Source organism: Cryobacterium breve, assembly GCF_027594785.1.
In the GTDB taxonomy this organism is placed as follows: Bacteria; Actinomycetota; Actinomycetes; order Actinomycetales; family Microbacteriaceae; genus Cryobacterium; species Cryobacterium breve_A.
This window is the reverse complement of the sequence record NZ_CP075584.1, coordinates 3,039,573-3,266,881: the sequence shown is the minus strand read 5'-3', so window position 1 is coordinate 3,266,881 and position 227,309 is coordinate 3,039,573. Positions and strand designations below refer to the sequence as shown.

Here is a 227,309-nt window from a genome sequence, read left to right as displayed (position 1 = left end):
GCGCGCGGCCGCGACCGACTGGAGCAGGTCCAGTGCCGTGGGGGTCAGTTTCGCCGAGAAGATCGCGGCGACCAGTGCCGCCTTCGCCGCGGCATCCGCTGCGGGGTCGACCAGGGCAGACAGGAGCCTGCGCCGAATCACCGATGACACGGCCGGAGTCGAGCAGGCCATCGCCCGTTGCGAGATCGGTCGTGCGGCCGTGGGCGGCGAGTACCGCCCTCGATGAGGCCAAAGCTTCCCTGGTGGCGCTTCCCATTACTTAGCTGCTTTCTCCGAGGCCTCAAGGTCGGCCAGGAACCGGTCGACGATGGCACTCGCCTTCGCGTCGTCCGTCAGGCTTTCGCCGATGACTCCGGACGCGAGGTCGATGGCGAGGGTGCCGACTTCGGCGCGAAGCGACAGGACTGCCGCCTGGCGTTCCGCTTCGATCTGGGCCTTGGCGCTCGCGGTGATGCGGGCCGCCTCAGCGCCGGCCTGCTCCTTGAGCTCCGCGATGATCTTCTGGCCGTCCGCGCGGGCGACCTCGCGGATCTTGCCGGCTTCCGCACGGGCGTCGGCGAGCTGGGCCGTGTACTGCTCGAGTGCGGCTTCCGCCTTGCGCTGGGCGTCGTCCGCCTTGGCGATGTTGCCCTCGATGGCCTCAGCACGGTCGTCGAGCATCTTCTGCATCCTCGGAAGGATGAGCTTCCAGAAGAAGAACAGAATCACGACAAAGCACACCGCGGACCAAATGATGTCCGGCCATGCGGGAAGGAGCGGGTTGTGCGCCTCTTCCGCGGCGGCTGCAATTACTGCGTGAAGCATCATGCCTCCATATCTAGGTGAAAAAGAGGACGATTAGGACGTGAAGATGAAGTACGTTGCGATACCGATGAAGGCGAGCGCCTCGGTGAAGGCGATGCCGATGTACATCAGGACCTGGAGCCTGGCCGGCCAGTTCGGGCTGACGAGCAACACCCTCGATGGTCTTGCCGACGACGATACCCACGCCGATTGCCGGGCCGATTGCGGCGAGGCCGTAACCGACAGTGGCGATGTTTCCTGAGATTGCCGCGAGAACGGTAGTTGCGTCCACGTTTGTTTCCTTCCGTTGTGACGAATACGGCGAGTGCCGGGTTCGAGGTTAGTGTTCTTCAGCCACCGCGAGCTGGATGTAAACAGCGGTGAGCAGGGCGAAAATGTAGGCCTGGAGCACGGCGATCAGCACCTCGAAGAGGGTGAACGCGAGTCCGAAGACCAGGGTGCCTGCACCGAAGAGCTTGAAGGCTCCGTCGGCCGTGAAGAAGAAGAACTGGGTCGCCGTGAAGAACAGCACCAGCAGCAGGTGGCCGACGATCATGTTCATCAGCAGTCGCAGGGTTAATGTGACCGGGCGGACGAGGAAGGTCGAGATGAACTCGATCGGCGTCACGATGATGTAGAGCGCCTTCGGCACGCCGGGCGGGAAGAGGGAGTTGCGGACGAAGTTGCCCGGGTTCTTCTTGAGGCCGGCGTAGATGAAGGTGCAGTAGGAGATGACCGCGAGGAGCAGCGGCACGCCGATCACCGAGGTGCCCGCGATGTTGAGGAACGGGATCGGTCCGGTGAGGTTCATGAACAGCACGAGGAAGAAGATCGTCGTGAGGAGGGGCAGGAAACGCTTGCCCTCCTTCTTGCCGAGGATGCTTTCCGCGATGTTGACCCTGGCGAAGTCGAGGCCCATCTCCACGAGACTCTGCAGCCGGGTCGGTACGACCTTCATGCGGCGCGTTCCGATCCAGAAGAGCAGGATCAGGGCGGCCATCGCAATGAAGCGGATGAGCATGATCCGGTTGATCTCGAACGGCGTCCCTACGAAGAAGACGGCCTCGGGGAAGAACTCATTGATGGATGGACCTTGGAAGGTACCGTCGCCGGTAGCCATCGGGAGCATCAGGTTTACGGCGGTTTCTAGCAGCGCTTTCTCCTGGTTCGGGGCGGGGAGCTCTGCTCTCGCGAAGACGAAAAGTGGGTCGGAACGTCGAGCACGACAAAAGCAGCGCTGCGGGGCGAACCGGTCATTACCTTACCAAGAAACCCACCTCGGGCCGAATCCTGCGGGTGAATGTTCATCGCTTTTCCGGGTCCCAGGAGCGGGGAAGATCGCTCACATACGGAACACGGCTCTTGCGGATGACCACAACGTCGACGATCAGGGAGCCGATCACGCCGGCGATGATGCTCAGGAACAGCACGACCGGCTGCACCCAGGGCTGCCCCTTGAGCAGCACGACGAGCACGAGGAACACCACGAACTTCAGCAGCCAGCCGCCCAGCACGATCCCGAAGAAGGCGCCGACGGCCGCGGCCGTTCCGGCGAAGCGGTTGGCGATCAGGATGCTGCCTGCCGTGATCCCCATGAACACGAGCGCCATCCCGGTGCCGATCAGTGCGCTCAGCACCCCGATGCCGCCCGCTGCGAGCCCGCCGGCGATCATCCCGACCACGGCGATGCCCCCGGCAAGATAGCCGCCGTAGAGGAGGATGCTGCGGAACACCCGGTTCGATGTCGGCTGCAGAGATCCGGCTGGCTGGGTGGCGCTCATACGTGCTCCTCGGCTTGCGTCGATGCCTCGTCGAGGCGATCGAGCTTCACGATGTCGTGGGGAAGGGTGGCTGGTTGGGCGAGCTGGGTGGCCGCTTCGGCCCTCTTGGATCGGCTCAGCGGTGCGAGGGTCACGATCGTGCAGACGAGCAGGGCGAAGACCAGGAAGAGCGTCGCCCACCAGGTCTGCACGCCGAAGTAGACGGGCAACACGAAGTAGAGCAGGCAGCCGATGGCCACGGCAGCCGTCCACCCGTAGAAGATCAGCACGGCGTGGAGGTGCGAGTGTCCCATGTCGAGCAGCCGGTGGTGCAGGTGCTTCCGGTCGGCGCTGAACGGGGACTTGCCGGCCCGCACCCGCCGGAACACGGCGAGTGCGAAGTCGAGCAGCGGGATGATCAGGATCGCGAAGGGCAGCAGGATCGGGATGAAGGCGGGAAAGAGTTGGGACCGGTTCACCGCGGTCGGGTCGACCTGGCCGGTGATCGCGATCGCCGAGGTCGCCATCAGGAGGCCGACGAGCATGGAGCCGGAGTCGCCCATGAAGATCTTGGCGGGGCGCCAGTTGAGCGGCAGGAAGCCGATGCAGGCCCCCACGAGGATCGCGGCGATCACCGAGGCGAGGTTGAAGTAGTTGCTCGGGGAGGTGTCCCGCACAAGCAGGTAGCTGTAGATGAAGAAGACGCCGTTGGCGATGAGGGCGACTCCGGCGACCAGGCCGTCGAGGCCGTCGATGAAGTTGATCATGTTCATCACGAGCACGATCACGAAGACGGTGATCAGGATCGACATCCACGAGGATCCGACGGTGAGTCCGCCGATCGGGAGCGAGAGCACCTGGACGCCCTGCCAGGCGACGAGGCCGGCGGCGATGAACTGGCCGGCGAGCTTGGTCATCCAGTCGAGGTCCCAGAGGTCGTCTGCGACGCCGAGAAGCACGATCATCAGGGCGGCACCGAGGATGGCGAGGATCTGCTCCGGGTCGGAGAAGACCAGCCGGAGCGGCGCGAACTGGGCCGAGATGAGGTACGCGACCCCAGAAGGCGGCGATCACGCCGAAGAAGATGGCGACCCCGCCGAGGCGGGGGGTGGGCCGGGTGTGCACGTCCCGCAGGCGGATCTTCGGATAGATCTTGTAGCGGTGGCTGACCTTGAGCACGACCCAGGAGAGGATCGCCGTGACAACGGCCGAGACGATGGCCAGCAGGATGAATACGGTCATGTCTAGCCCGCGACATCCGCTTCGGGAGTCGCGGCGACCGGGGCGACGGGGGCGACGAAGCCCTCCGGCGCGAGTGCGTCGCCGATGACGGCCGCGAGGGCCTCTCGGGAGATCACGCCGTTGCGCACGATCACGAGCTTGCCGCCGTTGCTGTCGAAGCCGGTCGCGTCGATGATCGTCGAGGAGGTGTCGCCCGCCCGGTCGCCGATCGGTTCGTAGCCGGTGCCGGCCGCTCCCCCGTCGAGGTAGACCTCGACGCTCTCGCCGAGCATCTCTTCTGCGGTCGCCGCGTCGACCGCTGACGGCAGGCCGCTCGTGTTCGCGCTCGAGACGGCGAGGGGGCCGGTGTCGGCGAGCAGGTCGAGGGCGATCGGGTTGCTCGGCATCCGCAGGGCGACGGTGCCGCGGGTGTCGCCGAGGTCCCAGACCAGGGAGGGCTGGGCGTTGAGCACAACGGTGAGCCCACCTGGCCAGAACTCCGCGACGAGCGCGCGCACGGGCTCTGGGATATCGACCGCGAGCGCGTCGAGGGTGCCGATGCCCGGGATGAGCACGGGAGGCGGGGACTGCCGGCCGCGGCCCTTCGCGTCGAGCAGGCGTTGGACCGCCTCCGGGCTGAACGCGTCGGCGGCAAGGCCGTAGACGGTGTCGGTGGGGATGACGACGAGCGCGCCGCGAGCGATCGCCGAGCGTGCCAGTCTCATGCCGGTTGCGTAGTCCGAGACAACCGTGCAGTCGTAGATGCGTGTCATTGCGCCCAATTCTAGTGCAGGGGTGTTTCCCGAGGCTGGGAGCGAGTCCCGCCCTGGCTGAGGTGTCGCAGATCGAGGTTCGCACGGCGCGGGAACCTCGATATGCGACACCTCAGCGCAGGGGTCAGGGGGTGGGGCGGATGGCTGTGGTCGCCCGGTCGCGGGTGGTGTAGTCGCGGTGGGTCGCTGTCGCGCGCCAGCCATCGCCGTCGAGCAGGGCACGGATGTCTCCGCCCTGCAGTTCGCCGTGCTCGATCACGAGCACTCCGCCCGGACGCAGCAGGCGCAGGGCCGTCTGCGAGACGTGTTGGACGACGTCGAGGCCGTCGACCCCGCCGAAGAGGGCGTGTGCCGGATCGAAGAGACGGACCTCGGGGTCGCGCGGCACGGCATCCATTGGTATATAGGGAGGGTTCGAGATCAGGACGGCGACCGTGCCGTCGAGTTCGGCGAGGATGCCGGTCTCCGCGAGGTCGCCGAAGACGAGCGTCGCGTTGGCCGCGTTGACCGCTTCGAAGTTGCGGGTCGTCCAGGCGAAGGCCTCCGGCGAGTTCTCGACGGCCCAGATCCGCGCGTTCGGCACCTCGACGGCGAGGGAGAGCGCGATCGCGCCGCTGCCGGTGCCGAGGTCGACGCCGATCGGCTCCGGGTCCGGCATGGAACGGAGGGCGTCGATCGCGAACTGGGCGACCTGCTCGGTCTCGGGGCGGGGCACGAAAACGCCGGGGCCGACGAGGAGTTCGATCGACCGGAACGGCGCGTGCCCGGTGATGTGCTGCAGGGGTTCGCGCAGTGCCCGGCGAGAGACGAGGACGTCGATCGCGGCGGCATCCGCCTCTGTGACGACGGTGCGGAGGATCGCCGCCGCCTGGACCTCGCCGCGGCTCCGGCCGAGCACGTGCCCGATCAGGAGGTCGGCGTCGACGGCGGAGTCCTGGATGCCGGCTGCAGCGAGGATATCGATCGCGCGGGCACGGATGCTGTCGACGGTGCCGGCGAGGGTGCCCCCGGGGACTACAGGGCCGGGGACGGGGGCGCCGGGAACGGAACCCGGAAAAGTGCCGGGAATGGAATGGTCGTCGTCTTCAGTTGTCACACTTTGGAATGTAACGCAATGAAAGGCTCACGCCCAATGCCGGAGTCGTATGCTGGGCGAGGTTCCTGATCCCAATACACGGGGTGCCGGCCCGAATGACCCGATGACCCGACCGAAAGGCACTGCGATGACCGCACGCATCTACTCCGACATCACCAAGGCAGTTGGAGGGACGCCGCTGGTCAAGCTCAACCGCCTGACGGCCGGCCTCGACGCGACCGTTCTCGTCAAGCTCGAGTTCTACAACCCGTCCGCGAGCGTCAAGGACCGCATCGGCATCGCGATCGTCGACGCCGCCGAGGCGTCCGGTGAACTCCTGCCCGGCGGCACCATCGTCGAGGGCACGAGCGGCAACACCGGAATTGCGCTCGCGCTCGTCGGAGCCGCCCGCGGTTATAAGGTCATCCTGGCGATGCCGGAGACCATGAGCAAAGAACGCCGCGTCCTGCTTCGTGCATACGGTGCCGAGATCGTGCTGACCCCGGGGGCCGCCGGCATGCGCGGCGCCGTCGAGACGGCCGAAGAGATCGTCGCGAAGACCCCCGGTGCGATTCTCGCCCGCCAGTTCGACAACCCTGCCAACCCGGCGATCCACTTCGCCACGACCGGCGTCGAGATCTGGGACGACACCGAAGGCGCCGTCGACATCTTCGTCGCGGGCATCGGCACCGGCGGCACCATCACGGGCGCGGGCAAGCTGCTCAAGGAGCGCAAGCCCTCCGTGCACATCGTCGGCGTCGAGCCGATCGACTCCCCGATCCTCACCGGCGGCAAGCCGGGTCCGCACAAGATCCAGGGCATCGGCGCGAACTTCATCCCGTCCGTTCTCGACACCGACCTCTACGATGAGGTGACCGATGTCACCCTCGCCGATTCCCTCACCACCGCTCGCGCACTTGCGACCGACGAGGGAATCCTGTCCGGCATCTCGGGCGGCTCCGCCGTCTGGGCGGCCATCGAACAGGCGAAGAAGCCGGAGAACGCCGGCAAGACCATCGTCGCCATCCTCCCGAGCTTCGGAGAGCGTTACATCTCCACCGTGCTGTACGAGGACCTGCTCGACTAAGACCTGCTGCATCAACGAGAACGGGAACAACTGAAAACCGACATGGGAGTCATTTCACGCATCCGTGAGGACATGGCGATGGCGCGCGCCCACGACCCCGCAGCCCGCAGCAACGTCGAGGTCTTCCTCGCGTACAGCGGGTTGCACGCCGTGTGGTCGTACCGCATCGCCCACCGGATGTGGGTGGCCGGGTTGTACCTGCCCGCCCGGCTGGTCTCCCAGTTCACCCGGTTCCTCACCGGGATCGAGATCCACCCCGGCGCCCGGATCGGGCGCCGGTTGTTCATCGACCACGGCATGGGCGTCGTGATCGGGGAGACTGCCGATGTGGGCGACGATGTGATGCTGTATCACGGCGTCACCCTCGGCGGGAAGACCCGGCACGGCGTCGTCCGCGGTGAGAAGCGGCATCCCACCCTCGGCGACGGCGTCACGATCGGCGCGGGCGCGAAGGTGCTCGGCCCGATCACGATCGGCGCCTGGAGCACGATCGGCGCGAACGCCGTCGTCACGAGGGACGCCCCGCCGAAGTCGCTGCTGCTCGGCATCCCGGCGACGATCCAGCCGGTGCGCGCGCAGACCATCGAGGGCGCGCGCGGCCTGCCGGTCTCGGACGAGGACTAGCCGGCCCGCGGCATCCGCTGCCGCAGCCGCAGCCGCTGCCGCAGCCGCAGCCGCAGCCGCAGCCGCAGCCCAGAGTCACCAAAAAATGCCCAGAATCGCCGTTCGACCGGCGGTTCTGGGCATTCTTTGCGATGCTCGGGCGTGAAACCCGTTAGTCGTGGTCTCCGATTTCTGCGAGGCGGGTGGCCTCGTCGGCGAGGATGCACGACTCGATGACGGCGTCGAGCGCTCCGTTCATCACGGTGTCGAGGTTGTACGCCTTGTAGCCGGTGCGGTGGTCGGCGATGCGGTTCTCCGGGAAGTTGTACGTGCGGATGCGCTCTGACCGGTCCATCGTGCGGATCTGGCCCTTGCGGACCAGGGACGCGGCCGCGTCGATCTCTTCCTGCTGCCGGGCGAGGACGCGGGCGCGCAACACGCGCATTCCCGCTTCCTTGTTCTGCAGCTGGCTCTTCTCGTTCTGCATCGCGACCACGATTCCGGTCGGAAGGTGGGTGATGCGCACCGCGGAGTCGGTCGTGTTGACGGACTGGCCGCCGGGGCCGCTCGAGCGGTAGACGTCGATCTTGAGGTCGTTGTGGTTGATCTCGACCTCTTCCGGCTCATCGACCTCTGGGAAGACGAGCACGCCCGCCGCAGAGGTGTGGATGCGTCCCTGCGACTCGGTCGCGGGCACGCGCTGGACGCGGTGCACGCCGCCCTCGTACTTGAGGTGCGCCCAGACGCCCTCGGCGGGGTCGTTCGTGTTGCTCTTGATCGCGAGCTGGATGTCCTTGATGCCGCCGAGGTCGCTTGTGGTCTGCTCGATGATCTCGGTTTTCCACTTTTTCGACTCGGCGTAGTGCAGGTACATCCGGAGCAGGTCGGCGGCGAACAGTGCGGATTCCGCACCGCCCTCCCCCATCTTGATCTCCATGATCACGTCGCGCGCGTCGAGCTCATCGCGTGGGATGAGCAAGCGGCGCAGCTTCGCGGAGGTGTTCTCGAGCCTGAACCTCGAGCCCGGGGATCTCCTCGGCGAAGGACGAGTCCTCCTCCGCGAGCTCCCGGGCGGCGTCGAGGTTCTCGCCGATCTCTTTCCACTCGTTCCAGGCCGCGATGATGCGACTCAGCTCGGCGTAGCGCCGGTTGACCTTCTTCGAACGGGCCGGGTTGGAGTGCAGGCTCCGGGTCGGCCAGTTCAGACTGCAGCTCGTCGAATTCGGCTTGCAGAGTCAGAACAGACTCGAACATTATTTGTCCTTGTCTGACCCGTTCAGGGACGGCATCGACTTCTGAACCTGCATGAGGAACTCCACGTTGGAGGACGTCTCCTTGAGACGGCCGAGGACGACCTCGAGTGCCTGCTGCTGGTCGAGTCCGGCAAGAGCACGACGCAGCTTCCAGGTGACCTTGACCTCGTCCGAGCTCATCAGCATTTCTTCGCGACGGGTGCCCGATGCGTTGACATCGACCGCGGGGAAGATCCGCTTGTCGGCGAGCTGGCGCGAGAGGCGCAGTTCCATGTTGCCGGTGCCCTTGAACTCCTCGAAGATGACCTCGTCCATCTTGGAACCGGTCTCTACGAGCGCGGACGCGAGGATAGTGAGCGAGCCACCGTTCTCGATGTTGCGCGCGGCGCCGAAGAAGCGCTTGGGCGGGTACAGGGCGGATGCGTCGACTCCGCCGGAGAGGATCCGGCCGGACGGCGGCGCGGTCAGGTTGTACGCCCGGCCGAGTCGCGTGATGGAGTCGAGGAGCACGACGACGTCGTGTCCGAGTTCCACGAGACGCTTGGCGCGCTCGATGGCGAGCTCGGCGACCGTGGTGTGGTCCTCTGCGGGGCGGTCGAAGGTGGAGGCGATGACCTCACCCTTGACCGTGCGCTGCATGTCGGTGACCTCTTCCGGCCGCTCGTCGACCAGCACGACCATGAGGTGGACCTCGGGGTTGTTGGTGGCGATGGCGTTCGCGATCTGCTGCATGACGATGGTCTTGCCGGCCTTGGGCGGCGCGACGATGAGGCCGCGCTGGCCCTTCCCGATCGGGGCGACGAGGTCGATGATGCGCTGGGTGAGCTTGCCTGGCTCGGTCTCGAGGCGGAGGCGCTCCTGCGGGTAGAGCGGCGTGAGCTTCTGGAACTCGACGCGGTTGGCGGCTTCTTCGACGGACAGGCCGTTGATCGAGTCGACCTTGACGATCGCGTTGTACTTCTGGCGGCCGTTCTGGTCGCCCTCGTGCGGCTGGCGGATGGAGCCGACGACGGCGTCACCCTTTCGCAGGTTGTACTTCTTGACCTGGCCGAGGGAGAGACGTACACGTCGCTCGCACCGGGCAGGTAGCCGGAGGTGCGTACGAACGCGTAGTTGTCGAGGACGTCGAGGATGCCGGCGACGGGGATCAGCACATCGTCGTCGTTCAGTTCCGGCTCGAAGTCGTCGCCGGCGGTGACGCCGCGACGCTTGCGGTCACGGAACCGGTTGCGGTTGCTGCGGCTGTTCAGGTCGTCGTCCTGGCCACGGTCCTGCTGGTTGCGGTCCTGCTGGCCGCGCTCCTGCTGCTGGGCCTGACGGTCCTGGTTGCGCTCCTGGTTGCGTTCCTGCTGGGACTGTCGGTCCTGCTGGTTGCGGTCCTGCTGGGACTGGTTGTTCCGGTCCTGCTGGTTCCGGTCCTGCTGTGCCTGACGGTCCTGGTTGTCCTGGCCGCGCTCGGCGTTCTGGTTCTGCTGGTTCTGGTTCTGCTGGTTCTGGTTGCGGTTCGACTGGCGGCCGTTCTGCTGGCGGGAGTTGTCGTCCTGCTCGCCGCTCGTCTGGTTCTGGTTGCCGCCCCGGTTACGGTTGCGGTTGCGGCCTTGGCGCGGCTGTTCGGCCTGTTCGGTCGAGTCGTCGGAGTCCGTGTCGGCGTCCGTGTCCGAGTCGGCGGCGACCGTCGCCGCCGTGCGGTTGCCCGCGAAGTGGTCGACGGGCGCTCCGTCGGTCGTGACGTCCTCGTCGGTCTCGACGGGGATGCCCGCCGTGCCCTGTGCGAGTTCGTCGTTCAGGGCGTCGATGCGGCTTCGCGCGTCGATGCTGTTGCGTGCCGAACCGTTGCGTCCGTTGCCGCGGGCGCTGCTGCGGCGCGAGCGGCCGGTGGTGACGGGGGCCTCGGCGACCTCGGCGGTCTCCGTGGCGGTCTCGGTGCCGGTTGCCGCGGCATCCGTCGTGGTGTCGGCGACGGGCGCCTCGACGACGGGAACCTCGACGGGAGTCTCAACGACAGCAGCGTCGGCCGTGGGGGCCTCGGTCGCTGCGGCTTCCGCGGCGGCCTTGACCGACACGGAGGTTGCGCGCTTGCGGGCCTGACGGACCGGCTTCTCGGCGGCCACGGGGGCCTCCGTGGTTCCGGTGCCTCCGGCGTAGGTGGTGGGGGCCGTGGTGCGACGCGTCGTCGCGGCGGCGTCCGGGAGGATGAGGCCGATGCCGAGGTCGCCGTCAGCGTTGACGTGCGCGGCGGCGGGGGCCGCGGTCGCGGTGGTGGCGCGGCGCGGTGCGCGCCTTGCGCGGCGGGGCTTCGACGAGGGTCGCGGTCACGGCCGCTGCTGCGGCAGGGGCGGCGTCGACTGCGACGGGCTCGGAGACGACCGGCTCGGTCGCGGCGAACGCGGGGATTTCGAGCTCGGGGCTCACGGTGTCGCCACCGGCCTGGACGGCGGTGATGGCGGCGACGAGTTCGCCCTTGCGGAGCTTGGAGGAGCCGGGGATGCCCAGTTCGAGCGCGAGAGCCTGGAGCTCGGCGACACGGAGGGTTCCGAGGCGGGATGAATCCGCAGCATTTGTGCGGAGGTTGACGTCAGTCACGAAAATTTGTCCTTTCCCCCGGCACGAACGTTTACGAAAACCGGGGAAGCTGTGGCAACGTCGGAGGCGCTGCGGGTGGTTCAATCCCACAGAAAGTGGATTGAAGTGAACACACACAGCCACGCACAGATGTCGCGATAGCAGTGAGTTACGGGAAATGCACCATCGAAAGGAACCGGTCGTTAGGCGGTTCCTTCGGGTACGCAGTTGACTCTAGCAGAGCATTCCGAGAACGGATGCCGCGCTCTCCCAGCCGCGGCACCCCCGTTCGCGGTCCTTAGGTCAGGCGGTCGTTGCCGTGTCCGTGCGGGTGACGGTCGCGCCCTGGAAGTCAACGGCGAGCATGAGCGCCTGCCAGGGGGTCGCCGAGTTCGCGGCGACGAGGTCCGCGGCGACGAGGCGCTGGCCCGGGTCACTCGCGAGGACGAGGATCGACGGGCCGGCTCCTGAGACGACGGCCGCGAAGCCGTGCTCCCTGAGCATGGTGATCAGCCGGTTGGTCTCGGGCATCGCAGCGGCACGGTAGCTCTGGTGCAGCTTGTCCTCCGTCGCTGCGAGCAGCAGTTCCGGGCTCTGGATGAGCGCGGCGATGAGCAGCGCCGAACGGGACAGGTTGAAGACGGCGTCCTCGTGCGGCACGGTCTCGGGCTGCAGGCTGCGGGCGAGCGCCGTGGACATGGCCTGCTCCGGCACGAACACGAGCGGCTTGACGCCGCGGTGCACCATCAGCTTCTTGTGGCGGGGGCCCTCCGGAGTGGTCCACGCGATCGTGAGGCCGCCGAAAAGGGCGGGCGCGACGTTGTCCGGGTGCCCTTCCATCTCCGTGGCGAGGGTGAGCAGTGCTTCGGAGTCGATGTCGACGATGCCCTCGAGCAGGCCCTTGGCGGCCATGATCCCGGAGACGATCGCTGCCCCGGAGGATCCCATGCCGCGGCCGTGCGGGATCTTGTTGTGAGCGACGAGCGCGAGGCCCGGCATCCGCTGCCCATAGGCGGCAAAGGTGTGCGCGATGGCCTGCACGACGAGGTTGGTTTCGTCGGTCGGCACCACGCCGGCGCCGACGCCCTGCACGTCGACGAACACGCCGGGTTCATCGCGCGCGGTCACGTCGAGGCGGTCGTAATACGCGAGGGCGAGGCCGAGGGTGTCGAAGCCGGGGCCGAGGTTCGCGGTCGTCGCGGGAACCTGAACGGTCACCGAGCGACCGGAGAGAAGGGTGGGTTCCGACACGGCTTCGGCCAGGGTCACTTCTTGACCAGACCGAGGACGCTCGCGATTTCGGCGGTGTCCACGGGCACGACCGTCGGCGTGATCTCGGCGCCGTCCGCGGTGCGGAGGGCCCACTGCGGGTCCTTCAGGCCGTGGCCGGTGACCGTGAGCACGACCGTCGCGCCGGCCGGGATGAGGCCGGCCTCTGCGCGCTCGAGCAGGCCGGCGACGCTGATCGCGGAGGCGGGTTCGACGAAGATGCCCACCTCTGCGGACAGGATGCGGTAGGCCTCGAGGATCATGGCGTCGCTGATCGCGCCGAAGTAACCGTTCGTGAGCTTCTGCGCCGCGAGGGCGAGGTCCCAGGATGCCGGGTTGCCGATGCGGATGGCGCTCGCGATGGTCTCGGGGTGGTCGACGCGGTGGCCGAGCACGATCGGGGCGCTGCCTGCGGCCTGGAAGCCGAACATGCGCGGCAGCTTCGTGATCGCACCGCGCTCGAGTTCCTCGGTGTAGCCGCGGGTGTACGCGGTGTAGTTTCCGGCGTTGCCGACGGGGACGATGTGGATGTCCGGCGCGTCTTCGAGCACCTCGACGACCTCGAAGGCCGCCGTCTTCTGGCCCTCGATGCGGTCGGGGTTGACCGAGTTGACGAGGTGCACCGGGTAGTTCGCCGAAAGGTCGCGGGCGATGTCGAGGCAGTCGTCGAAGTTGCCCTGCACCTGCAGGAGCCTGCGCGTTGTGCGCGATGGCCTGGCTGAGCTTGCCGAGCGCGATCTTGCCCTCCGGCACCAGCACGACCGCGAGGATACCGGCGTGGGTCGCGTATGCGGCGGCAGAGGCCGAGGTGTTGCCGGTCGAGGCGCAGATGACGGCCTTGGCGCCGTCTTCGACGGCCTTCGAGATCGCCATGGTCATGCCGCGGTCCTTGAAGGAGCCGGTCGGGTTCATGCCCTCGTACTTGATCCAGACCTTCGCACCGGTGCGCTTCGACAGCGCGGGGGCGGGAATCAGCGGCGTGCCGCCCTCGCCGAGCGTGATGATCGGCGTGGCGTCGGTGATGTTCAGGCGGTCGGCGTATTCACGCAGCACACCCCGCCACTGACGGGACTGGGTCTTCACGGCCTGCGTGGACTCTCGTTCGCTGGACATCAGGCTCCTTCAACTCTCAAAACGGATGCGACGGTGGTGACAAATCTGTTGGCGGCGAGGTCCGTCACGGTGGCGGCGAGGGCCGCCTCCGTTGCCTCGTGGGTTCCGATCACAAGGGTAGCCGTGGACGGGACGGCCGCGTGACTGGACGTGAGCGCCCGCGCGGGGGTCATCGACTGCTCGACGAGGGCCAGTGAGACGCCGTGATCACTGAATACCCCGGCGAGGGTCGCGAGCACACCCGGCTCGTCGGTGACCTCGAGGGTGACCGCGTAGCGGGTCGTGATGCTGCCGATGTCGAAGACGGGCAGGTCGGCATGGATCGAGGCCGCAACTCCCGGGCCGCCGGCGATGTGGCGGCGGGCGAGGGAGACCAGGTCGCCGAGCACGGCCGACGCCGTCTCGACTCCCCCGGCGCCTGCGCCGTAGAACATCAGGCTGCCGGCGGATTCCGCCTCGACGAAGACGGCGTTGTTCGCGCCGTGCACGGCCGCGAGCGGGTGGCTGCGCGGCACCATCGCGGGGTAGACCCGCGCGGAGACGCCCGCCTGGCCGGTCGCGGCATCCGTGATGCGTTCGCAGATCGCGAGGAGCTTGACGACGTAGCCGGCCTTGCGGGCCGACTCGATCTGCGCGGGCGTGACCTCGGTGATGCCTTCGCGGTAGACGGATGCGAGCGGCACGTGGGTGTGGAAGGCGAGGCTCGCGAGAATGGCCGCCTTCTGCGCCGCGTCGTAGCCGCCGATGTCCGCGGTCGGGTCTGCTTCGGCGTAGCCGAGGTCGGTCGCGGTGGCGAGGGCTTCCTCGAGGGTGTCGCCCGCGGTGTCCATCTGGTCGAGGATGAAGTTCGTGGTGCCGTTGACGATGCCGAGGATGCGGTTGATCTGGTCGCCGCCGAGGCTGTCGCGCAGCGGACGGAGGATCGGGATCGCGCCGGCGACGGCGGCCTCATAGTTGAGCTGGGCGCCGACCTGGTCTGCGACGGCGAAGAGTTCGGGCCCGTGGGTCGCGAGGAGCGCCTTGTTCGCGGTGACGATATCCGCCCCGGAGTTCATCGCCATCAGGATGTAGCTGCGTGCCGGTTCGATGCCGCCGAGCAGTTCGATGACGACGTCCGCGCCGAGGATGAGGGATTCGGCGTCGGTCGTGAAGAGCTCGTGCGGGAGGTCGACGGTGCGTTCGGCGTCGACGTCGCGCACGAGGATGCCGACGAGTTCGAGGCCGGCGCCGACCCGGTTGGCGAATTCCTCGCTCTGCTCGAGCAACAGCCGGGCGACCTGGGCGCCGACGTTGCCGCCGCCCAGCAGGGCGACGCGCAGGTTGCGGTATTCGATCATCGGATGGCTTCCTTCGGTTGATCGGTGCCGGCGGGGGTAGCGACGACTGCGGCGATCCCGGCGTCGCGGGAGAGCAGGTCGGCGATGGTCTCGCCGCGGACGAGCAGCCGGGCGGCGCCGTCGAGGACGGCGACGACGGGCGGGCGGCCGAGGTAGTTGTAGTTGCTCGCGAGAGAGAAGCAGTACGCACCGGTCGCGGCGACCGCGACGAGGTCGCCGGGGGCGACGTCCCCGGGCAGGTAGTCCGCGTCGACGACGATGTCGCCGCTCTCGCAGTGCTTGCCCGCGACGCGCACGAGCACGGGGTCCGCGGTGCTCGAGCGGCCCGCGAGCCGCACAGAGTAGTCAGCACCGTAGAGCGCGGGCCGGGCGTTGTCGCTCATGCCGCCGTCGACACTCACGTAGAGCCGGGTCACGCCCGAGACGTCGACGGCCTTGGTGGTGCCGACCTTGTACAGGGTCGTGCCCGCCGGGCCGATGATGGAGCGGCCGGGCTCGAAGGCGACAATGGGCACCGGGATGCCGCGCGCGGCGCACTCGGCCGCGACGATGTCGGCGAGGCGGACGGCCAGCTCGTGGATCGGGGTGGGGGTGTCGGCGTCCGTGTACGCGATACCGAAGCCGCCCCCGAGGTTGAGTTCGGGGACCGGGCCGCCGCCGAGCAGCGCTGCGTGCACGGCGAGCAGCCGGGAGGCGGATTCGGCGAAGCCGTCCGCCCCGAAGATCTGCGAACCGATGTGGCAGTGCAGGCCGATGAAACGCAGGGCGGGCTCCGCCCGGATCAGGGCGACGAGGCGCGGGGCGTCCTCGAGAGTGATGCCGAACTTCTGGTCCTCGTGCGCGGTGGCCAGGAACTCGTGGGTGTGCGCGTGCACGCCGCTGTTCACCCGGAGCCGCACGTTCTGCACGATGCCGTGCCGGGCAGCTGCCGCGGCGACGCGGGAGATCTCGATGGTCGAGTCGATCACGATCGTGCCGACGCCGACGGCGCAGGCCTCGTCGATCTCGGCGAGGGACTTGTTGTTGCCGTGGAAGCCGAGTCGGGCGCCGGGCGCGCCGGCCGCGAGGGCGACGGCGAGTTCCCCGCCGCTGCAGACGTCGATGTTGAGGCCCTCGGCGAGCATCCAGCGGGCGACCTCGCTCGACAGGAAGGCCTTGCCGGCGTAGTACACCTTGACCGTGGTGCCGATGCGGGAGAATTCCGCCTCGAAAGCGGACCGGAGGGCGAAAGCGCGGGCGCGGGCATCCGCTTCGTCGATGACGTAGAGCGGGGTGCCGAAGCGGGCGGCCAGGTCAGGCGCGGAGACGCCGCCGATGACGAGGTCGCCGGCCGGCGCACGGTGCATGGTCGCGGGCCAGAGGCCGGCCGAGAGCGCGTTGGCGTCTCCGGGCAGGACGAGCCAGTCGGGGGCGAGCGGGTTGGTGGCCACGGGTGAAAACCTCACGGGAAAGTCGAGTGGGTGTCTCACTGAGTGGCGAGCGAACCCGGATTGGTCCCTGAAGCCAGTGAAGATTTCGCCGGCATGACAGCGAACCTGCACCGATTCTAGCGAGCAAGGGGTGCGCGCGCCGAATCAGCCGGCGGAGCAGGTGCCAAGGGTGGTCAGCGACTGCGCGGTGAGCATCAGGGTGCTCGACTCCAGCGTAATGCGCGCCCGCCCCGGCGTGACGTCGACGCCGGCGAGGTTGACGCCCTCTGGGAGGTACTCGGCAACGCATACCCGGATCGGCTGCTGGCCGAGCACGAGCGGGAGGATCGCCGTGGCGTCGATGCTGCCAGCCCCGGTGGTGATCTGTGCGCCGCTCGGGGTGAAAAGCAGCGAATCGGCCGCAGCGGTTGGGGTCGCGGTGGCCTGGTAGCCGATGTTCAGGCCGAAGACGCTCACGTTGCCCTCGTACTGCACGGTGCCGTCGCCCAGCACGAGGTTGGCTGCGGGCGCCCCCTGCGGCAGGGCCGCTGCGAGGAGGGTGTTGAGCGCAGCCTGGTCGAGGTCGACCGTTCCGCGCACGTCGCCGACCTTCTTGGCCTGGTCGACGGGCACGTCGGTTGCGACGAGGTGCACCGATGCCGGCACACCGTTCACGGTGAGGGCGGGGGCCACCAGGGTGACCCGGTCGAAGCTTCCCATCAGGTACTGCGCGATCACGGACAAGCCGCCGATCGAGACGGACACGTCTCCCGTGACCGAATCGGGCAGGTGCGCCGCAATCTCGGACTTCGCCCGGTTCTCGGCGTAGTTGCGCACGCCGGCATCGGCGATGAAAAACGCGGCGACGAGGCCGAGCACCACGATCGTCGCGAGGATGAACCCGCTCAGGCCGCGGCGCCTGCGCGTTGCGGCTCCCCTGCCCGTTCTGGTGTCCCGATCCAGTGCCCCGTCCCGGTCCACGGTCACATCCGTTCGGGAGCAGCCACGCCGAGGAGGCCGAGGCCGTTGCGGATGACCTGGCCGGTGGCGTCGTTGAGCCAGAGTCGCGTGCGATGCAGGCTCCGTGACGGGTTCGTCGCCGAGCGGGATCACCCGGCAGTTGTCGTACCAGCGGTGGTAGTAGCCGGCGACCTCTTCGATGTACCGGGCGATGCGGTGCGGCTCGCGCAGCTCGGCGGCGAGGGCGACCATGCGCGGGTACTCCTGCAGCACGCCGAGCAGGGCGGACTCGCTGTCGTGCACGAGCAGGCTCCGGGTTGAAGTCGGTGCGCTCGACTCCGGCAGCAGCAGCGTTGCGGGCGACGGAGCAGGTGCGGGCGTGCGCGTACTGCACGTAGAAGACGGGGTTCTCGTTGCTGTGCTTGCCGAGCAGGTCGAGGTCGATGTCGAGCTGGGTGTCACTCGAGGAGCGCACGAGGGCATAGCGGCCGGCGTCGACACCGACGGCGTCGACGAGGTCGTCGAGGGTCACGATCGTGCCGGCACGCTTGCTCATCCGAACGGGCTCGCCGTCCTTGAGCAGGTTGACCATCTGGCCGATCAGGATCTGCAGGTTGACCCCGGGGACGTCGCCGAAGGCCTCGACCATGGCCATCATCCGGCCGACATAGCCGTGGTGGTCTGCGCCGAGCATGATCAGGTTCTGGTCGAAGCCGCGCTCGCGCTTGTCGAGGTAGTAGCCGAGGTCGCCGGAGATATAGGCCGGTTCACCGTTCGAGCGGATGATGACGCGGTCACGGTCATCGCCGAAGGTCGTCGTGCGGAGCCAGATGGCGCCATCCGCTTCGAAGATGTGGCCGAGGCCGCGCAGGCGCTCGATGGCCCGGTTGACCGCGCCGGACTCGTGCAGCGAGTCTTCGTGGAAGTAGACGTCGAAATCGACGCCGAAGCCGTGCAGCTTTTCCTTGATCTCGGTGAACATCAGGTCGACGCCGATCGAGCGGAAGACTTCCTGCTGTTCCTCGCGCGGCAGGTCGGCGATCGGGGTCGCTCCGTCGTATTTCGCCAATACCTGGTCGGCGATGTCGCCGATGTACGCTCCGCCGTAGCCGTCCTCGGGGGTGTGCTCGCCGAGGTAGGCGGCCAGGACACTGCGGGCGAACCGGTCGATCTGCGAACCGTGGTCGTTGAAGTAGTACTCGCGGGTGACATCCGCGCCCTCGGCTTGAAGCACCCGGGCGAGGCTGTCGCCCACGGCGGCCCAGCGCACGCCGCCCATGTGGATGGGGCCGGTGGGGTTGGCGGAGACGAATTCGAGGTTGATCTTGATGCCGTCGTAGAGGTGGCCGGTGCCGTAAGCCGGGCCGGCGTCGACGATGGTCTTCGCGAGCGCGCCAGCGGATGCCGCCTCGAGGCGGATGTTGATGAAGCCGGGGCCGGCGATTTCGACGGAGGCGACGTCGGGAAGCGCCTCGAGTCCGGTCGCGAGCTCTGTGGCGACCTCGCGCGGCTTATAGCCGAGCGGCTTGGCGATCTTCATCGCGATGCTCGAGGCCCAGTCGCCGTGGTCGCGGTTGCGCGGGCGTTCGAGGGTGACGTCGCCAGCGGTGGCGAGGACGATGTCGAGCCCGGCGGTGTCGATGCCTTCTGCGCGTCGGCGCTCACCCAACTGCTGGATCAGGGCGAACAGGGATTCGGAAAGCTCGGCGGGGGTCACGGAAACCAAGCTTACCGGCCCGGTTTGAAGCACCTCGCTTGCTAAGGTCGGACCGTGACTCTCTTTGATTCGCCCGCCTCCCCGTCCGCCCGGCGCTTGCGCGCCGGAGTCTTCCTCTGCGTTGGCGCGCTGAGTCTTATCGGCCTGTCCGGCTGCACGGCGGATGCCGCACCCGGGGCCTCCGGTTCGGCGAGCGCCGCCGCGACGGGGGGTTCTTCCTCGTCAGCGACCGCTTCGGCTACCGCGACGTCAACGCCGACGCCCACGCCGACCCCGGCAGGAACCGCTGTCGCGATGTCGTGCACCGACCTGCTGACGCTGGACGACGTGTACGCGTTCAACCCGAACTTCGGCAGCGACCCCTCGTACAAGCCGACCTCCGCGTCTGCGAAGACGGCGGCGTCATTCCAGGGGCTCACGTGCGGCCTGCTCAACCAGTCGAGCGACGGCACAATCGAAATCTCGCTCACCCAGCCCAACGCGGTACTCATGACGCAGCAGCAGGACAAGGCGGTCGCCTCCTCGAAGATCGTCCCGACCTACGGCACTCCCCCGACCGCCCAGGGCTTTTTCACGGTGTCCAACGGAATCGGTGAGGCTCAGGTCTTCACCGACACGTACTGGCTCACGATCAGCTCGTCGAACTTCCTGGAGCCCGGCGACGCCGAGTCCCTCGTCTCCGCCGCCCTCGGCCACCTGAAATAACTCGCCCCACCCCTGACGAACAGGGCGAACTCCCGCCCACCGGCGCAACACCCGCGCTCGATTCCGCCCACTGATGATTGCCGTGCCGAGCGCGGGAGTTTCGCCTCAACGCGGGTGGTGCACCACGAGCGCAGCGGCGAAACACCCGCGGTGGAGGCCTGCCGCGCTCTCGAAAGAGTGCCGGTGCGAACACCGGCCTCCCGGATGCTGATAACCTAGTGTTTTCCCGGGCCCCCATAGCTCAGGGGATAGAGCACTGCCCTCCGGAGGCAGGGGCGGCAGTTCGAATCTGCCTGGGGGCACACCAATAAATTCCTGATCAGAAGCTAGTTCTTCTCAGGAGATTTCAGCCCGTTCGAGCTCGGTCTTGCTCAATCGCTCTCGCCACTAGGCTCAAGCCATGATTCGCCTGCGTAAGACGCGTTGGAAGATCGCCTACATCCTTATCGGGGTGATCTCCCTGGCGGCGATCGAAATTGCGATCCAGCCGTTGATGTTCCCGAATCCGATGCCTGCCGTGGTCGCAAACTCGCTGACTCTCCTGCTCTATTTCGGAGGTGTGCGATCCTTCCGCGGATTGGGCGAACCCATCGCGCCACCCCGCGCCCGGTGGAGAATGACTTCCCGGCCCCGAGCCGGATACATCATCGGATCCCTCCTCGCCCTGAGCTCCGCCAATGGCGTTTTCGTTGCGACCACTACGCCACCGGAATTGATATTCAACGTCTCGATCAGCGTAATGGTCGATGCGTCACTGGCGTTCTTGTACTTCAGGTCATCTGCCCGGCTCCAAAAAGCGCCTCCGCGCACAGTGCAGGAAGTGCCGCGCTGGAAGCCACTCAAGAGCTAGTCGACCTGTCTCTCTGGCACGGATTCCTCCTAAGGTCGGAGCATGTCCTTCCCTCGCTCAGACCGGTTGACCTTTCGAAACATGACCGACGCTGACCTCGACGACATGGCTGCCATGCTGGCTGACGCGGACGTGATGCAGTACTACCCGCGACCCAAGAGCCGCGAGGAGGCCCAGGGGTGGATCGACTGGAACAAACGCAACTACGTCGAGCATGGCTACGGTCTGTGGATCATCGCGACGAAGACGGGTGAGTTCGTCGGCGACTGTGGCCTCACCTGGCAGGCCGTCAACGGTCGACCCGAACTTGAGGTCGGCTACCACGTGAGGGCAAGTTTTCAGGGACGAGGCTACGCGACCGAGGCCGCTTCGGCTTGTATCGACTTCGCCCGAAACGTCTTGGGGGCAGCCCACCTGGTCGCGATCATCCACCCCGACAACCAGGCCTCGAGACGCGTCGCGGAAAAGATCGGCCTCAAATTCGAAGAGGATGACCGTGGCGGAGCGATAGACGTCCGCTATGTCTATGGGTCACTTCTCTGAACTGTCCGTACTAGGCAGACGCTCGGCTCATTGAGTTTCGCACCGGCTCCGCATCTCGTTGGCGGCGCTCTTCACCTGTCGTTAGTTCGTGCGGTCTGCGAAGCCGGCGGGAAGGTCGTTCGGCGCCGTGGAGACGACCGTGTCGTCGTTTTCACCGACGAACTCGAAGAGGGTGATCCTGGCGAACTCCGGAACGACGTAAATCGGGTAGGTCGGGCCAGCATCGCGGAACGCCCGCATTTCGTCGAGGTGATCGTTCTGATACAGCACCGTCTTCGAGCCGGCCTCTTCGATCCACCGCGGGAAGAAGATCGTGCCGTGCAGGCGGCGCTTGGCCGGCAGCACGTTCACAACCACGCTCGTGCCGGTCGGCTCGGTCCACGAAACCTTGTAGACGGAGTCGTCCAGCTGGACAAGATCGACGGTCTGATCGGTCACCCAACGACCGCCAACCATGCCTGTGTGGATGCGATAGTCCATCGTCGTCGCATTCTTGACGTACATCTCGTACTGCCAGTTGTTCGCGTAGGTGTAGATGAAGCGGTATCCCACGATTCCGGAGAGGTCCTGCGGCGGGGTGGGCTGCTCGACGGTGGTGACGGTGGCTTGACTCGTGTTCGGTGTTGATGTCATGAATTTAGTTTTGCACACAAAACTAGATTTGTCAGCAAAACACCGCTGAGTATCATCGAGGTATGGCTACAACCCCAACGCAGGCGCACGCGCTCGCCCAGGCGCTCGGTCCGCTCCGGCGAGCGCTGCTCAGGGCAGCTCAGGAAGCGGGCGATCTGCCCAACCTGCCGGAGGCGCAGATTGAGTTGCTCCGCCTCCTCGTCGAGACCGGCCCGATCAGCTCGGCACGGCTCGCCGCCCGGCTCGGGCTCGCCCGACCCACGGTCAGCAACCTGCTCAAAACCATGACGACCGCCGATCTCATCGATCGGACAGCAGCAGCCGAAGACCTCCGATCGACCTTGGTGAGCGCGTCGAATACCGCTCGAGGGCTCCTGGCACGCTATGACGACGTCAGTTCACGCGTCATCGCTGAAGCGCTCGCACAGCTCGATGCGACCGCGCGGGAGCAACTCCGCCAGGCGACGCCTTCCCTGCGAGCGCTGACCGAGATCATTGGCCGTTCCCCAGGCACCCACGCGACGGGCAGATAGCCGGCGCAGATTCTCACGCCGATCCGCACTAAGAAACGCTGGCCAGCGTCTGATGACGTGTCCACTAGATCGCGACCGCCTGCGCGGACGTGTCATTGTGAGATGGCACAATGAGCGTACGCGGATGCCGTCGGTCACGTGTCCACACGGCCGCGCACAACCGGACCCGCGCTCAGCACAGATCGCACTCTGGCCGATTCTGGCTGGAGTGGCATACCTGGCAATGGGCGTTGATAGCGTTTGAATATGCAATTCACTCCCCAGACCATTGTCGAACTGGCGGATGAGCTGGGTCTCGGAGTTGACGACCTCGAGCCGTATGGTCGGGGAAAAGCCAGGCTGTCGCTCGACCTGCTCAACCGCCCCGCGAACGGCACGGGTCGACTCGTGCTCGTTACCGCGATTAACCCGACGCCTGCGGGTGAGGGCAAGACCACGGTGTGTATAAGCCTCGCGATGGGTCTGCGTCGATTGGGACGGAGCGCCGTGCTTGCTCTGCGGGAACCATCACTCGGGCCGGTTTTCGGCTCGAAGGGCGGGGGTACCGGAGGGGGCAGAGCCTCGCTCACCCCCGCGGACGACATCAATCTTCACTTCACCGGCGATATTCATGCGATCACCACCGCCCACAATCTGCTGTCGGCGCTCGTCGACAACGCAATATTCTTTCGAGAAGAGATCCCTGGCAGGGGCGTGATCGATCCCGGTCAGGTCACTTGGGGACGCGCGCTCGACATAAACGACCGCGCTCTCCGGCGAAGTATCGTTGGCATTGGCCCCAAGACCGACGACCTCTCGCGCCAGGAACACTTCGACATCACGGCGGCAAGCGAGATCATGGCGATTGTGGCCCTCGCGTCAGGTCTAGAAGATCTCGAGGACCGCCTGTCTCGTATCGTGGTGGGGCGAACGCATGCGGGGCAAGCGGTCACAGCAGGAGACCTCCGGGCTTCCGGAGCAATGACGGTGGTGCTTCGCGACGCGTTGCGACCGAATCTGGTGCAAACCGAGGAGGGCGGCCCCGCGATCGTGCATTGCGGACCCTTCGGCAATATTGCACATGGCTGCAATAGCGTGGTCGCGACACGCCTCGCGATGAAGCTCGGTGACTACGCGATCACCGAGGCAGGGTTCGGGTTCGATCTCGGTGGCGAGAAATTTCTCGATATCAAGTGCCGTCTCGCGGGGATCTGGCCACGCGCCGTCGTCATCGTGGCCACACTGCGGGCTCTCAAGATGCACGGGGGCGCGCCGGTCGCGATCTGCGGTGAGCCGGATACCACGACGCTCATCAAAGGACTGGAACACCTCGAGCATCATCTCGCTACGGCGAGCGCCTTCGGCCTCACGCCGATCGTCGCGATCAATCTCTTCCCGAACGATACCGAGTCGGAACTGTTATTGGTCGAAGAAGCCGTCGCTGCGCGAGGAGTTCGATTCGCCCGCACCGACGGCTTCGCGCGCGGTGGCGAGGGATCGCTGGATCTCGCCCGGGTGGTGAGCGAAGTGGTCGATCTCACCGACGTGGCACCTCCGCAGCCGCGATTCATCTACAACGAATCGGATTCCCCGCACGACAAGATCCGCAAGATCGCCACGGTGGTCTACGGCGCAAGCGATGTGGCGTTCACCCCAGCTGCTGAGCTAGACATAGCCCGAATCGCGGAGCCTGGGCTACTCGAATCTCCCCATCTGCATAGCCAAAACTCACCTCTCCCTCACTTACGACCCCAGAATTGCCGGTCGCCCCCGTAACTTCATCATCACGGTTCGAGAGGTTCGTCTTTCGGCAGGTGCAGGATTCCTTATTCCGATGACGGGAGCCGTGATGACCATGCCAGGGCTTCCCAGAGTGCCCGCCTCGCGTAACATCCGATTGCTCCCGGATGGAAGCATTGCAGGACTCATGCAAAACGACTAAGGACCTCCGTTCACCCGCGCCGTTGAGCAGATCGTGGAGAACCATCCTCTGCACGAATCTGCAGTCCCCCTCGCCGTTGCTCCCGGTGAACGAAGCCGACAGTTCCGGCTGATACGTTCAGCCCCGCGCTATGGTGCACGAATGGGGAATCGACTTTCGTTGCTGGTGGGACCGCTTGTCGTGCTGTTGTATGCGGCGGTGATGGTGCTGACGATCACGGTATGGGATCCGGCAGCCGCCGTCCCGTCGTTGACCTATCCGGAAATCATTGCTGGACTCAACGGGGCCGGCATAAGCGTGCCTGCAGAAGTACTCGCGTTGATTGTGTGGGCCTATCTTGGTGTCGGGCTCGCGCTGGTGCTGAGCATCCTTGGATTCACCGGGCACGCCGGACGAGGTGCCGTCGCCGTGGGGCATCTCGCGTTGATCGTCGCCGGCGCACCGGCCTACTTCTGGGGTTCATTCTCGCTCGGGATGGACGTAGCCGACACGTTCGGTGTCAGTGGTGGTGACCACACACGGTTGGGAGGCGTCCTGTACGCCATCAGCGGGGTCGCGTTGCTGGCACTTGTCGCCGTCACTTTCCGAATGGTGACGAATCGCCGACCTGTGCGGCTGCGTCGCGAAAAGCGCAGGGCCGAAATGTGAAGGACAGGTCGGTCGTGCCGGGTCTCGTCGCAGCGGCTCGAGCGCAGGGCCGCCGAGAAGCTCCGAGGGTGGCCACAGCGCTCCTCGAAAGGTAGGTCCTCGTCAGCGGTCTTCGACGGCCGCCGCACCGCGGTCGAATCGTCAGCTGGCGTGCGTTGTCGCAATGATCGTGACCACAACCACTGCAACGGTGAACACGGCAAGAATCAACCACCCCTGCCACGTACGCGGACCCCAGCCGCCACCCAATTTCTTCGGACCAAACCACGGTTCATGTTCTGCCACTGCGTCCCCCAAAAAGTTGAAATTTCGTGACGCCCATTTGCCGCGGGCAATCGGACAGTTCCTGCGCTCTCACTCTTCATGAGCGACACGATGACGCCACTCTAGTGAGCGGCCAGACCTGACGGCTATCCCCCGTTGTCCCGATCTGCATGCCCCGAAAGACGCTCAACCGAGCCTTTTTTGAAATCGAAAAGCCTGATCGACAGCCACCTTCGGTTTCACCACGCGGTGCGCTCAGGGCGAACCGCCCGTTCGGCGCAGCTCTGATGCACTTAGCTGGTGAACGTGACGCACACACTCATTCTTGGTGGGACAGCATGGCTCGGTCGCGAGATCGCCCAGCAACTGATTGAGGCCGGCGAGGACGTGACCTGCCTTGCTCGCGGCGAGTCGGGGTCGGTGCCCCCGGGCGCGACCCTCGTTCGCTCCGACCGGCGAGCGCCAGGCGCTTACGATGCCGTGTCGAAACACAACTGGGCTCGCGTCATTGAACTCAGTTACGACGCCGGCCTCGTCACCGGAGCCCTTGCGGCTCTCGCCGACACCACGCCGCATTGGACGTTGGTGTCGTCCGTCTCCGTGTACGCAAGCAACAGTGAAGCGGATGCCGATGAAGACGCCGCTCTTGTCGAACCAACCGACCCGACTGAGTACGCCCACGCCAAGGTCGCAGCCGAACGGGTCACCTCCCAGGCCGTCGGCGACCGACTTCTCACTGCCAGACCCGGTCTCATCGTGGGGCCGGGCGACACCAGTGACAGGTTCAGCTACTGGGTGGCTCGCCTGGCCCTGGCTTCGCATGAGCCTGTTCTCGTGCCCGATGTCCACGGCCGGGCCGCCCAGCTCATCGACGTCAGGGACCTCGCTTCCTGGATCATCACTGCCGGTCACCGCAGCCTCACGGGCACCTACAACGCTGTCGGCACCCAACGAGAACTCGCAGATGTTCTTGCTGCTGCACAGCAGGTCGCAGGCCACGATGGCGAACTCATCTCGGCGGACGACGACTGGCTGGTCGCACACGGAGTCAACTATTGGGCTGGTCCCCGCTCCCTGCCCCTTTGGCTTCCCCGCAGCGCGGATGCGTTCTTCCAACGCAGCCGCCAACGGTTCCTCGAATCCGGGGCGATGGAACGAAGCATCCACGAGACCGTGCACGATGCACTCGCAGACGAACGAATTCGCGGCCTGGGCAGAGAGCGACGAGCGGGACTCAGCCGAGAAGACGAACTTCGTCTTATCGGCGAACGCAGCGAAAGATGAACAAATAGGTCGGGTCCGAAGGCGGTCCGGGCACTGTCGCTATACTCGCGGCATGCGGATCCGCCCCATAGACCTCGTCGACGTGCTGGTCTATCTCGTGGTGCTGGGAATGTTCATCGAGCTGTTTCCCGACGTCATCTCCGAAAGCTTCCTGTTGGCACTCCTGACGGCGATCCTGCTCAAGGTCGTCCTTGAACTTGTGCTCAGGGTCAAGAAGAACATCGTCGCGCGAATCCGCTCGGCCGAAACTCGATGGGTTCGAATCGTCAACGCGATCACCCTGTTGCTGCTGCTACCGGGGAGCAAGTTCCTGGTGCTCGAACTCGTCGACCTGGTCTTCGGTGACGCCGTCCGTCTCGGCGGCTTCTTTCAGGTCACGGTATTGATCATCGTTCTTATGCTCGCGCGGGGCGGCATACGACGAGCGTTCAGAAGGGCCGACGAAACCGCAGGCTCCGGGATCGATCCGTCTCGGTAGCATGAAACGCATGTCTATCAAGCTTGAGAATGTCGGCATCGCCGTTCGTGACCTCGAAGCAACGGTTTCCTTCTTCACGGACCTCGGTCTCACAGTCATCGGCCGGGACGAAGTCCAGGGTGAGTGGACCGACACGGCGGTCGGGCTTGATGGCAACCACGCCAGGATCGCGATGCTCCAGACGCCGGACGGTCATGGACGTCTCGAGCTCTTCGAGTACATCCACCCGGAAGCGATCGAGTCCGAGCCCACTCGCCCCAACGAGATCGGGATGCATCGCATCGCGTTTTCCGTCGACAACCTCGACGACGCCCTTGCGATAGCCGCGACGCACGGCTGCTTTCCGCTTCGCGGCGTCGCGACCTATGAGGACATCTACAAACTCACCTACGTCCGCGGTCCCAGCGGCATCATCGTGATGCTCGCTGAGGAACTGAAGAACAACTAAAGAGGGCCTGACCGACTCACATGGTCACGGTATCGGTGATCACATTCGGTGACGCCGGTTCGTGCCGCAGGTAGGCGCGGCGGAACCAACCGCTTCCCGCAGTCAGCGCCCGGAGTTCGATCGCATAGCGGAGCAACTCCGCATCGGGAATCTCAACGGTCACCTCACTCCGTTCTCCGCCGAGTGACGTGACCCCGGTCAGGTGACCCCGGCGGGTGGACAGGTCGGTCATCACCGTGCCCACATAGTCGTCCGGCACGTTGATCGTCACCGCGGAGACCGGTTCCAGCAGCTGGATCCGGCTCCCGGCTGCGGCCTCGCGCAACGCCAGCGCCCCGGCGGCCTGAAATGCGGCATCCGAGGAGTCGACGCTGTGCGCCTTGCCGCCGACCAATCTCACCCGGATGTCGACGACCGGGTATCCGGCGGAAACCCCCTTCTGCATTTGTGCCCGGACGCCTTTTTCGACCGACCCGATGTACTGGTTGGGGACCACCCCGCCGACGACCTTGTCGACGAACTCGAAGCCCGCACCGCGTTCGAGCGGTTCGACCTCGATGTCGCAAATGGCGTACTGCCCGTGCCCACCGGACTGCTTGACATACCGTCCCCGCGCGGCAATGGGCCGGGCGAACGTCTCCCGCAGCGGCGTGATGACACCGACGGTCTGCACCTTCACGCCCTGGCCGCGCAGTCTGTCGAGCACGACCTCGGCGTGCGCCTCCCCCATGCACCACAGGATCAGTTGGTGGGTTTCGGCGTTCCGTTCAACGCGCAGTGTCGGGTCGACGGCGGCGACCTTTGCCAGGCTCCTGGCGAGCGCGTCTTCGTCGCCGTGGGTCGCCGCCTGCACGGCGACGGGCATCAGCGGCTCCGGCATCTCCCAGGGCTCGACCAGCATCGGCCGCTCCGGGGCGGAAACCGTATCGCCGGTCTCCGCGCTCGACATTCTGGTGAGCGCGCAGATGTCGCCGGCGACACAGTATTGCGCCGGGTTGAGGGCCGACCCCATCGGGAACTGCAGGTGCGTCACGCGCTCGTCACCGGCATGCTCAGTTCGGCCCCGATCGGCCAGCCCCGATCCGCCGATGTGCACGGTCGAGTCGTCCCGGATGGTGCCGGAGAAGACCCGAACCAGGCAGACGCGGCCGAGGAAGGAATCTATGGTGGTGCGCACTATTTCGCCGACCAGCGGCCCGTCCGGATCGCACGCCAGGGGCCCGGTCTGCCCACTGTCCAGGTCTGTCACCGCCGGCACGCCGCGTTCCACCGGCGACGGGAAGGCTCCGGTCACCAGGTCGAGCACCTCCGTCACTCCGACGCCGGTCTCCGCGGATGCCGCCAGCACCGGAAAGAAGGACCCGCGGACGACCGCGATCTCCAGGTCCATGATCAGTGTGTCGACGGGGATCTCCTCGCCGTCGAGATAGCGATCCATCAGCGTCTCGTCCTCGCTTTCGGCGATGATGCCCTCGATCAGGACAGCCCGTGCCGCCTCGGAGTCGGCCCGTTCGGCCTCGTTCGTCTGCCGGCGGACGGGACGAAGGGTGCCCGCCGCATAGTCCGACACCGTTCCGGAGAGCAGTCCCCGCAACCCGGTAATGCCCCCGGCCGTGCGGATCGGCGCGTAGAGCGGCAGGACAGAGGAGCCGAAGGCACCCTGGAGCTCGGCCAGGACCGTCTCATAACGGGCCCGCGGATGGTCGATCCGACTGATCACGACGCCGCGGGGCATCCCGATGCTCTCGCATTCCGCCCAGAGTGCGGTGGTGGCCGCATCGACACCGTCAACGGCGGAGACGACGAACAGCGCGGCATCCGCCGCCCGGAGGCCGGCGCGCAATTCGCCGACAAAGTCGGCGTAGCCGGGGGTATCGAGCAGGTTCACCTTCACGTCGTCGACGACGATCGGCAGAACCGAAAGTGTGACGGAGCGTTGCTGGTGGATCTCGGACGGGTCGGAATCGCTCACCGTGGTGCCGTCGAGGATCGATCCCATCCGGTTGATGGCCCCGGTGGCGGCGAGGAACGCTTCGGCGAGCATGGTCTTGCCGGCCCCCGATCGGCCGACCAGGGCAACGTTGCGGATCTTCTCTGGACGCTGCGCCGGCGTTGTCGTGCCGGTGGACGAGCCGTGTGTGCCTTTTCCGGACATGAAGCTCCTGACGTCGTTGTCGTGACTTTCCCCCACCGTTGTAGTCGATTTGACACCCGCTCACGACCACACGGCAAGAGCCGGACCGGTCGCGTTTCCGCGAGAGGTCACATGCGCGTCGCTGCGGTACCGGAGTTGTAGGTGATCTCGTCGAGGTTGTATTCGAGGTAGGCGAACTCACCCTGTGCGGCGGCGGCGTGCCAGCGACCTTCCCCGTGAGTGGCGAGTCTGCGGGCACCGAACAGGCGATAGTCGCCCACCGGCGTCGACCACGGTTGCGGCGTGAAGGTCGAGCCGTCACGCGACGTGCTCATCCGGTCATCTGAGCGGAAGTCGACGAGGTCACCGCCGCGAAAGGTCAGGTCGGCGCTCACGGTCTGCAGACCGTTCGTGAACACGCCCCGGACATGGGTGTCATCGATCTGCTGCCAGGCTACCGGCGCGTCGACGAGTGCCGACGGGGCCAAAATGCACAGGTCGTTGAACAGGGTCACGGTCTCCGCCCTATCCATCTCGGGCCCCGCGGCGTTCACCATTCGGAGTACGGAGCACAGCTTGACGCGCATCGTGGCGGAGCGGCCGACGAAGACGTGCAGCACGTCGACCGGCACGCCGAACATCGTGGCGTCCATCCAGAACAGTCGACTGGGCGTGGGACCATAGGTGTTTACCTGCTCGCCGGTGTAGGTCATCCACCGCGACGTGGCGCTGGCGCGGATCCGGCCGTGGATGATGGCGCGCAGCGACGAGACCCGAGGCTGGCCGACGGCGCCGGAACGCCGGACGTGCTCGGCGACCGGTGCGGGGAGGTGAGCCAGATCGGCTTCCGACACGATCGAATCCATGCCGGGTGCGGATTCATGAAGCGCGGTAGCGACACGACGCCGGTACTCGGCACGGTAACTTCGTGGACCGTTCGACGCGAGCTCATAGCCCAGGGCAACGAGAAGCACCAGGTTGGCCAGAGTCCCGGCCTTGGCGTCGCTCCACGAGGTCAGGATGACGGCCTGGGAGATCAGCAGGCCGACGAATCCGGCTACCCACCACATCCGTGCGCGGGCCGCGAACAGTACCCCGGTCACGACGAGCGCGATCGCAGCGGCGAGCCACACCACGCCGAGTGCCGGCGCGATCGGCTCGGTCAGCGTCGCCACCTCGGCCCAGGCGAGACCCTTTGCTGCCCCGAGGAGGTGGAGCAATCCGTGTGCGATCAGGATGACCACGACGAACCACCGCACGAGAGTCCTGGTCATGCGCGGGCTGCCGATCCGAAGAGGGCGAGGACCAGATCGACGGCTGACCGCGCGTAGCCGGCTTCGATCGGTTCACCCGTGATCAGGAGGCTGAAATACAAGGGCCCGGCGAGCGCGTTGATCACGAAGTCGGTGTCGGTGTCGGCGCAGAGCTCACCGGAGGCGATTCCGCGTCTGACGACCGCGCGCCACTCGAGTTGGTTGGGCCCGATGATCAACTCGCGATAGCTGGTGGCGAGCTCGGGATCGACGGCCATCTCTGCGACCAGGCCGGGCAGCACTCGCCCCAGTGGAGTCCGGGTCAGGATATCGATCAGCTGTTCGGTCAGGAACAGCAGGGCGTCGGCCGCGCTGCTGCTCTCGTTGCTCGGTGCCGGACGCATTTGAGTCACCATCGCCTCGACGACGAGCTGGGACTTCTGCGCCCATCGCCGGTAGATGGCCGGCTTGCTCACGCCGGCCCGCCGGGCGACGTCCGCGATGGACAAGCGGACGTAGCCGACCTCGGCGAGCAATTCGATCGTGGCGGCCAGAATCGACCGATCCATGCCCGGATCGCGTGGGCGACCCAGATCACTGCCGCGACCGCCGGGTCGGCGCGGTGCCATCGGTGACTCCGACATCAGAACCGCCTTCCTTATAACGTTCCTATTAGTAACGTAACTGGAGTCGTCGAGTTACGCAACGAGGCGTTACGGAACCGCCTCACCCCTCCGTAACCTCATCCCGCTAGGCGGTCGGCCCCCTGCGGGTTCTTGACACGGTGGCGATTGGCCTGCAAGGTGCTAGCTGAGGCGGGTCAACGCCGCGACGAAAGGAGTTGTCGTGACTGGTCGCATCCATATCGACTTGTTCACCACGCTCGACGGAGTCTCCCAGGCTCCCGGAGGGCCCGAGGAAGACAACGACGGCGGCTTCGGGTTCGGTGGCTGGCAGGCACCGCTCATCGACGAAGCGGACGGCGCCCAGATCATCGCGGGAATCCGGGACATGGACGCCCTGCTTCTGGGGCGGCGCACCTTTGACATCTTCGCCGGGTATTGGCCACACCAGCTCGACGGGCCTGAGTCCGAAATAGCGCGCAAATTCGACGCGATCCCCAAATACGTCGCGTCCCGGGGCGCGCCGAACCTGACCTGGCGTGACTCGCACCTGCTTGGTCGCGACCTCGCCGCGGAGCCTGGCCCGGTTGCGCGATCGGCACGAGGAGATCCACGTGATCGGCAGCATCAATTTCGCCCGCACTCTTGTCGCCGACGGCCTGTTCGACCAGCTGAACCTCTGGGTGTACCCGATCGTGCTCGGTGCCGGCAAGCGCCTCTTCCCAGCAGACGGGCCGCCGACATCCCTCGAGCCTGCTCGGCGCCGGGACCCCGTCCCCGGCAGGCACGATCCTCCTGCGCTACGGCCCGAAGGGCTCCACCCCGGAGACGGGCGACATGACCTGACGCAGTGTTCGGGCCATCGTCGATCCCCTTACAGACCGCGCTGGCCCTTTTCGACGTCGGATTGGAACTTCGTGAACGCCCGCGCGAGTTCTGGATTCGACCCGTTCAGGCTCGCGAGCCGCGGCCCTCGCCCGCGGTCGGGCAGAGAGCAGATAGAACGCGGCGAGGATCACGACCGCCAGGCCCAGTCCCCCACCCGCTATGAGCACGATCATCAAGCCACCTGCAGTCATGAAGAATCCTTCCCCGATTCCGAAACCACTGTCTGCCAAGCATCACACGAACAGCCGGTCAATGTCGCTTTATGTTGCCGGAGTGACGACTGCGTTCTGGCCCACGAGGGAAGCAAGTTCGGCGCGGTTCACTGCCCCCATCTTGCGAAGCACGTTCGCGACATGGAACTTGACGGTATTTTCGCTGATCGAGAGCGCATCCGCGATCGCCCGGTTGCGCGCGCCGGTGGCGACGAGGTCGAGGACGGCCCGTTCCCGGGCCGTGAGTCCCCAGCCGGCGATCGGCGCGATCGCTGACGAGGGCGGGTCAAGGGGAAGGGAGACGGAAATGTCCGAACCCCAGCCGGGTGTCGCATCCACGTGGAAGTCGCCGTCGAGGGCCGTCACCCGGGCGACCAGGTGACGCACGCTCGGCGTCTCAACGGATAGGTCGCCGGGGCCGTCGTCGCGAATGTTGATCAGCAGGTTGTGGCCATCGCAGTCCCACTGCACCCGCACCCGGGCGACCCCGGGCTGATCGACCAGGGCGAGCACTGCACCGCGCACGATCGCGCGTCCGGCGTGGGCGACTTCGCCCGGCAACGCGCGGCCGTTCACGGGCGGTTCGATGAACTGCACGTCGAGGTCCCCGAACCGCGCCAGGGGCCTCAGGTCGTTTCGGAGCCGCTCGAATGCCGTGGCGACGGGTTCTTCGGACAGGATGCGGTCGCGGTCACTGACCGCCCTCAGCCTGCACCATGGCGGCCACGGTCAGGTCGATCGCCGTCTGCCGCGCGGCCGCGTCACCGGTCTGTCGTGAACGCAGAACCGCGAGGAGCAATTCCAGCGTCGTGGAGTGGGCGTCGGTCAGGCTCCGCAATGAGCGTGGCCCGGTCTCGCGATGCCATCCGCGAATCGCGCAGGTAGTCCGGCGTGGCCACGACGACCTGGCTGCGGATGCCTGACGCGACCAGTTCCCAGAGTGCGGCGACGAGGTCCCGCGTTTCGCGAACTCCCGTCGGCGCCGCCGCGGTCAACTCGGGATCGGTCAGGACCAGAAGGGCTCCGGTCGAGGCGATCCAGGCCGACATCGCCCGCTCCGACCGGGCCAGCAGCGCCGGTTCGTTCCAGATCGATCCGCCGCGCAGGGCGACTGCATCGCGAAGAATGTCGAGTTCCGCGATCGTGACGTGGTCGATGACCTCTGCCTGGCCGGCCTTCTTCTGGGGGCGCCCCGTGCAATCCTCGGTGAAAATCACCAGGGCGCCGTGCGAGATACGCGACTGCAGCAGGTCGGAGAATGCTCCCGCAATGCCGAGCAGTGGGTGTGCGAGCACCTTGCGGAGTTCGAGGAGCAACTCGACCGAGGGGGAAATACTCACTTCTGACATACCCACACCCTACTCAGGGTGCGAGGACCTACCCGAACGGGTAGTCCCATCCGCTCGTTCGGATGGCCTCGTCGTCGGCGGGCGGCGCGCAGGCTGGGGCAATGGCTTATTCCACGACATCCGCTCGCACGGCAGACTCCCTCAGAAGCATTGCGGGCGAAGTCCAGGGCGTCGTGGAGCGACTGGTGCGCGATTCGAGGGACGATCTGGACCGCGCGGCCGACCGGGTTCGCGCCGCAGATCGCGTCTTCGTCCTCGGGGCGGGCCGGTCCGGACTCGCGCTACAGATGACGGCGATGCGCCTGATGCACCTGGGCCTGGACGTCAAGGTGGTGGGCGACGCGACTACCCCGGCGATCACCGGCGAGGACGTCCTCCTGGTCGCAAGCGGGTCGGGCACAACGGCCGGCATCGTCCGCGCCGCGTCCACGGCGGCAGGTGTCGGAGCGGGCGTCGTCGCCATCACAACGGACCGGACTTCTCCTCTCGGGGAACTCGCCGACGTGGTCATCGTGGTTCCGGCCGCGACGAAGCAGGACCACGCCGGGATGATCTCGGCGCAGTACTCCGGCGGGCTCTTCGAGCAATCGCTCGTCCTCGTCGGCGATGCCCTCTTCGACGCACTCTGGAAGAACTCGGGCGCCACTGCGGAAGAGCTGTGGCCCCGGCATGCAAACCTCGAATAGGCACCCTCATGCTTCCCTGCCCGCGACCGCGGCCAACAGGGTGAATCAAGCACAACCGAAGTAAGGAATCAGCAATGAAACTGCAGGTCGCCATGGACGTCATCACGCTGGACGCCGCCCTCACTCTTGCCGCACAGGTCGCACCGCACGTCGACATCATCGAACTCGGCACTCCGCTCATCAAGAGCGAAGGATTGCGTGCCGTCACCGCGATCAAGAAGGCACACCCGGACAAGCTCGTCTTCGCCGACCTCAAGACGATGGATGCCGGCGAGCTCGAGGCCGACATCGCGTTCACTGCCGGAGCCGACTTCGTGACCGTTCTGGGAACGGCCGGGGACAGCACGATCATCGGAGCCGTCAAGGCCGCCACAGCGCACGGCAAGGGAATCGTCGTCGACCTGATCGGCGTCGCCGACAAGGTGACCCGGGCCCGTGAGGTCACCGCGATGGGTGCCGTGTTCGTCGAGATGCACGCGGGACTGGACGAGCAGGCTGAGCCTGGCTTCACGTTCCAGACCCTCCTCGACGACGGCGAGGCCTCGAAGGTTCCCTTCTCCGTCGCCGGTGGCGTCAACCTCACGTCGATCAAGGGTGTGCAGCGAGCGGGTGCGACCGTTGCGGTCGCCGGCGGTGCCATCTACGGCGCGGCCGACCCTGCTGCAGCGGCAGCGGAACTGCGCGCCGCCATTATCTAGGACGCGCCAGCTGAATCCCGCGCGGGCCACCGAGGGTTCATGCAGCCTGCGGTGGCAGCATGGGGCGAAAGACGCGGTCACCCCCGTATCCATGACAGAAGGAAGCCCGATGACGATCATCAAGATCAATGCGATTACTGTGCCGGCCGACAACGGCGATGAGCTGGCTCGTCGGTTCGCCGCCCGCGCCGGGGCCGTCGACGACGCTCCCGGTTTCGAGGGCTTCGAACTGCTGCAGCCGACCGACGATCGCAGCACCTGGCTGGTCATCACGCGCTGGGCCGATGAGGCGTCCTTCCAGGCGTGGTCCACGTCTCCCGCATTCGCGCACGGCCACCGCAGTGAGGCTCCGCAGGACGGCAAGCCCGCTGCGCGCCCGGTCGGCGTCAGCAGCGAGCTGTGGTCCTACGCCATTGCCGGTGGTTCAGCCAGCTAGGAGCATCTTTCGACGGCGAGCCTCGTTGCGCGTATCCGTTATTCCTGCGGCCAGGATGCGCGCAGCGCGAGGATCGCCTCGTCGAGTTGGACGCCGTTGGCGGCTGCCACGCGCGTCAGCTCCCTCGCGGCCTTCATGACGGACGCGGGCGGGCTGGAAACGGAGCCGCTGACCCGCGTGCCCGCGCCCGCGCGCGAGACCACGAGACCGTCCTCTTCGAGGAGCTTGTAGGCCTTGGCGACCGTTCCCGATGCGACACCGAGGTCCCGGGCCAGCTGCCGAACGGAAGGCAGCCGCTCCCCGCCTGCGAGGGTGCCTGCAAGAATGCGGCTGCGCAATTGCCGGTGAATCTGCTCTGAGGGCAGCCCGGGACCCTCAACGCTCAGGAACGACACTGCTCGGACCGCTCGACGTCTGCACCCGTATTCGCGGGAACGGGGCGGGGCGTTGCGACGCTCGAGGAGACTCGGATGCGCCGTGTGAATACGGGGAGCATGATCAGGGCGAGGCCGAGCCCCTCGACGACGAAGCCGGCCGCCCAGAGCGGCATCGCGATCGCCTTGAGGGGCGACCCGACTTTCACATCGCCGACACCGGGGAAGGTCGTCCCGATATACATCCGCCCCGCGGAACCGATCGATATCCACGCGAGCCCGAGGGTGACGAGTAGTGCGCCGGAACTCAGGCTCAGCACAGTCCGGGTCTGCAGCCGTCGAAGCTGGATGTCCACGGTGCGTGCGGCCCGCATCGCCACCGTCGGGCGGGCAATCGACCACAGGGCCAGGAGGGTGAGAACCATCAGCACTCCGAGTGCGCAGAGCAGCGGCACCCCATAGAACCAGCCCAGGAAATCGCCTCGGGCGCTCGCCGACCCGAGGTCGATGATCAGGATGGAGTAACGGCCCTCTTCATCGGGACTGGAGACCAGCCCGGCGAGGACCACCGTCAGAACGAGGGCAACCGCGGACAGCAGCCAGGCTACGAACCACCAGGGTGAGCCGAAGGATCCGAGATTGCGTGGTTGCAGGTCCATCTCGGCGGCAAGCACCCGGCCCGTTCCCCTGGAGCGCGAGGGAAGCAGGACGAGCACGAGGATCGCGGCTGCGGCGATGGACATGGGCAGAATCCGAGGTAGCCAATTCGCTGAATAGTCGGGTGCGCCCCCGAACCATCCGCTGAACCAGCTGACCCACAGAAGATCGACGATGAGGAGCCCGGAGACGGTCCCCGCAGAAAGCCTGGCCCGTCGGACGTGCGTCACTGCCGCAGACTCCCACCCTGATTGCTCAGCTGACTCCAGCGCGTGGGAACTCTGGTCGCGGACATCCGCCCGGACGCCGTGCAGCAGGATGCCGAGCGGCACGATGGTCGCTGTCGCCAACTGAAGGAAGCCGTAGAAGAACCACATGCGAAAAACCATCTGACGCCCGCCCCTGTCGTCGCCCACCAGTCAAACTTGTATCAAAACTGACGATACATTCAACTACCTGGCCGGTCAAGAGCTCGACCACGACCGAACGAGACCGGCCGCAAACCTTCGGGTGCAGAATTGCGGCATGGGAAATCCCGTCGTGCACTTCGAACTCATCGGCCCCGATCCGGCACGGCTGCGCGAATTCTATTCGGCGCTGTTCGGGTGGGACGCACCCGCGGGCGCCCCGGTCGCACCCGCGATTTCCGCATCCGCCGACTATTCCTTCATCACTCCGGAACCCGGCTGGGGATCGGCGGCCGGCGGAATCGGCGGGGGCGCGGGATTCGCCTCGCACTCGATCTTCTACGTCGGCGTCGAGAGCGTAAGCGATGCGCTCCGTGCCGCCGAGGAGCCTGGGCGGAACCGTCGTTCTCGGACCCCAGCGCAACGAGGCTGGCGGAATCACCGTCGGACATTTCCGGGACCCCGCAGGAAACCTGGTCGGCGTCGCCGGCCCGGTTTGAGCCCTCGCGATCAGCCGAGGGCGTCCGTCAGGAACCGCGACACGTCGGCGAGTTCTTCGGCCGAGATCGAGTGCGGCAGCCCGGCGTAGACCTTTTCGGTGAGGGCAGTGTGCCCGGGCAGCCAGGCGCTGGCCCGCGCGGTCGTCTCCGCGGAGATGACCCGGTCAGCGTCGCCGTGACCGAAGAACACCGGCGTGCGGGTGGCCGCAAGCGTCTCGTCGCCCGGGAGGGTCGCCTCGAGGGTGAATCCGGAGAGCACGACGCCGGCGGGGAACCGGCCAGGTGCCTGGCGGAGCAGCTGGGTGACCATGAGGCCGCCCTGTGAGAAGCCGAGGGGAACGACGGGTGTGCCCGGGTGCACATTGGCGTCCAGCCACGCGAGTACGGCATCCGCCGCTTCGATAACGGGCTCCGGACTCGGGCGCCCCGGCACCGTGATCGGGAACCAGGCGAAGCCGCCGGTCGGCAGGCCGACCGGCGCGCGCAGCGACACCCAGTCGAAGCCCTCGGGCAGGTAGGCGGCGAGGCTCGGCAGGTCGCCTTCGTGCGAACCGTACCCGTGCAGCAGGAGCAGGAGCGGGCGGGACGACGGGAGCGCGAGGTCGATGCCGTCGCGGCGGGCTTCGACAGTGATGAGGGCACTCATACGGAGGCCTCGCCCACGGTCAGGGTGACGCGGGTCTTCCAGGGGTCGTCGACACGGATGCTCGTGCCGTCGTCTTCGAGCGGAATCGCACGGTGACGAAGGCGTTCCGCCACAGCATCGAGATCGGCGCGGCCAGGCACGGTGATCGCCACGTCGGCGAGGCCGAGAGTCGCGGCACGCGGACCCACGCCGCGGCTGTTCCAGACGTTCATCGCCATGTGGTGGTGGTAGCCGCCGGCGCTCACGAACAGCGCGCCGGGGAAGTCGAGGGTCGTCTCGAAGCCGAGGGCGTCCACGTAGAAGCGCCGGGCCATCTCGAGGTCGCCGACCTGGAGGTGAACATGGCCGACCTTGGCCGGACTGACTTCAGCCTCTCCCCCGTCGGCGGGCAGGTTCTGCTGCAGGAAGGCGCTCGGATCGAGTGCAAGCGTGTCCATCTGCACCTGGCCGTTCTTGTAGACCCACTCCGAGCGGTCCCTATCGACGTAGAGCTCGATCCCATTGCCCTCAGGGTCGGTGAAGTAGAAGGCGTTGCTCACGATGTGGTCGGCGCTGCCGACGTAGCTCGACCGCTGGTCACGTGCGGCCTGAAGCACGGTCGCGGCGAGGCCGGTGCTCGTGTCGAACAGGATCGCGGTGTGGAAGAGTCCGGCCTGGCTGCGGGCGGGAACCGGCAGACCTGGCGTGTGCTCGAGCACCACGAGCGGAGTGGTGCCGCGGCCGAGCACGACCGACGTGCCCTGCGCGCTGATCGGGTCGAGCGCGAGCGCCTCCCGGTAGTAGGAGGACATCAATGCCAGGTCGCCGACGCGCAGCGTTACGGCATCCATGCCCGTCGTCGCAGCGAGGAGGTCGCCTGCCGCGGCCCGGGATCCGGTCAGGTCAGTGGTGAGTGTCATGTTCGTCTCCTGCAGTCGCGTCGGTCTCACACGTCGCGCTCAACCCGCTTAGTTGAACCGACAACCGATACCCTAGCAGATTAGTTGAAGCGTCAAGTAAACTTTCTTGATCACTCAGAGAATTGCCGGGCTGACGCTCAGAATCATAATTACGTGTGAAATTAGAGATGAGATACCCAAAATTAGGTGAGTAAATCTCGTATTCGTGTTCGATTCGGGGTAGAATCGGGGTATGGCAGGAGCTACGGATCCCCAGTCACATACCCCGCAGGCAGACGATCTGGACGCGGGGGATCAGCCCACACCGGTGGGCCTCGCCTCCACGGAATCGTCGGCTGAATCGTCGGCTGAATCGCCGGCTGAATCGCCGGTCAACTCCTCGGATGGGCAAGTCGAGTCGGCCCATCCCGTTGCGGTGGCCGAAGCTTTCGAGGGTGCTGTCGGGCTGGCCGGGTCGGTGCCGTCGGTGCATGCGGATGCTGTCGCCCGGCTCGCCGAGATCCAGGCGGCTCTCGCGGACGCTCTAGCCGCGATCCCGGTTGAGTTGCTCAGCGATGCGGAAGCCGTCACGGCGCTGAAAGACGTCGAGGCCATTGGGCGGACGGTGGATGCGGCCCGGGTGACCACCGCAACCGACGTCGACCGGCGGGCACGGGTACTGGGCCGCGAAGGGCTGGCGTGGCGGATGGGGTGCCGGGGCCCGTGGGACGTACTGACGCGGGTGACCCGGGTGTCGGCCCGGGAGGTCAAGCGGCGAACGAAGCTCGGGGATGCGGTGTTGCCCCGCCGGGCGGGCCTGGCGGTGTTGCCGCCACTCTTCCCGGTCGTCGGGGCCGCCCTGGCGACGGGGGACATCGGTGTGGAGGCGGCCGAGCTGATCACCACGGGGCTCGGGTCGGTCAGTCACCGGGCGGTCCCGGCGGAGGTGGAGGTCGCCGAGCGGGCCCTGGTCGCCACGGCGGCCGGGTGGATCACCCCGGAAACCGAGATCCTCGCCGGCGCCGGGGTGCCCGCGGCTGCGGACCTGATCCGCGGGATGGTGTTGCAGTGGCAGGCCATCCTGGACCCCGACGGGATGGTCCCGCAGGAGGACCTGTTCGAGGCGAAGTCGAACATCGGCTTCGGCCAGTTGAAGAACGGGCTGTACCCGGTCAAGGGCGGGGTGACGCCGGAGCCTGTACGGGATGATGAACACCCTCTTCGACGCGTTCCTCAGCTTCCACGCCCGGCCCGCGTTCCCCACCGAGGAGGAGCAGGCCCGGATGGATTCCGGGCAGCTGATCCCCGGAGCCGAGACCGCGGGCACCGATACCGGTACCGACGTAGGCACGGGCCCGGAGCTTGATGTGATCGAGGCCGAGCTGCGAGAGCGGCGCGCGGACACCCGTACCGGCGGGGAGAAACGTGCAGACATCCTTCGGGCCCTGTTCGAGCACGCCGCCCGGGACGAGGACACGCCCAGCATGGGCGGGTCGGCCCCGACGGTGATGGTGCACGTGAACGCGGCCGACCTTGCCTCCGGGGTCGGCGTCGGGTGGATCGACGGGGTCGAGGCCCCGGTGTCGCTCAAGACGGTGCACCAGCGGATCTGTGACGGCGGCTTCCAAGGGGTCCTCTTCGGGGAAAACAACCAGGTCCTCAAGCTCGGTCCGGAGCGACGGTACTTCAACCGGGCGCAACGCCGGGCGATCACCGCCCGCGACGGCGGGTGCATCATCCCCGGCTGCAAGGCCCCCGCGCACTGGGCCGAAGTACACCACGTGAAGCCCTGGGCGCAGAACGGGCCCACCACGGTCGACAACGGTGTCTTACTGTGTTGGTTCCATCACCACACGATCGACACCTCCGGGTGGGAGATCCGCATGGTGAAAGGATCACCACAAGTGCGAGCTCCCGGACTCATCGACCCGCAGCGGCTCTGGCGGCCACCGAACCGACACCGCGCCCACCAGGTCCTCACCGGACCACCCAACCGCGACTGACCAGACCATGCGCCGCAGGGCCCTGAGAAGGGGCCCTGCGTTATCTCCGTCGCGCTAGCTGCTCACGCGGCGTTGAGAGCATTCACGAGGGCCGGGATCGCTGGAGTCAACCGGTCCAGATCCGACTCTGTGGTGGCATTGGTGGAGAGCTGCAGCCAGTTGACTCCGTCGAACACGTCGAAGGTATAGCCGCCACCCTCATTTGGAATCCGGGTCGCACGCTCGACCCCGGAGATTGACACGACCTTGGCCCCGGTCTTCAGCGCGACATCCCCCTGAGCCCAGGACCCACCCGGAAGCAGGATGATGCTGAAGGATCCAATCTGGCCGGTCGGAGTCGGCGACTGAGACCAGCTGCACGCGAAAACGCCGGCGCTCTCAAGGGCCGAGTAACGCCCCTGGGCGGCTTCGCCGCCGGCAGTGTCTCCCGAAAGAACCGTGAGTCCGGGACTGGAAATGGCGTCCGTGACGTGTGCGGCATCCGACAGTGTGGCGCAATCCTCTCGCTGCCAGGCGCCACTCGGAGTCACAACGGTCACCGGCGTGCCCGCGGCCCGTGCACGACCCGAGAACGTGGCGAGAAGTGTCGCAACTGCGGTACGAGTATCGTCGTTGATCGTCCCGACCGCAGTGTGGACGACTGCGCTCAGCCAGTAGCCCCCAACGGTGGCACTGACGCGACAGGATCCGGATTGAGCAGGGTCGGGTACGTCTGCTCCGTAGCAGGAGACCTCATCCGCGTGAACGTTCTTCACTGACGCAGCGGCCAGAACGACGGCAGCGACGTAGGCGCCCGTGAGACTCTCATTCTCGGACCACAGGCAATCGATACCGCCCCGCGCGGGCACGGCGGCGAAGGCGGGATCCCCCGCGAGCAAGACGTTCCTGGCCGTCTCCGAACTCGCAACAGCCGCGCCGACGGCCGCGCCGACTTCGTCAACGGTGAAAACTGCGGCGCAGGTGCCGCCGAAGACACCGGCAGGCCGGGTCTGCCCGGCGGGCACTGTCGCGGAAGCGGTCGGCGTCGGAGTCGTGGTTGCGACTTCGGTGACCGGACCGGCGCCTGGCGCGCTTGACCCAGGGCCCGCACAGCCGGAAAGCAGAACCAGCCCTGTCAAAGCCATGGCACACGCAGCGGCACTTATTCGAGCACGCATATCAATCCCCCGATGATTGTGGCACCGTTGTGCCCCCGCTTCTCCGCGGTCCTATTCAGAACCCTAGTGGATGCAGGTCGCTACCGGACAGGCCGGTCAGAGGGCAAGAAAAAGGCACTGTCCCACGGTGATCAGATGATCTCCGACGGCGGGCAGGAAGGAAGGAATCAGCACAGGCTAGCGGCCCGCGAAGAGCCGGGACAGGAAGCCACCGGACGCCTGTTCGTTCTCGTGCCCGGGGCAGCGCTGCGACTTCGGCACGCCGCGCATGACCTGGTCGACGTGCTGGCCGCAGCCGGCCCAGGTGGTCTTCCCGCAGGTCTTGCAGGTCTTGGCGTGGCACATCGGCAGGCTCCTTCGTGAGTGAAAGCACTCACTATACCCCCATGGGTATCTAGAGTGCACGGTCCGCGATATCCCGCGGGTGTAGTGTCAGAATCAGTCCCCCAATTACCCATGGGGGTATATGCCGGGTCGGCCGAATCGCTGTCCCGGCCGACGAAAGGCACCCCCATGAAGATCGTTGTCGTAGGCGGGGTAGCAGCCGGTGCATCCGTCGCCGCCCGCGCCCGCCGCTTGGACGAGTTCGCAGAAATCGTCGTGCTCGAACGCGGTCATCACGTCTCCTTCGCGAATTGTGGACTTCCGTACCACGTCGGCGAAGTGATAGCGGATCGTAGCCGCCTGCTCCTGCAGACACCGGAGAGCCTCCGCGAGTCCCTCGACATCGATGTACGGGTCGGTCACGAGGTGTTGGGGATCGACCGTGCCGCGAAAACGGTGACCGTCCGCGAGGTCGACGGCGGACGCAGCTACGAGGAACCTTATGACGAACTGGCTCTCTGCACCGGCGCCGAACCGCTCCGTCCGCCCCTGCCGGGGATCGACCTCGCCGGCGTTCACGTATTGCGCCGGATCGGCGACATGGACGCCATCAAGGCCCACCTGGACGCCGCGATCGCCCTCGCCGCGACGGGCGCCCGGGGGCCCGTGCGCACCGTCGTGATCGGCGCGGGCTACATCGGCCTCGAGATGGCCGAGAACCTCAAGCACCGCGGCGCCCTCGTCGACGTCGTCGAGATGAGCGACCAGATCCTGCCGCCCCTCGACCATGAGATGTCCGTCCCCGTTGAACACCACCTCCGCAGTCGCGGCATCACCCCTGCACCTGTCGACTGCGGCCGCAGCGTTCGCGGCCCGCCCCGACGGAGGACTCAACGTCGAACTCACTGACTCGACCGTCCTCGCGGCCGACCTGGTGATCCTCTCCGCCGGGGTGCGCCCGAACACCACGCTCGCGAAGGCAGCCGGGCTCGAGCTCGGCGCCCGCGGCGGCATCACGGTGGACACGCACATGCGCACCTCCGACCCGCACATCTGGGCGGCAGGCGACTCCGTCGAAACGCCGCACACCGTGCTCCCGGGGCGATGGCTGGCCCCGCTCGCCGGACCGGCGAACCGCGAAGCCCGGGTCGCCGCCGAGAACATCTGCGGCCGCAACACCGAATACCGTTCGACTCAGGGCACCTCCATCGTGAAGATCTTCGACATGGTCGCCGGAGGCACGGGCGCGACCGAACGGCAGGCTCCTCGCCGCCGAGGTCCCGTATCGGGCCGTGCATGTGCACCCCTCCGGCCACGCCGGCTACTACCCCGGCACCGCAATGATGCAGGCTCAAGGTCCTCTTCGCCCCCGACACCGGGCGCATCCTCGGCGCGCAGGCCGCCGGCTTCGACGGCGTCGACAAGCGCCTCGACGTGCTCGCGACCGCCCTCCGCGGCGGCCAGACCGTCTACGACCTCGAGGAGGCTCGAGCTCGCGTACGCTCCCCCGTTCGGTTCCGCGAAGGACCCGGTGAACATGGCCGGCTTCGTCGCGAGCAACGTGCTCCGCGGCGATCTCACCCTCTGGTACGCCCAGGATTACCCGGAAGCGACCGCCGGGGCGCGGCTCATCGACGTGCGCACCCCCGAGGAATTCTCGATCTGGCACCTGCCGGGCGCCGAGAACGTGCCTCTCGGCAGCATCCGCCTCGAATGCGAACTCTGGGACCGCACCGGGCCACTGCGCCTGTACTGCGCGGTCGGGTTCCGCAGCTACCTCGCCTACCGCGCGCTCGTGCAACGTGGCTTCACGGATGTCGCCACTCTCTCGGGCGGGTCAGACACCTTCCGGTCGTGGCACGAGGTCGAGCCCGAAAGCGACGAACCCCCGCTGCCTATGACTGCCTACGCCGAAGCCGCCGAGTTCACGGCCGCCGCTACGAAGGCCACCGCCCAGGCCGCGCTACTCGCCAACGGCACCGGCGTGCAGGTCGACCTGGACTGCTCCGGACTGGCCTGCCCCGGCCCGATCATGAAGTTGTCCGAGAAGATGAAGACGCTGGATGCCGGCGACGAGGTCGTCGTGCACGTGTCCGACCCCGGGTTCGCCAGTGACGCTCCGGCCTGGGCCAGGCGGAACGGACACGAGCTCGTCGCCATTTCGCCGGAGGGCCCCGGCTACGTCGCGACCATGCGGAAGGGCGGTGCCGTGCTCGCGACCCGGCCGTCGGCATCCGTCGGCATCATGAGCCCGCCGGCACCGAACAAGACCTCGTTCGTGGTGTTCTCCGGCGACCTCGACAAGGTGCTCGCCGCCTTCATCATCGCCAACGGGGCAATCGCGATGGGCGAAGAGGTATCGATGTTCTTCACGTTCTGGGGGCTCAACTCCCTCCGCCGCACGGACCCACCCAAGCGGGAACGCAAGCTGATGGACAAGATGTTCGCCACCATGATGCCCTCGAGCGCAGGCAGCATGCCGCTTTCGCAGATGAATATGCTCGGCGCCGGCGCGGCACTGATCAAGAAGGTCATGCGGGACAACTCGGTCTCGTCGCTGCCCGATCTCATCATGTCCGCGCAGGCCGGCGGGGCGCGCCTGATCGCGTGCACCATGACGATGGACCTTCTCGGGATCGCTCCGACCGACCTGATGGACGACGTCGAACTCGGCGGCGTCGCGACCTTCCTCGGGGAGGCGGCCGAGTCCACGACCACCCTGTTCATCTGACGGATCACGACTGATCCAGGCCATGACGCAGGTCCGCCCGATCAGCCGAACTGGCTGACCGGGCGGATCTGCGTGCGCTTTCGTTACAGGATGAAGAGCATCTCCTGGTACGTCGGGAGCGGCCACAGGTCGTCTGCGACGATCTCTTCGAGCGCATCGGCGGCGGCACGCACCGCGGACATCGCCGGAAGCAGCGCGTCACGGGCGTGCTCGGCCTCGCCGAGTGCGGTCTCTTCCGATTCGCCGGCCAGCGCATTGCGCAGCACAGCGAGCGAGGAGCGGAGGGCAGCGATCGGGGCGGACACCTCGCTCAGTGCGGCGTGATCCGGTTCGACCCCGACAGCCGCGAGGGCGCCGATGTTGATCGCGAGCTCGGTCTGGTGACGCACGGCGGCGGGGAGGATGACCGTCGCCCCCATTTCGAGCGTGAGGCGCGCCTCGACGCCGATCGTGAGCGCGTACTGTTCGAGGCCGATTTCGTAGCGGCTGTGCATCTCGCGGTGGTTGAAGACCTTGTACTTCTCGAACAGGTCGAGCGCGGACTCGGTGATGAGTTCGGGCAAAGCGTCGAGGGTCGTGCGCAGGTTGGCAAGCCCGCGCTTCTCCGCCTCGATCGGCCAGGCGTCCGAGTAGCCGTCGCCGTTGAACACGACGGCACCGTGGTCGGTGATGATCTGGGTGAGCAGGCTTTGCACGGCCATGTCGAAGTCGACACCACCGGCGACGGCGGCCTCGAGCTCGGTCGCCGCGTAGTCGAGGGACTCGGCCATGATCGTGTTGATCGTGACCATGGGCCCTGCGACGGTCTGCATCGAGCCGGGGGCACGGAACTCAAACCGGTTTCCGGTGAACGCGAACGGGCTCGTGCGGTTGCGGTCGCCCGGGTCGGTCGGCAGCACGGGGAGCGTGTCGACGCCGATCACCATGGAGCCCTTGTCCTTGGACGAGGTTGCCGGGCCCTGGGCGATCTGCTCGAAGACGTCGGCGAGCTGGTCGGTCCGAGGAAGATCGAGATGATCGCCGGCGGTGCCTCGTTGGCGCCGAGGCGGTGGTCGTTGGTCGCCGAGGCGACCGAGACACGGAGCAGTCCGGCGTACTTGTGCACCGCGCGGATGACGGCGGCGCAGAAGACCAGGAACTGGGCGTTGTCGTGCGGGTTGTCCCCCGGGACGAGCAGGCTGCCGAGCTCATTGTTGCCGAGCGAGAAGTTGACGTGCTTGCCCGAGCCGTTGACACCCTGGAAGGGCTTCTCGTGGAACAGGCAGGCCATGCCGTGCTTCTTGGCGACGGACTTGAAGGTCGTCATGAGCAGCTGCTGGTGATCGGCGGCGATGTTGCCACGCTCGAACATCGGCGCGATCTCGAACTGGCCGGGGGCGACCTCGTTGTGTCGGGTCTTCGCCGGGATCCCGAGCTTGAAGAGCTCCCTCTCGGTGTCCATCATGAAGCCGAGCACCCGCTCGGGGATGGCGCCGAAGTAGTGGTCGTCGAACTCCTGGCCCTTGGGCGGCTTGGCGCCGAACAGGGTGCGGCCGGAGTTGAGCAGGTCGGGGCGGGCGAGGAAGAAGTGCCGATCGACGAGGAAGTACTCCTGTTCGGGGCCGCAGAACGAGACGATGCGGGCCGGGTCGGTGTGTCCGAAGAGGCGCAGGATGCGTTCGGCGTGTTCGCCCATCGCCTGCTGCGAGCGCAGCAGCGGAGTCTTGTGGTCGAGTGCTTCCCCGGTCATCGAGACGAAGACCGTCGGGATGCAGAGGGTGTTGCCGTTCGGGTTCTCGAGCACGTACGCCGGGCTCGTCACGTCCCAGCCGGTGTACCCGCGGGCCTCGAAGGTGTTGCGCAGGCCGCCGTTGGGGAAGCTCGACGCATCGGGCTCGCCCTGCACGAGGGTCTTGCCCGCGAATTCGGCGAGGGCCGTCCCGTCGCCGACGGGCTCGAAGAAGCTGTCGTGCTTCTCCGCGGTCAGCCCGGTGAGCGGGTAGAAGACGTGGGCGTAGTGGGTCGCACCCTTTTCGAGCGCCCAGTCCTTCATTGCGGATGCGACGGCATCCGCCACGAGGGGATCGAGCCTGGCACCGTGCTCGATCGTGGCCATCACGGATTTGTAGACGGATTTCGGCAGCCGCTTCTGCATGACGACCTTGCTGAAGACGTTTTCGCCGAAGATCTCTCCCGGCGTCTCGGCCGCTGTGTAGCTCGGGGCCGGAGGAACATAAGCCCTTACGTCCCTGATCGCTTGACGGCGGGCGCTGTTTCCACTCATGAATACCCCTTTGCTACGGCGTGCTGCTCCGCGACTAGGTGCGGATTCGGATGCGCCTAAATCTAGGGAGGTCGCGTGGCGAGGATGTTTCCGGTGAATGACGGTTTCAGTCACTGAACCCCGCGCCGGCCTCTCTTTCAGATTAAGCCCGTCCGAAACACCGCATTGACTCCCCGCCGGCGTGAGGACGACTGTGGCGTTCGTAAAGGCCGGGCTCAGGCGACTGCGTTAAGATTCTCGGGTGTCCCCTGCAGCCTCCCTCCTCCGCATCGCTCTCGTCTCCCTACACACGTCGCCGGGTGACGAGCCAGGTTCCGGGGACGCCGGCGGCATGAACGTCGTGGTTCGCCAGCAGGCAGAGGCCATGGCCGCGGCCGGCCACACCGTCGATATCCTGACCCGCCGGTCCTCGCCCACGCTGCCGGACGCCGTCGTCCTCGCACCGCGCCTCACCCTCCGCTTCCTCCAGGCCGGGCCGGTGGCACCCATCAGCAAGGGGGCGCACGAGGCAGTCATCGACGAATTCCGGGTCCGCCTGGCCGCCCTCGGCGACTACGACGTCATCCACTCGCACCATTGGTTCTCCGGCATGGCCGCGCTCCCCCTCGCCCAGGGCCGCGGCATCCCGCACGTGCAGAGCTTCCACAGCATCGCCGCGGATCCCTCCACGCCGCTCTCAGCCGGCGAACGGCCGGAGTCGCCGGGGCGGATGCGCGGCGAAGCCTGGCTCGCCCGCGAATCCGACGCCCTCGTCGCGATCAGCAACGCCGAGGCCGACACGATCGTGACCCGGCTCGGCGGCTCGCCCGAGCGCATCTTCGTGGTCTTGCCCGGCGTCGACGCCGACCTCTTCCACCCCGCGCCCGGCATCCGCGCCACAGGCCCCGGCTACGCGATCGTCGCCGCCCGCCTGCAGCCGCTCAAGGGACTCGACCTCGCGGTCGAGGCGATCGCGGCGGTCCCCACAGCACTCCGGCCGGAACTCATCATCGCGGGCGATGCCTCCGGCGACTTCGACGGCTATATCGATGGGCTCCGCGAGCTCGCCGACCGGAACGGGGTCGCCGACAACGTACGATTCCTCGGCCCGCAGACCCGCACCGCCCTCGCAGCGCTATTCCGCGACGCGAAGGTCGTGCTGATCCCCTCCCACTCCGAGACGTTCGGCCTGGTCGCCCTCGAGGCGGCGGCGAGCGGCGTCCCCGTCGTCGCCTCGGCGTCCGGCGGTCTCCGCGAGGCCGTGCTTGACGGTGACACCGGCATCGTGCTCGCCTCCCGCGACCCGCAGGCCTGGGGCGCGGCCATCACGACCCTGCTCGGGGACGCCGACCTCGCCCACCGACTGTCCGTCGACGCCCGCGCCCGCGCCGAACGCCTCGACTGGCCGCGCAGCGCGCGGGCTCTGCTCGACGTGTACCGGGGCCTGCTCGAGCCGTGCTCCGCGGATGAAGCCGACGGAGCCGACGCCTACGACGACCGACACCGGCTGCGGATCGCGTGAGCATCCTCGACGGCCTCCCGGCCGTCCTGCTCGTGCACGCGCATCCGGACGACGAATCCCTGACCACCGGCGCCCTCGCGGCCGAACTCGTCGCGCGCGGCACCCGACTTTCGCTCCTGACCGCGTCCCGCGGTGAGCGCGGCGAGGTCGTCGCCGGGCCGCTGTCCGGGCTCGAAGGCACTGAAGCGCTCGCACGCGTCCGCGAGGACGAGCTGGACCGGGCTGCCGGGGTCCTCGGGATCGCCGACCGGTTCTGGCTCGGGCAGGCTCCCGCGCGCGCCGACGGCCGGCCGCCGCGCCGCTACCGTGACTCGGGCATGAGCTGGATCAGGGAGGGCCTCGCCGGCCCGGCCGCCGACGTAGACACCGATGCCCTTGCGATCGCTCCCCTCGAGGAGGTCACGGCCGACGTCGCGGCACTCATCGAACACCTGCGGCCGGCACTCGTGATCAGCTATGACCACGGCGGCGGCTATGGCCACCCCGACCACGTGCGCATGCATGACGCGACACGGGCGGCGTGCCTCGCCGGGCGGACACCCTTCGCCGAGATCGTGCTCGAACCGGCGGCGGACGCCGAATGGCTCGACCTCGCTTCCCGTCACGCCGCGACAGTGGCCGCCTTGCGCTGTTACCGGAGCCAGCTCACGGTCACGGACGACGGCCTGCACCTCGTGCACTCCGGCGGCCAGCGTGAGGCGATCACGACGTCGATCGGCCTGCGCGCGCGCTGAGGTGTCGATTCGGGGCGTGCTCGCTCGTCATTGTGGTGTCAGTATCACAACGACGAAAGGGAAAACTGATGCGCTACTCACTGCTCGTGATCAGCAAGGAAGCCGAAGACGCCAACGTCAGCGACGAGATGATGGAATGGGGACGCGCGGCCTTCGACGCCTACGGGAAGTCGCTCGACGCCGCCGGGGTGCTCGTCTCGGCCGACATCCTGCAGCCCGTGTCCGCGTCGACGACCGTCACCGTGCGCGACAGCGCGCTCCGGGTGCAGGACGGACCGTTCGCGGACACCAAGGAGCGCCTCAACGGCACCTTCGTGATCGACGTGCCCGACCTCGACGCGGCAATCGCGTGGGCCGAACAATGTCCAGCCGCCCAGTACGGGGCTGTCGAAATCCGCCCGTCGGCGATCATTTTCCGGGACGGGGCATGGCGCGGCCAGGACTGACGGTAGCGGCGGCCCCCAAGGCAGCTCTGGACGCAGCCAGGGAGCGGGCGGAAGCCGTCGCCCGGGAGTCCTACGGTCGACTGCTCGCTCTCCTCGCGGCGCCGGGCGCCGACATCCCGTCCGCGGAGGACGCCCTCGCGGATGCCTTCCTCGAGGCTCTGACCCGGTGGCCGGTTGCCGGCATTCCCGGCAACCCCGAGGGCTGGCTGCTCACCGTGGCGCGCAACCGGCTCCGCGACCGGTGGAAGTCCACCGCCGTGCGCCGGACCGTGCCGCTGAACGAGTCGTTCGATCCGCCCGCACCGCTCCCGTTCGAAGACGCGGACCCCGATGAGCTCCCCGACAAGCGCCTCGAACTGCTCTTCGTCTGCGCGCATCCGGCGATCGATCCGGGCATCCGCACGCCCCTGATGCTGCAGACCGTGCTCGGCTTCGACGCGGCCAGGATCGCAGTGGCCTTCTCGCTGCCCGAGTCCACGATGGCGCAGCGCCTCGTGCGGGCGAAGCGGCGGATTCGGGACGCACGGATCCCCTTCACTGTGCCGGGACTTTCCGCGCTGCCCGAACGGCTCCCCCGGTGCTCGAAGCGATCTACGGCGCCTATGCGATCGACTGGCAGGGCGTTGCCGGGCCGAGCGTGCGCGAGTCGCTTGCGGCGGAGTCGCTGTACCTGGCGACCGTGCTCGCCGCCCTGCTTCCGCGCGAACCGGAGGTACTCGGCCTCGCCGCACTGTTGTCGTTCTCGCTGTCCCGGGCACCGGCGCGCACTGCACCGGACGGATCGACGATCGCCCTCGACGACCAGGACCCGGCCAGCTGGGATGGCGAGCTGATCCGGCAGGGCGAAACGCTCCTCCGGCGTGCCCACGGCTTCGACAACATCGGACGATTCCAGGTCGAGGCGGCCATCCAGTCGGTGCACTGCGATCGCGCTCGCTCGGGCGAAACCGACAGGCCGGCGCTTCTGTCCCTCTATGGCGCGCTCGTTCGGATCGCACCCACCCTTGGCGCCCGGGTTGCCCGCGCGGCGGCGCTCGGCGCAGTCGAGGGCGCGGCCGCCGGCCTGGCCGCGCTCGACTCCGTCGCCGCGCTGCCGGGCGCCGATCGTTTCCAGCCGGCTTGGGCGACCAGGGCGCACCTGCTCGCCGAGGCCGGGCGGTTGGCGGATGCCCGGCTCGCCTACCACCGGGCGATCGCGCTGTGCACTGACCCCGGCATCCGTTCGCGACTACTGGAGCAGTGCGCGCTACTCGGCACGAACTGACGGACCGAGCTGACGGACCGCCTCAGGCGGATTCCGGCTCCGGCTCCCCGACGGGCTGAAGGAATGGCTCGAGGGCCGAGAGCGTGTCCTCCATCGCCGTGCCAAGCCGGGCGACCTGCCCTGCGGTGATCGGCTCCTGCCGCGTGGCCGCCGCCTCGATCTCGGCGCACACAGCGGCGAGGGCGCTCCCGCCCACCGTGGCGCTGCTGCCGCGAAGGCGGTGCGCCAGCTCCACCACCCGTTCGTGGTCGTCGGCGTCGATCCCGGCGCGGATCGCCTGCAGCCTGCTCTCACCCTGGCCGGCGAAGCTCCGAAGCAACCAGCCCTTGGTTTCCGCACCGACGTCGTCGAGAAAGCCGAGGACCTCGAAGTCGATCACGGCCCCATGGTCCAGCACGGTGTCAGCAAGATTGGAAGCACCGAGCGCTGCTTCCGGGCGGTCGCCGGGAACGATTCCCGCGCGCGTCACCGTCGCGAGCGTCTCCGCGAGTTCGACCGGCCTGATCGGCTTGGTGAGGTAGAGGTCCATGCCCGCTTCGAGGCAGGCCCGCCTGGCCTCTGTGGTCGCACTCGCTGTGAGCGCGATGATGACGGGCTGGCGGATGCCGTCGCCGAGTCCGCGGATCCGGCGCGCCGCCTCGAGCCCGTCCATCTCGGGCATGTGCACGTCCATCAGCACGACGTCGTAGGCGACGGCCCCGACGGCCTGAACAGTCTGCAGGGCCTGCAGGGCCTCGAGCCCGTTGCTGACGGTGTCGACGCGGTGCCCTCCGCGCGCGAGCATCAACTGCGCCACCTTCTGGTTGACGAGGTTGTCCTCGGCGAGCAGGATGCGCAGTGCGGTTGGCGGGGCAACGGACGGGGCTCGATCGGGCAGCGCGGACGGGCCTGCGACGTGCGACGCGCGGTCATCCGTGTTGCGACGCTCCGGGCGACTGCTGCTGAGCCAGTCCACGCCGACCGTCGCCCGTCGCTCCGGGCGGACTCCGAGCGGCCAGGCGATGGTGAATGCGAAGGTCGAGCCGACCCCGACCGTGCTCGTCACCTCGATCCGGCCCCCCATGATCTCCACCAAAGCCTGACTGATCGCCAACCCCAGACCCGAACCGCCATACACCCGCGTCGTCGACGCATCCACCTGACTGAACGACTGGAACAACCGCGGCATCCGATCCTCCGGAATCCCGATCCCGGTATCCGACACCAGGAACCTGAGCGCCACCACCCCAGATTCCCCCGACCCGCCGGGCACCACCTGCGTCGCCGGTTCGATCCGCACCATGATCGTGCCCGACTCCGTGAACTTCACCGCATTACCCACCAGATTCACCAGAACCTGCCGCAACCGCGTCACATCCCCGCTCACCCACGACGGACACCCGTCCGCGAAATCACACAACAACGTCAGACCCTTTTTGTCGGCCGCGACCGCCAACAAACCCACCGAATCCTCCACCGCCGAAATCAGATCGAACGGACGATCCTCCAACTCCAACCCACCCGACTCAATCTTCGAAAAATCCAGGATGTCATTGATCAAATCCAGCAACAGATCCCCGCTGCGCCGCACCGTCTCCACATAATCCCGCTGCACCGCATCCAACCGGGTATCCAGCAACAACCCCGTCATCCCGATCACCGCATTCATCGGCGTCCGAATCTCATGACTCATCGTCGCCAAAAACGCCGACTTCGCCGTCGTCGCCGCCAACGCCGCATCCCGCGCCAACCCCAGACTCACATTCAACTCCACCTGCCGCACCCGCAACCGATCCGCATCCCGCACCGCGAACAGCAGGCGCAGGGCGCCGGCCATCACGGTCACCACCGCGGTGCCGATCGAGAAGTACGAGAGGGAGGTGAATTGGTTAACGAGGGCCACTGCGAGGGCGCCGAGGGTGAACACCGCGGGAATCGCCAGCACTACAGAGGAACCCGACCCGACCGGCCTCGGTGTGCTCCGAGACCGCCAGGCTGCGGCCACGAGGAGCAGGGCGGCGAGCGGCCAGAGGGTATCGACCGGCGAACCCGGCAGCACCGCCCAGGGAAGGCCGGTGGCCTGGATGAGGTTGCCGACGGCCATCAAGGAGAACGCAGACGTGCACAGCACCCAGATCTCACTGGGGCGCCGGCCGAGGGCGGCCGCGGTGCCCACGAGGATGGCGACGAGCACGAGCGGAGCGACCGCGTAGACGAGGGAGAGCAGGCTGGCGACGGTGATCGCGTCGGCAGCGCGATAGAAGAGCGCCGATGCGATCGACAGCAGTCCGAGGCTCGCAATCACGCCGTCCAGCCACACAGAAGCCGTTGACGGCGGCAGCCGTTTCCGCACGAGCAGGACCAGTCCGGCGAAGGCCAGCCCGAAGAACGCTGCGTCGAATGCGAAGGCGAGCATATCCAGCACGTCGGCGGCGGGCCGGTCCGTCGCCGACGCCGCAGCGCCGGCCGCGTCCGACAGCGAGACGGCATACAGGGCGCCGGCGATCGAACCCCAGGCCGTGCGTTCGATCGGGCGGAGGACCACTCGAGCCGTGACCACCGTCGCGGCACCGAGTTCGAGCGCTATGTAGAACCAGCTGTCGAGCCACCCGGGGCGGGCAGGCCCGGTCACGAGGAACGTCGACGCGGCGTATGCGATGATTCCGGCAAGGATCGCCACAAATGCGACCCTGATCCATCCCGGGGCGTCGGGCAGGAGAGAAGCGACGCTGGCGGGCCCGCGCTGTGCCACCTGAATCGACCTCTCGTCCGGGTCGTCGCCCCGGCGACCGCCCGTGCATACACTGGCCATTCTCAGCGCAGGTCCGGAGCAGATGACGACGGACGTCAACTGCTACTTACAGTGCAGCATTGCATGCAATTTATCAACTGTGAGCGGCTCGACCAGGAACTCCCCGCGTGAACCGATCAGCCGTGCAGGTCCCGCACCACCGCGTCGAGGGCGTTCACGGTGAGGGAGACGGACTCGACGTCGATCCGCTCGTCGTTGCCGTGGAAGAGCTGGCGGAACATGCCGTAGTCCCAGCGCCGGCTGAGCAGGGCGAAACCGTACGCGGGAATGCCGCGGCGGCGGTAGAACCGGGCGTCTGAACCGCCGACGCTCAGCATCGGCAGCAGGTCCGCGTTCGGGTATGCGCGGCGGGCGGCCGCCCCGAGGGCGTCGTAGAGCGGTGTGTCGATCGGAGAGCGGGTCGCGGCTTCGAACCCCTCGCCCTCGATCGTCACGTCGGCCATGAGCTCGCCGAGCGCCTCGCGGAGGTACGCGTCGACATCCGCAGCCGCGATGCCGGGCAGCACCCGGATATCGAGGGTCACCGTCGCGAGCGCGGGAATGACGTTGTCCTTGTCGCCGGCCCGCACGACGTTCGGTGAGACGGTCGTGTGGGTCGAGGCGTGCGCGAAACCGGCGAGGGTGCCGAGTTCGTGCAGGGCGTCGATGATGCGCACGGGGTCGAGGAGCCGCGCGGCGAGCGCCGGGTCGAGGTCGAGAGCGGCCACGTAACGGCGCCAGTCCGCGGTGATCTGCACGGGCGCGTGGTACCGGGCGAGCCGGTGCACCGCATCCGCCGCGATGATGGCGGCGTTACGGGCACCCCAGGGGGCCGAACCGTGGCCGGGGGTGCCGTGCACGATGAGGCGACGGCCGGCGAGGCCTTTCTCGCCGATGGTCGTGGAGATGGAGGGTGTGCTGCCGACGGGCACGCCGCCGGACTCGGTGAGGACGAAGTCGGCGTCGATCAGGTCGAGGCGGTTCTCGGTGAGCCACTCGACTCCCAGGCCACTTCCGGCCTCTTCGTCGGCGACGGCAGCGAACACGAGGTCACCCCGGGGGCGGAACGAACCGGTCGCGATGGCGCGTGTGACGGCGGCGTAGCTCGCGGTGAGGCAGAGCATGTCGAGGGCGCCGCGACCCCAGATCTCGCCGTCGACGATCTCCGCCGCGAACGGGTCGCGGCTCCAGCCGGCCTCGTGCACGGGGACGACGTCGAGGTGGCCGACGAGGGCGAGGGACGGGGCGCCCGGGTCTGTTCCGCGGATGCGGGTGATCAGGGAGGCCCGGCCGGGGTGCGGTTCGACGACCTCGAGGTCGAGGCCGGAGCCGGCGAAGAAGCCCTCGAGGGTGCGCACGCTGCGGATCTCACCGCCGGAGTCCGCCGTGCCGTCGTTGACGCACGCGTTGCGGATCAGGTCGCGCAGCAGGTCGACGGTGGCGCGGGTGAGCGCGTCTGTGGGGATCGTGTTGCCGGGGTGCGTGGTGCCGGGGAGCGTGGTGCCGGGAAGGATGCTGCCGGGGAGGGAGTTGTCGGCGATGGTGCGGTCCTTTCGACAGGTGCACACACTCTACCCGAGCGGATGTGGGGCCTGGCTGCCCGGCTCAGCCCAGCTCAGCTCAGCTCAGGCTCAGGCGGCGATGCGGCCGGCCGCTTCGATCGCCGCGAGCTGTCGCTCGAGGCTCCTCAGCAGCAGCGGAAGCTGGTCGGCGGGGGCGTCGGGGGCTTCCGGGTGCCACTGCACGCCGGTGATCGGCGCGAATTCGTGCTCGACGGCCTCGATGAGCCCGTCGGGGGCGACCGCTGCGGCGAGGAGGCCGGTGCCGAGGCGGTCGACGCTCTGGTGGTGGGCGCTCTGCACGGCGGCGAACGCGCCGCCGAGGCTGTCGGCGAGCACGGTGCCCTCGAGCAGCTCGACGGTGTGCTCTCGGAGGATCCGGTCGATCGGAACGTCGACGTTGCGGTGGATGCCTTCGTCGAGGTGCTGCACGATGCTGCCGCCGAGGGCGACGTTGATGATCTGGAGGCCGCGGCAGATGCCGAGCAGCGGGGTGCCGCGTTCGAGGGCGCGGCGCACGAGCGCAAGCTGGCCGTCGTCGGCGACCGGGAAGTGCAGGGTTTCTTCCGGGTAGCCGGAGACGCCGCCGTAGAAGCGCGGGGTGATGTCTTCCCCGCCGAGGATGACGATCGCGTCGGCATCCGCTGTCGCGGCGAGCAGGGTTGCGATGGTCATGTCGGCCGCGGCGAGGCGGGTGACGGCCCAGCCGCCCTGTTCGGCTGCGGTCACGACTGTTCCGTTGAGCACCTGGACCTTGGCGTGGTAGGCGGGCCGGTCCGGGCGGCTTCCGGTGACCTCGACGACCGCGAGGCGCGGGGCGGTGGTCTCGGCCATGCTGCCCTCCAGGCTGTTTCATCGTGTGCGGTGTTCCCAGTGTGGGCACTGCCGGCTCCGGACGCGAACGGGGCCGTCACAGTCCGCAACAGAAGGTTCGTAGACGGGTAGGTCTGGCCGTTCTATGCTCGGGCACGAGGGCACCGGGCACCCGACCTCGCTTGCGATTCCCGCGCCGAAGGAGGCGAGTCCATGCGGTCACGACGGCTGCTGTTCCTGGGATTCGTCCTCGCGGTCGTGGGCCTCGGGGCGGGGCCAGGGATCCCGGTCTACGCCGAGGATCCCCCGAGCTTCGGGTCGAGCCACATCGTCGACACGGTCGGGGCTCTCGGCTCCCGCACCGGAGAGGTGACCGCCGCTCTGGACCGGCTCTACGCGGAGACCCGCACCGACCTGTTCGTCGCCTACGTCGACAGCTTCAGCGGCGTCGCCGACCGGCAGCAGTGGGCGGACCAGACCGCAGACGAGAATGGGCTCGGCACGAACGACGTGCTGCTCGCCGTCGCAACGAGCGACCGCCAGTACCAGCTTTCGGTCGCGCAGAATTCGACCCTGACGGATGCGCAGCTGCTGGAGGTCGAAACCGTCGCGATCGAGCCGGCCCTGCGGGTGAATGACTGGGCGGGGGCGGCGATCGGCGCCGCGAACGGCTTCGCTGCGACGATCGGCGGGCAGCCGGTTCCGGTGCCCTCCCTCACCCCCGGCACGGCGAATCCCCGCGGTGGGGGCTCCGGCGGCGGTCTCCTCACGGTGATCCTCGTGGCCCTCGTTGCCTTCATCGCGATCGTCGTGGGGGCGATCGTTTTCTTCGCCAGGAGAGGGCGGCGCACGGTGGCAGCCGTACCCGGTGCCCCCACTGGGCCTGCCGCGCTGTCCACCGAGGAACTTTCCCGGCGTGCGGCGACCGCCCTCGTCCAGACGGATGACGCCGTGACGTCGAGCGAGCAGGAGCTCGGCTTCGCCCTCGCTCAGTACGGCCAGGAGGCCACGGAGGCATTCCGCACCGCCCTCGACTCCGCGAAGGCCGCGCTCCGGGCCGCGTTCACCCTGCAGCAGAAACTCGACGACGCCGTCCCCGACACAGAGGAGCAGCGCCGGGACTGGTTCCTCGCCATCCTCGACGGCTGCGAGCAGGCCAACACGACCCTCGACGACCAGGCCGCCGACTTCGCCGCGCTGCGCCAGCTGGAGAAGAACGCTCCGGCCGCCGCGGCATCCGCCACCAGCACAGCCGACGCCGGCGAGAGCAGGATCGCGGCGGCCGCCGCCCGCCTCACCGAGCTCGCCGGTCGGTACACCCCGGCCGCGCTCGGCACCGTTGCCGACAACGCCGACCAGGCCAGGGAGCGGATCGCCTTCGCGCGCACGGCGCTGTCGGAGGCCGGCAAGCGGATCGAGAGCGACCCTCCGGGAGCCGCCGTGGGGATCCGCGCCGCCGAGGAGTCCATCGACCAGGCCGGACTACTGCTCGACGCCGTCGACCGGCTCGGAACCGACCTGTCCGCCGCGGCGGACCGGATCTCGGCGACGCTCGCTGAGCCTGCAGGGGGATCTCGCGGCGGCTCGCGCACTCCCCGCCGTCCCCGCCGACGTCATCGCCGACACCGAACGCGTCGTCGCCGAGGTCTCCGCCCGGCTCGGCGCCGGACCGATCAACCCGCTCGAGCCTGCTCAGCCGGCTCGAGGCGACCAACGCGCGCATGGATGCCGCGTTGCAGGGGGTGCGGGACGCTGCAGCCCAGGCGCAACGCACCGCGGCCGCGCTCGACCAGGCCCTGCTCTCCGCACACGGCCAGGTCTCGGCGGCGGAGGATTTCATCACGGCACGCCGCGGCGCGGTCGGCGCGGAGGCGCGCACCCGGCTCGCCGAGGCCGGGCGGCTGCTCGCCCAGGCCGACGGGATCCGCGCCACCGACCCGGTCTCCGCCCTCTCCGCGGCGCAGCGCTCCGGCTCACTCGCCGCGGAGTCGACCACCCTGGCGCGAGCGGATGTCGACGGTTTCGCGGGCTTTACGGGCAGCGGTCCCGGCCGCGGTACCGGTTTCGGAGTCGGCGGCGGGAACGGCGGCGGGACCGGCTCAGGCACGCTCGGCGCCGTTCTCGGCGGCATCCTGATCAGCTCGGTACTCTCCGGCAACCGCGGCGGCGACCTCTTCGGCGGCGGCCCCTTCGGCGGTTCGCGTGGGCGGGGCGGTGGCGGCGGATTCGGCGTGCCGGGCGGTTTCGGCGGCGCGGGCACCCGGTCCCGCCGCGGCGGCGGCGGGAGGTTCTGACCCCACTCATCCCGTACAGCGGAAGCACACGGACACGCGCCACACTGGACCAGCCCGCAGAATCACTCGAAAGGACACTGTCATGACCAAGCAATCCATCTTCGGCCGCATCGCACAACTGGCCAAGGCGAACATCAACTCCCTGATCGACTCGGCAGAAGACCCGAAACTCATGCTCGACCAGATGGTGCGCGACTACAGCAACAGCATCTCGGATGCCGAGGGCACCATCGCGGAGACGATCGGCAACCTGCGCCTCCTCGAGGACGACCACCGGGAGGACGTCGAGGCTGCTGCGGAGTGGGGCGGCAAGGCACTCGCCGCGAGCCGCAAGGCCGACGAACTGCGCGCAGCGGGCAACACCGTCGACGCCGACAAGTTCGACAACCTCGCCAAGGTCGCACTCGGCCGCCAGCTGCAGTCCGAGAAGGAAGCGAAGGCCGCCGAGCCGCAGATCGCCTCCCAGACCACCGTCGTCGACCAGCTCAAGAGCGGTCTCAACGCGATGAAGGAGAAGCTCGGCCAGCTGTCCGCCAAGCGTGACGAGCTCATCGCCCGGTCGAAGACGGCCGCCGCCCAGACCAAGGTCATGGACGCCGTCAAGAGCATCGACATCATGGACCCCACGAGCGAGGTCAGCCGGTTCGAGGACAAGATCCGCCGCGAGGAGGCCAAGGTACGCGGAGCGAACGAGCTCGCCGCATCGAGCCTCGACGCCCAGTTCGAAAGCCTCGAAGACCTCGGCGAACTCACCGAGGTCGACGCCCGCCTCGCCGCCCTCAAATCCTCGAGCGCGAGCGAGATCGAGAAGTAGCCCACGGCGCTAAACCGCCGAGAGGGCACACTTTTGAGTTCCGAGAACGCGCGTTTGGCCTCGCGCGCGACAACCCGCGAGGCGCATACTGGAGTATGGCTCCCTCCTTCGTTGTCGTGCCGCAATGGCAGGGTTCGGTTTCGCCGCGCGCGATGCGCCTCAGCGATGGTGCGGAGGCGATCCGGGGTGATCTTCCGTCCTCCGCAACCGTCGAAGTCCCGGTTCCGGTTGAGGCCGGCGACGCACAGGACACCGGGATCGACCGGTTCTCGAGCCTGGTGATGGTGCGGGAGCGCCTCACCCGGGCGCTGCGCGACTGCGTCACTCCCGTCCTCACGATCGGCGGCGAGTGCGGCGTCTCGCTCGCGGCCGTCGGCCACGCCTCGGCGCGGCATCCGGGCGGCCTCGCCGTGGTCTGGCTCGACGCCCACCCCGACCTGCACACCCCCGAGTCATCGCCCTCCGCAGCTTTCGGCGGCATGGTGCTCCGGGCGATCGCCGGCGAGGGCGTCGAAGGGCTCGTGCTCGACGCGGACGAACGGGTGCCGTTCGACCGGATCGTGGTCGCGGGAGCCCGCGACATCGACCCGGCAGAGGCCGAACTCATCGCTGCTGCGGGCATCCGCAGCCTGTCGATCGAGGAGCCTCGAGACGCCGGACGGCATTCTCGCCGCCGTCCGCGCGACCGGGGCGACCGCGTTCTACCTGCACCTCGACCTCGACGTGCTCGACCCCTCCGTGCTGACCGGGCTCGCGAACCTGCTGCCCTTCGGACTGAGCGTCGAGACCCTCGGTCGCACGATCACCGCCCTGCGGGCCGAGTTCGAGCTCGCCGGCGCCACGATCGCGGGCTTCGCGCCCGCCTCCCCCGAGGCCGCGAACGACGACCTGCCGAGCATCCTGCGCATCATCGGCGCCCTCACCCGCTGAGTTGCCCGGCGTCGCGCAGAATCGTGTCACGCAGAATCGGAGATTTTTCCGACACTCCGTGAACGCGGGCAGCGGATGCCGCGAGTCGCGCAAAACTCCGACGTTGCGTTGTTCCCCACCGCGGGCAACGCGCCGAAACTCAACAGCACCGCGACCCGACAGCACAAGGAAGGCATCCGTGAGCGAGCAGCGCAGCACCGAACAGAGCCGAAACCAGCACGACCCCGCCGAACAGGCACCCCGGGTGCTGACCGAACGGCGCGGGCACGTGCTCCTGATCGGACTGAACCGGCCGGAGAAGCGCAACGCCGCCGACCTCGCGATGCTGCAGCAGCTGTCCCTGGCCTACGGCGAGCTCGACCGCGACCCCGAACTCCGGGTCGGCCTCGTCTACGCCGTCGGCGAGCACTTCACGGCCGGCCTCGACCTCGCCGACATCGGCCCGCGCCTCGGCCCGGACGGCATCGACATGGTGCCGCACGGCGGGATCAACCCCTGGCAGGTCGACGGCCGAGCGGTCTCGAAGCCGGTGGTGATGGCCGTGCAGGGCACCTGCCTCACGCTCGGGATCGAGCTCATGCTCGCGAGCGAAATCACGGTCGCGGCCGCCTCGACCCGGTTCGGGCAGATCGAGGTGGCCCGCGGCATCCTGCCTTTCGGAGGAGCCACGATCCGTTTCCCGCGCGCGGTCGGCTGGGGCAATGCGATGCGCTGGATCCTCACCGGCGACATGTTCGACGCCGCGGAGGCCCTGCGGATCGGCCTCGTTCAGGAGGTCGTCCCCGACGGCACCGAGTTCGACCGGGCCCTCGAGCTCGCCGGCCGGATCGCCGCCCAGGCCCCGCTCGCGGTGCAGGCGACCCTCGCGAACGCACGCGATGCCGTGCGCCTCGGCGATGCCGTGGCCGAGGCCGGGCTGCAACCGGCCCTCGGCGTGCTCGCCGCGAGCGAGGATGCCCGGATCGGCATGGAAGCGTTCCGCACCCGCACCGCGGCGAAATTCGTGGGGCGCTGACCCACGTGACTCATCGACGACAGGAGACACCATGAACGATAAGACCACGACCTACGACGTCATCGTGATCGGCGGCGGTGCCGTCGGCGAGAACGTCGCGGACCGCACCGTCCAGGGCGGGCTGAGCACCGTCATCGTCGAGAGCGAACTCGTCGGCGGCGAGTGCTCGTACTGGGCGTGCATGCCGTCCAAGGCCCTGCTGCGGAGCGGAGCGGCCCTCTCCGCCGCGCGCCGGGTCGGCGGCGCCGCCGAGGCCGCGACCGGTGAGCTCGACGTCCCCGCCGTGTTGCGTCGCCGGGACTCGTTCACGAGAAACTGGTCGGATGACGGCCAGGTCGGCTGGCTCGACTCCGCGGGAATCGCCCTTGTCCGCGGGCACGCCCGCTTGAGCGGCGTGCGCGAGGTGACCGTGACCGGCCCGGACGGAACGACGACCGTGCTCACCGCCCGCCACGCCGTCGTGGTGAGCACGGGGTCATCCGCCGTGCTGCCCGACATTCCAGGGATCGGCACCGTCGACCCCTGGACCAGCCGGGAGGCCACGAGCGCCCAGCACGTGCCGGAGAGCCTCGCCGTGATCGGCGGCGGTGTCACCGCGGCCGAAATGGCCACGGCGTACACGTCGCTCGGTGCCCGGGTCACGCTCATCGTGCGCCACTCCCTCCTCGGCAAGGAGGAACCGTTCGCCGGCGAACTCGTCATCGAGGCGCTGCGTGCGGCGGGAGCGACGGTCCTGACCGGGGAGGCTCCCGTTCTCGCGATGCGCGCGGCCGACGGCAACGTCGTGCTCACCCTCGCGAGCGGCGGAACCGTCACCGCGACCGAGGTCCTTGTCGCGACGGGTCGCGCACCGCGTACCGACGACCTCGGGCTGGAGTCCGTCGGTCTTCCCGACGGCGGCTGGCTGACCGTCGATGACACCCTGCTCGTTCAGGGCGACGCGGCGGACCTCGCCGGCGACTGGCTGTACGCGACCGGCGACGTCACGCACCGGGCGCTGCTCACCCACCAGGGCAAGTACCAGGCGCGCGCGGCGGGCGACGTGATCGTCGCCCGCGCCTCCGGCCGGGCCGTCGACGACGCGCCCTGGGGCACCCACGTCGCCACCGCAGACCACTCCGCGGTCCCCCAGGTGACGTTCACCGATCCCGAGGTCGCCTCGGTCGGGCTCACCCAGGCGGCGGCGGAGAAGGCGGGCTTCCGGATCCGGGTGCTCGACTATGCGATCGGAAACGTCGCCGGGGCGAGCCTGCAGGCCGACGGGTACACCGGCAAGGCCAGGGCCATCGTCGATCTCGACCGGGAAGTGCTCATCGGCGTGACGTTCGTGGGCCAGGACGTCTCCGAGCTCCTGCACGCCGCGACCATCGCCGTCGTCGGCGAGGTCCCGATCGCCCGGCTCTGGCACGCTGTGCCGGCGTACCCCACGATGAGCGAGGTCTGGCTGCGCCTGCTGGAGGCATACGGCCGGCCGTAGCCGGGCATCCGCTGCCCGCTGCCGCGCGACTGTTGCCGCTACGGACACCTGCGCCTCGCGGGCCGGCCACAGTTGTCCGTTTCGGCACCAGTCGCCGACAGGCACCACCCGCGCATCCTCGCGACGGTTGGTTCTCGGGCGCTCTCAGTGCCGGTCAGGCGGCATACGCTTGGTTCATGCGCCGGATCCTCTTCGATTCGCCCCTCAGCAGGGCCGGATATCTCTATGCGACGGCTGTCGGTCTGGTCTGGGGCGGGCTCCTCAGCACCGGGCGCGTCGAGCGCCGCGGCGGCCTGATCGTGTTCCGCGGCCTGCCGAACTGGGCCTTCGGTCGCGGCGGGTCCTGCGTCGGCGGTTGTTACCTCACCAGGGACAACGTCTCAGACGCGATCCTCGAACACGAGGCCGTGCACAAGCGCCAGTGGCAGCACTACGGCATGCTGTTCCCGCTGTTCTACAGCGCCGCCGGCCGCAACCCACTCACCAACCGTTTTGAAATCGAGGCCGGCCTGGACAAGGGCGGCTACCTGGCCAAAGGAAAGTCATGACAGAAAAGTCCGAAGCATCCGCACCGTCCGCTCGCACGATCATCATCACCGGGGGCAGCGACGGCATCGGCGCGGCCGCGGCCCGCGCACTGAGCCGCACCGGGGCATCCGTCGTCATCGTGGGACGCTCGGCGGCCAAGACCGCCGCCGTCGCCGCACCGCTCGGTGCCGACTCGTTCACCGCCGACTTCGCCAGCCTCGACGAGGTGCGCTCTCTCGCCGCGACCCTCCTCAACCGCTACCCGCGCATCGACGTGCTCGCGAACAACGCCGGCGGCATCATGGGCAAGCGGGAGCTCACCGTCGACGGCCACGAGAAGACCTTCCAGGTCAACCACCTCGCGCCGTTCCTGCTCACGACGCTCCTCACCGACCGGCTGCTGGAGAGCCACGCCCGGGTGATCAATACCGCGAGCGTGGCGAACAGCGTCTACGCCCGCTTCGACATCGACGACCTCGACGGGAACCGGAAGTACTCGCCCAACCGGGCATACGGCAACGCCAAGCTCGCCAACATCCTCTTCACCCGCGAGCTGAACCACCGTTACCACGAGCAGGGCCTCACGACCGCGGCATTCCACCCCGGCGTCGTCGCGACGAGCTTCTCGTCGAATTCGACGAGCGTGATGCGCTTCCTCTACCAGACCCCACTCAAGCGGATGCTGATCACCCCGGAGCAGGGCGCGGACACCCTGGTCTGGCTCGCCACGGCACCCCTGGACGAGTGGATCTCCGGCGAGTACTACGACAAGCGCCTGGTCGCGAAGGCGAACACGCTCGCATACGACCCGGCGCTCGCCGCCGCCCTCTGGGAGCGCAGCGCCGCCATGGTCGCCGCGCCCGCCCCAACCAATTCGACGGAGATTTTGAGTTAAACGGGCCCAAACAGCCCGCTAACGCACTGAAAACCCAAAAACTCCGTCGAATCAGTTAGGGGCTGGTTACTCCGAGCCGTTTACTCGGAGTAGCCGGCGGATGCCTCGGCGAGCATGTCCGCCTCTGCCCACGTCGCAAGGTTCGCGCGCAGTGCCGCACCGAGCGTGGCGTCGACGCTCGTCCAGTACCAGATCGCGCGCTCGGTGACCTCTGCGCGCTGCACGCCGCTGATCGCGCCCGTGATGGTGTCGAGGAAGCGGGCCTTGGCCGCATCGTCGAACACGTCGCGGTAGAGCGTCCCGGCCTGGCCGAAGTCGCTGTCCTCGCTGCGCAGCACGGCGGCGGCGCGGAGCAGCGCACCATCGTTCTCCCAGCTGCCCTCGCCGGCGAGCAGCGGGTCGGCCACCGGCCCGCCGAGCGAGTTCGGCGCGTAGTTCGGGGCCTCTGGGGCGTTGAAGTGGTGCCGGCCGGCGCCGTCCTGCGAATAGCCGTTCACCGGGGCGGCGTGCGGGGCGTTGACGGGCAGCTCGGCGTAGTTCGTGCCGACCCGGTATCGCGCGGCGTCCGGGTAGGAGAAGATGCGCGCCATCAGCATCTTGTCGGGGCTCGCCGCGATGCCGGGCACGAAGTTGGCCGGCGAGAACGCGGCCTGCTCGATCTCGGCGAAGAAGTTCTGCGGGTTACGGTTGAGCGTGTGCACGCCCACCTCGATGAGCGGGTAGTCGGCGTGCGGCCAGACCTTGGTCAGGTCGAAGGGGTTGAACCGGTAGGTCTTGGCGTCCTCGTACGGCATGATCTGCACCGAGACGGTCCAGGACGGGAAGTTGCCTGCCTCGATCGCGTCGTGCAGGTCGCGGCGGTAGTAGTCGGCGTCCGCGCCGGCGATGAGCTCGGCCTCGGAGCCCTCCATCTCGACGTTGCCCTGGTTGGAGGTGAAGTGGTACTTGACCCAGAACCGCTCACCTGCGGCGTTGATCCACTGGTAGGTGTGCGAGCCGAAGCCGGGCATCTCGCGCCAGGAGCGCGGCAGGCCGCGGTCGCCCATCAGGTAGGTGACCTGGTGCGCGGACTCGGGCGAGAGGGTCCAGAAGTCCCACTGCATCGTGGCATCGCGCAGGCCGGAGCCCGGAAGGCGCTTCTGGGAGTGGATGAAGTCGGGGAACTTGATGCCGTCGCGGATGAAGAACACCGGGGTGTTGTTGCCGACGATGTCGTAGTTGCCCTCCGTCGTGTAGAACTTGACCGAGAAGCCGCGCACGTCGCGCCAGGTGTCCGGGCTGCCCTGCTCGCCGGCGACGCTCGAGAAGCGCTGGAGCGTCTCGGTGCTCGTGCCGGGCTGGAAGACCGCGGCGCGGGTGTACGCCGAGACGTCGCCGGTGACCTCGAACACGCCGTGCGCTCCGCCGCCCTTGGCGTGCACGATGCGCTCCGGGATGCGCTCGCGGTTGAACTGCGCGAGCTTCTCGACGAGGTAGCGGTCGTGCAGGGCCGCGACGCCCTCCGTGCCGACGGTGAGGGAATGCTCGTCGCTCGCGACGGGCGCTCCGCTCTGGGTGGTGGTCGGCTTGATCTGCCCGGTGTTCGACTCGCTGTTGGACTCGGTGGTCATGCTGCTCCTTTGTTCGACTACATGTGCACTGCGAAAGTGTGGGGTGGGTGGGTGGTCCGGTTCTGGCGTGCGGTTACGCGGTCGCGGCCTGGCAATCGGGGCAGAGCCCCCAGTAGGTGACCTCTGCAGCGTGCACGGCGAAACCGCCCGTGTCGCTCGGCTCGAGGCACGGCGCCGCGCCGACGGCGCAGTCCACGTCCTGCACGGCGGCGCACCGTGAGCAGATCACGTGATGGTGGTTGTCGCCGACCCGGCGCTCGTAGAGCGCCGGCGACCCGGACGGTTCGATCCGGCGGGTGAGACCCGCGGAGGTGAAGGCTGCAAGTACTCCGTAGACCGCCTGCAGCGAGGTGCCGGGAAGCTCGAGCCTCACAGCGGCGAAGAGCCGTTCGGCGCTCGTGTGCGGAGAATCGTCGAGGGCCCGCAGCACGGCGAGGCGAGGCGAGGTGACCTTGAGTCCCGATCGACGAATGCTGTCGCCGAGCCTGCTCGTGCTCGCCCGGCCCGGAGAGGCCCGGGTTGCTGTTGGGCGTCCCGGTCGTCGTCATGCCCTCACGCTAACAGTTGTTTTGATTTCCTCAAAACAATTCACGGGATGTTCAGGAAGCGGGGGTCAGGCAGTGGGGGTCAGGATCGGGGAGCGGTCTCGCCGTCGCCATCGGCGCCGCCGGTCAGGGCACCGCGGTAGACGTCGAGCACGCGGGACAGGAAGCCCGCGATCACCGCGCGCTCTTCCGCCGGGAGGTCACGGGTGACCGTGGCGACTCCCCCGATCACGGGCATGAGCGCCCCGACGGCCTTCTCGACCGATTTTGCTGAGGGGAGGACCACGACCTTTCGGCGGTCCGATGTGTGCGCCTCTCGCCGGGCATGCCCGAGTGCGACGAGCCGGTCGACTACGAGGGTGGTCGCGGCCGTCGAGATGTCGAGCCGCCGCGAGAGTTCGCTCGGCGTGAGCGAACCGGCGCTGATCAGGTGTTCCATCGCGGACAAGTCGGTCGGGTTGACCGCAAGGGCCTGGCCGACCTGCCGCTCGAACGCCCGCGACAGCACCACGAATTCCCGCAGCTGCGTGCCGATTTCGCCGGAATAAGGCAGGCCGATGTCGTTGTCGCCGACCAGTGGCTGGACGGCATCCGCCGCGGAACCGGTCGGCACACTCGCCGGGGGCGTGGACTTGCGAGGCTCTGCCATGACGGCCATACTAGTCCTGACATTGCTAGGATGCTTAGCAATCAGGACTATTGGAGGAAAAGTGCTCGGGATTGTGCGCATCATCACAGGTCGGAGAACGGCCTGGGTGGTCCTCGTCGGCGCAATCATCGCCGTCGGACTGCTGTTCGCACTGCTGCCGAAGAGCGCCGGGAACGACTTCCCGACCTCCGGGCTGCCCACGTCGAGCCAGGCTGCGAGGGTCGACGCCCTGCTCGCCGACTTCCCCTCGGCGAAGCAGACCTCGGCGATCATCGTCTGGAGCCGCGGCGGCGCAGACGCGACCGGCGCAGAGAGCGCACTGACCGAAGCGGACAAGTCCGCGATCACCGCGCGGGCCGCCGAACTGGGCGCGCTTTCGACCGCACCCCGGGCGACGACACCCCGGTTCAGCGACGACGGACTCGCGGCGATCAGCGTCGTGCCGCTCGAGGCCGCCGCCGTCAGCGCCGACGTGAAGGGCACGGCCACGGACATCCGCGCGGCCGCCTCGAGCGACCTGCCCGCCGGCCTGAGTTCCTACGTGACCGGGCCGGTCGGGTTCCAGGCCGACATCTCGAACGCCTTCGCGGGCGCCGATTTCCGGCTGCTGCTCGTGACCGTGATCGTCGTCGCGGTACTGCTGATCATCACCTACCGCAGTCCCGTGCTCTGGATCGTGCCGCTCGTGGTCGTCGGGCTCGCCGACGGGCTCGCCGGCGTCGTCGTGAGCGCCCTCGCCGGACCGTTCGGCATCACCCTGGATGCGAGCGTCTCCGGCATCCAGTCCGTGCTCGTCTTCGGTGCGGGCACCAACTACGCGCTGCTGCTCGTCGCCCGCTACCGCGAGGAACTGCTGCACACCGAGAGCAGGAATGAGGCGATGCGGATCGCCGTGCGGAGCGCAGGCCCCGCGATCGCCGCGAGCGGCGGGACCGTCGCGCTGAGCCTCCTGACCCTGCTCTTCGCCGAGCTCTCCGGCAACCGCGCGCTCGGCTTCGCCTGTGCGATCGGCGTCGTCATCGCGATCCTGTTCGCCCTCATCGTGCTTCCCGCCGCACTCGTCGTCTGCGGCCGCGGCCTGTTCTGGCCGTTCGTCCCCCGCTACGACCCTGCCTCGCCCCGCGTGCACACCGGATTCTGGTCCCGGCTCGGCCGCGGCGTCGCCCGGCGCCCCGTTGCGATCATCGTCGCATCCGCCCTCGGACTCGGCGCCCTCAGTCTCGGGCTGGTCGGGGCATCCGTCGGGCTCTCGCAGGCCGACCAGCTGCTCGGCAACCCCGAATCGGTGCAGGCGCAGGCCATCGTCGACGCCTCGTTCTCGTCGGGGCTCACGAGCCAGACCGTCGTGCTTGCGCCGGATGCATCGGCCACGGAGGCCGCGAGCCTCGCCACGGCGACACCGGGCGTCGCCACGGTGCAGCCGGGCGAGAGCGCGAACGGGCGCACCCGGCTCAACCTCCAGCTCTCGAGCGAACCGGGAAGTGAGACGACGTTCGCGACCATTACCGCGCTGCGCACCACGTACGCGGATGCCGGCGGCGCTGTCGCTGATTCCCTCGTCGGCGGCACGGACGCGACGGCCCTCGACACCCGCACGAGTTCGCAGCGCGACCAGGACCTGATCCTGCCGATGATCCTCGCGATCGTCTTCGGCATCCTTGCCCTGCTGCTCCGCTCTCTCGTCGCCCCTGTCCTGCTGATCCTGAGCGTGCTCGCGACCTTCTTCGCGAGCCTCGGCGCGTCCAACCTGATCTTCCAGAACCTGCTGGGGTTCCCGGCGTTCAACACGAACGTCGTGCTGTTCGCGTTCCTGTTCCTCGTCGCGCTCGGGGTGGACTACAACATCTTCCTCACCACGAGGGCTCGGGAGGAGGCCCGGCTGCACGGCACCCGGGAGGGCATGGTGCGCGCCCTCTCCTCGACCGGAGCGGTCATCACGAGCGCCGGCATCCTCATCGCGGCGGTCTTCGTCGTGCTCGGCGTTCTGCCGGTCGTCGCGCTCGCCCAGATCGGCGTGATCGTCTGCCTCGGCGTCCTCCTCGACACCCTGCTCGTGCGCACCCTCGTGGTTCCCGCGCTCGTGTTCCTCACCGGCGACCGGTTCTGGTGGCCGTCGCGCCCGGCCCTGCGCGAGTAGCACGGTAGCGAGCGCCGGGCGCCGGCAGGCCTCGCGAGTACAGTGTCCGCATGAGTGCGGTGCTCGAGCGGATGCTGCCGGCTTGGCTCGTGCGGCATCCGTTGCGGTCTGGCTGGGCCTGGCTGGCCCTCTGGGGCGTCGTGGTCGCCTCAGACGCTCTCTCGCCCTGGATTCCTGACCCGGGCTGGTATGCGGTCGTGCTGCTCGCCGCGCTGCCGGCCCTCGCGGCCACGCTGTGGCTGCTCGCGGCCACGCCGCGCGACCACCTGCCGCCCACGAACGACTCGGTGCTCAGTCACTTTTTCGTGCGGTTCCTCACGCTGTGCGCGGCGTTCCTGGTCTGGGGCGTGTCCGTGGTCGCGAGCTCGTCGATCTCGACGGCGATCCAGGCCGCGGCGAACGACAACGACGCCGAAGTGACCGGGCTCGGCTTCACGCTCTTGCTCGCGGCAATCCCGGTGGTGCTGCTCGTGCTGTGGATGGCCTTCGTCGTGCGGTGCGGCTGGTTCCTGCGGCGGTTGCGCGGCTGGCGCGAGCTGCCCCGAGGCGCACGCGGTTCCGGAGGAGTTCCTGCGGACCAGCCCGCGCTTGCGGGCCACGGTCGTGGGGCTCGCCCACCCGGGGCTGCTCCTCGCCGGCGGGCTCGGGGCATCCGTGCTCGCCGTGCTGCTCGGCGGTCCAGAACTCAGCCTGCACCTCGCGCCCTGACCCGGGCCCCGGACTGGGCAGTACGGCTCAGTGGGCGAGCGGGCCGCCGACCTTGGTGAGCAGCGCCTGAAAGGCCCGGGGTGCGCCCCGGAGCCCGACCGGGCCGTGAGCGCACCGGCGGCATGGAAGGCCTGGGCGACGTTGATGATCTCGTACTGCACGAGCGAACCCTGGTCCTCAGCGAGCACGCGGTACTCGCCGCGGTACCACCAGTCCCCCCTGCACGACGATCAGGCGCTCGGCGGGATCGGCCCGGAAATGCCGGTTGATCGCGGCGGCCCCCTCGCTCGGTGCGGGCATCAACGCCGCGAGCAGCCGCACGAACACGGTCTCCGGCGGGGCTTCGAGGTGCCCGGCGAACGACCGCAGCACGGTGTGGCGCTTCGGCAGACTCGAACGAGACGTCAGGGTCGGTCACGGGTTACTTCAGGCTCTTCTGGAGCAGCACGGTGCCGAGCCAGCGGTCGAACTTGAAGCCGACCTTGCCCATCCGGCCGATCTCCTTGAACCCGAAGTCGAGGTGCAGCTTGATCGAGGCGTCGGCGCCCTGGTCGGCGATCACAGCGATGATCTCCTTGAGGCCCGCATCCTTGGAGCGCGTGATGAGTTCGCCGAGCAGCACCCGGCCGAGGCCCTTGCCTGTCGAGGCCGCTCCGAGGTAGATCGAGTTCTCGACGGTGAAGCGGAAGGCGCGCTTCTCCTTCCACGGCGTGACGAGCGCGTAGCCGAGGATCTGACCGGCCGGCGACACGGCCACGATGAAGGGCATGCCGAGCTTGCCGAGGTAGTAGAACTTGCTGCGCCACGCGGCGAGGGTCATCGGGTCGACGTCGAAGGTGACCGTGCTGTTGGCGACGTAGTAGTTGTAGATCTCGCGAATGTAGGGCAGGTCGGTGATCAGCGCGTCCCGCATCGAGTACTCGAACGGAGCCTCGGTCTCCGGCGCCGGGCGCAGGTGCCTGGGCAACTGCCGGCGCGGCTGGTATTCCTCTTCAAGCATGGCTGGCTCCTCACACGGACTTCCAGATTACCCGAGAGTCCAGTCGACGGGCGCTGCGCCCTGCTCGGCGAGGAGCGCGTTCGCGCGACTGAAGGGCCTCGACCCGAAGAAGCCGCGGCGCGCGGACAGCGGGCTCGGATGCGCGGACTCGATCACCGGGGTGTTGCCGAGCAACGGCCGAAGCCTCGCGGCGTCCTTGCCCCAGAGGATCGCGACAAGGGGCGTTCGGCGGGCGACGAGGGCGCGGATGGCCTGGTCCGTGACGGCTTCCCAGCCGTGGCCGCGGTGCGAACCGGGCTCGCCGGCACGCACGGTGAGCACCCGGTTGAGCAGCAGAACCCCCTGGGCCGACCAGGCCGACAGGTCTCCGGTGCGCAGGGTGACCCCGACGTCCGACTGGAGGCTCTGCGGCGATGTTCCCGAGGCTCCGCGGCAGGGGCCGCACCGCCGGGTCGACCGCGAAGGCGAGGCCGAGCGGATGCCCCGGCGTCGGATACGGGTCCTGGCCGACCAGGAGCACGCGGACCGCCCGGAACGGTTCACGGAAGGCGCGCAGCACCCGTGTCGGCGCCGGCAGCCAGGGTCGCCCGGCGGCCGACTCCGCCTCGAGGAAACCGGTCGCCTGGGCGAGCGCCCCCGCCGCGGGAGCGAGGGCCGCCGCCCAGCCGGGGTCGATCGAGCCGGGGTCGATCGATCCGGGGTCGATCGATCCGGCGTCGGTCACGGCCTAGGCGCCGAAGGTGCTGACGAGCACGCCGTTCTCGGACTGGCTGACCCGCCAGACGCTGCCGGAGCCGACGACGCGGAGGGCGCCCTCCCCGACGATGAGCGCGGTGTTCTCGTCGACGGCGAGGCCGCCGTCGATGAGGCCGGCTTCGGTTGCGGCGATCAGTCGGGAGAGGGTTCCCCACTGGGCGGCATGCACGTCGACGGTGACGTCGAGCAGGCCGATGCCGGGCTGGATGGTGAGTTCGTCGAGGCCTTCCGAGGCCCCTTCTGCGCTGACCTCGACCTCGCCGAGGCGCCAGCCGCCGACGAGGGCGCGTTCCGCGGCGATCATGGCGCCGGCCGAGTAGCCGAGGTACGGGACGCCGGCGGACACCTGGCGGCGGATCTCGCCGGCGATCGGGGTGAGTGCGGCAAGGTAGGCGGGAGTGAGCCCGCCGCCGACGATGATGCCGTCGACGTCCGCGATCGCGGGCAGGGTCGCCGCATCGCTCAGCGCGAGTTCGGTGATCTTCGCCTCGAAGACCCCGGCCGAGCCGAGCGCGGCGGCCAGGGTTGCGGCGTGCTGGGCTGCGTCGTCGACAGCGTCGTCCGCGTCGGAGGTGCGGGGCGCACGCACCGCGATGATCGCGATCCGGGGTTCATCCCGACCGGCCGCCGTGGCACGCACGGTCGCCTCGGCAAGGAACGGGCCGAACACGGCCGCGCTGTGTTCGGCAGCCCAGCCGCCGCCGACGAGGTGGATGCTCATGCGACGACGCCCGCGACGACAGGCGCGAGGACCACATTCTCGACTGCGGCGGGGGCGACGACGGTCGCGACGATGGGGGCCAGCAGGGCCGTTACTTCGGGCGCGTCGACGATCGGGAGCGCCGACCACGGGAAGACAATCCAGTCGTCGGTCTCCCGCCAGGTGTAGTCCGGGATGAGGACCGTGCGCGGCTTGGTGTACAGGGTCGCGCAGCGCACCTCGGCCGCCGACTCGCGCAGCATCGCGAGCACGAGAGCGAGGGTGCGCCCGGAGTCGGAGACGTCGTCGACGAGCAGCACGCTGAGGCCGGCGAGGGCAGGCGCGTCGAGCATCGGCCCGGAGAGCACGGGCTCGGGCAGGCGCTCGTCGACGCCGGTGTAGAACTGCACGTTGATGCTGCCGCAGTTCTTGGTGCCGAGGGCATAGGACATCGCGCCCGCGAGCAGCAGGCCGCCGCGCGCGATCGCGATCACCACGTCCGGGTGGAATCCGCTCGACAGCACGTCGACGGCCAGTTGCCGCGAGGCAGCGGCGAAGTCCTCCCAGCCGAGGATTTCCCGCTTGATGCCGGTCGTGTCAGTTGCTGAGTCGTCTGCGTCGAATGCCATTGTCCAATGGTAGGTCACCGGCCGGCTGCAGATCGGGTTCGGCTTCGTCGGCGAGGTGTCGTTCCGGGTGCCCGTCGTAGAGCGAGAGCGGCCGGATCAGGGAGTTCGAGGCGGTCTGCTCGATGATGTGCGCGGTCCAGCCGGCGATCCGGGCGGCCACGAAGAGGGGCGTGAAGGTCAGGGTGTCGAAGCCCATCAGGTAGTACGCCGGCCCGGACGGGTAGTCGAGGTTCGGCAGGATGCCGGTGCGCTCCTTCATCCCGGCGGCGAGGCGCTCGTAGAGCTCGATCAGGTCGGGGCGCTGGTAGTGCTCGACGAGGGTGAGCAGCGCGGTCTTCATCGTCGGCACCCGGGAGTCGCCGTGCTTGTAGACGCGGTGGCCGAAACCCATCACCTTTCGGTGCGCGTCGAGGGTCTCCTTGAGCCAGGCATCCGCCCGCTCGCCGGAGCCTTCGCCGAGGCCGATCTGCTCGAACGTGTGCATCACGGCTTCGTTGGCGCCGCCGTGCAGCGCACCCTTGAGGGCGCCGACAGCCCCGGTGATCGCCGAGTGCAGGTCGCTCATCGTGGAGGTGATCACGCGCGCGGTGAAGGTCGATGCGTTGAAGGAGTGGTCGGCGTACATGATCATCGACACGTCGAAGGCCTCGACGACGACGAGTTCCGGCACCTCGCCGAAGGTCATGAACAGGAAGTTCGCCGAGTAGCCGAGGTCGTCGCGCGGTTCGATCGGTTCGAGCCCGTGGCGGCGCCGCTGGTCGTACGCGACGATCGCGGGCATCTGGGACCAGAGCCGGAGGCCCTTGGCCTTGTTCGCCTCAGGCGAGGCGTCGTCGACCTGCGGGTCGAAGGCTCCGATCAGGCTCACGGCGGTCCGCACGACGTCCATCGGGTGCGCGGTCAGGGGAAGCTCGTCGATGACGCGGCGCACGGCGGGCTGGAGGTGGCGGAGCGACCGCTCCTCGTCCTCGAAGGCGGCGAGCTCGTCCGGCGTCGGCAGCTCACCGTTCCAGAGCAGGTAGGTGACCTCCTCGAAGCTCTTCTGCGCGGCGAGTTCCTGCACGGGGTAGCCCCGGTAGAGCAGGGAATTGGACAGGTCGTTGACCTTGGAGACGCCGGTGCGGTCGACCACGATTCCGGCGAGGCCCTTGTAGACCGTCGGTTCGGTGACGGCTGGTTCGTTCTGACTCATGTCGCTCCTTCGCGTGCGGTGAGTGCGTGGTTACGCGGGCAGGGTGTTAGGCGGGCAGGGTGGGGTTGAGGGTGAAGTTGAAAACGCCGGAGTCGAAGTGATTGTACGACTCGTAGTCGAGCAGCTCGTAGAGCTTCGAGCGGTGCTGCATCTCGGGCAGCATCGACTCGAGCGAGCCGTGTTCGATGATCGCGTCGAGGCCGCGGTCTGCGGCGCCCATCGCGAGGCGCAACAGGGAGACGGGGAAGATCACGAGGTTCATCCCGACATCGGCGAGCTGCCGCACGGTGAAGAGCTCCCCCTTGCCGAACTCGGTCATGTTCGCGAGCACCGGCACGTCGACGGCCGCACGGATCGCCGCGAATTCGGCGAGCGAGGCCATCGCCTCCGGGAAGATCGCGTCGGCGCCCGCGTCGACGAGCGCCTTCGCCCGGTCGACGGCCGCGGCGAGGCCGTCGACCGCACGGATGTCGGTGCGCGCCATCACGAGGAAGTTCGGGTCCCTGCGCGCATCGACGGCCGCGCGGATGCGCTTGCAGGCCGTCTCGAGGTCGACGACCTGCTTGCCGTCGAGGTGGCCGCAGCGCTTCGGGTTGACCTGGTCCTCGATGTGCATGCCGGCGAGGCCGGCGTCCTCGAGGGTCTGCACGGTGCGCGCGACGTTCATCGGCTCGCCGAAGCCGGTGTCGGCGTCCACGATCGCGGGCAGGTCGGTCATCCGGGCGATCTGCTGGCTGCGCCCGGCGACCTCGGTGAGGGTGGTCAGTCCGATGTCGGGCAGGCCGAGGTCTGCGGAGAGCACTGCGCCGGAGATGTAGACGCCCTCGAAGCCCTTCGCCTCGATCAGGCGGGCGGAGAGCGGGTTGAACGCCCCGGGGAAGCGGAGCAGGCGTCCGCTGGCCAGGTCGCGGCGGAAGCCCTCGCGCTTGGCGGCGGGAGTGCGGGTCGAATACAGCATCAGAAGATTCCGTTCGGGATGGGGACCGAGGTGAGCAGGCCGTTGCGGGCCACGATCGTGAGCTGGTCGAGGTCGTCGGCGGCGAGGTCGGGAAGCCGTTCGGCGGCGTCGAGGAAGCGCATGATCTCGCCCTCCTCGAGCACGCCGGCGGCGAGCGTGCGGAACTTGTCAATGTACTCCGCCCGGCCGAAGGGCCGGGCGCCGAGCGGATGCGCGTCGGCAACGGCGAGCTCGTCGACGATGCGCTTGCCGTTGGCCAGCTCGATCTCGACGCGCCCGCCGAAGGCCTTCTCCGCGGGGTCCACCGAGTGGTAGCGCCGGGTCCACTCGAGGTCCTCCTCGGTCGTGACCTTGTTCCAGAGAGCGATGGTGTCCGCGCGGCTCGCCCGTTCCGGCCGGTAGGAATCGACGTGGTGCCAGCTGCCGTCCTGCAGCGCGACGGTGAAGATGTACGGGATCGAGTGGTCGAGGGTCTCCCGGGTCGCACTCGGGTCGTACTTCTGCGGGTCGTTCGCACCGGACCCGATCACGTTGTGGGTGTGGTGGCTCGTGTGGATCACGATCCGGGCGATGTTGGCCGGGTCGGCGAGTTCGGGGTGTTCGCGGTAGAGCTTGCGGGCGAGGTCGATGAGGGCCTGGGCCTGGTACTCGGCGGAGTGTTCCTTCGTGTAGCTGTCGAGGATGGCCCGCTTGGCCTCGCCCCGGCCCGGCAGGGCGACCTGGTACGAGGCGGCGGGACCGTCGAGCATCCAGGCGATGACGCCGTCCTCACCCTCATAGATCGGCGTCGGACTCGTCTCGCCGCGCATCGCGCGGTCGACGGATTCGACGGCCATCTTGCCGGCGAACGCGGGCGCGTATGCCTTCCAGCTCGAGATCTCGCCCTTGCGGGACTGCCGGGTGGCCGTCGTGGTGTGCAGCGCCTGCCCGATGGCCTGGAAGATCGTTTCGGTGTCGAGGCCGAGCAGGGTGCCGATGCCGGCGGCGGCCGACGGGCCGAGGTGGGCGACGTGGTCGATCTTGTGTGCGTGCAGGCTGATCGCCCGCACGAGGTCGATCTGGATCTCGTAGCCGGTTGCGATCCCGCGCACGAGATCCCGCCCGGTCAGGCCGCGGGCGGCCGCGAGGTGCTGGGCGACGGCGAGGACCGGCGGGATGTTGTCGCCGGGGTGGGAGTACTCGGCGGCGAGGAAGGTGTCGTGGTAGTCGAGTTCGCGGACGGCGACGCCGTTGGCCCACGCCGCCCATTCCGGCGAAACCCGGCGGGAACGCTGTTCGCCGAACACGGTCGCGCCGACGCCGTTGAAGGATCGCGGATGCGCGAGCGCCTGCGAGCGCGCGGCGACGACCGGTCGCCGGGTGAGCGACGCCGCTGCGACGGCGGCATTGTCGATGACCCGGTTGATGATCATCTCGGTGACCTCGGCGGAGACCTCCACCGGGTCGGACGCGCACTCGGCGATCTTCCAGGCGAGCTGATCCGTGCGGGCCAGGTCTTCGTCGCTGCGGTGGACTCGAACATCGTGAAGCTGCACAGGGTTCCCTTCGGTGGGTCGGTTGGGCGGGGTTTCGGGTCGGTGGTTCGGGAGGGCGGTGGTGGTGTCTCAGTCGACCGGGGCGGCCGGGTTCGCCTCGAGCGCTGCGAGGACGTTGCTGAGGCTCTGGTGGAGGTGGACATGGGTGGCGTGGGCGGCGAGCGAGGTGTCGCCGGAGACGATGGCCTCGATGATGAGCAGGTGCTCGGCCGCCGCCGCCCGCAGCCTGGCGGGATTGTGCCTGGCGAGCCTGCGGATCCGGGCGAGGTGGGTGCGCACGTTGGCGAGCGCGGCGACGAGGAACGGGTTGCCGACCGCCGCGTCGAGCGCGTCGTCGAAGTCGTCGATGAGCGCGTAGTACCGGTGCAGGCCGGCTTCGCCGTGCAGCAGCAGCTCGGGGGCCGCGCGGAACTGCTCACGCAACTCGAGGAAGACGAGGGGGTCGCGCCGGGTCGCCGCGATCCTGGCCGCGTGCTCCTCGAGGGCGCGGCGGAGTTCGTACAGTTCGTGGATGCTGTCCACGGACATCTCCGTGACCATGAAGCCGCGGCCTGCGCGGCCGGCGACGAGCCCGTCGGCGATCAGGCGGGCGATGGCGGCCCGGAGCGGGGTGCGCGAGACGCCGATGCGGTCGGACTGCTCGACCTCGAGGAGGCCGGCGCCCGGGGCAAGGACGCCGTCGAGGATCTCGTCGCGCAGCTGCCGATACGCGCGCTCGCTCGCGGTGACCACGGCGACCGGCGGCACGGCGGCGGCTGCGGCGGCTGCGGCGGCTGCGTCCGTGGAACCGGTGATCCCCGCCTTTGGGGTTTCTGTATACACAGACGCCATGCTATTCCCTTTTTACCCGGCGTGTGCAAGACTTCCTGAATTCTATGTATACATAGGAGCTTCAATGGGGAGGTTCACAGTGACACAGACAGCGACAGGCGCAGCGACGGGAACGCCGGGGAGCTACCGCGATTCCTGGCTGCGATCGACGGATGCCGCGACCCGCGCCGATTTCTGGCTCGAGGCATCCGCGTTCATCGACTGGACCGTGCCGCCGCGCACCGCGCTCGAGGAACGCGAGCCCGGGAGCTGGCGCTGGTTCCCGGACGGCGAGCTCAACACGAGCTACAACGCCCTCGACCGGCACGTGCTCGCCGGCCGCGGTGACCAGGCCGCGGTCATCTACGACTCCGCGATGAGCGGCACCCGGGTCAGCATCAGCTACAGCCGGCTGCTCGAACGCGTCTCCCGGTTCGCCGGGGTGCTGCGCGCCCAGGGCGTCGGCGTCGGCGACCGGGTGATCGTCTACCTGCCGATGATCCCGGAGGCGATCGTCGCGATGCTCGCGTGCGCCAGGATCGGCGCCGTGCACTCCGTGGTCTTCGGCGGCTTCGCGGCAAGCGAACTCGCCGTGCGGATCGACGACGCCCGTCCCACCGTGATCGTGACCGCGTCGGGCGGGCTCGAGCCCGGCCGCGTCGTCGAGTACCTGCCGCTCGTGAAGAAGGCCCTCGACCGCTCGAACGGTTCGGTCCGGACCGTCATCGTACGGGACCGCGAGTCGATTCCAGGGAGCGCGGCGGACTACTCCGGAGAAGAAACCGTCACGTGGCTCGACTGGGCGACCGAAGAGGATGCCGCGACCCCGGCCGAACCCGTGAGCCTCCGCTCCGAAGACCCGCTGTACATTCTCTACACCTCGGGCACGACCGGGAACCCGAAGGGCATCGTGCGCGACAACGGCGGACACGCCGTCGCCCTGGCCTGGTCGATGCGCAACATCTACGCTGCGGGCCCCGGCGACGTCTTCTGGGCGGCCTCGGACGTCGGCTGGGTCGTCGGCCACTCCTACATCGTCTACGCGCCGCTCCTCGTCGGGGCGACGACCGTCATCTACGAGGGGAAGCCGATCGGCACCCCCGACGCCGGCGCCTTCTGGCGGGTCGTCGAGGACTACAAGGTCACCGTCCTCTTCACCGCCCCGACCGCGGTCCGGGCCATCCGCCGCGTCGACCCTGAGCTCGCCGAGCCTGAAGAAGTACGACGTCTCGAGCCTGACCGGCCTCTTCCTCGCCGGGGAACGACTCGACCCCGAGACCTACCACTGGGCGAACGACGGGCTGCATTGCCCGGTGATCGACCACTGGTGGCAGACCGAGACCGGCTGGGCGATCTGCGCGAACCCGCGCGGCATCGAGGAGGTCCCGACCAAGCCGGGATCGGCGACGTTCCCGGTCGCGGGCTACGCCGTCGAGATCCTCGACTCGAAGGGACGCCCCGTGACGAAGGCCGGCAAGGAGGGCAACATCGCCATCCGACTGCCGCTTCCGCCCGGAACCCTGCTCGGCGTCTGGGGCAGCCCGGAGCGGTACGCGAGCGCCTACCTCTCCGCCTTCCCCGGCTACTACGCGACCGGCGACTCCGGCCATGTCGACGCCGACGGGTACCTCTACGTGATGGGCCGCACCGACGACGTGATCAACGTGGCCGGCCACCGGCTGTCGACCGGATCCCTCGAGGAGGTGCTCACCCTGCATCCGTCGGTCGCGGAGTGCGCCGTGCTCGGCGTGCATGACCCGCTCAAGGGCCAGCGCGCCGCCGGCTTCGTGACGCTCAAGGCCGGGGCGACGATCGACCACGACACCCTCGCGAAGGAACTCATCGGCCTCGTGCGCGAGCACGTCGGCCCGGTTGCCGCCTTCCGGGACGTCACGATCCTCGATCGGCTGCCGAAGACCCGCTCGGGCAAGATCCTGCGCAAGACGATCCGCCAGATCGTCGACGGCGAGCCGTACACGGTCCCGCCGACGATCGAGGACCCGGCAGTGCTCGACGCGCTCACGCTCGCGGTGCACGGCACCGCCCACACGCACTGACCCCTCCCCCAGACCGCACCACCCAGCACCATCCTCACCGGAGCAAAGGAGCCCCCATGACGGAATCACTGAGAGATGCACGACCGGGAGCGACGCCGTCGTCGATCGACTACGTCGCTTTCGCCCAATCGCCCCGCTTCCTCGAACTGAAGCGGAGGAGGAACCGGTTCGTCATCCCGCTCGCCGTGTTCTTCCTGGTCTGGTACTTCGGCTTCGTACTCGTCGCCGCGTACGCGCCGGCCGTGATGGCCATCCAGGTCGTCGGAAGCGTCAACCTCGGCCTCGTGCTCGGCCTCGGCCAGTTCGTCACGACCTTCGCCATCACCATGTGGTACGTGTCCTTCTCCAACAAGACCCTCGACCCGATGGGCGCAGCGCTCCGCGCCGAGCTCGAAAAGATGGAGCAGAAATGAGCGCCGGCACCATGATCGTCCAGGCCGCAGCGAAGGCCACGGAGACCAACCCCGTCCTGAACATCTCGATCTTCCTCGCCTTCGTGGCCGTCACCCTGATCGTCGTGATCCGGGCCGGACGCAACAACCGTTCCGCCGCGGACTACTACACCGGGGGCCGGTCCTTCACCGGGCCGCAGAACGGCTTCGCGATCGCGGGAGACTACCTCTCTGCGGCGTCCTTCCTCGGCATCGTCGGCGCGATCGCGATCAGCGGGTACGACGGATTCCTCTACTCGATCGGGTTCCTCGTCGCATGGCTCGTCGCGCTCCTGCTCGTCGCAGAGCCTGATGCGCAACACCGGCAAGTACACGATGGCCGACGTGCTCTCGTTCCGGCTCAAGCAGGGCCCGGTCAGGGTCGCGGCGGCGACGACGACCCTCGCCGTCTGCTTCTTCTACCTCCTGGCCCAGATGGCCGGCGCGGGCGGACTCGTGTCCCTGCTGCTCGGCATCAACGACAAGCTCGGCCAGTCGGTCGTCGTGGTCGTGGTCGGCGGGCTGATGATCCTCTACGTGCTCATCGGCGGCATGAAGGGCACCACCTGGGTGCAGATCATCAAGGCGTTCCTTCTCATCATCGGCGCCCTCGGGATGACGATCTGGGTGCTCGCGATCAACGGCTTCAACTTCTCCGGGCTGCTCGACTCGGCCGTCGCGGCCTCGATCAGCAAGCCCGCGGAGGCGATCCTCGTGCCGGGGCTCAAGTACGGGCACAACCCGCTCGACTTCATCTCCCTCGCGATCGCGCTCGTGCTCGGCACCGCCGGCCTGCCGCACGTGCTGATGCGCTTCTACACGGTCCCGAGCGCCAAGGAGGCCCGCCGCTCCGTGGTCTGGGCGATCTGGCTCATCGGCGCGTTCTACCTCTTCACCCTCGTGCTCGGCTTCGGCGCCGCGGCGCTCGTCGGCGCCGACGTCATCGCGGCGGCTCCCGGCGGGGTCAACTCCGCGGCGCCGCTCCTCTCGCTCGCGCTCGGCGGACCGCTCCTGCTCGGCTTCATCTCGGCGATCGCCTTCGCCACGATCCTCGCGGTCGTCGCCGGCATCACGATCACCGCGGCGACCTCCTTCGCGCACGACATCTACATGAGCGTGATCAAGAAGGGCAAGGGTGACCCGGACAGCGAAGTCAAGGTCGCCCGTCGCACCGTCATCGTGATCGGCATCCTCGCGATCGCGGGCGGCATCGGCGTGCAGGGCCAGAACATCGCGTTCCTCGTGGCGCTCGCCTTCGCCGTCGCGGCGAGCGCGAACCTCCCGACGATCCTCTACTCGCTGTTCTGGCGCGGCTTCACCACCCGCGGCGCGGTCTGGAGCATGTACGGCGGCCTCGCCGCGGCGATGATCCTGATCATCTTCTCCCCGGTGTTCTCCGGCACGCCGACGTCGATGTTCGGTGCGGGGGTCAACTTCGCGTGGTTCCCGCTCAGCAACCCCGGCATCGTCTCGATCCCGATCGGCTTCTTCCTCGGCTGGCTCGGCTCCGTCACGAGCACCCGCAAGGAGGACCCGCTGCTCGCCGCCGAGATGTCGGTGCGCTCCCTGACCGGCCACGGCGCCGAGAAGGCCGTGGAGCACTAATCCCACCTTCGCACCAACGCTACCCCCCTCGGCCGCCCCCTCAGCCGAGGGGGGTATCGTCGACGGCGGACTAGAGGACCGGGCCTATGCCCGTGTCGGGTCCACAAAGAGACACTGGAGAAGTATCCGATGAAAGCTGCACGTTTCCACGGCCGGAAAGACGTCCGGATTGAGAACATCGAGGAACCGGAGACCCGCAGCGGAACGGTGAAGATCGCTGTTGCCTGGTGCGGGATCTGCGGTACGGACCTGCACGAATACCTGGAAGGCCCGATCTTCATCTCGGCGCCGGGTCACCCCCATCCGCTCTCCCACGAATCACTTCCCGTCACGCTCGGCCATGAGTTCTCGGGAACCATTGAGGAGATCGGCGACGGCGTGGAAGGACTCAGCGTCGGGGACAACGTGGTCGTCGAACCCTATTTCGTGTGCGACGAATGCCCGCCGTGCAAGGCCGGAAACTACCACCTGTGCGAGAAGATGGGCTTCATCGGCCTCGCCGGCGGCGGCGGCGGTCTGAGCGAGAAGGTCGTCGTCGACCAGCGCTGGGTCCACCCGATCGGCGATATCCCCCTCGACGAAGCCGCCCTGATCGAACCGCTCTCGGTCGCGCACCACGCCGTGGTCCGGAGCGGGGCGAAGGCCGGGGACGTGGCCATCGTCGGCGGCGCCGGACCCATCGGGCTGCTGACGGCCGCGATCCTCAAGGGCATCGGCGTGACGACGATCATCTCCGAGCTCAGCGCGGCCCGCAAGGAGAAGGCCCGCTCGAGCGGCGTCGCCGACTTTGTGATCGACCCGACCGAGCAGGACCTCAAGGCCCGCGTCCTCGAAATCACCGGGGGCGTCGGCACGGATGTCGCGTTCGAGTGCGCCGGCGTCAACGCGGTCCTCGACGCGATGCTCGACGCCCTGCGCCCGGCAGGGGTGCTCGTCAACGTCTCCATCTGGGGGCACCCGGCCACCGTCGACATGCAGAAGCTCGTTCTCAAGGAGATCGACCTGCGCGGCACGATCGCCTACGTGCGGGACCACGAACAGACCGTCGAACTGGTCCGGTCCGGCGCGATCGACCTGAAGCCATTCATCACCGGTCGGATCGCCCTCGACAATCTGGTCGCCGAAGGTTTCGACACCCTCGTGAACCACAACGAAACAGCGGTGAAGATCCTGGTCCACCCGTAGGTCCCGGCAACCGGGCTTCAGACCGGCAGGTGTCAGACCGGCAGGCGTCAGTCTTTCGGCACCAGCGGCCCTCGCGCGACGCGCGTGGGGGCCGCCTGCGCGAGGGGCTTGACCGTGATCAGGTCGAGGTTGACGTGGGCGGGCAGCTCGACGCTCAGCACGATCGTCTCGGCGATGTCCTCCGCGGTGAGCGGGTTCTCCACGCCGACGTAGGCGGCAGCGGCCTTCTCCGGGTCGCCGCCGAACCGGACGAGGCCGAATTCCTCTGTCTTGACCATGCCGGGCGCGATCTCGATCACCCGGATCGGCTCGCCGTTGAGTTCGAGCCGCAGCACCTCCACGAGGGCGTGGGCCGCGAACTTCGCGGCGTTGTAACCGCCGCCGCCGAGGTACGCGACGTGACCGGCGATCGACGTGACCGTGACGATGTCTGCGCTGCCCGCGGCATCCGTGCGGAGCGTCTCCCGCAGTAGCGGCAGCACGGCACTCGTGACCCGCTTGACCGCGAGCACGTTGATCTCGAACATCCACGCCCAGTCCTCGACGGGGGCGCTTTCGACGCTGTCGAGGCCGCGGGCGCCGCCGGCATTGTTCACGAGGGCGTGCACGGGGCCGGATGCCGCGAGATGGTCGCGGAGGGCGTCGACATCGGCCTGCACCGTCAGGTCCGCAGTGAAGACATCGGCGCCGGTTTCCTCGGCGAGCGCCGCGAGCCGGTCGGCGCGCCTGGCGACGCCGACGACGTCCCAGCCGTGTGCCCGGAACAGCCGCACCGTGGCCGCCCCGATTCCCGAACTCGCACCGGTCACTACAACTCGCTTGTTTGCCATGGTCCCATTCTGGCGGCACGAGCGGCAGTCGGGACGCACCAGGGCCCCACCCTGCGCCCACCCGGTGGTTGCCGCCGTGCTTCCAGGTCGTTCGCGCGGCCCTCGCTCGCCCGCGCGCTCAGTTCGGCGATCCGCTCCTCGAGCGGCGCAGTTCCGGTGATACGTAGTCGCTCGGTCGTTCGATCACCGCGAGCGTGCACCGCGAAACGCAGACGAGACGCTCGCGGTCATCGCTGATCTTCACCTCCCAGACCTGGGCTCGTGCACCGAGATGGATTGGGCGGGCGACTCCCGTCACCCATCCACTCGCGACGGGCCGGAGGTGGTTGGCATTGATCTCCATCCCGACCACATGGAATAGGTGTCGATCGATCGCGAGGTATCCCGCGATCGACGTGAGCGTCTCCGCAAAGGCGACGGACGCACCGCCGTGGAGCACCCCGGCCGGTTGCGTCGTGCGGGTATCCACGGGCATCCGACCCCGCAGGGCATCGGGCGCGATGTCGGTGAGTTCGATGCCGAGCGTCTCGATGAGACACCGTCGGCCCATGTTCTCGAGGACGCGCAGCGAGACGTCTCCGTGCCAGATCGAAGGGGTGGGGGCGGGTGCAGTGGTAGCGGTGTCGTGAGTCATCCCACCAGCGTGCGGCCTGCGGCGCGCACGGTCAGGCGGGAAACTACCTCACTTGGTCGGTTCCGTCCGGTCCCGATGGGTGGCGTACCACGCGGCTACCTGTGCCCGTGATCGAAAGCCGAGGCGCAGGCGAATTCGTTCGACGTGGCCCTCGGCCGACCGTTCGTCGATTCCCAGCCGGGCGGCAATTTCGCGGTTCGTGCATCCCTCACTGATCAACGCCGCAACCTCGCTCTGGCGAGCCGTCAGGGTCCGGGACCCACGCGGGGCGACACGAGCGCCCAGGAAGCGGCGCACGGTCGCTACGAGCTCATGGGTGTCCCCGGCGTAGGGCAGGTGCGAGCGACCGGGTAGCACCACGAGCCGCGCACCGGCGATGCCCTCGGCGAGCGCCGCGGCCTGCGCGACGGGAGCGGCGCGGTCGTCGGCGCGGTGCACCACCAGCGTCGGGGTGCGCACCTCGCCGAGAAGGCCCGTGACCTCGAGTTCGTAGCTCAGCGCCAGCATCGCCCGCGCGGTCGCGGAGGTCGAGCAGGCCCGTTGGTAGCGACCGAACTGGGCGCGCATCGCGGCATCGGCGTCGGGCGCGAAGATGTCGGTGAGCACGTCGGAACCGAGTCCCCAGTGCGCCTCGATCAGCCCGAGGACGTGCTCGCGCACGCTGGGCGGGGAGACCTCCGCGCCGGACGCCCAGCCGCCGTACAGCACCAGCCGCCGCACGGTATCCGGATGCGCCGCCGCCCACGCCACGGCGACCAACGCACCCATCGACGTGCCGATGAGGTCGAACGGCTCCGGACCGAGCTGCGCGACGACCGCGGCGAGCTGCTCCAGCTCGAAGTCCATCGACGGCGGCCGGCTCGTCGGAGCCGACAGGCCGCATCCGGCGCGGTCGTACCGGATGAGCCGGCGGTCCGTCGCCAGGCTCTCGTAGAATGACCGCTCCTCGGGCAGCTGCCAGCTGAGCTCGAGGTGACTGAGCCACCCCGCGATGTACACGAGCGGCCGACCGGCGCCGGCCGAGGCGTACGCGACGCCGGTGCCATCGGCCGCTTCCACACGCGCAATCTCTTGCTGCATGCACCCATTCTGCTCGCGGCACGCGGCGCAGGCTCCGCCGCCCGGGCACACCCGTAGATGACGCCGTGTTTCGGCGCCATTGCCGACCCCGCGAACGCGTGCCTAGACTCGCAGCCAAGAGCGATGGACGGTCCACGCTCGTCACGGATTACAGGGAGTTCTTCATGAGCGACAACGCGGCCGCCTGGCAGTTCGAAACCAAGCAGGTGCACTCGGGCGCGCACCCCGACCCGGTCACCAACGCACGCGCCACCCCGATCTACCAGACCACGTCCTACGTGTTCAACAACGCGCAGCACGCCCAGAACCTGTTCGCACTCGCCGAATTCGGCAACATCTACACCCGCATCATGAACCCGACCCAGGCCGTCGTCGAAGAGCGCATCGCCGCGCTCGAAGGCGGCACCGCGGCACTGCTCCTCGCCTCCGGCCAGGCCGCATCGACCTTCGCCGTGCTGAACATCGCCCAGGCCGGCGACCACATCGTCTCCTCGAGTTCGATCTACGGCGGAACCTACAACCTCTTCAAGTACACCCTCGCCAAGCTCGGCATCGAGACGACCTTCGTCGAGGACCAGGACGACGCCGCAGAGTGGGCCCGCGCCGTGCGCCCGAACACCAAGCTGTTCTTCGCCGAGACCATCGGCAACCCCAAGATCAACGTTCTCGACATCTCGCTCGTCGCGGACGTCGCCCACTCCAATGGCGTACCCCTCATCGTCGACAGCACGATCGCGACCCCCTACCTGATCCGCCCGTTCGAGCACGGCGCCGACATCATCGTGCACTCGGCCACCAAGTTCCTCGGCGGCCACGGCGCGATCATCGGCGGCGTCATCGTCGACGGCGGCACCTTCGAGTGGTCGAAGAACGTCGAGAAGTTCCCGGGCCTCACCGAGCCGGACCCGTCCTACCACGGCGTCAGCTACACCGGCGCGGTCGGCGACGGCATCGCATACATCATCAAGGCGCGCGTGCAGCTGCTCCGCGACCTCGGCAGCGCCATCGCCCCCGCGAGCGCGTGGCAGCTGATCCAGGGCATCGAGACCCTGAGCCTGCGCATCGAGCGCCACGTGCAGAACGCCCAGGACATCGCAGAGTGGCTCGAGAACCACCCGGACATCGCCTCGGTCAACTACGCCGGCCTGCCGTCGAGTCCCTGGTACGCGACCGCCAACAAGTACGCCCCCAAGGGCGTCGGCGCCGTGGTCTCCTTCGAGCTCAAGGGCGGGGTGGATGCCGGCCGCGCGCTCGTCGACAACCTCGAGCTCTTCAGCCACCTGGCCAACATCGGCGACGTCCGTTCGCTCGTGATCCACCCGGCCTCGACCACGCATGCCCAGCTCACCCCTGAGCAGCAGCTCACGAGCGGCGTCACCCCCGGCCTCGTGCGCCTGTCCGTCGGGATCGAGAACATCATCGACCTCAAGGCCGACCTCGAGCAGGGACTCGCCGCGGCCCGCGCCGTGGTCGAGGCCTCCCGCGCGAACGCCTGAGTCACCAGCACCCCGAACCGATTCGACGGAGATTCTGCCGGAATTGTACGTTGCAGGCCGTTTTCGGGCCGCGCGAGGCACAATCTCCGTCGAATTGGTTCACAGAACGATCCGGATGACGCGTCCGTGAATATCCTGTCGGTATGACTGACCTGCGACCGATCGGATACTGGCTCAAGCTCGTCGACCAACTGATCAACGAGCAATTCGCGACGACCCTCGAGGAACACGGGGTGACGCGGCGGCAGTGGCAGCTGCTCGGGATGCTGTCCCGTGGCCCCGCCTCCGTCGACCAGCTCACCCGCGAGGTCGCTCCGTTCCTCGACGCCGAGGGCGAGACCGTCGTCGAGCACCTCGCCGAACTCGTCGAGAGCGGTTGGGTCACCGTGTCGGAGGCCGGGTACGCGATCACCGACCGCGGCCGGATCGCCTATCAGCGCCTCGCCGAGGTCGTCGCGGTGAACCGGGAAGCCGCGACCGAGGACGTCAGCCCAGCCGATTACGCCACGACCCTCGCCACCCTCGAGCGGGTCGCGCGCAACCTCGGCTGGACCGGCGAGCCGGAGTAGTCCCTAGGCCGCGGTGGTGTCGGTCGCGGGGATCGAGCTTGCCAGCACGGTGTCGAGGACGGCGGATGCCTCTTCGCTCGTCGAGTTCTGGGCGAGCGCGAGTTCGGACACGAGCACCTGACGGGCCTTGACGAGCATGTTCTTCTCGCCGGCGGACACGCCGCGTTCCTGGTCACGACGCCACAGGTCGCGGACGACCTCGCCGACGCGGTAGACGCTGCCGCTCGCCATCTTCTCCTGGTTGGCCTTGTACCGGCGCGACCAGTTCCCCGGCTCTTCGACGAAGGATTCGCGGAGCACGTCGAAGACGGCCTGGACGCCGGCGTTGTCGATGACGTCGCGCACGCCGACGAGCTCGGCGTTCTCGATCGGCAGCTTGATCGTGAGGTCGTTCGCGTGCACGGTGAGGGTCATGAACTTCTTCTCAATCCCCTTCACAGCGCGGGTCGTGATTTCGGTGATGGTGACCGCGCCGTGGTGCGGGTAGACCAGGGTTTCTCCCACGGTGAAATTCATGTGCTGCCTCTGTTCGTTGGTGATGCGGGGTTCTCGCGACCATCGTCGGTCGGTCGTGTGGTGGTTTGCGGGTGCAGGGCGAGCGGCGCTAGGCCGCGTCGACCAGCCATACGGGTAAGAATTCGACCAGCTGGTCGACGATCTCGTCGTCCGTGACGTCGAGCTGGCCGCGCATCCAGGCGCTGATCAGGGTGAGCGCTCCCCCGGCCACATAGGTGGCGAAGGATTCGGGATGTACGACCCGGGGAGCACCGGAGAGCGCCACGAGCGATTCGACGAGGCGGCGCGAGTACGCCTCGATCTCGTCGTCGTATGCCGTGCGGGTGATCGGAAGGTCGAGCACGCTCGCGTAGAGCGGATAGTGCTCCACGATGTGGGAAATGAGACGCTGGTAGCCGGCGCGTGCCGCCTGAGCCCCGGTGAGGTCGTCGCTGCGCAGGTCGAACCCGGTCACACCGATCTCGGCGAACTGCTCACGGAGGAAACCGGTCGCGAGATCATCGAGGCTGCTGAAGTGCGCATAGAACGAACTGCGGCTGATCGAGGCCGTGCGTACGATGTCGCTGACCGAGACGGATGCGACGCGCTGGGTCATGAGAGTGCGGACCGCCGAGAAAATGGCCTGCCTGGTGCGCTCCGCCCGCGGGTCCGAGGCACGCACGGCGCTGATTGTACCGCGCACCGCGGGTTCTCGGACATACTCGGTGCGGGTCATCAGGACAGTCTAGCACTTCTCGGACACCTGTCCGAGAAGTGGCAGCGTGCGTGACAAGCGCGCGTGACAAGCGCGCGTAACAAAAGGACGCGGGCGCGTCCGAGCGGGCAGAATGAGGGCATATGGAATGGCAGACCTCGGCGGACACGGTCCCGTCCAGCTTCATCACCGAGGCTCAGACGCGCTCGCTGCTCGGCAAACCCCCGGCGACGGGCGCGTGGCGCGATGGCGACCCCGTCGGCAACCGCAGGTTCCAGGACGTGGGCCCGCTCGAGCTCGAGGCCGGCGGACGGCTGGGTGCCATACGGATCGCCTACGAGACGTGGGGCGAGCTCTCGCCCGCGCGGGACAACGCGGTGCTCGTGCTGCACGCCCTCACCGGGGACAGCCATCTCCTCGGCGCGGCGGGGCCCGGCCACGCGACCGCCGGCTGGTGGGGCGGCATCGTCGGCCCCGGTCTCGCCATCGACACCGACCGCTATTTCGTTGTCGCGCCGAACATGCTCGGTGGCTGCCAGGGCAGCACGGGCCCGTCGTCACTCGCCCCGGACGGCTCGGAGTGGGGCATCCGCTTCCCCTACCTGACCATTCGCGATCAGGTAGCCGCACAGGTCGCCTTCGCCGATCGGATCGGGATCGATGCCTGGGCCCTCGTCGTCGGCGGGTCGATGGGCGGAATGCATGCCCTCGAATGGGCGATCGACCAGCCGGACCGGGTGGACCGGCTCGCGATCCTCGCCGCGCCCCCGGTGACGACGGCCGACCAGATCGCCCTGAATTCGGTGCAGATCGAAGCCATCCGCAGCGACCCTCTCTTCCGGTCCGGCGACTACTACGACGCCGTCGATGGCGAGGGCCCGACCCGCGGGCTCGCCCTCGCCCGGCGGATGGCCCTGCTGAACTACCGCAGTCCCACAGAGCTCAACGAACGATTCGAACGCGGCTGGCAGAGTCGGATCTCCCCGCTGGGTTCTGGCGGCCGGTTCGCCGTCGAGTCCTACCTCGATTTCCACGGCAATAAGTTCACCCGCCGTTTCGACGCGAACAGCTACATCGTCCTCGTCGAGGCGATGAATTCCCACGACGTGTCCCGCGGTCGCGGCTCGCTCGCCGAGGCCCTCTCTTCGATCGCGGCGACCACCCTCGTCGTCGGGATCGACAGCGACCGGCTCTTCCCCGTCGAAGGCCAGCGCCGGATCGCGGCGCACCTGCGCAACGGCCTCGACGGCACCGAACCCGTCGTGCTCTCCTCGAGCTACGGCCACGACGGGTTCCTGATCGAGAATGCCGCCGTCGGCGAGCAACTCGGCCGCCTCCTCCGCTGACTTTCCGCTGACCTTCCGCTGCCCGGCGAGCGCTGCCCGGCGATTGACAGGGCAGGCATTCCGGACGACCCTGACAGGGAACCCGGCCACCGCCTGCCTGATCAGCCCGCCCAGCGAGGAGGAGTCCCGTGATGAAAGCCGGCTACGTCGTCATGGTCATCGTCGGAACGCTGCTCACCCTTTCCGGCATCGGCATGCTCGCCGGCGGCGTCGCCGCGGCGACGGTCGCGGCCGGGCAGGGCAGGGACGGATTCCTGACCACTCCATCCGGCACGTTGTCGGTGGCCTCGTACGCGATCACTTCGCCGAACCTCGAGACCGGCACAGGGACGGGCACAGGCACGGAGAGCGGCACTCAGGCGGGCTCCGGCGGGATACCCGCCGGGCTCGCGACCGTGATGCTCGAGGCGACAAGCGCCCGCGGCACCGGGGTCTTCATCGGTATCGGGCCGCGGTCAGAAGTGGAGCGTTACCTCGCCTCCGTCGCGCATAGCGAGCTCACCTCCGTGAACTCCTCGCCGTTCCGCACCGAGTACCGCGAGGTCCCCGGCAGCAGGCGTCCCGCCCGCCCCGGCAGCCAGCCCTGGTGGACGGTCGCGGCCTCCGGGCCGGGAACGCAACGCGTCGTCTGGCCGGTCGAGGGCGGCGACTGGGCCGTCGTCGTCATGAACGCGGATGCGACCCAGGGCGTCGACGTGCAGGCGCGGGCCGGCGTCCGGTCAGCACTCTTCGTGCCCGCGGCGGTCGCACTGCTGCTCGGCGGCGGCCTGCTGCTCGTGGCCGGGGTGCTCCTCGTGATCTTCGGCGCGATGGGGCTCGGCAGGCGAGACCCCACGGAGGGTCCGAGCGGGCACGCCGACAACACTGTCGGCACTGCCGGCCCGCCGGGCCCGCCCGGTCCGGTCTACCCTGCGCGCCTCGAGGGCACCCTGCAACCCGACCTGTCCAGGGGCCTGTGGCTCGTGAAATGGATCCTGATCTTCCCGCACGTCGTCGTTCTGTTCTTCCTCTGGTTCGCCGCGTCCGTGACGACGATCGTCGCGGGCTTCGCCATCCTGTTCACCGGCCGGTACCCCCGCTCGCTCTTCACCTTCAACGTGGGCGTGCTGCGCTGGAGCCTGGCGGGTCGCCTTCTACTCGTATTCGGCGCTCGGCACCGACCGGTACCCGCCGTTCAGCCTCGCACCGGCCGACTACCCCGCGGACCTCGACATCGCCTACCCCGAGCGGCTGTCCCACGGGCTCGTCCTGGTCAAGTGGTGGCTGCTCGCCATCCCGCAGATTCTCATCGTGACCGCCCTGACCAGCACCCCGACCGCGCGCTACACGATCGGGAACACCACCTATTCGACGACGACCGGGGTATCACTGCTCGGCCTCCTCGTGTTCATTGCCGGACTGATGCTGTTGTTCACGGGCCGTTACCGGCAGCCCCTGTTCGATTTCATCCTGGGCATCAATCGATGGGTGTTCCGGGTCGTCGTGTACACGGCACTGTTCCGGGACGAATACCCGCCATTCCGCCTCGACCAGGGAGGTATGGAACCAGGCGTCAGGGACTCGGGCCGCGCCGAAACGGGGGGCACCGGGTCGGGGGTAATCGACGAGGCTGCTAGGGTGAAAACAACCTGAGGAATCACGGATGCTGACCCGACAAAGCTCGAGGCGCCTAACTGTTCCCCCTGGACGCGCCCAAATGCCGCCGGCGCTCCCCTTCCAGCCGGATCCCCCCACTCGCGTGGCCCGTAAACAAGGCACATTCGCGAAACTGAGTGCCGCGCGCGTGTCGAAACCCGCCGCGTCCGGATATGGTGCTCTGTGGAGCACGACGAGGGGCAATGCTACGGGTATGCAACGCATTTTCAAGGAACGGGATCGGCTGCTGCGCAAGGGCGCACAGCTGACCGGTCTTGCGGGTTCCATCGCCGCGTTCCTGGCCCTTCTGATACCGGGCGGCCCCGACCGGTTGGCGCTCGCCCTGAGCCTTCCCCTTCTTCTCGTGATAGTCGGCGCCCAGTACCTGCTCGGCCGCAACGGGCACCTGAGGTGGGCTGCGGTCATCGTCGTCTGCGGTGTGGCGATGGTCCTCGTCATCGGCTTCGTCGGCCGGGGAACATCGGGACTCAACCTCGGCGAACAGGCTGTGATCGCGTGCGTCGCCTCTCCTGTGATCGGTTGCGTCGCGCTGGTGCTCGTCACCACAGGGCGCCGGCTCATCCTGTTGGGCGCCGCCTTCGGCACGACCCTCGCGAGCGTGCTCAGTGCTTCGCGGCTCACCGATGACGCCCTCGTGCCGGTCATGCTCACCCTCACCGGCTGGTTCGCGATCGCGATCGCCGGCTGGTGGATCGCGCAGAGCATTCCCCGCGTCATGCAGCGCATCGCCGAGATCGGCCGCGCCCACCTCGCCGAACGGCACGCGAGCGAGCTCGAGGCCCAGCGCCGCCAGGACGCCAGGCTCCTGCACGACACCGTCCTCGCCACGCTCACCCTGCTCGCGCACTCCGGCGTCGGCGTGAGCCCCGCCGCCTTGCGCCAGCAGGCCGGGGATGACGCCAGGCTGCTCAGGCAGGCTCCGGCTCGGCGGGCTGCCGACCCCGCACCGCTCGGGGGTCTACACGCTCGAGCGCGCCTCCGAGTCGACCCTCGGCAGCACCCTCGAATCCGTGAAACAGCGCTTCAAGCGAATGGGACTCGAGGTGGACTGGCACGGGAGCGGGCAGGTCCTGCTGCCGAGCACCGTCCTGGACTCCTTCCTGCTCGCTCTCGGCGAGTGCCTCGAGAACGTGCGCAGGCACGCCGGGGTCGCCCGCGCCGACGTCACGATCACCGACGACGACACGACGGTGCGCGCCATGGTCACCGACGCGGGCGTCGGCTTCGACCTCGCAGCGGTCAGCCCGGAACGCCTCGGCTTCGCCGAGTCCGTCGTCGCCAGGCTCCGCGACGTCGGCGGCAACGCCCGACTGTTCTCCTCCCCTGGCTCGGGAACGACCGTTGTGCTCGAGGTGCCCAAGTGAGCGGCCGCAGCGCCACCGTCCAGCCCGAGCGCGGCATCCATCGCCCGGCCCGGCGCGTGGCCACAGAGGCCGGCCCGCTCGCGGAGCACGGACGCCAGGAACGCCAGGACCGGCGCCGCAGCTTCCGCCGGCCGGAACGCACCGTCAAGACGACGCGTGCCAACCAGATCGGCCTCGGTGGACGCCACCTCGGAATCGGCCTCTCCGTCGCCGGGGGCATCGTCGCCGCCTACCTGCTCTGGGAATGCCTCGAGCAGTTGCCCCGTTACTCGACTCCCGTCCCGACCCTCGTGGCCTGGGTGATCCTGGTCGCGGCGACGGCATTCACCATCGCCGTCGTGCAACGGCTATCCGCGCGGATGCCCGACTGGCTGTTCGCCGCGGCCCTCGCATCGGCGGCCGTCGTCGTTGCGCTCGACCTGGCCGGGTCCCACGCCGGCGCCGACCGGGGCGTCTTCCCGACGGCGGCCGCCGCCGTCGGGAGCCTGCTGATCGCGCTCGTGACGGTTCGGCGCGGCAGGGACGTCGTCTCCTCGACGGCCGTCCTGGGCACGCTCCTGGCCGTGTTCGCGGTAACAGAGCCGCGGAGCGACCCGCTGTCCTTCGCGCCGGAGCTCGTCGCGTTCGGCCTCGCCGTGATCCCCCCACTCCTCGGCGTCGCAATCGTTCGCTCGTTCCATCGCATGGTGCAGCGCGAACTGGACCTCGTGCTCGTGCAGAGCACGGTCTCCCAGCCGAGGTTCGCGGTGGGCATGCTCGCCTCGGAGGAACTCGCGCGGATCGACCTCGACGCGGAGACCCTGCTCGACGACGTGGCCAAGGGCCGCACCGCGCTCCCCCTCAACGCGGCCAAGTCGACGACCGCGTCGTCGCTCGCGACCCAGTTGCGGCTGCACCTGATCCAGGGCCGCAAAGAGACCTGGCTGTACCACGCCATCACGGAGTCCGAGTTCCTCGGCCCCTCGGTGAGCCTCAACGACCCGGCCGGGCTCGCCGGGCTGCTCGACCCCGCCCAGCGTGACGCCCTGCTGCGCACCATCTGGCTCCTCATCAGCGACACCCAACGCCCCGAGGCATCCGTCGCTCTCTCCCTCGGTCCGATCCGTCCAACGAATGGCCTGATCGACCGCCAAAAGTTACGATTCCCCATCGAATTGGCCACGACGGGTGTGCCTCGGCGCAGGGTCGACCCCGAGACGTGGCAAGCTATCCGGGTGGTTGGCCCGCACATCGCGTCGAGCCGGGGTGGCAGTCTCCACGTGGAGATCGACTGCAGCATTGACAATCCCGCAGATGCGTGAAATTTTCTGGTCCGGCATCGCCGGGCTTCCAGTCGGATGCACAGGCAACAGGAGGCAACAGTGACGAACATCAGCACGACGACCCGGGCGGTGCCCAGTCGGGAGAATCCGATCCGGCTGGCTCTCGTGGACGACCACAGGATGCTGCTCGGGGCGTTGACGGAGTGGATCCGCGGCGCCGCAGACGACATCAACATGGTCGCCGCGGTGACGACGTGGCCGGAACTCCTGACCCACCCCGAATTCCCGGTCGACGTCGTTCTCCTGGACCTCGACCTCAAGGACAACATCCCCGTTTCGCTCAAGATCTCGACCCTCAAGACGGCCGGCGTCAAGACCGTCCTGATGAGCACGTACTCGGAGCCGGGCCTCGTGCGCGAGGCACTCGCCGCCGGGGCGCTCGGCTACCTCGTGAAGAGCGAAGAGGCGGGCATGATCGTCGACGCGATCCGGGCCGCGTTCGACGGAGAGTCCTACATCTCCGCTGAACTCGACGAAGCGCTCAGCGCGGGTACCGGCGGCGGCTCACCGCGACTGAGTGCCCAGGAACGCCGCGTGATGGCGCTCTACGGTGCCGGCGAACCCGTCAAGGCCGTCGCCCACCAGCTCGGCATCTCCGAGGAGACCGCCAAGTCGTACCTCAAGCGGATTCGCGAGAAGTACCGCCTGGCCGGCTTCGACGTCGGAACCAAGGTCGCGCTGCGGAAGCGCGCGATCCACGACGGGATCCTGCTGCAAACGGACTGAGCACAAGCACCCCACCCCTGTCGGAGTCTTCCGTGACCCGCCGCAGGCGCTGCTGCGCCGGCCCGAGTCGCGAAAGGTTCCGATTTCGGCGTTAAGCGGCGTCCGTGACGACCTCGATGAGGGCGGTGCCGTATGGGACGTGCTGCCCCTTACGGCGCCAGGACCTGTCGATCGCGAAGCTCACGACGGCGAGAGCGAGTCCGAAGCCGCTCAGGGCCGCGCCGATCCAGACGGGGGCGACGTAGCCGAGACCTCCGGCGATCGCCAGGCCGCCGAGGAAGGCGCCGAGCGCGTTGCCGATGTTGAGAGCCGAGTGGTTGAGTGCCGCGGCGATCGACTGGCTGTCGCGGGAGACATCCATCAGCCGGGTCTGGATGGCGGGCGAGAGCCCGGCAGCGGAACCGCCGACGAGGAAGACGCCGATCAGGAGCCCGGGCAGGAACTGGGCCGAGAGGGCGAGCCCGGCGAGGGCGACGATCATCACGCAGAAGAAGCCATAGAGGGTGCGGCGGACGCTCTTGTCGGCGAGGTGGCCGCCGAGCAGGTTGCCGACGGTCATGCCGAGGCCGATGACCACGAGCACGAGCGGGACAGCACCGGCGCCGAGACCGGTGACCTCGATCGTCAGCGGGGCGACGTAGGTGTAGACGGCGAAGAGGCCGCCGAAGCCGATGGCGCCGATCCCGAGCGCGAACCAGACCTGCAGCCGGCCGAAGGCCTTGAGCTCGTTACGCATCGTCGCGAGCGGGTCACCGGCCTGGAACGGAACGAGCAGGATCACGGCGAGGAACGTGACCGCGAAGACGGCGGCCACGACAAGGTAGGCGACCCGCCAGCCGGACACCTGCCCGATCCAGGTGATCACGGGCACGCCGATCACGTTGGAGATGGTCAGGCCGCTGAGCACGAGCGCGACGCCGCGCGCCCGCTTGCCCGGACCCATCAGGTCGGCAGCGACGAGCGAGGCGATGCCGAAGTATGCGCCGTGCGGGAGCGCCGCCACGAACCGGGCAACGAGCACGAGCCCGAACGTCGGCAACAGGGCGGAGGCGATCGTCGCGAGGGTGAACGCGGCGAGGAGGGCGAGCAGCAGCTGCTTGCGGGGCCAGCGTGCCGCCGCGGCCGCGATCGTCGGGGCCCCGACGACGACGCCGAGGGCGTACGCCGAGATCAACCAGCCGATCTGGGCATTCGCGGCATCCGGCGCGGTCGCGTGGAGGCCAGGCAGAAGGTCGGCCGCGAGGTTCGGCAGCAGGCCCATCGCCACGAATTCGGTCGCGCCGATGCCGAAGCCGCCGAGGGCGAGGGCGAGCAGGGCAAGACGGATGCGGGTCGGAGACAGCATCGCCGACCCGTCGGTGGTTGAGGGCATGCGCTCCAGCCTAGGGCCGCACGGTTCCGACGGGAAGCGTCCGGCGGCATCCGCCTGCCCGTGCCGTGCCGGCTAGGCCGGGCTACCGTCCGCCCGCGCGTTCCGGAGGGCGACTTCGAGGCGTTCGACCTTGCCGGTCAGCTCGCCCGTGTGGCCGGGGCGGATGTCGGCCTTGAGCACGAGGGACACCCGGGGGCCGAAGGCGCCGACGGCCTCCGTCGCCGCCTTCACGACGGCGAAGACCTCGTCCCAGGAGCCCTCGATGGTCGTGAACATCGAGTCGGTGTGGTTCGGCAGGCCCGATTCACGGACGATGCGCACGGCGGCGGCGACGGCGTCGTGCACGGAACCCTCGGCATCCTGGGCGCCGGACGGCGAAACGGAAAAGGCGACGAGCATGATTACTCCCTGGGGATGAGGATCGGGCGGTCGAGGCCGGCCGCCGGTGGGTCCTGGCGTGGTGCGGTGTGGGCTGCACTGCGGGCGGTGACGTGGGTGCCGGGGTGACCGCTGTGCTGCGCGGAGTGGCTGCCGAGTGCCCAGACCTCCCGGACGGCCCAGGCGAGCAGGACGAACTCGAGCACGTTGCGCGTCGAGAGGGCGAGCACCATCAGCGGATTGGCGACGAGCAGCCAGTCGTAGAGGTAGGGGTAGACGAGTTGGGTGAGCGCGGCGATGACCGTGACGAGGACGGTCGGGGTGCGCCAGCCCCGCCCCCACAGCAGGATGCCGAGGATGGTCGGCGCGGCGAGCCAGATCACGAACTGCGGCGAGCCGACCTTGTTGACCGCCATCAGCGTCACGACGAGCGCGAGGACGAGGGGCGGAAACAGCCGTTCGAAGCTCGCGCCGGCCCGCGTCGCCCGTACCCCGATCAGCAGCACCGCGGCGATGCAGAGCGCGAGCATCGGCGTCATGAGCGCGACGGCGATGAAAGATCCTGGGCCGACGACCTGGAAGGTGAGGATGTCGTGGTCGTAATAGATGTAGCTGCCCGGGATCCGCAGGGCGGCCTGCACCATCCAGATCGCGCCGACGGGAGACTCGATCTGGATTCCCCGGTTGGTCTGCTCGGAGATGAAGCTGAACACCCGGAGGCCGCTGCCGAGGCTGAGTGCTGCGACCACGATGGCGGCGCTCGTGCCGAGGAAGGCGTAGCCGGCGCGCATCCGCTGTTTCGAGGCGATGACCAGGGCCGCGATGACGGCGATCGGCCAGATCTTCACCCAGGTCGCGACCGTGAGGATCACGGTGCCCCAGACCGGCCGGGACCGCAGCCACAGCACGGCGAGGATGACGAGCGGGGCGGTGATCGAGTCGATCCTGGCGAGCGCGACCGGACCGAGCAGCAGCAGGAATCCCAGCCACCAGGCCGCGGCAACGAGCGCACGGGACCCGCGGCGACGCCCGGTCAGGGCAGCGAATGCAACAGCGTTGAGCAGGGTGACGATTCCCAGCCACGTCGCCGTGTACGACGCGGTGCCGAAGGCGAGAGCCTGCGACGATCGGCACGACGGCGAGCACGGGGTAGACGAAGGGCGCGGTGATGCCGACGAGGGCCGCGCCGCTCGCCGCGTCTTTCGCCCAGCCGAGGTAGACGACGTCCACGTCGCCGAGCGGCCAGCCGACCGCCACGAAGCAGATATACACGAGCCAGGCGTGCACGACGACGAATCCGAACCACAGGAGGACACGCGGGCTCAGCCCTGCCGTGAACCGCACCGGCGGTTTCGGGGCGAGGGAATCGGGCACGTTCCACTTTCCCACATCACGGTGTACTTAACGAGACCGTCACATTCGCCGGGTGCATGCCGACGGCCGGGGGAAGATGCGTCATGATGGCCAGAGACAGTCATCCCGAGGAGTGGTCAATGCTGAATCGTCGCAGGTCCCGTCACGTTTTGGTGCTTGCCGTCTCCCTTGCGGGTGCGCTGCTCCTGAGCGCCTGCTCTGCCGGGAGCCCGGCGCCGGGCGCGGGTTCCAGTGCGACGGCGGCCCCGTCGCTCAGCTCGCCGGACCCGAGCATGTATCTCACGCCGGGCAAGCTCACGATCGGAACTGGGGAACCCGCGTACTTCCCCTGGGCGATCGACGACTCACCGGCATCCGGCAAGGGTTTCGAGGCCGCCGTCGCCTACGCCGTCGCCGGCAAGCTCGGCTTCGCGAAGCAGGATGTGACCTGGGTGCGGACCACCTTCGACGAGGCGATCGCTCCGGGGCCGAAGGGCTTCGACTTCAACCTGCAGCAGTTCTCGATCACGGCGGAACGCGCCCGGCAGGTCGACTTCTCCTCGCCGTACTACGTGACCACCCAGGCGGTGATCACCGTCGGCACCTCCCCGGCCGCCTCCGTGACCTCGCTCGCCGGGCTCAAGGGGCTCCTGGTCGGGGCCGCGACCGGCACGACGAGCTTCACGGAAGCGGAGAAGCTGATCGCACCGAACCAGGGTGTCCAGGCGTTCAACACGAACGACGACGCCAAGCTCGCGCTGCAGAACGGAACCGTCGACGCGATCGTCGTCGACCTCCCGACCGCGTTCTACCTCACGGGGGTCGAACTCGACGGCGGCACGATCATCGGTCAGCTGCCCGATGCCGCGGCGGGGTCCGCCAGTCCGACCCCCACCCCCGGCGCAACGCCGGGTGCCCAGGCGGGTACCGACGCCTTCGGCCTTGTCCTGGCCAAGGACAGCCCCCTGACCGCGGCGGTGAGCGCCGCCGTCGACGCCCTCCGCGCCGATGGCACCCTCGCGAACCTCGCAGACACCTGGCTCGCCGGCAACGCGGACGCGCCCGTCCTGAAGTGACACCGGCCGAAGCTCCAGGGGCAGACACGGGTACAGACTCCGGCACAGACACGGGTCGGCCGGCCCGGCAACCGAGCGCGGTCGAAGTCGGCCGCAGGGCGTACCGTCGCGCACAGACCACCCGGTCGGTGCTCCTGAGCGCGGTGAGCACCCTCGTGTTCGCGATCGTGATCTGGATCTTCGTGGTCAACACACCGGGCTGGACCCGGGTACAGCAGTCCTTCTTCGACCCCGCGGTCGCGGTGAAGGCCTGGCCGCGGGTGTTCGAGGGGCTGCTGCTGAACATCCGCGTGCTGCTCGTGGCGGCCGTCGGCGTGCTGATCGTGAGTCTGCTGCTCGCGACGATGCGCACCCTGCGCGGCGCGGTCTTCTTCCCGCTGCGCGCCCTCGCCGCCGGGTACACCGACCTGTTCCGCGGTATGCCGCTCATCATCGTGCTCTACCTCGTGGGGTTCGGGCTGCCCGGCCTCGGGGTGTTCCCGAAGCTGCCCTCGTACGTCTGGGGCACGATCGCGCTCGTGCTGACCTACTCGGCCTATGTCGCCGAGGTGTGGCGGGCGGGGATCGAGGCCGTGCACCCCTCGCAGGTGCTCGCCGGAAGGTCGCTCGGCCTCAGTCACGGTCGCACCCTGCGCACGATCGTGCTGCCGCAGGCGCTCCGCAAGGTGACGCCGGCGCTGATGAACGACTTCGTCGCGATGCAGAAGGACGTCGGCCTGATCAGCGTGCTCGGCGCCGTCGACGCGGTCAGGGCCGCCCAGATCGAGACGGCCGCGAGCTTCAACTTCACGCCGTACGTGCTCGCCGGGCTGCTCTTCGTGCTGCTCGCCCTGCCGATGATCCGGCTCACGGACTGGCTGTCGGCCAGGATGCGCCGCCGCGAACAGGTCGGAGGGGTCGTATGAGCGGGGCAATGGATGCCGTCGTGCCGGTCCTCCGGGTCGACGACGTCTACAAGAGCTTCGGTTCGGTTCCCGTGCTCCGCGGCATCGACCTCGTCGTGCACCAGCACGAGGTCGTCGCCCTGATCGGGGCGAGCGGCTCGGGGAAGTCGACCCTGCTCCGGGTGATCAACCTGCTCGAGCGCGTCGACGACGGCCAGGTCTGGCTCACCGGCAGGGACATCAGCGACCCGCGCACGAACGGGGACGCCGTGCGCGCCAGGATCGGTGTGGTGTTCCAGCAGTTCAACCTGTTCCCGCACCTGAGCGTGCTCGACAACGTCACCCTCGCGAGCCGGATCGTGCACCGGGTGCCGCGCCGCACGGCCGAGGTGCGCGGCCTCGAACTGCTCGACCAGATCGGCCTGTCCGCGAAGGCGCGCGACTTCCCCGACCGGCTGTCCGGCGGCCAGCAGCAGCGTGCCGCGATCGTGCGCGCCATCATGACAGACCCCGAACTGCTCCTGCTCGACGAGGTGACGAGCGCGCTCGACCCCGAGCTCGTCGGCGAGGTTCTCGACCTCGTGCGGCAGCTCAAGCAGTCGGGAACGACGATCGTGATGGCGACCCACGAGATGGGCTTCGCGCGGGACGTCGCCGATCGGGTCGCGTTCATCGACGCCGGCCGGGTGCTCGAGTTCGGACCGCCGGAGCAGGTCTTCGGCGCCCCGCGCGAGCCGCGCACCCGCGCCTTCCTGGCCCGCATCCCCCCGCGCTGATTCGGTCCGCGGGAGCGGGGTCAGGGGCGGAGGAGGGCCGCGATCGTCGCGGGGACGGCCTCGGCGACGTCGAGGGCCACGAGAGGGCCGCCGGCGGACGCCCGGGTCGCCGCGAGACCGTGCACGAGCGCGGCGGTCGCCGCGAGGGCGGCGCACGCCTCGGCATCCGCCTCGAGCGCCGCAGCGTGGGTGGCGAACAGGGCGCCGAGGATACCCCCGAGCACGTCCCCTGCGCCCGCCGTCGCAAGCCACGGCGGAGCACCGGTCACCGTCAGCCGGGTGCCGCCGGGCGAGGCGACGTACGTCACAGCCCCCTTGAGCAACACGGACACGCCGAGCACGCCCGCGGCGCGCACGGCCCACTCCCCCGGGTCCGCAGCGATGTCCGCGGGAGTCGCGTCGCCCCGCCGTCCAGAGGCCGCGCCGGACAGCAGCCCGGCGAGCTCCCGGTAGTGCGGGGTGATCACGGTCGGGCCGGTCTTCCGGTCCACGAGGTCGAGGGCGCCCGCGTCGCACACGACGGGAACCCCCTCGGCGAACGCGGCCTCGAGCGCTTCGAGCGTCGCGTCAGAGCGCTGGGCGGCATCCATCCCCGAGCCGAGCAGCCAGGCCTGCACCCGTCCAGGCGCGGTGACGACCTCGGGTCGGCGCTGCAGCACGAGGTCCGTGGCACGGCGGGGGCCGAGGTAGCGCACCATCCCGAGGCCCGTGCGCATGGCCGCCTCGACCCCGAGCACGGCGGCGCCCGGGTAGGCGCGTGAGCCCGTGCGCACGCCGAGCACGCCCCTGCTGTACTTGTCGGCGGATGCCGCGGGCACGGCGATCCACTCTCGCGCCTGTGCTCCGGTCCAGGCCTGCCATCCCGCGAAACCACTCATGACCCCACGATAGATTGGTTTGCGTGCCCCTGACTCAGCCCGTCCCCGCCCAGCCCCTCGCCTTCCGTCCCCTGACCGTCCGCGGCGTGACCATGCGCAACCGGCTCTGGGTCGCCCCGATGTGCCAGTACTCGATCCTCAAGAAGGACGGCGTGCCGGAAGACTGGCACCTCGTGCACCTCGGCGGGCTCGCGGCGGGCGGGGCCGGCCTCGTCATCGCCGAGGCGAGCGCGGTGAGCCCGGAGGGTCGCATCACCGACCAGGACACCGGCATCTGGAACCCGGAGCAGGCCGACGCCTGGGCCCGCATCGTCCGCTTCCATCCACGGGCAGGGCGCCCGGGCCGGCATCCAGCTCGCGCACGCCGGCCGCAAGGCCTCGACCTGGCCCGCCTGGGGCACCGACGGCCACGGCGCCGTCCGGCACGGCACCGTCCCCGCTGAAGAAGGCGGCTGGCCGACGCTGTCGGCGTCGACCATCCCGTTCCCGGGCTACGCGGCTCCCGTCGCCCTCGACGCCCCCGGCATCGACACGGTCGTCGACGACTTCGCCGCCGCGGCCGTCCGCGCGATCGACGCCGGCTTCGACGTGCTCGAGATCCACGCGGCCCACGGGTACCTGCTGCACCAGTTCCTCTCCCCACTCAGCAACGACCGCACCGACGAGTTCGGCGGTTCCCTCGAGAACCGCGCCCGGTTGCTGCTGCGGGTCGTCGCGGCCGTCCGCGCGGCGATCGGCAACACGCATCCGCTCTTCGTCCGGTTCTCGGCCACCGATTGGGCCCCGGGAGGCTGGACCCCTGAGGAGACCTCCATCGTCGCCGGCTGGGCGCGGGATGCCGGCGCCGACTTCTTCGATATCTCCTCCGGCGGCAACGTCACGGGCGTGCAGATCCCGCTCAGCCCCGGCTACCAGGTGCCGCTCGCCGCGTTCGTGAGGGGCGAAGCGGATGTGCCGGTGAGCGCGGTCGGGCTCATCACGACCCCGGCGCAGGCCGAGGAGATCCTCGCGAGCGGGCAGGCAGACGCAGTCATGCTCGCGCGGGAGCTCCTGCGCGACCCGCACTTCCCGTTGCGGGCTGCCCACGAACTCGGGGCGACGATCGACTACTGGCCGCCGCAGTACCTGCGCGCCCGCTGGCCGGAGGCCTGAGGCCCACCCGGCCACCCTGGGTGGGCCTGTGGGTCAGAGGCGCCTGGTCGCGTCCTGCACTTCGCCCACGAGCTCCTCGATGATGTCCTCGAGGAAGAGCACGCCCGTCGTCGCCCCGACGGCGGTGAACGAGCGGGCGAGGTGCGCTCCGGAGCGGCGCATGGTCGCGAGGGCGTCCTCGAGGTCGGTGCCCTCGTAGATCGACACAAGCTGACGGATCCGCTTGGCGGGGATCGGGTCTGCGTAGCTGCCGAGGCCGTGCCCGGCGGTGCCACCCGTGCCATCCGTGACCGGGGTCCCGGCATCGCCGTCGAGGTCGATCACGTCCTTGAGGTGCACGTAGCCGGTCGGCTCCCCTTCGGCGGTCACGAGCACGTAGCGCGAGAAACCGTGCTTGGTGACGGCCTTCTCCACGTCGGCCGGGCTGGCGGACTCCGGCAGGCTGATCAGGTCCGCGAGCGGGACCGCGACATCGCGAACCTTACGGGTGGTGAACTCGAACGTCGCGCTGAGGGCGCCGGTCCCGTCGCGGAGCACGCCTTCCCTGGTCGACTCCGACACGATCGTCGCGACCTCCTCGAGCGTGTACGTGCTGTTCGCCTCGTGCTTGGGCTCGACCCGGAACAGGCGCAGGACGCCGTTCGCGGTCGAGTTGAGCGCCACGATCAGGGGCTTGACGAGGCGCCCGAAGAACACGAGCGGCGGCGCGAGCACGAGCACGGCCTTGTCGGGGATCGAGAACGACAGGTTCTTCGGCACCATCTCGCCGAACACGACGTGCAGGTAGGAGACGAGCAGCAGCGTCACGACGAACGCGATCGCGGTGAGCGCCTCGTCCGGCAGCCCGGTCAGGGCGAGCGGCGCCTCGAGCAGGTGGTGGATCGCCGGCTCCGAGACGTTCAGGATCAGCAGCGAGCACACCGTGATGCCGAGCTGGGTGGTCGCGAGCATGAGAGTCGCGTGCTCCATCGCGTACAGCGCCGTCCGCGCGCCCATCCGTCCGGCGGCCGCAAGCGGCTCGATCTGGGAGCGCCTGGCGGAGATGACAGCGAACTCGGCGGCGACGAAGAAGGCGTTCCCGGCGAGCAGCACGAAAAGCCAGACGATTCCTGCCCAGTCACTCATGACGGCGCTCCTTCGATTTCGCCGATGTCGGTCTGGCGGGCGCCGAGGGCGCAGCGGGCGCCGTCGTGGGCGTTGCCTGCTGCGACGGTGCGACCGCGACCGCGGTGCCCGGCTCGGACTCGGTCTCCGGCTCCGGCTCCGACGTGGGTGTGAAGCGGATGCGGTCGATCCGGCGGCCGTCGAGGCGTTCGACCGAGAGTTCCCCCGTGTCGATGAGCACGACGTCGCCGACGACGGGCAGCCGGCCGAGCTCGCTCATCACGAAACCGGCGACCGTCTCGTACGGGCCGTCCTCAGGGACCTCGACGCCCGTGCGTTCGAGGAGTTCGTCCGGACGGAGCATGCCGGGGAAGGTCAGGGAGTCCAGCGAACGCACGACCCCTGCCCTGGTGCGGTCGTGTTCGTCTGCGACCTCGCCGACGAGTTCCTCGACGAGGTCCTCGAGGGTGGCGACGCCGGCGGTTCCGCCGTATTCGTCGACGACGACGGCCATCTGGTAGCCGCGACCGCGGAGTTCGACGAGGAGGCCGTCGAGTTTCATGGTCTCCGGCACGCGAACGGCCTCGGACTGGAGTGCGGACACCGGCACATCCGCCCGGCGGTGCCGGGGAACCGCGACGGCCTGCTTCACGTGCACGATGCCGACGACGTCGTCGACGCCCTCGTCGACGACGGGGAACCGTGAGTACCCGGTCTGGCGGGTCAGGTCGATCACGGCCTGGGCGGAGGCGTTGCGCTGGATGCTCGCGACGCGCGGGCGGGGCGTCATGACGTCTGCGGCCGTGTGGCCGGAGAAGAGCAGGGTGCGGTGCAGCAGCGTTGCGGTGTCCTTCTCGAGCAGGCCGGCACTCGCGGAACGCCGCACGAGCGAGGAGAGCTCCTCCGCGGTGCGTGCGCCGGACAGCTCTTCCTTGGGTTCGATACCGATCGACCGGAGCACGGCGTTCGCGCTGCCGTTGAGCACGTTCACGGCGGGCTTGAACACGGTCGTGAACAGGGTCTGGAACGGGATCACGAGTTTCGCGGTCTGGATCGGCAGGGCGAGGGCGAAGTTCTTCGGCACGAGTTCGCCGATGATCATCGACGCGAGGGTCGCGATGACGATCGCGGTCGTCGAGGCGACGGCGGGCACGACGAGTTTCGGCAACCCGGCGGCGAGCAGCGGGGGTGCGAGCAGGCTGCTGATCGCGGGCTCGAGGGCGTAACCGGTGAGCAGTGTGGTCAGGGTGATGCCGAGCTGGGCGCTCGAGAGGTGCGTCGAGGTGATCCGGAGGGCGGCGATGGTCTTCGCGAGCCGCGTTTCGCCGCGGGCCTGCCTGGCCTCGAGGTCGCTGCGCTCGAGGTTCACGAGGGAGAACTCACTCGCGACGAAGAGGCCGGTGCCGATGGTCAGGATGATGCCGACGCCGAGCATGGCCCACTCAAACATTGTGGGATCCGAGTGTCATCACAAGGGGAAAACCGTTCTCGTGGGGAGAACGGTCACTGGGCGAATTCGCAGGAGGAGGGTCGTCCATTATTCATCCCACTATACCGGTGAGCCCGCTGCGGGGCCGGGTGAGCTGCGCCACCCGGACCCGATTGTCAGGAAGAACCGCCTACCAGGAGACCGGCAGCGCCTTGCCTTCCTCGTAGCCGGCGGCCGACTGGATCCCGACGAGGGACCGCTCGTGGAACTCGTCGAGGTTCGTCGCGCCGGCGTAGCTGAACGAACGCTGCGCACGCCGGAGGTGATCATGTCGAGCAGGTCCTCGAGGGAGGGGCGGAGCGGGTCGAGGTAGATCTTCGAACTCGAGATGCCCTCAGCGAAGAGGGTCTTCCGTGCGAGCTCGTACGGGTCGAGCCTGTCGAAGCGCTCCTGGACGGCCTTGGTCGATGCCATCCCCCAGCTCTCCTTGTAGACCGCGCCGGAGGCATCCGTGTCGAGCAGGCCTGGCGCCTCGATCGTGCCTGCGAACCAGGAGCCGATCATGACGGACGCCGCGCCGGCGGCGAGCGCGAGCGCCACGTCCCTGGGGTAGCGCACCCCGCCGTCCGCCCAGACGTGGGCGCCGAGTTCGCGCGCGGCCGCAGCGGTCTCGAGCACTGCGGAGAACTGCGGCCGGCCGACGGCCGTCATCATCCGGGTCGTGCACATCGCACCGGGTCCGACGCCGACCTTCACGATGGTGGCGCCCGCGCCGACGAGGTCGTTGACGGCATCCGCGGTCACGACGTTGCCCGCGACGATCGGGATTCCGAGGCCGAGTTCGGCGACGATGCCGAGCGCCCGGATCATGCCGGCCTGGTGCCCGTGCGCGGTGTCGACGACGAGGACGTCGACCCCCGCGGCGGCGACGAGCGCGCGCGCCTTCGCGGCGACGTCGCCGTTGATGCCGATCGCCGCGGCGACGAGCAGGCGCCCGTGGGCGTCGACGGAGGGGCGATAGAGGGTGGAACGGAGCGCGCTCTTGCGGCTCAGGGTGCCGACCATGATGCCGTGCCGGAGCACGGGGGCGAAGTCGAGTTCTGCGGCGGTCATCACGTCGAAGGCGCGGCGCGGGCCGTCGATGTCCTCCGCGTCGAGCGAGGTCAGCGGACCGTGCAGCAGGTCGCCGAGCTGGGCGTCCGGCAGGGCGGTGCCGAGCCTGGCGGCGTCGATGCAGCCGAGGTAGGCACCGCGGGCATCGTTGACGACGATGCCCTGGCCGGCGACGGGCGGCACCTGGCGCAGGGCGCTCGCGACGGTTTCACTCGGCCCGAAGATGAACGGGGTGTCGAAACGGGTCGACTGGTCCTTCACCCAGCGGATCGCGGCGTCGAGCTCCTGCAGGTGCATGTCCTGCGGCAGTACGCCGAGTCCTCCGCGGCGCGCGAGGGACGCGGCGAGCCGGGGACCGGTCACCGAGTTCATGTTCGCGGACACGACGGGGATGGTGGCCCCTGTCCCGTCACCGGGCGCGAGGGAGACGTCGAGCCTGCTCGTGACGGCCGATTCGCTCGGCACCAGGAAGACGTCGGAATACGTGAGATCGTGGCTGGGGATCGCTCCATAGAACTGCATGCAAATAACGCTAGCCCCCCGCATCGATACCCGCAGCCATGCGCGATTGGTTTAGGCTGGGCGGGCAGACCGAACCGGAGATTTTCGGCCGGGGATATCCAAAATTCAACGCAGAGAGTGGGAACCGGCTGTGTCGAGCCAGTTGACCGGTAGTGGATCCGACGAAGCAACGTCGGGTGAATTCGGAGCGAACGAGTGGCTCGTGGACGAGCTGTACGAACGGTACCTCGTGGACAAGAACTCCGTGGATGAGTCGTGGTGGCCCGTGCTGGAGAGCTATCACCAGACCGCGAACGGAGCAGGACAGGCCGCGGAAGAGCCCGCCGCCGATGCCGCACCGGCGGCCCGGCCCGGGGCATCCACCCCCGCAGCAGCAGCCCCGGTCGCTACGGCCCCCGCTGCATCGGCCCCGGCTGCATCGGCCCCTGTCGAACCCGCCCCGATCACGGCCCCGATCGCGATCATCGGCGGCCAGCGCACCGCCCGCACCACCTCGACCGCGCCGCGTTCGCTCCCCGTCCCCGCCGACGCACCCGTCAAGGGTCCACAGGCGCCGGCAGGCGCCGTCGCGTCGCAGGACCTCGTGACCCCGCTCCGTGGCATGCAGAAGAGCCTCGCCGCCAACATGGCCACGAGCCTCACCGTGCCAACGGCGACGAGCGTGCGCACCATCCCGGCCAAGCTCCTGATCGACAACCGCATCGTGATGAACAACCACATGCGCCGGTCCCGCGGCGGCAAGGTCTCCTTCACGCACCTGATCGGCTGGGCGCTGATCAAGGCCCTGAAGATGTTCCCGAGCCAGAACGTCTGGTACGACGAGATTGACGGAAAGCCCTCCGTCGTCGCGCCCGCCCACGTCGGCCTCGGCATCGCGATCGACCTGCCCAAGCCAGACGGCACCCGCGCCCTGATGGTCCCCGCGATCAAGCGCGCGGACACCATGACCTTCGGCGAGTACCTCTCGTCCTACGAGGACCTCGTCACCCGCGCGCGCAAGAACAAGCTGACCGCCGACGACTTCTCCGGCGCGACGGTGTCGCTCACCAACCCGGGCGGCATCGGCACCGTCCACTCCGTCCCGCGGCTGATGAAGGGGCAGGGCTGCATCATCGGCGCCGGCGCCCTCGACTACCCGGCCGAATTCCAGGGTGCGAGCGTGAAGACGCTCACCGGCCTGGCCATCTCCAAGACCATCACCCTCACGAGCACCTACGACCACCGCGTCATCCAGGGCGCGGGTTCTGGCGAGTTCCTCAAGATCGTGCACGAGCTCCTCATCGGCGGGCACCACTTCTACGAGGACATCTTCGCGGCGCTGCGCATCCCGTACGACCCGATCCACTGGGCGCCCGACATCAGCGTCGACCTCGCGAGCGCCGTCGACAAGACGGCCCGCGTGCAGGAACTGATCAACGCGTACCGGGTGCGCGGCCACCTGATGGCCGACGTCGACCCGCTCGAATACACCCAGCGCACCCACCCGGACCTCGACATCGCGAACCACGGCCTGACCTTCTGGGACCTCGACCGCCAGTTCGTCACGGGCGGCTTCGGCAGCCAGCGCCTGATGCTGCTCCGCGACATCCTCGGTGTGCTCCGCGACTCCTACTGCCGCACGACCGGCATCGAGTACATGCACATCCAGGACCCTGCCCAGCGCAAGTGGATGCAGGAAAAAATGGAGAAGACGTACGTCAAGCCCACGCATGACGAGCAGATGCGCATCCTCGGAAAGCTCAACGAGGCCGAGGCCTTCGAGACGTTCCTGCAGACCAAGTACGTCGGCCAGAAGCGGTTCAGCCTCGAGGGCGGCGAGTCCACCATCCCGCTGCTCGATGCGATCCTCGAGGGGGCGGCGAATGCCGGCCTCGACGGTGTCGCGATCGGCATGGCCCACCGTGGCCGGCTGAACGTGCTCACCAACATCGCAGGGAAGACCTACGGCCAGATCTTCCGCGAATTCGAGGGCACCCAGGACCCGCGAAGCGTGCAGGGCTCCGGGGACGTCAAGTACCACCTCGGCACAGAGGGCAGCTTCCGCGGAAACAACGGGGTGGAGATCCCGGTCTACCTCGCGGCGAACCCCTCGCACCTCGAGGCCGTCGACGGCGTGCTCGAAGGTATCGTCCGCGCCAAGCAGGACCGCAAGCCGATCGGCACCTTCTCGACCCTCCCCGTCCTCGTGCACGGCGACGCCGCCATGGCCGGGCAGGGCATCGTGCTCGAAACGCTGCAGATGTCCCAGCTGCGCGGTTTCCGCACCGGCGGCACCATCCACCTGGTCGTCAACAATCAGGTCGGGTTCACGACGCTGCCCCTCGACGCGCGCACTTCGGTGTATTCGACAGACGTCGCGAAGACCATCCAGGCCCCGATCTTCCACGTGAACGGCGACGACCCGGAGGCCGTCGTGCGGGTCGCTGAGCTCGCATTCGCCTACCGCCAGGAGTTCAAGCGCGACGTCGTCATCGACCTGATCTGCTACCGCAGGCGCGGTCACAACGAAGGCGACGACCCCTCGATGACCCAGCCCCTGATGTACAACCTGATCGAGGCCAAGCGCTCGGTGCGGAAGCTCTACACCGAAGCCCTCGTCGGACGTGGCGACATCACGGAGGCCGAGTACGAGGCCGCGCACGCGGACTTCCAGGACCGCCTCGAACGGGCGTTCATGGAAACGCATGCCGCTCAGTCCTCCTCGATCCCGATCATCGGCAGCCAGGGCCTGTCCTCGGGCAACAGCCTGCAGGAGGAAGCCGTCGGCGAGCCCGCGACAACGGGCGTCCCCGAGGCGGTCGTGCACCTCATCGGAGATGCCTTCCTCAATAAGCCCGCCGGATTCACCGTGCACAACAAGCTCCAGCAGGCTCATGCAGAAGCGCGCGGACATGAGCCGGAACGGCAGCATCGACTGGGCGTTCGGAGAACTCCTCGCCCTCGGCTCCCTCCTGCTCGAGCGCACCCCGGTGCGTTTCGCCGGGCAGGATGCCCGCCGCGGCACCTTCGTGCAGCGTCACGCCGTTCTCCACGACCGCATCAACGGCCAGGAATGGCTGCCACTCGCGAACCTCAGTGAAGACCAGGCCCGGTTCTGGATCTACGACTCACTCCTGAGCGAATACGCGGCGATGGGCTTCGAGTACGGCTATTCCGTCGAACGCGCCGACGCCCTCGTGCTCTGGGAGGCGCAGTTCGGCGACTTCGCCAACGGCGCGCAGACCGTGATCGACGAGTTCGTCTCCTCCGCCGAGCAGAAGTGGGGCCAGCGGTCCTCCGTCGTGCTCCTGCTGCCGCACGGGTACGAGGGCCAGGGCCCCGACCACTCCTCGGCGCGGATCGAACGCTACCTGCAGGCTCTGCGCCGAGAACAACATGACCGTCGCCCGCCCGTCGACGCCGGCGTCGTACTTCCACCTGCTGCGTCGCCAGGCCTACATGCGACCGCGACGCCCGCTCGTGGTCTTCACGCCCAAGTCGATGCTCCGCCTGCGCGGCGCGACAAGCGCCGTCGCCGACTTCACCCAGGGGCGCTTCGAACCCGTGATCGACGACGCGCGCATCACCGACAAGGCGGCCGTCAAGCGGGTGCTGTTCATGGCGGGCAAGCTCTACTACGACCTGCTCAGCGAACTCGAGAAGAAGCCGAACCCCGAGATCGCGCTCGTGCGGCTCGAGCAGTTCTACCCGCTGCCCGCTGCCGAGCTGCAGCAGGTCGTCGACCAGTACCCGGACGCCGAACTCGCCTGGGTGCAGGATGAGCCCGAGAATCAGGGCGCCTGGCCGTTCTTCTACTTCAGCACGAGCAAGCTCGTCGAGCGGCAGGTGCGGGTGTTCTCCCGGTCCGCCTCCGCGTCCCCGGCCGCCGGTTCTGCGAAGCGGCACGCCGCCGAGCAGGCCGAGCTGCTCTCGAACGCGCTCACGCTCTAGTCGCACCGTTCCGGTCGAGAGTTCCCGTTCCAACGGGCACTCTCGACCGGAAAAGTACAGGCATTGCCGGGAGCCGGGCCCGGTCGTAGGCTGGCCGCGAACGCGACCGAACGCGACCATCGACCTGCGACGAAGGAGCATTCCCGTGCCTGCCCGCGACCTCACCCGGCTCGGCGAGCCGTGCTGGAACGACCTGATGACCTCGGACCCTACGAGGAACCGCGACTTCTACAGCGGGCTCTTCGGCTGGCACGCGGGTGCGTCCGAACCCGAATACGGCGACTACGTGACGTTCCGGCGCCGCACCTCCGACGTGGCAGGGATGGCGCCTTCCCCGGAAGGATCGACGGCGGGGAACGCCTGGCTCGTCTACCTCTCCGTCGACGACGTCGATGACACGGTGACGGCCGCGGTCGCCGCCGGAGGGCAGATTCTCCAGGAGCCGTTCACCGTCGGCGCGATGGGCCGCATGGCGGTGCTCGCGGATCCCTCTGGCGCGGCCGTCGGTGTCTGGCAGCCGATCGAGTTCGACGGCTTCCGCGTCGTCGCCGAGGCCGGCACGCCGATCTGGCACGAGCTCAGCACGCGCGACTACGACGCGGCCCTGGCCTTCTACACGGCCGTCTTCGGCTGGGAACCGCAGGTGTTGAGCGACACGCCGGAGTTCCGGTACAGCACGGTCGGGCCGGAAGGGATGCCCGTCGCCGGGGTCCTCGACTCGAGCGCCTTCCTGCCCGACGGAGTGCCCTCGCACTGGGCGGTGTACTTCGGCGTCCCCGACGCGGCCGAGGCAGCGGCGCGCGTCGTCGAGCTCGGCGGCGCCGTCGTACGCGAAGCGTGGGATTCGGAATTCGGGACCTTCGCCCAGGTGTCCGACGCAACGGGCGCGGTGTTCTACATCGGTTCCGTCGAGCCTGCGACGCCGACAGGCGCAACCCCGGACGGCACCCTCACGACGGCATCGGCCAGCGCGGGAACGGTCGCGACCGGCGTCGGCGACAACGCCGCCTTCGTGGACGCTGCCTCCGTTGACGCCGCCTTCATCGATGTCGACGAGAGCGACGTTGAAACGAGCCAGTCCGCCGGGTGACCCGTCACGGGCATCCGGCAGATGAGGGCGCCGGCCGAGCTGGTCAGCGGCAGCCTAGTGAGCGGACTGGATGGTGCGCAGCTTGAGCAGCACCTGGTCGCGGAGGTCTTCCGGAGCGATCTCCCGGCAGGCGCGCTGCACGGCCTCGGTCAGGGTGCGCCCGACGAGATGTTCGCTGCTGCAGTCTGTGCAGTGGGCGAGGTGCTCCTGAATGTCGGCGGCGTCCTCACCGCAGAGTTCGTTGTGGAGGTATTCCTCGAGTTCGGCCTTGGCCTTCTCGCAGCCGCAATCGGTCATTTCGTGCTCCCAGAGGTGGTGCGACCGGTCCGGCCCGTTGCAGCCTTGGCCCCGGATGCGGGCTGGGCTGAACCCAGGCCGCGTTCGAGCGCGTAGCCGGCCAACAGGTCACGCAGGAGTCGCCGGCCACGGTGCAGGCGGCTCATCACGGTGCCGATCGGTGTCTTCATGATTTCGGCGATCTCCTGATAGGAGAAGCCCTCGACGTCGGCGAAGTAGACCGCCAGCCGGAAGTCTTCCGGGATGGACTGCAGGGCGTCCTTGACGGCGCTGTCCGGCAGGTGATCGATCGCTTCGGCCTCTGCCGAACGGCTCGCCATGGCGGTCGTCGATTCGGCGCCGCCGAGCTGCCAGTCTTCGAGGTCGTCGATGGTGCCCTGGTAGGGCTCGCGCTGCTTCTTGCGATAGGTGTTGATGAACGTGTTCGTGAGGATGCGGTAAAGCCAGGCCTTGAGATTCGTGCCCTGCTCGAACTGCTTGAAAGCGGCGAACGACTTGACGAACGTCTCCTGGACCAGATCCTGCGCATCCGAGGGATTGCGCGTCATCCGCATTGCTGCGGCGTAGAGCTGGTCGATGTAAGGCATGGCCTGTTCCTCGAACAGGTCTCGCAGGTCGATCGCGTCAGTTGTCATCACGGACAATTCTAATGCGTCGATCACGGACGTTTCGGGTCGTTCAAGCACCGTTGACAGCACCATCGGAACCTCCCTCATCTGTTCATCACCGACTATCCTGATAACCGATGTTGATCTCGAGATATTCCAAGCCCGATTTCGATCCCTACGGCGACAACGCGCCCGAAGAGACGGATGCCTGGTGGCCCGCCCCCGTCGCCGCCCGGCCGCTCGCCGCCGTCGTCTCCCTTCCGGGCTCGAAGTCGCTCACCAACCGCGAGCTCGTGCTCGCCGCGCTGGCCGAAGGCCCCTCCCTCCTCCGCTCACCGCTGCACTCCCGCGACAGCGACCTGATGGTCGCCGCGCTCCGGCAGCTGGGCACAACGATCGACTCCGTCCCCGGCGACGGAGAGTTCGGCGGAGACCTCAGGATCACTCCCGGCGAGCTCTTCGGCTCGACGACGATCGACTGCGGCCTCGCCGGCACCGTGATGCGCTTCCTCCCGCCCGTCGCCGCCCTCGCACTCGGCCCGACGACATTCGACGGCGATGCCGGAGCCCGCCGCCGCCCGATGGCGACCACGGTCTCCTCCCTCCGCGCCCTCGGTGCAGACATCAACGACGACGGCCGCCATGCGCTTCCGTTCACCGTGCACGGCACCGGCAGCCTCACCGGTGGCGAGGTCACGATCGACGCGTCCACCTCGAGCCAGTTCGTCTCCGGCCTCCTCCTCGCCGCCCCGCGCTTCGAGCACGGCCTGCACCTCCGGCACGACGGCGAACGCCTGCCGAGCCTGCCGCACATCGAGATGACGATCGCGACCCTCGCCCGCCGCGGCGTCACCGTGACGAGCCTCGCCGTCGGCGAATGGATCGTCCGGCCCGGCCCGATCCGCGGCATCGACGTCGACATCGAACCCGACCTGTCGAACGCCGCCCCGTTCCTCGCCGCAGCGCTCGTCGCCGGCGGTAGCGTCACGATCACCGGCTGGCCCGCAGAGACGACCCAGGTCGGCGCAGACCTCGAGCACCTCCTGCCGCTCTTCGGCGCGGTCGTCACCCGCTCGGGAGACCGCCTCACCGTCACGGCGGGCGAGCGTCTCACCGGCGTGACCATCGACCTGTCCACCGGGGGCGAACTCGCGCCTGCCCTCGTGGCTCTCGCCGCCCTCGCGGACTCCCCGAGCACCATCACCGGCATCGGCCACATCCGGAACCACGAGACCGACCGCCTCGCCGCCCTCGCGGCGGAGATCAACGGCCTCGGCGGTTCCGTCACGGAGCCTGCCGGACGGCCTGCAGATCGACCCTCGTCCCCTGCACGGCGGCCAGTGGCACAGCTACGACGACCACCGGATGGCGACGGCCGGCGCCCTGATCGGCCTCGCTGTTCCCGGCGTCCTGGTCGAGGACATCGGCACGACCGCGAAGACACTCCCCCAGTTCCCCGAGCTGTGGCACGCGCTCCTCGCTTCGTCGACCGTGCTCTCATGAGCTGGTGGGCCGGCGCGGACGACGACGAACCCGAGTTCGACGAGTCGAGCGTGCGTGTGCGCCCCAACCGCAAGGGCAGCAAACCGCGCACCAAGACCCGCCCGGACCACGAGGACGCACTTACCGGGCGCATCCTCTCGGTCGACCGCGGCCGGTACACCGTCATGCTCGACGAGAACAAGCGCACCGAGCGCCGCGTCACCGCGGCCCGGGCGAGCGAGCCTGCGCAAGCACGCCGTCGTGACCGGCGACCGTGTCGACATCGTCGGAGACACCACCGGGGCGGAGGGCAGCCTCGCCCGGATCGTGCGCATCGTGCCGCGGGTCACCCTGCTGCGGCGCAGCGCCGACGACACCGACGCCGTCGAACGGGTCATCGTCGCCAATGCCGACCAGATGCTCATCGTCGTCGCCGCCGCGAACCCGGAGCCGCGCATCCGCCTGGTCGACCGGTACCTCGTCGCGGCGTACGACGCGGGCGTCACGCCGATCCTCTGCATCACCAAGACCGACCTCGCCGATCCCGCCGAGTTCCTGAACAACTTCGCCGGCCTCGACCTGATCGTCTTCACGAGCCGCGACGACGCCATGCCGCTCGAGAGCATCTCCACAGCGCTCGTCGGCCACGACACCGTCTTCGTGGGGCACTCGGGCGTCGGCAAGTCCACCCTCGTCAATGCCCTCGTGCCCGACGCGCACCGCGCCGTCGGCGTCGTGAACACCGTGACCGGCCGCGGCAGGCACACCTCGTCCTCGACCGTGTCGCTGCGCCTCGAGACGGATGCCGGCCGCGGCTGGGTCATCGACACTCCCGGAGTGCGCTCCTTCGGCCTCGGGCATATCAACACCGACAACATCCTCAAGGCGTTCACCGACCTCGCCACGATCGCGGAGAAGTGCCCGCGCGGCTGCACTCACCTGCCTGACTCGCCGGACTGCGCCATCAACGAGGCCGTCGCCGCCGGCGAACTCGGCGACACCGGCAAGGCGCGCCTCGATTCCCTGCAGCGACTGCTCGCGACCTTCGCGGTCGCCCCGCACCACTAAAGTGGCGGGCATGACGGATTCCACGCGCCTCGAAGCCGGCGACCCTGCACCGCAGTTCACGCTCACCGACCAGGACGGGGCATCCGTCTCGCTCGCCGGGTTCGCGGGCGAGGGGGTCGTCGTGTACTTCTACCCCGCAGCCCTCACTCCGGCCTGCACCAAGCAGGCCTGCGATTTCCGCGACAGCCTCGGCCCGCTCGAAACGGCCGGCTACCGGGTGCTCGGCATCTCGCGGGACACCCCGGAGAAGCTCCGGGCGTTCCGGGACGCCGAGGGCCTCACCTTCCCGCTGCTGAGCGATGCCGACCTCACCGTGCACCGGGCGTACGCGGCCTGGGGCGAGAAGAACCTCTACGGCAAGACCGTCACGGGCGTGCTGCGGTCCACCTTCGTGATCGACGAGGCCGGACTGGTCACTCTCGCGCTCTACAACGTGCGTGCGACGGGCCACGTCGCGAGCCTGCGCAAGAAGCTCGGCCTCGGCGACTGACACCCGGTCCCACGTCCCAGGGGCCGTCAGTGGCTGCTGGTGGCCGCTGACGGCATCCGTTGCCGTCGGCGGGGGCACCGACATGCTGCCTGGACCGAATACTGGGTGAACACTCGGCGACGGATGTCTACCCGGCCGTGTCGCCCTCATCCCGCGGGGTCTGCGTGGCCGCGAGCACCGCGGGGGTGAACAGGAGCCCGAGCACCACGATCGAGGGAACCAGGAGCGCCCAGCCGAGGTCGGGACGCGCGTACAGGCCCTGGAAGCAGCCGACGGCGACGGCGATCTGCACGACCTGCCAGGTCACGGCGGCGCCGCGGATCCAGCCCCGGTGCCTCAGGGAATTGACCGCGATCGCGGTCACCCAGACGGCGGCGATCAGCACGATGATCAGGATCGCGACCCCGCTCGCGAGCGAGGTCGGCGTCGCGGTGAGGAGCTCGAGCACGAGCCAGACCACGGCGGCCCAGAGCAGTGCGGCCTCGGCCCAGAGCAGGCCGGCGAGCAGGAGGAGTGCGGGCGCACGACGCGGGCGGAACGCACCGGCGTCACCGTCCGGACGCTGGTCGAACTGTTGATTCACAGAGATATCCCATACCAAACTATTGATTTGACCCCACCATTATGCGACCATAATTGAGGCCCGGTTGACGCTCACAGGGACGTGAGCCCTATGAATGCGTAAATCGCTTACCTTCCTGCAATCGGCAGCCTCTCATCTTCGGCCAATCGGCCAGGCACCCTGCAATAAAGGAGCATCTCTATGGACTGGCGCGACAAAGCGGCCTGCCTCACCGCCGACCCGGAATTGTTCTTCCCCGTCGGTAACACTGGACCCGCTGTGGACCAGATCGAAAAGGCCAAGTCTGTATGTGCCCGTTGCAATGTCACCGAGGTGTGCCTCCAGTACGCACTGGAGACCGGACAGGACTCCGGCGTCTGGGGCGGCCTGAGCGAAGACGAACGCCGCGCCCTCAAGCGCCGCGCCGCACGGGCGCGCCGCGCGTCCTAGCCCACCGCACCTGTCCTGAAGCCTGGCGCGCCGCCCCCGCGGCCCGTCAGGCTTCACGCATGTAGCGCAGCGGAATCTCGATCGTCACCTCGGTGCCGCTGCCCATCATCGTGTGCCAGTCGATACTTCCGCTGAGCTCGCCCTGGATCAGGGTGCGCACGATCTGAGTGCCCAGTCCCGATCCGACCTTGCCCTCCGGAAGACCCGAACCGTTGTCGCGCACGCGCACGGTGAGGGTCTCTTCGTTGCGCTCGGCCTCGATCACGACTTCGCCTTCGCGCCCGGCGAGACCGTGCTCGACCGCGTTCGTGACGAGCTCCGTGAGCGCGAGCGCGAGCGGGGTCGCGAAGGCGCTCGGCAGCACGCCGAAGCTGCCGGACAGCTTCGGGTGCGCCGTCGTGTTGTGGGCGGATGCGACCTCGGCGATCAGGAGCAGAACCCGGTCGAAGACGACGTCGAAGTCGACCTGCTGGTTCAGCCCCGTCGAGAGGGTGTCGTGGACGACGGCGATCGCCGCGACCCGGCGCATCGCCTGGTTGAGCGCCTCGCGCGCGGTGTCGGAGTGGGTGCGCCTGGCCTGGATCCGCAGCAGCGACGCCACGGTCTGGAGGTTGTTCTTCACCCGGTGGTGGATCTCCCGGATGGTCGCGTCCTTCGTGATGAGTTCGCGCTCCTGGTGGCGCAGTTCGGTCACGTCGCGGCAGAGCACGATCGCGCCGATCCGCTGGCCGCGGTTGCGGATCGGGATCGCCCGGAGCGACACGGTCACGCCGCGCGCCTCGACGTCCGTTCGCCAGGGCGCCCGGCCGGTGACGACGAGCGGCAACGATTCGTCGACGACGACCGTTCCGGTGAGCAGGCCCGTCGTGACCTCGGCGAGGGACTCGCCCTCGAGCTCGTCGGCGAAGCCCATCCGGTTGAAGGCGGAGAGCGCGTTCGGGCTCGCGAAGGTCGTGACACCGTCGAGGTCGAGCCGGATCAGGCCGTCGGAGGCGCGCGGGGCGCCGCGGCGCGGGCCGGTCGGGGCACCGAGGTCCGGAAAGTCGCCGGAGGCGATCATCGCGAACAGGTCGTTGGCGCAGTCGTTGAAGGTGAGCTCCTGGCGGCTCGGGGTGCGCGCCTCGCTCAGGTTCGTGTGCCGGGTGAGGACGGCGACGGGCACGGGCGCGATCTGGGAGCCGGTCGTGCTGAGCCGGCGCATCACCGGGATCGCCCGGACCCGGGTCGGCGTCTCCTCGTACCAGTCGGGGGCCGTCGTATCCACGATCCGGGCCGATTCGAAGGCCTCGGTCACCTGCTGGCGCCACTCCCCCTTGATTCCCTGGCCGACGAAGTCGCGGTAGAACAGGGTCGCCGCGCTCGAGGGGCGCGCGTGCGCGACCGCCACGAAGCTCCCGGTGGTGCCGGGCACCCAGACGACGATGTCGGCGAAAGCGAGGTCGGCGAGGAGCCTGGCCGTCGGCGACGAGCATGTGGAGCCAGTCCACATCCTCGGCACTGCTGCGGCCCTGGGCAAGTACGAGATCACTGAGCGTCGACACCCTGCCAGCCTAGGTCCCCCCCGAACGCGTCCGGCGACTCGAACCTCCCCCGGATCACGACCGGGCTGCCATGCTGGGCCCATGACCTCCACGTCGGCACGACCGGATCACACCCTGATCGCCATACTGTGCGTCATCGCAGCTCTCTCGTGATCGTCGCCCTGGTCGTCGTCCTCTCCCGCGGGGCGCCAGAACGGCTCGACCGCGGAACCCCTGCCGGCGTCGTCCAGGCGTATGCGTCAGCGGTCCTCGACGGGGACGAGTCGACGGCCGCCGGCTACCTCACCGAGAACGCCGTCGCCGGCTGCGAGTCGTACGGACGCGACGCCGCGGCCGACGACCTCAGGATCACCCTCGTGCGGTCCGTCGAGCGCGGCGACTCTGCCGACGTGACGGTCTCCGTCGCGACCTCGACGGACACGGGGCCGTTCGGGGCATCCGGGTACGAGACCGAGGAGGTCTTCGAGCTCGTCCGCGTGCCCGACGGCTGGAAGATCGACTCCGCGCCCTGGCGATTCGCGGTCTGCCCCGGCACGAAGGCCACCTCATGAGCGCGACGACCGGGCTGTCCACGGTGCGGCGCGTCATCGTCTTCGTCCTGCTCTTCGCCTTCGTCACGCTCGCAGCCGCCGGGCTCTCGGGGCTGCTCGGCCGGCTGTTCGATGGCCTGCTCGAGATCCTGCCGGGCGGCACGGGCCGGCTCGCGGGAAACGACGTCTCCGGGCTCGCCCAATCCCTCGCCTTCACGCTGATCGCCGGCCCGTTCGCCGCGGTGCTCTGGTGGTCGCTGTGGCGGCGGATGGCGGGCGACGAACGCTCGGCGCCGGCCTGGGGCCTCTACATCGCCGCCATGTCGACCGTCGCGTGCATCACGTCCACAACGGCCCTGCTCGGCGCGGCAGCCGCACTCGTCGCCGACGACCGGCAGCCGCACGGCGTGGCCACCGGCCTCGTCTGGGCGGCGGTCTGGGTCTGGCACCGATGGATGTCCGGACACCGGGACAAGGGTCCGCTGCGCCTCAGGTCGGTCGCGCCCGTTCTCGGCAGCGTATTCGGCCTCCTGATCGGCGCCGGCGGGGCGATCACGGCCATCGGCTCGGTGTTCGGCCTGGCCGTCACGTCCCTGCTCCCCCTGCTCGACGGGGGCGCGTTCTGGTGGCGCCAGCCGGCGATCGGACTCGTCTGGTGCGCCGGCGGGGCATCCGTGTGGTGGTGGCACCTCAGCCGGGAACGGGTGTCGACCATGCGCGGCGGCTTCGCGGACGTCGCTCTCGTCTGCGTCGGCATCGGCGCGGCCCTCGTCACGACGCTCGTCGGGGCGGGGGTGACGCTGTACGTCCTGCTCAGGCTCTGCTTCGACAGCTCGGAACCTCTCGGCGGCATTCTCGATCCCCTCGGCCCCTCCCTCGCAGCCGCTCTCGTCGGCGCGCTCGTCTGGCGGTATCACGGCCGACTCGCCACGCGCCGTTCGGCGGCGACCCGTGGCGCGGCCACCCTGGTCACCTCCGGGCTCGCGCTGGCGTCCGCGGCAACCGGGGTCGGTGTGGTGGTCAATTCCCTGCTCTCCGTGCTCACGGACCCTCTCGTCGGGTCGGACACCCGCGCGCTCCTGCTCGGCGGGCTCAGTGCCCTCATCGTCGGCGGGCCGCTGTGGTGGGCGGCCTGGCGACCGCTCACGCCGCGCGTCCTTGACCGCACGAACCAGGGCAACGCCGATAACGGCCGGCGCGTCTATCTCGTGCTCGTCTTCGGCCTGAGCGCCGTCGTCGCACTCATCACGCTGCTCGTGGTCGGCTTCCGTCTGTTCGAGTTCGGCCTCGGCGGCACGGCGGACCGCAGCGTCCTCGAGGACGTGCGGGCGCCGCTCGGACTCCTGGTCGCGACGGGCCTCGTCGCCGGGTATCACTTCGCCGTCTGGCGACGCGACCGGTCTCTGCTCGCCGCACCAGAGGAACGGCAGCCAGGCATCGGCAGGGTGATCCTGATCACGACCGCAGGCACCGATCCGGAACCGCTCCGACGGGCCATCACCGAAAGCACCGGCGCAGCCGTCACCGTCTGGTCGCGCGCCGGAACCGGAGCCGGGACCGACGCCGGGACGGAAGCCGGGCAAGCAGCCGGGACGGAAGCCGGGCAGGCGACCGCCGTCGCCGAGGCCCTGGCCGGGGTCACCGGCAAGCGCGTGCTCGTCGTGACCGGACCAGGCTCACGCATCGAGGTGATCCCGCTCGGCGACTGAGCGCCCACTTCAGACCGCGGGAGCCCGGCGACGCCACGGCATCCGCCCCAGGCCCCGGCTTCGCTCCGGAACAGGAACGGGCAGAAGCTCCCGGTGCACCAGCCGCAGGATGCCGGCGCGGGCGGGCGACTTCGGCGCGGTATCGCGCAGCGTGCGTCCGGTCAGCACGGCGGCATCGGCGCCCGCCTGGTCGTGCGGGATCAGGAACGGGGCCTGGATTCCGCCGAACCGGCGGAGCGCGGCGACGACCTGCCGGTTGGCGTCGATGCCGACGGCGCTCGGTCGAACCCGGTTCATCACGACGCTGACCCTGTCGGTCGAGACCGCCTCGGCGAGCTCGGCCCAGGACCGCAGGAACCGAGCGAGCCCGACCGGGTCAGCGAGCCCGCACGCCACGACGTGGTCCGCCGCCCGGAGCGCCGTGAGTGTCGCTGCGTTGCGCCGCGGCGCGAACAGGTCGCTCGAGATCTCCTCGTCGCTCTCCAGACTGGACCCGGTGTCGAGCACGACGTAGTCCACCCAGTTCCGGAGCACCTCGATGGTCTTCGAGACGCGCTCGCCGGTCAACTCCGGCCAGCGCGAAGGCCTCCCGATGCCCGTGAGCACCCAGAACGCGCCGCGCGGCGAGGTGTAGCGCTGCGCGATCCGTTCGAGTTCCGGCCGGGTGAGGCTGTCGGTCCCGGCGAGACGGCAGGCCGCGGCGAAACCGGGCGATTCGTCGAGCATCCCGAGGGCCGGCGCGATCCCGCCTCCATAGCTGTCGACGTCGACGAGCGCAACGGTGTGCCCCTCCGCCGCGATCTCGGCGGCGACGTTGATCGCGAGCGTCGTGCGACCCGGCGCTCCGGAGGGCCCCCAGACCGCGATCACGGTGCCACGGGCGGGCACCGGGCGGGAGGCCTCGCGTTCGGTGACCCGCAACGGGATCACCACGCCTGCCTCGATCATCGCTTCGATTCCGGCCCAGGGCGCCGTTGCGTCGATCACCTCGAGGAGGCCGAGCCCCGCTGCATGCCTGCGGTCCTGGTCGGTCCCGGCGAGCGCGATCACGCGCACTCCGTGCTCGTCACACGCCCGGATCACGGCGACACTCAGCGTCGCCCGTGCAGCGCTGACGAGCGCGACATCCGCCTCGGTGCGGTCGAGGACCGCGAGCAGTTCCCCCGCCCCCGACAGCCGGGCGAGTACGGCGTGCCCGTACTGCACGATGTCCGCCAGGAGGCGGTCCTCCGTCGAGCGGTCGAGCGCGAGCAGCAGCCGGGCCATGATCAACCGCCGAGTGGCTGGTTGGCCGGAACGACCGCGATCGCCGCGCGGTTGGCGATCGCGGTAAGCACAGCGGCGACGACTTCACTCGGCACCCGGAGCTCGACCGAACGGCGGCTGGTCCCCACCGAGAGTCCACTCGGCTCGAGCACGCGCACCACTCCGGCTCGACCGACGAGCACCGTCGGCGGTCCGAACTCCCCACGCGCGGTCTGGGGCGAGGACCAGACGTCGACGACGGCGCCCGGCACGACGGCTTCCGCGAGGGCGTCGGTCAGCTCGACGACGACCGTCGTGACGCCGGCGTCAGCGGATGCGCCGACCGCGGACACCGGGATCAGCTCGCCCGCTGCGACGGTCCGGGCCAGGACCAGGCCGTCAGCGGGCATCCGCTCGGGCGTCACGTAGAGCGGGAGCGCGCCGTCGAGGCGGACCTGGCTGAGCTCGAGGTCGGCGGCCGTGACCCGGTCGCCGACCATGAGGGCGTCGCGGGCCGCGTAGACGGCTGTCGTGCGATCGCTGCCTGCGACGACCAAAGCCACGCCGCCGACCGCACCGAGCACGAGGACGAGCCCGATGAGCAGGCGCGGATCGAACCAGACTCCCGGGCGTGGTGCCCGTTTCGGCCTCGAGACCATGGCTGCCCCTCTCCCCGGCGCGGGCGCCTGCCGCCGCCCGCCGGATCATTGGTGTCTATCGTCGCCGTTCCCGCGCCGCGGCGGGAAAGTTATCCACAGGCTGCCGCTCTCCCGGCGGAACGCCGCCGGAACCGCCGATAATCGAACCATGAATGCTCCAGACGACTATCGTGGGCTGGGCCGCTTCCTGACCCTCGCGGACACCGCCGACATCCTCGCCCTCACTCTGGCCGAGGTCAGCGAGCTCGTGCACACGGGTGAGCTGCCGGCCATCAGGATCGGTCCGTCCGCTCCCGAGCGGATGCAGCACTGGCGGGTGGAGCGGGTCGTGCTCGAGTCGTACATCGAGGCCAAGTACGAGGAGGCCAGGCGGCTGTCGTTGTGGGAACAATCCGACTACGCGAACATCCCCGAGCTCTCCGGCGGCACGATCATCCGGCCGCCTGCCTGAACCTCGGCCGGCACGGTCAGGATCAGTACCGTCAGGATCAGAGCCGGCAGGCTCAGTACCGGGACAGTCAGGGCAGGCACAGCAGCTGGATCTCGGCGAGGGGGACGATCCGGTACTGCCGGACCTCGGAGGTACGGCGCGGCACCCCGCGGTCGTGCATCGCGAGGTCGAGGTGGTCGCGGCCGATCCGGTCGATCGTTCCGCTGAGGAGACCTCCCGGGGTGTGCACCTCGACGAATTTGCGCCGCCTGGCCAGGTCGCGGAGCACGAAGGCGAACCCGATCCGGTCGACGACCCCCGACTCTGGTTCCGCCGGCGCGGCGAGGGAGGCGCGCACCTCCGCAGATTGCAGGATCACCCCCGCGATCGCAGCGATCGGAACGACGCACTGCGGAGCGCTCAACGCGGGGACACCGGGCGGGGTCGTCCCGGCCGACGCCGAAGCCGGGTCGAGGATCTCGGCGGCGAGCCAGTCCCGCCCGAACGTCGTCGGACGAACGAAGAGAGTCGCACCGGAGGCGAGCACCAGCCGCAGGACGCCGCTGCCCGCGCCGCTCAGGCTCATCAGCCGGTGCCGCAGCGACAACCGGCCGAGCCGGAGACGTTCCTCTTCCGCGCGCAGGCTCGAGGTCCTCGGCATTCAGCTCGTGTTCGAGCTGTCCCTCGAGGTCGTCGAACAGATTGTCCCAGCGCACACGTCGACGCTAACTCGCCGCAAACCGGGGCGCCGTGTTATCCACAGGACATATAAGCGCTCGACACCGCCGGCCTCTGCTGATTGAGTAGCGAACCTGTACCTCAGCACCCGGAACCCCCGGAGGAGCCATGAGCGATCCAGTCGGTAAGAGTGAGCAGGCGAGCGCCCGAGTGGAACGGTTCGCCGACGAGGACTACTTCGGGCTGCAGCCGAGTTCCCGCCGGCAACTGCCGGACCCGGAGCCGCTGCTCATCAACCTCACCCGGTGCGTGATCGAGGTGCTCTCCGGGGCCCGCGAACTCGACCAGCTCGCCCGCTGGGTGAGCGACGATGTCTACCGCCACCTGCTCAAGCGGGTCGTCCTCTCCAACAGGGCACGGGCGATCAAGGGCCTCCCGGCGCAGCGGCCCACGATCTCCATCGGCAGGGTCACCATCACGGAACCGAGGGACGGCGTGGTCGAAGCGGTCGTCATCGTGCACAGCAAAGTACGGGTGCGCGCGGTCGCCCTGCGCCTCGAGGGGCTCGACAACCGGTGGCGGGCCAGCGCGATCAATGTGCTGTGACGGCCGGATCCGCTGCAGGAGGCGCCTCAGGGGCCGAGCCGGACCCGGGGTCGGCTCCCGAGCCGGCACCCAGGCCGACCGCGGGCAGGATCACCCCGTCGATCAGGGAGATCAGGAAGTCCCGGTTGACGGGCTTGCGCTCGAACAGGACCCGCATCGAGGCCATGGCGGTGGTCACGGTCGCCAGGTTGTCCACGTCGCTTGTCGGCGAGATCTCGCCGCGCTCGATGGCACGGCGCAGCAGGAACCGATGGGCGGTCACCCGGGGTTCGACCACGGAGAGACGGGCGGTCTCGGCGAGCTCGGGCGAGTGGGCGAGCAGGGACATCAGTCCGGCTATGACCCGAAGCTTCTTCTCGCCGTCCTCGATCGAGTGCGGCTTGATCATGGCGATCAGATCCCCGCGCAGTGTTCCGGTGTCCGGCAGCTGGGACAGGTTCAGGTCACCGTTCTTCATGCACGCGACCGCGTCGATGACGAGTTCGCCCTTCGACGGCCACCTCCGGTAGAGGGTGGCCTTGCCCGCTTTCGCCCGGGAAGCGACCATGTCGATGGTCATGCCGTCATAGCCGCATTCGGCAAGCACGTCGACGGCAGCAGCGAGGATGTCAGGGTCACGGGTATGGTCCCGCCTGCGACCGAGCTTGACGGGCTCCGCCTCCTCGGCGGGGTCATCCTCGGCCGGGCCGAGTTGCGTCATCGCCACACTCACCGCTCTCTGATCGAACTCTTCTGATCGAACTCTTCTGATCGAATGTTACCCGGAGGTAAATTCAGGAACTGTTAAGATCCGGAACTCCACAGTATCGTATATAGTCTCCTTCATGCCAAAGACTTCCGCCACTTCTTCCACTCTCACGAGCGCACCTGTGCCGCATTCCCGGCGCTGGTGGACCCTCAGCACCGTCGCCCTCGCCCAGCTCATGGTCGTGCTCGACTCGACCGTGGTCAACATCGCCCTGCCCTCCGCGCAGGCGGACCTCGGCTTCTCCAACGGAGACCGGCAGTGGATCATCACCGCGTATTCGCTCGCCTTCGCGAGCCTCCTGCTGCTCGGTGGACGCCTGTCCGACCTCATCGGCAGGAAGCGCACCTTCATCATCGGCCTGATCGGCTTCGCCGCCGCCTCGGCTCTCGGCGGCGCGGCAGGCACCTTCGGGCTGCTCGTCGGCGCCCGCGCCCTGCAGGGTGCGTTCGGCGCTCTCCTGGCCCCGACCGCCCTCGCCGTGCTCACCACGACCTTCACCATCCCGAAGGAGCGCGCCCGCGCTTTCGGCATCTTCGGCGCGATCGCCGGTGCCGGCGGCGCCGTCGGCCTGCTGCTCGGCGGCTTCCTCACCCAGAACCTCGACTGGCGCTGGAACCTCTACATCAACATCCCCATCGCCGTGATCGGGGTGATCGGCGCGGTCATCTTCGTCGACCACCTCGAGCGCACCGGCCCGCGTCCGAAGCTCGACATCCCAGGCACCATCCTGGTCTCCGGCGCACTCTTCGGACTCGTCTACGGGTTCTCCAATGCCGAGACCGACGGCTGGGACTCGCCCCTCACCTGGGGCATGCTCGCGGGAGCCGTCGTGCTCCTCGTCGCCTTCGTGCTCTGGCAGCGCCGAGCCGCACATCCGTTGCTACCGCTCGCGATCGTGCTCGACCGCAACCGCGGCGCCGCCTACCTCTCGGTACTGATCGCGGGTGCCGGCATGTTCGGCATCTTCCTGTTCGTCACCTACTACCTGCAGGTCTCGCTGCACTACACCCCGGTCCAGACCGGCCTGTCGTTCCTGCCGATGATCGGGATGCTCGTCGTCGCGGCCCAGCTGTCGACGAATATCTTCGTGCCCCGGTTCGGGCCGAAGATCATGGTGCCGTTCGGCATGACGCTCGGCGCGCTCGGGATGATCTATCTGACTCATCTCGACCTGAACAGCACCTATGCTGCCGACGTGCTGCCGCCGCTGATGATCCTCGGTTTCGCGATGGGCTCGATCATGCCCGCCTCGATGCAGACGGCGACGCTCGGCGTCGACCGCCAGTTCGCCGGCGTCGCCTCCGCGATGGTGAACACGAGCCAGCAGGTCGGCGGGTCGATCGGGACGGCGCTGCTCAACACGCTCGCCGCGACGGCAGCGACCAACTTCCTGGCCGCGAACACCCCGCTCACCGCTGCGGTGGCCGCGGATGCCGCGATCCACAGCTACGCGGTCGCATATTGGTGGGGCGCCGGCTTCTTCGCCGTCGGCGCCGTCCTCGCTGCGCTGCTCTTCCGGCGGATGGGCCATGGCGTGTCGCTGTCGAACCCGCACGGCACCCCCGCGGCCGCGCCCGCCGAGGCCTCGGTCCCGGTGCACTAGCCACCCACGCCGCACACACACGACGGAAGGCCGGGTCCCGTGGGACCCGGCCTTCCGTCGTGTGTGCGGCGAGTGGTGTTACTTCTTGCCCTGGGCCCGACGTTCGGCACGGTTGACCGGAACGGCCGGCGTCCCGGAGTCGCGCTGGCCGAAGGCGCCGCGACGCGGAGGCCCGGCGGGAGCCGCGGTCTCTGCCGCCGGGGTGTCGCCTGCGTTCGCGTCCGTCTCGGCCCTGCGGGCACGGTCGGTCGCGGCCTGCTGGATCTGCCCGCGCTGGTTGCGCACCTCGACTCCGCCGGAATCGCTCGGTGCGGTGTAGCTGAGCTTGTCGGCACCGGAATCGTCGCCGGGCGTGAGGCCCTTCGCGACGACGACCGGCGCGGCGACGGGATCGGGCGCCTGGTTGACCTCGACCTCGAGGTTGAAGAGGAAGCCGACGGTCTCCTCGCGGATCTGCCCCATCATCTGCTGGAACATGGCGAAACCTTCACGCTGGTACTCGACGAGCGGGTCGCGCTGGGCCATCGCTCGGAGGCCGATGCCGTCCTTGAGGTAGTCCATCTCGTAGAGGTGCTCGCGCCAGCGGCGGTCGATCACCGAGAGCACGACCCGGCGTTCGAGTTCGCGCATGGCCGGGGAGCCGAGGCTGCCCTCGCGCTTCTGGTATGCGACCTTGGCGTCGGAGAGGATCTCCCTGCGCATGAAGTCACGGTTGATCCTGCCGCGGTTGCCGGCTTCGGAGATGACCTCGTCGATGGTGATGCCGACGGGGTAGAGGGTCTTGAGCTCGGTCCAGAGTGCGTCGAAGTCCCAGTCGTCGCCGTTGCCCTCGCCGGTGTGCACGCTGAGGACCTCGTCGATCACGTCTTCCAGGAAGCGCTGGGTGCGCTCGTGGAGGTCGTCACCCTCGAGGATGTGGCGGCGGTCGCCGTAGATCGCTTCGCGCTGACGGTTGAGCACGTCGTCGTACTTGAGCACGTTCTTGCGGATCTCGGCGTTGCGGCCCTCGACCTGCGACTGGGCGGAGCGGATGGCGCGGCTCACGACCTTGGATTCGATCGCCATGTCGTCGGGCACGCCCTGGCGACTCATCAGGCTCTCGGCGGCTCCCGCGTTGAAGAGGCGCATCAGGTCGTCGGTCAGGGACAGGTAGAAGCGGCTCTCGCCCGGGTCGCCCTGGCGTCCGCTGCGCCCGCGGAGCCTGGTTGTCGATGCGGCGCGACTCGTGACGCTCGGTGCCGAGCACGTAGAGGCCACCGGCCTCGACGACCTTCTCGGCCTCTTCGGAGACCTTCGCCTTGACTCCGGCGAAGACGTCGTCCCATTCGGTCTCGTATTCGTCGGGCGTCTCGATCGGGCTAAGGCCCTTCGCGTTCATCTCGGCGACGGCGAGGAATTCGGCGTTGCCACCGAGCATGACGTCTGTGCCACGGCCGGCCATGTTGGTGGCGACCGTGACGGAGCCGAGGCGACCGGCCTGGGCGACGATCGCGGCTTCCCGCGCGTGGTTCTTCGCGTTGAGCACCTCGTGGCGGACGCCGCGCTTGGCGAGCAGCCGGGAGAGGTACTCGCTCTTCTCGACGCTCGTCGTTCCGACGAGGACCGGCTGGCCCTTTTCGTGCCTGCCGACGATGTCCTCGACGACCTGGCCGAACTTGGCCTCCTCGTTCTTGTAGACGAGGTCGGACTGGTCGATGCGCTTCATCGGCTTGTTGGTGGGGATCGAGACCACGCCGAGCTTGTAGGTGCTCATGAACTCGGCGGCTTCGGTCTCGGCGGTTCCGGTCATGCCGGACAGCTTCGAGTAGAGCCGGAAGTAGTTCTGCAGGGTCACGGTCGCGAGGGTCTGGTTCTCGGCCTTGACCGCGACGCCCTCCTTCGCCTCGATGGCCTGGTGGATGCCCTCGTTGTAGCGTCGGCCCATCAGGATGCGACCGGTGTGCTCATCGACGATGAGAACCTCGCCGTTCATCACGACGTAGTCCTTGTCCTTCTTGAACAGCGCGTTCGCCTTGATCGCGTTGTTCAGGAACGAGATCAGCGGGGTGTTCGCCGATTCGTAGAGGTTGTCGATGCCGAGGTAGTCCTCGACCTTTTCGATGCCGGGTTCGAGCACGCCGACGGTGCGCTTCTTCTCGTCGACCTCGAAGTCGACCTCGGGAACGAGCCGCTTGGTCAGGCTCGCGAACTCGGTGAACCAGCGGTTCGCCTCGCCGGATGCCGGTCCGGAGATGATGAGCGGGGTGCGTGCCTCGTCGATCAGGATCGAGTCGACCTCGTCGACGATCGCGTAGTAGTGGCCGCGCTGGACCATGTCGGCGGCCTGCCACGCCATGTTGTCGCGCAGGTAGTCGAAGCCGAACTCGTTGTTCGTGCCGTACGTGATGTCCGCGAGGTACTGTTCGTGGCGCTGCGCGGGGGTCTGGCCGGAGAGGATGCACCCGGTGGTCATACCGAGGGCGCGGAACACGCGGCCCATCAGCTCGCTCTGGTAGCTCGCGAGGTAGTCGTTCACGGTGATGATGTGCACACCGCGGCTCGTGATGGCGTTCAGGTAAGCCGCAGTCGTCGCGACGAGCGTCTTGCCCTCACCGGTCTTCATCTCGGCGATGTTGCCGAGATGCAGGGCCGCCCCACCCATGAGCCTGCACGTCGAAGTGACGCAGGCCCAGGGTTCGGGTCGAGGCCTCGCGCACGGCGGCGAACGCCTCGGGCAGCAGGTCGTCGAGCGACTCGCCGTTCGAGTAGCGTTCCCGCAGCACGACGGTTTCGTTCTTCAGGCTCCTCGTCGGTGAGCTGGCTGAAGTCTTCTTCCAGCGCATTGATGGCTTTCGCATACTGCTCAAGACGACGCAGGACGCGTCCTTCACCAACACGAAGAACCTTTTCAAGGATTGAGGCCACGAATGCACTCCACTAGTCACGGCGCCGTTACGCCTGTCGTCTCGGTGAGATGAACCAGGGTCTGGCTGCTCACGCGACGGATTGAACCACGCCGGCACTGTTGTGCGCCGGTGTGCGGCAACTATAACAATGCTAGTTGGTCAGGGAGTGCACTCGACGGCCTACCGGGCGCCTTACTCGGCGGCGACCCGCAACTCCTCGCTGTTCTCATCCAGTTCGATGACCCCGTAGTCCCAGCCCTTGCGGCGGTAGACCACACTCGGCCGGTTCGTCTCCGAGTCCTGGAACAGGTAGAAGTCGTGCCCGACGAGTTCCATGAAGTAGAGGGCGTCGTCGACGGTCATCGGGGCAGCGGAGAAGACCTTGCGGCGGATGACGACCGGCGTGTAGACCTCGTCCGCTTCTTCCTCGGCTGCGGTGGCCGCGGCGGCCGCCTCCGACTCGGTGGGACGGATCACCCGGATGACTCCCGTGCGCACCTCGTCGAGGGTTTCGGCGTCGGCCGGCGTGATGTCGACGACGCTGAAGTCCACGGATGCCGCGTCGTGCAGGGAGGTGGGCCGGTGCGCTCCACCACGGTGCAGCTTCTGGCGGTCCTTGGCGCGGCGCACGCGCTCGAGGAGACGTCCGAGTGCCACGTCGAAGGCTGCGTACTTGTCCGAACCATCCGCTTCAGCGCGGACGATGGGACCCTTCCCGATCAGGGTCAGCTCGACCCTGTCGTTGCCCGTTGCGGACCCCTTCTCGCGGTTCCGGCTGAGCTTGACTTCGAGGGCGAGGGCTTTGTCGGCCAGGCCGGCGATCTTCTCGGCCTTTTCCGACGCATATGACCGGAAACGATCAGTGATCCCCAGGTTTCGTCCGACGATGTTAGTTTCCATGACGACCTCCAGATCTGGCGAACCGCCCGGTCCCGGGCGATTGGTGCGCGCCTTTAGCTCCACCGTAGCCCTGCCGGCAGGAGAAGTCACCGCAATTTGTCAATCGGTTTCTGATGAACGTTGTGTGACCGGAAGGCGTCTCCGGGTTTCCGCGAGGGCGGCGACGCCCACGACCTCTCCCCCGGCTGCGAGGATGGCGCGACGCGCTTCCAGGACGGTGGCGCCCGTCGTGACGATGTCGTCGACGAGCAGGCAGCGCACCCCGGTCAGGGAGCGCCGGGCGCGGAGCGACTCGTCCCGGTTCCTGGCCCGGGCGGCACGGTCGAGCCCGACCTGGTCGGCGGTCTCCCTGGTGGTGAGCACGCGGCTCGGCGCGAGTCCGGACCGGCAGAGGAGCAGCTCGACCGGAAGGTACCCGCGCGCCCGCCAGGCCCGTCGCGACGAGGGAATCGTGACCAGGCGGATGCCGTCGCCCCGATGCTGCCGGGCACCGCGCGTTTCCACAGCGCCTTCGGACTGCACTGCACCTTGGGACTGCACTGCACCTTGGGACTGCTGAACCGCGGCGAGCGCGGCCACGACGGCGGCGAGGAGCGCAGGGGCGAGCGCGGCCGCGGCATCCGTTCGCCCGCCGTCCTTGAAGCTCGCGATCACACGACGCGGCACACCGGCATAGTCGAGCCCCGCCCAGACCCGGAGCCCGCCACGCTCGGTCACGCGCACGGCAGGGGGCCAGGCGGGCGCGACAGGCCGCGCAGAGCGCACGGTCCGGCGCCCCGCATCCGCTGCACGCCGTGGGCAGCAGAACGGCCCACGCGTCCAGGATGGCCCGCCGCGCGGCCCGTGTCGCTCCGGTTCCGGTCACGCCGCCAGACTGGTCCCCCTGCCGCGATCCCGTGGCCGCGGGCGCGCACCGGTGCGTGCCCGGTCGGTCGTCGGCCCTGTGGAGGACGGGCCCTCGGCTACCCGCCGATTCCCTGCTGGGTGGCCACGAGTGTCACGTCGTCGATGCGCTCCTGCCAGCCGACTCCGCGCTGCACCATCAGGCTGCCCGTTGTAGCGAGTGCGCGCACATCGCGCAGGGTGTTGCTCCCCGTGATGGACGCGCTCCCGGGCGCTGACTCGATGCTCGAGCCTGACGCCGCCGAGCTGCTGGGTCACGATCCGGTCCTCGCCGGTCGGGAGCGCGACGAGGTACGCGACCGTGAGCTCGTCGATCCAGGTGGCGTCGAGGGGGGTGCCTGGGACGGTCTGGAGCTGGACCTCCTCGCCCAGGGCGACCGGGACGAACTTGTCCCGCTTGATCGCGACGATCACGAAGCGGGTTTCCGTTCCGGAGGTGAGCAATGCGATCAGCCGGGTCCCGTCCCGCGACACCCGCAGCGCCACGATTCCGGAGGCCTCCGGCCAGGAGGTCGGTACGGCCGTCGCATCCCCGTTGGGGCTGTAGACGAAGAGCTCGCCCGGACGGTTCGCGGGCACGGACCACACGTATCCGAAGTTGTCGACGGCCGGTGCGATGAGGCCGGGCCGCGGATCGAGTAGTTTCGCGACCTCGCCGACCCGGACGGCGGAGACCCCGGTCGCGGCACGCGCCGCCGCGACGGTCTGACCCGGTGAGAGGGTGACCGCCGTCGGCCCGAGAGCGACGACCTGGTCGGAGAGGCCGGGGATCGGGGTGACCGTCTTCCCGGCGGCGGAGAGGAACCCGAAGGCGCCCTGCCGGAGCACAAGCGCACGGGCATCCACCCGCGGGTTGACGATCGGTGCGTTGGCGCCGAGGTCGCCGAGGTCCTGGGAGTTCTGGTTGATCGAGATCGTCACGGTGATGCCCGTGGGGAGGCTGCTCATGAGCCTGCGCCCGCATCCGCTGCAGGGTGACCCTGTCCGCGTTCAGGGCTTCGCCGTTGAGGTCGACCTTTGCATCGCGCGACACGACCTGCACGGCATCCGCTGTGAGCTTTGTTCCGTCGGGGAACGCGGTGACGACGGCCCCGCCCAGCCACGGGCTCGGCCCGTGCAACACGCCGTTGACGATCTTGGTGAGGGTGGCGCCCCCGCGCGGGAACCAGCGCAGGTCGGGCACCAGGAACGCGAAGCTCGAGTCGAAGAAGTAGAGGGCCTGGGAGCCTGAACACGTCGGTGAACGTGGTCTGGTCGACGACGGTGCCGTTCGGCGCAGCGCTGATCCGCCACTGGTCGCCGACCTTTTGGAACTGGTAGCGCAGCACAACGGGCGAGGGAGACTCCACCTCGTGGTATTCGCCGATCCCGTCGACGTCGGCGATCGGATTCACCGAGAACTGCATGGTCTGGCCGTCGACGGGAACGATGGTGCGTGCGGTCCCGTCGTCGACCGTCACCCCGGCATCCGCGGCCCAGGCGCCGCTGAAGCCGGGGGCGAGGAATTCGCGGGCGATCGCGTAGTCGTTCTCCGGGCTGGTCTGGGCGTCGATGAAACCGCGCAGGATGCTTTCCTGGCTGGCGTCGGCCTGCGGGTGCGACGGCAGGAAGACGGGTGCGGGGTTGTCCCCCGCCGAGACCGCCTGCCCGGTGCGAACGCTGCCGCTCCGTGGAATCCCCGAGCATCCGCTGAGCAGGACCGCAAGCACGAGCAGCGCGGCGAGCGTGCCCCCTGCGCGCCCGAGTCCCCCTCGACGGGTCGCCCGGGTGTCCCTGGTTGCACGGCGAATGCCGCCGCTTCGGTCAGTCATGGGTCGCTCCCTCACCGTGTTGGGCGCCCTTGATCCCGGCCCTGCCGACCTCGCCGAGCGTGAGGCGCGGCGGCGTGCCGTCGGACCCGGCGTCTTCGGGCGGCAGCGGGCTCGGCGAACTCAGGATCTCGCCGCGCGCGGTCCGAGGCAGGGTCAGCCGGAAGCACGAGCCCTTCCCCGGGCTCGACCAGACCTGGAGCCAGCCGCGGTGCACGGTCGCGTCCTCGAGGGAGATCGACAGGCCGAGGCCCGTGCCGCCGATGGTGCGCTTACGGGACGGGTCGGCCCGCCAGAACCGGTCGAAGACGTGGTTGACGTCGACCTGGCTCATACCGAGGCCGTAGTCGCGCACCGAGAGCGCCACTGCGGTCTCGTTGCTGTCCACCGAGACGATGACGGGCTTGCCCTCGCCGTGCTCGATCGCGTTGCCGATCAGGTTGTGCATGATCCGGCGGATGCGGCGGGGATCGACCTCGGCGTCGAGGTGCCCGCCCGGCGCGACGAGGTTGAGCCGGGTACCCTTGGATTCGGCCAGGGATCGCAGGCCCTCGACGGCGTCGGCGGCGAGGTGAACGAGGTTCGTCGGCTCCGCCTCGAGCTCGACGGACCCGGCGTCGTACTTGCTGATCTCGAGCAGGTCCGCGAGCAGGAGTTCGAACCGTTCGACCTGGGTGTGCAGCAGGCTCCGCGGTGCGGCTCGTCGCCGGGGGAACGCCGACCGCTGGTCGTAGAGCATGTCGCCGGCCAGCCGGATCGTCGTCAACGGGGTGCGCAGGCTCGTGCGACACGTCGGAAACGAAGCGCTGCTGTACCTCAGAGAGGTCGGCGAGCTCCTTGATCTGGCTCTGCAGGCTGTCGGCCATCCCGTTGAACGACCGGGCGAGGGTCGTGATGACGTCGTCGCCCTTCACAGGCAGCCGCACGCCGAGGTCCCCGGAGGCCAGCCGCTGGCTGGTCTCGGCCGCGACCCGGATCGGGGTCACCACGAAGCGCACGACGATCCAGGTCACCGCGCCGATCAGGATGATGAGCAGGAGCCCGGCGATGCCGAGGGTGCGCTGCACGAACTGCAGGGTCGTCTCCGCCTCACCGAGGTTGTAGCCGATGTAGAGCTCGTACCGGCCGGCGACGGGGACGGTGATCTGCGAACCGACGACGATCCCGGCGACCTGGCCGCCGTCATCCGTCGCGAGGGCCACCGACTGCCAGAACTGGGTGCCGGGCGCGCCCTGCACCGCCGTGCGCAGCTCGGGCGAGATGACTTCTGTCGAGTCGCCGAACGTCGAGAAGTCCTGGGGCGCTGCTGTCGACGGGTCCTGGCCGGGAACCCGGAACACGGCGACAAGCCGGCTCGAGGACGCCGCGGAGATGGCGCTGCGCGCCGAGGCCAGCAGGCTCTGCACCTGGACCCGGTCCGCCGCGTCCGAGGAGTCCAGGATGCCCTGGGCCGCGCTCGTGGCCCGGTTCGAGTCGAGCTCGACCTGGCTGAGCCGGGATTGGAAGAGGTCGTTGCCGACACTCACCGAGACATACACGCCGACCATGACGATGGCGATGCCGGACAGCACGACCGTGATGGTCACGGTGCGGAACTGCAGGGAGGCACGCCAGGTGCGAAGCAGTCGGGCGCGCCAGGATCTCCAGTCGCGCCAGTCGCGCCACCCCCTGCGCCATGTTCGGGCAAACCCGGTCGGTTCGGCCATCCGGAGCCTAGATGGCCGCGCCGGCCCGGTACCCGACACCGCGGACCGTCATCACGATGCGGGGGTTGTCCGGATCATCCTCGACCTTCGCACGGAGGCGTTGCACGTGCACGTTCACGAGCCGGGTGTCGGCCTTGTAGTGGTAGCCCCACACCTGTTCGAGCAGCATCTCCCGCGTGAAGACCTGCTGGGGACGGGACGCGAGGGTGAGGAGGAGGTCGAATTCGAGTGGGGTCAGGCCGATCTGCCGGTCGCCGCGGCGCACCTCGTGCCCGGCGGCGTCGACGGTGAGGTCGCCGATCGACAGGTTCGCGGGCGACTCCGTGGACACGGGCCGCAACCGGGTTCGGATCCGGGCGACGAGTTCCTTGGGGTTGAACGGTTTGACCATGTAGTCGTCCGCGCCGGATTCGAGGCCCTTGACCACATCCGTCGTATCGGTGCGTGCGGTGAGCATGATGATCGGCGTCCCCGATTCCGCGCGGATCAGGGTGCAGACCTCGATGCCGTCCAGGCCGGGCAGCATCAGGTCGAGCAGGACCAGATCGGGTTTGACCGTCCGGAACGCGTCGAGCGCGAGTGAGCCGTCCTCGCAGAAGTGAGGGTCGAAACCTTCACCCTGCAGCACAATGCCGATCATTTCCGCCAGCGCGGTGTCGTCGTCGACGACCAAAATGCGTGCGTTCATCCAACCGTTTTCCGCTTAGGTCACCGGAGGGAATACTCCCGGTGAGTCATGCAATCACTGACACCAGAGTAGTCGAGGGGGGCTGTCATTGCCCGTCGCGCCCGTTTCGATGCCGAGTATGCCAGCATAGGTCTCGTGACGGACCCGCAGAACTGGCACGCCCCGACAGGTGACGCTAACGATCGACCGCGCTACGGCGAATACGCGCCGCCGCCGGCGTCCGGTGCGCCCCAGGCCTGGGGCCCGCCTCCCGCGTGGACACCGCCGCCGCGCCCCGGCCTCCTCCCGTTACGGCCTCTCGGCTTCGGCTCCCTGCTCTGGGCGCCCTTCCAGGTGCTGCGACGCAATCCCAAGGCCACCTTCGGCAGCGCACTGCTCGTGCAGGGCGCGATCCTCCTGGTCACCCTGCTGATCGTCGGCCCCGTGACGGTGCTCGCCCTCGGCCGGGTCGACAGCGCCCCGCTCGCCGACAAGGACGCGGTCCAGGCCGGCGCCAACCTCACCATCGTGTTGTCGGCGGTCGTGCCGATCCTGCTCTCCGTCATCGCCTCCGCGCTGCTCCAGGGCGTCATCGTCGTCGAGGTCTCCCGCGCGATGCTCGGCCAGAAGCTCAGGCTCGGCCAGCTCTGGCGGGCGGCGGGCCGGCGCCTATGGCCCCTCGCCCTCTGGGCGGCCATTCTCAGCGGCGCATTCCTCGTCGGCCTCGCGGTCGTCGCCGGGGTCGTCGTCGTGTTCGTGCTGCTCGGAGGAGCAGGCATCGTCATCGGGATCGTCTTCGGCGTTCTCGGCGGGCTCGGCATCCTCGCGCTCTCGGCCTGGCTGGCCACGAAGACCTCCCTCGTCCCGAGCCTGATCGTGCTCGAACGCCTCGGCATCGGCGCGGCCATCGCCCGATCCTGGTCACTCACGAGGGGCTATTTCTGGCGCACGCTCGGAGTCCAGTTCCTCGTCGCCGCGATTGTGAACATCGTCTCCCAGATCGTCTCGACGCCGCTGTCGCTGCTCGGCGGGGTCGCCGTCTCACTCATCGACCCGACCGGCGCCGTCGACTCGTGGATCCCCGCGATCGTCCTCTACGTGCTGACCATTCTCCTGAGCCTCGTGCTCGGCGCCGTCGCCGCGGTCGTCCAGTCCGGCACGACGGCGCTCATCTATATCGACCTGCGGATGCGCAAGGAAGGCCTCGACCTGGACCTGCAGCGCTTCGTCGAATCCACCCCCGGCAGCGACGCTGCCGACCCGTACCTGATCCCGGCCGGGCGGATGCCGGCGGCCCCGCAGTCATGACCGGTGCGTGGGGGACGTGGGCTGGGACGCTTCCCGCGAGTATCCCTGTCGATCCCGATGCCCCGACGGCCACGGCCTGGTTACGCGACGAGCTCGCCAAGCCGCCATACGAGGCTGCGCGGCCGACCTGGTTCGACCGGGTCAGCAAGGCGTTCTTCGACTGGTTCGCTTCGCTCGGCGCTCCGTCGGGGGCGGGCCTCGGACCCTGGGTTCCGCTCGTCGTGACGCTCGTCATCATCGCCGTCGTCGTCGTGGCCGTGCTCGTCTTCGGGCTGCCGCGGTGGAACCGCCGCAGCGGCCTGCAGCAGGAGGTGTTCGGCAGGAACGACGCCCGGTCCGCCGACGAGTTGCGCAGGGCCGCACTGTCCGCGGCATCGCACAAGGACTGGGACCTCGCCATCAGCGAGATGTTCCGGGCCCTGGCCAGGTCGCTCGTCGAACGCACGGTGCTCTTCGCCACCCCCGGCACGACAGCGCACGGCCTGGCCGAGCGAGCGGCGACGGCGTTCCCGGAGGAACGGATCAGCCTCCAGACGGCCGCCGCCCTCTTCGACGGCGTTCGCTACCTCGGCGCGGAAGGCACCGAGTCCGGCTTCCTGTCCCTCGCCGCACTCGAAAGCGCCCTGCGCACGCGGACGCCCAGGATCCGCGAAGACCCGGCCCCGACGGCGACGCAGTGACCACTCTCGCGGGCACCGTCGCGGTGGCGACGACTCCAACCCTGCGCGCCGCCGCACGACGCTCCCGGTTCTGGGTGCTCGCGGGCATCGGCGCCCTGCTCGTCGCCATCGCGGCGACGCTGCTCGCGGGCGCCGGTTCGGGCGGCGGAACCCCGCTCGCCGCCGACAACGCCGCACCGGCGGGCGCCCGCGCCCTCGCCGAGGTGCTGCGCCAGCAGGGTGCGCACGTCACGACCGCGGACACCCTCGACGAGGCCCGCACGCTCGCCGCTGCGAGTTCGGATCCGACCCTGTTCTTCACTGACCCGAACGGCTACCTGACGAACGACCAGATCTCCGCCATGGCCGCCCTCGCGCCCCGCACCGTCGTGGTCGCCCCCGGCTTCCTCCTGCTGCAGACGCTGGCCCCCGCCGTCGGTTTCGGCGGGGTCGCCGACAGCCTGGACGGAGCGGGCGATCGCTGCGACCTGCCCGCTGCGATCAGGGCGGGCAGCGTCGCCCCCGGCGGGAAGACGCTCAGCCTCCCCGCCGACTCCGCGGAACGCGGCTGTTTCCCTTCCGGTCGGAACTCCTTCGCCGTCGTCGGCGCGACCCTGCCGGCCACGGAGCCTGACCCTCGTTGCCGACGACGGCATCTTCAGCAACGACGAGATCACGGCATCCGGTCACGCTGCCCTCGCACTGGGCCTGCTCGGGGCGAGCGCGGACCTGATCTGGTACCAGCCGACCCTGGCGGATGTCGCGGTCACCGGCCCGCCGAGCCTCGGCGAGTTGACGCCGGGCTGGGTCACACCCACGATCCTGCTCCTCGCGGTCGTCTTCCTCGCCGCGGCCGTGTGGCAGGGCAGGCGGCTCGGACCGCTCGTCGCCGAGAACCTGCCGGTGACCGTGCGCGCGAGCGAGACGATGGAGGGCAGGGCCCGCCTCTACGCCCGCGGCAACGCACGCCTCCGCGCCCTCGATTCCCTGCGGGTCGCCACCGTGCAGCGCCTCGCGGCCCGGGTCGGGCTGTCCAGGCTCGCGAGCCTCGACGACGTCGTGCTCGCGGTGTCCGCCCTGACCGGGCGCGCCCCGGCCGAGGTACGCTTCGTCCTCGTCGACGGGGTCCCGGCCACGGACCGGGACCTCGTCGCCCAGTCCGACCGGCTCCAGGACCTGGAGCGCGCCGTGATCGCCGCGAGCGGCCTGCCCGCGGCTCCGCAGGCATCCGCCACACCCCCGCAACCACCCCCGGAAGAATGGACCCATGAGCACACCGACTGACACCATCGTTTCGCTCCGGGAATCGCTCGCGCAGGTTCGCACCGAGGTCGGCAAGGCCGTCGTCGGCCAGGACGGCGCCGTGACGGGGCTCATCATCGCCCTGCTCGCGCGCGGCCACGTGCTGCTCGAGGGCGTGCCCGGCGTCGCCAAGACCCTGCTGGTGCGCTCGCTCAGCCAGGCGCTCAGCCTCGAGACGAAACGGGTGCAGTTCACGCCGGACCTGATGCCGGGCGACGTCACCGGGTCGCTCATCTACGACGCGCGGGCCGGGGAGTTCGAGTTCCGAAAGGGGCCCGTGTTCACCAATATCCTGCTCGCGGACGAGATCAACCGGACACCGCCGAAGACCCAGTCTGCGCTCCTGGAGGCGATGGAGGAACGCCAGGTCAGCGTCGACGGCCGGACACTGCCCCTGCCGGACCCGTTCATCGTCGCCGCGACGATGAACCCGATCGAATACGAGGGCACGTACTCGCTGCCCGAGGCGCAGCTCGACCGGTTCCTGCTCAAGCTCGTGCTCGACGTGCCGGAGCGCGACGCGGAGTTCGAAGTGCTCCGCCGCCACGCCGCCGGCTTCGACCCCCGCGACCTCACCGCGGCCGGAGTCACTGCCGTACTCGGTGCCGAGCAGCTCGCGGCCGCGCAGGCCGCCGTCATGGAGGTCGGGTCGAGCGCCGACGTGCTCGCGTACATCGTGGACCTCGCCCGCGCGACACGGCGCAGCCCCTCCGTCAAGCTCGGCGTGAGCCCCCGCGGGACGACAGCGCTGCTCGCGGCCACGAAGGCGTGGGCCTGGCTCAGCGGCTACGACTCGATCACCCCTGACCACGTCCAGGCGATGGTCCTCCCGGTCTGGCGGCACCGGATCCAGCTGCAGCCGGAGGCCGAGCTCGAAGGCGTCTCCGTCGACGCCATCCTGCGCAGCGTGCTCCAGCAGGTCCAGGTTCCGATCTAAGGTGACGGTCTCCGGTCGCTTCACGCTGCTCGTCGCCCTCGGCGTCGTGCCCATCGTGCTGCTCGGACGCAGCCCGGCGGCCGCGGGCACCATCCTCGCCCTGTGGGTGCTGCTCTGCCTCGGGCTCGGCCTGCTCGACCTCGCGCTGGCCGGCTCCCCGCGGGCCGTGCGCCTCGAACGCAGCCTGCCGGCGAGGGTGCGCCTGGGCGAGACGGTGACGAGCCTGCTCTATGTCACCAATTCCGGTTCGCGCCGCCTGAGGGCTCTGGTGCGGGATGCCTGGCAACCGTCGGCCGGCGCCGGCAACAACCGGACGGCGCTGACCATCCCGGCCGGGGAACGCGGGCTCGTGTCCCTCCGGCTGACCCCGTTCCGGCGGGGCGAACGCCGGGTGGACCGGGTCACGATCCGCTCGTACGGGCCACTCGGACTGTGGGCGCGCCAGGCCACGCTCGAAGCGCCGGGGCGCATCCGTGTGCTGCCGCCGTTCAACGCGCGGAAGCACCTGCCCTCGCGCATCACCCGGCTCAAGGAACTCGACGGGCGCACGAGCGTGCTCGTGCGCGGCCAGGGCACCGAGTTCGACTCGCTGCGGGAGTACGTGCGCGGCGACGACGTGCGCTCGATCGACTGGCGGGCGACGGCACGACACAACGACGTTGTCGTGCGCACCTGGCGACCGGAGCGCGACCGCCGGGTGGTCATCGTGATCGACACGGGTCGAACCTCCGCCGCGCGGATCGACGACGAGACCAGGCTCGACACCGCGTTCGAGACGGCGCTGCTGCTCGCCGCGCTCGCGTCGAAGGCCGGGGACCGGGTGGACATGATCGCCTTCGACCGGCGGGTGCGCGGCAGGGTGCAGGGCGCCCAGGGCGCAGAACTGCTGTCGCGGATGGTCGACACGCTCGCGGTGATCGACCCCGAACTCCTTGAAATGGACTGGGCCGGAGTGCCGGCCCAGGTGCGCGGGATCACGAGCCAGCGCGCCCTCGTCGTGCTGCTGACCTCGATCGACGCCGCGGGGGCGTCGACGGGCCTGCTCGCGGTGCTGCCCCAGCTGACCCGGCGCCACACCGTGGTCGTCGCGTCGGTCACCGATCCCACGACGCTGCAGGCGACCCTCGAGCGCGCCGACCGCGAGCAGGTCTACCGCGCTGCGGCCGCCGAACGGGCGCTGCTCGACGTCGCCAGGGTCGCCGCGGCGATCCGCCAGCAGGGCGCCGATGTCGTCACGGGTTCGCCCGCCGAGCTGCCGCCCCGCCTCGCCGACCACTACCTCGCGCTGAAGCTCGCCGGCCGCCTCTAGCCCGACGGCCTGCGTCCCCTGTTCGCCTGCTCGCCTGTTCGCCTGTTCGCCTGCTCGCTTGCGCGCGCGACTGCGCTCCCCCACCGCGCCCACTCTGGCTCGCGCGCCAGTTGCGCTGCTCCGCGCCAGGCACGCTTGGCGCGCAGCGGCGCTCCTGTCGCGTGGCGCCCACGGCGGGCGGATGCCGCCCTCAGGACGCGTAGATGCGGGTGCTGCCGGCCTCGAACTCACCGATGTCGCCGGTCTCGCCTGCGCGTGCCGCCCGTCGGCCGAGCACGAGCATGTAGGCCAGGAACGCGCACAGCGCGGCGAAGCCGATGCCGATCTTGACCGGCCACGGCCACGGCGCCGGGGTCACGAAGCCCTCGATCACGCCAGAGACCAGGAGCACGAACACGAGTCCGATCGCGACCGTCGCGAGGGCGCGCGAGTCCTCCGCGAGCGCCTGTCCGCGGGTGCGGCCGCCCGGGGCGATCCAGGACCAGAAGATGCGGAGCCCGGCGGCCGCAGCGACGAAGATCGCCGTGAGCTCCAGCATCCCGTGCGGTGCGATGTAGAGGAAGAACACGTCGCCCTTGCCGTAGGCGAACATGACCGCGGCCGTGACGCCGATGTTCTGGGCGTTCGAGAGCACAATGTACGGCACGTAGACGCCGAGGATGCCGAAGGCGACGCACTGTGCGGCGATCCAGGCATTGTTCGTCCAGACCTGGCCGGTGAACGACGCGGCGGGGTTTGCGGAGTAGTAGTCGACGAAGTCCGAGTTCACGAGTTGCTGCAGCTGGGCGTCGGAGCCGAGGTTGGCGAGCACACGGGGGTCGCCGGTGATCCAGACCGCGTAAAGCACGGCCACCACGATCGTTACGACTGCGACGGCGAGCGTGAGCCAGCGCAGGCGGTAGAGCGCGGCGGGCAGCTGCAGTACGAAGAACCGCGGCACCTGGGACACGACGTTCGCGCCGGCTCCCGTGAAGCGCAACCGGGCACGGGACAGCGCGACGGAGAGCCGGTCGCCCGGGATCGTGGAGCCGGCCGTGCTCTTGATCGCGGACAGCTGGGTCGCCCCGGATTGGTACAGTCCGATCAGTTCGTCGGACTGCGCGCCGGAGAGCCGCCGCTCCGTGCCGAGCTCGGCGAGGCGGTCCCACTGGGCGCGGTGCGCCGTTGAATATGCGTCGAGGTCCATCTGCTCTAATAGTAGACATGGCACACCCCGGAAACGCGGCGGATCAGGGAGAAAGTCCTCCCTACGAATACGAACTCGTCACAGGCGAGGCGGTTGCCCTTGATGTGCGGCCGGCAAGTTTCATCCTGCGCGCGGCCGGCACCATCATCGACTGGCTCGCCTACCTCAGCTTCTTCGCCGCGCTCGCCTTCGCAGTCGGCTTCGTCGCCGGAGACGCCCTGGACCCGGCGCTCGCGAAGTCGCTCGCGATATCGGGTCTCGCGTTCTCGATCCTCGTCCTTCCGACCATCGTCGAGACCGTGACTGGTGGACGCTCGCTCGGCAAGCTCGCCATCGGCGCCCGGATCGTACGTGACGACGGCGGAGCCATCCAGTTGCGGCACGCCTTCACCCGCGCCCTCAGCGGGATCTTCGAGATCTACCTCACCTTCGGCGGCCTGGCCGCGACGACAGCGTTGCTCAACGGCAAGTCCAAGCGCCTCGGCGACCTGATGGCCGGGACGTACAGCCAGCACGAACGGGTGGCGCGATTCGACGAGCCCGTCATCGGGCTCCCGCCAGAGCTCAGCACCTGGTCGTACACCGTCGATATCGTGCGACTGCCCGACCGGCTCTCGCGGCGCATCGCCCAGTTCCTCCGCCAGTCCGCACGCTTGACCCCGGAGACCCGCGTGCGCGTCGCCAGGGACCTCGCGGCGGAGGCTGCGCCGTTCGTCTCCCCGGTTCCCCCGGTTTCACCGGAGGTGCTCCTCGCGGGCGTCGCGGCCGTGCGCCGCACCCGTGAGTATGCAGCTCTCCTCCTCGAGCGCGACCGCCTCGAGCGCCTCCGCCCGGTGCTCACGCGCCTCCCCCACGACTTCCCCAACCGCTGACGCCCTCCCCAAGTAGACGCGCACCGTAACGCTGAGCGGATGCTTCGCTGCAGGTCCCGGGTCGCGCGCCTGTTACGCCGCTTCGCGCCTGGCATGCCTGGTGCGGAGCGGCGCAGCGGTAGCGCGCGGCAGGCGGGTGGCTGCGTACCGCGGGTTAAAGCAGAAAAGCCACCCCGTGGGGTGGCTTTTCTGGTGTTTCTAAGTTAAGTCCGGCGGTGTCCTACTCTCCCACAGGGTCCCCCCTGCAGTACCATCGGCGCTGAGAGTCTTAGCTTCCGGGTTCGGAATGTGACCGGGCGTTTCCCTCTCGCTATAGCCGCCGAAACATCTTTCGATGGATCGATTCTATATTTTTTAGTTATAGACCCCTCCTGGAAGGGGTTGTTCTCGACCGTACGTCGAGAACCACATAGTGGACGCTTGCAGCTTATTCAAACTGGTGTGTTATCAAATTATTGGCTTATTAGTACCGGTCAGCTCCAAGGGTCTTTAGTCCCCTCTTCCACATCCGGCCTATCAACGCAGTAGTCTAGCTGCGAGCCTCTCCCCCGAAGGGATGGAAATCTCATCTCGAAGCCGGCTTCCCGCTTAGATGCTTTCAGCGGTTATCCGTTCCGAACGTAGCTAATCAGCGGTGCTCCTGGCGGAACAACTGACACACCAGAGGTTCGTCCATCCCGGTCCTCTCGTACTAGGGATAGATCTTCTCAAATTTCCTGCGCGCGCAGCGGATAGGGACCGAACTGTCTCACGACGTTCTAAACCCAGCTCGCGTACCGCTTTAATGGGCGAACAGCCCAACCCTTGGGACCTACTCCAGCCCCAGGATGCGACGAGCCGACATCGAGGTGCCAAACCATGCCGTCGATATGGACTCTTGGGCAAGATCAGCCTGTTATCCCCGAGGTACCTTTTATCCGTTGAGCGACAGCGCTTCCACAAGCCACTGCCGGATCACTAGTCCCGACTTTCGTCCCTGCTCGACTTGTCAGTCTCACAGTCAAGCTCCCTTGTGCACTTACACTCGACACCTGATTGCCAACCAGGTTGAGGGAACCTTTGGGCGCCTCCGTTACTTTTTAGGAGGCAACCGCCCCAGTTAAACTACCCACCAGGCACTGTCCCTGAACCGGATCACGGTTCGAAGTTAGATATCCAATATGACCAGAGTGGTATTTCAACGTTGACTCCACCTGAACTAGCGTCCAAGCTTCACAGTCTCCCACCTATCCTACACAAGCCACACCGAACACCAATACCAAGCTGTAGTAAAGGTCACGGGGTCTTTCCGTCCTGCTGCGCGTAACGAGCATCTTTACTCGTAATGCAATTTCGCCGAGTTCGCGGTTGAGACAGCTGGGAAGTCGTTACGCCATTCGTGCAGGTCGGAACTTACCCGACAAGGAATTTCGCTACCTTAGGATGGTTATAGTTACCACCGCCGTTTACTGGGGCTTAAATTCTCAGCTTCGCCTTGCGGCTAACCGTTCCTCTTAACCTTCCAGCACCGGGCAGGCGTCAGTCCGTATACATCGTCTTGCGACTTGGCACGGACCTGTGTTTTTAGTAAACAGTCGCTTCCCACTGGTCTCTGCGGCCTTCGAACGCTCCAGGAGTAAATCCCTTCACGCCTCCGGCCCCCTTCTCCCGAAGTTACGGGGGCATTTTGCCGAGTTCCTTTAACCACGATTCTCTCGATCTCCTTAGTATTCTCTACCTGATCACCTGAGTCGGTTTGGGGTACGGGTGACTAAAACCTCGCGTCGATGCTTTTCTTGGCAGCATAGGATCACTGATTTCGCCCTTACGGGCTACCCATCGGGTCTCAGCCTTATATGAGAGACGGATTTGCCTATCTCTCGGCCTACATCCTTAGACCGGGACAACCATCGCCCGGCTCAGCTACCTTCCTGCGTCACACCTGTTAATACGCTAACCGCACCAGCATAGGGTCGCACGCTAGGCCCACCCCCTCGGCCCGAAGGCTCCGGTCAGTGGGATTCAGATGCTTAGCATTACTGGATTAGCTTGGACGGTTTTTCGCCAGTACGGGAATATAAACCCGTTGTCCATCGACTACGCCTGTCGGCCTCGCCTTAGGTCCCGACTTACCCAGGGCGGATTAGCCTGGCCCTGGAAACCTTGATCTTTCGGAGGACGGGTTTCTCACCCGTCTTTCGCTACTCATGCCTGCATTCTCACTCGTGTAGCCTCCACGGCTGGTTTACACCGCCGCTTCGCTGGCCACACGACGCTCTCCTACCCATCAACACGGCTGAACCAACACAACAAGTGTGCGGCTTACCAAAAATATCAATGCCACAACTTCGGTGGCGTGCTTGAGCCCCGTTACATTGTCGGCGCGGAATCACTTGACCAGTGAGCTATTACGCACTCTTTCAAGGGTGGCTGCTTCTAAGCCAACCTCCTGGTTGTCTGTGCAACTCCACATCCTTTCCCACTTAGCACGCGCTTTGGGACCTTAGTTGGTGGTCTGGGTTGTTTCCCTCTCGACGATGAAGCTTATCCCCCCACCGTCTCACTGCTGCGCTCTCACTTACCGGCATTCGGAGTTTGGCTGACGTCAGTAAGCTTTTAGGCCCCATCGGCCATCCAGTAGCTCTACCTCCGGCAAGAAACACGCAACGCTGCACCTAAATGCATTTCGGAGAGAACCAGCTATCACGAAGTTTGATTGGCCTTTCACCCCTATCCACAGCTCATCCCCTCCATTTTCAACTGAAGTGGGTTCGGTCCTCCACGACGTCTTACCGTCGCTTCAACCTGGCCATGGATAGATCACTTCGCTTCGGGTCTAGGACATGCGACTGAATCGCCCTATTCAGACTCGCTTTCGCTACGCATTCCCCTCTCGGGTTAAGCTCGCCACATATCACTAACTCGCAGGCTCATTCTTCAAAAGGCACGCTGTCACCAGAATCAGACTGGCTCCAACGGTTTGTAAGCAAACGGTTTCAGGTACTATTTCACTCCCCTCCCGGGGTACTTTTCACCTTTCCCTCACGGTACTTGTTCACTATCGGTCATGTAGGAGTATTTAGGCTTATCAGGTGGTCCTGACAGATTCACACGGGATTTCTCGGGCCCCGTGCTACTTGGGATACTCTTCGGGCGATTACTGCATTTCGACTACGGGGTTCGCACCCTCTATGACCAGGCTTTCAATCCTGTTCGTCTATACAACGCTCTAACCCTCACTGTTCGGCAGAATCAGCAGAAAAGTCCCGCAACCCCGACCATGCAACGCCTGCCGGCTATCACACATGATCGGTTTAGCCTCATCCGGGTTCGCTCGCCACTACTAACGGAATCACTATTGTTTTCTCTTCCTGTGGGTACTGAGATGTTTCACTTCCCCACGTTCCCTCTACCCGCCCTATATATTCAGGCGGGAGTCACCAGGTCACCTTACGGGCCTGGCGGGGTTTCCCCATTCGGACATCCTCGGATCACAGTTCGTTTATCAACTCCCCGAGGCTTATCGCAGATTACTACGTCCTTCTTCGGCTCTACATGCCAAGGCATTCACCGTTTGCTCTTAGAAATTTGAAATCACATGAGTTTGAATCGATTAAGAATCGTAAAACTTTCGTCTCACGATCGAAATTGACCAATGATCTATAAATAGATCTTTGTAATCTGTCGGACCGAAGTCCGATCAAATTTAAGATGCTCGCGTCCACTGTGTAGTTCTCAAAGTACGGGCGGTACCCTCACCTGCTCACGATTGATGTGAACAGGAAAAGGTCCAGAGGAACAGTTCAACCAGGCCAAAGCCTGATCGTTCCGGTCCCTCAGGACCCAACAGCGTGCAACATGCAAACCCTCGACGCAAAACCCTTTCCAACTCCCCTGCTGTAAACAACAAGCGAGCGTACCGGGATCCAACGTTCCAGACCTGCATCAATGTCAATGTTCCACCCATGAGCGCCATCGAAGAACATTCGTCTTCGTATGGCTTGGCACCTTTGTTCTCCCTGTATACAGAGGAGAGGTGCTGTGCTCCTTAGAAAGGAGGTGATCCAGCCGCACCTTCCGGTACGGCTACCTTGTTACGACTTAGTCCTAATCACCGATCCCACCTTCGACAGCTCCTTCCCGTGAGGGTTAGGCCACCGGCTTCGGGTGTTACCGACTTTCATGACTTGACGGGCGGTGTGTACAAGGCCCGGGAACGTATTCACCGCAGCGTTGCTGATCTGCGATTACTAGCGACTCCGACTTCATGAGGTCGAGTTGCAGACCTCAATCCGAACTGAGACCGGCTTTTTGGGATTCGCTCCACCTTGCGGTATTGCAGCCCTTTGTACCGGCCATTGTAGCATGCGTGAAGCCCAAGACATAAGGGGCATGATGATTTGACGTCATCCCCACCTTCCTCCGAGTTGACCCCGGCAGTATCCCATGAGTTCCCACCATTACGTGCTGGCAACATAGGACGAGGGTTGCGCTCGTTGCGGGACTTAACCCAACATCTCACGACACGAGCTGACGACAACCATGCACCACCTGTATAGAGACCTTGCGGGGCGACTGTTTCCAGCCGTTTCCTCTATATGTCAAGCCTTGGTAAGGTTCTTCGCGTTGCATCGAATTAATCCGCATGCTCCGCCGCTTGTGCGGGCCCCCGTCAATTCCTTTGAGTTTTAGCCTTGCGGCCGTACTCCCCAGGCGGGGAACTTAATGCGTTAGCTGCGACACGGAGACCGTGGAATGGTCCCCACATCTAGTTCCCAACGTTTACGGCATGGACTACCAGGGTATCTAATCCTGTTCGCTCCCCATGCTTTCGCTCCTCAGCGTCAGTTACGGCCCAGAGATCTGCCTTCGCCATTGGTGTTCCTCCTGATATCTGCGCATTCCACCGCTACACCAGGAATTCCAATCTCCCCTACCGCACTCTAGTCTGCCCGTACCCACTGCAGGCCCGAGGTTGAGCCTCGGGTTTTCACAGCAGACGCGACAAACCGCCTACGAGCTCTTTACGCCCAATAATTCCGGACAACGCTTGCACCCTACGTATTACCGCGGCTGCTGGCACGTAGTTAGCCGGTGCTTTTTCTGCAGGTACCGTCACTTTCGCTTCTTCCCTACTAAAAGAGGTTTACAACCCGAAGGCCGTCGTCCCTCACGCGGCGTTGCTGCATCAGGCTTTCGCCCATTGTGCAATATTCCCCACTGCTGCCTCCCGTAGGAGTCTGGGCCGTGTCTCAGTCCCAGTGTGGCCGGTCACCCTCTCAGGCCGGCTACCCGTCGTCGCCTTGGTGAGCTATTACCTCACCAACTAGCTGATAGGCCGCGAGCTCATCCCTGACCAAAATTCTTTCCACCCCCGGAGATGCCTCCAAGGGTCGTATCCGGTATTAGACGTCGTTTCCAACGCTTATCCCAGAGTCAAGGGCAGATTGCTCACGTGTTACTCACCCGTTCGCCACTAATCCGAAGAGCAAGCTCTCCATCATCGTTCGACTTGCATGTGTTAAGCACGCCGCCAGCGTTCGTCCTGAGCCAGGATCAAACTCTCCGTAAATGTTTGATTGACTAACCAAGCAAGCCTGGCGTCACATCTAGTGCAGAACGCCGCCGGAATGGGCGAACAATCTGCAAGTTTGAAACTGACAGAACAAATCATTACTGACTTGCTTTGTTGTTATAAATGTTTTCCAAAGGAATCTCTTGGTCCTTCACCGCTAGAAACGGATCCAAACCACGAGGTTTTTGGCATTTGACATTGTGCACGCTGTTGAGTTCTCAAGGATCGGACGCACCCGGCTTCAGGCCACACCGTAACCGGCTTAGTGGCTGTCGCTCCGAGGCAACTTGTCTAACCTAACCTCCCCCGCAGTCCCTGTCAAATCGGCCAGAACCCGGTCACAGACACGAAAAACGCGCCCGAAATAGGAACTTGACCAACCCGTCTAAACATGCGGAAGGAAGACTTTCAAGCCTACGCCTCACACATCCGAATCAAGGATTCGAGAGCGAGAAAAAACGTAAAACTTCGGTCCCACGTGAGGCCGGAAAGCACTGCGGCTTTTCCGCACCTTTGGGGTACGTGAAGACATTACGTGCCCCCACCCACCCCGTCAAAACCCATGCACTCCCGGGCGTGTCACCTCCTGAGGACGGCCGGCGGATACGACAGCGCGCCCGCAGCCGCCGCAGAAGCGGTGGATGCGGGCGCGCTGCGCGGGGCGTGCGGGTCAGTAGCGGTACTGGTCGACCTTGTACGGGCCGTCGATGGGTACACCGATGTAGGCGGACTGCTCGGGGCTCAGCACGGTCAGTTCGACGCCGAGGGCGTCGAGGTGGAGCCGGGCGACCTTCTCGTCGAGGTGCTTCGGCAGCACGTACACGCCGACCGGGTACTTCTCCGGGTAGCAGTACAGCTCGATCTGGGCGAGCACCTGGTTCGTGAAGGAGTTGCTCATCACGAAGGAAGGGTGTCCTGTCGCGTTGCCGAGGTTCATCAGTCGTCCCTCGGAGAGCACGAGGATGCTGCGTCCGCTCGGCAGGTGCCACTCGTCGACCTGCGGCTTGATCTCCACCCGCACGGCGCCCTCGAGGGTTTCGAGCGCGGCCATGTCGATTTCGTTGTCGAAGTGGCCGACGTTCGCGATGATCGCGAGGTGCTTCATCCTGAGCATGTGCTCGGTGCGGATGACGTTGAAGTTGCCGGTGCCGCTCACGAAGATGTCGACCTGCTCGACGACCGACTCGAGCCTCGCGACCTGGAAACCGTCCATCGCGGCCTGTAGCGCATTGATCGGGTCGATCTCGCTCACGATGACGCGCGCGCCCTGGCCGCGCAGGGCCTCTGCCGCGCCCTTGCCCACGTCGCCGTAGCCGGCGACGAAGACGACCTTGCCGCCGATGAGCACGTCGGTCGCCCGGTTGAGGCCGTCGGGCAGGGAGTGACGGATGCCGTACTTGTTGTCGAACTTCGACTTCGTCACCGAGTCGTTCACATTGATCGCGGGGAAGAGCAGTTCGTGGGCGCTGGCCAGTTCGTACAGGCGGTGGACGCCCGTCGTGGTCTCCTCGGTCACGCCGGCCAGGCCGGCGGCGATCTCGGTCCAGCGGTTGGAGGATTCCGCGAGCGAGTGCCGCAGCACGTCGAGGACGACCCGGTACTCATGGCTGTCGGATGCGGTCGCCTCGGGAACGGCGCCGGCGAGCTCGAATTCGCGGCCCTTGTGCACGAGCATGGTGGCGTCGCCGCCGTCGTCGAGGATCATGTTCGGTCCGGCCCAGGTCTCCCCCGCCGCCTCGGCCTCGATGCTCCAGTCGAAGATCTGCTCGGTGCACCACCAGTAGTCCTCGAGCGATTCGCCCTTCCACGCGAAGACGGGAACGCCGGCCGGGTTCTCCGGGGTTCCGGTCGGGCCGACCGCGATGGCCGCCGCGGCATCGTCCTGGGTGGAGAAGATGTTGCAGCTCGCCCAGCGCACCTGCGCGCCGAGGGCCACGAGGGTCTCGATGAGGACGGCGGTCTGCACCGTCATGTGCAGGGACCCGGCGATGCGCGCACCGGTGAGCGGCTTCGATTCGCCGAATTCAGCGCGGAGGGCCATCAGTCCGGGCATCTCGTTCTCGGCGAGACGCAGCTGGTGCCGGCCCGCCTCGGCGAGCCTGCGGGTCGGCGATCTTGAAGATGGGCGCGAGCGAGGGCGCGGTGGATACAGGGGACGAGGCGACAGTCATGCGACCATCATGCCATTCCCTGCGCCGCCCCGGCTGGGTGTGTGCCGGTACCTGGTTCGCCCGCGCCGGAGCGGGGTTCAGGCGTCGGGACCGCTCGGGGCATCCGCTTCGACCGGCGCGCCCATCGTGCTGAGCCGGATGAGCTGCCAGCCGTGCGGGACGCTCGTCAGGCGGGCGTGCCGGTCGCAGAGGTCGAAGGCGTGCGGTTCACGCTCGATGGAGAGTGGGCCGAGCACGGCCATCGAGTCGCCGTAGTCGAAGGTGAGCGTCGCGACGGACTCATCCGGACAGGCGACGCGGGAGCAAGGGCGGAATGACATTACCGTTCAGGCTACCCGCGTCAGCACCAGAAGTAGGATGGGGGCATGTCCCGATCCCGTCGTTCTGCTGCGCCGCCGCCCGCGCCGATGCAGCGCGGAAGCGGTCGTGATCGGCACGGTCGCGGCATCCGCAGGCTCGGCGACGGGGCCATTCCTGCCGCCGCTGAACACGCGGATCGACCTGTTCGACATGACCGTCGCCTCGACCGTCGACTACCTGCGTTCGGTCTGGCCGGACCAGCTCGCCGACGTGGCGTTCGAGGTCGCCGCCGGTCCCTATTCGGTGATTCCGGGCGTCGGAGTCGAACGCTGGGCCGTGCACGCCGCCGAGCGGCGCATCGTGTTCTACCGGCTGCCGATCCAGCGCCTCACCCGGCTGCACCGCAACGACGACCTGCACCGCCGCATGGTGATCGAGAGCCTGCGTCTTCCGCGCCATCGCCGAACTGCTCGGCAAGGATCCGTGGGACCTCGCGCCCGATCGCTTCCGCCACTTCTAACCGTTCCACTTCTGAGGTGAGCGCGGGCGAGCGAGAGCCGTCCCGAAAAGTAATTCCAAACCGATTCCGTGTCGGGGCCGAACCATTGTCAGCACCAACGACAATCACTTCCCCACAGACACGAAGGATCACATCATGCGCACTTTCCAGAAGGCAACCATCAGCTTCGCCGCAGCCGCTCTCCTCCTCGGAGGTCTCGCCGCCTGCTCGAGCACCGCAACCGCCGGCTCCGCCGCGTCCACCCCGGCCGCTTCCTCTTCGTCGGCTCCGACTCCCGTCGCCTCGATCCCCTCCCTCAAGGGCGTCGACACGGCCGTCCTCCTCGACGGCGACTTCGCTGCGGCGCTCACGAGCCTCGGCCTGACCCCCGGCACTGTCGGCACCGCCACCCTCACCGACGGCAGCCTGCACTTCCCGATCACCGGCGGCAACGTGGACTACTACGACCCGGCACAGAGCTACCGCCCGTTCGTCCAGGGTTCGATCAAGCACGAGGGTTCCGGCTTCTCGCTCACGGCCGGCTCGACCGTCGTCGAACTGACCAACTTCACGATCGACCCCGGCACCTCGAAGCTCATGGGTGACGTCTCGGTCAACGGCACCTCCGCCGCGACCCAGGTCCTCCTCTTCGACCTCTACGGCGGAACCCTGAAGCCGCTGCAGATGGACGGCGACAACGCCATCCTCGAGGGCACGACCGTGCACATCTCGTCTGTCGCCGCCGGCCTGCTCAACAAGACCTTCGCAACCGACGCGGTCAAGGACCAGATGCTCGTCGGAATCGCGAAGATCACCGTCGCCACCAAGTAACACCGCAGGGCGCGGGCCCGTTCGGCCCGGTTGAATTGCGGACAAAGCACCTTCATCGTCACGACGAAGGTGCTTTGTCCGCAATTCGGCGTTAACCGGCCTGCTTCTGGGGACGGGTGCGCTGGCGGATGCTCAGCGCGGGGGGCGCAGGAAGCGCGCGGCGCGGAGGGGCGCACCGAGCATCCGCGCCCGCACGGCGGGGTCGAGCCGGACGGCCGACCCCGCGAGAACGATGCCGAGTGCGGCCGTGATCGCCCAGGTGAGTTCGAGCGAGGGCAGGATCTGCCGCAGCGTCAGGGCGAGCGGGATGGCGAGCCACTCCCAGCGTCCGCTCAGCGCGACGAAAGGCAGCAACAGCAGCGCATACCACGGGTACCGCGGGCTCAGAATGAGCAGGGTGCTGCCGATCATGACGAGCTGGCCGAGCCAGGGCCGGTCGGGGTCGGTCTTCCAGAACACGAGCGCCGCAATGATCACGAGCAGGCCGCCAGCGACGAAGATCGCGGCACTCCCGGGAACGATGAGCGAGACGAGCGCGAAGCGTTTGCCGTTGTCGTAGCCCTCCTCGCTGAGGTAACCGGGCAGGTAGCCGAGCACGCCGATCCCGGTCGTGAGCACGTACGGCACGTAGAGCGCGAAGAAGGTCACGATCGCGGCGAGGCCGACCTTCCAGCCCTGCCTGCGGAGCATCGCCGGGGCCGCGATCACGGGGACGAGCTTCACGGCGATCGCGATCCCGAGGGCGATGCCGCCGCGCCAATATCGCGCCCGGGTGACCAGGAGCGCCGCGGCGAGGGTGAACACCACGCCGAGCAGGTCGACGTGCGAATTCGTGATCGCCTCGGAGGCCACGAGCGGGCACCACGCCCAGTACGCGGCGAACCGCTGGTCGATGCCGCGGCGACGCATCCCGAGCAGCAACAACACCGTCGTTCCGAGGCTGAGAACGAGCCCGCCGAGTTGCAGCGGCCAGTAGGTCGCCGTCGACGGAACCAGAAAGCGGATGCCCGCAAAGTAGAGTTCGGCGGCCGGCGGGTAGATCGTCGGGACCGTGGGCCGGTTGAGCGCGGTGCAGAGCACGGCGTCGGACGCGGTCTTGTGGGTGGCCACGATGCGCTGGCCCTGGCAGGTCTCCGGAACCGTGCCCGACGGCACCGTCGCCGGGAACAGCCACGTGGGCCGGAGCGGATCGAGCCGGTCGTCCGCGGGGACGTAGGCGTACGGCGAGATCCCGGCGTTCTGCACGATGCCGTCCCAGGCGTACCTCGCCGAGTCTGTGCTGGTGTTCGGCGGCCCGACCATCGCCGCGACCCCGATGCCGAGCGACCCGGCGAGCACGAGCACCACCACGGCGCGCCCGCGCACCCCGCGGAGCAGGAAAACGGCCGCGGCGAACAGCGCCCAGAGCACCCCGGTGCAGACCAGGAGGGGGACGGTGTCCCGCGTCGGTTGGAAGAGCGAGAAGACCAGGACGCAGTACCCGGTCAGCGTCGCACTCGCGGCCAGGAGGAGGGAGATGATCGTAATGCGCACGAGGCCATCCTGTCGGAGATCCGCGGCGAGCGCCGCCGAATCCCGGTTCGGAGAGCAGAACCGACCCGCCCCGTCACGGAACCGTAAGGTGTCGACCCGCCCGCGGACATCCGCCGGATGGTGCAATAGAACATGCGCCAAGTGATGTACGAAGCCCAGCGTGCGCTGGCCTCCCCCGTGCGAAACCCGCGGATGGCCACCGTGATCGGCCGGCTGCTCGGACTCGCCTTCCTGCTGTGCTTCGGCACCGGGCTGTACAGCCATTTCCTGCAGGAGCCCCTGCCGGGCATGCACTTCGCGACCCGGCCGGAGCCTGCTCTACCAGTTCACCCAGGGCACCCACATCATCGCGGGCATCGCCTGCTTCCCGCTGCTGCTCGCCAAGCTGTACATCGTCTTCCCCGACCTGTTCCAGCAGCCGCCGGTGCGATCGTTCCTCAATTTCCTCGAGCGCGGCTCGATCGCGCTGTTCGTGGGCGCCTCGCTCGTGCAGATCACGATCGGCCTGCTCAACACCTACCAGTGGTACCCGTGGCCGTTCCCGTTCCGGGAGACGCACTTCGCGCTCGGCTGGGTGCTGATCGGCTCGCTCGCCCTGCACATCGGCATCAAGCTGCCGATCATCGCCCGGGTCTGGCGCAAGCAGGCGGACGACGGTTCCGGTGATGGCGACCACCTGACGGATGCCGTCTCCCGCGACCGCGCGGCGCCGCCGGAGGCCGTTCGCCTGTTCGGTTCGAGCCGGCCGACCGGGGTCACCGGCCAACTGCTCGCCTGGATCGATGCGACGCCGGCGCTGCGCGTGACCGCGGACCGAGCCACCGGACCGGCCGCGGATCCCACGGCCCCGGCCCGGACTTCCGAATCCGCCCGCCACCGGCTCAGCCGGCGCGGCTTCCTCACCACCGTGGGGGTGAGCGTCGGCACCATCGTCGTGCTGACTGCCGGGCAGACGGTCGCCCCGCTCGACGCGGTCAACGCCTTCGCTCCGCGGAAGAAGGGCGTCGGCCAGCAGGGGGTACCGGTCAACCGCACGTCGAAGCAGGCGGATGTGGCCGCCGATGCCCTCGCGGCCGGCTGGGTGCTGACGGTGGCCCACGCCGGGGTGGAGCGCAGCTTCAGCCGGTCCGAGCTCCTCGCCCTGCCTCAGACCGAGGTGGAGCCTGCCGATCGCCTGCGTCGAGGGCTGGAGCCAGCTGGCGACGTGGCGCGGGGTGCGCCTGCGTGATCTGGCCGATCTGGTGTCTGCGGATGCCGCGGCATCCTTTCGCCTGACGAGCCTCGAGAAGAAGGGCGGGTACCGGCAGACCACGATGGGGTCGGAGTACGTGCGCGACCCGCTCACGCTCGTGGCGCTCGAGCTCAACGGCGAGACCCTCGACCTCGAGCACGGTTACCCGGCCCGGATGATCGCCCCCGGGCGGCCCGGGGTGCTGCAAACCAAATGGCTGAGCCGGATCGAGGCGATGGACGCATGAGCACCGTAGGTACTGCAGTGACTGGAAGCGGCGAAGCGTCCGGAGCCGACGGATTGGGTCCGGCGCTCCGCGTGACGCGGGTCGTGCTCATCGTGCTCGGACTCGCGGGCCTCGCCTGGGGTGCGTACGTGCTGCTGGACACCGTGAAGCCGGCGCGGATCCCCGGCGTCGCCCTGTGGATGGGCGCGGCGATCGTGCTGCACGACGGGGTGATCTCTCCGCTCGTGTTCTTCTGCGGGATCCTGCTGCGCCGGGCCGGGCACCGCTTCAGCGGCACGCTGATCCTCGTCGTGCAGGGCGCGTTCGTGGTCGGCTCGATCATGACCCTGATCGTGGTGCCGTTGCTGATCGCGCAGTCGCGCGGCACCGGTAATCCGACCGTGCTGCCGCTCGACTACGGCGTGAATTTCGCGGTGTTCTGGGGCGTGCTCGCCGTGATCACCGCGGCCGTGTCGTTCGCGCTCTACGCGCGGGGCCGGAAACGGCTGCGCTGACGCCCCACGGCCTGGCGTCCTCGCGGCCGCGGCCCGCGCACGACGGCGCGGGCGAGATCCGTAAGGTCGGAGAAATTCGCGACACACCGCATCCGCTGCCGGAGGTGACGGCGTGTCACGAAAAACTCCGACTTTGCACCGATGGGGACGCGAGACGGGCGCCCTGTCGCTGGTTCGGGTGCGAATTCTCGGCGAGCGCGGGTGTTGGTCGGGTCTCAGTCGGAACTAGGCGTGGTGGAGGCGAGCGAACCAGCGGCCGTCCAGGCGCCAGTCGTGGTCGATCCGGAGTCCGGCGTCGGTGGCGTGGCCGGCGAGGGCGTCGACGCCGACCTCTGCCCAGGGGAAGACGTCGCTGAGCAGGCCGGAGGCATCCTCGAGCCTGCCGTCGTAGCGTTCATTGCGGGCCGGGTCGTGGCTGACCTCGACGAGGAGCGCGCCGCGGGGTGCGAGAAGCTCGGCGCAGCGGGTCAGGAGCGCGGTCACGTCGCCGCCGATACCGATGTTCCCGTCGACGAGGAGTGCGCCGGCCCAGCCGCCTTCGAGGGGCATCGGGTCGAAGACGCTGCGCTTGAGCACGCTGAGTCCGGCGTCGACGGCGATCCGCACGGCGGTCGGGGAGACGTCGATTCCGAGCGCGGACAGGCCGCGGTCCATCGCGGCACGCACCATCCGGCCGGGGCCGCAGCCGATGTCGAGCACGGGACCGGTCAGGCCGTCGAGAAGGCGCTGGTCGGTGTCGTCGGCGTCGGCGCTCCACCGGCCGGCGTCCATGGTCGCGGCGGCGGTGAGGCCACCGTCTCGGGAGCGGCGCAGGTAGAGCACGTTGTCGGCGTTGCGGAGCGCGGCCGCGTACGGTTCCGCCCCGCCGGCGCCGAAGGTCGCGGGGGCGAGGCCGAGAAGGAGGTCCCGATCGCCGCGCCGGGCGGCCTCGACGACGCTCACGAGCGCACCCGCGATCCGGCGGCGTGAATCGCGGCACCGGCGGCGTGCATCGCGACACCGGCGGCCGGTGCCATCGCGGCGAGGGTGCGCGCGAAGCGCCCGTCCGGGACAGTGGCGGCGACGGAGTGCGCGTCGGCGATCGTGTCGACATCGGTGAGCACGGGCAGGTGTCGCACCCGGAGGCCGGCCTCGTGCAGGCGATCGAGCTGACGTGCTCCCGTGTCGTCCATCGACATCGGGACGCCGCGAATCAGGTCCCCGCGCCGCGACTGGCCGCGCCCGGACTGGTCGAGGCGCACACCTTCGCGCGGCGCGGCGAGCGCGAGCGCCCAGAAGCCGCCGTCGTCCGCGAGGCCGAGCCAGGCATCCGTGTCGTCTGACCAGTCGGTGAAGACCGGCGCGAGCAGCTCGGTGGTCACCTGCGGGGTGTCCATGCCGATCAGGACGGTCGGTTCGTCGAGCCCGTCGAAGATGGCGGCGAGGCGCTCGTCGAGGCCTCCGCCGACCTGGGGCAGGATCTCGAACTCCGCGGCCAGGCGCGGCGGGGTGACCCCGTCGAAGGCGAGGATGCGGCGCGAGGCAGGGAGGGCGAGCGCGGCGGTCAGGGTGTCGTCGAGGCTCGCGGCGGCGAGCTCGGCGGCCTGCTCGAAGGAGAGCGCCGGGTGCAGGCGGGTCTTGACCCGGCCCGGCAGGCACTCCTTGGCGATCACGACGAGGGCCGTCATTTCCGGGCCTCGCGCAGGAGGGCGGACATGTCGCCGATCGCGGTCACGGTGCCGCGGATCGTGCCGGTCACCTTGCTGCGCCCGACCCGCGGCGAATAGGCGGTGTCGACCTCGCGGATGCTCCACCCGGCGTCGGCCGCGCGGAGGAACATCTCGAGCGGGTAGCCGCTGCGCCGGTCCTGGAGGTCGAGGGACAGCAGCGCCGTGCGCCGCGCGGCCCGCATGGGGCCCAGGTCATGTATGTTCACACCGGTTATTCGGCGCAGGCGCCGGGAAAGACTGGAATTGGCCAGCCGGGCGTGCAGCGGCCAGGATCCCCGCGTCGTCGGGCGGCGGCGACCGAGCACGAGATCGGCGTCGCCGGCGAGGATCGGGCCGACGATGCCCGGCAGTTCGGCAGGATCCATCGAGGCGTCGGCGTCGCAGAACGCGACGATCGGGGCGGTCGCCGCGAGGAGCCCCGCGTGGGCCGCAGCGCCGAAGCCGCGGCGCTTCTCGTGCACCACCAGTGCGCCGGCCGCCTCAGCGACCTCGGCAGACCCGTCGGTCGAGCCGTTGTCGACGACGATCGCCCGATAGCCCTCCGGCAGGCGCGACAACACCCACGGCAGGGCGCCGGCCTCGTTGAGGCACGGGAGCACGAGGTCGACCTGGAACGGAGTCATCTTCCGACCCTAGAGGGGCACCCGCCCGGAACAGGCCCGAGAACATTACGGACTGAGGAAGAACGCCGGGACGTTCGCCGCGACGTTCCCGACGGGGCGGAGCCACCGTATCCTGAGACCGTGACAGCCCCTTCCGCTTCCGCCTCCCCGGTCCCCCGCGCTCGCACGGAGGAGCGGCGCATCCTTGTGGTCGACGACGACCCGACCGTGCTCGAGATCGTCTGCCGATACCTGCGCGCCGCCGGTTTCCTGGTCGACGAGGCCCCGGACGGGCTGAGCGCGCTCCGCCTCGCCGAGGAGAAGCGGCCGCACCTCGTGGTGCTCGACCGGATGCTTCCCCTTCTGGACGGTATCGAGGTGTGCCGTCGGGTGCGCAGCACCTGGGCCATCCCCGTGATCATGCTCACCGCCCTCAACCAGGAGGACGACCGCATCGACGGCCTCGAGGCCGGTGCGGACGACTACCTCGCCAAGCCGTTCTCTCCGCGAGAGCTCGTGCTGAGGGTGCAGGCCATCCTCCGGCGCACCGGGCAGGCCGCGGCCCAGGCGGCCGCAGAGGCGGCCGGGCACGGCGAGGCATCATCGGGCCCGCCGGCCGCGCCGCTCGCCATCGGCGACTTCACCCTCGACACCGCGGCGCACGAGCCTGCGCCTGCACGGCGAACCGCTCGTGCTCACGGTGCGCGAATTCGACCTGCTCTCCCACCTGCTCCGGCACCCGCACACGGTCCTCGGCCGTGAGGACCTGCTCCGCTCGGTGTGGGGCTGGGAATTCGGCGACCTCTCGACCGTGACCGTGCATGTGCGGAGGCTGCGGGAGAAGATCGAGGCCGACCCGGCGCATCCGCTGCTGTTGCAGACGGTGTGGGGTGTCGGCTACCGGTTCGACCCGGTCCCGCTCGGCTCGGCGGGCACCCGCGGCGCACCGGACGCCGCAGCAACGGCAGACGGGACGGCCCTGTGACGACCGAGGTGCTCGTCATCGTCGCGCTCAACGCCCTCGCGTGCGCGGTCGTCACGGGCGCGCTCGGGCTGCTCGCGCTGCGGATGATGAAGCGGTCGTCGTTCGTGGTGCAGCTCATGCTCGTCGCCCTTGCGGCGATCGTCTCCGTCGTCGGGGGGATGTCGGCGGTCGCCACCCAGATGTACGTCTCGACCCACGACCTCGGCGTCTTCTACTCGGTCGCCGCCGTCGCCGGGCTCGTGTCGCTCGTGATGGCCGCGATCCTCGGCCGCGCCCTCGTGCGCGACAGCAGGCACCTGCGCAGCGCGGCAGAACGCCTCGGCCGCGGCGAATCGGTCGACGCCGCGGACGACGCGTCGGCGCCCCGGCACAGCACGACCGAGTTCAGCGACCTCGCCGGGGAACTCGCGGCGACGGGCGCCCGCCTCGCCGAGTCACGGGCGCGCGAACGTCGCGTGGAGGAATCCCGGCGCGAGCTGATCGCGTGGATCTCGCACGACCTGCGGACCCCGCTCGCCGGCATCCGCGCCATGGCGGAGGCGCTCGAGGACGGGATGGTCGAGGACCCCGCCCGGTACTACCCGCGGATGCGCGACCAGGTCGACCGGTTGAGCGGGATGGTCGACGACCTCTTCGAGCTGTCGCGGATCCATTCGGGGACACTGCGCCTCGCGCTCGAGCCGGTCGCGCTCTACGACCTGATCAGCGACACGGTCGCGGGCTTCGGCCCCGTCGCCCACGCGAAGTCCCTCGACCTGCGGTTCGCGGGCGAGACGGGGTTGACGGTCCTCGCCGATCCGCGCGAGCTGTCGCGCGTGGTCGGGAACCTGGTGATGAACGCGATCCAGCACTCCCCGTCCGGCAGCCCGATCACGGTGTCGGTGCGTGAACGGGGGGACGGCGGGGCCGTGATCTCCGTCGAGGACGCGGCGGGCGGCATCCCTGAGCAGGACATCGCCCGGGTGTTCGAGGCGGGCTGGCGGGCGAGCGAGCCGCGCACCCCCGGTGGGGCCGGGCTCGGCCTCGCGATCGTGCAGGGCATCGTCACCGCGCACCAGGGCGAGGTGATCGTGCAGAACGTGCCGAACGGATGCCGCTTCGACGTGCTCCTGCCGCGGCGCGCGGTCGCCGTCTAGGAACTGTCCGCTGCGACCGCAGTTGCCGGCAGCGTTCCGGCGCCCGGCGTCGGGTCAGCGGCGGACGGCGGCCCGGAGGGGAGCTGTCGCGAAGGCGCGCATGCCGTCCTCGAAGGTGACGGCGGGCATCCAGCCGAGTTCGGTGCGGAGCCGCTCGGAGGACGCGGTGATGTGCCGCACGTCGCCGAGCCGGTACTCCCCCGTCGTGACGGGGTCCGGGCCGCCGGCCGCGCGGCTGAGCGCCCCGGCCATGTCGCCGATCGTGTGCACGACCCCCGAGCCCACGTTGAACGCCCAGAACAGGGCGGCGGGGGCCTCCCCGGTGTGCTCGAGCGCGGCCAGGTTGGCGGATGCGACGTCGGCGACGTGCACGAAGTCGCGCCGCTGCCTGCCGTCCTCGAAGACGCGTGGCGCCTCGCCGCGTTCGAGGGCCGACCGGAACAGGGACGCGACCCCGGCGTACGGCGTGTTCTGCGGCATCCCCGGCCCGTAGACGTTGTGGTAGCGGAGGGCGATCGCGCGCCCGCCCGTCGAGCGGGCCCAGCTGCTCGCGAGGTACTCCTGCCCGAGTTTGCTCGAGGCGTAGACGTTGCGGGGGTCGAGCGGGTCGTCTTCGGTGACGAGCAGCGGTTCGAGCGGCTCTCCGGTCTCCGGGTCGAGCGGGTCGAACCGGCCGGCGGCGAGGTCGGCCTCCCGGCGCGGGCCGGGACGGGTGAAGCCGTGCGGGCCGCGGTAGCTGCCTTCGCCGTACACGACCATGGAGGAGGCGAGCACGAGCCGGTCGATGCCCGCGGTGGTCATGCCGGCGAGGAGCACGGCCGTGCCGAACTCGTTGCTGCGCACGTAGTCCGGCGCATCGGAGAACGCGACGCCGAGGCCGACCTTCGCGGCCTGGTGGCAGACCGCGTCGACCCCGGAGAGAGCGAGGTCGACCGCCGCGGGATCCGTCGTGTCACCGACGAGCAGGTCGACCCGGGGGTCGACCACGGGCAGCCCGCCGTGCACGTCGGGGCGCAGGGAGTCGAGCACGCGCACGTCCCAGCCTTGATCGAGAGCCTGGCTCACGATGACGCCGCCGATGAACCCGGCGCCGCCCGTCACGAGCAGCCGGGGGCTCATCGGGCAGACCCGGGTTCGGTCGTCGGCCCGGGCACGGGATGCAGAACGGGCACCGGCCGGTCGAGCACGGCGCGGATCAGCTCGGGATCGATCAGGGTCCGCGGGGCGTATCCGGCGGGGATGCCGCGGAGGATGCCGTCGATGGCCGCGAGGATGCGGGGCTGCGCCGCGGCCAGCCGGGCGAACACGAGCTCGGCCGTGACGGCATCCGTCTCGGTTGCCTCGGGCAGGCGCGCCTCGAGAGCGGATGCCACCGCGTCCGCGTCGGGTTCGGCGGGAGCCAGTCCGGCGTCGGCATCGGTGACGAAGGAGAGGTTCACCGTTCCGATGCCCAGTTCGGACGCGAGCACGACCTCGGGGTACTGGGTCATGTTGACGATGTGCGCGCCGGCCGCGCGGAACCAGAGCGATTCGGCCCGGGTGGAGAATCGCGGGCCCTGGATCACGACGACGGTGCCGGTGGGCGCGAACCGCTCGCCGAGCTCGCCGAGGGCGGCGATCGCCGTGCGGCGGAGCACCGGGTCGAAGGGGTCGGCCGCCGCGAGGTGCGCGACGACACCCTCGTCGAAGAAGGTGTCGGCGCGACCGCTCGTGCGGTCGATGAACTGGTCGGTGACGACGAGCAGCCCGGGCGGGTACTCGGGGCTGACGCCGCCGACGGCCGAGGAGGAGATGATCGCGCGGACGCCGAGGGAGGCGAGCGCCCAGATATTGGCGCGGTAGTTGATCCGGTGCGGCGCCTCGGTGTGTCCCGCTCCATGCCGGGGCAGGAATGCGACCCTGCGGCCGGCGCGTTCGCCGACGGTGATCGGCGCCGAGGTCGGCCCGTACGGGGTGTCGACGACGAGCGAGCTCACGGTGCCGGCGTCGAAGAGCCGGTACAGGCCGGATCCGCCGATCACGGCGATCCGGACCGGGGCGTGCGCGAGCGGTTGCGCGGGAGTCTGCTCGGTCACTCGGTGCTCCTCGTTCGGCGGGCGGGGTGTCCAGTCTTGCATCCCCCGCGGCGCAACGCGCGGCGATGGCGCCCGCAGACTTCGCTAGGTCGGAGAAGTTCGCGACACGCGGCATCCGCTGCCCGCGAAGACGGCGTGTCGCGAAGAACTCCGACTTTGCGACCCGTGGCAGGGCAGCAGTGGACCGGAACGGAGACGCTCAGTGGGCGTAGACGCGGATCGGCTCGGCGAGCGGGCCGGGTGGACGCACCGGGAAGGATGCGAGCATTCCGGCATTCGCATAGCCGACCGACGACACGGTCGCGGCGCCGCCGGACACGATATACCGGGTCGACGCGACCAACGGCAGGGCTCCGGCGGCTCCGGCCGCGACCTTCACGCTGCCGGTCGCACCGTTCTCGGCCGTCGCCGTGTACGTCACGTCCTTGGTGCCCTGGTTCAGCAGGCTGAGCAGCGGCGAGGGTCCGGGAGACGTGACGACGGCGAAGTCGCCGGTGAGCGGCGCCGAAGATGCGAACCAGGCGAAGTCGCGGCCGCTGGTTCCGGTGGCCGAGCTTTCGGCGGAGGCGACGACGGGCTGGTCGCTCGACACCCTCAGCGAATAGCTGCCGATGGCGAGCCCGGAGAGCGGCACGTCGGTCGCGAGTCCTGGCTGGAGCGTGACCTCGACGGAGGCGCCCGCCGCCTGGCCGTCCTCGCTCATCACGCCGATCTGAACGATCGCCGCCGTGTCGCCGGGGGCGAGCAGCCGCACCGACGGCGTGTCACTCGCGACCCCGCCCGCGTCGCTTCCGGCGTCGTCTGCCGGAAGATTCTCGACACGCAGGCCGGCGATGCTCTGCTCGAGACTGGGGTCGACGGATGCGCCGAGCAGGTCGACTCCGCCGGTCGCGAGACCGCGCACGATGCTCTGCTGGAGCGTGGCCACCACCTGGCCGCCCTGTGTCGTCACGTGAACGACAGGAGAGCGGAGGTTCGGCGCGAGGCCGGCGAGGGAGACGACACGCTGGGCGCCGGGTTGGACGAGGATCCCGGTGGAGCCGGGCGCGGTGACCCGGCCGGATTCTCCGAAGACGTCGAGGTTGACGGTTGCAACGACCGTTGTCGGGTTGCTGAGCATCACGAGCGTCGTGCGGCCGACATCCGTCGACCCGCCGACGAGCCAGGATTCGCCGCTGGCCTCGCCGCAGGCCGCGACGGCGAATCCGCCAAGGACCGCCTCCGCTGCGATGGACTGGGCCTGGCTGCCGCCAACGAGCGGCGCCGTGGACGCGCCGTTCGCGACCGGGATGTTGAGCTTGACGGGGGCTCCGTCTGTGGTCTTGCCGTTGTCGACGGCGCTGAGCAGGCTCGCGGACGGCGAGCTCCACTTGCCGGAGGGGACCGCGCTCTTCGACGCGGTCGAGGCGGGGGCCCAGGCGCCGGACACGGTGACCGGACGCCCGAGTGAGCTCGCGGCCTTCGCCTGGGTCGAGTCCTCTGCGAGCGTGAGCAGGGGACCAGGGCAGACCCGGACCTGCTCGCTCGGGACCGGCGAGACCGACAGGTAGGCCGGCGCGGTGCCGAAGGCGGGCCAGGGCACGACGACGGCGGCCGCTCCGAGCGCGCCGGCGACGCCGAGCACGCCGAAGGCGATGAGGAACCGGGCACTGGTCCGGGCGATGGCGCGCTTACCTGGCATTGTTCGGGTCCTCCTGTCCACTCGGACGGTCAGCAGGATCGGCGGGGTCCGTCGCATTCGCCTGGTCTGGCGCCCCTGCCGGCGGGACCGGCGAAGCTGGTTCTGCTGATGCCGCGCCGGCAGTCTCGTCGGCACCGTCGCCGTGAGTGTCGTCGGGAGTGCGGCCGGTGGACTCGTGTACGCGGTCTGAGGTGTGCGCGAGTTCGACTGCGGCGGCGAGCTCGCCGGCCTCCGCGGCCTCCGCGGCCTCGGCGGCCTCGGCCGACTCGATCGCCTGGGCTGCCGGGGTGCCCTCTGCGGGCACGATCGCGCCGGCCTTGACACTGCGCTTGAGCGCAGCCCGAGCGTCGGATCGGGCCGTTCGCGCCTCGGACTTCGCACTGCGTTCCTCGCGGTGGAGGTCTCGTGCCTCGGCCTTGCGGTCCTGGGTGTCCGAGCGAGCCGAGCGGCGCATGGCGTCGCGGTTCGCCTGGCGCACGGCTTCTGGGCCCGCCCCGGTCGGGATCGACAGCAGCAGTGCCGAGCCGACCGTGATCGCGGCGAGGAGCAGGGCGGCGAGGGAGAAGACTCCCCCGGCATTGCCCGGGATCTCGCTCGCCGTGACGCCGGCGGCGGAGGCCGGCCCGTCATGACGCCAGAGCCGACCGTATGCGGTGTCTCCGACGGGCACGAGTGCGGCCTCACCGTCGAGCGCGGTCGTCGCCCTGGCGAGGGTTTCCGTGGCCGCGACGCTGGCCTTCGCGGTTCCGTCTCCGGTGCCGGTGAGGGAGGCGGGCCGCAGCAGCACGAAGCGGATGCCGAGGTCGGAGAGTCCGGCCGAGGCATCCAGTCCGCTGCGCGAGGCCAGGTTTCCCGCGAGCGTGGCGAGCTCTTTGTCCGCCGCAGAGAGAGTGGTCGCGGTGTTGACCAGGGTGCTCTGCTCGTTGAGGGTGGTGCCCGCGCCGCGCACGATCGTGGCGAGGATGCCGCCGTTGGATTGCGGGACGATTTCGAGCGTCCCGACCCGGGCATCCGTCTGGGCCTCTGCCGTCACGAAAGCGGGCTGGGTGCGATCGCTGCTCTCTCGGACGGAGGCTCAGGCCGAGCGGGAGCGCACCGGCGAGAGGCACGACGGCAACGGCGAGGAGTACCGTCGCTGCGACGGCAGGGGCGACGGCGAAACGGCGCAGGCTCGCGCAGGGCGAAGATGACGGCGCCGACGAGGCCGAGCCAGTAGAGGCTCAGGCCGGCGCCGGGCCAGATGACGACGCTTGCCGCTCCGGTCGTCGCGAGGCTCAGCCTGCGTCGCTGCGATCGCGGTGCCGGCGCCGAGCAGGACGGTCAGTACTGCAAGGCTCGCACTCCGGATGCCGGGCAGGAACAGCGAGAGCGCGGCGAGGATGGCGAGCGGGGCGAACAGGAACGGGATGATCCAGGCAAGCGGCAGGCCCTGCAATGCGGGAGCCTGGTCGAGAAGCGTGCTCCAACCGCCGAAGTCGCCGGTCGGGAAGCCGAGCAGCAGCTGCCAGTCCGGGGCTGGGCTGCTCGGCACCGGCACTCCGGGGTCGGCGAGGAGCGCGAGCCACGAGCCGCGGAGGCCCTGGTCGAGGATCAGCGGGAGCGCGAGGGCGAGGGCGGGCAGCGGGATGCCGATGGAAGCGGAAGATGCCGCGTCCGCTCGCGACCGAGCAGAGCAGCCACGCGACGAGCAGCGCGGGCGTGAGGGAGGGGGCGCAGAACACCACCGCGGCGAAGAGCAGGGACGCGGTCGCTGAGGCGGACCACGACCGGCCGGCGGAATAGCCGGCGAAGAAGAGCCAGGGCAGCAGCAGGTGCGCAAGGATCGCGGCCGGGCGACCGGCCGAGAACGCTGCGAGGAAGGTCGGGGCGAGCACCCACAGCGCTGCGGCGGTGAAGCGGAGGAATCCGCGGTCGGTCAGCCGGGTCGCCGCGAGCCACGCGCCGAGCGCGGCGAGCGGCAGGGCGAGGAAGTAGAGCAGCACGAGCGAGTACGACGGGGCCCAGAACGTGAGCGAGCCGAGCACGGCGAGCACCGCGGCGAAGGGATCCGCGGCGCCGACGAAGCCGAGGCCGAGGTCGCGCCAGCCGTAGCCGACGCTCGCCCAGAGTCCGGCCGGGGTGCTCGACAGCGGCAGCAGTCCCCCGCCGGCGATGTTCTGAGCGCCGAGCAGGGAGACGAACATGATGATTCCGAGGAGCGCTGCCGCGAGGACGGTCCAGGCGCCGCCGCTCGCGAAGAAGCGCAGGCTCCGGCCGGTCGGCGCCGAGTCCGACGAGGACCGCTTCGCGCTTGAGGATGTTCCTGCGGCGGACCTCGGCATTCGTCAGGCGCAGGGAAGCGATCGAGCCCCAGCCGAGGGTGCGGGTCTCGGCGAGTCGACGGCGCGCGTTGCTCACCCGGGAGCCGCTGAACGCGGTGCGGAACGCGGCCGAGAACTCGCCGGGAATCGCGCCGGGCTCCTTCTGCAGCAGCGCTCCGACGGAACGGAAGAAGGCGAAGGGCACGAGCGCGATCCAGTGCAGCGGGATCAGCCACCCCGCGGAGTAGACGAGGCGACGGTGCAGCTGCGCGGCCCTGGCCACCCGGAGTCGCTTGCGGCGGGCGCGCCCGCGGGAGGACCCGCTGAGCCCGGCGACACCGTCGCCGGCAGAAGCGACGCGCGCCGCGGCGACGACGGACACCCGGCGGCCGGAGAGGCGCACGCGCACGCAGAAGTCGAGGGCGTCGTCTGCGGAGGGCAGGCCGGGGTCGAAGCCGCCGAGCTGGTTCCAGACGCTGTGGCGCACGAGCATGCCGCCGGCGTCGACGGCGAGCACGTCGCTCATGCCGTCGTGCTGGCCCTGGTCGAGTTCGCTCTCGACGAGGGTCACGGTCGCCCCGCCCGGGGTCATCGACAGGCCGACGTCGTGGATGTAGTCGTGGGCGCGCCAGTCCATGATCTTGGGCCCGGCGACCGCGACGGAAAGGGCGATCTCGAGCTCTCCGAGCAGCGCTTCGAGCGCGCCGGGTTCGGGGGCGCTGTCCTGGGCCAGCAGCCAGAGCATCTCGCTGTCGGATTCCGGCGGCGCCATCACGCGCACGGCGGCGGCGATCGCCTGCCCGAAGGTGAGGTCGGAGTCCGCCGAGATGAAGTGGGTGGGACCGTGCGCCGCGAGGAGCCTGGGCCGTCGCGTCGCTGGATCCGCAGTCGACGGTGATGACGACATCCGGTTGACGGGTTTGCCGACTCAGAGCCTCGAGAGTGCGCTCAAGGTGTTTCGCGCCGTTGCGGGCGACAAGGATGGCTGTGACTCGTGCATGCATATCAAGCCAAGCCTAGGTTGCATCGTCGGTGGGCGGTTGCGCCTGGTCGGGCGTGCCCGATATGCGCGGTCGGATTCACACGGCCGATCTGGGTCGGGCTGATCGGCGTCGGAAGGGCGTCAGCTGGCGCGCTTGCGCAGTTTGCGTCGCTCGCGTTCGGACAGGCCGCCCCAGATGCCGAAGCGTTCATCGTTGGCGAGCGCGTACTGCAGGCACTGGGTGCGCACCTCGCACGAGGTGCAGATCTTCTTGGCGTCGCGGGTGGAACCGCCCTTTTCGGGGAAGAACGCCTCAGGGTCCGTCTGGGCGCACAGCGAGTCCGCCTGCCAGGCGAGGGCGTCGCCTTCGTCAGGAAGGGTGTGACCGGTGCTGTCTTTGCGAATTCCGGGAATGCCCAAGCGAACGGGATCGACGAACCAGTCCTCGGGTACTCCGGAACGATACTCGGCTTGCGGCATATCGTCTCCCACCCTTTGCAATAAGTGCCCAAATAACTCGTTCGCACTAATTACAGCCGTGTAATTCCCCCACGTCAAGTCGCCGATAATAAACCCTCAATGTCGGCTCGAGAGTTTCGACTCGCCCAAAGACAGAAAATGTGACCTTGCCGGGGGTCTTGACGAAAGTGCGGCGCACGGCCTATGAAACGGATGCCGCCTGCCGAGATTCCCAGGCGCTGCGCACCATTTCTTCGAGGCTGTGCCGCATCTTCCAGTCGAGGTCGCGGGCCGCGAGTGCGCCGCTCGTGACGATGCGGTCGGGGTCGCCGGCCCGGCGGGGACCGATGTCCGGCGTGAAGTCGATGCCGGTCACGCGGGCGACCGTCGCCATGATCTCGCCGACGGAGACGCCGTCGCCGCTGCCGAGGTTATACACGGGTTCGATCGCCGTGTCGGCGTCGAGGAGGCGCGCGGCCGCGACGTGCGAGACGGCGAGGTCGGCGACGTGGATGTAGTCGCGCACGCAGGTGCCGTCGGGGGTCGCGTAGTCGTTGCCGTTGATCCGCGGGGTGCGGCCGGCGAGGAGGGCGTCGAAGATGATCGGGAACAGGTTGTGCGGGCTCGTGTCGCGGAGCTCACGGGCGCCGGAGCCGACGACGTTGAAGTAGCGGAGCGCGGTGTAGCTGAGCCCGGCCGCGACGGCCTGGTCGCGGAGCAGCCACTCGCCGATGAGCTTGGTCTCGCCGTACGGGGACTCCGGGCTCTTCGCGGTCTCCTCGGTGACGAGCGAAGTCGTCGGGGTGCCGTAGACGGCCGCGCTCGAGGAGAACACCATCCGCTTCACGTCTGCTTCCTGCATCGCAGCGAGGAGGGTGGCCATGGCCGTGACGTTCTGCTCATAGGTGTGCAGCGGGCGCTGCACCGAGACCCCGGCGTACTTGAAACCGGCGACGTGCACGACTCCCGTGATCGGGTGATCGGCGAAGGTGTCGAGGAGAAGGGGGCCGTTGAGCAGGTCGCCGTGCACGAACGGCACGGACTCCGGGACGAATTCGGCGTGGCCGCTCGAGAGGTCGTCGACCACGACCACGTCGATGCCCTCGGCGAGGAAAGCGCGGACGATGTGGGATCCGATATAGCCGGCTCCGCCGGTGACAAGCCACGCCATGTTTACCCTCGCAGGATCGCTCGGCAACCCAAGCGATGCCGGTGCTGCCAGCCTAGCGTTCGGGCCGATTCCGGCGCTGCGCGCCCCCTTCGCCGCTGCGCGCCAGGCGTGCCACGCGCGCAGCGGCGCAGGTGGCGCGAACGGCGCGAGGAGCGCGTGGGTCAGGGCCAGTCGTCGTCGGGGCCGTGGGTGCGCCGGGCCATCTGCGGGTCACCGTAGCCGTCACGGGTCACCGTGCTGAACGTCGCGACGACGCTCCAGAGGGTGAGGAGGGCGAGAACAAGTACCAGGAATGTCATCATGGCAGGAACTCTAGGCATTGCGATATCCTGCCGCGAGTGGCAGTCTTGCCAGTGTTCGACCATTTCCTGCCAACGCCTTTTCCGGAGGTTCGCATGCTCGCCGCGCCCGCCCCTGCCTCGCTCAACAAGGTCGTCTGCATCGCCCTGCCCGACATGGCGCCGTTCGAGTTCGGCGTGATCTGCGAAGTCTTCGGCATCGACAGGAGCGACACCGGTGGTCCCGTCTTCGACTTCCACGTCACGGCCGCAGAGCCCGGCCCGATCCGCACCAAGCTCGGCTTCGACATCATCGTGACGGAAGACCTCTCTGCGGCGGCCGATGCCGACCTGCTCGCGATTCCCGCCTTCGACAAGGGGACGCCGGTGCATCCCGCCGTGCTGCAGGCCGTGCGCGACGCCGAGGCCAGGGGCGCCTGGGTGCTGAGCGTCTGCAGCGGCGCGTTCGTGCTCGGCGAGGCGGGAGTGCTCGACGGCCGCCGCAGCACCACGCACTGGATGTACACGGATGCCCTCGCGCGCCAATTCCCGCAGACCCGCGTCGACCCGGACGTGCTCTTCGTCGAGGACCGCCGGGTGGTCACCGGAGCCGGCACCGCGGCCGGCATCGACGCGTGCCTGCACATCGTGCGGAAGGTGCTCGGGGCATCCGTCGCCAACAACATCGCCAGGCGGATGGTCGTGCCTCCCCAGCGCGACGGCGGCCAGTGCCAGTTCATCGAGGCGCCCGTCGTCGACTGCGACAGCGACTCGTTCGCGAGCGTGACCGCCTGGATGCTCGAGAACCTCGACCGCGAGCTCCCCGTCGAGGAGGCTCGCCCGGCGTTCGCTGATGTCGCCGCGCACCTTCGCCAGGCGCTTCCGCGCGGAGCTCGGCACGACGCCGACGGCCTGGCTCAACCGGCAGCGCCTCCTGCGGGCCCAGCAACTGCTCGAGGAGAGTTCGCGCAGCCTCGAGGAGATCGCCGGCGACACCGGGTTCGGCGGGGCCGCGGTGATGCGGCACCACTTCCTCAAGGTGCTGCAGACCACCCCGACCGCGTACCGGCGCACCTTCGGGGCCCGCCGCGCCGGCTGACCGCCGGGCTCCTCCCCGCCCCGGCCCCCTGACGAATTCGACGGAGATCTTGCCCGGAAAACGCTTCAAACGCGTCTCAACGTGCCAAGAACTTAAAAAGTCCGTCGAATTGGTTAGCACTCGACAACGGATGCCGCGGCGCGGGCCGGCCAGCCCTGCTCGCGGGAGGCTAGACGCGCGTTTCGCCCTCGGAAGACTCGGCGGATGTCCGGCGCGGCCGCATCCGCCCCGGGAAGGCCGGGAAACCCGTCACCCGGGAGAGCTGATAGTCATCGACGAGTGAGCACCGCATCGCGCGCTCGCAGAGTTCCCACTTGTGGCGCATCAGTTTGTAGCTGAAACGGAGCGTGCGCCCGTTCCGCGCAACCACCGCGAGGACTCGCTCGCGGTCGGCCTCGAATGCAGCCGAGTCGTTATGCCATTCCTCGCCGTCAACTTCGACGAATGTCGACGGGCCGATCTGACCGTCAAGGCGGCCGACTCCCACGACGACGGGTTGCGGCACGAAAGGGATGCCCGCGTGCAGGCATTTGAGTCGGAACTCTGTCTCGCCGCCCGCCTCGGCCCGCCCGTCGACCTCGGACCGCCACGATCGGGTGCGGCACGGCGCCCTGGCAAAGATGACGTCGAGATCCTCCTCCGTGATACCGATCTGGTGTTCACGCGCACCATGCAGAGCCGCGTCGATACAGACAATCGCGGTCACCCGGTCGTGGGTGCAGAGGATGTGGACGAGCGTGTCGGTCAGGCTCGTTCGCCAGACGAAGGGGCCCCGGCGCGGGTTCGGCTCCTCGGTCCAGGTCACGCGGATGTTGCTGTCGCCCACGTTCAAGCGAGCGCGCATATCGCCTGGCTGGCGCAAACCCCGTGCGGCGACCGGCACCGCGACGTGGAGCTTTCGCGTCTGCGGCGTCCAGAGGCCGTAACTGCGAAGTGCGCTCAGCCCAGTGAGCCGGCCACCGATCCGCACCGCCTCGACCGCGGACGGCGGTGCCCAGGGGACCGTGTACCAACCCTTGCGCACCCGGACGATCTCCCCGCGCAGCACCGCACCCCTCAGCACGCCATCGCCCCAGCCTCGGTCACGGAGCCAGGCCCGCTTGGCGAACAGGCCGAGGCCCACGATGTCGGCGGTGAGGGTGCCCATGCCGGAAGCCTGCAGTGCCAGGCGGACCCGGCCGCCGGCATCCGCCACTCTGTGGACAACCGCGGACACCCACCCCCTGTCGAGGACAGCCGCGCCCGCCTTCCCCTAACGAATTCGACGGAGATTTTGACGGGAAAGCGCTTCAAACGCGTCCTAAAGGGCCAGAAACTCAAAAAGTCCGTCGAATTGGTTGGGCGAATAGTCGGGGCGCCGGAGCACCTCGGAGCGGACCGAGGCTATGAGCCGAGCGGGGACTAGGGGGTTGTGGCGAGGAAGACGTCTCCGACACCCGCGAAGGTGAGGGTGCCCTCCTCGGGCGTGATGTAGACCGATTCGCCGCGCTTCAGGGCGACGGATGCCGTCGCACCGGCCACGAGGAAGCCTCCGGCCGTGCAGAGCGCGATTCCCGGTCCCGTGAGGGTGAACTGGCGCATCGGGACGCCGGCGACGGGAGCGGCAGCATCCGCCGAGGCCTCGATGTGCACGAGCGCGAAGTCGGCCACGTCGGGCCGGTACTCGGAGACGCCGGGCGTGTGCACGATCGGAGCCAGATAGGGCACCGGAACCGGGGAGAACTCGAGCACGTCGAGCAGTTCGTCGACGTCGATGTGCTTGGGGGTGAGCCCGCCGCGGAGCACGTTGTCCGACGCGGCCATGAGCTCGATGCCGAGTCCGAGCAAATAGGCGTGGATGTTTCCGGCCGGCAGGTAGAGCACCTCGCCGCGCTTCAGCGACACCCGGTTGGTCAGAAGGGAGATCACGATGCCGGGGTCACCCGGGTAGGCAACGGCGAGGTCGCGCACGGTCGCGAGTTCGAGCGGGAAGCGGATCGCGGCCCCGCCCCCTGCGAGGTACACGGCGTCCTTCGCGAGGCTGACCACGCGCTCGACGAGCCAGGCTACTTCCCCGGTGTCGCCGCCGCGGCCGTCGCGCAGCAGCCAGTCCACGGTGTCGCGCAGGCCGGTGTCGCCGAGGAGCCTGCTCTCCAGGGCGTCGAGGGCCCCGGGCTGCGGGTTCTCCGACGCGGCGTCGAGGGCGCGCAGGCTCCGCCACGATGCGCCGCACCTCGCCGAGCTCGCGGAAGCCGCAGAGCGCCTCGAAGGTCTCGCTCAACGCGAAGATGATCTCGGGCTTGTGGAACCGGTCACGGTAGTTGCGGTCGAAGGCATCGACGGGGATGCCCGCCGCGTTCTCGAGGGCGAAGCCGGTGCGCGCGCGCTCGCTCGTCGGGTGCGCCTGCAGCGAGAGCGGGCTCGCGGCGGCGAGTACCTTCAGCAGGAACGGCAGCCGCGGCGGCACCGTGCCGGCGTCGGTCTCCTCGGCCGCGAGCGCGGAGCCGAGCGCCCGCTCGGGGTCCGCGAGGATCCAGTCGACAAGGGTCCCGGCCCCGCCCGTACGGGAGGGGTCCGCGATCACCGACGGCGACCCCGGGTGCGCCCCGAGCCAGATTTCGGCCTCCGGCTTGCCGGAGGGAGTCGTTCCGAGCAGCCCCGCGATTGCAGTCTTCGAGCCCCACGCGTAGTCCCGCGGTGTATTGCTGATGCCCACAAACATGACTGCTCCTGTACGTCTCGTGCGACTCGGTTGAGTCCAAACTATCAAGGCGCCCACGGATGCCCCGCGACGGCCACTCTTGACACTCGTCACCTTAACCGGTTTAGTGGGGAGTGCTGAACCGGTTAAGTACTCGAAGGAGAGTCACGCATGACGCACAATGCCGTTCGTTTCCGTTCCACCCACCGCCGATCGACGCTCGGCGGCGTCGCCCTCGCGAGCGCGGTCTCGCTGCTGCTGTGGGGAGCGGGCACGGGAGCCGCGGCCGCCCAGCCGGGCCGGCCGGCCGCATCCGCTGCACCAGTCACCGCGACCGCGGTCGACGGCACAACCGCGACCCCGGCTCCCGCCACCGGCCGGCCGCTCACGAACCTGGCGCACCTGAACTTCCTGCTTGACGCGGTTCCGCTCGCGCAGAGCGCCGAGCACACGACCTACCGCCTCGCCGAGCAGCCGACCGCGCAGGCCCCGTGGACCTATGCCAACCGCAACGCCGACGGGAGCTACACCCGCATCGGCGGCGGCTCCCTCGACGCCGGCACCGGCCACTGGAGCCAGGGTGCGTACAACGCCGACGACATCGCCCGCACCGCCGTCGTCTACCTGCGGCATTGGAAGCTCACCGGCGACGCCTCGAGCCGCGACCACGCGGTGCAGACCCTGCGCGCCCTGACCTACCTGCAGACCGCGACCGGCCCGAACGCCGGCAACGTCGTGCTCTGGCAGCAGGCCGACGGCACCCTGACGCCGAGCGCAACGCCCAAGGAGCCTGCCGGATCCGAGCGACTCCGCGGAGTCGTACTGGGTCGCCCGCACCCTCTGGGCCCTCGGCGAGGGCTACGCGGCCTTTGCGGGAACCGGCGCCGGCGCAGACCCGGCCTTCGCCGCCTTCCTCCAGGACCGGCTGCACCTCAGCCTCGACGCGCTCAACCGGCAGTCCCTCGCCAAGTACGGCACCTTCGACATCGCCGACGGCGTGAAGGTCCCGGCCTGGCTCGTGGCCGGCGGGGCGGATGCCTCAGCAGAGGCCGCCCTCGGCCTCGCCGCCTTCAGCTCGGCCAACCCCGGCGACACCGGGGTGCGCACCGCGCTCACCCGGCTGACCGAGGGCGTCGCCGCGATGTCCTCCGGTTCGCTCACCCAGTGGCCGTTCGGCGCGATCCTGCCGTGGAACAAGTCGCAGTCGCTCTGGCACGCCTGGGGCGGCCTCGCCCCCGCCGCCGTCGCGACGGCCGGGGCCGTGCTCGGCCGGCCCGACCTGTTGAAGGCCGCCGTCGTCGACTCCGCCCAGTTCACCCCGCAGGCTCCTCGCCGCCGGCGGGCCGGACAACGCGTGGAGCCCGACTCCCGGCGAGGCGCAGATCGCCTACGGCGTCGACTCGCGGGTCGAAGGCCTCGTCGCGACCGCGAAGGCCGCGAACGCGCCCGGCCTGCTCGACGTCGCCGCAATCTACGCCGGCTGGTTCTTCGGCGCGAACCGCAGCGGCCTTCCCGCATACAACCCGGCGACAGGCACCGCGATCGACGGCATCGAGCGCGACGGCCGGGTCAACCCGAACTCGGGCGCCGAATCCACGATCCACACCCTGCTGACCATGCTCACCCTCGACGCGAACCCCGGACTCAGGGCCAAGGCGCTCGGAATCGACAAGACCGTCGCGACCGCAGGGCTCAGCGTCGTCGAGGCCGAGGCCGGCACGATCAGCGGCGGCACGGTCGTCACACCTCCCTCGGCCTGGACCGGGGAGGCCAACCTCTCCGGCGGCGCATACGTGAGCCTCACGAAGGGCGGGACGCTCAGCATCCCCGTTCCGGAGAGCGACCAGGCCCGCAATGTGTACCCGATCGTGAACCAGACCGAAGCCCGGTCAGGGAACACAAGCTGGGCATCCGCCCGGGGAGCGCTCGGCAGCACGGCGAACGGCGGGGCGGGGGCGCAGGGAATCACGGATGCCCCCGGCCGCCTGCTGCCGCTCTCACTGTCCCGCACCCTCCCGGCCGGCGCGACCGCCGTCACCGGCACGTCGAGCGGGGCTGCGGCGATCGACGCGCTGCTGCTGCAGCCGCTCGTCTCCACGGTCTCGGTCACCGGACCGGCCGGCGATTCGACGCTGTACGTAAGCACCGCGCGGGAGTCCAGCGTGCGGACCGTGCTCGTGCCGCGCGGGTTCCGGCTCGAGCAGGCCGCGTACGATGCCGCCGGCCGCCCCGTCGCCCACGCGGATGAGCGCGGCAACCCTGCGCGGGCATCCGTCACGGTCGCCCCCGGCGGCTTCACGGTCACGCACCTCGCCCGCCGCTGACGCCGCCCACCCCCTAACCAATTCGACGGACTTTTTGAGTATCCGGCACGTGAGAGCGCGTTTTAAGCGCTTTCCGGGCAAAATCTCCGTCGAATTGGTTAGAGGTGGCGCGATGGTCAGGCGAGGGTGAGGAAGAGTTTCTCGAGCTCGTCGACCGTGAGCGCGTTCGGGGTGTCCGGGTTGTCGATGCAGTCGCGCATCGCGGTCGACACGATCACGAAGCCCGCCTTGTCGAGAGCGCTCGACACCGCGGCGAGTTGGGTCACGACGTCCTTACAGCTGCCGCCGGACTCGACCGCGGCGATCACCGCGCCGAGCTGGCCCTGGGCCCGGCGCAACCGGTTCAGGATCTTCTTCTGGTTCGCGGCGTGCGCAGCCCCCTGCACGGCGCTGGACTGCACGGCGGCACCCGCTACGGCGACAGTTTCAGTAGTCATGTCAGGCCCTTCCGGAAACGGGCAGCCCGGCGCGCTGCCACGCGTCCATGCCGCCGACGACGTTGATCGCATCGATGCCCTGCGCCGCGAGGAAGCCGGTCGCCTGGGCGCTGCGCCCGCCGAGGTGGCACACCACGTAGACGGGTCCCGTGCGCGGCACCTCCTCGAGACGCTGCACGAGCTCGCCGAGCGGGATCAACCGCACTCCCTCGGCGTGGACAGTGTCGTATTCAGACTGTTCGCGCACGTCGACGACGGCGGGGTGGTCGAGCGCGGCGAGTTCCGTGACGGTGATTTCCTTCATGCGAGGATCCTTTCGGTGGCGGGAGTGGGAACTACGGGGGAAACAGGAAGAACAGACGCGACCGCGGCGCGCGGCGATGCGGCGAGCGCCGCGGCCCCCGCCGCCCAGGTTTTGTAGCCACCGTCGAGGTTACGCACCTCTCGTCCGAGCTGGCTGAGCAGCCGCGCGGCGGTGTGCCCGCGCTGCCCGACCTGGCAGTGCACCACGAGCGGCCCGGTCGGCAGGTCGCCGAACCGGTCGCGGAGCTCGTCGAGCGGCACGTTGACCGCCCCCGGGATGCTCCCGGCCGCGAACTCCCCCGCCGTGCGCACGTCGACCAACGTCTCACCCGCGGCGAGCGCCCCCGCCAGTTCGTGCCACTGCAGGCTGCGGGTGGTGCCGGCCGCGAGGTTGTCTGCGACGTAGCCGAGCTGGTTGATCGGGTCCTTCGCCGAACCGTACTGCGGCGCATAGGCGAGCTCGAGCCGGCTGAGGGCGGATGCCGTGAGCCCGCCGGCCATCGCCGTCGCGATGACGTCGATCCGCTTGTCGACCCCGTGACCACCCACGATCTGGGCGCCGAGGATCGCGTCCGTCCCGGCGTCGATGAGGAGCTTGACCGACATCTGCTCGGCCCCGGGGTAGTAGCCGGCGTGGTCGCTGGGGTGGGTGTGCACGACCCGGTGCGCCCGGCCTGCGGACAGCAGGCGCCGTTCGCTCCAGCCGACCATCGCGACGGTCGTGCCGAAAACGCCGACGATCGCGACGCCGAAGGCGGGTTCTGCGGCGACGGCAACCCCGAGAGCACCGGCCGCGCCGTCGCCGGCACTGTCGGCGATGCTGTCCGCGGCGGCTCGGCCATGCCGGTTGGCGAGCCCGGCCATCGCGATCCTGGTCGGCCCACCGCTGATCGCATCGATCTTCTCGGCGCCGTCGCCGACGGCATAGATGAGCGGGTCGCTCGTCCGTTGGGTGTCGTCCACCCAGATCGCACCGCTCTCGCCGATCCGCAGTCCGGCCGCAGCGGCGAGTGAGGTGTCCGGGAGCACTCCGGTCGCCTCGATGATCAGGTCCGCCGCGACATCCGTGTCATCGCTGAGCCGCACGCGGCCGGCGGCTGCGGTCCGCACCGAGGTGTCCACCCGCACGTCCACGCCGTGCGCTCTCAGCACTGCGGCAACCGGGGCCGCCATCTCGGGGTCGAGCGGACCGAGCACCTGGCCGGCGAATTCGACGGCCGTGACGTGCACGCCGCGCAGGACCAGGTTCTCCACCGCTTCGAGGCCGATGAAGCCGGCGCCGATCACGACGGCGGCGACCGTGGCGGAGGGACCGGTGACGGCGGAGCCCGGCCCGGTCGAGCGTGTGAGGAGCGCGGTGATCTGGTCGACGTCGTCGACCGTGCGCAGGGTGTGCACGGGCATCGAGGACCCGGCAGGGAGCACGCTGCGGGTCGTCGCCCCGGCCGCGAGAACCAGACGGTCGTAGCCCTCGGTGGTGACGTTCCCCGTTACCGTGTCCCGCACGCTGACCGTCCGGGCCGTACGGTCGATGCCGGTGACCTCGTGGTCGATGCGCACGTCGAGGCGGAAACGACTCGCGAGTGACTCCGGCGTCTGCAGGAGCAGCGCCGACCGGTCTTCGATGAGGCCGCCCACGTAGTACGGCAACCCGCAGTTCGCGAAGGACACGTAGTGCCCTCGCTCGAATACGATGATTTCCGCCGCTTCGTCGAGCCTGCGCATTCGCGTCGCAGCCGACATACCGCCGGCCACGCCGCCCACAATGAGAATCTTCATGGCTGAACTATACCCCCATGGGTATAAAAATGTCCGCGCGGCTGAAGATTCGGCAGCGGCCGGGCGGTAACCCCGGCAGTACTCTAGGACTCATGCCAGCCGTCCAGAGCCGTTTCGTCGTCCGGTCCTTTGCGACGCTCGTGTTCTTCACCGCCCTCGCCGGTCAATTCTGGCGCAACCTGCTCGGCTGGTGGGGCTTCGGCGCCATTGCGCTCGTGGTGCTCGTCGGCAGCGTGGTGTTGCTCGTGCGCCTGAAGCCGGACTGGGTGTGGTCGAAATTCCCGCGCTCGATCGGCGTCTTCCTCGTGATCACGACGCTGTCCATCGCCTGGTCCTTCTACCCGGGCGCCTCGGCCATCGGCGTCGCCGTGCTCTGGGCCACGACGATCGCCGCGCTCTTCCTCGCCCTCGTGCTCAGCTGGGCCGAACTGCTCCGCACCCTCGCAGCGGCGCTGCGCTGGGTGATCGCCCTCTCGCTGCTCTTCGAGGTGATCGTCGGCGCCTTCGTGCGACAGCCGGTGCTGCCGCTCTGGGTGTCCTACCCCGGCGAGAAGATCCCGGACGCGTTCTACTGGTCCCGCGGCCTGCTCTTCGACGGCGGACCGATCGAGGGCATCGTCGCCAACCGCAACCTGCTCGGCTTCGTCGCACTCCTCGCGGTCATCGTGTTCGCGGTGCAGGCTCGCGGCCCGCACCGTTCGGCGCGGCTGGGGTATCGCCTGGCTCGCTACGGCCGCGCTCGTGCTGGTGCTCACCCGCTCGGCGACGGTCACCCTCGCCGCCTGCTTCGTCGCGATCGTGCTGATCTTCGCTCTGTGGACCCGCCGCCGCGGACCGCAGCGCCGCCGGCCCGTCTATGTCGCCGCCGCCGCTCTCATCGTCGCCGGCGGGGTCGCCCTCGCGACCCTCTCGCCGTGGCTGCTCAGCCTCTTCGGCAAGAGCGAGGACCTCACCGGTCGCCTCGACATCTGGGCGAGCGTCACCGACCTCGCCGCGCAGCGTCCGGCATTCGGCTGGGGCTGGGTCAGCTATTGGGTGCCGTGGGCCGAACCGTTCGCGGGCCTCGCGAGCCGCAAGGGCGTCGTCTACCTGCAGGCGCACAACGCCTGGCTGGACGTCTGGCTCCAGGTCGGCGTGATCGGCCTCCTCGCCTTCCTCGCGATCGTCGCCGGCGCCCTCTGGCGGTCCTGGTTCCTCGCGGTCGACCGCCCGCGCACGACCGTCTCCGACACCGCCCCGTACACCGTCTCCGCCCTGCTCCCGCTGCTCCTGATGGCCGCGCTCATCGCGCAGAGCTTCGCCGAGAGCCGCCTGCTCATCGAATACGGCTGGGTGCTCCTCGTGCTCGTCAGCGTCACCACGAAGAGACAGCAGGCGCTGAACCGGCCGATGCCCTAGGCATCCGGGTGGCCGCCGAACAAGCAGAACCGGGCCGGGCGGATGCCTGCGGGTAGCCTAGGAAGCCCATGAACTCCCGCGAGCACTCCCCCGAACTACCGAGGGCACTCATGCGGCTCTTCCGGGGCCCGCACTTCGCCACGGCCCTGACCCGGGCGACGATCGCGACGGCGTTCGGCGCCGTCTTCCTGCGCGGACTGATCGGCTGGCCCGGCGTGATCGGCGTGCTCGGCGGGCTCGTGGTGCTCGCCGCGTTCTCGCTCGTCGCCCGGAGGAAGCAGATCGAATGGCACGGCCTGCTGCCGATCTCGATCCTGGTGTTCCTCGGCTGGTGCGCCCTGTCCCTGCTCTGGACCGGGTACCCGTTCGCGACGGCGATCGGGCTCGTCTACCAGCTCGCCTTCGCCTTCCTCGCGCTGTACATCGTGCTCGCGCGCAACATGATCCAGATTGTCCGGGCGACCGGCGACGTGCTCCGGCTGCTGCTCGCGACCTCCCTCGCCCTCGAGGTCGTCGCCGGCCTGCTGCTCGATACGCCGATCCGGTTCCTCGACATCCAGGGGCACCTCGACGAACTCGGCCCGATCCAGGGGATCTTCGGTTCCCGCAACGCGCTGGGGTTCGCGGCCCTCATCGCGGGCATCACGTTCGTCATCGAGCTGCGGACCCGGTCCGTGCGGCGCGGGGTGGGAATCGTCTCACTGATCGGGGCGACCGTCTGCCTCCTGCTCACCGGGTCCCCGGTCATTTTCGTCGTCGCGGTCTTCGTCGGCCTCGCCGGACTCGCCCTGACCTGGCTGCGCAACACCCCCCAGCCGCGCCGCCGGCTGCTGCAGTTCGCCCTCCTGGGCGTGACCGTCGTCGCAGGCATCGTGGCGTTCCTCACCCGCGGGGCCATCGTCGAAGCGCTCAACGCCCGCAGCGAGTTCGGTGTGCGCGCCACCCTGTGGCGGGAGATGTGGCGCCTCGTCGGCCTGCATCCGCTCGAGGGTTGGGGCTGGTCCGGCCTGTGGCCAGGCACGGCGACCCCGTACGGCTGGCTCGACTTCAGCACCCGCCGCCACTACGAAACCGGACTGAACGCCTTCCTCGACGTGTACTTCCAGCTCGGACTGATCGGCTTCCTGAGCTTCCTGATCCTCGTCGTGCTCGCCTTCTGGCGGTCCTGGGTGCTCGCCTCCAACAAACGCACCTTCGTCTACGCGTGGGCGCCGCTCGTCCTCGTGGTCCTGATCGTCACGAGCCTCGCAGAAAGCACCGTCCTGGTCGAGGCCGGCTGGCTGCTGCTCCTGATCTGTGCCCTCACGGCGGCCCAGGGCAAGAGTTGGAGGAGCGCCCTGCCGCCCAGGCCCCGCCCACCCGAAGACGACTGACTCTCAGCGGGCAATCACTTCGTAGATCGTCAGGCTGGCCTTCGGAAGATCGAAGCTCTCGATCGCACGAAGGCAGCTGAGGTCCAGGCTGTGGTCGTCGGCAAGAACGTACCCCACGTTCGCCTGGGCGAACGAGGAACACCCATCGAACGTGACCATGATCTGGTCCGCGGCGGGGTTGGATACCGTCGGCTCGCCGGCCCCTGCTTTCCAGTTCACGCCGGCAAGCCGGTTCCACTGGTCGGCGAAGGCTCCACCAGGGTCGATCGCGTCCCAGACAATCCGTGACGGTGCTCCCTGGAAACCGTTGTATGCCCGCACTCCCGATTCGAGCAGGACCGCCGTCGTCAGCCCCCCGCCTACGCCGACCCAGGTCTTCGGCGCGGCGCCATCGGTGACAATGACGCCGTGCGAGACCGCCGTCTCTCGCAGGTCGAGTACGCCCCGGTACAGCGGATTCGTCAGACCGGAACCGGCCACGGTGACGATGAAGAAGGCGATCGCCGCGAGAAGAGGACGACGACGTCCGGCCAGGTAGATTGCGGCCGCCGAAATGAGCGCCCAGAGCCACCAGAGTTGTACCGCCTGAATCATCATGGGCAGGTTGCGCACGGCCACATAACCGATCGCGGCCTGTGACAGGGCGAAAAGGCCGGCGCTCAGGCCAACCACCCAGCGGCTCGCGCGAACGGCATTGTCATCCAGGTAGCGGATCGTGTAGGCGAGCAGTCCCAGGGAAGCGAGCCCCATGCCGATGCGTACCCGGGTTCCCGTGGTCAGGTCCAGGAGCAGGATCCGGGCGAGAGTATCCCAGCCGGGAACGTACATGTAGGCCAGCAGCAGCAGCACAACGCCCGTGAGGCCGATGAGAACCCACGGCAGTGACTTGCGTCGTCGCGCCTGGCGCACGACGATCCAGCCCACGACGGGGATCAGGAAGATTCCGATGTAGAAGAAGGTGGACGCCTCAGACGAGTTCGGGCCCAACAGCCCCGGGCGCTGCGCGTTGAGCGCCTGAGTGAAGGAAGAACCGATGGCGGACACGAAGCTCAGCACATCGTTGCCGCCCGTGGGCGTCGATCTGTGTCCGGGATAGGCCGTGCCGAGAAAGGCCTCGACGGTTGTGATCTTCGTGAGGAGCCAGACTCCCGTGACCATCGAAGCCGCAACGCCCGCGCTGAGAACCGGAACCGTCCTGGCCAACGTCGACCGCCACCGGTTTCCGAGCCCTCGTTGCTCCAGCAGGAGACCCACTGCGAAGAAAATCACGACGAGCACCGCCGGCACGATGAACGGTACGTAGATACCCGTCGCCATCATGACCGTGATGTAGGCGACCACCGCCGCCCACGCCCAGCGCGACCGACGGGAATCTCGTTTGAACGCCCAGACCAGAGCGGTCATCGTGGTCAGTGCCCACACCGCCGGATAGAGAGTCGTCGTCAGGTACCACCATTGGAAGAACGGGCTGAACAGGAACCCGACGGCAAGAAGGCCCGCGACAAGAGGCCTCCTGGGCAGCACGGTGACCACGAAGACATAGGCTGCGGCCGCGAGGGCCAGGCCAGGGAGCCACCACTTGAACGCGATCGCGCGGCCGATGTCCAGGAGCATGAAGCCCCAGAGGTGTGGCCGGAAGGCGACAGTCCAGTCGATCCTGGGCAGGTCCTGCGGCAACGTCGTGTCCATGCCGCCGGGGAAACTCTCATTGATCGTGGGCAACCCCTGCTGGACCGCCGCGATCGCCCAGACGGTTTGCACGTTCCATTCGTCCGAGCGGGTGGCCTGCGGTGTGCCCAGGACCAGGGCGGGGTCCTTGCCGTAGGCGATCTGGCTGTGGAAAACTCCCGAGGAGGTGCCGCTCACATCGAACGCGACAAGGACGATGCCGACGAGCAGCAGGAGGGCTGGGAAGGCGAGCAAGACCCGCATCCGCGGCAGGCCATCGCCGGCGGGCACGGTTGCACTTCGAAACCGGCTGCCGAGGCCACGCGCCCCCGAGTGGCCAGCGACGTACGCTCGCTCTTTTCGCACCGGGAGTCCTCCATAGCTCGTTCGGGGTTCAACACGGCGCGAGGCCGCGACATTCGGCCTGTCCCCGCCGAGTTCCGTCGCCCGTGCAATCAGAGTAGACGAATTCCGTCGGACGCCACGACCTCAGACCGGCTGGACGAGGTCTCGCAAGACGTCCTGGGCACCCCGCCCGAATCGGGAGTACCGACCGGTGCACCATTCGCGCAGCACCGGGACACCCCGCAGCATCCGGGCAGCGGGGAGCACGCTTCGCGCCTGTTCATGAGCACGTTTCTCCGTCACCGCCCGGATCACGTCGGGTGCGGGTTCCGGCACAAGCAGGGGCGCGCGCTCGGCGAGGGCCTCCGCGCGAGCCAGGAGGCGCTCGTTGCGCAGGGTGCGAGGCGCACGCAGTCGTCCGGCGCGACCGTTGATATCGAGGGTCGTGACGCCGATCTGGTTGCCGCCGTGCTGGCGGTAGTCGACGAGCTCCTCATCGAGCAGATCGACTCCCCCGCCGATGGCGGCCGTCATAGCGAGCCATTCGTCGTGCACCCAGGCATCAGGGAAGGGCCGGGACCTCTCGAAGAGGTCACGCCGGAGCATTGTCGTGGCCCCGGTGACGATGTTGCGTCGCAGCAGCAGGCTCGAAGGCTCGGCCCCCATGCTCGACGCGCTTGACGGCATCCGTCACGCCGAGCGTTTGGAACAGGGTGAGACCGAGAGGCTGACCGTCGCCGTCGATGAGGCGTGCATCGCTGTGCAGCAGTGTCAGTGAGGGGCGGCGCTCGAACTCACGGGCCATCCGTTCCAGACGACGCGGATGCCAGCGGTCGTCCTGGTCGCAGAGGGCCAGGAGGTCGCCCGTGCAGGCGCCGAGGGCCTGCTCGAAGTTTGCCACGACACCGAGGCCCACGGGGTTGCGCAGGATCTTCAGTTCGAGCGGAACCCCGGGGTGTCGGGTACGCCAGTCGCCGAACACCCGGCTGACGACCGCAAGTGTGGAATCGTTCGAGGAATCGTCGGACACAACGATCTCGGCGGGGGGCTCACTCTGCTCGAGCACGCTGACGAGCTGCTCTTCGATGAACGCGGAACCATTGAACGTGCACAGGGCTACCGAGACGCTCAATGAGGAACTCACTGGAGAGGACCGGTCGAGGCCGTTTCGGGACGTGCGGAGTCGACGTGCCCAGGCTCGGCTTCGCCGCCGTCGGCTCGCCCGCCGCTGGAGAGGCGCCACAGGGCGAACAGGTGCACGATGAGGCCCGCGACCGGACCGACCGACAGGGCGAGCGCGGCCTTCGCCTCGAGTCCGACAGGCAGGAACAGCATGGCGACGGCAACGACGGATGCGATGACCCACCCGAACGCATAGCTCCGATGACGCCCCAGGGCCAGGAGGGCAGGGCCAGTGACGCAGAGCGAGCCGATGAACCCGGACGAGACGACCAAAGGAACGAGTGCGACCGTGGACAGCGCGAAGTCCGCACCCATGATCGCAGCGAACACGGTCGTTCCCCACAGCCAGGTCCCCAGGCCGAGCACGAGCATCACTGCGCCGATGATTCCGAACGCACGCCCGATGAGCGGCCACGGGCTGGCCGTCATGCCCGTGAAGCGGGTGACGAGGTAGCTCTGCAGGGCCATCATGGGCACGAGGATCGGAGCACGGGTGATCGTGATGGCGAAGATGAGCGCACCGAGCAGCGCCTTGTCCCCCTGCGCCGCGAAGAACGCGAGTACCAGCGGGAAACCATTGATGATGATGGCCGTGGCCGAGGCGGCGAGCATCGTCTGGGCAGAGTTCGCGATCAGGCGTCCGTACCCGAGCGGCGAAGCCGAGAAGCGGATGAGCGAGCGTGGCGAGGCAAGGAAGACCAGCCCCAGCGACACCGGGAAGGGCAGCACAACCGCCCAGGCGAGGGCCGCCGTGTTCCCGCCGACCGCGAGCACGCCGACGACGGCGAGCAGCCGTACAACGCCGTCGATGGCGATGATGGCCGCCAGGTGTCGCCACAGGTGCGCACCCGCCAGCACGCCACTTATGGTCGCAACGACGGCGTTCGCGGCGGCTCCGAGAGACATCTGCACGATGAGGTCCGTGTTTCCCGTCCCGAGCGTGAGCGGGGCCCACCACAATCCCGACAGGAAGACGACGACGCAGACGACGACTGCCGCAGCGCCGGCGAACACCCAGAGGGAGCTGCGCTGCACCCGGCCGGGAGTCGCCTGATGGAGATCCGCAGCGGTCGCGCGGGTGGTTTCCTGTTGGATTCCGAAGAGCACGCCAACGAAGAGGAACAGTCCTGACCAGAACACGCCGAAGACCGCGTAGTCGGTCGTGCCGAGCGTCTTGCCGACGAGAGCCATGACGAGAAAGCCGCTGGCACCCGAGAGCCCGGTCGCCGCCAGCACCCAGAGGACCGACGGACCACGCTTCGCTTGAGCGACACTGGTGTGCGCGTCTTTCATCCGCTTCCTCTTTTCCAGCTGCCCCGGCAGCGTCCACGGCCTGACTAGACTGTCTGAGGAACTGCCCCGGTGGCACGAGAGCGTGGGTCACCGGCAAATATCGAAGCCGTTAGAGAGTCTAGTCAGAATGCCAGGTATGCACCCGCTCGATCGATCCGAGACGGGTTTGCACACACTCGACTTGATGATGCCCTTCTATGGGGATCCCGCCTTGTTCCGTCTCGCGGTGCAAAGCGTTCTCGACCAGGACGACCCACGGTGGAGACTCGTGGTGATCGACGACCTCTACCCAGAAACCGGACCGGGCGAATGGGTGATCGGGCTTGACGAGCCGCGCATCACCTACATCCGGAACGAGGTGAACCTGGGTGTGAGCGGCAACTTCCGGAAGTGCACCGAACTCGCCACGGCCGAATTCACGACCATCGTCGGATGTGACGATCTCCTTCGACCCAACTATGTCTCGAGAATCCACCAGGCTCCTGGACGATTTTCCCGACGCCGATTTCGTGCAGCCGGGCGTGAGCGTCATGGACGCGTCGGGTCACGACACGTTGCCGCTCGCAGACCGGGTCAAGGGTTGGTATCGCCCGAACGTCGCCGGGGCCACCGCGCTCTCCGGTGAACCGCTCGCTGCGAGCCTGCTTGCCGGCGCCTGGACCTACTTCCCATCCATCGCCTGGCGCACGGCCCGTCTCAGACGACACGGGTTTCGCACCGACCTCGACGTCGCGCTGGACCTGGCATTGATGATCGACATCGTGGCGACCGGGGGCAGGCTCGTGCTTGATGACGTGCCCAGTTTCCAGTACCGACGCCACTTGGGGAGCGTCTCCTCGTGGAAGGCCAACGACGGTTCGCGTTTTCTTGAAGAGAGCGGCTTCTTCGCGGAGTGCGCACAACGGATGACCGCACTCCACTGGTCGAAAGCCGCACGCATCGCCAGGCGTCACCTGTCGTCGCGTCTCAACGCGCTGACCCGCCTGCCGTCGTCGATCGGGGCCGGAGACAGGAACGGCACCGCCCTGTTGCTTCGACACGTCATCGGTCGGGCAACACCCAGGCTCCGCACCTATTGCATACAACAATTCCAAGGGGCCCCTATGATCCGCGCAGAAAATATGCCTTCGATTCTGGGGCGCACGCTCATCGTCATGCCCGCATTCAATGAGGAAGAAGCCGTCGGAGATGTGGTCAGGGAGGTCTACGCGACACTTCCCGGCGTTCACATCCTTGTTGTGAACGACGGGTCCAGCGACGAAACGACCGCCGTCGCCCGGGCGGCGGGCGCGACCGTAGCAGAGCCCCCCGGTGAACCTCGGAGTAGGCGGCGCGATGCGACTCGGCTTCAAGTACGCAATCGATCACGGCTGGGAGAACGTCGTTCAGATTGACTCCGATGGCCAGCACGACCCGGCGAACGTACTCTCCCTTCTCGAACAGCTCGACTCGGCCGACCTGGTGATCGGCGCCCGGTTCGCCGGAACCGGCGACTACTCGGCAAGCGGTCCCCGCCGCTGGGCGATGCGATTCCTTGCCGCCATCCTGAGCCGCACCGCACGGACGACGCTGACGGACACGACGTCCGGCTTCAAGGCCACGGGGCCTCGCGCCGTCCGGCTCTTCGCCTCGCACTACCCCGCAGAATACCTCGGCGACACGATCGAGGCCCTCGTCATAGCGGCTCGTGCCGGCTGCACCATCGTTCAAGTGCCCGTGTCGATGCGAGAACGGGCCGGCGGCCAGCCGTCGCACAACCCGATCCGCAGTGCCGCCTACCTCGGGCGCGCCTTCGTCGCCCTGTGTTTCGCCCTGATCCGCCCGTCATATTCCCTCGAACCGAAAGCCCGCCCCGCATGAGCATCTCCACCTATTTCTTCGGGATTCTTGTCGCGGTGGCGACCCTCGTCGTCGTCGTCGAGATGCTCCGTCGGCGCCGCCTGCGCGAACGGCACGCCGTCTGGTGGGTCATCGCCGGCCTGTTGGCACTGATCGTGAGCGTCTTTCCCAGCGTCCTGTACTGGGCGGCGAACTCGCTGGGCTTCGGGGTTCCCTCCAACCTCGTCTTCTTCGTGTGCATCACCGTGCTGTTCCTGGTCTGCATCCAGCACAGCGTCGAGCTCACAGACCTCGAGACGAAGACTCGCACCCTGACCGAGATGTCGGCGCTGCAGGACCTCAGAATCCGCGATCTGGAGTCGCGGGCCACGGGCACTGGTGTGAATGCCGAACAGGAACCGCGGGTTTGACCTGACCAGGACACCCTGGCGTCTGTCTTCGAACTGACGTCACATCAGCAGGGCAGCCAGAGCGGCGAGGCTGCCCAGTCCCAGAACGGCGGACCGCCCGAACCTGGAGAACCGATAGAAGTACAGTCCAAGGGCCGCGAGAAATCCAGGGACCAGGACGAGACCGTACCGAGCCGGCAGCGGGAAGTAGAACCCGACACTCGCGCGCACAGCGAGCGACAACGCCGGCCCCATTGCCAGCGCGGCGAGCAAGACCGCCAGTGCGACGCTGGTGTGCGCCACAGGGCGCGACCTCCAGTCGATCAGGATACCGATCAGCGCAGCGATCACGAGGATCGTGAGCAGATTCCCCGTGAGCACCCCGAGGACGTTTGCGACAGCATCCGTGGATCCGATGGACCTCAGGAATCTGAAGGCTTCCGTGACCAGGGAGGTGAGTGAGAGCGGCTGACGTACGGAGTCGACGACCGCAGATTTCGCGTTCGCCGGGGTCGCCAGGACTCGGAAGACCAGCCAGGCGGCCTGGGCGCCGACGCCCGCGATGAGGGCGACGACGGCGGCGATTGTCCGGCGGTCCACCAGGGACCGCACCACGACCGGGTGTCGTGAACCCCCGCGTTCGGAACGATGCGCCTCCATGAACGTCCAGGCCACGACGCCGACGACCGCGGCCCCCACTGCCGCAAGATTCTGAACCTTGAAAAGAACCGCGACCGCGCTGATCGCGGGCAGCCACGCAACGTGAATGCGCCGCCGCGCAACCAGAACCGCTACGCACCCGACGGCCGCCGCGACGGCCAGAGTCGGAGCATCGGTACTCAAATATGTTGTCGCCCACAGGACCACAGGCGTGGCGATCACGCTGAGTGAGAGACCGAGGGCTATCGCCTTGTCCACCCTCAGGAGGCGGAGAAGCGCGTACGTCAGGCTGAGTCCGAGAGCAAGCCAGAGGCCGCCGACGAGGCGCCCCGCGTCGAGCAGATCGACCCCGAACCAGGTCAGGGGCTGAGCTGCCACCCAGGTGGCCGCGAAATAGAGCGGGGTGTAGATATCGGCGCCCGTCCCGCCGTCGTACGGATATTTCTTGTCGTCCTGGTGAGTCCCGGTATTGCAGCCCTCCCCATACGCACCGTAGTTCAGGACGCCGCGACAGCTGATGGCATTCCGCGCCACGTCCCCGGTCTCCTCGCCCGACCGCACCAGGCCCTCTGTCGGGACCTTCGCCAGGTAGTCCAGGTAGACGTACTCGTCAAAAGGAGAGATCGGGCCATGAGCCGTTGCGTGCACGGTGACGAATCCGAAGGAAACAAGGATCAGAACGATGAAGGGTAAGACCGAAGACCTGAGGATGCGCGTGACGGAAGTGCTCATTGAACTCAATCTAGTCGACGCGAGCGCAGCTCAAGCGGACCCTGGCGTCCGTGGCACCGGACGCCCGCCTGAACGGACCGGTGCCCGAGGCCGATGGCCGGAAGGTCAGGGTGCGGGCGGCAGGGTGCAGGACAGTCCCGCCAGTGCTCCGGGGTCGGAGCTCGAAGCGGTGACACGCACAATGCCGTCCACAAGGACCGTGCAGGCTCGAGTGGGTCTGGGTTCCGTCCAGCATGACGTAGGCGACGAGGGAACCGTAGGGAATCGGGCCGCGAACGGTGGCCGTGACTGTCCACGGGCTGCCGTCGTGAGGCATGAGTTGGCCGAGTGCGTCGCCGCTCCTCCAGCCGGGAGAGTCGCCGTCTCTGAACCACGCGACGTCGGTCAACGCCAGTCCGTCGCTCGCGATCTGATAGGTGTACACGTGGGTGGCGTTCGGGTCGTTTGCAGGCTCCGATTCGCCCACAGGCGGGGTTTCGAGGGCCGGCGGCGACGTTATCGCCTCCCCGGCCGTGACGGCCTCTGGCGCGGAGGTGTGCGGCGCGGTCGTGACCTGAGGCGACGCGGCCAGGTCAGGTCGGGGTGTCCCCGTCGAAGAAGCCGAGGGATGGGAAGACACCGCAGACGGAACGGCGGCAGGCGTCCCGCCGGCGCACCCTGCCAACAGGAGGCCGCCTATCAGGAACGTCGCCGTTCGGATGATCGTCTTCATGCCTGCGCTGCCGTTCCCCATGACTGGATCGTACCGTCCTCACGCGGAATCCATGGTCCCCACTAGTGGTCACCTGCTGTGCCGGATGCGACTCCTGATCTTCTTGATGACCACGCGGGGGCCACCGGCGTTGAGATAGTGGACGAAGAGACCCACATCGTGACGGATGCCGTGCTTCTTGCGACGAAGCTTCGGCCCGCGCTTGCGCGAGCCGTCCCCGGCCCCGACGACACCGCTCTCGATGAGGTCCGGTGCGTGCACGGGGTGCTCGACGAACGCGACGAGGGGTGCAAGCACGGTGCCCCACTCGTAGGAAGAACGCACTCGGTCGATATTCACGCGTGCGGCCCGAATGAAGTCCTCATCGAAGAGCACCTTCTCGATCGCGGCGGCAAGCGCGGTCGCGTCCTCCGGCGGCACGACGACGCCCAGTTGTTCCCGTGCGATGAGTTCCGCGAAGTGGTCTCCCTCGGTGACGACCATCGGAAGTCCGGCCCAGAGATAGTCGAGGATGCGAGTTCGAAACGAGAAGGTCGTCTCGACATGCACAAAATGGGTGCTTACGCCCGCGTCGGCCTCACCGAGGAAGTTGTGCCTGTCGGAATAGTCGACCCAGGAGGGATTGAAGAAGACGGAGCGATCAAGCGCACCGAGTTCGCTCGCCAGAGCACGCGATTCCGCAACGATTCCCATCTCCGGGACACCGGGATGCGGGTGCTTCGTCCCCTGGAAGAAGAGCCGGACGTTGTCGTGTCGCTCCCCCACTTTCGAGACCGCACGGATCAGGGTCTTGGGATCGAACCAGTTGTACAGTCCGCCGCTCCACAACAGAACCTTGTCGTCTCGGCCGATGCCCGGGAGCACTCCCTTGAGGACTGGCCGCGTTTCGGCGGGAAAGACCTCGTTGAGCCCGAAGGGCACGACGCAGATGAGATGCGTCAGGTCAGGGTCGTTCGCGTAGTTGGCCGGGTTGACCCGGCCGAGGGCGGCAAGCTGGCCCAGATAGAACTGACGCTGGCGCTCGGACGCACACAGGAAGAAATCTCCTCGGCTCAACTGCTCGTTGAGCACCTCGGTCGCATCGGTGACCTGCCGGTCCCACTGTGCCTTGCCCAGTTCCCGACCCTGCTCGAGCTGTTCGAGGTGCATGGGGTCGTACACGTCCGCGACGATGATCTTCTTCGATGTCCTCAGCGAGTCGAAAAGCGCCATCGCCAGTCCCTGGAACACGATGACATCGCTGGCCGCTTCGAGGTTGCGCATGGCCCGGTCGTCGCCCGGTCGCACGTGCACCACGTCGAACGGAGCCGAGACGGCCTCCACCCCGGCGAGGCTGACGAGAGTGACCACGCTCTTCTTCGACAATGCCTCGGCGATGTTCCACGCACGGATGGCCGGGCCCGCCATCTTGGCACCGATCGGATCACCGGTGATGACCAGCACTCTCGTGACCTCAGGCGACTCGGTGACCCCGAATGCCGTTGCGATCTTGTCGTAGCCCTCGAGGTAGTGCTCGGATTGGTAGGAGGGCGCATCGACTTCCCCGAAAAGCTCCCAGATCCGGTTGTCCGCCACGACCCGGCTCGACTGGATCTCTTCGCGAGAGGCCGTCAACGACGGCAGGTTTTCCACGAACTGGTCGATGGCGAAGACACCGGCGACGCTTTCCCGTGAGATCTCGATCAGCGGATCGTTGTCGCCGCCCTTGCGCAGGTCGAACGACGTCGAGTCCAGATCGCCTCGTGACACTGCGCGGCGTACCGCCAGGGCAAGAGTCGCGGGCAGCATCCGCGCCAACGCTTCGGAACCCAGGTTCTTGTACTGCGTGAACAGAGCGTTGCGCTCGAGCAGATACGTCTCTTTGAACGAACCGAAAGAAGACATCGAAGCGTGGTGCTTGTGGTACGCGAGCGATGCAGGCTCATAGACGTACCGCCAGCCGCGCAGGTTGAGCCGCCAACCGAAGTCGACGTCCTCGAAGAACATGAAGAACCGCTCGTCGAATCCGCCGAGCGCGTCGTAGACGCTGCGGCGTACGAACATGGCCGAACCGGTCCCGAAGAGCACGTCGTGCACCCGGTCGGCTTCCGCCGGGATCGACTGTGCGGTGAGGGGCTTGTACCCCTGCCCGAACCACGTCATTGCCGATCCGATGTAGTCGACCAGCTTGCCGTCCCAGTCGAGTACCCGGCTGGCGACAGCCCCGATGGTCTGGCTCTCGTCGAAGCGCGCGACAGCAGCGCGGATCCACCCGGGATCGGGCTTGGCATCGTTGTTCAGGAAGGCCACAAACTCCCCGGAAGACTGCCTGACACCGAGGTTGCAGCCTCCCGCGAACCCGAGATTCTTCTTCGATTCCACGAGTGTGACCTGGGGAACGGCGGACCGAAGACGGGCAAGGCTGTCGTCCCCCGACGCGTTCTCGACCACGATGATCTCGAGGCGTTCGGCCGGCCAATCGAGTTCCCCGAGCTGACGGATGGCTTCGATGGTGTCGTCCGTCCCCCGAAAGTTCACGAGAATGACGGAGACGACTCCCTGCTGCTGATTTGGCATGCAAGCCTTCCTGTTGGTGCGGGCAGGTCGAATTCTACCAAGCGGCCGAAGCGAGCTCCGCAGCCGTCACTGCGCGACGGCCGGTTCCCCCCGCCCGTGCCGCGCGGCGGCGGCTACGGGGCAGTGACCGTCAGTGTCTTGCAGGCGAGCAATTTCTCGGTTCCGTTCACGCAGACGGAATATGTGCCTGCCGGCTTCTCGATCGTCACATCGAAGCCGTGGTTCGGTCCGCTGCCCGGGTAGTATCCGTCGAACCAGCTGAGGGGTACGTCGGCCTTGTAGGCACCGCCAGCACCGTCGAAATTCACCCAGATGTAGGACGAGGATTTCGGCGTCGTGAGATCCACGGACCAGCCCCGGAGCCGAACGCCTCCGGGAACGGACTCAATCGAGTCGACGCTTCCGGCCGCGGACACAGCCACGGTGACATTCCTGCAACCGAGGAGCGCGACAGGCTCCGCTGACGCACACACGATGTGTTCCTTGCCGTGCCGGTACGTGAATGTTGTAGCCGTTCCCCTGACCGATGCCGGGCAGATACCCCGGCAACCACCCGACCGACGTGTTCGTGCGGTACGCCGCGCCTATTCCGTCGACATCCACCCAGACGAACGACGAGTCCGGACGTGTGTAGTCAGCGGACCATCCTGACGCGACGATACCGCCGGTCTCCGCGGCGACGCTGTCGAGCGCGCCCGTGCCCCGCGGGACGACGACGGATTTACAGGAGAGCAATGTGCTCGTCGTTCCGTAAACCCCGTACACGCAGACGTTCCTCGATCCCGGTTTCGCCCGGACGAGGGTGTTGAAGCCGTGGCTGACTCCGGAGCCCGCGAAATAGGAATTGGTCCATGGCGTCGAATCGCCGGCCAGGACTGGGCTGCCGACGCCGTCGACGTTGACCCAGATGTACGACGGTTGGGTCGTGCCGAAGTCGACAGACCACCCGGCGATGTCGACGCCACCCCACGTGCCCGCCGCACTATCGACCGATCCGGCCCCCGCGGGGACATTGACCCATCTGCACGCGATCAGGCTCAGCGTTCCCGTCACGCACACTTCGTGGTCACCGGCGGTCGCTGGGATCGTCTCTGAGAAGCCGTGGCTCGGTCCATAACCGGGGAAGACGAGGCCAAACCAGCCCAGGGACTGGTCGGCCCGTGCCGGTGCGCCCTTGCCGTCGACGTTCACCCAGATGTAGGACGACTGCGTGTTGTTGGGATCGATCGACCACCCCGACAGGGTGATTCCCTTGTACACACCGCCGACGCTGTCCAAACTGCCGTACGGGTTGGTCGTCGTGGAGCCGAACCAGTCCGTGTACATCCTCCAGAAGTTGCGATTCCCGTAAGAGGAACAGCCATCGCCCGTGCCATACAGATTGGCCACCGCGGCAGCGTTCGGCTGATACGGAGTGTAGTAATACAGTGCAGCCGTCGCTGCGTTCCGGATCCGCACGGGAGTTGAACCACAGGCGGCATCGGGGTGGAACAGGACGTTCGAGACGGCGCCGACGGGATACCAGGTGAATCGCTGCGACGTTCCGGGCGGATTGCCGTACCGCTTGAATTGCCATGCCGAGTTGTACACCTGATTGTAAAATCCGAAGTACTGGGCGTCACACGGCGCCGTGTCCGGACACGCGTATCCCATGGCCCGGTCGTACCGCGACTGGGTGGGTGCGGAAGCAGAGACCAGTGACTGTTCTTTCTGCAGTGTGACCAGCAGCACCTTGGGGCTGATCGTGCATGCCGCAGCGACCTTCGCGATGATCGCCGCAGAGCTCTCGTTCGCAGCACCCTGATAGGAGCCACACATCTGGTCGCCCGACCGCGACCATGTCGATTGCCGGTAGTCCTTGAGGCAGGTGTAACCGGACGCGCAGTCCGGTCCCTTGCTGTTGAGAAAACTCTGGATCTCGGACTGGGACATTGCGGACCCGGCATAGAAATTCGCATCGCTGATGATGTACCCGGGGTCGAAGTCGCTCCCGGTCGCCGCAGACGCGGCATCCGTGCCGAGGGACACCGACAGCGGTACGAGCAGTGCCACAACGAATGCGATCGCTGCCGTCATGCCGATGGTCAGCTTCATGGCAGCTCATTTCGGTCGTCGATACTCGAGACGTCGAAGGACACTTTCGGGCGCTGAGTTCGACTGGAGAGGAGGCTCTCCGGTATGAGCCTACGTTGATAACAGGGTCTCGCACGAAATCCGACAAATACATCCCCAAGGCTGGGGGCAGGAGGGTCGATCGGCCCCGGGACTATCATCGAGAAGTAAACTTAGCCAGTCAGCACGTGCGACAGATCGGTTCTCATGACCTCAGACCCCAGCCCGCAGTCCGCAGAGGGCACGGACTTGTCGAGCGCTGCCGAGATTCGTGAGGCGCGCCTGGAAATTCGTGCGCTCCGCGCCGAACTCGCCACGGTCGCGCCAGAGATCGCCGACCTGAAGCGACAAATCACCGCGGCCAGAGCCCAGGGCGAGCGATACCGGCAGCAGGTGGAGATCCTTCGCCGTTCGAGGTCCTGGCAGATCACCCGCCCGTTACGCCTGTTCACCCGGCGCGCCAGCAATGCCCGTCGGTAGTCGACGGGGGTCCGCTTCGACGCGGGTCCTCGACGCGACCATGCCCTCTGTTCGCATCGAACGCGGTTCTGCGAAGCTTCCGGAGACCGAGCGGGTCGCCATCATCGCCAGCTACGGCCCGGACGATTCCGTCTCCAGGTCGCTGCCGACCCTCACGGCCGAATTCGAACGCAACGGCTACACGGTCATCATCGTCCGGGCGTCAGAAAACGACCGACCGCTGCGGTGGCCGGACGCACCGTCCACCAATCCGACGATCGTCCGCAGGTCCAACATCGGCTATGACTTCGGTTCCTGGGCCGTCGGACTCGCACTGTTCCCCGCCATCCGCACCAAGCCGTTCGTCATCCTGGCGAACGACAGCCTCGTCGGACCGTTCGCGAGCCTCACCCCCTCATCGAGAGCTTCGAGGCCAGCACGTCCGATGTGTGGGGTGCGACCAACACGACCCAATTCTTCGCACACATTCAGAGCTTCTTCGTGGGCTACCGATCCGGGATCCTGAGCGATCCGGCCCTGCGCCAGTTCTGGTCGGAACTCGAGATAGAAACCGACAAGCGAATGATCATCCAGCGCTATGAACTGGGCCTGAGCCAGTTGCTGTTCGCTGAAGGTCTGACGACGTCGGCATGTTTCGAATCAGAACGTACCGTCATGGCCGGGCAAAATCCTACGATGCACGGATGGAAGAACCTGATCCAGTGCGGCTTCCCCTTCGTCAAACGGGAGGCTCCTGACCAATCCGGCGGTCGTACCGGATGGCAACACTGTCCCGGCCGTCGTTCAAAACCACTTCGGGGTCGACCCCAGAGACTGGCTGTAGGCGCCAAGCGCCTGAGGAACCTAATCTATGAAATCACCCATTGTGTCCGAATTCAGACGAATCGCCAGCAGAACGTTCGGCCGGTTATCCAGAATCGTCGCTGAGCCCGTCGAGCCCAGACCGCACAGATCACATCCAGCGGACTTCCGGACCTGGGTCAACAGGCGATCCGGTCGCTTGAGGCCCAGCATTCCGCAACCCTGGGTGGGGCTGGCCCACACGCCCGCCGCGCACAGCCGAATTGCCGTCGTCATGCACGTGTACTACACCGATCTCGTCGACCAGATCCTCGCGGAGCTTCAGCACATCCCTGTGCCGTTCGATCTCATCGTGACGAACGCGAGCGGGCAGGAACTCGATCTCGACACAAGCCACCTGCCGCTGCTGTCACATCTCACACTTCTGGATGTCGACAATAAGGGCCGCGACATTCTTCCCCTGATCTCGGTGGTCAACGCAGATCTCCTCGAAGCGTACGAACTCGTTCTCAAGATCCACACCAAGAAGAGCGAATGGCGACAGGGCCACGCCGAGCTTGGCGGCGATGGCGCCGGCTGGCGCGACGGTTTCATCGAGGGTCTCCTCGGTTCGAGATCCAATGTCGAAAGAATTCTGTCTGAATTCGCCGAAGATCCCAGCCTGGGAATCCTGACGACGGACGGGAACGTGTTGGGCGCGGAGTTCTGGGGAGGCGACCAGGAAATTGTCGCTCAGATACTTCTTCGGCTGCAGGCTCGAGCTGGCGGACAGGCGCCTACGGTTCGCCGCAGGGTCGATCTACTGGGTTCGGGGCTTCGTCCTCCAGGGGCTGCGCGCGCTGAACCTGGACGCGGATGATTTCGATGAGGAATTGGGCCAGATCGACGGCACGACGGCCCACGCGGTCGAGCGGATCATCGGCATAGTGACCGAAGAGGCCGGGTATTCACTCCGCACGCTCGGCGACCTGGCCGTGGAAGACCAGCGGGCCTGGAAGCATTTCGAAGCCGATGTGGAACGAACGCCGAGGGCTCGCGTCGTCCCGTTCTACCTCCCGCAGTATCACGCCTTTCCCGAGAACGAGTCCTGGTGGGGCGCTGGCTTCACGGAATGGTCGAACGTCGCGGCGGCCACGCCCGTCTTCTTCGGCCACAACCAGCCGTTCCTCCCCGCTGACCTGGGCTTCTATGACCTCTCCAATGACATCGTCCGGTCAAAGCAGTACGACCTCGCGCGTCTGGCCGGCATCGAAGGGTTCATGTACTACTACTACTGGTTCGCCGGTAAGAAGCTCATGGACACCCCGGTCGAAAATCTCCTGGCCACCACGGACAATGCACCCTTCTGCATCATGTGGGCCAACGAGAACTGGACGCGACGATGGGACGGCAGTGCCGACAACGTCCTGATCGCACAGGACTACGACGCAGTCCCGGCCACTCAGTTCATCCATGACGTCTTGCCTCTCATTACCGACCCCCGGTACATCCGGGTGGACAACAAGCCCCTGATCTCCGTGTACCGGGTCACCCAGATTCCGGACCACGCCAACGTCCTCGCATACTGGCGGAAGGTGGCACTGGAGGCCGGGCTCGACGGGCTCACAATCGTCACGGTCGATGTCGGACGCAGCATGGACGGCATTGACGACAATCTTGCCGACAACGGTCTCGACGCCTTTCTTGAATTCGCTCCCCACAATCGGCAATGGACGGCACAGCCTCGCGAGCACCTGGGAGTGGAACCCCGATTCGAGGGCAACATCCTGAGCTATGCAGCGATGGCGAGCGATTCAGAACTGCAACTTCGGAAGCCCCTGGACGACCACAGGTACCCCGGCGTGATGGTCAACTTCGACAACACGGCCAGGCGCCAATGGCAGCCTGACCTTTGGTACGGTTCCAACCCGTACACGTTCCGTCGCTGGTTCAACTCGGCCGTCTCAGCGGTTTCAGAACGCGAGCGCGACCACAGGATCGTCTTTGTCAATGCCTGGAACGAATGGGCGGAGGGCACCGTGCTCGAGCCGTCGCAGCGTTTCGGCCGGACCTACCTCCTGGCCGTGCGGGACGTGCTCTTCCGCTGATCGAAATGCGGGATCCTTGACAACTCTGTGACAATTGGTGTGGCGAAGCCCCTCCCGCTGCAGATTCTAAGAAAGCTCCAAGTCTATGAAGATCGTTATGACACTCATGGTTCGTGACGAAGCGGACATCATCGCTCCCATGATCGACCATCATCTGAGTCAGGGTGTCGACCTGATCATCGCCACCGACAATGGTTCCGTGGACGGAACTGCGGAGATCCTCGAGGGCTACGCAGCCGAGGGCAGGGTCGTCTTGCTGCACGACCCCGTGCACCGCAAGCAGCAGGGAGTTGTCGTCACCCAGATGGCTCGCGATGCGGCATCGAAGTACGGAGCCGACTGGGTGCTCAATGCGGACGCAGACGAATTCTGGCTGCCGCGCCTGCCCGGCCGAACCCTCCACGATGTCTTCAGTGAGATCGACCCGGGCATCCGCTCCTTCCTCGTCAATGTGATCGATATGACGGGGCCACCCGCCCTCGTCGGAACAGGCCTGCAGCGACTCGTCTATCAGGACCTGCGCACCGTCGAGGAGATGAACGCGGTCGGCCTGCACGCACACTCGACCCCGAACGCCGTTCACGTGGGCGACCCGAACGTCTCCGTCGTTCAGGGAAATCATCTCGTGAGCATCGGGAGTCAGGGTGCTCCGCCACCCGAACTCGAAATCGAAGTCCTGCACTTCCCCTGGCGTTCGTGGGATCAGTTCAGCCGCAAGGTCGACAATTCCGGTCGGGCATACCTGAATTCGAGCGGATTGAAGCCCAGCCCGAATCACCACGGCATGCGCGACTTCCACCGGCTTCAAGACGGCACCCTGTACGCGTCTTACCTGTTCCGGCACCCGACGCCCGAAGAATTGACCGCCGGACTCGCAACGGGCTCCTTCGCACTCGAGCGCCGCATTGCGGATGCGATCGTCTCCCCCGTCGCGGACGTTGCCGTCGATGCTGAGCAGAGCACACACGAGCGGGCATTCGGCAAAGTCATCAGCGGCCTGGAATTCCAGATCAGGAACCTGAATTCGGGGCTGTCCGATAAGACAGAGCTCACCATCGAACTTTCGGACCGCATTTCGGTCCTGACAGAGGAGATCGCCTCACTGACCCGGCAATTGGCTGAGTCGGCCGCGGCCTCGGCGCACATTCAGGAACTCTACGACGCGCTGCACAATCGGAAGGTCGTTCGGGCCGTCGATCAGGTCGCTGAGGCGATCTCAAAACACAGGCCACGCCGGTAACAGCCGCCGACTTCGGGGCTCGTGACGTCACAAGTCCGCCTCAGGAGGCAACGCGTATACTTACCCAGTCCCCCCGTTCCTCCCGGAAATGAAGTGAATGTCAATGTCTTCTGAACAGCGATTCGCGGATCTCGCACAACAAGAGCTGGGTGATGGTTGGCTCCGGGGCGAACAAGGGACGTGGCACCTGGGAATCGATCCGGGAGATATTGGCCCATCGGGAGATGCTCGCACTGCTTGTCCGGCGCGACCTCAAGTCCCGCTACAAGGACAGTGCACTCGGTTTCGTCTGGACATTAATTCGACCGCTGACCCAGCTCTTCATTTATTACGTCGTGATCGGTAAATTCCTGTCCGCTGAGCGGGGAATCCCCGAGTTCGCGATTTACGTGTTCACCGGGCTGACCGCATACGGCCTGTTCAGCGAGGTTATCGGCGGAGGAACCGCCTCCATCGTGGGCAACAGCGGACTGATCAAGAAGATCTATCTGCCCAGGGAAGTGTTTCCGCTCGCAAGCGTCGGGTCTGCTCTCTTCAATTTCCTGATCCAGTTCGTGATCATCCTGGTGGCCACCGCCGCACTGGGCAGCTTTCCGGCCACCCCCGATTTCATCTACTTCATTCCGTCGTTCCTCGTGCTGCTGGTCTATTCAACGGCGTTCGGGCTCTTGCTGTCTGCCGTCAACGTCTACCTTCGTGACGTTCAGTACCTCGTCGAAGTGATCCTGCTCCTTGCTCTCTGGGCCTCACCGGTCGTGTACTCCTGGTCCATGGTCAAGGGGATTCTCGGTGGCGGGCTCGCACTGCAGATCTACACGAACAACCCGATCACTCTCGGTGTCCTCGGCTTCCAGAGGTCGCTCTGGCTCGGCGGTCAGGGTGTTGCCGAATACCCGTCCGATCTCATGATGCGACTCGGCGTGGCCTTCTTCATCGGCGTGGTGCTGCTCCTCATCTTCCACCGCATTTTCACCCGGATCCAGGGAAACTTCGCACAGGCACTATGACAATCAATTCGGAGAACCCCATGACTCTTGTTGAAGACGAAGAGACCCTTTCCGTCCCGTCGACCCCGGACATTGTCGTCATCGACAACGTCTCCAAACGCTTCGTGCTCCGCAAAGACAACTCACTGAAAGAGCGCCTCGTCACCTTCGGGCGAAGCGGACGCCGGCACCGTGAGATCTTCTGGGCGCTGCAGAATGTCAGCACGACGATCCAGGCCGGGCACACCGTGGCGCTCATCGGGCACAACGGTTCGGGCAAAAGCACCCTGCTCAAGGTCATCGGCGGCATCCTCGACCCCACATCCGGACAGGTCTCGCGTCGAGGACGGATCGCTGCGTTGCTCGAGCTTGGTGCCGGCTTCCATCCCGACCTGACCGGCCGCGAGAATGTGTTCCTCAACGCCTCGATCATGGGCCTGAGCAGGCAGGAAACCGAAGACCAGTTCGAGGACATCCTGTCGTTCTCCGGCATCGGCGAATTCATCGACACACAGGTGAAGTTCTACTCCTCCGGCATGTATGTACGACTGGCCTTCGCCGTCGCCGTACACACGAACCCCGATCTGCTCCTCGTCGATGAGGTCCTCGCCGTCGGTGACGAAGCATTCCAGCGGAAGTGCCTCGACAAGATCCGGTCCTTCCCAGGAGGAAGGCCGCACGATCATCCTCGTGACCCACTCCCTCGGACAGGTCACTGAACTCTGCGATCGTGCGATTCTTCTGAACAAGGGAGAGGTCGTCTTCGACGGAGAGCCCCGGGAAGCCGTTGCCCAGTTCCGGGACATCCTCGAAGGCCGGCGGATCGCCGAGGACACGACCAGCTCGGCCCCCGCCCCGACCAAGGAAGCCAAGATCCTTGCGGCGAGGGCGCACGCCGTGAACCGCGCACCCGGGCTGCCTCTCCGCCAGGGCGACGACCTCATCATCACAACCGATCTGGAATTCTTCCTGGACGCGCCCGACGACTGGATCTGCGCTGTCCAGATCGACAACACACTCGGCCAGGTGGCATACGGCACCACGACCAAACGCATCGGTATCCGGCTCGACAAGATGGCGGGCACTCATTCGATGCAGTTCACCCTCCACGACACGCGATTCGGAACCGGCAAGTACTTCGTGAACGTCTCGCTCATGGACTCGGCGGGCCGGCACTTCGCCGACTTCCCCCAGTCCTGCTCGTTCGTGGTCGCGAACAATCCGAAAGCCGCGGGCGGCATGACCTATATCGAGCCGTCATTTGCGGTCCTCGGGTCATAGGCCGGACGAAGAACCGCACGACGCGTACCCTCTTCTAGCCGCGAAAGGCACCATGCCACACTCCGCCGTCGTCATCACGGTGACCCACAACACCGGGACGACCCTGGAGTCATTCCTTCAGTCGCTGATCGACTCCGACGGCGGGCGCCCCGATGTGGTCATCGTCGACAACGCGTCAGACGACCTCAGCGTGGAGCGACTGGCCGCGAGCGCCTACGGCGCGCGCTTGATCGAACTGCCCGACAACCGCGGGTACGGAGCCGGTATCGCCGTCGGCGTCAAGGCCGCCGACGCAGTCGCCGATCTCCTCGTGATCGCGAACCCGGACGTCGTCTTCACGCCGGGCGCTCTGGCCGCCCTCATCGCCGCGGCGGACGACATTCCGGGCGCTGGCGCCATCGGACCGAGAATTCTGGACGCCACGGGCGCCGTCTATCCCTCTGCCCGACAGCTCCCGTCCCTCGGCACCGGGATCGGGCACGCCATTCTGGGGCGGATCTGGTCCACCAATCCGTGGTCGCGGAAGTATCGGGCCGAAGGTGAGTACGGGGCGGAGCAACGCGACGCCGGCTGGCTATCCGGTGCCTGCCTCCTCGTTCGCCGGACGGCATACGAGGCCGTCGATGGTTTCGACCCCAGCTATTTCATGTACTTCGAAGACGTCGATCTCGGCTCCCGCCTGTCCAAGGCCGGGTGGCGCAACGTCTACTACCCCGAATCCGTGGTGGTTCACACCGGCGCCCACTCCACGTCGAACAACGCACGTCGCATGGAACAGGTGCATCACGATAGCGCGTACACCTACCTGAGTCGCCAGTACCCCGCGTGGTATCAGCTGCCGGTTCGTGTCGCACTCAAACTCGCGCTCTCTGTGCGGCTGTGGTGGGTGACTCGCTGATGGCCGCCGACCTGCCGAAGAGAAGCAAGATCCTCATCGTCACACCGGACACCATCGGGACACGGATGGCCGGACCCGCCATTCGCGCCTGGGAGATTGCCCGGGTGCTTTCCGACGTCGGACAGGTTCGCCTGGCCTCCACGATCGGCGCTACGGGAACACATCCCGACTTCGGCATCGTCTTCGCCGCCCACGACGCGCTGCGGCCGCACGCGGCATGGGCGGATGTCATCATCACCCAGGGACATATCCTGCGGAGCCACCCCTGGCTGAAAGACCTCGACACGATCCTCGTGGCCGACATTTACGACCCGCTGCACCTCGAACAGCTCGAGCAGGGTAAAGACCTTCCCGAGGCGGACCGCTACGCGGTCGCAGTCGACTCCGTCGAAGTGATGAACGACCAGATGGAACGGGCGGACTTTATGCTCTGCGCGTCCGAGAAACAGCGTGACTTCTGGCTCGGCCAGCTCGCCGGCCTGGCCAGGATCAATCCGGCCACCTACGACCAGGACCCGACTCTCCGATCGCTCCTCGACGTCGCCCCGTTCGGCATCGCCGGCACCCCACCGGTCCAGACGAGCCACGGCATCCGCGGAGTCGTCGACGGCATCGGCATGGACGACAAGATCATCCTGTGGGGAGGCGGGATCTACAACTGGTTCGACCCGCTGTCCCTCATCGAGGCGGTCGCCCGCATTGCGGAACGTCACGACAACGTGCGGCTCTTCTTTCTCGGCGTCAAGCATCCCAATCCGGACGTTCCACAGATGGAGATGGAGCGACGAGCGAGGGAGCTCGCGACGGATCTCAATCTGATCAATCGTTCCGTATTCTTCAACGAGACCTGGGTTCCGTACGAGCAGCGGGCGAATTTCCTGCTGGACGCGGACGTGGGAGTCAGCACACATTTCCCGCACATCGAGACACAGTTCAGCTTCCGAACGCGTCTGCTCGACTACCTGTGGGCTTCCCTGCCGATCGTGAGCACCGACGGCGACATCTTCGCAGACCTGATCCGGCAGTACGACCTGGGTGCCACTGTGCCCGCCGAGGACGTCGATGCGCTCGTCGAGGCGCTCGAAGCCGTGCTCTTCGACGAGACGGCGCTCGCGAAGCGCCGCGAGCGTGTTCAGGCTCTGGCGGAAACCATGACCTGGTCCAAGACCCTGCTGCCTCTGGTCGCCTTCTGCACCAATCCCCGCAAGGCCGCGGACCGTGAGTACGGCGTGATCTCGCAGCGCAATCAGATTCTCGCGGATGTCCGGAAACGTCTGGCCGGTGTGGAAACGAGCTCGTCCTGGCGGGTCACGGCGCCGTTGCGCTGGGCCGGGCGTACTATCGCCGGGCTTCGCAAGCGCTAGCCGCCGCCGCGGGTGTGGCTCAACCCGCTGCGGACTCCGCACGCACTGCGTCCTGACGGATGGCTTCGACGGCCGCCGGGCTGTAGATTCGCTCCACAGCGGCGTCGTTCCCACCGTTCCACACGTTCTGCAGGTACAGGCCGGCGGCCTGGCTCCCGGGAACATAAGGGAATGTGATCGACTGGCGGCCGATCTGACGGGTGGCCACGTTCTGCTCGACCGTGCAGACGTGCAGCCACAGATCATCGGCATCCGGCACGAGCGTACGGAATTCGTCGCCCTTGGCCCGGATCGCGTTGACGACCGGTAGCCGGAAACAGCTGGCCGGATACCGAGGTGCCCAGGTTGGAGATCCCGGCATGAGAGTCATTGCAGGGAGCCCACGTCTTGTACGGGCCGAGCGCGTCCCCGACGACGGGAATACGGTGGGCTCGGAAGCAGATCACATCGTTCGGGAAGAGCGCGTGTTCCGCCTGCAGCGCCGAAAGCCACTCCCGCGGATACAGCACGTCGTCGTCAGCCGTGACAAGAGGCATGACATGAACGTCCACAGACTTCACGTATGGATAGTACTTGGTGTGGACCTTGTACTTGTTCAGGTCCAGGATGACCTCGAGTCCCCGGCGCTCCAGGCGACGCAGGGATTGCGGCAGGGCCCGGAAGATCTCCTCGTCGTCGAGCCAGAGCAGCAGGCGTGCCGGGCGCGCACGGCCCCTGGCGATGGACTCCAGGGCGATGTACGCCCGTTCAATCCGGGCACCGTGGGTGGTCACTGTGACAACCGTCGTGCCGTTCGGATCGATCGCTGGGCGACGCGAGAGCCGATTCGCAAGTTGCAGATGGATGAGGTCGTTTCGAACCTGGCGATTGGCAGGGGCATCCGCGCTTCGGGTCTTCGGAGCAGGGAGCAATCCTCGCAAACGACGCAGCACAGCGGTGTTCACGCGGGAAAAAAGCGATGTGACGGGCATTAATACATCATGCCACCCTGGGGGAACCGGTTCAGTGTCACGGTCGTCGGCGCAACGGTACACCATGGTCGGCACTGGTGCCGTGTGCCCGAACCCTGCGGCGCGCTCGGGTTCCGACGAACCTCAACCGGGCATATGCGTACCAAACGGGCCAACCGCGTCCCGGCCCCCGATCCTTGAGCGCCATTGCCTGCTTTTCCACGCCGTGCCAGCTCAGCCAGGCGCACCCGAGCGTGATCACCAGACAGATCATTGCGTAGGGAAGGTATCCGAGCTTGTACCATCCGAGGCTGGCGATGATTTGTTCTACGAGGAAGCCATAGATATAGACCCCATAGGAGTAGTCGTTCTTCGATCCGACCCAGTGCAGTTGCCTGGGCAGTCGCGCGGCAACATAGAACACAAAATACGTCCCCGCGACGGTGCCGATCGTCAGGAACCCTCCATACCTGAGAGTGAGGACCAGGACGAGGCCAGAGAAGAGTCCCAGGCCGTTGCTGTAGATGACTCGTCGGGAGTAGACCGCGAGCGTTGCGCCGAGCAGGAACGTAAGGGTCAGTGAGACCCGGTACTGGTCGGCAAGAAAGGGCGCGATTGCGCCAGGACCGTCTGGATTGGTGATTCGGACGATCTGCACCACGAGCAGGAACAGGGCCGAGAGGGGGAAGACGAGCTTTGCCTTCTGCATGAGGCCGAACGCAACGGCTGCAGCGATCAGGAGATAACACTGCCACTCGTAGATAAGAGTCCAGATGGACCCGTTGAAGACGCTGCGGCCAGTGGCCAGGCCATACGGCGTCGAATCCCGCAGCTGATCGTAGATCCCCCAGGTACCGATGCTCAGGCCCCAGTTCGCATGGATGTAGTGGAATGGGTTCTGGGGGGCAAGTCCGAAGTAACCGCTCAGGTCGTGGCCCGACCCGATCCACAGGGCGGGTCCGGCGACGAATGCGGTCAAGAGAAGGACCACCCAGTACGCGGGAAAGATCCTCAGACACCGGCGCCAGAGGAACTGCACGACATCGGTCGCCAGTCCACTCTTGGCTATGAGGTATCCACTGATTGCGAAGAAGCCCGCCACTGCGAGACTGCCCAACGAAGCCTGGCCGTGCGTCTGGGTCAGTCCCGGGTCGCCGCCAAATCCACCCAGCGGGAATGCATGGTCAAAAATTACCAGGCACGCGAGGACCAGACGAATGAGACCAAGTGAGTTTCTGTGCCCGCCGAGAGCTTCAGCGATGGAGATCGGCGCCACGGCCCGTGCGCTCATGCCCGTCAACTTATTTTCCACAGCAGTCACGAGCTTCCCCCGGAAGAATCCACGATCACGTCCGAACCGACATGACTTGCGCACACTTCGGCCGTTTCGCTCAAAGCATGTTAAAGCTACACGTCATGGATCGAGCACGACGCCAGAGGCTCGGCGCGGCCCTTTTCGCCTCACAGGCAGCGTGCCGTGCAGCGATGGTCCTAGCTATTGTCCTGCCACACGAGAGTCTTCAGGTACGAGCCGTAGCCGCTTTTGATGAGGGGTGCGGCGAGTTTGGCGAGTTGCTTGTCGTCGATCCAGCCGGCGCGCCAGGCGATTTCCTCGATGCAGCCGACCTTGAAGCCTTGGCGGTCTTCGATCACGCGCACGTATTCGGAGGCCTGCATCATGGACTCGAACGTGCCCGTGTCCAGCCACGCCGTGCCGCGGTCGAGGACCTGCACGTGCAGGTCGCCCTGCTGCAGGTAGCGTTCGTTGACTGTGGAGATCTCAAGCTCCCCGCGCGCGGAGGGCTTGATGGTCTTCGCGATCTCGACGACGCGGTTGTCGTAGAAGTACAGGCCGGGCACCGCGTAGTTGCTCTTGGGGGTGACGGGCTTCTCCTCGATGGAGAGCGCCGTCATGGTCTCGTCGAACTCGACAACACCGTAGGCGTGCGGGTCGGACACGTGGTAGGCGAAGATGCGGGCACCCTCGAGGTTCGCGTTGCCCCGCAGCGCCGAGCCCAGGCCCGCACCGTGGAAGATGTTATCGCCCAGGACGAGGGCGACGGACTCATCGCCGATGAACTCTTCCCCGATGATGAAGGCCTGCGCGAGGCCGTCGGGGGATTCCTGCACGGCGTACTCGATGCGGATGCCGAGCTCGGACCCGTCGCCGAGGAGGGCACGGAACTGGTGGTTGTATTCCGGGGTCGTGATGATGAGGATTTCCTTGATCCCGGCCATCATCAGCGTCGACAAGGGGTAGTAGATCATCGGCTTGTCATAGATCGGCATCAACTGCTTGGAGATGGCCTTCGTGATCGGCCACAGGCGCGTGCCCGAACCGCCGGCGAGGATGATTCCGCGCATGCTTACTTTCCTTCGTTCAGGGCCGCGTAGAACGCTTTCGCGTCCGCCCACGTGGGCAGCAGGCCACTCGCGGCGGACTCGGCGAGCCCGGGAGCATCCGTGTCCTTCGGCGAGAGCAGGAGCTCGCCGGCCTCGGGCGGGAACACGAGGCCGATGTCGGCGTCGAGGGGGTTGATACCGTGCTCACGGCCCGGGTTGAACGGGGCGGTCACGAGATAGCTCACGGTGGCGTCATCGGTCAGCGCGACGAAGCAGTGGCCGAGGCCCTCGGCGATGTAGACCGCACGGCGGTCGGTGTCATCGAGCAGCACGCTGTCCCACTGGCCGAAGGTCGGCGACCCGACCCGGATGTCGATGATGTAGTCCAGGACCGCTCCGCGCACGGCGGTCACGTACTTGGCCTGGCTGGGCGGAATGTCCGCGAAGTGGATGCCGCGCACTGAACCACGCTTGGACACGCTCGTGTTCGCCTGCGCGATTTCCAAGCGATGCCCGATGGTTTCCTCAAGGCGATCGAAGCGATACCACTCGAGGAACACCCCCCGACTGTCACCGAACTGCTTCGGAGTGATTTCGTAGGAATCGGGGATAGAAAGCTCGCGGATCTGCACCTGTGCAGCCTACCAAACCGGGCGAAGGGGCGCCCATTCCCCGAACGCTATTGGCAGGAGACCAGCTGGGACACCTTGTTCGTCAGCGTTGTCGGACCACCTAACGGGTACACCGTTGCAACGTGCGTTGCAAGGATGCTCTCGACGGCGGGCGCCGGGACGCAGGCCGTCTGAGCCAGATAGAGAGCGTCATGCCCCGCCCCGGCCGCGGCGGCACCCGCTAAAGCGTCGGGGAACGAGAATCCGGTGGCCACGTAGACGCTGTCGCCCGTGCTGGGTGCGGACTTGTTGAGCTTGATGTTCGTGTCGAACCGGTCGGATCCGGAGATCGGAAGGATCGGGACCAGTGCTGCGAGACTCTGCGAGTACGAAGGGGAGATGGATGGCGGACCCCCGACCACCGTTGCCTTCGTCGCGTTGAGTGCGGTCAGGAGATCGGCCGTCGGCGTGTCAACCGCGTCAGCACTCCCGTTGACCAGGATCACGGGTGCACCGATCGCTCCGGCGACTGCGCCGGCGGAGAGCGCATCGGGAAAGTTCGCGCCGGAGGCGACGTAGACGACTTCGACCTTGGACGGGTTCAGATCGAGCAGCCGCGTATACGCGTCTTTGGCGATCTTGCGAGAGGTGTCGTAACGGTCGGTGCCATCCAATCTGGTGATCTGGCTTTGTATCGTGGCTAGTTGCGCGTAGACCGTCGCACCGATTGAGTCCGTCCCTCCGACGACGACGATTCTCTGCGGGGCCAGTCGCTTCACCTCGGCGAGGACGGAGTCGGGGAGCCGATCGGGAAGGGACAGCAGGAGCGGTCCGCCGAGGGCAGCCGCAGCCGGGGCAGCGCTCAGGGCATCCGGGAAGTTTGTGCCGGCCGCGAGGTAGACGACGGGGACTTTGACATTGACGCCTGGAAAGGACTTCAGCGAGATGGCCGCTGCCGTGTCGTACCGGTCTTGACCCGAAATCGCGTTCACGGTCGGAACGCTGCCACTCGTTGATGAGTCAAACCAGCCGTTGTAGACGCTCCAAAAGTTGCGGTTGCCGTACGCAGAGCAGGAATCCCCCTTCGCGAAGAAGTTCTCGGGGAGCAACGCCTCTGTGTTCGGCTGGTACGGCGTGTAGTTGTACAGTGCGGACGTTGCCTTATTCCAGATCGTCACCTTGGCCGAGCCGCAGGTGATATCCGGGTTGTACCTGATGGCCACGGTCGTGCCTGACCGGTAAGCAGTGCCCGACTCATAGCTCCTGAATCGGTGAGCCGCGCCGTACACCTGCTTGAAGAAGCCGGCGAATGCGACCTCGCAGTCAGACGTGTCCGAGCAGGAGAACCCGGTGGCCATGTCGAGCAACGATTGATTCGGATCGCTCCTGGTGACAAGCTGCTGCTCCTTCTGGAGCAGGGTGAGCAGCACCCTCTGGCTGATGCCGCAGGCCGCGCCGACCTTCGCGATCATGCTGGCGGCGAATTCGCTCGCGACCCCGGTGTAGGCGCTGCACCATGTGTCGGCGGGGATGTCGACCGTCGTCTGCCGGTACGACTTCAGGCAGAGCGTGCCCGTGCAGTCCACGCCCTGTGCGGTCAGGAATGACTGAACGGTCGGAGTCGTCATGGCCGACCCGTTGTAGAAGTTCGCGTCGCTGATGATATTGCCGGGATTGAAGTCCTTGGCATAGACGTCGTTCGTGTCCGGGGGCGTGCTCTTCACGATCGCCGACGCCGGCCCGGCGGGCTGCGCCGCGACGAGCCCAGCGACAATAACGAGGCAGGCCGTAACAGCGGCCAGGCTTCGGAGCAGCTTGTGCGGTAAACGACGTTGGCTCATGAATTTCATCCCCCAATGGAATCTCAACCGATAGCGTAACCAATCAGGCCAAAAAAGCTATGAATGGTGGACAATCAGCGGCTAGGGGATGAGCGCGTTCAGCTGGGCGACGACCGCGTCACCGACGGAGTCCTGACTGCCGAGCACCACGAATCTGGTCGGTTTCAACCGCAGTATCTCTTTCTGCACGGCGGCCGGAAGCCCGCCTGGCTGCACGAGCAGGATCGGCGCATTCTTGGACCCCGCGACCGGGGCCGCCGACAGGGCATCCGGGAAGTTGAAGCCATTCGCGATATAGACCACGGGGGCGCCGAGTGGGAAGTTCGCCGCAGAAATAGCGGCCGACGTCGCGAACCGGTCATCGCCGGACAAGCGCACGACGGGCGTGGCCGGGTCGGCGGTGTAGCCCTTCAGTTGCGCGACGACCGCATCACTGACCGAGTTCTGGCTGCCGAGCACCACGAAGCTCGTCGGATTCAGTCGATCAAGCTCTGCCTGGACCACGGCGGGGATGCTGTCGGCCGTCACGAGGAGGATCGGCGCTTTCGCGCTACCGGCGACCGGCGCAGCAGACAAGGCGTCCGGGAATTTCAACCCATTGGCGATATAGACCACCGGGGCTCCGAGCGGGAAGTTCGCCGCAGAAATCGCGGCCGACGTCGCGAACCGGTCATCGCCGAACAGTCGAACGACCGGCGCCGCCGGGTCGACAGCGAAAGCCTTGACTTGAGCGACGGCCGCATCACTGACCGAATTCTGGCTACCGAGCACCACGATCTTCTTCGGGTGCAGTCGAGCCAGCTCTGCCTGGACGACGTTCGGCACGCTATCGGCCGTCACAAGAAGGATCGGAGCGTTCGCGGCACCGGCGACAGGCGCCGCAGACAAGGCATCGGGGAAATTCAACCCGTTCGCGATGTAGACGACCGGCGCATCCGCGGCGAAGTTCGCCCTCGAGATCGCGGCCGATGTGGCGAATCGGTTGTCGCCGAACACCCGGTCGACTGAGCTCGCCGTGAGCGTGACGGAGACAGTGGCGGCGCCACCGGCGATGCTCTGCACCACCACCCGGATGCCGCCTGACCTGGTCGACAGGCTCTGCCCTGCGGTCAGGAAGAGCTTGTGCCCGGTATTGCTGGTCGAACTCGGACTCAACAACACGACGGAGGTGAAATCGCTCCGGGTCGTGAGGAGGCGCACCCCGTTGTCAACGCCCTCTGACGCAAGCAGTCCGCGAGTGTAGAGCGAGCCGGCGTCTGAGCCGGTGCCACCGCGGTAGTCGACGTAGTACACCTGCTGGGTGCGCGGGTCCGTGACCACGAGCGCCCGTCGGCCGGACACGGCCCCGGTGGTCACAATAGTCGCGGACGTCTCCTGGGTCCGCACCCCTGGGTCCAGGGTGATCGTCTGGGCTTCCCCGTCCGCGAGGGCATTGAGCCGGGACTTGTGGCTCGTGTTGAGGGCCGTCGGAGTGCCGTTGGCCTCGCCGTTGTACGAGTATGCGGCGCCCATCACGTCGTACGCGTCCTCATAGGGGAGGTCGGCGCATCCGTCGGTGAACGTTCCTGTCGACGTGTTGAGAAACCCTTCGGACAGGGAGGCATCGGGGCACACGGCGATGTTCGAGTGCTGGAGGCCGAGGTTGTGCCCGAACTCGTGAGCGACGATGTCGAGGTTGTTCACGCCGTTCATCGAGGCCATGATGACACCGCCATTGGCTGCGCTGACGGGCACCCCCGGTGCGCCGACGCTGCCGATACCTGCGCCACCGCACGCATCGGGGACGAGGACGAGCAGGTGATGCCCGGTGCCGGCCAGGTAGTAGCCGAAGTCAGGGTCGCCGTTGGGCAGCGAATGACCGAAGTTCAGGGCCGCCGTACCCCAGATGTACGTCATCGCGGGCTGGGAGTTTGCCGACACGAGGTCAGCGCAGGTCACCGCGGTCGAGTATCGCCCGAGGTGCGTCACCGTCAGGGAGGTGACCTGGTTGTTGCTCTGGGCCTTCCAATACGCTCCGGTCTTCGCGACCAGGTCTCGCGCCGCGCTGTCGCTGATGAACGTGTTGTAGACGGAGGACTTTTCAGTAGGAACGACCATTGCCACGTCGACCGTGTGATCGAGGGAGACGGTTCCCGCGGCGACCGTGACATCGGGCTGGTTCCGTGCGTCCGGGGCCGCGACGGGCGGAGAGCCGAGCAGTTCTGCGGGAGTGATCGTGTCGTTGTCGAGCGGAGCCGCCGTGGTCGCGGCGGACAGGGCACGCACGGGCGTTGCCGCGACGGCCGCGCCGGCCACCGGTTGCAGGATCGCCAGGCCGAGGACCAGGGCCGACGAGGCGGCAAGCCAGGGACGTCTTCTGACGACGGGAGAAAGTTTGGAGCGCAGCACAGCCATCGGAACTCGTTTCTGCTCGACGAGTTCGACTGGCGCCGCCCCCGAAGCCATGTAATCAGTGTTCGTGCCGTTTGGGAAGCACCCCAGCCGGGTGCCCCCACGTCCGGCGGACTCACGCCCGATAGGATGGTGCGGGCACTTTACGTTTACAGATAGGTCACAAAACATATGAAGATCCTCGTTACCGGCGGCGCTGGTTTCATCGGCTCGAACTTTGTTCGTCGCACCATCGAAGACGCGTACCCGGGTTTGGAGGGGGCCGAGGTTGTTGTTCTGGATGCGTTGACGTATTCGGGCAACCTGGCGAACCTCGCTCCGATCGCCGATTCGCCCCGGTATTCGTTCGTGCATGGCGACATCCGTGACGCGAAACTGCTCGACACGCTCTTCCCGTCCCTGGATGCCGTGGTGCACTTCGCGGCCGAGTCCCACGTGGACCGGTCGGTGCGGGACGCGTCGATCTTCGTCGAGACCAACGTTCTCGGCACCCAGCAGGCTCCTGGACGCGGCGCTCCGCCACAACCTGGCCCGGTTCGTGCACGTGTCCACGGACGAGGTCTACGGGTCGATCGCGGAGGGCTCCTGGAACGAGGAACGCGCCCTGGAACCCAACTCCCCGTATTCCGCCTCGAAGGCCGGCAGTGACCTCCTCGCCCGGTCCTACCACCGCACGCACGGCCTGAACGTGTCGATCACGCGCTGCTCGAACAACTACGGCCCGTACCACTTCCCCGAGAAGGTCATCCCGTTGTTCGTGACGAACCTGATCGATGACAAGCACGTCCCGCTGTATGGGGCGGGCAATAACATCCGCGACTGGTTGCACGTGGACGACCACACCCGCGCGATCGCGATGGTCCTCGTCGGCGGTCGCGCCGGAGAGATCTACAACATCGGCGGCGGCACTGAGCTGACCAACTTGGAGCCTGACCCAGCTGCTGCTGGACTCCACCGGCAAGGACTGGTCCTACGTGGACCGCGTCGCCGACCGCCTCGGCCACGACCTGCGCTACTCGGTGGACATCACCAAGATCCAGGCCGAACTCGGCTACGCCCCCCAGGTCCCGTTCGAGAAGGGCCTCGCCGACGTCGTGCAGTGGTACCGCGACAACCGTTCCTGGTGGGAACCCCTCAAGGCCCGCGCGGCACTGAGCTCATGACCCGCTACCTGATCACCGGCGCCGCCGGGATGCTCGGCCGCGACCTGCAGAAGGCTCTGGCCGGTCGGGACGTGACCGCCTTCGACCGTGGCGAATTGGACATCACCGATCAGGCCGCCGTCCAGGCCGCCGTCACCGGGTTCGATGTCGTGATCAATGCCGCCGCGTACACGAAGGTCGACGACGCCGAAACGAACGAGGACGCCGCCTACCTGCTGAACGCTGTCGGACCGCGGAACCTCGCCAGGGCCGCGCAGGCGTCCGGGGCGCGCCTCGTTCAGATCTCGACGGACTACGTCTTCGAAGGCAACGCCACCTCCCCGTATCAGGAGGATGCACCGGCCGCGCCGATCTCCGCGTATGGGCGGACTAAGGCCGCCGGCGAGGAATTCGTCCTGGCCGAGAACCCCGGCAAGACCTACATCGTGCGTACCGCGTGGCTCTACGGGAAGAACGGTCCCAACTTCCCCAAGACCATGCTGAAACTCGCCGCCACCCACGACACGCTGAACGTCGTCGAGGACCAGGTCGGCCAGCCCACCTGGACCGTCGACCTCGCGAACCAGATCGTCGCCCTCCTCGACGCCGAAGCCCCGGCCGGCATCTACCACGGCACCAGGCTCCGGTGTCACGAGCTGGTTCGGCTTCGCCCAGGCCGTGCTCGCCGCCAACGGCCTCGACCCCGCCCGGGTGCTCCCGACCGATGGTGCCTCCTTCGTGCGCCCCGCGCCCCGCCCGGCGTACTCCGTCCTCGGCCATGATGCCTGGGCCACCGCCGGACTCACCCCGATGCGCGACTGGCACGACGCGCTCACCGAGGCCGTGGCAGAAGGCGTCCTCGAGACCGAATGATCACACTGCGGGTTATCGTCGACCAGATGATCGCGCCGGTTCCCGGCGGGATCGGTCGATACACCGAGGAGCTGACCCGGGCGCTCATCGAGAGCGCCCCGCTCAACTGCGAGGTCGAGGGCATCGTCTCAGCGTCGGCGCCCGAGCAGTACGCGGTGATCGAGGCGGCCCTTCCCGGGCTCGCGGGACTCTACAAGACCGCACTCCCCCGCCGCGAGCTCGCCGCGGCCTGGCAGCTCGGGGTGACGACATCGCCTGGGCCCGGGATGATCCATGCGCCGGGCCTGATGGCGCCGCTGCGCCGTCACGACCGGGTGAACGATCACACGCAGGTCGCCGTGACCGTGCACGACGTGCTCGCGTGGACGCATCCCGAGGCGCTCACCCCGACGACCGTCGCCTGGACCAAGGCGCGAATGAAACGGGCTCGCAAGCACGCGGACGCGATCGTCGTGCCGAGCCACGCCGTCGCGGCGCAGCTTGCCGAGATCGTCGACCTTGGTGACCGGGTGCGCGTCATCGGCGGCGCCGTGGGCACGGCGTTCCGGCTGCCGTCCAACTCCTCGGCCACTGAGCCTGCTCGCCACGGCCCTCGACCTGCCGTCCGAGTACATCGTCACCGTCGGCACGCTCGAGCCGCGTAAGGGCGTCACGGCCCTCATCACCGCACTTGGTCTGCCCGGTGCTTCGGACCTGCCCCTGATCGTCGTGGGACCGGACACCTGGGGCGAAGTCGACCTCGGGTCCGTCGCCGAGGAAGCCGGGCTCACGCCCGGCCGAGTCCGCGCGATGCCCGGACTCACCGACGAGGAACTCGCCGTCGTGATCGCCCGGGCGAGCCTGCTGGTCTTCCCGAGCCTCGAAGAGGGCTTTGCACTGCCCGTGATCCAGGCCTTCCCACCTCGGCACCCCGGTTGTGCATTCCGACGCTCCCGCGTTGCTTGAGGCGGGCGGCGACGCCGGTCTTGTGGTCGAGCGCGAGGACGCCGCCGGCTACCCGGAACGCCTCGCTGCGGCCGTCGACCGGGTGCTCACCGACCGGGCCCTCGCCAAGCGGCTGCGCATCTACGGCGGCGACCGGGCGAAGGCCTTCAGCTGGCGCGATTCCGCCGAGCGGGTCTGGCAGCTGCACGCCGACCTGTAGGGCTACGGGGTGGGCGTCGCCGTTGCCGGAGTGAGGGCGGCCGAGATCAGGGACCTGATCACGTCGTAATCGGGATTCTCCGGGTCGACGTTGTTCGCCGGGGTCAGCTCGACCGTGTTGATCGGGTGCGTCTTCGACTTGGCGGCGAGGGTCACGAAGTACCCGAGCATGCTCTGCGGGATGTCGGTCTTCACGACCTGCGATCCGGCGGAGGCCACGGACTCGAACTTGGAGAGCACATTCGCGGGGCTGGCCTGGGCGAGGATCGCCTCCTGGAGCCTGGTGCTGGCGCTCCATGCGGTTGTAGTCGCTCGTGCCGTGTCGCGACCGGGCGTACCAGAGAGCGTGATAGCCGTCCATGTGCTGCATGCCCGGCTCGAACCAGAACAGCACGGTGGTGAAGGTGTCGTCCGTGTGCACCGGCACGCGTTCGGTCACGTTGATGTCGACCCCGCCGAGGGCGTCGATGAGCTCCGAGAAGCCCTGCATGTCGATGAGGCCGTAGTACTGGATCGTCAGCCCCGTGATGCCCTCCGCCGCGTCCCGCATCCCCTCGATGCCGGGCTCACTGCCGGCGTCGATGGCCTTCGGGTACATCTCGGGGCTTTTCAGCTCGACCTCGGTGTAGATCGAGTTGAGCATGCAGGCGTCGACCTCGCATCCGTCGACGGCGCCGTAGCCGGTGGGGTACAGCTTCGCGAGCGGGGAACCCGCCACGAACGGTACGTCCTCGAGGTTGCGGGGCAGGCCGATCATGGTGACCTGGCCCGTGGTGGCGTCGATGCTCGCCACGGTGATGCTGTCCGGGCGGAGACCGTCTCGGTCTGCACCGGCGTCACCGCCGAGAAGCATGATGTTGTAGCGCCCATCGACCGGGGGGACCGTCGGCCCGGCCACGAAGACCGAGGACAGGAAGTCGCTTGCCGTCGCCGCGACGTAGGCGCCGTAGCCGGCCGTTCCGGCGATGACGACCATGAGCACGGTCGCGAAGCCGGCGATGAGGGGGCGGGCACCAGGGCCCGCCTTGACGAGGCGCACAAGCCGCAGGGTGTCGAGGGTCAGCACGACCCAGACGATGCCGTAGAACACCAACACCGCCGCGGCGACCCACAACCCGATCGAGTTGGTGAACGCCGTGAGCACGACCTCAGGCCAGAACAGGTAAGCGACCCCGACGACGACGACGAGGGCGATGAGGGTGAACGTGCAGCGCAGGCCGAACCGGCCGAGTCGGCGGCTTCCGGCGAGCACTTGCGCTGACCCGGGCAGGATGACGTTCAGCAGGACGAGCCACCAGGCCCGTTTGGTCATCACACGGGCGGACCCGGCTTCCGGGTTCCTGATCGGGTTGGTGGCGATGCTCATAGCTTGGCTTGGAGATCCGAATTCTTCTGTTCGACCTGCGCGGCGAGGGCCGCGGCGAAGGCGACGAGCTTGTCGTGCAGCACCGTGTCGGAGAGGGCCAGGATTTTCACGGCGATAAGCGCGGCGTTTCGGGCCCCGCCGATGGAGACGGTCGCGACGGGAACTCCGGCCGGCATCTGCACGATCGAGAGCAGGGAGTCGAGGCCGTCGAGCCTGCTCAGTGGAACGGGAACGCCGACGACGGGAAGCGCGGTGACGGCGGCGAGCATACCGGGCAGATGCGCTGCACCGCCGGCGCCGGCGATGATGACCTTGAGGCCGCGCCCGTGGGCGTCCTCGCCATAGGCGATCATCTTCTGGGGCGTGCGGTGCGCGGAGACGACCTGGACTTCGTAGTCGACCCCGAAGTCGCGCAAGAGCTGCGCGGCGTCGCTCATGACCGGCCAGTCGGAATCGGAGCCCATGACGACGCCGACGAGCGGCGCCGGGGGCGTTTCTCGGTTCTCCGACAGCGGGGTGGTTGCTCTGGGGTTCTCGGGCACGCAGTCGATCTTAGGTGTCAGTCCTGAAAGAAAGCCGCAGTGGCACGCGCTTCATAGGCGACGTCGTCCAGATCCGCACCTCCCACGGTGACGTGCCCGACCTTGCGGCCGGGACGTGGGTCCTTCCCATAGTTGTGCACCTTGGCCGACGGATGCGCGGCGAAAGCGGCCGGGTAGCGATCGAAAAGAGTGCCGCGCAGGGGGCCGCCGAGGATATTCACCATCACCGACCACTCGTCGCGCGGCGTCGTCGCACCGAGCGGGAGGTCGAGAACGGCGCGAAGGTGCTGTTCGAACTGGCTTGTGGTCGATCCTTCGATCGACCAGTGACCGCTGTTGTGCGGGCGCATGGCCAGCTCGTTGATCAGGAGGCGCTCATCCGTCGTCTCGAAGAGTTCGACGGCCATCACGCCGCACACGCCGATGCCCTCGGCGACTCGCGTGGCGATGTCGGCGGCGACCGCGGCGAGGCGTCCGCTCGACAGGGGGCAGGGGCGATCACCTCGGCACAGACACCGTCCCGCTGCACGGTCTCGACGACCGGCCACACGGCGACCTGGCCGGACGGGCGCCTCGCCACGAGCTGGGCGAGCTCCCGGGTGTACGGAACGTGCTCCTCGACGAGCAGGGCGCCGCCGTTGGCGTCCTCGGCGAGGGCGGTGAACCAGTCGTCGACCTCGTGCTTGTGCGTGACCACCCGGACGCCCTTGCCGTCGTAGCCGCCGCGCGGCGTCTTGACCACGGCGCGGCCACCGTGTTCGGCGATGAAGACGGCGAGCTCCGACGCGTTCTCGACCGCCGCCCAGTCGGGGACCGGCAGGCCGAGCTCGCCGAGGCGGCGGCGCATTTCGATCTTGTCCTGGGCGAAGACGAGGGCCTCCGGTCCCGGACGCACGGTGACCCCGCGGGCGACGAGTTCACGGAGCACGGCCTGGGGGACGTGCTCGTGGTCGAAGGTGATCACGTCAACGGTCTCGGCGAAGGCGAGAACCGTGTCGAAGTCGCGATAGTCCCCCCACCGCGACCGCGGCCAGGCCCGCCGACATGCCGTCGGCCTCGGCGAGAACGCGCAGGTCGATTCCGAGGTTCACCGCTGCGGGGATCAGCATCCTGGCCAGTTGGCCGCCCCCGATTACGCCGACTGTCGTGCTCATTTCGTCACCGATTTCTGTGCGACCGTTCATTTTCGGACGCACCAATTTTCAGTCTGAAGCGGCAGCTGCGCCGTAGACTCGTGGATTGTTGTTCTATCTTCGCCCATAGACCGGATGGATGTATGCCGATTACCTCGGGAAAATCAGCACGGCTCGTCGCCCTCGCGATCCAGATCGCGAGCTTCGGCGCCGTGGGACTCGTCGGCTTCGCCGTCGACTTCTCGGTGTTCAATCTGCTCCGCACCACGGTCTTCGATCCGCACCTGGTTCACGCCGGGCCGATCTATGCCAAGGTCGTCTCGACCATCCTCGCCATCGCGGTGAACTGGATCGGCAACCGCTACTGGACCTTCGGCAAGAGCCGCCAGTCGCAGACCCTGCGCGAAGGTATCGAATTCTTCGGCGTCAGCCTCGTTGGCATGGGCATCGGACTCGCCTGCCTGTGGGTGAGCCACTACGTGCTCGGCCACACGAGCGTCGTCGCCGACAACATCTCCTCGAACGTGGTCGGCCTCATTCTCGGTGCGATCTTCCGCTTCGTGCTCTACCGTTACTGGGTCTTCGCACCGCACCGTCGCGTTGCCGCTCCGGTGACGGCGAGCCTAGCGACCATTCCAGATGGTCGTCTGGTCGGCAGCGAACGCTGATTCCTCGCGCCGCCGCGAATCGAATCCGGTCTGCGACTGTTCGATGAGGTCGTGCAGCACGCGCTGCACTAGACCCGCATTGGGCACGTCCTTCAGCACGAGCGGCCGTTCTGAGCCGGAGGCGATGATCACATCGCCGGAACCGCTCAGGGCCTGCAGCCAGGTCGTCCGCACCCGCACGTCGTAGCCTCGGCTGTGCAGCAGTTCCTGGCGGGTGCGCACGAAGAAGCCGCGCCGGAAGATGATGCGCCGGGTCGTGATCGTGTACCGCCGGTTCAGCCAGGAGGCCAGCGGAAGCAGCCAGAGCATCACGACGACAGCGGCGGCGACCCAGAGCAGGGCACTGTCCTGCCACGGCTCCGCGAGGTTGCCGTAGAAGTACCCGGTTGCCGTGCAGGTGCCGAGCAGCGCGAGGGTCGGCCAGAACAACACCCGACCGTGCGGGCGCAGCGCGGCCACGACCCGTTCGGCCGGGGCCGCCGGATCTGCCGGGCCCGTCCCCCTGTTGTTCGTCATCTCCCTATTAATACCTCAGGTGGGTCACATCGCCCGCAGCGACGGCCTGCGGCTCGCCGGTGGCCTGGTCCTCCACGATCAGCCGGCCGGACTCGTCGAGCGCGATCGCGACTCCGACGAGGTCGGCGCCGCCGGGCAATTGGACCCGCACCTTCGAGCCGAGCGTGCCGCACAGGCCCGTGACGGTGGCCTGGAGTCCGCTCGCGACCGGGTCCCCGTCCGCTGCGAGGAACGCAACGGTAAGACGGGCGAGTTCGGTCAGGTAGCGGGCGAGTACGGCATCCGCTTCGGGGGCTCGGCCGGTCACGAGGAGCAGCGAGGTCGAGGTGAGCGTGGGCAGGTCGTGTTCGTCGAGGGAGAGGTTGAGCCCGGCGCCGATCACGAGACCGTGGGCGTCTGGCAGAAGCTCAGAGAGGATGCCGGACACCTTGTAGCCGTCGATCAGCACGTCGTTGGGCCACTTGAGGGTGACCTCGTGAGCGGGGTGCTCTCCATCGTCGGGGGCCGCGACAGCGGTACCGGCTGCGGAGGCTGTCTCGAGGAGGCTGGCCTCGACCTCCGCGCGGACGGCGATGGTCATTGCGGCGCCGGCGAGGAGCGGGAACCAGCCGAAGCGGTCCACCGGGAGCGGGGCGCCCTGGCGCGTGCTCACTCCGACGCCGGCTCCGACGAGCGGGCGCAGCAGCACGGAGATCGCGAGCGACTTGCCGGTGGGGGCAAGCCAGGTGCGGCCGAGCCGGCCCCGGCCGCGGGTCTGGTTGTCGGTGACGACGGTCGACAGGTGCGGCCAGCCGGCGGCATCCGTGCCCGTCGCGTGGCCGACGAGCACGTCGTTCGTGGACCCGGCCTCGTCAAGGTACTCGAATCGGGTCACCGCCTCGCGGCTGAGTGGAAACTGCATCTGCCCTACTTCCGCTGCATAACTCCTGCAATTCTCCCGGAAGATGCCCCCGATGCCACATTTTGAACCGAATTTGCGGAATCTGCAGGAGTTATGCCCACCCGGGGAAGAGAACGGCCAGCGATCGGGCCGGGTTTTGTAGGGTTTCGTCAACGGTCCGGGCCGAGGGCTGGCCGGTAGAGTGAACGGCGTGAGTGACAATTCGCCCGTTACGGGACCAGATCTGTACACGACGGCTGGAAAGCTCGCCGACCTCAAGATGCGCTATCACGAAGCCGTGACCGCGAGCGGTGAGGCGGCGATCGAAAAACAGCACGCCAAGGGCAAAATGACCGCGCGCGAGCGCATCGAGCTTCTGCTCGACCAGGGCTCGTTCGTCGAGCTCGACGAGTTCGTGCGGCACCGCACCCACGGCTTCGGCATGGAGAACAAGCGGCCGTACGGCGACGCGGTCGTCACCGGCACCGGCACGATCCACGGGCGCCAGGTCGCCGTCTATTCGCAGGACTTCACCATCTTCGGCGGATCGCTCGGCGAGGTGGCCGGCGACAAGATCATCAAGGTGATGGACCTCGCCCTCAAGACGGGCGTGCCGATCATCGGCATCCTCGACTCCGGTGGAGCGCGCATCCAGGAGGGTGTCGTCGCCCTCGGCAAGTACGGCGAGATCTTCCGTCGCAATACCGCGGCCTCCGGCGTCATCCCGCAGATCTCGATCATCTGCGGCCCGGCCGCCGGTGGAGCGGTCTACTCCCCCGCGCTCACCGACTTCGTGATCATGGTCGACAAGATCAGCCAGATGTTCGTCACCGGCCCCGACGTGATCAAGACCGTCACGGGCGAGGACGTCGGCATGGAGGAGCTCGGCGGGGCCCTCACCCACAACAAGATCTCCGGTGTCGCGCACTACCTCGCGAGCGACGAGGCGGACGCGCTCGACTACGCGCGCACCCTGCTCGGCTTCCTGCCGGACAACAACCTCGCCGAGCTTCCGACGTTCGACAGCGACGTCGAGTTCGAGACGACGGACGCCGATCGCACCCTCAACACGATCATCCCGGACTCGCCGAACCAGCCGTACGACGTCAAGACCGTGATCGAGCACATCGTCGACCGCGGCGACTTCCTCGAGACGCAGCCGCTCTTCGCCCCGAACATCGTCGTCGGCTTCGCCCGCGTCGAGGGCCGTTCGGTCGGCATCGTCGCCAACCAGCCCAACGCGATGGCCGGAACCCTCAACATCCAGGCCGGCGAGAAGGCCGCCCGCTTCGTGAGGTTCTGCGACGCGTTCTCGATCCCGATCCTCACCCTCGTCGACGTGCCCGGGTTCCTGCCCGGCACCGACCAGGAGTGGACGGGCATCATCCGTCGCGGCGCGAAGCTGCTCTACGCCTACGCCGAAGCGACGGTTCCGCTCGTCACGGTCATCCTGCGCAAGGCATACGGCGGAGCGTACATCGTGATGGGCTCCAAGCAGCTCGGCGCCGACATCAACCTGGCCTGGCCGACCGCCGAGATCGCCGTGATGGGCGGCCAGGGCGCCGTGAACATCCTCTACCGCACCGAGATCAAGAAGGCCGAAGCCGCGGAGGAGGACGTCAACGCCGTGCGCACCCGCCTCGCCAACGAATACACCTACAACGTCGCGAGCCCGTTCCTGGCCGCCGAACGCGGGGAGCTGGACGGGATCATCGAGCCGGCCGCCACCCGCGTCGCGATCACCAAGGCGCTGCGGGCCCTGCGCACCAAGCGTTCGAGCCTTCCGCCCAAGAAGCACGGCAACATCCCGCTGTAGGGAGCGACCATGGCAGACGAACAGAACACCGGGCAGGACGCACCGGAGGACACCCCCGCAGATGCTCCCCTGCACCTGCGCTTCCTGACCCGCGGCATCAGCCCGGTCGAGGCAGCCGCCGTGTCCGCCGTGCTGCACGGCCTGCTCCGCGAGGAGACCGGCAGCCTGCACAAGAAGCCGACGGGCGCACGCAGCGGCTGGCAGGCCGGCCAGCGGGCCATCCGGCCGCCCTTCGTCTCCGGGCAGAGCAGCTGGGCCGAGTTCCGGGCGTGAGCCGCCCGGCCCCGAGCGGGTCCCCCCTAAATGCCGACTTTTGGATTGACCACGGCTCGGTCACTATAGATATTGCTAGGTGTCGCTCACTGAGTTACACAACCAGAACTCGTCGACTAGGGTAAGCAGGCGAATTCTGGGGGCACGTCAGGGTGACATTCGGGTTGTCGCCCTGGCACAACGTAAAAAAGGGGACCAACCTTCGGGTTGGTCCCCTTTTTTTGCGTCCCGGCCGGCTCGTCCCCGGCACGAACTCAGGCGCTACGGTCTCCGGCGCTACGCTCTCAGACGATCTGGGCGGATGCGGAGGCAGGGGCCCTGGGGATCTCGAGCCACAGGTCGACCTCGGGCTCCGGCGAGTCCTGTCCCAGGGCACTGAGCCGGGCATCCGCGCTGCTGAGGCCGACCACGGTCACGGCCGTCGCCGACCCTTCACCCGCCGTGCGGGCGATGATCGTGTCTGCCGTCGATTCGCCGATCGCGGCGGCGAGCTGGTCGAGGATGGCCCCGAGCTCGACACCGTCGAGATCGTCGATCGTGCCCTCGTCGAGCAGCGTCACGATGGCGCCCCGGCGCCTGGCCGCCATCACCTGGTCGCGTACGGCATCGTTGAGCAGCTTGCGGCCACGGATCTCATCGCGCACGGCGGCTTCGAGGTAGCGGCACTCCTGGCGGTCCTCCGCGTCGAGTTCCCCGTGCTTGTCGATGATGTGGCGAAGCATGGGGGCCGCGAGGCGGAGCGTCTGCGCGAGGCGAACCTGGCGTTCGAACAGGTGCGCCTCCTGGGCCGCCTGCCACTCCGTCGCCTCCCGCTCGGCGAGCGCGTACTGGCGGGAGTCACGGCCCGCCTTGGCGAGGGCGCGGGCGAGGAGGACGGCGACCGTCACCCAGACGACGCTCCCGATCACGCCCATGTCGAGAAGCTGGGCCGGGCCCGCCCAGAGGATCGTGTGCACGACGAGGGCTCCGACTCCGACCCAGGCGAGCGCCGTGCGGCGGCGCGTCGCCGTGATCGTCATGAGCGTGCCGACGGCGGCGACGTACCAGGTCGCGTAGCCGTTCCTGGCGGAGCCGTCGAGCTGGCTGCCGACGAGCAGCGGGATCACGACGCAGACGGCGACGTTGAAGAAGGCGAGCGCGAGGTTCATCCGCATCGGGCTCGACGGCCAGAGGCTCAGGAGGGTCGCGATCGCATAGAGGGCGAGCGCGAAGATCGCCGGCCCCGGGGTGCGCGGCAGGTCGAGCGAGTAGATGCCGAGCACGATGTGGTACGCCGAGAACAGACCGGCGAGGAACAGGACGAGCCCGCGGGGAACGGTGATCATCAGGGGTTCACCCCGCCGTCCTTCGGCCACTCGATGGTGATCGTGGTGCCCTGCCCCGGCGTTGAGCACACCGTGACGAACCCGCCGACGCTCTGCACCCGCTCCGCGATCGAGATGCGCAGGCCGAGACGCTCGCTCGGGACCAGAGCGGGGTCGAAACCGACGCCGGTATCGGAGATCTCGATGGTGCATCCGCCCTGGCTGTTCGCACTCATCGTGAGCAGGCGCTCGGGATCGGGCGTGCCGAGGCCTGCCCAGGCGTGCTGCACACTGTTGGCCATCGCCTGGACGGAGGCCGCGAGAATCGCGTCGGAGACGTGCGCGGGCACGGCGAGCCGGGGAATCGAACACTCCACGATCGTGAACGGACGCGCGAGCCGGGAGGCCGCGAGGCGGATCAGCCCGGCGAGCTCCGAAAAGGACACCGTGCTGTCGTCGACCGCCGGGGTGCTCGCGGCGTCGGTGAGGCGCTTGAGGGCGTCCGTCGCCATCCCTGAGGCGAGCTGCGCGGCCTTCGGGCTCCCGGCGGCCGCCGCGGCGAGGAAGGTCGCGAGCACACTGTCGTGCACGATCGAGTCCACCTGCACGCGCTCGACCTCGGTGGCGTGCTGGCGCACCGCAGTCGCGTACTTGTTGAGCGCATTCGTCTGCGCGGCGTCGACGGAGCCGGCCGTCTGCCGCAGCATGAAGATCATGATCAGGAGGACCTGGCCGAGGAGCGTCGCGTAGACGGCGTCGAGGGAGGCCAGGAGAGCATCCGCGTCGCCGCCTGAGGGCAGCGAACGCACGATCCCGTAGGCGAGAGGGGCGGCGAAGGTGTACGCGCACGCCCAGCCGAGCGGGAACGAGATGGCCGCACACGAGGTTGCGACCGTGCAGACGTACCAGAGCCAGGGCTTCCCATCGAGGATGGCTCCCGGGTCCCGCATCAGGAACGGCCAGCCGATCAGGGCGGCGAGATAGACGACGGCGACGGCTCCGGTCGTGATCCGCACCCCGACCTTGGTGATCGAGGCCACCACGACGGCGGCGACCGCGAGGGCAAGGGCGACCGGCATCGCGACGCCCATGACCGGCAGCCGTAACGGGATCTGCTGCAGCATCGCAGGCAGGGCCTGCAGGGAGAAGACGACGGCGACCCCGGCGACAGACCGGGAGATGACGACCTCGATCCGGGACCGGCTGATCGGGTTGCGGGGCTGGCGGATGCCGGGCGCCCGGATGTCCTCCGCCGCGGGGGGTGCGAGTTCCAGGCGGTCGGGAGTCAACCGTGTCGAGAGCGGCGGGATCGTGCCCGCTGCCTCAGCCGCGGCCATCTCCGCCATCCGGGTCCAGCCCCGGGAGGATTCCGTCTTCGACGGCCCGGCGCAGCAGGTCGACCTTCGTCGGCGCCGGCCGGCCGACCTCGACGTACTTCACGCGGATTCGGTCGAGGTACTCGCGCGCGGTCGAGTGCGCGATGCCGAGCTGCATGGCGACCATCTTGAGCGGCAGGCCGGAGGCGTAGAGGTGCAGCACGTCCCGTTCCCTGCGGCCGAGCTGGGCCTTGGAGAAGTCGCGGTCCGCGTCGATCGCGGTCGCCCATTCGAGGTTGTTGAGCACGTCGCCGCGGGCGACGGACGCCACGGCGGCCATCACGGTCGTCGTGGGCGATGACTTCGGGATGACGCCGGCGGCGCCGGCGGCGAGGGCCTCACGGACGAGGGCGACCCGGTCGGCGATGCTGTGCACGAGCACCGAGGCGCCCGTGCTCTGGGCGAGGTGCACGTTGTCGGTGACGAGGGAGCCGTCACCGAGGGAGAGGTCGAGCACGATCACGTCGCAGGGGCGCCCGCCGATCGCATCGACGAGCCCCTTCACGGTCGCCGCGGTCGCGACGACCACGTAGCCGACGTTCTCGCAGGCCGCCTGGATGCCGAGGCGCACGGATTCGTGATCGTCGGCGATTCCGACCCGGACGGGGTGATCAAGCGGCGTGCGCGCTTCGGTCGCGTGCGTCGGGCCCGGGTTCGTACCGACCGGAGCGGCCGGAGCGCCTGCCGTGGTCGTCGGTGAGGTCGCGGGCGTTGTCGGGTGCGTCACTTTTTCCTACATTCTTCCATTGCACGTACACGTCAACGATAGCTATTTGGACAGCAGGGCGACGGCTTCAACGTGATGAGTGTTCGGAAAGAGATCGAACGCCCGCAGCTTCCGCAGCTCGTATCCGTGCCCGGCGAGGAGGGCGATGTCCCGGGCGAGGGCGACGGGATCGCAGGCCACGTAGAGGATCTGCTTCGGGGACAGCACGGCGAGCTGGTCGATGACCTTGTGGCCTGCGCCGGAACGCGGCGGGTCCAGGACGACGGTCGCCGCCTGGTGCTTGACCCGTTCCGCGGCGCTCGCGTCGCGGACCAGGCCGGCCAGGAATCGGTCGACCCGGTCGGTGCGAACGCTCGCTCCGACCCATTCCGCGAGGTTCTCCGCGGCGAAGTCTGTCGCGTGCGCGTCGCTCTCGACGGAGGTGATCCGGACGGTGCTGCCGAACTTGTCGCCGACGGCCGCCGCGAGCAGCCCGACCCCGCCGTACAGGTCGAGGTTGGTGGCACGGGGGTCGAACAGTTCGGGATCGATCAGGTCCTGGACGGCGTGGTACAGGGTGTCCGCGGCTCGGACATGCACCTGCCAGAATCCGCCGGCGTCGAGGCGGAACTCCCGGTCACCGACGACCTCGCGGATCAGGGTGCGCGGCGTGGCCTTCGGCTTCCCGTGCGCATCCGGCTCGGAGACGAGGATCTGCACGGTGCCGAGGCTCGGGGAGACGACGTCGACCGAAGCCGCGCCGGGGAAACGCTGGTCGAGCGGGGCGGCCGCCTCGAGCATCCGTTCGGCGAGGGGAAGGTCGCCGACGGGGATCACCCGGTGGGAGCGGGCCGCGTACGGGCCGACCGTGCCGTCGGTGTCGACGTGGAGGCGCACGCGGGTGCGCCAGCCGGTGCCGTCTGCCGCGTCGCCCGGCGAGGCGTTGGGGCCGAGCGGCACGGGTTCGACGACAACGTCGGACTCGATCTTCGCCATCCGCTTCAGGGAGTCTGCGAGTACCTGGCGCTTGAGTTCGCGCTGGAAGCCGAGTTCGATGTGGCCGAACTCCGCGCCGCCCGCGCGGTCGTCCGGGTCGCGCTCGAGGGCCGCAGAGGCCCAGATGTGCGGCTGGCGTTCGCGGGCCGCGTCGAGGACCTCGACGGTCTCCGCACGCCAGAAACTCTTGTGGTTCGCCGAGGTGAGCCGGGCGCGCACGCGCTCTCCCGGCAGGGTGTCGCTCACGAAGACCACGCGGCCTTCGTGCCTGGCGATGAAGATACCGCCGTGAGCTACGTTGGTGACGAGGAGTTCGAGTTCGGTACCCACCTCGGCTGCGGGTGCGGGGAGATTCGCCGGTGTGTCATTGCTGGTGGCCATTGTTCGAGCATCCCACATCGCTTCTATCGCCGCTTCTATCGCCGCTCTTTCGCGGCACGAAGGGAACCATGCGCCTGTACCTGGCCTCGACCTCTCCGGCCCGGCTCACGCTCCTGCGTGCCGCCGGGATCGAGCCGGTCACGATCGCGCCCGGCGTCGACGAAGGCGAGGTCGCAGCGGATGCCGCCCGGGCGCTCGGCGCACCGCTCACGCCCCGCCACACGGTCGAATTGCTCGCTCGCGCCAAGGCGGAGGACGTCTCCCGGGCGATCGTCGCCCTGGACGCCGAGGCCGCCGACGGGGACGACGTGCACCTCGTGCTCGGCGGGGACTCTGTCTTCGTGATCGACGGCGTGATCTACGGCAAGC

At 67.9% G+C, this 227,309-nt stretch carries 200 protein-coding genes, 1 tRNA gene, 3 rRNA genes and 30 pseudogenes (2 of these 234 cut by a window edge); 106 read left to right on the top strand and 128 right to left on the bottom strand.

All coding sequences use genetic code 11. From position 1 onward, the window contains the following. The 8 genes and pseudogenes from KIV56_RS15930 to prmC form a co-directional block, all read right to left on the bottom strand. Positions 1 to 256: pseudogene (locus KIV56_RS15930) on the bottom strand (F0F1 ATP synthase subunit delta); it reaches 543 nt to the left of the window's first position. Further along, on the bottom strand, positions 256 to 804 hold the full coding sequence (locus tag KIV56_RS15925) for a F0F1 ATP synthase subunit B (RefSeq protein WP_281536190.1): 549 nt from the start codon (positions 802 to 804) through the stop codon (positions 256 to 258). Before KIV56_RS15925 ends, KIV56_RS15930 begins: the two are co-directional and overlap by 1 nt. Before the next feature lie 33 nt (positions 805 to 837). After that, a pseudogene (gene atpE, locus KIV56_RS15920) lies at positions 838 to 1,075 on the bottom strand (ATP synthase F0 subunit C). Positions 1,076 to 1,123: 48 nt separating this feature from the next. Further along, positions 1,124 to 1,912 carry a F0F1 ATP synthase subunit A gene (atpB, locus tag KIV56_RS15915; protein WP_416347720.1) on the bottom strand — a complete coding sequence of 263 codons (789 nt, stop codon included), beginning with the start codon at positions 1,910 to 1,912 and terminating at the stop codon, positions 1,124 to 1,126. A gap of 175 nt (positions 1,913 to 2,087) precedes the next feature. Further along, the gene (locus KIV56_RS15910) at positions 2,088 to 2,564 is read right to left on the bottom strand and encodes a hypothetical protein (RefSeq protein ID WP_281534204.1); all 477 of its coding nucleotides are present in this window, start codon (positions 2,562 to 2,564) and stop codon (positions 2,088 to 2,090) included. Next, a pseudogene (locus KIV56_RS15905) lies at positions 2,561 to 3,785 on the bottom strand (MraY family glycosyltransferase). Before KIV56_RS15905 ends, KIV56_RS15910 begins: the two are co-directional and overlap by 4 nt. Before the next feature lie 2 nt (positions 3,786 to 3,787). Then, positions 3,788 to 4,537 carry an L-threonylcarbamoyladenylate synthase gene (locus KIV56_RS15900; protein WP_281534203.1) on the bottom strand — a complete coding sequence of 250 codons (750 nt, stop codon included), beginning with the start codon at positions 4,535 to 4,537 and terminating at the stop codon, positions 3,788 to 3,790. A 124-nt stretch (positions 4,538 to 4,661) separates the two neighbouring features. Beyond that, positions 4,662 to 5,516, bottom strand: coding sequence for a peptide chain release factor N(5)-glutamine methyltransferase (prmC, locus tag KIV56_RS15895; RefSeq protein ID WP_281536189.1), 855 nt, complete (start codon positions 5,514 to 5,516; stop codon positions 4,662 to 4,664). A 244-nt stretch (positions 5,517 to 5,760) separates the two neighbouring features. On the opposite strand from prmC, the gene cysK reads away from it, so the two are divergent. Together cysK and epsC are read left to right on the top strand one after the other, a co-directional pair. Further along, positions 5,761 to 6,699: a cysteine synthase A gene (gene cysK, locus KIV56_RS15890; protein ID WP_281534202.1), complete on the top strand. Its 939-nt coding sequence runs from the start codon at positions 5,761 to 5,763 to the stop codon at positions 6,697 to 6,699. A 6-nt stretch (positions 6,700 to 6,705) separates the two neighbouring features. After that, positions 6,706 to 7,323 (top strand): serine O-acetyltransferase EpsC, encoded by a 618-nt coding sequence (gene epsC / locus KIV56_RS15885; RefSeq protein WP_322140389.1) that lies wholly within the window; start codon positions 6,706 to 6,708, stop codon positions 7,321 to 7,323. A 151-nt stretch (positions 7,324 to 7,474) separates the two neighbouring features. Here epsC and prfA read toward each other — a convergent pair. Both prfA and rho read right to left on the bottom strand, forming a co-directional pair. Beyond that, positions 7,475 to 8,556 (bottom strand): annotated as a pseudogene (gene prfA / locus KIV56_RS15880) (peptide chain release factor 1). Then, positions 8,556 to 9,745 (bottom strand): annotated as a pseudogene (gene rho / locus KIV56_RS20610) (transcription termination factor Rho); the annotation flags it as partial. The pseudogenes prfA and rho, both read right to left, overlap by 1 nt. A gap of 451 nt (positions 9,746 to 10,196) precedes the next feature. On the opposite strand from rho, the gene KIV56_RS20605 reads away from it, so the two are divergent. Next, positions 10,197 to 10,643 (top strand): hypothetical protein, encoded by a 447-nt coding sequence (locus KIV56_RS20605; RefSeq protein WP_432432654.1) that lies wholly within the window; start codon positions 10,197 to 10,199, stop codon positions 10,641 to 10,643. Between the two features lie 129 nt (positions 10,644 to 10,772). On the opposite strand, the gene KIV56_RS15870 is transcribed toward KIV56_RS20605, so the two are convergent. From KIV56_RS15870 to argS, 7 genes and pseudogenes are all read right to left on the bottom strand, one after another. Beyond that, positions 10,773 to 11,138 (bottom strand): Rho termination factor N-terminal domain-containing protein, encoded by a 366-nt coding sequence (locus KIV56_RS15870; protein ID WP_281534201.1) that lies wholly within the window; start codon positions 11,136 to 11,138, stop codon positions 10,773 to 10,775. A gap of 282 nt (positions 11,139 to 11,420) precedes the next feature. Beyond that, the gene (gene thrB, locus KIV56_RS15865) at positions 11,421 to 12,386 is read right to left on the bottom strand and encodes a homoserine kinase (RefSeq protein ID WP_432432564.1); all 966 of its coding nucleotides are present in this window, start codon (positions 12,384 to 12,386) and stop codon (positions 11,421 to 11,423) included. Beyond that, a pseudogene (gene thrC, locus KIV56_RS15860) lies at positions 12,383 to 13,499 on the bottom strand (threonine synthase). The gene thrB and the pseudogene thrC overlap by 4 nt, the downstream one beginning before the upstream one ends. After that, on the bottom strand, positions 13,499 to 14,836 hold the full coding sequence (locus tag KIV56_RS15855) for a homoserine dehydrogenase (protein ID WP_281534200.1): 1,338 nt from the start codon (positions 14,834 to 14,836) through the stop codon (positions 13,499 to 13,501). Before KIV56_RS15855 ends, thrC begins: the two are co-directional and overlap by 1 nt. Further along, a complete protein-coding gene (gene lysA, locus KIV56_RS15850; RefSeq protein ID WP_281536187.1) occupies positions 14,833 to 16,266 on the bottom strand; it encodes a diaminopimelate decarboxylase in 1,434 nt (477 codons plus the stop codon). Before lysA ends, KIV56_RS15855 begins: the two co-directional genes overlap by 4 nt. Positions 16,267 to 16,410: 144 nt before the next feature. Beyond that, positions 16,411 to 17,226, bottom strand: coding sequence for an LmeA family phospholipid-binding protein (locus KIV56_RS15845; protein ID WP_322139153.1), 816 nt, complete (start codon positions 17,224 to 17,226; stop codon positions 16,411 to 16,413). A 2-nt stretch (positions 17,227 to 17,228) separates the two neighbouring features. Then, a pseudogene (argS, locus tag KIV56_RS15840) lies at positions 17,229 to 18,922 on the bottom strand (arginine--tRNA ligase). Between the two features lie 54 nt (positions 18,923 to 18,976). Here argS and KIV56_RS15835 point away from each other — a divergent pair. The 4 genes from KIV56_RS15835 to KIV56_RS15820 all read left to right on the top strand — a co-directional run bounded on the left by KIV56_RS15835 (position 18,977) and on the right by KIV56_RS15820 (position 21,020). Continuing rightward, positions 18,977 to 19,627, top strand: coding sequence for a hypothetical protein (locus KIV56_RS15835; protein ID WP_281534199.1), 651 nt, complete (start codon positions 18,977 to 18,979; stop codon positions 19,625 to 19,627). 230 nt (positions 19,628 to 19,857) lie between these two features. Continuing rightward, positions 19,858 to 19,929, top strand: a tRNA-Arg gene (locus tag KIV56_RS15830). A 98-nt stretch (positions 19,930 to 20,027) separates the two neighbouring features. Next, entirely contained in the window at positions 20,028 to 20,477 is a 450-nt protein-coding gene (locus KIV56_RS15825) for a hypothetical protein (protein WP_281534198.1), read from the top strand. 42 nt (positions 20,478 to 20,519) lie between these two features. Beyond that, positions 20,520 to 21,020: a GNAT family N-acetyltransferase gene (locus KIV56_RS15820; RefSeq protein ID WP_281534197.1), complete on the top strand. Its 501-nt coding sequence runs from the start codon at positions 20,520 to 20,522 to the stop codon at positions 21,018 to 21,020. An 81-nt stretch (positions 21,021 to 21,101) separates the two neighbouring features. Here KIV56_RS15820 and KIV56_RS15815 read toward each other — a convergent pair whose 3' ends face one another. Next, positions 21,102 to 21,653: a phenolic acid decarboxylase gene (locus tag KIV56_RS15815; protein ID WP_281534196.1), complete on the bottom strand. Its 552-nt coding sequence runs from the start codon at positions 21,651 to 21,653 to the stop codon at positions 21,102 to 21,104. A gap of 62 nt (positions 21,654 to 21,715) precedes the next feature. Between KIV56_RS15815 and KIV56_RS15810 the strand changes: the two genes are divergently transcribed. The 7 genes from KIV56_RS15810 (at position 21,716) to KIV56_RS15780 (ending at position 27,229) form a co-directional block, all read left to right on the top strand. Beyond that, entirely contained in the window at positions 21,716 to 22,186 is a 471-nt protein-coding gene (locus KIV56_RS15810; protein ID WP_281534195.1) for a MarR family winged helix-turn-helix transcriptional regulator, read from the top strand. 246 nt (positions 22,187 to 22,432) lie between these two features. Then, the gene (locus tag KIV56_RS15805) at positions 22,433 to 23,941 is read left to right on the top strand and encodes a formate--tetrahydrofolate ligase (protein WP_281534194.1); all 1,509 of its coding nucleotides are present in this window, start codon (positions 22,433 to 22,435) and stop codon (positions 23,939 to 23,941) included. Then, positions 23,856 to 24,107 (top strand): formate--tetrahydrofolate ligase, encoded by a 252-nt coding sequence (locus KIV56_RS15800; RefSeq protein WP_348648577.1) that lies wholly within the window; start codon positions 23,856 to 23,858, stop codon positions 24,105 to 24,107. The genes KIV56_RS15805 and KIV56_RS15800 overlap by 86 nt, the downstream gene beginning before the upstream one ends. A gap of 141 nt (positions 24,108 to 24,248) precedes the next feature. Then, the gene (locus KIV56_RS15795; RefSeq protein WP_281534193.1) at positions 24,249 to 24,755 is read left to right on the top strand and encodes a hypothetical protein; all 507 of its coding nucleotides are present in this window, start codon (positions 24,249 to 24,251) and stop codon (positions 24,753 to 24,755) included. 570 nt (positions 24,756 to 25,325) lie between these two features. Beyond that, positions 25,326 to 26,303 (top strand): NAD-dependent epimerase/dehydratase family protein, encoded by a 978-nt coding sequence (locus KIV56_RS15790; protein WP_281534192.1) that lies wholly within the window; start codon positions 25,326 to 25,328, stop codon positions 26,301 to 26,303. A gap of 52 nt (positions 26,304 to 26,355) precedes the next feature. Continuing rightward, complete coding sequence (locus KIV56_RS15785) at positions 26,356 to 26,781, top strand: hypothetical protein (RefSeq protein WP_281534191.1); 426 nt, start codon at positions 26,356 to 26,358, stop codon at positions 26,779 to 26,781. Between the two features lie 10 nt (positions 26,782 to 26,791). After that, entirely contained in the window at positions 26,792 to 27,229 is a 438-nt protein-coding gene (locus KIV56_RS15780) for a VOC family protein (RefSeq protein WP_281534190.1), read from the top strand. A 16-nt stretch (positions 27,230 to 27,245) separates the two neighbouring features. Here the strand turns inward: KIV56_RS15780 and KIV56_RS15775 are convergent, their stop codons facing one another. From KIV56_RS15775 to KIV56_RS15765, 3 genes are all read right to left on the bottom strand, one after another. Continuing rightward, positions 27,246 to 29,384: an elongation factor G-like protein EF-G2 gene (locus KIV56_RS15775; RefSeq protein ID WP_281534189.1), complete on the bottom strand. Its 2,139-nt coding sequence runs from the start codon at positions 29,382 to 29,384 to the stop codon at positions 27,246 to 27,248. A gap of 107 nt (positions 29,385 to 29,491) precedes the next feature. After that, positions 29,492 to 30,637, bottom strand: a complete 1,146-nt coding sequence (locus tag KIV56_RS15770) for a DUF6544 family protein (protein WP_281534188.1) — start codon at positions 30,635 to 30,637, stop codon at positions 29,492 to 29,494. Further along, entirely contained in the window at positions 30,634 to 31,185 is a 552-nt protein-coding gene (locus tag KIV56_RS15765) for a TetR/AcrR family transcriptional regulator (protein WP_281534187.1), read from the bottom strand. The genes KIV56_RS15770 and KIV56_RS15765 overlap by 4 nt, the downstream gene beginning before the upstream one ends. A 593-nt stretch (positions 31,186 to 31,778) precedes the next feature. On the opposite strand from KIV56_RS15765, the pseudogene KIV56_RS19950 reads away from it, so the two are divergent. Both KIV56_RS19950 and KIV56_RS19945 read left to right on the top strand, forming a co-directional pair. Beyond that, positions 31,779 to 31,928: pseudogene (locus KIV56_RS19950) on the top strand (dihydrofolate reductase family protein); the annotation flags it as partial. Positions 31,929 to 31,941: 13 nt separating this feature from the next. Continuing rightward, entirely contained in the window at positions 31,942 to 32,085 is a 144-nt protein-coding gene (locus tag KIV56_RS19945) for a hypothetical protein (RefSeq protein WP_348648591.1), read from the top strand. 302 nt (positions 32,086 to 32,387) lie between these two features. On the opposite strand, the gene KIV56_RS15755 is transcribed toward KIV56_RS19945, so the two are convergent. Then, positions 32,388 to 32,936 carry a helix-turn-helix transcriptional regulator gene (locus KIV56_RS15755; protein WP_281534186.1) on the bottom strand — a complete coding sequence of 183 codons (549 nt, stop codon included), beginning with the start codon at positions 32,934 to 32,936 and terminating at the stop codon, positions 32,388 to 32,390. Positions 32,937 to 33,100: 164 nt separating this feature from the next. Then, the gene (locus KIV56_RS15750) at positions 33,101 to 33,688 is read right to left on the bottom strand and encodes a hypothetical protein (protein WP_281534185.1); all 588 of its coding nucleotides are present in this window, start codon (positions 33,686 to 33,688) and stop codon (positions 33,101 to 33,103) included. 101 nt (positions 33,689 to 33,789) lie between these two features. Here KIV56_RS15750 and hxlB point away from each other — a divergent pair, with 101 nt between their 5' ends. The 3 genes from hxlB to KIV56_RS15735 all read left to right on the top strand — a co-directional run bounded on the left by hxlB (position 33,790) and on the right by KIV56_RS15735 (position 35,508). After that, positions 33,790 to 34,374, top strand: a complete 585-nt coding sequence (gene hxlB / locus KIV56_RS15745) for a 6-phospho-3-hexuloisomerase (RefSeq protein WP_281534184.1) — start codon at positions 33,790 to 33,792, stop codon at positions 34,372 to 34,374. Positions 34,375 to 34,448: 74 nt separating this feature from the next. Beyond that, positions 34,449 to 35,072 carry a 3-hexulose-6-phosphate synthase gene (gene hxlA / locus KIV56_RS15740; protein WP_281534183.1) on the top strand — a complete coding sequence of 208 codons (624 nt, stop codon included), beginning with the start codon at positions 34,449 to 34,451 and terminating at the stop codon, positions 35,070 to 35,072. Between the two features lie 109 nt (positions 35,073 to 35,181). After that, a complete protein-coding gene (locus KIV56_RS15735) occupies positions 35,182 to 35,508 on the top strand; it encodes an antibiotic biosynthesis monooxygenase family protein (protein WP_281534182.1) in 327 nt (108 codons plus the stop codon). 38 nt (positions 35,509 to 35,546) lie between these two features. Here KIV56_RS15735 and KIV56_RS15730 read toward each other — a convergent pair whose 3' ends face one another. From KIV56_RS15730 to KIV56_RS15715, 4 genes are all read right to left on the bottom strand, one after another. Then, positions 35,547 to 35,903: a GntR family transcriptional regulator gene (locus tag KIV56_RS15730; RefSeq protein WP_281534181.1), complete on the bottom strand. Its 357-nt coding sequence runs from the start codon at positions 35,901 to 35,903 to the stop codon at positions 35,547 to 35,549. After that, on the bottom strand, positions 35,891 to 36,916 hold the full coding sequence (locus tag KIV56_RS15725) for a hypothetical protein (RefSeq protein ID WP_281534180.1): 1,026 nt from the start codon (positions 36,914 to 36,916) through the stop codon (positions 35,891 to 35,893). Before KIV56_RS15725 ends, KIV56_RS15730 begins: the two co-directional genes overlap by 13 nt. Positions 36,917 to 37,456: 540 nt before the next feature. Next, complete coding sequence (locus tag KIV56_RS15720) at positions 37,457 to 38,092, bottom strand: alpha/beta hydrolase (RefSeq protein WP_281534179.1); 636 nt, start codon at positions 38,090 to 38,092, stop codon at positions 37,457 to 37,459. Further along, complete coding sequence (locus KIV56_RS15715; RefSeq protein ID WP_281534178.1) at positions 38,089 to 38,991, bottom strand: VOC family protein; 903 nt, start codon at positions 38,989 to 38,991, stop codon at positions 38,089 to 38,091. The genes KIV56_RS15720 and KIV56_RS15715 overlap by 4 nt, the downstream gene beginning before the upstream one ends. A 232-nt stretch (positions 38,992 to 39,223) precedes the next feature. On the opposite strand from KIV56_RS15715, the pseudogene KIV56_RS15710 reads away from it, so the two are divergent. Both KIV56_RS15710 and KIV56_RS15700 read left to right on the top strand, forming a co-directional pair. After that, a pseudogene (locus KIV56_RS15710) lies at positions 39,224 to 40,634 on the top strand (DUF222 domain-containing protein); the annotation flags it as partial. Between the two features lie 45 nt (positions 40,635 to 40,679). After that, on the top strand, positions 40,680 to 40,973 hold the full coding sequence (locus KIV56_RS15700; RefSeq protein WP_281536184.1) for an HNH endonuclease signature motif containing protein: 294 nt from the start codon (positions 40,680 to 40,682) through the stop codon (positions 40,971 to 40,973). A gap of 62 nt (positions 40,974 to 41,035) precedes the next feature. Here KIV56_RS15700 and KIV56_RS15695 read toward each other — a convergent pair whose 3' ends face one another. After that, complete coding sequence (locus tag KIV56_RS15695) at positions 41,036 to 41,977, bottom strand: hypothetical protein (protein WP_281534176.1); 942 nt, start codon at positions 41,975 to 41,977, stop codon at positions 41,036 to 41,038. 330 nt (positions 41,978 to 42,307) lie between these two features. Then, positions 42,308 to 42,475 carry a hypothetical protein gene (locus KIV56_RS15690; protein WP_134447189.1) on the bottom strand — a complete coding sequence of 56 codons (168 nt, stop codon included), beginning with the start codon at positions 42,473 to 42,475 and terminating at the stop codon, positions 42,308 to 42,310. 168 nt (positions 42,476 to 42,643) lie between these two features. Here KIV56_RS15690 and KIV56_RS15685 point away from each other — a divergent pair, with 168 nt between their 5' ends. Both KIV56_RS15685 and KIV56_RS15680 read left to right on the top strand, forming a co-directional pair. After that, positions 42,644 to 43,363, top strand: coding sequence for an NAD(P)/FAD-dependent oxidoreductase (locus KIV56_RS15685; protein ID WP_281534175.1), 720 nt, complete (start codon positions 42,644 to 42,646; stop codon positions 43,361 to 43,363). Further along, on the top strand, positions 43,260 to 45,185 hold the full coding sequence (locus KIV56_RS15680) for a DsrE/DsrF/DrsH-like family protein (RefSeq protein ID WP_281534174.1): 1,926 nt from the start codon (positions 43,260 to 43,262) through the stop codon (positions 45,183 to 45,185). Before KIV56_RS15685 ends, KIV56_RS15680 begins: the two co-directional genes overlap by 104 nt. Positions 45,186 to 45,268: 83 nt before the next feature. Here KIV56_RS15680 and KIV56_RS15675 read toward each other — a convergent pair whose 3' ends face one another. Both KIV56_RS15675 and KIV56_RS15670 read right to left on the bottom strand, forming a co-directional pair. Beyond that, complete coding sequence (locus KIV56_RS15675; protein WP_281534173.1) at positions 45,269 to 46,111, bottom strand: hypothetical protein; 843 nt, start codon at positions 46,109 to 46,111, stop codon at positions 45,269 to 45,271. After that, a complete protein-coding gene (locus KIV56_RS15670) occupies positions 46,105 to 47,448 on the bottom strand; it encodes a glutamine synthetase III (RefSeq protein ID WP_281534172.1) in 1,344 nt (447 codons plus the stop codon). Before KIV56_RS15670 ends, KIV56_RS15675 begins: the two co-directional genes overlap by 7 nt. 241 nt (positions 47,449 to 47,689) lie before the next feature. On the opposite strand from KIV56_RS15670, the gene KIV56_RS15665 reads away from it, so the two are divergent. From KIV56_RS15665 to KIV56_RS15645, 5 genes and pseudogenes are all read left to right on the top strand, one after another. Next, entirely contained in the window at positions 47,690 to 48,949 is a 1,260-nt protein-coding gene (locus KIV56_RS15665) for a glycosyltransferase (protein WP_281534171.1), read from the top strand. Next, positions 48,946 to 49,683: a PIG-L deacetylase family protein gene (locus KIV56_RS15660; protein ID WP_281534170.1), complete on the top strand. Its 738-nt coding sequence runs from the start codon at positions 48,946 to 48,948 to the stop codon at positions 49,681 to 49,683. Before KIV56_RS15665 ends, KIV56_RS15660 begins: the two co-directional genes overlap by 4 nt. 68 nt (positions 49,684 to 49,751) lie before the next feature. Beyond that, positions 49,752 to 50,129, top strand: coding sequence for a YciI family protein (locus tag KIV56_RS15655; RefSeq protein WP_281534169.1), 378 nt, complete (start codon positions 49,752 to 49,754; stop codon positions 50,127 to 50,129). Then, positions 50,045 to 50,323, top strand: a pseudogene (locus tag KIV56_RS15650) (hypothetical protein); the annotation flags it as partial. The gene KIV56_RS15655 and the pseudogene KIV56_RS15650, both read left to right, overlap by 85 nt. 383 nt (positions 50,324 to 50,706) lie before the next feature. Beyond that, positions 50,707 to 51,393 (top strand): DUF6596 domain-containing protein, encoded by a 687-nt coding sequence (locus tag KIV56_RS15645; protein ID WP_281536263.1) that lies wholly within the window; start codon positions 50,707 to 50,709, stop codon positions 51,391 to 51,393. Between the two features lie 22 nt (positions 51,394 to 51,415). Here the strand turns inward: KIV56_RS15645 and KIV56_RS15640 are convergent, their stop codons facing one another. The 3 genes from KIV56_RS15640 to KIV56_RS15630 form a co-directional block, all read right to left on the bottom strand. Beyond that, entirely contained in the window at positions 51,416 to 54,052 is a 2,637-nt protein-coding gene (locus KIV56_RS15640) for an ATP-binding protein (RefSeq protein ID WP_281534168.1), read from the bottom strand. Positions 54,053 to 54,300: 248 nt separating this feature from the next. Then, entirely contained in the window at positions 54,301 to 55,731 is a 1,431-nt protein-coding gene (locus KIV56_RS15635) for a M20/M25/M40 family metallo-hydrolase (RefSeq protein ID WP_281534167.1), read from the bottom strand. Positions 55,732 to 55,794: 63 nt separating this feature from the next. After that, the gene (locus KIV56_RS15630) at positions 55,795 to 56,556 is read right to left on the bottom strand and encodes a gamma-glutamyl-gamma-aminobutyrate hydrolase family protein (RefSeq protein ID WP_281534166.1); all 762 of its coding nucleotides are present in this window, start codon (positions 56,554 to 56,556) and stop codon (positions 55,795 to 55,797) included. Between the two features lie 192 nt (positions 56,557 to 56,748). Between KIV56_RS15630 and KIV56_RS15625 the strand changes: the two genes are divergently transcribed. Next, positions 56,749 to 58,671 (top strand): TPM domain-containing protein, encoded by a 1,923-nt coding sequence (locus KIV56_RS15625; RefSeq protein ID WP_281534165.1) that lies wholly within the window; start codon positions 56,749 to 56,751, stop codon positions 58,669 to 58,671. On the opposite strand, the gene KIV56_RS15620 is transcribed toward KIV56_RS15625, so the two are convergent. Then, complete coding sequence (locus KIV56_RS15620) at positions 58,635 to 58,835, bottom strand: hypothetical protein (protein ID WP_281534164.1); 201 nt, start codon at positions 58,833 to 58,835, stop codon at positions 58,635 to 58,637. The two genes, KIV56_RS15625 and KIV56_RS15620, sit on opposite strands and share 37 nt — an antisense overlap. 76 nt (positions 58,836 to 58,911) lie before the next feature. On the opposite strand from KIV56_RS15620, the gene KIV56_RS15615 reads away from it, so the two are divergent. The 7 genes and pseudogenes from KIV56_RS15615 (at position 58,912) to KIV56_RS15590 (ending at position 64,488) form a co-directional block, all read left to right on the top strand. Next, positions 58,912 to 59,643: a PspA/IM30 family protein gene (locus KIV56_RS15615; protein ID WP_281534163.1), complete on the top strand. Its 732-nt coding sequence runs from the start codon at positions 58,912 to 58,914 to the stop codon at positions 59,641 to 59,643. A 95-nt stretch (positions 59,644 to 59,738) separates the two neighbouring features. Continuing rightward, positions 59,739 to 60,242 (top strand): annotated as a pseudogene (locus KIV56_RS19940) (arginase family protein); the annotation flags it as partial. Positions 60,243 to 60,366: 124 nt separating this feature from the next. Next, the gene (locus tag KIV56_RS19935) at positions 60,367 to 60,573 is read left to right on the top strand and encodes a hypothetical protein (RefSeq protein WP_348648576.1); all 207 of its coding nucleotides are present in this window, start codon (positions 60,367 to 60,369) and stop codon (positions 60,571 to 60,573) included. A 178-nt stretch (positions 60,574 to 60,751) separates the two neighbouring features. After that, on the top strand, positions 60,752 to 61,588 hold the full coding sequence (locus tag KIV56_RS15605; protein ID WP_281534162.1) for a crotonase/enoyl-CoA hydratase family protein: 837 nt from the start codon (positions 60,752 to 60,754) through the stop codon (positions 61,586 to 61,588). A gap of 31 nt (positions 61,589 to 61,619) precedes the next feature. Further along, positions 61,620 to 63,065, top strand: coding sequence for a dihydrolipoyl dehydrogenase family protein (locus KIV56_RS15600; RefSeq protein WP_281534161.1), 1,446 nt, complete (start codon positions 61,620 to 61,622; stop codon positions 63,063 to 63,065). A 176-nt stretch (positions 63,066 to 63,241) separates the two neighbouring features. After that, positions 63,242 to 63,613, top strand: coding sequence for a Fe-S oxidoreductase (locus KIV56_RS15595; RefSeq protein WP_281534160.1), 372 nt, complete (start codon positions 63,242 to 63,244; stop codon positions 63,611 to 63,613). After that, on the top strand, positions 63,610 to 64,488 hold the full coding sequence (locus tag KIV56_RS15590) for an SDR family NAD(P)-dependent oxidoreductase (RefSeq protein WP_281534159.1): 879 nt from the start codon (positions 63,610 to 63,612) through the stop codon (positions 64,486 to 64,488). Before KIV56_RS15595 ends, KIV56_RS15590 begins: the two co-directional genes overlap by 4 nt. Positions 64,489 to 64,568: 80 nt before the next feature. Here KIV56_RS15590 and KIV56_RS15585 read toward each other — a convergent pair whose 3' ends face one another. The 3 genes from KIV56_RS15585 to KIV56_RS15575 form a co-directional block, all read right to left on the bottom strand. Beyond that, positions 64,569 to 66,098: a catalase gene (locus KIV56_RS15585; protein ID WP_281534158.1), complete on the bottom strand. Its 1,530-nt coding sequence runs from the start codon at positions 66,096 to 66,098 to the stop codon at positions 64,569 to 64,571. A gap of 73 nt (positions 66,099 to 66,171) precedes the next feature. After that, positions 66,172 to 66,570 carry a Fur family transcriptional regulator gene (locus tag KIV56_RS15580; protein ID WP_281536183.1) on the bottom strand — a complete coding sequence of 133 codons (399 nt, stop codon included), beginning with the start codon at positions 66,568 to 66,570 and terminating at the stop codon, positions 66,172 to 66,174. Between the two features lie 155 nt (positions 66,571 to 66,725). After that, a complete protein-coding gene (locus tag KIV56_RS15575; RefSeq protein ID WP_281534157.1) occupies positions 66,726 to 67,292 on the bottom strand; it encodes a MarR family winged helix-turn-helix transcriptional regulator in 567 nt (188 codons plus the stop codon). Between the two features lie 61 nt (positions 67,293 to 67,353). Between KIV56_RS15575 and KIV56_RS15570 the strand changes: the two genes are divergently transcribed. Both KIV56_RS15570 and KIV56_RS15565 read left to right on the top strand, forming a co-directional pair. Next, positions 67,354 to 69,429 carry an MMPL family transporter gene (locus tag KIV56_RS15570; protein WP_281534156.1) on the top strand — a complete coding sequence of 692 codons (2,076 nt, stop codon included), beginning with the start codon at positions 67,354 to 67,356 and terminating at the stop codon, positions 69,427 to 69,429. 50 nt (positions 69,430 to 69,479) lie between these two features. Continuing rightward, positions 69,480 to 70,196, top strand: a complete 717-nt coding sequence (locus KIV56_RS15565; RefSeq protein ID WP_281534155.1) for a hypothetical protein — start codon at positions 69,480 to 69,482, stop codon at positions 70,194 to 70,196. Between the two features lie 118 nt (positions 70,197 to 70,314). Here KIV56_RS15565 and KIV56_RS15560 read toward each other — a convergent pair whose 3' ends face one another. From KIV56_RS15560 to KIV56_RS15520, 9 genes and pseudogenes are all read right to left on the bottom strand, one after another. After that, entirely contained in the window at positions 70,315 to 70,509 is a 195-nt protein-coding gene (locus tag KIV56_RS15560; protein WP_281534154.1) for a hypothetical protein, read from the bottom strand. Positions 70,510 to 70,558: 49 nt separating this feature from the next. Then, positions 70,559 to 71,137, bottom strand: coding sequence for a GNAT family N-acetyltransferase (locus tag KIV56_RS15555; protein ID WP_134449800.1), 579 nt, complete (start codon positions 71,135 to 71,137; stop codon positions 70,559 to 70,561). A 27-nt stretch (positions 71,138 to 71,164) separates the two neighbouring features. Continuing rightward, positions 71,165 to 71,828, bottom strand: a pseudogene (locus KIV56_RS15550) (uracil-DNA glycosylase). A 36-nt stretch (positions 71,829 to 71,864) separates the two neighbouring features. Beyond that, the gene (locus KIV56_RS15545; RefSeq protein ID WP_281534153.1) at positions 71,865 to 72,614 is read right to left on the bottom strand and encodes a Type 1 glutamine amidotransferase-like domain-containing protein; all 750 of its coding nucleotides are present in this window, start codon (positions 72,612 to 72,614) and stop codon (positions 71,865 to 71,867) included. After that, a complete protein-coding gene (locus tag KIV56_RS15540; RefSeq protein ID WP_348648406.1) occupies positions 72,611 to 73,222 on the bottom strand; it encodes a phosphoribosyltransferase in 612 nt (203 codons plus the stop codon). Before KIV56_RS15540 ends, KIV56_RS15545 begins: the two co-directional genes overlap by 4 nt. Further along, complete coding sequence (locus KIV56_RS15535; protein ID WP_281534152.1) at positions 73,191 to 74,414, bottom strand: bifunctional 2-methylcitrate synthase/citrate synthase; 1,224 nt, start codon at positions 74,412 to 74,414, stop codon at positions 73,191 to 73,193. The genes KIV56_RS15540 and KIV56_RS15535 overlap by 32 nt, the downstream gene beginning before the upstream one ends. Before the next feature lie 46 nt (positions 74,415 to 74,460). Next, positions 74,461 to 75,372 (bottom strand): methylisocitrate lyase, encoded by a 912-nt coding sequence (prpB, locus tag KIV56_RS15530; protein ID WP_281534151.1) that lies wholly within the window; start codon positions 75,370 to 75,372, stop codon positions 74,461 to 74,463. After that, positions 75,372 to 76,907, bottom strand: a complete 1,536-nt coding sequence (locus tag KIV56_RS15525) for an MmgE/PrpD family protein (RefSeq protein WP_281534150.1) — start codon at positions 76,905 to 76,907, stop codon at positions 75,372 to 75,374. The genes prpB and KIV56_RS15525 overlap by 1 nt, the downstream gene beginning before the upstream one ends. A 69-nt stretch (positions 76,908 to 76,976) precedes the next feature. Next, positions 76,977 to 77,729 (bottom strand): GntR family transcriptional regulator, encoded by a 753-nt coding sequence (locus KIV56_RS15520; RefSeq protein WP_348648405.1) that lies wholly within the window; start codon positions 77,727 to 77,729, stop codon positions 76,977 to 76,979. A 73-nt stretch (positions 77,730 to 77,802) separates the two neighbouring features. Between KIV56_RS15520 and KIV56_RS15515 the strand changes: the two are divergent. From KIV56_RS15515 to KIV56_RS15500, 4 genes and pseudogenes are all read left to right on the top strand, one after another. Then, positions 77,803 to 79,774, top strand: a pseudogene (locus KIV56_RS15515) (AMP-binding protein). A gap of 56 nt (positions 79,775 to 79,830) precedes the next feature. After that, positions 79,831 to 80,187 (top strand): DUF485 domain-containing protein, encoded by a 357-nt coding sequence (locus KIV56_RS15510; protein WP_281534149.1) that lies wholly within the window; start codon positions 79,831 to 79,833, stop codon positions 80,185 to 80,187. Then, positions 80,184 to 81,810, top strand: a pseudogene (locus KIV56_RS15505) (solute symporter family protein). Before KIV56_RS15510 ends, KIV56_RS15505 begins: the two are co-directional and overlap by 4 nt. Before the next feature lie 129 nt (positions 81,811 to 81,939). Continuing rightward, positions 81,940 to 82,995 (top strand): 2,3-butanediol dehydrogenase, encoded by a 1,056-nt coding sequence (locus KIV56_RS15500; RefSeq protein WP_281534148.1) that lies wholly within the window; start codon positions 81,940 to 81,942, stop codon positions 82,993 to 82,995. Positions 82,996 to 83,042: 47 nt separating this feature from the next. Here KIV56_RS15500 and KIV56_RS15495 read toward each other — a convergent pair whose 3' ends face one another. From KIV56_RS15495 to KIV56_RS15485, 3 genes are all read right to left on the bottom strand, one after another. Continuing rightward, positions 83,043 to 83,825, bottom strand: a complete 783-nt coding sequence (locus KIV56_RS15495) for an SDR family oxidoreductase (protein WP_281534147.1) — start codon at positions 83,823 to 83,825, stop codon at positions 83,043 to 83,045. A 118-nt stretch (positions 83,826 to 83,943) separates the two neighbouring features. Then, positions 83,944 to 84,459 (bottom strand): hotdog fold thioesterase, encoded by a 516-nt coding sequence (locus KIV56_RS15490; protein ID WP_281534146.1) that lies wholly within the window; start codon positions 84,457 to 84,459, stop codon positions 83,944 to 83,946. A 48-nt stretch (positions 84,460 to 84,507) separates the two neighbouring features. Continuing rightward, complete coding sequence (locus tag KIV56_RS15485) at positions 84,508 to 85,539, bottom strand: alpha/beta fold hydrolase (RefSeq protein ID WP_281534145.1); 1,032 nt, start codon at positions 85,537 to 85,539, stop codon at positions 84,508 to 84,510. A 164-nt stretch (positions 85,540 to 85,703) separates the two neighbouring features. Here KIV56_RS15485 and KIV56_RS15480 point away from each other — a divergent pair, with 164 nt between their 5' ends. Further along, positions 85,704 to 87,035, top strand: a complete 1,332-nt coding sequence (locus KIV56_RS15480) for a bifunctional o-acetylhomoserine/o-acetylserine sulfhydrylase (RefSeq protein ID WP_281534144.1) — start codon at positions 85,704 to 85,706, stop codon at positions 87,033 to 87,035. 143 nt (positions 87,036 to 87,178) lie between these two features. After that, positions 87,179 to 87,604, top strand: coding sequence for a MarR family winged helix-turn-helix transcriptional regulator (locus KIV56_RS15475; protein WP_281534143.1), 426 nt, complete (start codon positions 87,179 to 87,181; stop codon positions 87,602 to 87,604). A gap of 3 nt (positions 87,605 to 87,607) precedes the next feature. Here the strand turns inward: KIV56_RS15475 and KIV56_RS15470 are convergent, their stop codons facing one another. After that, positions 87,608 to 88,120 (bottom strand): CarD family transcriptional regulator, encoded by a 513-nt coding sequence (locus tag KIV56_RS15470; protein WP_281534142.1) that lies wholly within the window; start codon positions 88,118 to 88,120, stop codon positions 87,608 to 87,610. A gap of 88 nt (positions 88,121 to 88,208) precedes the next feature. After that, positions 88,209 to 88,835 (bottom strand): TetR/AcrR family transcriptional regulator, encoded by a 627-nt coding sequence (locus KIV56_RS15465; protein ID WP_281534141.1) that lies wholly within the window; start codon positions 88,833 to 88,835, stop codon positions 88,209 to 88,211. A gap of 122 nt (positions 88,836 to 88,957) precedes the next feature. Between KIV56_RS15465 and metX the strand changes: the two genes are divergently transcribed. Beyond that, on the top strand, positions 88,958 to 90,160 hold the full coding sequence (gene metX / locus KIV56_RS15460) for a homoserine O-acetyltransferase MetX (RefSeq protein ID WP_281534140.1): 1,203 nt from the start codon (positions 88,958 to 88,960) through the stop codon (positions 90,158 to 90,160). 142 nt (positions 90,161 to 90,302) lie between these two features. On the opposite strand, the gene KIV56_RS15455 is transcribed toward metX, so the two are convergent. Further along, positions 90,303 to 90,461, bottom strand: a complete 159-nt coding sequence (locus tag KIV56_RS15455; RefSeq protein WP_281534139.1) for a hypothetical protein — start codon at positions 90,459 to 90,461, stop codon at positions 90,303 to 90,305. 168 nt (positions 90,462 to 90,629) lie between these two features. Next, positions 90,630 to 90,995 carry a hypothetical protein gene (locus KIV56_RS15450; RefSeq protein ID WP_281534138.1) on the bottom strand — a complete coding sequence of 122 codons (366 nt, stop codon included), beginning with the start codon at positions 90,993 to 90,995 and terminating at the stop codon, positions 90,630 to 90,632. A gap of 566 nt (positions 90,996 to 91,561) precedes the next feature. Here KIV56_RS15450 and KIV56_RS15445 point away from each other — a divergent pair. Continuing rightward, positions 91,562 to 91,792, top strand: coding sequence for a DUF4389 domain-containing protein (locus KIV56_RS15445; protein WP_281536181.1), 231 nt, complete (start codon positions 91,562 to 91,564; stop codon positions 91,790 to 91,792). Positions 91,793 to 91,829: 37 nt separating this feature from the next. On the opposite strand, the gene KIV56_RS15440 is transcribed toward KIV56_RS15445, so the two are convergent. Further along, entirely contained in the window at positions 91,830 to 92,663 is an 834-nt protein-coding gene (locus tag KIV56_RS15440; protein ID WP_281534137.1) for a hypothetical protein, read from the bottom strand. 46 nt (positions 92,664 to 92,709) lie between these two features. Here KIV56_RS15440 and KIV56_RS15435 point away from each other — a divergent pair, with 46 nt between their 5' ends. The 3 genes from KIV56_RS15435 (at position 92,710) to KIV56_RS15425 (ending at position 95,228) form a co-directional block, all read left to right on the top strand. Then, positions 92,710 to 93,180, top strand: coding sequence for a sensor histidine kinase (locus KIV56_RS15435; protein WP_281534136.1), 471 nt, complete (start codon positions 92,710 to 92,712; stop codon positions 93,178 to 93,180). After that, positions 93,177 to 94,481, top strand: a complete 1,305-nt coding sequence (locus tag KIV56_RS15430) for a hypothetical protein (protein ID WP_281534135.1) — start codon at positions 93,177 to 93,179, stop codon at positions 94,479 to 94,481. The genes KIV56_RS15435 and KIV56_RS15430 overlap by 4 nt, the downstream gene beginning before the upstream one ends. A 69-nt stretch (positions 94,482 to 94,550) precedes the next feature. Beyond that, on the top strand, positions 94,551 to 95,228 hold the full coding sequence (locus KIV56_RS15425) for a response regulator transcription factor (RefSeq protein WP_281536180.1): 678 nt from the start codon (positions 94,551 to 94,553) through the stop codon (positions 95,226 to 95,228). 91 nt (positions 95,229 to 95,319) lie between these two features. Here the strand turns inward: KIV56_RS15425 and KIV56_RS15420 are convergent, their stop codons facing one another. The 3 genes from KIV56_RS15420 to KIV56_RS15410 form a co-directional block, all read right to left on the bottom strand. After that, positions 95,320 to 96,600, bottom strand: a complete 1,281-nt coding sequence (locus KIV56_RS15420; RefSeq protein WP_281534134.1) for an MFS transporter — start codon at positions 96,598 to 96,600, stop codon at positions 95,320 to 95,322. A gap of 72 nt (positions 96,601 to 96,672) precedes the next feature. Next, a complete protein-coding gene (locus KIV56_RS15415; protein WP_281534133.1) occupies positions 96,673 to 96,999 on the bottom strand; it encodes a thiamine-binding protein in 327 nt (108 codons plus the stop codon). A 2-nt stretch (positions 97,000 to 97,001) separates the two neighbouring features. After that, entirely contained in the window at positions 97,002 to 98,294 is a 1,293-nt protein-coding gene (locus KIV56_RS15410) for a glycosyltransferase 87 family protein (protein ID WP_281534132.1), read from the bottom strand. A 177-nt stretch (positions 98,295 to 98,471) separates the two neighbouring features. Between KIV56_RS15410 and KIV56_RS15405 the strand changes: the two genes are divergently transcribed. The 3 genes from KIV56_RS15405 (at position 98,472) to KIV56_RS15395 (ending at position 101,067) form a co-directional block, all read left to right on the top strand. Next, positions 98,472 to 99,407 (top strand): transporter substrate-binding domain-containing protein, encoded by a 936-nt coding sequence (locus KIV56_RS15405; protein WP_281534131.1) that lies wholly within the window; start codon positions 98,472 to 98,474, stop codon positions 99,405 to 99,407. A 128-nt stretch (positions 99,408 to 99,535) separates the two neighbouring features. Further along, positions 99,536 to 100,312, top strand: coding sequence for an amino acid ABC transporter permease (locus tag KIV56_RS15400; protein WP_281534130.1), 777 nt, complete (start codon positions 99,536 to 99,538; stop codon positions 100,310 to 100,312). Further along, positions 100,309 to 101,067, top strand: a complete 759-nt coding sequence (locus KIV56_RS15395; RefSeq protein WP_281534129.1) for an amino acid ABC transporter ATP-binding protein — start codon at positions 100,309 to 100,311, stop codon at positions 101,065 to 101,067. Before KIV56_RS15400 ends, KIV56_RS15395 begins: the two co-directional genes overlap by 4 nt. A gap of 20 nt (positions 101,068 to 101,087) precedes the next feature. Here KIV56_RS15395 and KIV56_RS15390 read toward each other — a convergent pair whose 3' ends face one another. Next, entirely contained in the window at positions 101,088 to 101,945 is an 858-nt protein-coding gene (locus KIV56_RS15390) for an ADP-dependent NAD(P)H-hydrate dehydratase (protein WP_281534128.1), read from the bottom strand. Positions 101,946 to 102,037: 92 nt separating this feature from the next. On the opposite strand from KIV56_RS15390, the pseudogene KIV56_RS15385 reads away from it, so the two are divergent. After that, positions 102,038 to 103,097: pseudogene (locus KIV56_RS15385) on the top strand (NADH:flavin oxidoreductase/NADH oxidase). A gap of 33 nt (positions 103,098 to 103,130) precedes the next feature. Here KIV56_RS15385 and KIV56_RS15380 read toward each other — a convergent pair. The 3 genes and pseudogenes from KIV56_RS15380 to KIV56_RS15370 all read right to left on the bottom strand — a co-directional run bounded on the left by KIV56_RS15380 (position 103,131) and on the right by KIV56_RS15370 (position 107,265). Further along, positions 103,131 to 104,222, bottom strand: coding sequence for a hemolysin family protein (locus KIV56_RS15380; protein WP_281534127.1), 1,092 nt, complete (start codon positions 104,220 to 104,222; stop codon positions 103,131 to 103,133). Then, positions 104,215 to 105,651 (bottom strand): hemolysin family protein, encoded by a 1,437-nt coding sequence (locus tag KIV56_RS15375; RefSeq protein ID WP_281534126.1) that lies wholly within the window; start codon positions 105,649 to 105,651, stop codon positions 104,215 to 104,217. The genes KIV56_RS15380 and KIV56_RS15375 overlap by 8 nt, the downstream gene beginning before the upstream one ends. Positions 105,652 to 105,820: 169 nt before the next feature. Next, positions 105,821 to 107,265: pseudogene (locus KIV56_RS15370) on the bottom strand (GuaB1 family IMP dehydrogenase-related protein). A 130-nt stretch (positions 107,266 to 107,395) separates the two neighbouring features. Here KIV56_RS15370 and KIV56_RS15365 point away from each other — a divergent pair. Together KIV56_RS15365 and KIV56_RS15360 are read left to right on the top strand one after the other, a co-directional pair. Beyond that, positions 107,396 to 111,195: pseudogene (locus KIV56_RS15365) on the top strand (multifunctional oxoglutarate decarboxylase/oxoglutarate dehydrogenase thiamine pyrophosphate-binding subunit/dihydrolipoyllysine-residue succinyltransferase subunit). Positions 111,196 to 111,340: 145 nt separating this feature from the next. After that, complete coding sequence (locus tag KIV56_RS15360) at positions 111,341 to 112,285, top strand: VOC family protein (protein WP_281534125.1); 945 nt, start codon at positions 111,341 to 111,343, stop codon at positions 112,283 to 112,285. Between the two features lie 54 nt (positions 112,286 to 112,339). Here the strand turns inward: KIV56_RS15360 and KIV56_RS15355 are convergent, their stop codons facing one another. Further along, on the bottom strand, positions 112,340 to 112,582 hold the full coding sequence (locus KIV56_RS15355; RefSeq protein ID WP_281534124.1) for a zf-HC2 domain-containing protein: 243 nt from the start codon (positions 112,580 to 112,582) through the stop codon (positions 112,340 to 112,342). After that, on the bottom strand, positions 112,579 to 113,217 hold the full coding sequence (locus tag KIV56_RS15350) for a sigma-70 family RNA polymerase sigma factor (protein ID WP_281536179.1): 639 nt from the start codon (positions 113,215 to 113,217) through the stop codon (positions 112,579 to 112,581). The genes KIV56_RS15355 and KIV56_RS15350 overlap by 4 nt, the downstream gene beginning before the upstream one ends. A 110-nt stretch (positions 113,218 to 113,327) precedes the next feature. Here KIV56_RS15350 and aroA point away from each other — a divergent pair. From aroA to bcp, 3 genes and pseudogenes are all read left to right on the top strand, one after another. Further along, a pseudogene (gene aroA, locus KIV56_RS15345) lies at positions 113,328 to 114,693 on the top strand (3-phosphoshikimate 1-carboxyvinyltransferase). Further along, positions 114,690 to 115,740, top strand: a pseudogene (gene rsgA, locus KIV56_RS15340) (ribosome small subunit-dependent GTPase A). The pseudogenes aroA and rsgA overlap by 4 nt, the downstream one beginning before the upstream one ends. A 10-nt stretch (positions 115,741 to 115,750) precedes the next feature. Beyond that, positions 115,751 to 116,230 carry a thioredoxin-dependent thiol peroxidase gene (gene bcp, locus KIV56_RS15335; protein ID WP_281534123.1) on the top strand — a complete coding sequence of 160 codons (480 nt, stop codon included), beginning with the start codon at positions 115,751 to 115,753 and terminating at the stop codon, positions 116,228 to 116,230. Positions 116,231 to 116,357: 127 nt separating this feature from the next. Here bcp and KIV56_RS15330 read toward each other — a convergent pair whose 3' ends face one another. Continuing rightward, complete coding sequence (locus KIV56_RS15330) at positions 116,358 to 116,813, bottom strand: hypothetical protein (RefSeq protein WP_281534122.1); 456 nt, start codon at positions 116,811 to 116,813, stop codon at positions 116,358 to 116,360. A gap of 180 nt (positions 116,814 to 116,993) precedes the next feature. Here KIV56_RS15330 and KIV56_RS15325 point away from each other — a divergent pair, with 180 nt between their 5' ends. Further along, entirely contained in the window at positions 116,994 to 117,242 is a 249-nt protein-coding gene (locus KIV56_RS15325) for a WhiB family transcriptional regulator (RefSeq protein WP_035837005.1), read from the top strand. 46 nt (positions 117,243 to 117,288) lie between these two features. On the opposite strand, the pseudogene KIV56_RS15320 reads toward KIV56_RS15325, so the two are convergent. Continuing rightward, a pseudogene (locus KIV56_RS15320) lies at positions 117,289 to 118,783 on the bottom strand (sensor histidine kinase). 149 nt (positions 118,784 to 118,932) lie between these two features. Here KIV56_RS15320 and KIV56_RS15315 point away from each other — a divergent pair. Next, positions 118,933 to 119,334, top strand: coding sequence for a hypothetical protein (locus KIV56_RS15315; protein WP_281534121.1), 402 nt, complete (start codon positions 118,933 to 118,935; stop codon positions 119,332 to 119,334). Further along, on the top strand, positions 119,331 to 121,022 hold the full coding sequence (locus tag KIV56_RS15310; protein ID WP_281534120.1) for a DUF5671 domain-containing protein: 1,692 nt from the start codon (positions 119,331 to 119,333) through the stop codon (positions 121,020 to 121,022). Before KIV56_RS15315 ends, KIV56_RS15310 begins: the two co-directional genes overlap by 4 nt. A 9-nt stretch (positions 121,023 to 121,031) precedes the next feature. On the opposite strand, the gene KIV56_RS15305 is transcribed toward KIV56_RS15310, so the two are convergent. After that, positions 121,032 to 122,288, bottom strand: coding sequence for an AAA family ATPase (locus KIV56_RS15305; RefSeq protein ID WP_281534119.1), 1,257 nt, complete (start codon positions 122,286 to 122,288; stop codon positions 121,032 to 121,034). A 2-nt stretch (positions 122,289 to 122,290) separates the two neighbouring features. Continuing rightward, complete coding sequence (locus tag KIV56_RS15300; protein ID WP_281534118.1) at positions 122,291 to 122,926, bottom strand: hypothetical protein; 636 nt, start codon at positions 122,924 to 122,926, stop codon at positions 122,291 to 122,293. A 148-nt stretch (positions 122,927 to 123,074) separates the two neighbouring features. Here KIV56_RS15300 and KIV56_RS15295 point away from each other — a divergent pair, with 148 nt between their 5' ends. Continuing rightward, positions 123,075 to 123,377 carry a helix-turn-helix domain-containing protein gene (locus KIV56_RS15295; protein ID WP_281534117.1) on the top strand — a complete coding sequence of 101 codons (303 nt, stop codon included), beginning with the start codon at positions 123,075 to 123,077 and terminating at the stop codon, positions 123,375 to 123,377. 67 nt (positions 123,378 to 123,444) lie between these two features. Here KIV56_RS15295 and KIV56_RS15290 read toward each other — a convergent pair whose 3' ends face one another. Continuing rightward, on the bottom strand, positions 123,445 to 124,017 hold the full coding sequence (locus tag KIV56_RS15290; RefSeq protein ID WP_281534116.1) for a hypothetical protein: 573 nt from the start codon (positions 124,015 to 124,017) through the stop codon (positions 123,445 to 123,447). 185 nt (positions 124,018 to 124,202) lie between these two features. Between KIV56_RS15290 and KIV56_RS15285 the strand changes: the two genes are divergently transcribed. Beyond that, positions 124,203 to 124,640 (top strand): Rv3235 family protein, encoded by a 438-nt coding sequence (locus KIV56_RS15285; protein WP_281534115.1) that lies wholly within the window; start codon positions 124,203 to 124,205, stop codon positions 124,638 to 124,640. On the opposite strand, the gene KIV56_RS15280 is transcribed toward KIV56_RS15285, so the two are convergent. Then, a complete protein-coding gene (locus KIV56_RS15280) occupies positions 124,627 to 125,352 on the bottom strand; it encodes a TetR/AcrR family transcriptional regulator (protein WP_281534114.1) in 726 nt (241 codons plus the stop codon). The two genes, KIV56_RS15285 and KIV56_RS15280, sit on opposite strands and share 14 nt — an antisense overlap. A gap of 112 nt (positions 125,353 to 125,464) precedes the next feature. Here KIV56_RS15280 and KIV56_RS15275 point away from each other — a divergent pair, with 112 nt between their 5' ends. After that, on the top strand, positions 125,465 to 126,991 hold the full coding sequence (locus KIV56_RS15275; protein WP_281534113.1) for an MFS transporter: 1,527 nt from the start codon (positions 125,465 to 125,467) through the stop codon (positions 126,989 to 126,991). Between the two features lie 78 nt (positions 126,992 to 127,069). Here KIV56_RS15275 and secA read toward each other — a convergent pair. From secA to mtrA, 7 genes and pseudogenes are all read right to left on the bottom strand, one after another. Beyond that, positions 127,070 to 129,895 (bottom strand): annotated as a pseudogene (secA, locus tag KIV56_RS15270) (preprotein translocase subunit SecA). A gap of 173 nt (positions 129,896 to 130,068) precedes the next feature. After that, complete coding sequence (hpf, locus tag KIV56_RS15265; RefSeq protein WP_281534112.1) at positions 130,069 to 130,776, bottom strand: ribosome hibernation-promoting factor, HPF/YfiA family; 708 nt, start codon at positions 130,774 to 130,776, stop codon at positions 130,069 to 130,071. A 99-nt stretch (positions 130,777 to 130,875) separates the two neighbouring features. Further along, positions 130,876 to 131,493 carry a ComF family protein gene (locus tag KIV56_RS15260; protein WP_281534111.1) on the bottom strand — a complete coding sequence of 206 codons (618 nt, stop codon included), beginning with the start codon at positions 131,491 to 131,493 and terminating at the stop codon, positions 130,876 to 130,878. 144 nt (positions 131,494 to 131,637) lie between these two features. After that, positions 131,638 to 132,627, bottom strand: a complete 990-nt coding sequence (locus KIV56_RS15255) for an LpqB family beta-propeller domain-containing protein (RefSeq protein WP_281534110.1) — start codon at positions 132,625 to 132,627, stop codon at positions 131,638 to 131,640. Between the two features lie 100 nt (positions 132,628 to 132,727). Then, positions 132,728 to 132,862, bottom strand: a pseudogene (locus KIV56_RS20600) (hypothetical protein); the annotation flags it as partial. A gap of 620 nt (positions 132,863 to 133,482) precedes the next feature. Beyond that, a pseudogene (gene mtrB, locus KIV56_RS20595) lies at positions 133,483 to 135,193 on the bottom strand (MtrAB system histidine kinase MtrB). A 7-nt stretch (positions 135,194 to 135,200) separates the two neighbouring features. Continuing rightward, positions 135,201 to 135,881, bottom strand: coding sequence for an MtrAB system response regulator MtrA (gene mtrA, locus KIV56_RS15235; protein ID WP_281534107.1), 681 nt, complete (start codon positions 135,879 to 135,881; stop codon positions 135,201 to 135,203). A gap of 135 nt (positions 135,882 to 136,016) precedes the next feature. Between mtrA and KIV56_RS15230 the strand changes: the two genes are divergently transcribed. From KIV56_RS15230 to KIV56_RS15210, 6 genes and pseudogenes are all read left to right on the top strand, one after another. After that, positions 136,017 to 137,168: a hypothetical protein gene (locus tag KIV56_RS15230; protein WP_281534106.1), complete on the top strand. Its 1,152-nt coding sequence runs from the start codon at positions 136,017 to 136,019 to the stop codon at positions 137,166 to 137,168. Further along, positions 137,165 to 137,848 (top strand): DUF4129 domain-containing protein, encoded by a 684-nt coding sequence (locus tag KIV56_RS15225; RefSeq protein WP_281534105.1) that lies wholly within the window; start codon positions 137,165 to 137,167, stop codon positions 137,846 to 137,848. Before KIV56_RS15230 ends, KIV56_RS15225 begins: the two co-directional genes overlap by 4 nt. Further along, positions 137,845 to 138,402 (top strand): annotated as a pseudogene (locus tag KIV56_RS20590) (DUF4350 domain-containing protein); the annotation flags it as partial. The gene KIV56_RS15225 and the pseudogene KIV56_RS20590, both read left to right, overlap by 4 nt. Positions 138,403 to 138,619: 217 nt before the next feature. Then, positions 138,620 to 139,111 (top strand): hypothetical protein, encoded by a 492-nt coding sequence (locus KIV56_RS15220; RefSeq protein WP_281534104.1) that lies wholly within the window; start codon positions 138,620 to 138,622, stop codon positions 139,109 to 139,111. After that, a complete protein-coding gene (locus KIV56_RS15215; protein ID WP_281534103.1) occupies positions 139,095 to 140,066 on the top strand; it encodes an AAA family ATPase in 972 nt (323 codons plus the stop codon). Before KIV56_RS15220 ends, KIV56_RS15215 begins: the two co-directional genes overlap by 17 nt. Before the next feature lies 1 nt (position 140,067). Beyond that, the gene (locus tag KIV56_RS15210) at positions 140,068 to 141,375 is read left to right on the top strand and encodes a DUF58 domain-containing protein (protein WP_281534102.1); all 1,308 of its coding nucleotides are present in this window, start codon (positions 140,068 to 140,070) and stop codon (positions 141,373 to 141,375) included. A gap of 190 nt (positions 141,376 to 141,565) precedes the next feature. Here KIV56_RS15210 and KIV56_RS15205 read toward each other — a convergent pair whose 3' ends face one another. Continuing rightward, entirely contained in the window at positions 141,566 to 142,561 is a 996-nt protein-coding gene (locus KIV56_RS15205; RefSeq protein ID WP_281534101.1) for a stage II sporulation protein M, read from the bottom strand. Between the two features lie 17 nt (positions 142,562 to 142,578). Between KIV56_RS15205 and KIV56_RS15200 the strand changes: the two genes are divergently transcribed. Then, positions 142,579 to 143,433, top strand: coding sequence for an RDD family protein (locus tag KIV56_RS15200; protein WP_281534100.1), 855 nt, complete (start codon positions 142,579 to 142,581; stop codon positions 143,431 to 143,433). A gap of 207 nt (positions 143,434 to 143,640) precedes the next feature. On the opposite strand, the gene rrf is transcribed toward KIV56_RS15200, so the two are convergent. From rrf to KIV56_RS15175, 5 genes are all read right to left on the bottom strand, one after another. Next, positions 143,641 to 143,757 (bottom strand): 5S ribosomal RNA (rrf, locus tag KIV56_RS15195). Positions 143,758 to 143,876: 119 nt separating this feature from the next. Continuing rightward, positions 143,877 to 147,006 (bottom strand): 23S ribosomal RNA (locus KIV56_RS15190). Between the two features lie 458 nt (positions 147,007 to 147,464). Further along, positions 147,465 to 148,984: ribosomal RNA gene (locus tag KIV56_RS15185) — 16S ribosomal RNA — on the bottom strand. The 16S, 23S and 5S rRNA genes sit together here, the layout of an rRNA operon. A gap of 673 nt (positions 148,985 to 149,657) precedes the next feature. Beyond that, complete coding sequence (ahcY, locus tag KIV56_RS15180) at positions 149,658 to 151,139, bottom strand: adenosylhomocysteinase (RefSeq protein ID WP_281536178.1); 1,482 nt, start codon at positions 151,137 to 151,139, stop codon at positions 149,658 to 149,660. Between the two features lie 96 nt (positions 151,140 to 151,235). Next, a complete protein-coding gene (locus KIV56_RS15175) occupies positions 151,236 to 151,478 on the bottom strand; it encodes a DUF3499 family protein (protein WP_281534099.1) in 243 nt (80 codons plus the stop codon). Between the two features lie 106 nt (positions 151,479 to 151,584). Here KIV56_RS15175 and KIV56_RS15170 point away from each other — a divergent pair, with 106 nt between their 5' ends. Together KIV56_RS15170 and KIV56_RS15165 are read left to right on the top strand one after the other, a co-directional pair. Beyond that, entirely contained in the window at positions 151,585 to 151,998 is a 414-nt protein-coding gene (locus KIV56_RS15170) for a hypothetical protein (RefSeq protein ID WP_281534098.1), read from the top strand. Positions 151,999 to 152,113: 115 nt separating this feature from the next. Then, a complete protein-coding gene (locus tag KIV56_RS15165) occupies positions 152,114 to 152,788 on the top strand; it encodes a hypothetical protein (protein ID WP_281534097.1) in 675 nt (224 codons plus the stop codon). 132 nt (positions 152,789 to 152,920) lie between these two features. Here KIV56_RS15165 and KIV56_RS15160 read toward each other — a convergent pair whose 3' ends face one another. Beyond that, positions 152,921 to 154,321: a glycosyltransferase family 87 protein gene (locus KIV56_RS15160; RefSeq protein ID WP_281534096.1), complete on the bottom strand. Its 1,401-nt coding sequence runs from the start codon at positions 154,319 to 154,321 to the stop codon at positions 152,921 to 152,923. A gap of 424 nt (positions 154,322 to 154,745) precedes the next feature. On the opposite strand from KIV56_RS15160, the gene KIV56_RS15155 reads away from it, so the two are divergent. Genes KIV56_RS15155 through KIV56_RS15145 form a run of 3 tightly spaced genes read left to right on the top strand, consistent with a single transcriptional unit; the run spans position 154,746 to position 156,293 of the window. Continuing rightward, positions 154,746 to 155,549 (top strand): hypothetical protein, encoded by an 804-nt coding sequence (locus KIV56_RS15155; RefSeq protein ID WP_281534095.1) that lies wholly within the window; start codon positions 154,746 to 154,748, stop codon positions 155,547 to 155,549. Further along, on the top strand, positions 155,536 to 155,799 hold the full coding sequence (locus tag KIV56_RS15150) for a molybdopterin-dependent oxidoreductase (RefSeq protein ID WP_281534094.1): 264 nt from the start codon (positions 155,536 to 155,538) through the stop codon (positions 155,797 to 155,799). The genes KIV56_RS15155 and KIV56_RS15150 overlap by 14 nt, the downstream gene beginning before the upstream one ends. Continuing rightward, positions 155,796 to 156,293 carry a hypothetical protein gene (locus KIV56_RS15145; RefSeq protein ID WP_281534093.1) on the top strand — a complete coding sequence of 166 codons (498 nt, stop codon included), beginning with the start codon at positions 155,796 to 155,798 and terminating at the stop codon, positions 156,291 to 156,293. The genes KIV56_RS15150 and KIV56_RS15145 overlap by 4 nt, the downstream gene beginning before the upstream one ends. A gap of 225 nt (positions 156,294 to 156,518) precedes the next feature. Here the strand turns inward: KIV56_RS15145 and KIV56_RS15140 are convergent, their stop codons facing one another. From KIV56_RS15140 to KIV56_RS15130, 3 genes are read right to left on the bottom strand one after another with little or no spacing between them, the layout of a single operon-like run. Next, entirely contained in the window at positions 156,519 to 157,235 is a 717-nt protein-coding gene (locus KIV56_RS15140) for a class I SAM-dependent methyltransferase (RefSeq protein WP_281534092.1), read from the bottom strand. Further along, positions 157,232 to 157,960: a TIGR04282 family arsenosugar biosynthesis glycosyltransferase gene (locus KIV56_RS15135; RefSeq protein ID WP_281534091.1), complete on the bottom strand. Its 729-nt coding sequence runs from the start codon at positions 157,958 to 157,960 to the stop codon at positions 157,232 to 157,234. The genes KIV56_RS15140 and KIV56_RS15135 overlap by 4 nt, the downstream gene beginning before the upstream one ends. Beyond that, positions 157,957 to 158,625 (bottom strand): glycosyltransferase family 2 protein, encoded by a 669-nt coding sequence (locus KIV56_RS15130; protein ID WP_281534090.1) that lies wholly within the window; start codon positions 158,623 to 158,625, stop codon positions 157,957 to 157,959. Before KIV56_RS15130 ends, KIV56_RS15135 begins: the two co-directional genes overlap by 4 nt. Positions 158,626 to 158,745: 120 nt before the next feature. On the opposite strand from KIV56_RS15130, the gene KIV56_RS15125 reads away from it, so the two are divergent. The 3 genes from KIV56_RS15125 to KIV56_RS15120 are packed head-to-tail and all read left to right on the top strand — an operon-like array spanning position 158,746 to position 160,725. Continuing rightward, positions 158,746 to 159,366, top strand: a complete 621-nt coding sequence (locus KIV56_RS15125) for a response regulator transcription factor (RefSeq protein WP_432432563.1) — start codon at positions 158,746 to 158,748, stop codon at positions 159,364 to 159,366. Next, entirely contained in the window at positions 159,305 to 159,589 is a 285-nt protein-coding gene (locus tag KIV56_RS20585) for a winged helix-turn-helix domain-containing protein (protein WP_432432562.1), read from the top strand. The genes KIV56_RS15125 and KIV56_RS20585 overlap by 62 nt, the downstream gene beginning before the upstream one ends. Then, the gene (locus tag KIV56_RS15120) at positions 159,586 to 160,725 is read left to right on the top strand and encodes a sensor histidine kinase (protein ID WP_281534089.1); all 1,140 of its coding nucleotides are present in this window, start codon (positions 159,586 to 159,588) and stop codon (positions 160,723 to 160,725) included. The genes KIV56_RS20585 and KIV56_RS15120 overlap by 4 nt, the downstream gene beginning before the upstream one ends. 54 nt (positions 160,726 to 160,779) lie before the next feature. Here the strand turns inward: KIV56_RS15120 and KIV56_RS15115 are convergent, their stop codons facing one another. The 9 genes from KIV56_RS15115 to KIV56_RS15075 all read right to left on the bottom strand — a co-directional run bounded on the left by KIV56_RS15115 (position 160,780) and on the right by KIV56_RS15075 (position 169,695). Beyond that, positions 160,780 to 161,844 carry an NAD-dependent epimerase/dehydratase family protein gene (locus tag KIV56_RS15115; protein ID WP_281534088.1) on the bottom strand — a complete coding sequence of 355 codons (1,065 nt, stop codon included), beginning with the start codon at positions 161,842 to 161,844 and terminating at the stop codon, positions 160,780 to 160,782. Continuing rightward, positions 161,841 to 162,800 carry an MTAP family purine nucleoside phosphorylase gene (locus KIV56_RS15110; RefSeq protein ID WP_281534087.1) on the bottom strand — a complete coding sequence of 320 codons (960 nt, stop codon included), beginning with the start codon at positions 162,798 to 162,800 and terminating at the stop codon, positions 161,841 to 161,843. The genes KIV56_RS15115 and KIV56_RS15110 overlap by 4 nt, the downstream gene beginning before the upstream one ends. A gap of 199 nt (positions 162,801 to 162,999) precedes the next feature. Continuing rightward, entirely contained in the window at positions 163,000 to 164,481 is a 1,482-nt protein-coding gene (locus tag KIV56_RS15105; RefSeq protein ID WP_281534086.1) for a DUF5719 family protein, read from the bottom strand. Beyond that, on the bottom strand, positions 164,471 to 165,514 hold the full coding sequence (locus KIV56_RS15100; RefSeq protein WP_281534085.1) for a hypothetical protein: 1,044 nt from the start codon (positions 165,512 to 165,514) through the stop codon (positions 164,471 to 164,473). The genes KIV56_RS15105 and KIV56_RS15100 overlap by 11 nt, the downstream gene beginning before the upstream one ends. Positions 165,515 to 165,556: 42 nt before the next feature. Beyond that, positions 165,557 to 166,012, bottom strand: coding sequence for a hypothetical protein (locus KIV56_RS15095; protein WP_281534084.1), 456 nt, complete (start codon positions 166,010 to 166,012; stop codon positions 165,557 to 165,559). Between the two features lie 59 nt (positions 166,013 to 166,071). Beyond that, complete coding sequence (locus KIV56_RS15090) at positions 166,072 to 167,688, bottom strand: glycosyltransferase family 2 protein (RefSeq protein ID WP_281534083.1); 1,617 nt, start codon at positions 167,686 to 167,688, stop codon at positions 166,072 to 166,074. A 216-nt stretch (positions 167,689 to 167,904) separates the two neighbouring features. Next, entirely contained in the window at positions 167,905 to 168,243 is a 339-nt protein-coding gene (locus KIV56_RS15085; RefSeq protein WP_134531668.1) for a WhiB family transcriptional regulator, read from the bottom strand. Positions 168,244 to 168,424: 181 nt separating this feature from the next. Beyond that, positions 168,425 to 169,393: a UDP-glucose 4-epimerase GalE gene (galE, locus tag KIV56_RS15080; protein ID WP_281534082.1), complete on the bottom strand. Its 969-nt coding sequence runs from the start codon at positions 169,391 to 169,393 to the stop codon at positions 168,425 to 168,427. A 161-nt stretch (positions 169,394 to 169,554) separates the two neighbouring features. Then, positions 169,555 to 169,695, bottom strand: coding sequence for a hypothetical protein (locus KIV56_RS15075; protein WP_281534081.1), 141 nt, complete (start codon positions 169,693 to 169,695; stop codon positions 169,555 to 169,557). A 93-nt stretch (positions 169,696 to 169,788) separates the two neighbouring features. Here KIV56_RS15075 and KIV56_RS15070 point away from each other — a divergent pair. Next, positions 169,789 to 170,770, top strand: a pseudogene (locus tag KIV56_RS15070) (GlxA family transcriptional regulator). 169 nt (positions 170,771 to 170,939) lie between these two features. Here KIV56_RS15070 and KIV56_RS15065 read toward each other — a convergent pair. From KIV56_RS15065 to manA, 3 genes are all read right to left on the bottom strand, one after another. Continuing rightward, positions 170,940 to 171,917 carry a hypothetical protein gene (locus KIV56_RS15065; protein ID WP_281534080.1) on the bottom strand — a complete coding sequence of 326 codons (978 nt, stop codon included), beginning with the start codon at positions 171,915 to 171,917 and terminating at the stop codon, positions 170,940 to 170,942. A gap of 254 nt (positions 171,918 to 172,171) precedes the next feature. Beyond that, the gene (locus tag KIV56_RS20580; RefSeq protein WP_432432561.1) at positions 172,172 to 172,774 is read right to left on the bottom strand and encodes a hypothetical protein; all 603 of its coding nucleotides are present in this window, start codon (positions 172,772 to 172,774) and stop codon (positions 172,172 to 172,174) included. Next, a complete protein-coding gene (gene manA, locus KIV56_RS20575) occupies positions 172,689 to 173,471 on the bottom strand; it encodes a mannose-6-phosphate isomerase, class I (RefSeq protein ID WP_432432560.1) in 783 nt (260 codons plus the stop codon). Before manA ends, KIV56_RS20580 begins: the two co-directional genes overlap by 86 nt. Positions 173,472 to 173,621: 150 nt before the next feature. Here manA and KIV56_RS15055 point away from each other — a divergent pair, with 150 nt between their 5' ends. Then, positions 173,622 to 175,064 carry a hypothetical protein gene (locus tag KIV56_RS15055; RefSeq protein WP_281534079.1) on the top strand — a complete coding sequence of 481 codons (1,443 nt, stop codon included), beginning with the start codon at positions 173,622 to 173,624 and terminating at the stop codon, positions 175,062 to 175,064. A 2-nt stretch (positions 175,065 to 175,066) separates the two neighbouring features. Next, positions 175,067 to 175,774, top strand: a complete 708-nt coding sequence (locus tag KIV56_RS15050; protein ID WP_281534078.1) for a hypothetical protein — start codon at positions 175,067 to 175,069, stop codon at positions 175,772 to 175,774. 116 nt (positions 175,775 to 175,890) lie between these two features. Here the strand turns inward: KIV56_RS15050 and KIV56_RS15045 are convergent, their stop codons facing one another. The 4 genes from KIV56_RS15045 to KIV56_RS15030 all read right to left on the bottom strand — a co-directional run bounded on the left by KIV56_RS15045 (position 175,891) and on the right by KIV56_RS15030 (position 179,048). Further along, entirely contained in the window at positions 175,891 to 176,211 is a 321-nt protein-coding gene (locus tag KIV56_RS15045; protein ID WP_281534077.1) for a metal-sensitive transcriptional regulator, read from the bottom strand. A 1-nt stretch (position 176,212) separates the two neighbouring features. Then, entirely contained in the window at positions 176,213 to 176,515 is a 303-nt protein-coding gene (locus KIV56_RS15040) for a rhodanese-like domain-containing protein (RefSeq protein WP_281534076.1), read from the bottom strand. Next, complete coding sequence (locus tag KIV56_RS15035) at positions 176,512 to 178,293, bottom strand: FAD-dependent oxidoreductase (protein WP_281534075.1); 1,782 nt, start codon at positions 178,291 to 178,293, stop codon at positions 176,512 to 176,514. Before KIV56_RS15035 ends, KIV56_RS15040 begins: the two co-directional genes overlap by 4 nt. Positions 178,294 to 178,376: 83 nt before the next feature. Further along, positions 178,377 to 179,048, bottom strand: a complete 672-nt coding sequence (locus KIV56_RS15030) for a hypothetical protein (RefSeq protein ID WP_281534074.1) — start codon at positions 179,046 to 179,048, stop codon at positions 178,377 to 178,379. On the opposite strand from KIV56_RS15030, the gene KIV56_RS15025 reads away from it, so the two are divergent. Beyond that, complete coding sequence (locus KIV56_RS15025) at positions 179,035 to 179,691, top strand: O-antigen ligase family protein (RefSeq protein WP_281534073.1); 657 nt, start codon at positions 179,035 to 179,037, stop codon at positions 179,689 to 179,691. The two genes, KIV56_RS15030 and KIV56_RS15025, sit on opposite strands and share 14 nt — an antisense overlap. Positions 179,692 to 179,759: 68 nt before the next feature. Beyond that, on the top strand, positions 179,760 to 181,064 hold the full coding sequence (locus tag KIV56_RS15020) for an O-antigen ligase family protein (protein ID WP_281534072.1): 1,305 nt from the start codon (positions 179,760 to 179,762) through the stop codon (positions 181,062 to 181,064). A 3-nt stretch (positions 181,065 to 181,067) separates the two neighbouring features. Here the strand turns inward: KIV56_RS15020 and KIV56_RS15015 are convergent, their stop codons facing one another. The 4 genes from KIV56_RS15015 to KIV56_RS15000 all read right to left on the bottom strand — a co-directional run bounded on the left by KIV56_RS15015 (position 181,068) and on the right by KIV56_RS15000 (position 185,552). Then, positions 181,068 to 183,023: a DUF7657 domain-containing protein gene (locus tag KIV56_RS15015; protein ID WP_281534071.1), complete on the bottom strand. Its 1,956-nt coding sequence runs from the start codon at positions 183,021 to 183,023 to the stop codon at positions 181,068 to 181,070. 198 nt (positions 183,024 to 183,221) lie between these two features. Continuing rightward, positions 183,222 to 183,683: a hypothetical protein gene (locus KIV56_RS15010; protein ID WP_281534070.1), complete on the bottom strand. Its 462-nt coding sequence runs from the start codon at positions 183,681 to 183,683 to the stop codon at positions 183,222 to 183,224. Then, positions 183,670 to 184,221, bottom strand: a complete 552-nt coding sequence (locus KIV56_RS15005) for a glycosyltransferase (RefSeq protein WP_281534069.1) — start codon at positions 184,219 to 184,221, stop codon at positions 183,670 to 183,672. The genes KIV56_RS15010 and KIV56_RS15005 overlap by 14 nt, the downstream gene beginning before the upstream one ends. After that, on the bottom strand, positions 184,218 to 185,552 hold the full coding sequence (locus KIV56_RS15000) for a lipopolysaccharide biosynthesis protein (RefSeq protein ID WP_281534068.1): 1,335 nt from the start codon (positions 185,550 to 185,552) through the stop codon (positions 184,218 to 184,220). The genes KIV56_RS15005 and KIV56_RS15000 overlap by 4 nt, the downstream gene beginning before the upstream one ends. A 127-nt stretch (positions 185,553 to 185,679) precedes the next feature. On the opposite strand from KIV56_RS15000, the gene KIV56_RS14995 reads away from it, so the two are divergent. The 3 genes and pseudogenes from KIV56_RS14995 to KIV56_RS14985 all read left to right on the top strand — a co-directional run bounded on the left by KIV56_RS14995 (position 185,680) and on the right by KIV56_RS14985 (position 187,801). Beyond that, a complete protein-coding gene (locus tag KIV56_RS14995) occupies positions 185,680 to 186,177 on the top strand; it encodes a glycosyltransferase family 2 protein (protein ID WP_348648575.1) in 498 nt (165 codons plus the stop codon). A 496-nt stretch (positions 186,178 to 186,673) separates the two neighbouring features. Next, positions 186,674 to 187,412, top strand: a pseudogene (locus tag KIV56_RS14990) (glycosyltransferase family 2 protein). Next, complete coding sequence (locus KIV56_RS14985; RefSeq protein WP_281534067.1) at positions 187,409 to 187,801, top strand: DUF2304 domain-containing protein; 393 nt, start codon at positions 187,409 to 187,411, stop codon at positions 187,799 to 187,801. Before KIV56_RS14990 ends, KIV56_RS14985 begins: the two are co-directional and overlap by 4 nt. A gap of 39 nt (positions 187,802 to 187,840) precedes the next feature. Here the strand turns inward: KIV56_RS14985 and KIV56_RS14980 are convergent, their stop codons facing one another. From KIV56_RS14980 to KIV56_RS14960, 5 genes are all read right to left on the bottom strand, one after another. After that, entirely contained in the window at positions 187,841 to 189,172 is a 1,332-nt protein-coding gene (locus tag KIV56_RS14980; RefSeq protein ID WP_281534066.1) for a hypothetical protein, read from the bottom strand. Between the two features lie 10 nt (positions 189,173 to 189,182). Further along, entirely contained in the window at positions 189,183 to 189,905 is a 723-nt protein-coding gene (locus KIV56_RS14975) for a hypothetical protein (protein WP_281534065.1), read from the bottom strand. A gap of 48 nt (positions 189,906 to 189,953) precedes the next feature. Further along, positions 189,954 to 192,440, bottom strand: a complete 2,487-nt coding sequence (locus KIV56_RS14970) for a glycosyltransferase (protein ID WP_281534064.1) — start codon at positions 192,438 to 192,440, stop codon at positions 189,954 to 189,956. A 113-nt stretch (positions 192,441 to 192,553) separates the two neighbouring features. Continuing rightward, positions 192,554 to 192,787 (bottom strand): hypothetical protein, encoded by a 234-nt coding sequence (locus KIV56_RS14965; protein WP_281534063.1) that lies wholly within the window; start codon positions 192,785 to 192,787, stop codon positions 192,554 to 192,556. A gap of 37 nt (positions 192,788 to 192,824) precedes the next feature. Next, positions 192,825 to 194,534: a hypothetical protein gene (locus KIV56_RS14960; RefSeq protein WP_281534062.1), complete on the bottom strand. Its 1,710-nt coding sequence runs from the start codon at positions 194,532 to 194,534 to the stop codon at positions 192,825 to 192,827. Between the two features lie 225 nt (positions 194,535 to 194,759). Here KIV56_RS14960 and KIV56_RS14955 point away from each other — a divergent pair, with 225 nt between their 5' ends. The 11 genes from KIV56_RS14955 (at position 194,760) to KIV56_RS14910 (ending at position 203,689) form a co-directional block, all read left to right on the top strand. Beyond that, positions 194,760 to 195,032, top strand: coding sequence for a hypothetical protein (locus KIV56_RS14955; protein WP_281534061.1), 273 nt, complete (start codon positions 194,760 to 194,762; stop codon positions 195,030 to 195,032). A gap of 40 nt (positions 195,033 to 195,072) precedes the next feature. Continuing rightward, positions 195,073 to 195,537: a hypothetical protein gene (locus KIV56_RS14950; RefSeq protein WP_281534060.1), complete on the top strand. Its 465-nt coding sequence runs from the start codon at positions 195,073 to 195,075 to the stop codon at positions 195,535 to 195,537. Continuing rightward, a complete protein-coding gene (locus KIV56_RS14945; RefSeq protein WP_281534059.1) occupies positions 195,459 to 195,959 on the top strand; it encodes a rhamnan synthesis F family protein in 501 nt (166 codons plus the stop codon). Before KIV56_RS14950 ends, KIV56_RS14945 begins: the two co-directional genes overlap by 79 nt. Before the next feature lie 100 nt (positions 195,960 to 196,059). Continuing rightward, positions 196,060 to 196,692 (top strand): rhamnan synthesis F family protein, encoded by a 633-nt coding sequence (locus KIV56_RS14940; RefSeq protein ID WP_281534058.1) that lies wholly within the window; start codon positions 196,060 to 196,062, stop codon positions 196,690 to 196,692. Then, positions 196,595 to 197,920 carry a glycosyltransferase WbsX family protein gene (locus KIV56_RS14935; protein ID WP_281536176.1) on the top strand — a complete coding sequence of 442 codons (1,326 nt, stop codon included), beginning with the start codon at positions 196,595 to 196,597 and terminating at the stop codon, positions 197,918 to 197,920. The genes KIV56_RS14940 and KIV56_RS14935 overlap by 98 nt, the downstream gene beginning before the upstream one ends. A 97-nt stretch (positions 197,921 to 198,017) precedes the next feature. Then, complete coding sequence (locus tag KIV56_RS14930) at positions 198,018 to 199,160, top strand: glycosyltransferase family 2 protein (RefSeq protein ID WP_281534057.1); 1,143 nt, start codon at positions 198,018 to 198,020, stop codon at positions 199,158 to 199,160. Positions 199,161 to 199,384: 224 nt separating this feature from the next. Next, positions 199,385 to 200,167, top strand: a complete 783-nt coding sequence (locus KIV56_RS14925; protein ID WP_281534056.1) for an ABC transporter permease — start codon at positions 199,385 to 199,387, stop codon at positions 200,165 to 200,167. A 20-nt stretch (positions 200,168 to 200,187) separates the two neighbouring features. Further along, a complete protein-coding gene (locus tag KIV56_RS19930; protein WP_348648404.1) occupies positions 200,188 to 200,865 on the top strand; it encodes an ABC transporter ATP-binding protein in 678 nt (225 codons plus the stop codon). Then, the gene (locus KIV56_RS19925) at positions 200,837 to 201,427 is read left to right on the top strand and encodes a Wzt carbohydrate-binding domain-containing protein (protein WP_348648403.1); all 591 of its coding nucleotides are present in this window, start codon (positions 200,837 to 200,839) and stop codon (positions 201,425 to 201,427) included. Before KIV56_RS19930 ends, KIV56_RS19925 begins: the two co-directional genes overlap by 29 nt. A 52-nt stretch (positions 201,428 to 201,479) precedes the next feature. Further along, positions 201,480 to 202,325: a glycosyltransferase family 2 protein gene (locus KIV56_RS14915; RefSeq protein WP_281534055.1), complete on the top strand. Its 846-nt coding sequence runs from the start codon at positions 201,480 to 201,482 to the stop codon at positions 202,323 to 202,325. Further along, on the top strand, positions 202,325 to 203,689 hold the full coding sequence (locus tag KIV56_RS14910; protein ID WP_281534054.1) for a glycosyltransferase family 4 protein: 1,365 nt from the start codon (positions 202,325 to 202,327) through the stop codon (positions 203,687 to 203,689). Before KIV56_RS14915 ends, KIV56_RS14910 begins: the two co-directional genes overlap by 1 nt. A gap of 19 nt (positions 203,690 to 203,708) precedes the next feature. Here the strand turns inward: KIV56_RS14910 and KIV56_RS14905 are convergent, their stop codons facing one another. From KIV56_RS14905 to KIV56_RS14875, 7 genes are all read right to left on the bottom strand, one after another. Next, positions 203,709 to 203,948, bottom strand: a complete 240-nt coding sequence (locus tag KIV56_RS14905; RefSeq protein ID WP_281534053.1) for a hypothetical protein — start codon at positions 203,946 to 203,948, stop codon at positions 203,709 to 203,711. Beyond that, positions 203,932 to 204,462, bottom strand: coding sequence for a hypothetical protein (locus KIV56_RS14900; RefSeq protein ID WP_281534052.1), 531 nt, complete (start codon positions 204,460 to 204,462; stop codon positions 203,932 to 203,934). Before KIV56_RS14900 ends, KIV56_RS14905 begins: the two co-directional genes overlap by 17 nt. A 235-nt stretch (positions 204,463 to 204,697) precedes the next feature. After that, the gene (locus tag KIV56_RS14895) at positions 204,698 to 205,951 is read right to left on the bottom strand and encodes an acyltransferase family protein (protein ID WP_281534051.1); all 1,254 of its coding nucleotides are present in this window, start codon (positions 205,949 to 205,951) and stop codon (positions 204,698 to 204,700) included. Positions 205,952 to 206,130: 179 nt separating this feature from the next. Continuing rightward, the gene (gene rfbA, locus KIV56_RS14890) at positions 206,131 to 207,003 is read right to left on the bottom strand and encodes a glucose-1-phosphate thymidylyltransferase RfbA (RefSeq protein WP_281534050.1); all 873 of its coding nucleotides are present in this window, start codon (positions 207,001 to 207,003) and stop codon (positions 206,131 to 206,133) included. A 2-nt stretch (positions 207,004 to 207,005) separates the two neighbouring features. Further along, positions 207,006 to 207,614 (bottom strand): dTDP-4-dehydrorhamnose 3,5-epimerase family protein, encoded by a 609-nt coding sequence (locus tag KIV56_RS14885; RefSeq protein WP_281534049.1) that lies wholly within the window; start codon positions 207,612 to 207,614, stop codon positions 207,006 to 207,008. A gap of 47 nt (positions 207,615 to 207,661) precedes the next feature. After that, positions 207,662 to 209,443: a cell wall-binding repeat-containing protein gene (locus KIV56_RS14880; protein ID WP_281534048.1), complete on the bottom strand. Its 1,782-nt coding sequence runs from the start codon at positions 209,441 to 209,443 to the stop codon at positions 207,662 to 207,664. A 72-nt stretch (positions 209,444 to 209,515) separates the two neighbouring features. Beyond that, positions 209,516 to 211,879 (bottom strand): cell wall-binding repeat-containing protein, encoded by a 2,364-nt coding sequence (locus KIV56_RS14875; RefSeq protein WP_281534047.1) that lies wholly within the window; start codon positions 211,877 to 211,879, stop codon positions 209,516 to 209,518. Positions 211,880 to 211,996: 117 nt separating this feature from the next. Here KIV56_RS14875 and rfbB point away from each other — a divergent pair. The 4 genes and pseudogenes from rfbB to KIV56_RS14855 all read left to right on the top strand — a co-directional run bounded on the left by rfbB (position 211,997) and on the right by KIV56_RS14855 (position 214,785). Further along, positions 211,997 to 212,988 (top strand): annotated as a pseudogene (gene rfbB / locus KIV56_RS14870) (dTDP-glucose 4,6-dehydratase). Next, a pseudogene (rfbD, locus tag KIV56_RS14865) lies at positions 212,985 to 213,840 on the top strand (dTDP-4-dehydrorhamnose reductase). The pseudogenes rfbB and rfbD overlap by 4 nt, the downstream one beginning before the upstream one ends. After that, complete coding sequence (locus tag KIV56_RS14860) at positions 213,837 to 214,484, top strand: glycosyltransferase (RefSeq protein WP_281534046.1); 648 nt, start codon at positions 213,837 to 213,839, stop codon at positions 214,482 to 214,484. The pseudogene rfbD and the gene KIV56_RS14860 overlap by 4 nt, the downstream one beginning before the upstream one ends. Then, the gene (locus tag KIV56_RS14855) at positions 214,411 to 214,785 is read left to right on the top strand and encodes a glycosyltransferase (protein WP_281536175.1); all 375 of its coding nucleotides are present in this window, start codon (positions 214,411 to 214,413) and stop codon (positions 214,783 to 214,785) included. Before KIV56_RS14860 ends, KIV56_RS14855 begins: the two co-directional genes overlap by 74 nt. Positions 214,786 to 215,323: 538 nt before the next feature. On the opposite strand, the pseudogene KIV56_RS14850 reads toward KIV56_RS14855, so the two are convergent. From KIV56_RS14850 to KIV56_RS14840, 3 genes and pseudogenes are all read right to left on the bottom strand, one after another. Continuing rightward, positions 215,324 to 215,740: pseudogene (locus tag KIV56_RS14850) on the bottom strand (LCP family protein); the annotation flags it as partial. Positions 215,741 to 216,345: 605 nt separating this feature from the next. Continuing rightward, the gene (gene purE / locus KIV56_RS14845) at positions 216,346 to 216,813 is read right to left on the bottom strand and encodes a 5-(carboxyamino)imidazole ribonucleotide mutase (RefSeq protein WP_281536174.1); all 468 of its coding nucleotides are present in this window, start codon (positions 216,811 to 216,813) and stop codon (positions 216,346 to 216,348) included. Positions 216,814 to 216,908: 95 nt separating this feature from the next. Continuing rightward, positions 216,909 to 218,045 (bottom strand): annotated as a pseudogene (locus KIV56_RS14840) (5-(carboxyamino)imidazole ribonucleotide synthase). A 122-nt stretch (positions 218,046 to 218,167) separates the two neighbouring features. On the opposite strand from KIV56_RS14840, the gene KIV56_RS14835 reads away from it, so the two are divergent. Then, complete coding sequence (locus KIV56_RS14835; protein ID WP_281534045.1) at positions 218,168 to 218,692, top strand: GtrA family protein; 525 nt, start codon at positions 218,168 to 218,170, stop codon at positions 218,690 to 218,692. On the opposite strand, the gene KIV56_RS14830 is transcribed toward KIV56_RS14835, so the two are convergent. Next, the gene (locus tag KIV56_RS14830) at positions 218,648 to 219,208 is read right to left on the bottom strand and encodes a PH domain-containing protein (RefSeq protein WP_281534044.1); all 561 of its coding nucleotides are present in this window, start codon (positions 219,206 to 219,208) and stop codon (positions 218,648 to 218,650) included. The genes KIV56_RS14835 and KIV56_RS14830 overlap by 45 nt on opposite strands. Before the next feature lie 7 nt (positions 219,209 to 219,215). Continuing rightward, positions 219,216 to 220,109, bottom strand: coding sequence for a biotin--[acetyl-CoA-carboxylase] ligase (locus tag KIV56_RS14825; protein ID WP_281534043.1), 894 nt, complete (start codon positions 220,107 to 220,109; stop codon positions 219,216 to 219,218). A 259-nt stretch (positions 220,110 to 220,368) separates the two neighbouring features. Here KIV56_RS14825 and KIV56_RS14820 point away from each other — a divergent pair, with 259 nt between their 5' ends. Next, complete coding sequence (locus KIV56_RS14820; protein ID WP_281536173.1) at positions 220,369 to 221,904, top strand: acyl-CoA carboxylase subunit beta; 1,536 nt, start codon at positions 220,369 to 220,371, stop codon at positions 221,902 to 221,904. Between the two features lie 9 nt (positions 221,905 to 221,913). Next, positions 221,914 to 222,177, top strand: a complete 264-nt coding sequence (locus KIV56_RS14815) for a hypothetical protein (RefSeq protein ID WP_281534042.1) — start codon at positions 221,914 to 221,916, stop codon at positions 222,175 to 222,177. A 284-nt stretch (positions 222,178 to 222,461) separates the two neighbouring features. Here KIV56_RS14815 and KIV56_RS14810 read toward each other — a convergent pair whose 3' ends face one another. The 4 genes from KIV56_RS14810 to KIV56_RS14795 form a co-directional block, all read right to left on the bottom strand. Next, entirely contained in the window at positions 222,462 to 223,502 is a 1,041-nt protein-coding gene (locus tag KIV56_RS14810) for a hypothetical protein (RefSeq protein ID WP_281534041.1), read from the bottom strand. After that, the gene (locus tag KIV56_RS14805) at positions 223,502 to 224,818 is read right to left on the bottom strand and encodes a sensor histidine kinase (protein WP_281534040.1); all 1,317 of its coding nucleotides are present in this window, start codon (positions 224,816 to 224,818) and stop codon (positions 223,502 to 223,504) included. The genes KIV56_RS14810 and KIV56_RS14805 overlap by 1 nt, the downstream gene beginning before the upstream one ends. Further along, a complete protein-coding gene (locus tag KIV56_RS14800) occupies positions 224,805 to 225,449 on the bottom strand; it encodes a response regulator transcription factor (protein WP_281536172.1) in 645 nt (214 codons plus the stop codon). Before KIV56_RS14800 ends, KIV56_RS14805 begins: the two co-directional genes overlap by 14 nt. 177 nt (positions 225,450 to 225,626) lie before the next feature. Next, positions 225,627 to 226,940, bottom strand: a complete 1,314-nt coding sequence (locus KIV56_RS14795; RefSeq protein WP_281534039.1) for a class I SAM-dependent RNA methyltransferase — start codon at positions 226,938 to 226,940, stop codon at positions 225,627 to 225,629. A 68-nt stretch (positions 226,941 to 227,008) separates the two neighbouring features. On the opposite strand from KIV56_RS14795, the gene KIV56_RS14790 reads away from it, so the two are divergent. Then, positions 227,009 to 227,309: the start of a Maf family protein gene (locus tag KIV56_RS14790; protein WP_281534038.1), read on the top strand. Its footprint extends 368 nt past the window's final position; the window shows 301 of its 669 coding nt (coding positions 1-301); the start codon lies at positions 227,009 to 227,011; the stop codon falls past the right edge of the window.

Excerpts from the sequence above, each read along its gene's own strand:
- KIV56_RS15925 (WP_281536190.1), bottom strand. The coding sequence starts at position 804 with ATGCTTCACGCAGTAATTGCAGCCGCCGCGGAAGAGGCGCACAACCCG.
- atpB (WP_416347720.1), bottom strand. The coding sequence starts at position 1,912 with ATGCTCCCGATGGCTACCGGCGACGGTACCTTCCAAGGTCCATCCATC.
- KIV56_RS15910 (WP_281534204.1), bottom strand. The coding sequence starts at position 2,564 with ATGAGCGCCACCCAGCCAGCCGGATCTCTGCAGCCGACATCGAACCGG.
- KIV56_RS15900 (WP_281534203.1), bottom strand. The coding sequence starts at position 4,537 with ATGACACGCATCTACGACTGCACGGTTGTCTCGGACTACGCAACCGGC.
- cysK (WP_281534202.1), top strand. The coding sequence starts at position 5,761 with ATGACCGCACGCATCTACTCCGACATCACCAAGGCAGTTGGAGGGACG.
- KIV56_RS15855 (WP_281534200.1), bottom strand. The coding sequence starts at position 14,836 with ATGATCGAATACCGCAACCTGCGCGTCGCCCTGCTGGGCGGCGGCAAC.
- KIV56_RS15825 (WP_281534198.1), top strand. The coding sequence starts at position 20,028 with ATGATTCGCCTGCGTAAGACGCGTTGGAAGATCGCCTACATCCTTATC.
- KIV56_RS15820 (WP_281534197.1), top strand. The coding sequence starts at position 20,520 with ATGTCCTTCCCTCGCTCAGACCGGTTGACCTTTCGAAACATGACCGAC.
- KIV56_RS15815 (WP_281534196.1), bottom strand. The coding sequence starts at position 21,653 with ATGACATCAACACCGAACACGAGTCAAGCCACCGTCACCACCGTCGAG.
- KIV56_RS15810 (WP_281534195.1), top strand. The coding sequence starts at position 21,716 with ATGGCTACAACCCCAACGCAGGCGCACGCGCTCGCCCAGGCGCTCGGT.
- KIV56_RS15805 (WP_281534194.1), top strand. The coding sequence starts at position 22,433 with ATGCAATTCACTCCCCAGACCATTGTCGAACTGGCGGATGAGCTGGGT.
- KIV56_RS15795 (WP_281534193.1), top strand. The coding sequence starts at position 24,249 with ATGGGGAATCGACTTTCGTTGCTGGTGGGACCGCTTGTCGTGCTGTTG.
- KIV56_RS15785 (WP_281534191.1), top strand. The coding sequence starts at position 26,356 with ATGCGGATCCGCCCCATAGACCTCGTCGACGTGCTGGTCTATCTCGTG.
- KIV56_RS15780 (WP_281534190.1), top strand. The coding sequence starts at position 26,792 with ATGTCTATCAAGCTTGAGAATGTCGGCATCGCCGTTCGTGACCTCGAA.
- KIV56_RS15775 (WP_281534189.1), bottom strand. The coding sequence starts at position 29,384 with ATGTCCGGAAAAGGCACACACGGCTCGTCCACCGGCACGACAACGCCG.
- KIV56_RS15770 (WP_281534188.1), bottom strand. The coding sequence starts at position 30,637 with ATGACCAGGACTCTCGTGCGGTGGTTCGTCGTGGTCATCCTGATCGCA.
- KIV56_RS15765 (WP_281534187.1), bottom strand. The coding sequence starts at position 31,185 with ATGGATCGGTCGATTCTGGCCGCCACGATCGAATTGCTCGCCGAGGTC.
- KIV56_RS15750 (WP_281534185.1), bottom strand. The coding sequence starts at position 33,688 with ATGTCAGAAGTGAGTATTTCCCCCTCGGTCGAGTTGCTCCTCGAACTC.
- hxlB (WP_281534184.1), top strand. The coding sequence starts at position 33,790 with ATGGCTTATTCCACGACATCCGCTCGCACGGCAGACTCCCTCAGAAGC.
- hxlA (WP_281534183.1), top strand. The coding sequence starts at position 34,449 with ATGAAACTGCAGGTCGCCATGGACGTCATCACGCTGGACGCCGCCCTC.
- KIV56_RS15735 (WP_281534182.1), top strand. The coding sequence starts at position 35,182 with ATGACGATCATCAAGATCAATGCGATTACTGTGCCGGCCGACAACGGC.
- KIV56_RS15725 (WP_281534180.1), bottom strand. The coding sequence starts at position 36,916 with ATGTGGTTCTTCTACGGCTTCCTTCAGTTGGCGACAGCGACCATCGTG.
- KIV56_RS15720 (WP_281534179.1), bottom strand. The coding sequence starts at position 38,092 with ATGAGTGCCCTCATCACTGTCGAAGCCCGCCGCGACGGCATCGACCTC.
- KIV56_RS15715 (WP_281534178.1), bottom strand. The coding sequence starts at position 38,991 with ATGACACTCACCACTGACCTGACCGGATCCCGGGCCGCGGCAGGCGAC.
- KIV56_RS15690 (WP_134447189.1), bottom strand. The coding sequence starts at position 42,475 with ATGTGCCACGCCAAGACCTGCAAGACCTGCGGGAAGACCACCTGGGCC.
- KIV56_RS15685 (WP_281534175.1), top strand. The coding sequence starts at position 42,644 with ATGAAGATCGTTGTCGTAGGCGGGGTAGCAGCCGGTGCATCCGTCGCC.
- KIV56_RS15675 (WP_281534173.1), bottom strand. The coding sequence starts at position 46,111 with ATGGTGATCGGCGTCGACACGCTCCCCGTGCTGCCGACCGACCCGGGC.
- KIV56_RS15670 (WP_281534172.1), bottom strand. The coding sequence starts at position 47,448 with ATGAGTGGAAACAGCGCCCGCCGTCAAGCGATCAGGGACGTAAGGGCT.
- KIV56_RS15655 (WP_281534169.1), top strand. The coding sequence starts at position 49,752 with ATGCGCTACTCACTGCTCGTGATCAGCAAGGAAGCCGAAGACGCCAAC.
- KIV56_RS15630 (WP_281534166.1), bottom strand. The coding sequence starts at position 56,556 with ATGGCCGAGACCACCGCCCCGCGCCTCGCGGTCGTCGAGGTCACCGGA.
- KIV56_RS15625 (WP_281534165.1), top strand. The coding sequence starts at position 56,749 with ATGCGGTCACGACGGCTGCTGTTCCTGGGATTCGTCCTCGCGGTCGTG.
- KIV56_RS15615 (WP_281534163.1), top strand. The coding sequence starts at position 58,912 with ATGACCAAGCAATCCATCTTCGGCCGCATCGCACAACTGGCCAAGGCG.
- KIV56_RS15600 (WP_281534161.1), top strand. The coding sequence starts at position 61,620 with ATGAACGATAAGACCACGACCTACGACGTCATCGTGATCGGCGGCGGT.
- KIV56_RS15595 (WP_281534160.1), top strand. The coding sequence starts at position 63,242 with ATGCGCCGGATCCTCTTCGATTCGCCCCTCAGCAGGGCCGGATATCTC.
- KIV56_RS15590 (WP_281534159.1), top strand. The coding sequence starts at position 63,610 with ATGACAGAAAAGTCCGAAGCATCCGCACCGTCCGCTCGCACGATCATC.
- KIV56_RS15585 (WP_281534158.1), bottom strand. The coding sequence starts at position 66,098 with ATGACCACCGAGTCCAACAGCGAGTCGAACACCGGGCAGATCAAGCCG.
- KIV56_RS15575 (WP_281534157.1), bottom strand. The coding sequence starts at position 67,292 with ATGGCAGAGCCTCGCAAGTCCACGCCCCCGGCGAGTGTGCCGACCGGT.
- KIV56_RS15565 (WP_281534155.1), top strand. The coding sequence starts at position 69,480 with ATGAGTGCGGTGCTCGAGCGGATGCTGCCGGCTTGGCTCGTGCGGCAT.
- KIV56_RS15555 (WP_134449800.1), bottom strand. The coding sequence starts at position 71,137 with ATGCTTGAAGAGGAATACCAGCCGCGCCGGCAGTTGCCCAGGCACCTG.
- KIV56_RS15545 (WP_281534153.1), bottom strand. The coding sequence starts at position 72,614 with ATGAGCATCCACCTCGTCGGCGGCGGCTGGGCTGCCGAACACAGCGCG.
- KIV56_RS15540 (WP_348648406.1), bottom strand. The coding sequence starts at position 73,222 with ATGGCATTCGACGCAGACGACTCAGCAACTGACACGACCGGCATCAAG.
- KIV56_RS15535 (WP_281534152.1), bottom strand. The coding sequence starts at position 74,414 with ATGAGTCAGAACGAACCAGCCGTCACCGAACCGACGGTCTACAAGGGC.
- prpB (WP_281534151.1), bottom strand. The coding sequence starts at position 75,372 with ATGCTGTATTCGACCCGCACTCCCGCCGCCAAGCGCGAGGGCTTCCGC.
- KIV56_RS15510 (WP_281534149.1), top strand. The coding sequence starts at position 79,831 with ATGACGGAATCACTGAGAGATGCACGACCGGGAGCGACGCCGTCGTCG.
- KIV56_RS15500 (WP_281534148.1), top strand. The coding sequence starts at position 81,940 with ATGAAAGCTGCACGTTTCCACGGCCGGAAAGACGTCCGGATTGAGAAC.
- KIV56_RS15495 (WP_281534147.1), bottom strand. The coding sequence starts at position 83,825 with ATGGCAAACAAGCGAGTTGTAGTGACCGGTGCGAGTTCGGGAATCGGG.
- KIV56_RS15490 (WP_281534146.1), bottom strand. The coding sequence starts at position 84,459 with ATGACTCACGACACCGCTACCACTGCACCCGCCCCCACCCCTTCGATC.
- KIV56_RS15485 (WP_281534145.1), bottom strand. The coding sequence starts at position 85,539 with ATGCAGCAAGAGATTGCGCGTGTGGAAGCGGCCGATGGCACCGGCGTC.
- KIV56_RS15480 (WP_281534144.1), top strand. The coding sequence starts at position 85,704 with ATGAGCGACAACGCGGCCGCCTGGCAGTTCGAAACCAAGCAGGTGCAC.
- KIV56_RS15475 (WP_281534143.1), top strand. The coding sequence starts at position 87,179 with ATGACTGACCTGCGACCGATCGGATACTGGCTCAAGCTCGTCGACCAA.
- KIV56_RS15470 (WP_281534142.1), bottom strand. The coding sequence starts at position 88,120 with ATGAATTTCACCGTGGGAGAAACCCTGGTCTACCCGCACCACGGCGCG.
- KIV56_RS15465 (WP_281534141.1), bottom strand. The coding sequence starts at position 88,835 with ATGACCCGCACCGAGTATGTCCGAGAACCCGCGGTGCGCGGTACAATC.
- metX (WP_281534140.1), top strand. The coding sequence starts at position 88,958 with ATGGAATGGCAGACCTCGGCGGACACGGTCCCGTCCAGCTTCATCACC.
- KIV56_RS15445 (WP_281536181.1), top strand. The coding sequence starts at position 91,562 with ATGCTGTTGTTCACGGGCCGTTACCGGCAGCCCCTGTTCGATTTCATC.
- KIV56_RS15435 (WP_281534136.1), top strand. The coding sequence starts at position 92,710 with ATGACGCCAGGCTGCTCAGGCAGGCTCCGGCTCGGCGGGCTGCCGACC.
- KIV56_RS15420 (WP_281534134.1), bottom strand. The coding sequence starts at position 96,600 with ATGCCCTCAACCACCGACGGGTCGGCGATGCTGTCTCCGACCCGCATC.
- KIV56_RS15415 (WP_281534133.1), bottom strand. The coding sequence starts at position 96,999 with ATGCTCGTCGCCTTTTCCGTTTCGCCGTCCGGCGCCCAGGATGCCGAG.
- KIV56_RS15405 (WP_281534131.1), top strand. The coding sequence starts at position 98,472 with ATGCTGAATCGTCGCAGGTCCCGTCACGTTTTGGTGCTTGCCGTCTCC.
- KIV56_RS15395 (WP_281534129.1), top strand. The coding sequence starts at position 100,309 with ATGAGCGGGGCAATGGATGCCGTCGTGCCGGTCCTCCGGGTCGACGAC.
- KIV56_RS15390 (WP_281534128.1), bottom strand. The coding sequence starts at position 101,945 with ATGAGTGGTTTCGCGGGATGGCAGGCCTGGACCGGAGCACAGGCGCGA.
- KIV56_RS15380 (WP_281534127.1), bottom strand. The coding sequence starts at position 104,222 with ATGAGTGACTGGGCAGGAATCGTCTGGCTTTTCGTGCTGCTCGCCGGG.
- KIV56_RS15375 (WP_281534126.1), bottom strand. The coding sequence starts at position 105,651 with ATGTTTGAGTGGGCCATGCTCGGCGTCGGCATCATCCTGACCATCGGC.
- KIV56_RS15355 (WP_281534124.1), bottom strand. The coding sequence starts at position 112,582 with ATGACCGATTGCGGCTGCGAGAAGGCCAAGGCCGAACTCGAGGAATAC.
- KIV56_RS15350 (WP_281536179.1), bottom strand. The coding sequence starts at position 113,217 with ATGACAACTGACGCGATCGACCTGCGAGACCTGTTCGAGGAACAGGCC.
- bcp (WP_281534123.1), top strand. The coding sequence starts at position 115,751 with ATGACGGATTCCACGCGCCTCGAAGCCGGCGACCCTGCACCGCAGTTC.
- KIV56_RS15325 (WP_035837005.1), top strand. The coding sequence starts at position 116,994 with ATGGACTGGCGCGACAAAGCGGCCTGCCTCACCGCCGACCCGGAATTG.
- KIV56_RS15310 (WP_281534120.1), top strand. The coding sequence starts at position 119,331 with ATGAGCGCGACGACCGGGCTGTCCACGGTGCGGCGCGTCATCGTCTTC.
- KIV56_RS15305 (WP_281534119.1), bottom strand. The coding sequence starts at position 122,288 with ATGGCCCGGCTGCTGCTCGCGCTCGACCGCTCGACGGAGGACCGCCTC.
- KIV56_RS15300 (WP_281534118.1), bottom strand. The coding sequence starts at position 122,926 with ATGGTCTCGAGGCCGAAACGGGCACCACGCCCGGGAGTCTGGTTCGAT.
- KIV56_RS15295 (WP_281534117.1), top strand. The coding sequence starts at position 123,075 with ATGAATGCTCCAGACGACTATCGTGGGCTGGGCCGCTTCCTGACCCTC.
- KIV56_RS15290 (WP_281534116.1), bottom strand. The coding sequence starts at position 124,017 with ATGCCGAGGACCTCGAGCCTGCGCGCGGAAGAGGAACGTCTCCGGCTC.
- KIV56_RS15285 (WP_281534115.1), top strand. The coding sequence starts at position 124,203 with ATGAGCGATCCAGTCGGTAAGAGTGAGCAGGCGAGCGCCCGAGTGGAA.
- KIV56_RS15275 (WP_281534113.1), top strand. The coding sequence starts at position 125,465 with ATGCCAAAGACTTCCGCCACTTCTTCCACTCTCACGAGCGCACCTGTG.
- hpf (WP_281534112.1), bottom strand. The coding sequence starts at position 130,776 with ATGGAAACTAACATCGTCGGACGAAACCTGGGGATCACTGATCGTTTC.
- KIV56_RS15255 (WP_281534110.1), bottom strand. The coding sequence starts at position 132,627 with ATGAGCAGCCTCCCCACGGGCATCACCGTGACGATCTCGATCAACCAG.
- mtrA (WP_281534107.1), bottom strand. The coding sequence starts at position 135,881 with ATGAACGCACGCATTTTGGTCGTCGACGACGACACCGCGCTGGCGGAA.
- KIV56_RS15225 (WP_281534105.1), top strand. The coding sequence starts at position 137,165 with ATGACCGGTGCGTGGGGGACGTGGGCTGGGACGCTTCCCGCGAGTATC.
- KIV56_RS15215 (WP_281534103.1), top strand. The coding sequence starts at position 139,095 with ATGAGCACACCGACTGACACCATCGTTTCGCTCCGGGAATCGCTCGCG.
- KIV56_RS15205 (WP_281534101.1), bottom strand. The coding sequence starts at position 142,561 with ATGGACCTCGACGCATATTCAACGGCGCACCGCGCCCAGTGGGACCGC.
- KIV56_RS15200 (WP_281534100.1), top strand. The coding sequence starts at position 142,579 with ATGGCACACCCCGGAAACGCGGCGGATCAGGGAGAAAGTCCTCCCTAC.
- KIV56_RS15175 (WP_281534099.1), bottom strand. The coding sequence starts at position 151,478 with ATGTCATTCCGCCCTTGCTCCCGCGTCGCCTGTCCGGATGAGTCCGTC.
- KIV56_RS15165 (WP_281534097.1), top strand. The coding sequence starts at position 152,114 with ATGCGCACTTTCCAGAAGGCAACCATCAGCTTCGCCGCAGCCGCTCTC.
- KIV56_RS15145 (WP_281534093.1), top strand. The coding sequence starts at position 155,796 with ATGAGCACCGTAGGTACTGCAGTGACTGGAAGCGGCGAAGCGTCCGGA.
- KIV56_RS15135 (WP_281534091.1), bottom strand. The coding sequence starts at position 157,960 with ATGACGGCCCTCGTCGTGATCGCCAAGGAGTGCCTGCCGGGCCGGGTC.
- KIV56_RS15130 (WP_281534090.1), bottom strand. The coding sequence starts at position 158,625 with ATGACTCCGTTCCAGGTCGACCTCGTGCTCCCGTGCCTCAACGAGGCC.
- KIV56_RS15115 (WP_281534088.1), bottom strand. The coding sequence starts at position 161,844 with ATGAGCCCCCGGCTGCTCGTGACGGGCGGCGCCGGGTTCATCGGCGGC.
- KIV56_RS15105 (WP_281534086.1), bottom strand. The coding sequence starts at position 164,481 with ATGCCAGGTAAGCGCGCCATCGCCCGGACCAGTGCCCGGTTCCTCATC.
- KIV56_RS15090 (WP_281534083.1), bottom strand. The coding sequence starts at position 167,688 with ATGTCGTCATCACCGTCGACTGCGGATCCAGCGACGCGACGGCCCAGG.
- KIV56_RS15085 (WP_134531668.1), bottom strand. The coding sequence starts at position 168,243 with ATGCCGCAAGCCGAGTATCGTTCCGGAGTACCCGAGGACTGGTTCGTC.
- galE (WP_281534082.1), bottom strand. The coding sequence starts at position 169,393 with ATGGCGTGGCTTGTCACCGGCGGAGCCGGCTATATCGGATCCCACATC.
- KIV56_RS15075 (WP_281534081.1), bottom strand. The coding sequence starts at position 169,695 with ATGATGACATTCCTGGTACTTGTTCTCGCCCTCCTCACCCTCTGGAGC.
- KIV56_RS15065 (WP_281534080.1), bottom strand. The coding sequence starts at position 171,917 with ATGGGCACCCTCACCGCCGACATCGTGGGCCTCGGCCTGTTCGCCAAG.
- manA (WP_432432560.1), bottom strand. The coding sequence starts at position 173,471 with ATGTTTGTGGGCATCAGCAATACACCGCGGGACTACGCGTGGGGCTCG.
- KIV56_RS15055 (WP_281534079.1), top strand. The coding sequence starts at position 173,622 with ATGACGCACAATGCCGTTCGTTTCCGTTCCACCCACCGCCGATCGACG.
- KIV56_RS15050 (WP_281534078.1), top strand. The coding sequence starts at position 175,067 with ATGCTCACCCTCGACGCGAACCCCGGACTCAGGGCCAAGGCGCTCGGA.
- KIV56_RS15045 (WP_281534077.1), bottom strand. The coding sequence starts at position 176,211 with ATGACTACTGAAACTGTCGCCGTAGCGGGTGCCGCCGTGCAGTCCAGC.
- KIV56_RS15040 (WP_281534076.1), bottom strand. The coding sequence starts at position 176,515 with ATGAAGGAAATCACCGTCACGGAACTCGCCGCGCTCGACCACCCCGCC.
- KIV56_RS15035 (WP_281534075.1), bottom strand. The coding sequence starts at position 178,293 with ATGAAGATTCTCATTGTGGGCGGCGTGGCCGGCGGTATGTCGGCTGCG.
- KIV56_RS15020 (WP_281534072.1), top strand. The coding sequence starts at position 179,760 with ATGAACTCCCGCGAGCACTCCCCCGAACTACCGAGGGCACTCATGCGG.
- KIV56_RS15010 (WP_281534070.1), bottom strand. The coding sequence starts at position 183,683 with ATGCTCCGGCGTGACCTCTTCGAGAGGTCCCGGCCCTTCCCTGATGCC.
- KIV56_RS15000 (WP_281534068.1), bottom strand. The coding sequence starts at position 185,552 with ATGAAAGACGCGCACACCAGTGTCGCTCAAGCGAAGCGTGGTCCGTCG.
- KIV56_RS14995 (WP_348648575.1), top strand. The coding sequence starts at position 185,680 with ATGCCAGGTATGCACCCGCTCGATCGATCCGAGACGGGTTTGCACACA.
- KIV56_RS14985 (WP_281534067.1), top strand. The coding sequence starts at position 187,409 with ATGAGCATCTCCACCTATTTCTTCGGGATTCTTGTCGCGGTGGCGACC.
- KIV56_RS14980 (WP_281534066.1), bottom strand. The coding sequence starts at position 189,172 with ATGAGCACTTCCGTCACGCGCATCCTCAGGTCTTCGGTCTTACCCTTC.
- KIV56_RS14975 (WP_281534065.1), bottom strand. The coding sequence starts at position 189,905 with ATGGGGAACGGCAGCGCAGGCATGAAGACGATCATCCGAACGGCGACG.
- KIV56_RS14970 (WP_281534064.1), bottom strand. The coding sequence starts at position 192,440 with ATGCCAAATCAGCAGCAGGGAGTCGTCTCCGTCATTCTCGTGAACTTT.
- KIV56_RS14960 (WP_281534062.1), bottom strand. The coding sequence starts at position 194,534 with ATGAAGCTGACCATCGGCATGACGGCAGCGATCGCATTCGTTGTGGCA.
- KIV56_RS14955 (WP_281534061.1), top strand. The coding sequence starts at position 194,760 with ATGACCTCAGACCCCAGCCCGCAGTCCGCAGAGGGCACGGACTTGTCG.
- KIV56_RS14950 (WP_281534060.1), top strand. The coding sequence starts at position 195,073 with ATGCCCTCTGTTCGCATCGAACGCGGTTCTGCGAAGCTTCCGGAGACC.
- KIV56_RS14930 (WP_281534057.1), top strand. The coding sequence starts at position 198,018 with ATGACACTCATGGTTCGTGACGAAGCGGACATCATCGCTCCCATGATC.
- KIV56_RS14925 (WP_281534056.1), top strand. The coding sequence starts at position 199,385 with ATGCTCGCACTGCTTGTCCGGCGCGACCTCAAGTCCCGCTACAAGGAC.
- KIV56_RS19930 (WP_348648404.1), top strand. The coding sequence starts at position 200,188 with ATGACTCTTGTTGAAGACGAAGAGACCCTTTCCGTCCCGTCGACCCCG.
- KIV56_RS14915 (WP_281534055.1), top strand. The coding sequence starts at position 201,480 with ATGCCACACTCCGCCGTCGTCATCACGGTGACCCACAACACCGGGACG.
- KIV56_RS14910 (WP_281534054.1), top strand. The coding sequence starts at position 202,325 with ATGGCCGCCGACCTGCCGAAGAGAAGCAAGATCCTCATCGTCACACCG.
- rfbA (WP_281534050.1), bottom strand. The coding sequence starts at position 207,003 with ATGCGCGGAATCATCCTCGCCGGCGGTTCGGGCACGCGCCTGTGGCCG.
- KIV56_RS14880 (WP_281534048.1), bottom strand. The coding sequence starts at position 209,443 with ATGAAATTCATGAGCCAACGTCGTTTACCGCACAAGCTGCTCCGAAGC.
- KIV56_RS14875 (WP_281534047.1), bottom strand. The coding sequence starts at position 211,879 with ATGGCTTCGGGGGCGGCGCCAGTCGAACTCGTCGAGCAGAAACGAGTT.
- KIV56_RS14860 (WP_281534046.1), top strand. The coding sequence starts at position 213,837 with ATGATCACACTGCGGGTTATCGTCGACCAGATGATCGCGCCGGTTCCC.
- purE (WP_281536174.1), bottom strand. The coding sequence starts at position 216,813 with ATGGGCTCCGATTCCGACTGGCCGGTCATGAGCGACGCCGCGCAGCTC.
- KIV56_RS14835 (WP_281534045.1), top strand. The coding sequence starts at position 218,168 with ATGCCGATTACCTCGGGAAAATCAGCACGGCTCGTCGCCCTCGCGATC.
- KIV56_RS14830 (WP_281534044.1), bottom strand. The coding sequence starts at position 219,208 with ATGACGAACAACAGGGGGACGGGCCCGGCAGATCCGGCGGCCCCGGCC.
- KIV56_RS14825 (WP_281534043.1), bottom strand. The coding sequence starts at position 220,109 with ATGCAGTTTCCACTCAGCCGCGAGGCGGTGACCCGATTCGAGTACCTT.
- KIV56_RS14820 (WP_281536173.1), top strand. The coding sequence starts at position 220,369 with ATGCGCTATCACGAAGCCGTGACCGCGAGCGGTGAGGCGGCGATCGAA.
- KIV56_RS14815 (WP_281534042.1), top strand. The coding sequence starts at position 221,914 with ATGGCAGACGAACAGAACACCGGGCAGGACGCACCGGAGGACACCCCC.
- KIV56_RS14810 (WP_281534041.1), bottom strand. The coding sequence starts at position 223,502 with ATGATCACCGTTCCCCGCGGGCTCGTCCTGTTCCTCGCCGGTCTGTTC.
- KIV56_RS14805 (WP_281534040.1), bottom strand. The coding sequence starts at position 224,818 with ATGGCCGCGGCTGAGGCAGCGGGCACGATCCCGCCGCTCTCGACACGG.
- KIV56_RS14795 (WP_281534039.1), bottom strand. The coding sequence starts at position 226,940 with ATGGCCACCAGCAATGACACACCGGCGAATCTCCCCGCACCCGCAGCC.